A 230,686-nucleotide genomic window follows, 5' to 3' on the forward strand; every position below is an offset into this window, starting at 1 on the left:
TCGCATTGAACTGTATGAAATCCTTGGCATTCTGCGAAGAGGTTGTCAAGGTAAACTTGCCCTGGTTTTCACTCAGATCATAGTCACTCCCGCCTTCGACAAATAACGTATAGGCCTCCATACCCTTAATCTGAATATCGTAAAATCCGGCCATGGCAAGTTCGCCTTCCAAAACAAATTGCCCATTAGCAACCTGTGTTTTTACAAATTGCTGCAGTTTATTATCGTGATCGACGAGGCTCACCTGAGTCCCATCCCCGGCAGTGGTTTTTCCGGTAATCTTATAGCTAAAGCTATTCAACAAGGCGGCTGTCTTCGCCGATTCGGACTTTTGTGTACAGGCTGTCGTCCCCAAGGCCAGCACAGAAATCAAGCAAAAATAGTTAACGAACTTCATAATCTTTATAGTTTCCGTTTTCAAATAGACGAATCTTTCCTTTTTTACCTTTAATCTGGAGGTCGGAAACCTTTCCATTCTCCCATTTCATATCCACAGTGTAGTTTCCTCTGGTTTTGAGACCGCTAACTTCACCCTTTGACCAGGCTTTAGGTAGCGCAGGTAATAGATGGATATAACCATTGTGGCTCTGTATCAACATCTCGGCAATCCCGGCTGCACCGCCAAAGTTTCCGTCTATCTGAAAAGGCGGATGCGCACAGAACAAATTAGGGTAGGTACCTGCCCCGACTCCCTGATAGGTTGTTTCATTGGTAAAAGCGGGCTTAAGCAACTGCCTTAGAATTTCGAGTGCATGATCACCATCCTGTAATCTCGCCCAAAATAATATTTTCCATGCTCTAGACCAGCCGGTTCCTTCATCACCACGTACAGCTAAAGTCTTACGTGCTGCGTCAGCCCATTCAGGTGTCGTCTGTGGCGAGATAAATGCCGCGGGATACAGACCATATAAATGTGATACATGTCGATGTTTAGGTTCAACTTCCTGATAGTCCTCGAGCCATTCCATTACGCGCCCCGATGGGCTAACAACTACAGGCGGAGGGACATCCTTCAGCTTCGCTTTCAAGGCGCCGGCAAAACTATCGTTCGTCGTAAGGATAGAATCAGCTTTGATCACCGCCTGGTATAACTCCCGTACGATCTGGTTATCAATGGTAGGTCCCATCACAACCGCAGCAACTTTTCCATTGGCCATTCGGAAAGCATTTTCCGGCGACACCGACGGTGAAGTGACCCACCATCCTGTTTTAGGGTCCTGAACCAATGTATGATCGTAGAACTCTGCCGCTCCTTTGAGTATCGGATAAATCTCTTTGAGGTAATTTTTATCCCCGGTAAACAGATAATGTTCCCAGAGATGGTTACATAACCAGCCTGATGCCGTACTCGCTCCCCAGGAAGCCTGCTCACCCGGAGCGGAATACCCCCAGATATTCGTCATCATATAGACCACCCAACCCGGTGCGTTATAGTAAGCCTTTGCTGTCTGCTCGCCAGTTTTTGCAATCCGCTTTATCATTTCAATAAAAGGCTTATGATATTCGCTCAGGTTATTGACCTCCACGCCCCAATGATTCATCTGTGCATTGATATTGAGATGATAGTCACCATTCCAAGGTGTATTGATCTGATTAGCCCATAACCCCTGTAGGTTTGGCGGGAGCGCGTTTGTATTTTTCGGAGCAGCACTTGAAATATTCAAATACCTTCCATATTGGTAATAAATCGTCGCCAAATCGGGATCCTGAACCGGATTTTTATAAAAATTAGCAATGCGTTCATTGGTCGGAATGGCGTTATTCGCTGTATTTCCAAAGAGATTAAGACTTACCCGATTGAAGACCTTTTGATAGGCTGCGAGATGGTCGCGATATAGCTTCTGTTCGTCAGCAGTTTTTGCTGCTGCAACCGCTGCTTTGACAATAGGTAAGGGATCTTTTCCGTAATAGGAAGTACTTGCTGAGAAATAGATCGTAAGACCGCCTTTTGCAGACACCTCTAAGGTTTTATCTTTTTTGCTGATCTGCAGATTTTTACCTTTAACCTGAATTAATCCAACGAATTTCAGATTTTTACCACCTTTTCCATCAGGCAAAAATCCCTCGATCAGAATCCCATCGTCCAACAAGGTGTAACGGTCAATATTTTCCTGCCGCTGGAATGATATGCCTAACTGCTGTACCTCATCGTTATGTTGACTCAATTGGATAACACCTACATTATTGTCAAAAGAAGTATAATAACGACGTTGGAACTGTTGTCCGTTTATCTTGAATGAAGTTTGTGCCGAGGCAGTCGCTAAGTCCAAGGAACGCTTGTACTCTTCGATCGTTCCCGCGGGCAATTTATAATCCAGCAAAAGGTCACCGAATAACTGATAACAGCCATAGGGAACCTTTGCACCATTACCAAAACCAGATCCCTTGCCTTTGGTCACAAAAGTTTCATTGACCAGTTTTTCGGCTTCATCATTTTTACCAGCTTTAAGCAGTGCCTGAATGGCTTCAACATTTTTGTAGGCTTCATAATTATTGGGATCTTCTGGACTGCCCGACCACATACTGATCTCGTTGAGCACGATCTTGTCCTGACTAGGATTTCCATCTGGCATCATGCCGATGAGTCCATTTCCCAATGGCAGAGTTTCTTCCCAAGCCTTCGCGGGCTTATTATACCAAAGTACGAGTGGATTTTGTTGGGCAAAAAGCAACGTGGTATGACATATACATACCACGATAAACATTAAGAATTTATTTGCCATACAATTCAAGTTCCGCTATGGCCAATTCATTGCCGTCGATAAATTGTTTTGGTTCAAATTTGATAAACTTGGTTGCACTGTTTGTATCAAAAAACACCTGTTGCAAAATTGGATTTGCCTTAATATTGGAAAACTCGCCCTCTTTAACAAGGGTCCATGTTTTTCCGTCGGTACTGGTTGATATTTTATAATGTGTTGGTGTCCATATGTTCTTTCCATCCTGACGAGGAAGGAAGCCGATACCAGAAACAGGTTTGTCTGTAGCGACAACGATTACACCTTGATCGGCAACAGTCGCAAAAGTACCTGGTTTTCCGTCAGATATATAAGCATTATTATTGGATCTACCTGTCGAAATCTTAAATCCAGTCAGCTTTTTCACCTCTTTGGTATTAAATGCAAAGGGTTCGTTGTACTCCTTGAACAGTCCAAAATCACTGAGCGTGATTGCTACCGGAGCATAAACATGAAGACGTAATTTACTTGCAGTTTGAGGTTGCTCGAGTTTGATGAGGCGGTTTGCGCCGATACTTGTTGCTTTGGCCAAAGGCTTCCAGCTGTTATTTTCCCAACGTTCAATCGAAACACTATCGATACGTTGTCCCAACTTAATATTTTCTCTCAACTGAATAAGGTCGAACTTCGCTGGGGATTTTAATTTTATTTCCAATGTAGCCGATGTTTTGGAATCGTCTGTTGCCCAATAACTATAGCGGTCGTTATCGGTAATAAATGAAGTACCATAGGATTTTGAATCACCGTTACGGACATTGGATGCCGTGATGGACGCTCCTTTGGCTAAATTGGTACGGAAAGTTTCCTTCACTTTTTTCCCAAATGCCTGCAGCGACTTCACATCATTCTCATGTAATGTACCAGAAGGCATCGGTGCTAAGCCAAGATTCATGCATGCTCCTCTTCCAACGGATTTTAAATAGATCTCAAAAAGCTGATTTGGTGTTTTTACACGGCTATCTTGTTCTTCATGATAAAACCATCCCGGACGTTGTGGCACGTCACATTCAGCAGGTATCCAATATTTACCATTACGGTCACCTGTTTCGGCATTATGTGATTCTGTCGCTCCGGGTACAGCGACTTTTCCATTTAAGCCAATCGGCGTAAATGTTGCCCATGAAGTTTCAGCAGCAAATCCTTTCTCATTACCCACCCAACGCATATCGGGACCGATATCTGAGAAAATAACCGCTTCAGGCTGTAATTTTCGTACAATAGGCCAAGTTTTCTCATGCCACTCATAGTAAGTTGTTCGATCGATGATACGCTTCCCTTCATGGCCACCATAAAAGCCATCGCCGCCATTTGCTCCATCATGCCACGAGGTAAACAAAGAGCCATAATTGCTCATCAATTCGGTCAGTTGCTGTCTGTAGGCATCTGCATAGGCCGGTGTGCCGTAACGTTCATCGTGACGGTCCCAAGCAGAAAGATATACACCAAATTTCATCCCATTCCGATGGGTCGCTTGCATAAAATCTTTGACCATATCACCTTTTCCATTTTCCCATGGCGAAGAAGCGATACTATAGGATGTTGTCTTGGTTGGCCACAAACAGAATCCATCATGGTGTTTTGCCACACTAATTAAGCCCCTGAAACCACCCGCTTCCGCTGCCTTAGCAATTTGATTTGCATCAAAAGCCGAAGGATTAAACAATGAGGGCTGTGCATCACCATAACCCCACTCCTTATTTTGGAAAGTTGTCGGCGTATAATGAATCAAACAATACGTTTCCATCTCTTGCCACTTTAATTGACGCTCGGTTGGCAGAGCCCCGTAAGCTTTTAAAGTATCTGATTTGGCTACAGGCCCGCTGGAAAGTAAAATGGAGGATAACAAGATTGTCAACATAGTCTATATTTATGTGCTAGAAAATTAGGTTGTAAAGCCCTAAGATAAGAAGTTTTGCAAAATGCTGTATGTAACATTTGCGTACAAAACCGATCGATGATCAGCTCCAACAGAATTTATCCCTAGGTCAAATCGTATTCTTTGTTTTAATCAATCGATTGATTAAAATATGCAAAACATGAATGCTGTAATAATACTTGGCACTAGTAGAACAATTGTTCAGCACATGCGGCCCCGCCAGTTTGAACCCGCTCGCCAGTTTCAGAAATCGAAACTGTATTTTTTCTTAAATAATTGTTTGTCGACAAGGCTCGGGGGAGAAACTCTTCCAGCACCATAACTCCTTTGATCTCATTAGGCTTGGCATCATAGTCACTAAATATCTGAACAGTTTTAAAAGCTGAATTAGGATAACTTACAACGAGGCTATCTAGGTTCTTCGCTGAATTAAAATAGAACGTTTTTTAGGACCTGAGTTGCTCGTCGACGTAGCTGTACTCCCCTTTTAGCAAATCACCTATGTATTGATAAGTTCGACAATTTTCCCGCCCTCAAATAATAACTTCTGTCTGTCTGAAAATATAAGTTCCTTATTAAAACTCTTTTTTTCAAGTATCATCCGATTTCCGTTTACACGAACGTCCCAGTACACCTTATCCGTAAAAAAGGGGGCAAATCCGTTCGTGGTAGGTATCTCTAAAAATCCTCCTATAATGCGATCCAATTGTTTCCCACGATAACTCAATTTCATTTCGTTCACGTTAGACATAAATAATTCAGCGGTAGATGACTCTAGATACAAGATCGGAATTTGCATTGGTCTTTGTTCAAAAGTTCCTTCCTCATCCTTTGAACAGGAAAAGCAAAGCACTAGGAATATAGTACAAGGCAAAAGCCATATTTTTTTCATAAAATGGGTTATTTCATTGCTAATTATACAAATATAAAAATTTCATCTCGTACCTTTACACATCATGAAACAAGATCAATCTAAAATCATACGTGAACAGGTCGATCGTTCAGCACTTCGCGAACATTCGACTCCTTTATACCTTACATCAAGTTTTATCTTCGACAGCGCTGAACAAGGTCGGGCGGTCTTTGCTGGCGAAGAGGATGCAATGATTTATTCCCGCTATGCTAATCCAAATACTTCAGAATTCATCAACAAAGTTTGTATTCTTGAAGGTGCAGAAGCAGGATTGTCTTTTGCGTCAGGTATGGCAGCAGTATTTGCCTCCTTTGCAGGAATTATCGAAAGTGGAGACCATATTGTCTCTTCACGTGCAATATTCGGTTCTACACATCAGTTATTTACGGAACTATTCCCACGTTGGGGCGTTACAACAACTTACGTAGACGCCGCTAATCCCGAAGAATGGGAAAAAGCAATTCAGCCGAATACGAAAATCATCTTTTTAGAATCGCCATCCAACCCAGGTCTGGAATTGGTTGATTTGGAATGGTTGGGTAAATTCAAGGAGAAATATCCTCATATCATTCTGTCGATCGACAACTGCTTTGCCACACCTTATCTTCAGAAACCGATTCAATATGGATTTGACCTGGTTATCCATTCGGCGACCAAATATATGGATGGACAGGGTCGTGTTTTGGGCGGTATTGTTGTCGGAAAACAAGAGCTTATCGATAAATTGATGTTCTTTATCCGTCATACAGGCCCCGCATTATCGCCTTTCAATGCCTGGATCATATCAAAAAGTTTAGACACGTTGGGCATCCGTATGGATCGCCATTGTTCTAACGCATTGGCTTTGGCCGAGGCATTGGAAAATCATGCGGAAATTGAGGATGTAAAATATCCATTTTTACCAAGCCATCCACAATATGAGCTGGCTAAGAAACAAATGAAAGCTGGTGGCGGTATTGTAACCTTTGTTGTCAAAGGTGGTTTTGAGCGAGCAAAAGCCTTTGTAGATCATTTGGAAATGATTTTATATACCTCTAATTTAGGAGATTCAAGATCAATCGCAACGCATCCAGCTTCAACGACACACTCAAAATTGTCGGAAGAAGAACGTTTGAATCTGGGCATCAAACCGGGCAGTATCCGCCTGTCTGTGGGTCTGGAAGATCAACAAGATATCATCAACGATATCTTGCAGGCTTTAGAGAAAACGAAATAAACGTTCGCTTTGTAATAGTTAGCGAATATACATTAACTAAAAAAGCCTTTGCATAAGCAAAGGCTTTTTTTATTCACTCTCATCCTACTTAATTCAACGATGCGATCGCTGCAGCATAATTTGGCTCATCAGCAATTTCTGCGACTTGCTCTTCGTACAATACTTTTCCATTTTCATCCAATGTGATGACAACACGGCTCAATAAACCTGCCAAAGGTCCATCAGCGATAGCCAATTGATAAGCATCTGAAAAGTTTGAATCTTTATACTCTGATAATGTCACTACGTTATTTAGCCCCTCTGCAGCACAAAAGCGGCCTTGTGCAAAAGGCAAATCTTTCGATATACATAACACCACAGTGTTATCCAACTGAGAAGCCTCTTTATTAAATGCACGTACGGAAGCAGCACAAGTTCCGGTATCTACACTAGGAAAAATATTTAATACAATTTTTTTTCCTTTGAAGTCTGTAAGAGACTTATCGGAAAGATCGCCTGCAGTTAATTTAAAATCAGGAGCTTGCTCGCCAACCTGTGGTAAACTGCCTTTCGTGTTTACTGGATTGCCTTTAAAAGTGATTGTAGCCATATAATATGATCGTTTAATTTTTAGTATCCTTGCAATTAAAGGTACGAGCAAAAAAAATATTACACAACATTTATTAATTTTAGTCAAACATTTATTATGTTAGCATTGTATTTGAAAGAGGAATGTTAACCAAAAATAAACACTAGTATGAAGAAACTGCTATTTTCAATACTTTGTGCAAGTCCGTCACTCCTGTTTGCACAAGGATCTCAAGTGAATCTACAAAGTCCCAAAGCTGTGGGAATGGGGGGAGCAGGTTCTGCTTACTTTTTAGATGAGTCTTCCATTTTTTATAGTCCGGGTGCTTTAGCAAAAATGGACCATAACGCTATTTCAGTTGCCGGTAATGCCGTGATGTACAAATCTGGCTTTCAAGAGGTCGGCAGTACAGTTGTTTATCATACTAGAAATCAGATTTCAACTCCTTTTTCATTATTTGCTGCATTCGGCCCTAAAAACTCCTGGTGGAAAGCCGGTATTGGAGTATACACACCTTACGGTGGGGCCGTCGATTGGGGGAAAGATTGGGTAGGTAAATTCAGTTTGGTCAGCCTTTCGCTACGTGCAATCTATATTCAGCCCACATTGAGTTTCAAACTGACTGAAAATTTTAGTGTTGGGGGTGGTTTTGTATACAACGTTGGTACCGTAGACCTCGAAAATTCTGTTCCGGTATTCTATCCGGATGGTCACGCCGGATTGGCAACCTTAAAAGGAACCGGAACTGGCACGGGGTATAATGTGGGGATTCATTATAACTTAGAAGACGAATTCGCCATATCGGTAAGTTATCGTTCTAAAGTTGTCACTAAACTTAAAAATGGTGATGCAACTTTTGACGTACCAGAATCGGTGGCAAGCAATTTCCCTGCAGGTAACAAATTCAGTGCTGAGCTACCGCTTCCTTCGACATTTGCCGCGGGCATCGCCTTCCCTATTTCGGAGAAATTGAAGATGGCTCTTGATGCAACGCTCATCAACTACGACATATATAAAGCCCTAGATTTCGATTACAAAGAAAATACACCTGTATTGCAGGATACCCATTCACCAAAAAAATACGATAAAGCAGGATCTGTTAAAGCAGGATTGGAATATATTGCTTCCGACCGTTTGCAATTACGTATAGGTGGCGGTGTGATCGCAACTCCAGTACAGCAGAGTGCCTATGTTTATCCGGAGACACCAGACAACACCAGATACTTAATATCGGGAGGTTTTACAATAAAACCATCACCAAAATTTGATGTCACAGGTTCCTTTGCGTATCAACGGATTGTGGCTCGCCAGTCAACCAACGTGGAGAGCCATCTATCAGGTACGTATGCAACAAATATTTTTGCTCCTGGTATTGGTGTAAGCTATAAATGGTAATTAACAGCCAAATTTGACTAAGATGAAAAAAAACAAACTTTATATAGCTGCGGCGTTAGCACTTTTAGCGATCGCCTCATGTAAACCGACCTTGGACGAATATACGCCTTCGGCTGGATCGCTTAATTTTTCAAAATATGTTGCCATCGGAAATTCATTGACAGCAGGTTATGCCGATGGCGGACTCTACTTGGAGGGCCAAAAGGTAGCCTATCCAAATTTAATTGCTGAACAGCTAAAGCAAGTCGGTGGTAGTGAATTCAAATCGCCGTTTTTCAGTGAAGATCAAGCCAATGGTTCTGGTTATATTACACTTACAGCGCTCGTCAATGGCCAGCCAGTAACGGCACAGGTAACGGATAAATTGGCCTACCGTTCTGCTTCACCAAAATTATTGACAAGATATACCGACCCGATTAACAACCTTGGCGTACCGGGCATGCGTATGGATATGGCCTTTGCTGCTGGCGTGGGATCCCAAGCTGGAAACATGTATTTCGAACGCTTACTACCTGACGCAGATGCGATGAAAACATATTTTGCCTATTCAACGACGCAAAACCATACCTTCTTTAGTTTTGCTTTAGGCAATAACGATGCTTTAGGCTGGGCGACTAACGGTGGTGTAGAAGATGGACCAACATCAACATTGACTTCTACTGCGCTCTTCACGTCTTTATTGGGCAACTATGTAACGACATTAACAGCAGGAGGTCAAAAAGGCGTACTGGCCACAATTCCAGATGTAACAGCAACACCTTATTTTACGACGGTAACCCGTGCTGCTTTATTGGCAGCTGTGAATGCAACAAATCCGCCGACACCGGTAACAAATATCTACATTGCAACAAAGTCAGGTCCTCGTGCAGCTACTGATCAAGATTATTTTGTGCTCCCTTTCTCTTCAACAGGATTATTGGGGAAACCAAATGCGGCACAAATTCCGTACGGCTTACACCCACTGAACCCCGTGGAAGACAAATACGTGCTTGATGTAAGCGAAACAGCAACGGTCGTACAACGCATCAACGAGTATAATGCAGCCATCAAAGCTGCTGCAAATTCAAAAGGTCTAGCTTTAGCTGATGTGCATGAATTCTTGAATAATGTAAAAGGAGGTGTTCGTATCAACGGACTAGCGGTGAGTGCAAAATACATTACCGGAAATGCATTCTCTTTAGATGGTATTCACTTAACACCAATTGGAAACGCCCTAATGGCGAACATCTTTATCAGCGCCATCAATTCTAAATATGGCTCAAAGATTCCACAGGTTGATGTAGCGAAATATCGCGGTGTCAAACTACCCGATACCGTCACAAAATAAACAGTGATCAACATACTGACAAAAGGCAGACAAATAATCGTCTGCCTTTTTTGTATATTTCCTCTATAAATAAGTTCCTCAAAAGGCAGAGGAGAGATCGATAAATTACTTTTATATACTACGCAATTATATTGCATATAAAAGGTAATTTATCTAAGTTTGTTTAGTATAGATTGAACAGAAAAAAACTCGTTTCACGTTCCACAGCCTAAACGAGCAAAAAAGAATAAAATAGAATAAGATGAAAATCAAATTAAACCGTGTCAACCAAGCTGTGCATTTCGAAGCCAGCAGTGAATTATCCCCCGTGAAAGTCAACATCGATGGTTCAGAAGCTATCGGCGGTGAAGGAAAAGGTGTTCGTCCAATGGAATTGGTTTTAATGGCACTGGGTTCTTGCAGCGTCTTTGACCTCCATAGCATACTGGTAAAACAACGCCAGCAAATTGACGATATCCAGGTTGAAGTGGAAGGTAAACGCCGCGAAGAAATTCCTCAAGTATTTACAGATATTCACATTAATTTTTTCCTAAAAGGTGAAATTGATGAAGTAAAAGCAGCCAAAGCAGCTGAATTAGCTGTTAAAAAATATTGTTCAGTACACGATATGCTTGCCGCTGGCGGTATTAATATCACGTATTCACTGAAAATAAACTAAGAAATACTTTCCTTGCATCTGATAATCCTCCACATCGCATGTGGAGGATTATTGTTTTTGATCCATGCGGTATTTATTCTCTTTTACAGGCGTATGGAGAATATAACCAAGGAAATAGAATCTGCAGCAGGATTTGACTTTGCCAAAATTAACCGAATTACAAGCGGTTCTGCTCTTCTGTTCTTGTGGGCTGATTGCTGCTCTTGACTTTCTGGTTTCCAAAATGATACCGCAGCGTTAGATTCACCTTTCTAGTATCGCGGTAATCTTTATAAAAGTTGTTTTGGTCACCATATTTGGATGATATCGTCATTTTTTCTGTTTTGAAAATGTCCATAAATGAGAGATTCACTTCAAATTTCTTTTTAAAGAATTTTCGATTTGTCATCACATAGGTACTTGAATACCCTGTAATATGAAATGGCCCCTGTATCGTGGGTGATGTAAATGTATTAACCAGTTCAAGGTTCCAACCGGCATCCTTATTCAGCACATAGTTGGTGCTTACGTTTCCGTTGCCGATATACACATCATTCTTGTGCAATACGTCATCAGTACCCATAAAGTAATTCTGGTTATACATCCCCTCTAGCTGCAGATTCAATCCCCAGCGCCCGGTCAGCTGAAAACTCTTTCCTAAGTCTATCCCTGCCCCTTGTCCTTTCTTGATATTGGTATATTGGAAAATAAGTTGGTGATTGTTGTTATCTTGGCGGGAAATTTCCATATTCGGCCACTTCTCAAATCGGTAGAATAAATCGATATTCCAGTTGTTTTTTGTCCAGGTCAGATTCAGGTTATGAACGATCGTCGCCCTTAAACGTGGATCTCCCTGAAAATAGGAAAAGCGATTATAGTAGGACTTAGCCGGATTAAGCCAGGAGTATGCTGGGCGACTAATACGCTTTCCATAGGAAAAACCAAACTGCTGATCGTCAGTCAAGGCATATTGCATGTAAAATGTCGGAAAGAGCACAAAATAATCACGCTTATTGATATCAGCTGGTTCGGATACAATACCTTCCAAATCGGTATATTCTCCCCTTAGACCTGCTTTCCAGCTCCATTTTTTCCAGGCATAGTCCAATGAGCCATACAAAGCCACATTACGTTCTTTGTAATCAAACACACTACTCTTATCAGGCCTTTGCTCGAGCTCTCCTGATTCATCATCAAAGAAAGCAAGGGTACTCGTCGTTTTCACATCGCTAAATTTTCCACCAAACTCCAGCCCCAGCTTCTTTATTTTTCCGGTGAAATCTATCTGGGAAGAAAAAAGCCGATTTTTATTTCCATTATTACTGATAAATCGGGTATATGTGGGTTCCTCCCCCTTAAATCGCAGTGCCGTCAGCACGTCTTGATCATTTGTCGAATGATTGTCAGTGAAGTAGGATGACCAATTTATGCTCCACCTGGAATTAAGCTTCTTTGTTACCTGAAGGTAGAGGTTATTCGTTTTTGTCGATCGTTGATGATCATTGGTGGTAAAATAACTGGACTCCTGTACATGATTTTTATCGTATATAACGGTTGGCACTTCATAAATCCCATAGGTTTTCGGTCCATAATATCCATTTAGTCCAGCATTAACCGTCCAGGTTGTATCGGGTGTATAGTCTATCGAAAACACATAGCTGTTCTGACTGTTATTGGTATCAAATCGATCCATGACACCTTCCCATGAGGTTTGCTCATTTGGATAATAAACATAATTCGTTTCATAGCGTGCGTAAGTCCCTCGTCCGAAATTATACGTACCTCGAAGATTGAATTTTTCATTTTTATAATACTGGGTTAGTCCAAACAGTTGCTTCCAGGTACTGCTTTTTTCGGCCAATGCAACCACCGAGCCTCTATAGCCATATAGGTTGGATTTGGAAAGTTTAATATTGATAATCGTACTTCCCTCAGCTTCATATTTTGCAGGTGGATTGGTAATAACCTCTATCGATTGCACGTCGCTACCTGCTGTATTCTCCAGATAGGTTTTCAGTTCGTCTCCCGTGAGCATCACTTTTCGGTCATTAATGAGGACAACAATATTTTTGTTTCCACGGACCATTAAATCCGCACCATTCACCATCACTAAGGGCGTACGCTTCAAAATATCCCAGCTATTCAGTGCTGAAAGATTGGAATTCTGAACGTTGAACTCTAAGCGATCCAACTTACGGATCAATCGGGGAGCTCGACCCACGACCTGCGCTTCTTCAAGTACCTTTGCTTCGGGAATAAGTTCAAGTAACAAAGGGCGTGAAATGGTATCGCTGCGAAAAAAAAGTTCCTGAGACTTGAAGTTCAGATAGCTTGTCCGTAGATAGTATCCACTAGGATGATCCAGCGTAAGTAAGAATTTTCCAAAATGGTCCGTCTTTACTTCACGGATCTCTTGATAGTTGCTATCCAATAGCATAACAGTCGCTCCCGCCAGCACAATTTTGTTTGCATCCTGTACTTGTCCCCCGATTTGTTTGGTCTGTGCCGAAAGTAACAAGGGGAAAGCCAGAAAAAATAGGATCAATTTCATGTACAAATAATTAGTCTTTTAATTCTAGTATAGCTTATCCGCATTATTCTATTTGACAATCGCGGCCATTTCATACTGATATGCTATGCTTCAAAAGTGTCTATAGTGACGGCAAATAATGGTTAATAAAGGGTTAATACTGGGTTAAGGTACATTATCTTAGCCCTCAGCAGTTATATTTGTGTATGGAATTGAAACCCAAAAGTTATATCGTCCTATTCACGTTATTTTTTGCCGTACTTATTGGCATACAGGGGTATCAATTGTACAATACCTATCAGCTCAAACAGCGTGATATTTTTGCCACTGTAAAAAGTAAGCTAAGTAAGCTTCATGACAATGACAAGCTTTTTGATGATGATTTAATGAGCAAAGACATTGCTAGAGATTACTACATCAAATTGGTTAAACATGAGATAACGGCCGAAAAATTAAAGGAGTTATACCATGCAAACGCCCATAAAACATCCCAGAGGCTAACGCAATATGTCGACAGTCTATTTCAGCCACTTGGAATGGATGTCATTCTGAAAAAAGAAATTTTGGGCATCTATTTCAAGAGCTTAGAAAAACAGATCGCAGCGGGTCCCATTACCATCTACACAACGTCTGGAGCTTTTCGGCGGCCCGTTGAACTTTCCTCAAGCGAGTGGATAACAGAAAAAACAGAAACACAGAAAATCGAAAACAGCATCCAGAGCAAAGAGGTCTTATATACCTTTCTTGTACATAGGAAGACATCCTTTGAGGTGACGAATCTCAACTGGATATTGTTCAAAGAACTTACTTCGCTCCTATTGAGCACCTTATTTATTCTAGCCGCTTTTCTTTGGCTTTTTTATAGAACCATTCAGAATCTCCGAAAACAGCAGAAACAGATCACCGTACTGCACGATGTCGTCGACAATATTTCACATGAACTCAAAACACCTATTGCAACCCTGAAAATTGCTGCTAAAACACTTTGGAAATCAACAGACGAAAGCATTATAACCGTCATTGAACGACAAGTAAATCGCTTGGAACAAACCCTTGATCCACTTAACGAAAATCTTCACACTATTGATCAGCCTCCTGTTAAAAGCACAGAACTACAAGCTATTTTCGACGATTTTCAACTGACCAACTCCGCTATTGCATTCCAATTAAGTCTCTTGCCTGACGGCAAACTATGCCTGAGCCCAAATGATGCGACAACACTATTTCAGAACCTGATGAACAATGCAGTAAAATATGGTGCAACTTGGATTAATATCTCTTTTGAGGATCAGAAAGGCAAACTCTCGGTTTATATACAGGATAACGGTTACGGCATGGAGGAGTCCGAGCTACCCTATATTTTCGACAAGTTTTACCGCATCCAAAAAGACAATATTCACGACACCAAAGGCCTGGGAATAGGTCTTTTCCTTGTAAAAAAAATCGTCGATCGTTATCACGGACAGCTTACTGTAACCAGCGAACCCAATGTCGGGACTACGTTTAAAATCCAGCTACCGCATGCGCTTGTCCCATCATCGGAAATATGACCAAAAACAAGGATAAGCTGTGAAAAGACAATAGACGGCCATAGACTAAAGTATTTATATTAACTCAACTACTGAAAACAAAAATGAATAAAATATTACTCGTTGAAGACGATCCCGATTTTGGTTTTATGCTTAAGCAATACCTTGAGCTATCCACATTTGCCATAGACTGGATAGCACAGCCCAATGATCTTACGGAAAATTTCCAGCAGCTAGCCGATTATGATCTGGTTATACTGGATGTTATGCTTCCTCAAATCAGTGGTTTTAGCCTCGCCAAAGAAATCAATGCACTATACCCTACTTTACCCTTTATCTTTTTAACAGCCAAAGAGCAAAAAATAGATAAGCTCACGGGACTAAAAATCGGTGCCGATGATTATGTCACTAAACCTTGTGATCCCGAGGAACTATTGCTTCGCATACAAAATATATTAAAGCGGAATCAGAAAAATAGTACTCCAAAATCGATCGCCATCGGGAGCTATCTATTCCATCCTGAACAATTATTATTAAGCCATGCTTCGAAACAATATAAGCTCACTGAACGTGAAGCCCAACTTCTCCTCTTTCTATGGCAACACAATGATCAGCTTGTCACGCGTGAAGAAATCCTTGAAAAAGTATGGGGAAATGCAGATTTCTTCACAGGAAGGAGCATGGATGTCTTTATTACCCGGATCCGCAAATATTTAAGCCTGGATCCTAATCTGAGCATCAGTTCGAATAGAGGTGTCGGATTTACGATTCAATTTTAAGAGTTATCCAGCAATCTCTTCCTTCCGTTTGTTCCATAATTTCTCTGCCCAACGGCCGACAAACCAAAAGGACACGGCCAAAATTAAAAAGAACACTGCTCTATTGATATTATCCCAGAGATACTCGACATAGCGGGTATAGATATTGAGCACTAAAAATACAAATCCTACTTCTCTGCTGACGTTATCTTTCGCTTTTAAGCCGTAGACAACCAGGAATACCGACACGGCAGTGGATAAAATACCCCAGTAGAACATATGGTATTGACGTACAGTCGTCCATTCATAGAAATCAGCATAATTTCCAAAAATAGAAAGGGTCCACAAGGATACCATCAGATAGATCAATCCCACAATATAACTGATGGGCTGAAAGATTTGTAGCCTTTCAAACCTGGGTTGAACCCAAACAGCCAAGGCGGTTATCAGTGCCCCAAAAATGGTAAAACGCAGCGGATAGTTCATCCCCCAAAACTTAAATCCCCAATTGCTATGGTAGGCGGTCTCGGTCGCAAACCATACGCCCAAGGCCAAAAGCATAAACGTCCAAATCAGCTTACTCTCGAGCTTGACGGCAAGAAAGCCATAAATCGCCACGGAGAGTAAAAATAACAGCGAATAGTGCATCGTATCTTTATCCAATACTTTACCCATAAACCCGATACAGGCCGCAGTTCCGAAAACTCCAATCAGCATCATGGTTTCCGTGGATAGATTTTTATAAGGATAGCGTTTCTTATACCGAAAACCCAGCGTATAGAATAATACAGCCACGGCAGCGAAAAAGAAGCAAAATAGGATATTAGGTGCTTCGTAGAGGGTGTCCACAAAGGCCAAGAATGATGCATCTGTAAACAACGAAAAGACAGCGAAGACCAGAGATGCCAAGGCAATCCAAAAGGCATATCTAGCCAGTTGTCCCCAGTCAAAACTTTTTACGTCTAAACTATCCATCAGCTCGTTCGCTTTTTGCTCATCTAATAAGTTCTCTTTCTTCCAAAATTGGACAATATCGTCGATCGATTGTTTCTCTTGTTTGCTGACGTCGTATTTTCGCATAAATTTAGATTTACTGTGCAAGGTACATTATTTTTTTAAATCACTTGTATATCACATTTTGTTCCAAAAGTCAGAAAGGCTCGCATAATTCCTTTAAAATCTGTAATTTTGCATGTTTTGCATTTAATCCCTCACACGGGACCTTAAGGAGTTTTCATGGCAGTAAAAAGAAGCCCAGATTTGGGCGAACAAAGTGAAGTTCAGGTATTTGGAGCGCGTGCGCATAATCTAAAAAATATAGATGTTTCTTTTCCGAGAAATGAATTGGTTGTTATCACAGGTTTAAGTGGCAGCGGAAAGTCTTCCTTGGCTTTTGACACCATTTATGCCGAAGGACAACGTCGGTATATGGAGACATTCAGTGCCTACAGCCGTCAGTTTTTGGGCGGCATGGAACGTCCGGATGTGGACAAGATATCGGGCTTAAGTCCAGTGATCTCCATTGAACAGAAAACCACCAGCAAAAACCCGAGGTCCACTGTTGGAACCATTACTGAGGTGTATGACTTTATGCGTCTACTATTTGCCCGAGCAGGAGAAGCTTTCTCCTATGTGACTGGGAAGAAAATGGAGCGTATGTCGGACGATCAGGTTATCGAACGGATTTTGACTGAGTTTGAAGGACAGGCACTGAACATCCTGGCACCAGTGGTTAAAGGGCGTAAAGGCCACTACCGTGAGTTGTTTGAACAAATCCGTAAGCAAGGCTATGTGAAAGTACGTGTGGATGGAGAAATATTGGACCTTGTTCCAAAAATGCAGGTTGACCGCTACAAAATACACGATATTGAAATCGTCGTAGATCGTCTGAAAGTAGAGCGTGAAGATAAAAAGCGCTTACAAACTTCCGTGATGCAGGCGATGAAAACAGCGAAAGGTATCATCAAGGTCTCCACGAAAGATAATCAGGAGCAATTCTATAGCCGTTATCTCATGGATGCCGAATCGGGGATCTCTTATGATGAGCCACAGCCAAATACCTTCTCATTCAATTCCCCATACGGTGCGTGTCCGACATGTGATGGTTTGGGCTATATTTTTGAAATTGATAAGAATGCCGTTATCCCGGATAAAAAACTAAGTATTCAAAAAGGTGGTTTGGCCCCTTTGGGACCTACCCGGGAAAATTGGACTTCAGAAGTATTGAAAGCTGTCGCAAAAAAATTAGATTTTACCATTACAACACCGCTTGAAAAACTAACTGAAGAACAGATTGACCAGCTTTTATTTGGCAATAAGGAAGAGCCTATCGTTGTCACGGTATCTTATGGAAGTTATGGCACACGCGAATATCGTGTTGAATTTGAAGGAATCTTTAAGATGCTGGAAGAGTTTTCGGGAAAATCATCGGATGAAGCGCCTTCTTTAGATGACTTCAGAACGAAAGTGACCTGTCCAACCTGTGCGGGAGCACGTCTAAAAAAAGAGTCTTTACATTTTAAAATTGCGGATAAAAATATCCATGAGCTCTCAACGATGGACATTACATCCATCAAAGAATGGTTTGATCAGGTAGAAAGCAAACTTGATGAACGCCAGCTCATTATTGCAACAGAGATATTAAAGGAAATCCGTGCACGTTTGGGCTTCTTGTTGGATGTCGGCCTAAATTACTTGACTTTAGACCGTACAGCTAAAACACTTTCGGGGGGTGAAGCACAGCGGATCCGTCTGGCCACACAGATTGGTTCCCAACTGGTGAATGTACTTTATATTCTGGATGAACCGAGTATTGGGCTCCATCAGCGGGATAACGAACGTTTGATCAATGCGCTTAAAAACCTACGCGATATTGGCAATTCGGTCCTTGTTGTGGAACATGACAAAGACATGATCCTACATGCCGACCATGTTATCGACATGGGACCTGCTGCAGGCGTTCATGGTGGGACTGTGGTTGCCGAAGGTACACCAACAGAAATCCTAAAATCGAACTCTTTAACAGCAGCTTACCTCAACGGGACAAAAGAGGTTAAGATTCCCGAGAAACGCCGTGAGGGCAATGGAAAAACATTGTCATTACATGGAGCAACCGGACATAACTTAAAAAATCTGTCTGTCTCTTTTCCATTAGGAAAACTCATTGTTGTATCGGGTGTTTCAGGTTCGGGTAAATCAAGCCTAATCACAGGTACTTTATACCCGATTTTGAATAAACATTTTTTCAGAGCCAAAGCAATTCCACTTCCTTTCAAAAAAATTGAAGGGTTAGAACATATTGACAAAGTCATCGAGATCGACCAAAGTCCTATCGGCCGTACACCACGGTCCAACCCTTCGACCTATACCGGTGTATTTTCGGATATCAGAACCTTGTTTGTTCAACTTCCAGAAGCTAAGATCAGAGGCTATAAACCAGGAAGATTTTCCTTTAACGTCAAAGGTGGTCGTTGTGAAACCTGTCAGGGAGCCGGGCTGAAAGTCATCGAAATGAATTTCCTTCCCGATGTACAGGTTCCTTGTGAAACATGTCACGGAAAACGCTACAACCGAGAAACTTTAGAGGTACGCTACAAAGGAAAATCCATTTCCGATGTACTTGATATGAGCATCAACGATGCTGTGGATTTCTTCGAAAATGTACCGAGTATTTACCGAAAGATCAAAACACTGCAGGATGTAGGTTTGGGTTATATCACCTTAGGACAGTCCTCGACAACCTTATCGGGAGGTGAGGCACAACGGGTAAAATTGGCTACTGAACTTTCTAAAAAAGACACTGGAAATACATTCTATATCCTTGATGAACCGACAACAGGTCTTCACTTTGAAGATGTCAATGTCCTTATGGGCGTTATCAATCGTCTGGTCGAGCGCGGGAATACCATTTTGATTATTGAGCATAACCTTGATGTCGTTAAATCGGCCGATTGGGTCATTGATATCGGTCCCGAAGGTGGCAAAGACGGCGGGCAGGTTCTATTTGAAGGAACACCTGAAAACTTAATTAAAAATAATAAAAGCGAAACAGCACGTTTCTTAAAATTGGAAATGTAATGCCTTTGAAACGGCAGCCGCGAAGTATTATATTTCGTGACTGCTGTTTGCTCGGGATGGCTCGGTTATTGCGCAGGAATGTTTTCCAACTCCTTGAGCTTTGTCTTACATGGGGCAATAGATATCGCACACTGACTTTGACGGCCGAGGAATAGGGCGCAACTATTTATCAATGCCATCCATTTCATTTGTATAAATGAACACATTAAAGGTTTTTGCTTTTAAAGAACATACGGAATGTCCAGTTGATTTTCATCAGTGTTTATACGCTGTAAATATGGATATTTCTTAACTTTGTATTATATGTCGGATATTATTCAATTACTTCCAGATAATGTTGCTAATCAGATTGCGGCGGGAGAAGTGGTGCAGCGACCAGCGTCTGCCATTAAAGAATTGATTGAGAATGCTATTGATGCTGGAGCTGACAAAATAAAACTTATTGTTAAAGATGCAGGCAAGTCATTGATCCAGGTCATTGACAATGGCTGTGGCATGAGCGTAACTGATGCTCGTCTTTGTTTTGAACGTCACGCAACATCGAAAATTCGTAAGGCTGAAGACTTATTCGCTATCCGTACGATGGGTTTCCGTGGTGAAGCAATGGCATCCATTGCTGCGATTGCACAGGTAGAGCTCAAAACACGCCGCATTGAAGATGAACTGGGTACAGTTGTTGAGATAGAGGGATCAAAAGTTGTCAACCAATACCCGGAAGCTGTTGCTGCCGGGACAAATATTTTAGTTAAAAATCTTTTTTACAATATTCCTGCACGGAGAAACTTCCTAAAGAGCAACTCGGTAGAAATGCGTCATATCATTGATGAATTTCAACGTATTGCTTTATCAAATCCACAGATTTTCCTAACCTTACATAGCGACGGAAATGAGATCTACCATTTGCCGGCTGAGACGCTGAAACAACGTATTGTCCATATTTTTGGCAACAATTACAATCAGCGACTTGTCCCTGTGGAAGAAGATACGTCCATCATCAAGGTAGAAGGTTTTGTTGGGAAACCTGAATTTGCAAAAAAAACACGTGGTGAACAGTTTTTCTTTGTCAACAAACGCTTTGTACGTGATCCATACCTGCACCATGCAGTCATGAATGCTTATGAAGATATTTTACAGGCCGAAACATTCCCTTTCTATGTATTATTTATCGACATAGATCCTGCACGCATCGATATCAACGTACACCCTACCAAGACCGAAATTAAGTATGAAGACGATAAGGCTATTTACGCCATTATCCGTTCAGCCGTAAAAAGATCGTTGGGACGGTACAATATCATGCCATCTTTGGATTTTGAACAGGAAACAAGCTTCACCAATCTTATTACAAAAAAGGCATTGGATGAAATCATCGTTCCAACGGTAACTTTTAATCCAGACTTCAATCCATTTGATACAGACAAATCGAAATCCAATTCGAGCTACACCCGTTCAGAAAGCTACGCTGAAGGACTTAACAAGAAAACAGGTGGCATACCTAGCAATTGGGATTCCCTGTACCAAATCGTCGAAGAGGAGGAATCTGTTCAGCTGCCATTGCATGCGGAGCCGGAATTGCATACGGATAGCTCACAGGTCATTCAGGTCGAAGATAAGTCATCCTCAAAGCTCTTTTTTCAGCTCCATAATAAATATATTGTCTCTCAGATTCACTCTGGATTTATTCTAATTGATCAACAGGCTGCACATGAACGTATTCTCTTTGAGCAATTTCTTGCGCAACTGGACCAACATAAAGGGCTGAGTCAGCAAAGTTTGTTTCCACAGACTTTGGACCTAAATGCTGCAGATAATGAATTAATGAAAGACCTTTTGGAGGACATCAATGGCTTAGGCTTTCAAATTCGTGAATTTGGAAAAAATTCCTATATTATTGACGGAATTCCTGCAGACTTAGGGACAGGATTCGACGAAATAAAGATGATTGAGAAAATATTGGAGGATTACAAAAACAATCAATCTGAGTATAAGCTCGCTAAGCGCGAAAATCTTGCAAAAAGCCTTGCCCGTAATGCGGCCATTAAACCTGGTACCGCGTTGGACAATACAGCAATGGCAGAGCTTGTGGACAGACTATTTGCCTGTCACTCACCCAATATCTCCATCTATGGCAACCCTGTGATTGTAACATTTACATTGCAAGAATTAGCGGAAAAATTTGGCAAAAATTAGAAGATAAAATATATGTTTCCACAACTGACACCTGTTATCAAGAATTTATTGATCATCAATATCATATTTTATATTGGATCACAACTTGTACCTGTAGCATATGATTATCTTGCGGTCTATTATCCGGACTCCCCTTATTTTAAAATTTGGCAGGTGATCACGCATATGTTTATGCACGACAAGAACAATATTAGCCATATCTTCTTCAATATGTTTTCCCTGGTCATGTTCGGTCCTATGATTGAGCAGGTCCTTGGTTCAAAACGTTTTTTAAATTTCTACCTGGTTTCGGGAATCGGTGCCTGGTTTCTTTATACAGCTGTAAATGGTATACAACTCTATAATGCGACAGGTTCTTTCGCTCCACTTCACGGCATAAGCGGAAACGAACTTATTGCCATGGCCAATACCGGAAATAATGAAGCACTAACCTACCTCATTCCGATGTTGGGGGCCTCAGGAGCCATTTATGGTGTTCTATTAGCATTTGCCTACCTTTTTCCAAACATACCGCTTCAATTTTTGTTTATTCCTGTACCAGTCAAAGCAAAGTATATGATCGGTGGATTCATTCTCATCGAAATTTATATGAGTTTGTCTAGACCAGGGGATTCTGTGGCTCACCTGGCTCATGTCGGTGGTGCACTATTTGGCTATCTACTGCTTAAACTGTGGAAGATTAGAAAAGGAATTTATTAATATCGTGCGCAATGAATAACATCGGTTTAAAAGATTTTTGGAGACAAACCTATAAAACTGGCTCGCCCGTACCTTTGGTGATCAGTATTCAGGTCTGTTTATTTGTCCTCATTTATTTTTTAGACCTGCTCTTCGAATTAAAAATTGTACCACAAAGCTTTTTGGAACCTACGGTGCGTCTATTAAGTTTACCGAGTAATTTCTCAAGCTTTATTGCACAACCCTGGTCATTGGTTACATCGAATTTCGTTTACGTCAAGCTCTGGACCATACTTTTTGATAGTCTCTGGCTCTATTGGGTCGGTCAGATCTTCTTTACCTTCTTAAACAAACGGCAATTTCTATTTGTCTATATCGCCTCATGGCTGCTCGGCAGCGTGCTCTATATGGGCTTTGGGTCACTTATTCCCATGCCAAGTAACTTACAGCTTATGGGAGGTTCTCTTCCCCTGGCAGCGGTATTAGCCGCGATTGTGACTTTGGTTCCCAAGTACGAATTACGCTTTCTCCTTATTGGTACTGTTAAGCTAAAATTAGTGGCTATTATTTATTTTGGATTGGAATTCCTTACCCTTACGATGACCAATCGACCTGCTGCCATTTCGTATTTTGCAGTTATACTTTTTGGAATGGGATTCACTTATGCGCTAAAATCGGGAATGGACTGGTCTACGATTTTTCAGAAAAAACAACAGAAGCCTGCAAAAATGAAAGTCGTTGTAGGTAACAATATTCCGACAAATCGGAAACATCGTTATGACTTACCCAATCAGGACGAAATCGATGCTATCTTAGATAAAATTTCTGTTTCTGGCTACGACAGTCTAACGAACCATGAAAAAGAAACGCTCTTTAGGGCAAGCAATAGTGGTGACAAGGTTGATGGATAAAAGGACATTTTTAAGAAGAAAACTGGGCTTTATAAGTAAAACAATGTTCCTGGCAAATATGCTTGCGATCGTTGCATTGCTTATGAGCTATTCGGCTACCTTCATTAATCCCAAATCCTTTTGGCCAATTGCATTTATGGGCCTGGGCTACCTTCCAATTCTCCTTATCAATATTGGATTTATCTTTTACTGGCTACTCCGCAAACGAAAAATTGCACTTTATTCACTCGTTACAATCCTCATTGGATGGCCTTTTTTAACTAAGCATTGGAATATTCGCAAAGAGAATGCCCCTGTATCATCGGAGGTACGTACGCTTCGCATTATGACTTTCAATGCTCATCTGTTCAAGAAGGTAAACGATGAGAAAAAGAACTTTAAAGCCGACGTTGTCCGCATTATTGACAGCATCTCTCCTGATGTGATCTGCTTTCAGGAATATATTAGCAAGATTAAGGGAAAACATGTTTTCTCTGAGGAATTCAAAGATAAATTGGGATATGACTATTTTTTCTTTGAACCGAGCTCTAAAAACGATTATGAGGCGTATGGAATGGCTGTTCTTTCGCGTTTCCCGATCTATGATTCAGGAACCATCAGAGACAACGATTACGGAATCAACCGGATTAGTTATGTTGATATCAAAAAACAGGACACCCTGATCCGCATCTACAATATACATCTACGTTCTTTTGCGCTGCAAAATGAAGACAAGGAATTTATCCAAAACCTGTCCAATAATAATGAATCGGATAATTCGAGGACCCGTAAATTGAGCCGCAAACTTAAGAATGCCTTCGAGCTACGCAGCGAACAGGCGCATTCGTTAAAGAAGCACATGAATGAATGTCAATATCCTTATATTGCCGTAGGTGATTTCAACGATACGCCAATGAGCTACTCGGTCAATCTAATTGGAGACAGGCTGTATAATGCATTTAAGGAGAAAGGTAATGGCTGGGGAGTAACCCATCATGCCCTGCTTCCGATCTTTCAGATCGACTATATTTTTGCTAGCCAGAAATTTCAGGTAATGAATTATCAGATTGTCAAACAGAAATTATCGGATCATTACCCCGTGTGGTCTGATCTTAGGCTTAAACCTTAGGCATCTGATAACCCAATGTTTTAAGACCTATTTCAATAAATTTATCCCTTCGGTTTTTGATTTTGTAATATGCTTCACGACCAAAATAATAGCGACCGACCAAGGCCTCGATATCGGATTGAATCAAATCATGTAAGTTTTTTGCTTCTTTGGCGGTGACCGAAATCCGCTTCTGACTGTTGAGATATGAAATAAATAGATCAAATTCTGTTGTCGGTAAGTGGTAACCGCTAATAAAATTCTCGATAGAATATGCGGGCAAATGTTTCGTGAAGCGATCATAAACAAATTCTTCGATCGCATTGGAATGAAATATCTCGCGGTATTTGGCACTGGTTTCGTTGGTGTCAATCGGAATAGTAACATCCGGAAGAATACCACCACCACCAAAAACAAGTTTCCCTTTGCTGGTGGTAAACATTTCTTTTTGGCTGAATTCAGTGTCCATCGTCCATAAATCGAAGCCTGTCATGTATTTCGCAGCATCAAAATTGGCGCGTGTGTATTTTCGCTGAATGCATCTTCCAAGAGGGGTATAGTAGCGAGCTACAGTCAGATTGATTGCAGAGCCATCCGAAAAGTCAAATTGTTCTTGTACTAAGCCTTTACCATAGGACCTGCGGCCGACAATCGTTGCCCGATCCAGATCCTGAAGAGCACCGCTCAAGATTTCGCTTGCTGATGCCGTACTTTCATTGATTAGCACAATGACACGGCCATCACCAAAATCGCCAGCTTTCTCCGAATAGAAATCCTGGCGCAGCTCATTGGCACCCTCGGTATACATCAACAATCTTTTTTCTTTAAAAAATTGCCCCGCCAGATCAATCGCCGTATGGACAAATCCACCACCATTGTTACGCAGATCCAAAATAAGATCCTGCGCCCCACTTTTCCGTAAATCTATGAGCGACTGTCTGAATTCGTCTGCTGTCTTATGCCCAAATCTCCGAATTTTCACATAAGCTGTTTTCGGAGCGATCATATAGGATGCATCTAAGCTGGAAACATTTACCTGATCGCGAATGACTTTTATTGGATTGGCCATTACCACTCCATTACGTTGAATAGCAATCAATACAGCTGTTCCTTTCTTTCCACGGATTAACCTTTCAATTTCGGACTCGGTTACCTTTCTTCCGACAAGATCCTTATTCCCGATCTTTAAAATGCGGTCGCCGATACGCATACCTGCTTTTTCAGCGGGACCAGCAGCAACCATTCCAACAACAAGTAGCGTATCTTTCAGACGGAAATACTCCACACCGATACCATCAAATGTTCCTTCAAGCGTTTCCTGCTTTGCAAGCACTTGATTCGGCCTTAAAAAGGTGGAGAAAGGATCTAAACGGGATACGACATGTTCAATGGCTTCGTCTTGAACGGTATCTATACTGACATTATCAACGTAATTCTCAGCAATTAATTGAATGAGATATTGTAATTTGTCCGAGTTGCCATTCGAGCGTAGACTCGAAAAGGTTGTTTTTTGGTTGCTTCCCTGCTCCTCGGCATAATTTTGCCCCAACAGCAAGCCAAGAAGCAATACTGCAGCATATGTAGCGGCTACAAAAATATTTCGTTTAATACTTTTCTGCATGGGAAATCTTCATGAATTATCGAAGATGAGACAAACTATTCAACAATTAATTACTTCATCAAAAATAGCAAGTTTATTCGGTTAAACGAGCACCTGAACCCATATTTTTACATTAAAAATAAAAAGTTCCCTTCCTTGTTTTCAGGCGGAAACAGCGTCTTCCATGGCTAGAAGTCTTTGTAAAAAATTAAAAAATAACAACAGAACAGCCGATAAGGGCACCGAACATTTAATTTCAACAGATGAAGATGATGTCTATAATTTAACTTGCAAATGCGCGTAAATTTATCTTAGTTTGAATTGAAAAAGATTCCACTTTATGCACGAAATCGAACCTTATTACAACTGGCGGGACTATTACATTGCCGCTGAAGATGAACAATCCCCATTTTATGGTACAATCTATAGCGAATTCGATTTTGACAAGCAGATCTATAATTTTCTTTTGCACCCACAATGGGACGAATTCGGTTCGCTTACCTTATATCTAAAAATACTATTTGTGGACTATGAAAAACAATACTGTATTATCGAGCTGATTGGTGAATGGAATGATGCGATCTACAATGATATTATGTTGCTCAAGCGAGAAATTATCGATGTATTGATCAGTCAAGGCATCAAGTATTTTATTCTAATCGGGGAGAATGTACTGAATTTTCATGCTTCAGACGACTCTTACTATGAGGAATGGTTTCAGGATATCGATGATGGCTGGATTGCTGGCGTCGGTTTCCGTGAACATGTGATCGAAGAGTTCCAGCAACAGAATATAGATTATTACATTAATTTCGGTGGCGCATTGAATGAGCTACCTTGGCGGGCATTAAAACCGAAACAAGTTTTCCACCATGTGAATGATTCCTTAACAAAACGTCTTGGTTTTTAGATCTGCTTATTGGGTTTTATTCTCAATCCTTATTCTTTAATCCTTGCTCTTTACTGTATTATCCTGTAACTTTGTAATTGATGTATTAGGTGCTTCGCACATATACTTATAATTTTTACGTTTTACTTATACTTACATACTATGTCATTCAGAATTGAAAAAGACACGATGGGTGAAGTTCAAGTCCCTGCAGACAAATACTGGGGTGCACAGACAGAGCGTTCACGCAACAACTTTAAAATCGGACCGGCAGCTTCGATGCCACACGAAATCGTCGCAGGCTTTGCTTATTTGAAAAAAGCAGCTGCTTATGCTAACCACGAGTTGGGGGTATTACCTGTAGAGAAACGTGATGCAATCGCTACCGTATGTGATGAGATCTTAGCGGGCAAATTGGATGACCAATTCCCATTGGTTATCTGGCAAACGGGTTCAGGTACACAATCCAATATGAATGTAAATGAGGTTGTCGCAAACCGTGCACAAGTATTGGCTGGACATAAGATCGGTGAAGGCGAACCTGTGTTAAAAGCAAATGATGATGTAAATAAATCGCAATCATCTAACGATACTTTCCCTACAGGAATGCATATCGCGGCGTATAAAGCTGTTGCAGAGGTTACAATTCCAGGTGTAGAAAAATTGCGTGACACATTAGCTAAAAAAGCTGAAGAGTTTAAAAATGTCGTAAAAATTGGCCGTACACACTTAATGGATGCTACTCCGTTGACTTTAGGTCAAGAGATTTCAGGTTATGTCGCACAATTGAACCATGGTCTGAAAGCTTTAAGAAATACACTTTCGCATTTATCAGAACTTGCATTGGGAGGTACTGCAGTAGGGACAGGATTAAATACTCCAAAGGGGTATGACGTTGTCGTTGCTAAATATATCGCCGAATTTACAGGCCTACCTTTCGTAACCGCTGAAAACAAATTTGAGGCATTGGCAGCTCATGACGCAATCGTTGAAACACACGGTGCATTAAAGCAATTGGCTGTAGCATTAAATAAAATTGCAAACGATATCCGTATGTTGGCTTCTGGCCCACGCTCAGGTATCGGTGAAATCCTGATCCCGGAGAACGAACCAGGATCATCGATTATGCCAGGTAAAGTTAATCCAACGCAATGTGAAGCATTGACAATGGTCGCGGCACAAGTGATGGGTAATGATGTGGCTATTACGATTGGTGGAACGCAAGGTCACTATGAACTAAACGTGTTCAAACCATTGATGGCGGCAAACTTCTTGCAATCTGCTCGCCTATTAGGGGATGCTTGTGTTTCATTTGAAGAGCACTGTGCAGCTGGTATTGAGCCGAACTACAAACGCATCAAAGAATTGGTTGACAACTCATTGATGCTGGTAACCGCTCTAAACACAAAAATTGGTTATTATAAATCGGCAGAAATCGCGCAGACAGCGCATAAAAATGGCACTACGCTTAAAGAAGAAGCAGTGCGTTTAGGTTATGTGACTCCTGAAGATTTCGATGCTTGGGTAAAACCAGAAGATATGGTTGGAAGTTTAAAATAAGCTGTGACTTTTATTTCAATAAAAAATATACGAACAAAAACATACCTATTGGCGCTTGCCATAGGTATGTTTTTCTTTTTTACAGCCTGCAAATTCAATTCGGATATGCAGAGCGAAGGTGCCCCCTTTTTACAGGGAGAATGGGTCCAAGACAGCATTCCTGGACAGCAGCAGATGATGCAATACACCTTGACCGACTTCAAGTTTACCTGTGACTCTGTTTACGCGACCATGCACGTCAACAATAAAGTACAAACCATACCAGATAGCTGTTACAAAAATGGCTCCTGGACAGAACATGCAAAAGGTATTTATGTTTTGCGCGGAGACTCCATCATTGTCGATGGTATCTATACCAAGGAGAATGGCAAACAGAAGATTTCAGGTTGCTATCTTTCCGGTCAGTATATCCCCCGCTTTAAAGTCGTTTATCATACTGCAGATTCGGTGGTACTGGAAAGCAGGTTAGATCAACGTCAGATCATCTTAAGAAAGACTAAAAATATTACTTGTGTCCCTCAAAAAAGGTATCAATAATTTTTAGTACAATCTATTTACTATCTTCGTACCATTATCGTACAACCTCAACCTTAAAATACAATGAACAAAGGAATTATCGCTTTGGCATTTGGCGGACTTGCCATCGGAATGACCGAATTCACGATGATGGGCATCCTGCCTGACATTGCCAAAGATCTTCATATCGAAATCCCTACCGCTGCTCACCTGATTGCACTCTACGCACTGGGTGTCGTTGTAGGTGCCCCAACATTAGTGCTATTTACAGGAAAATATCCTCCGAAGAAGGTATTACTCTTTTTAATGCTGCTCTTTTTTATCTTCAATGGCCTTTTCAGTATTGCACCGGGACAGTTTTTGATTAGTCTCTCCCGTTTTATGGCCGGACTTCCCCATGGAGCATTTTTTGGTGTTGGGTCTGTCGTGGCAGCAAGACTGGCTCCGAAAGGAAAAGAAGCACAGGCTATATCCATTATGTTTACCGGAATGACTATTGCCAATTTGGCTGGAGTACCACTCGGCACCTATTTAGGCCATCATTATTCATGGCGTTTAACGTATGGTATTATCAGTATATTGGGATTAATCACTTTTGCAGCAATTTATGCATGGATGCCAAAAATTGAGGCCGCCAAAGGAAATAATATCTTTAGTCAGTTAAACTTCTTCAACAAAAAAATTGCCTGGTTATTAATGGCTATTATTGCCATAGGCACCGGTGGACTTTTCGCCTGGATCAGCTACATCGCGCCTTTGGTGACCAATGTGTCGGGCATCGCTGCTGATCGTGTCCCCTTGATTATGATCCTGATCGGTGTTGGTATGTTTTTCGGAAATCTTATCGGCGGAAAACTGGCTGATACAATCTCCCCAACCAAAGCGGCAATCGCGAGTTTCTCCGCTATGGCGATATGCCTTGTGATGGTCTACTTTATATCACCACTGGGCTGGACAGCCTATCCTTTAGCCTTTATTACAGGACTGGTGTCCTTCACTATTGGTTCGCCGACACAACTGATGTTGATCCGCGCCTCAAAAGAAGCAGCAACATTGGCCGCAGCAGGTGGTCAGGCAGCCTTTAACCTCGGGAATACCTTAGGTGCATTTTTAGGTGGAATCCCAATAACCTGGGGTTTAGCTTATAATACACCTTCCCTCGTTGGTGTGGGCATGGCGAGCATTGGAGCACTCCTGACTTTGCTATATTTGAAAGTCTACGACAATAAAACTCAATAAAAACAGCATAATCAAATGGCGCGAACAAGTTATATCAGTATACTACGTATTGTTGCGATATTCCTCGTTATCTTGATTCATTCCTCTTCGGGCTACTTAAACAGCAATGAATTTGAATCATTCGACTGGAGTTATGCCAATTGGCTCAATAGCTTCTCGCGCTTTGCGGTACCCCTGTTTGTCGTTATTTCAGGTGCCCTCCTGTTGCAGAAAGACGAAAGTACGGGACAATTTTATCGGAAACGTTTATTGAAAATTGTCCCGCCTTTTCTTTTTTGGAGCATCGTCTATCTTTTCTATTATTTTGTCCGTTATATCGATTTTGACTATATCGGTTTTCCACAAGTTATCAACATTGTGTTAATTCGCTTAAAGTCAGGAACGAATGCGCACCTTTGGTACCTATATATGATACTTGGGCTCTACCTTGCAGTTCCTTTCATACGCAAAATTGTGGGCAACTGCAGTAAGAGAGAGCTTGAGATCTTTTTGGGATTGTGGTTTGCAGCGTTATTTTTTACGAATAAATGGTTCAATAGTTACCTACCTAATTTTGACCTGACCTTTTTCTCGGGTTATGCAGGCTATTTGGTCTTGGGCCATTACTTACGTAATTACCCTATCCCAATGGTAAAATTGTCAAGTTTTACATTTTTTCTGATCTGCTGTTTAATTACAGCATCGGGGACATATTATCTAAGTAGCTCCCGAGGTGAATTTGATCCGACACTTTACAACTATCTTTCCCCCAACATCGCATTGAGTGCAGGCTTTTTATTCGTCTTCGTGCAAGGCCTTAAGCTCCCAGAACAACTCAACGCCTTCTGGGAATTTATCGACATCCACAGCTTTGGCATTTACCTTTGCCATATTTTGCTGCTCAATTATATTCATCCTTTGCTTCCTTTATCCACTTTGTGGAAAATCCCGGCAGCAACGGTGCTCACGTTGTTGGCTAGCGCCCTACTGACCTATTTATTACGAAAAGTTCCATACGGTAAATACATCAGTGGCTAATTCCGTTATCGGAGCTTCGTTTTACAATTTCTCGCCTTCGACCTTATTGTATACATAAAGATGCGCATTGGGGCCTTCAATCGCATGGCCTTCCTGATCTAGCCCAATCAGCTTGTTTTCACCCACCTTCAGTTTCATATTTGTTTCCTTCCCTGTGAGATGAACAACGGATCCGTTGTCGTGCCACATGACTTTACCACTATCTTCGACCTTGGTATTTTTATTAATATATTCACTGACGATGGCAAAGGTATTATCATTTTTTAAGGTGATATTTGTTTTGATACCTTCACAATCAGCACAGGGAATAGTAGCTTCATAGGTACCGGCCCAATCCAACGAATTCTGAGATGTATGGGCAGTATCCACCGCCACAGTCTCATGTGCAGTGGAATCTGCGGTTGTATGCTGACTATCTTTTGAGGTTTGATTACATGCACTTAGCGAAATCATTGCTAAGCAAGAGAACAATACGGTTAATTTCATATCTGTTGTTTTTGATGTACGATACCATATAGCAAGCAATTTCAGCGCCAAGAAAAATCAGGCACGCCTACTGGATTCCAAAGAAAAAAGGCTTCTTGAGGAAGCCTTTCTATCGTAAATAACTGTATTGCGAACAGTTTAAATAATCTATTTGCTACCGCGTGGCGATAGGCTATACAATCCTATTCAGATTAAAATGGTAGATCGTCATCATCTGATGAACCCGCCAAATCTACAGGGGCAGGCATATCTGCGTAACCTGGAGAAGATGGAGCTGGAGCAGCATTACCTAATTTTGTAACACGCCATGCTACTAATGAATTGAAATAAGTTGTTACGCCATCTTTATTAGTCCAAGGACGACCACGAAGATTAAAAGATACTTCTACCTCTTCACCAATTGCAAGGTTATCAAAAATTGACGTTCTGTCTTGTGTTGCCTCAAAACGGATATACTCAACAAATTGTGGGTTTTCGGCATAAGCTACAATCATATCGCGTTTTTTGAATGATTCTGTCACTTGTTGTGTCGCTCCTATCTCGTGTACTTTTCCTCTAATTTCCATAATCAAAAAAATAAATATTAAAGCGTAAAATTAAGCAATTTTTGAGGAAGAGTTTAATTAACTTTGTACAAAATATGATGGAAGTTTTCAACACCCCCAATAAAGTTATTATAACGTGCAATAAGCGCTTATCACCTTATTTGCAACAGGAAGTTAAAGAGTTAGGTTTTGACATTGTCAGGGCATTCCCTACAGGCGTAGAATTAAAGGTCAGTATAAACGATACGATCAAGCTTAATCTGAACCTACGCACAGCCTCTCAGATTTTGTATTCGTTAAAGGAGTTTACAGCCAATAATCCGACGGAGCTCTATGAAGAATTGAGTAAAATTGCCTGGGAAGAACTTATTCAATTTGACGGATATTTCTCTGTCAGCTCTAATGTTGATAATGAGACAATCAGCACGCCTTTATTTGCAAACGTAAAGGTTAAGGATGCAATTGTGGACCGTATAAAGGAAAAAAAAGGTCTGCGCCCTAATTCAGGTCCGGACAATAATAAAGCGGTTGTCCACTTGTACTGGAAAGATGACCGTGCTGAAATTTTTCTCGATACCTCAGGCGAGACACTGGCAAAACATGGTTACCGTAAGATCCCTGGAAAAGCGCCAATGCTGGAAGCTCTTGCAGCCTCAACAATTATTGCTTCCAAATGGGATGGTAATTCACCTTTTGTAAATCCGATGTGTGGATCCGGAACTTTAGCCATTGAGGCGGCACTGATAGCAACAAACAGAAAACCAGGGTTGCTGCGCATGAACTATTCATTTATGCATTTCATCGGTTATGATGAAACAGTTTTCTTCCAGGAGCGCCGACTACTCAAAGATCAGATCAATAAAAAAGCGGCTCCACAAATTATTGCAAGCGATATTTCAGAGGAGGCAATCAACGTCTCAAAGATGAATGCAAGAACTGCTGGTGTGGAGCAATTAATTTCGTTTGAAGTATGCGATTTTGCCGAAACACACGTTCCTAAAGAAGGTGGTGTCATTTTATTCAATCCTGAATACGGTGAACGTCTGGGCACGCACAGCAAGTTAGAGATTACCTATAAGCGTATGGGGGATTTCATGAAACAGGAGTGCAAAGGTTATAGAGGCTATATATTTACCGGAAATCCAGATCTGGCAAAGAAAATCGGGCTACGTGCGTCCCGACGCATAGAATTTTATAATGGTAAATTAGATTGTAGATTATTAGAATACGAATTATACGAGGGTACTCGCGAAAAAACAAAAGTATTGTATGAATAACATTATTGAGCGCACAGTAGCATTTGTGCAAGATCGATTGAAATTTGCAGAAGCAGGCCACGATTGGTCGCATATTCAACGCGTATGGAACAATACGAAGTTAATTTTAGAAGATGAAGAAGCGGATGTTATGGTCTGCGAATTGGCGGCACTGTTACATGACATCGCTGACAGTAAATTCCATGATGGTGATGAAACAATAGGCCCTCGTGTTGCCGGAGAGTTTTTGGCAAGTCTAGAAATTTCACCTGAAATCATTGACCATGTGAAGAAAATCATCTTCAATATGTCTTTCAAAGCAAGTTTGGGGGAAGTGTCATTCCATTCAAAAGAGATGGAAATCGTGCAAGATGCAGATCGTTTGGATGCTATCGGTGCAATAGGCATTGCCCGTGCGTTTAGCTTTGGTGGTAATAAAGGCCGTGAGATGTATAATCCGAACATTCCTGTTCAAGAATATAAGGATAAGGAAGCGTACAAACATTCGGAAGCTCCTACAATCAATCACTTCTACGAAAAGCTATTATTGTTAAAGAATAAGATGAATACAGAGGCTGCAAAAAAAATAGCAGCACATCGTCATGACTATATGCTCAACTTTCTGGATGAGTTTATGGCTGAATGGAATGGTAAAAAATAAATTACACTTAACAATTCCTAAATATAAAAGTGGTACTTTAGATCTTGTACATCGAGATAAAAAGTACCACTTTTTTTGTTCCATGTAAAATCAGCTTTTAAACAAATTTGTAAGAAACGATCCTGTCACCAAGGTCGATTTTTACTGCTAGTATCGTAATCGGTATTATAAATACGTAGAATAGGAATAAATCACCGAGTGAAACGTGCACATTATGCCGTTGAAAACAAACACTCATACATAATTATAGCATGAAAAAACATATTTTTAGTTGTCTGACACTGGCTATGGTAATCTCATCCTCCGCATTATTCGCACAAACGAAAGCCATTGCACATCGTGGCGTATGGAAAAACAGCCATCTTCCGCAAAATTCCATTGCTTCCTTAACAGCGGCCCACGAACTCAAGCTCTTCGGATCCGAGTTTGATGTACATTTGACCAAAGACAATATTCTTGTGGTCAACCATGACAATGATTTCTATGGCATTGATATCGCAACGGCAACCTACAAAGAGCTCTTAGAAAAGAAACATCCTAACGGTGAATCCATTCCCACGTTGGAAGAATATATTAATGTTGGAAAAAAATTAAAGGGTTTACGCCTTATCCTTGAGTTGAAAATCAATAAACTTGGGGTCGAGCGTACGCTTGAAGCGACCACAAAAACGGTTGAAATGGTCAAAAGCTTAAAAGCTGAGAAAATTACGGATTACATTTCCTTCAGCTTTGAAGCTTGTCAAAAGATCCACGAATTGGCTCCTAAGGCTAATATCCAATATCTTACAGGAGATAAATCTCCTTCAGATGTAAAAGCTGCTGGGATTAATGGGGTGGATTATCACTTTTCCGTCTTTAAAAAGAATGCGACATGGCTGAAAGATGCGCATCAACTTGGTATGAAAGTGAATGCATGGACCGTAAACACAGAAGAAGAAATGACAAATCTAATCGATCAGAAAATTGATTTTATTACCACTGATGAACCTGAGTTGTTGCTCCGCATATTAAAGAAATAAGGACAAACCGAGTGAACAAAGGACATTTATAGCGATGAAACTAAACACTCGTGTCGCCCGAGGCAGCATGATTGCCTTTATATAAAGAATAAATGATGAACAAATAACCGAGTGAAACGAGTTCATTTAAACACATGAAGATCACTCATAAATAGCATAAATAATTCAAATAAATGAAAAAAAGTCTTTTTCTCGTTATAGCACTGTGTTTATCTTTCCTATCGTATGGGCAGGAATTTATTGCAGGCAGTTATAATATACGCCAAAGAAATACCGTCGATGTCGATAACATGTGGAACGACCGGAAAGTCCCGCTTACCAATCTGATCAAATACCATGGTTTTGATATCTTTGGTATCCAAGAAGGTTTTTTTGATCAGGTTCAAGATCTCAAAAAGCTCCTTCCTGGATTTGATTACGTGGGTGTAGGTCGCGACGATGGTGCACAAGAGGGCGAGCACTCGGCGATTTATTACAATACAAATCGCTTTAAAGCGATAAAGAGTGGAACTTTCTGGCTTTCAGCCTCAGATACCGAACACCCGAATAAAGGCTGGGATGCAGCACTACCGCGAATCTGTACCTGGGGTATCTTTGAAGACAAGGCCAACAAAAAACGCTTTATCTTTATGAATACACATTTTGACCATATCGGTCGTACTGCACGTACCGAAAGTGCAATATTGATTCTGACAAAAGCAAAAGAGTTTGCCAAAGATCTACCGCTCATTTTAACCGGAGACTTCAATGTGGATGAACAAGATGAGGCTTATTTTACACTTGCCAATAGCAAAGTAGTTACCGACGTACATGAATTGGCTCCTTTCAAATATGAACCGAATTCTTCCTTCAACGGATGGGGCAAAAGCATCAGACCAACAGGCCGCATAGACCATATCTTTATCACCAAACCTTTCCAGGTAAAAAAATATGGTATCCTGACCGACACCTACATGAATAAATTTCCGTCGGATCACTTTCCAGTAGCAACGACACTCTCCTGGAAATAATGTCTTGTTAATAACAACAACCCTATAACACAAACAGCAGGTTCGCTTAGGATCTGCTGTTTTATTTTGTGGGACAGCTTTTATTTACACCGCATCAGGAATAGGGACTCAGCACGCTGTAGCGTATCTGCTACGATTCCCGACAATAGCTATGTTTCCTGGCAATTGGTTTTAACTTTCACATAAATTAACAGTCGATATGTTTAATTTTGACAGCAAAATAAAAACATGATGAAATTTCCACTATTATATTGTACACTATTTGTCTCCGGATTACTTTATTCCAATGCAAGCGAAGCACAGATTTTTAAGAAAATCAGTGAGACATTGGCAAAAGCAAATCAGGGCCAGACCGACAGTATCAAAACAACGACAACAACAAATACGACCGCAATAGCATCAAAATCGAATACCTTGGCATCTTTGTCCAATAAGGATGCATCGTTGGGAATCAAACAGGCTTTAAGCAACGGCTTAAATCTGAGTATCGAATCTCTAGCCAAGAAGGATGGTTTTTTGGGAGATGCAGCAGTAAAGATTTTGATGCCTGCCGAAGCACAGAAAGTAGAAAAAACGCTTCGTGCTGTTGGGATGGGGAAATTGTGCGATCAGTTTATACAGAGCATGAACAGAGCTGCGGAGGGAGCCGTTAAAGAGGCTGCCCCAGTATTTGTCAATGCACTTTCGAAGATGACGATTACAGATGCAACCAACATTCTTTTAGGTAGCAAAGAAGACGCCGCGACAACGTTTTTTAAAACAAATACATCGACCGAATTAACAAACAAGTTTAGTCCTGTTATCAAATCTGCCATGGGTACAAACAATGTGGACCAGTACTGGACCCAATTGACAACAGCTTACAACAACCTTCCTTTAGGCAATAAAGTGGAGACAAATCTTACGGCATATGTTACGCAGAAAGCAATAGATGGTCTATTTATCAAAGTTGCCGACCAGGAGTCAAAAATTAGACACAACATAGGCGGCAGTAGAAATACCAATATCCTGCAGAAGGTATTTGGTTACGCTGATCAAAAGAAATAGAACACGATTTACATGTAAAAAAAGGACCTGTCAACAATTTGATAGGTCCTTTTTTTATCTGAAATTGTCTGGTCTTATTGGCCAGGAAGAACCTTCAGTTTGCTTTCATTGCTGTTGGTGTTTGCGAAGTCATGAAGGTTTTAATTGATGCAGGACCCTCATGATTTCTTTTTTCCTATCCATGGATAAACCAAACAGCTCAAAAGATCTCCAGCACAATGCTATCTAGCGATACATTTTCTTTAGCGGTACATTCTCTTTAGCGAAAATTAGGATTCTATCCGCTCCGATCCCTTTCTGTTATTGCCCATTTGTTACAATAGCGTCAAACGCATGTATGAAGGGTAAATTGTTTGTAAATGCAACCAAATTAAATTGCAAATAAAAAGCAATTTATCTAAGTTTGACCACCCTTATCACATTAGGGCTATTAAAAAATGAGCACATTTGAGATCAACAACATAAGTGATTTTTCGGTATCCGAAAGATTTCAACGCTATGTACAGATTGACACACAATCTGATGCAAATTCACCAACATGTCCTTCTACAGAAAAGCAAAAGAACCTAGGAAAGTTACTTGTAACGGAGTTGCTGGCATTGGGTATTTCAGACGCGGCAATGGATGAAAATGGATATATTTACGCAACTATTCCATCCAATACCACAAAGCAAGTTCCCGTTATCTGTTTCTGTTCTCATATGGATACATCTCCGGACTCTTCTGGAAAAGATGTAAAACCACTGGTTCATGCTAACTATCAGGGCCAGGATCTTGTGCTTCCTGATGACAATAGTATTATCATCAAATATGCCGAACATCCCGATCTAGCCAATCAAATTGGCCATGATATCATTACAGCGAGTGGCACTACTTTACTCGGTGCAGATGACAAAGCAGGTGTGGCCGAAATCATGGATGCTGCCCGTTTATTAATGAAACATCCTGAAATCAAACATGGTGATATCAAAATTCTTTTTACGCCAGATGAGGAGATTGGCAGAGGGGTTGATAAAGCAGATTTAAAACGTTTAGCAGCAGATTTCGCTTATACCATGGATGGTGAAAGAGCCGGAACCATCGAAGATGAAACATTTTCCGCAGATGGAGCTACATTAACTATTCATGGCGTATCGGTGCATCCAGGTTTTGCTAAAGGGAAGATGCAAAGCGCCATCAAAATCGCCAGTGCAATAATTGAGGCGCTACCGAAAGATAGGCTTTCACCTGAAAGCACCAACAAAAAAGACGGTTTCGTACATCCTGTTCATATCAGTGGATCTGTGGAAAAAGCAGAAATTCAATTTATCGTACGTGATCACGTTACGGCCAATCTCAAGAAACATGAAGATGAACTGGAAGGTATAGCAAAATCAATCGTGGAGCAATATCCAAACTGTACTTATACTTTTGTTGTAAAAGAACAATATCGTAATATGAAAGAAGTGCTGGATCAGCATCCTGAAATTATGGAAATCGGGATGGAAGCCATCAATCGAGCAGGAATGGTAGCCGAAAGAAGAAGTATCCGTGGTGGAACAGATGGCTCCCGTCTTTCGTTTATGGGGCTGCCTTGTCCAAATATTTTTGCCGGAGGGCATGCTTTCCATGGAAAACAAGAGTGGGTAGCTGTACAAGATATGGAAAAAGCCGTCAAAACAATTTTGCATGTTGTATCTTTATGGGAAGAAAAAGCATAAAGGAAAAATAAATTATAATGAAAAACGACGTATTAAAGGCAATACACTACAGAAGATCAGTATTTCAAGCTTCCTTTACTGAAGAAGAAGTCAGTAAAGAAGATATCTTGAGTATCTTGGAAGCGGCCAATGCTGCTCCAACACATAAAAGGACACAACCTTGGCGTTTTGTCATCTTCCGCAAAGAGGGATTGGAACGTTTGGGCACGGAGTTATCACGTATTTACAAATCGGTAACACCAGCAGAGAAGTACACTGAGGCAACAGAAATAACAATGGGCAAAAAAGCAACACAGTCAAACGTTGCGATCGCTATTGTTGTCAATTATACAGGTGAAGTTCCCGAATGGGAAGAATTGGCCTGTACAGCTGCAGCAGTTGAAAACATGTGGTTAGCTGCACACTCGCTAAACATTGGTGGATACTGGGCGACTCCCGGTTTAATCAATCATTTGGGTGGTTTCTTAAATCTCGAAGAAAATCAAAAATGTATTGGTCTATTCTACTTAGGACACCATCAATCTGAGGCACGCGAACCTATCCGCACACCAATTGCAGATAAAATTCGTTGGGAAGAATAAATCTTCTCAACTTTATAATAAACAGCGAGCGGCTTAGAGGTATCTGAGCCGCTCGCTGTTTATAGGTTAATTAATTATGCATGACGGACCATCAAAACCCATTTTTATTAAATATTTCATAATGAGATCTTAACCATTTAACAATCTTGCAGAGATAATTTCGCAACATACTTGTGACAGACGCTAATCAACTAAAAAGTGAAATTATTATGCAAAGAAACATCGTTTGGTTAATGGTATTAACCATTATTACATTTTTCCAAATTCCAACCAACAGTTGGGCTCAGGGTACCGAAGCGACGATTACAGGTCGGATCATAGACAACAATGGGCCTGTAAAAGGAACATCTGTATCGGTAAGGAATGAATCAACAGGATTTAAACAAACGACACTGACCAACCAAAATGGTGTCTATACCTTTCAGCAATTACCTTTGGGTTCGCCATACAGCATCACAATCAACCACGTTGGCTATGCAGAACAAAAAAAGACCGACTATAAATTGAGCTATGGTGACGAACTCAATGTGGATTTCACCTTATCGTCAGCTGAAAATAAATTGGATGAAGTTATCGTTCAAGGCACTGCGGCTGACCTAAAAAACAAGATCAAGACATTGGGTGCATCTACCGCCATTACGGCCAATGACCTCAAAAAAATGCCTGTAAATGGACGTAATTTTTCCTCTCTGATTGATTTATCGCCTGTCAGCAGTGGTACAAATCTAGCTGGACAGCGCGCTTCATCGACCAATTTTACGGTAGACGGAATGAATTCGCGCAGCACAGTGGCCGGTGGAAATAGCGGCGGAGCTTATTCAATCTCCATGGAAGCCATTCGAGAGTTCAAAGTAGTGACCAATGACTACGATGTCACATTCGGTCGCAGCGGAGGGGGCAGCATTACCACCGTAACCAAATCCGGTACAAATACGTTAACTGGAAGTGCATTTACTTTTGCCCGGGCAGGTTGGCTTTCGAGTAAGTACAACCTCAATGGAACAGCCCGAAAACAAAAATTCTCCACCTATCAATATGGATTCTCACTTGGAGGTCCAATCATAAAAGACAAAGCTCACTTCTTTGTAACTTGGGACCGTCAGATGGACACCCGTCCTCTTCAGATCGCAGACATTCAAACAACGGAGGACATTGCACGGTACAAAGTAACGCAGGCTACATTAGATGAGTTTACCCGCATTGCTGTAGGTAAATATGGTGCAAGTGCCGATCGCCTGTTTGGTTCCTTTGACAAGAAGAAAAAGACCGACGCGGCCTTCGCCCGCATTGATTGGCAATTGAACGATAAAAACTTATTGACTATTCGGAACAACTTTGTCTACGACATGGACAATCAACAAGAGGGAGACAATACAGGCATCAATGCTTTTGAATCCTACACCAACAGAAGGTATATTAACAACAGCCTCATGGCCTCCTTGCGCACGTCGATCAGTTCCAAATTGACCAACGATTTGAAGGTGCAACATTTTTATGAGCGTTCTGAAGCACAGCACAATGTAGCTGGATTTGATCAGTCACACAGTATTCCACGTGCGATCGTTGAATCTGTTCAATCGGTGGACGGCACAAATAAATATACCAATTCAATACAGCTTGGTGGTCAGCGTTATGCACCAGAATGGTTCAACGGAAATATGTTACAACTGGTCAACAACCTCTATTATAACACAGATAAAATCAAATATACCTTCGGTGCAGATGTCATGTATACGAACATGGATTTCCGCTACGGCAGCGAAATGAATGGTCGTTTCTATTTTACTGGTCTACAAAATTTCGATAACCTGACTCCTTATCGCTATGCCCGTGATGTATATATGACTGACAAAGAAAACACCTTGGTCAACAATCTAGCTGTAGGTCTCTATGGACAGATGGAAGCTAAAATCGCTAGGGGTCTTGATGTTGTCGGCGGCCTACGTCTGGACAATACGAAATACCTAAAGAAGGCTACATTCAACCAAACAGTCTATGACGAACTGGGCCTTTCAACCGATAATGGTATCAACACTTTTCAGATACAACCCCGCGTGCAGTTCAACTGGGATATCAATGAAGAAAAGAAAAATATAATCCGTTTTGGCGCTGGTATATTCGGTTCGGCCCTCAACCCCTATTCTATGTTAAACAATATGTTGTTTGATGGCTCACGCATTGCCGGTGTAGATATTACTGACCCTACTTTAATTCCCAAACCAAATTTTGCAGGATATCGCCAAGACCCCGATACAGCTCCAGGGCGCGAACTGCTGGACAACCCGAAGATCGAAAAACTTGTTACCATCAATACCAATAGCAAGGATGTAAAAGTGCCAACTGTATATAAAGCGAATATTTCCATCAATCACTTTTTCACACCTTCGCTACGCATCGGTTTAAGCGCTTACGGAACCTGGGGGCGCAACAATTATATGTATGTAGATCGCAATATGGTGGAGGATCCTTACTTTAGGCTGACCGCCGAAGGTAACCGTGGGGTGTATGTTCCGGCATCAAGCATCAATACGACAAATGGTGCCGCCAACTGGACCAATAGCCGTAAAACAAAACAAATAGGCCGCGTACTGGAAATGAACAGTGAAGGAAAAAACAATTCTTATACGGTTGTGCTGGACGGAACTTATCGTTATTATAAAGACGGGCAGATAACCGTATCTTACACCTGGAACGACACAAAAGACAATACCTCCTACAACGGCAACGTCGCAAATTCCGCTACCCTTTCGCTGATGGTGAAAGATGATCCACGCGACTTGAGTACGATGACGTATTCGGACAATCAATTCCGCCATAAAGTTGTTTTTTATGGTACTATGCCATCGCTATGGGGTGTATCTATGGGTTTACGTTTTAGCGGAATTGCAGGAACGCGCTATTCCCTAGCGGTTAACGGGAATGTTAATGGTGATTTTGTAAATTCCAACGATCTTGCCTTCGTTTACAACCCCAGCAATAAAAACACACCCGATTACATCAAATCGGGCATTCAAGCCATTTTGGATGATCCAAAGGCAGAACAGAGCATTAAAAAATACATCAATGGTAACCTCGACCGCATCGCCGAAAGAAACGGCGGCATCAACGGTTTTTACGGCGTATTTGACTTACATTTGGCTAAAAATCTAAAAGTTTACAAGAAACATGGCATTGAAGCTTCGATAGACATTTTCAATGTAGCCAACCTATTGAAAAAAACTTGGGGTGTAGGACACAATCTGGGTAAGCAAAATCTATATGCCATCAAAAGCTTTGATGCAACCAGTCAACAATATATTTATAATATGAGTTCTGGTGTGGGAGTATCCAATTTAAATGGTAATCCTTATCAAGTACAATTAGGCCTGAGATATGCATTTTAAGTAATTCAGACTATATAAAAAAGCAGCGAGCCATTTCCTATGAAAGAAATGGCTCGCTGCTTTTTATCACTATTATTTTTTTTCGATTCCAAAACAATGCGGCGGTTTAATTACAATTACTTGTGCCGAGTTCCGTTCCTCTTTGACGGGGAACACAATTTTCAGACGCCCTTTTGTTCCCTGCCATTTTGGCCCAAACTGCAAAAGTCGAACCGCTTCATCAACGAGCGACTGATCTGGTTGTCCTTCAGCACTGATATGAGTAGGCACTCCATTTTTGTCGATTGTAAAATTGACAATAATTTCGCCTCCTCTTACAGATGTAACGGACTTCTGATTGAGGTACTGTTCAAAAATTTTCCATCCTTCACGCGGCGTTGCATCACCTCCATCCAACAATGGTTCAACAGACACCTTATTTTCAGGCTCGCTCAACTCTACATCCGTTGTACGCTCCGCTTTACCGCTAAAATGTTTAAAATAGAGCAAGGCCAATAAAGTCACAAAAAGTACCCCTGCGGTAGCACCTATCGCCAGACGCTGCCAAGTGAAATATTGGGCATGTCTTGTCGCAACTGTATCTTCTACACGACGATTGAGACGTTGCTGCAATAGACTCAATTGTCGGGCATCCACACCATTTTGTAATCGATAACCATCGATAGCATCTTGTAAAAAGGGATCTTCCAATGCTTCTCGTTCCAGTTGAAACATGTCCTCCTTAGTCATCAAACCATGGATGTAATTATGAATCCGTGATAATTGATAATTATTTTCCATTTTCTTTCCTTTCCATACAGATTTTTAGATTGCGCTTTCCATTTTGAATAGCACTCTTGACCTTATTCAAGTCATATCCGGTCAAATCTGCAATATCTTTATAACATTTTTGCTCGAGATAGAATAAACGTACACATTCTTGTTGTTCGTGGTTTAAAGTCTGCATACATCCCTCCAGTTTCTCAAAGTCTTTTTCTTCCCATTTGACTTCACTGGTATCATTTAACTTTTGTTCACTTTCGAACAAATTGTCTTCAATATCAACCTGTGTTGTCCGCTTATCTTTACGTAACTGCATCAGGCAATAATTTTTGCTGTAAACGTGTAACCAGCTCTTAAAATTATCGACTTCATATTGCCGAAGCTTCGTGATAAGTTCTTCAAATATCTGCATCACAGCATCCTGACTACGGTCGGGGTCTTGTAAGTATTTAAAGCACACACCATAAAGCAAGGACATATAGGGCGAATATAGTTTCCCCAGCGTAGACAAGTCACCGCTTGTTTTATAGTGTTGTAAAAGCTCTTTTTCGTTCATGCGCAAATCATTCACCTTAATGATGATTTAAGATACAAATTTCCATATATAAAAAAAGGAGCTATTGAAAATTAGCGCAAAACAAAAACCGTCCCCATAACGAAATGGAGACGGTCGATAAAAATATAATATGAATTACGGATTTAATTTCCTTGTTTCCAATTGTATCGCAGTGTAACACCGTAAGTCCGCGGATCGGCAACTACTCCTGCATACTGTCCATAGCTTCCAGGTGCTGCCAGCAATTGTTCGTAATAATCTTTATTGGTTAGATTTCTACTCCAAACAAACACCGAAATACCATTCGATCCCCTGAATCCTAGCCGAGCGTTCAATACCGAATAGGCATCAATGTTTAGGTACTGTGATGGTGAGGAACTGGATGAGAATTTAGACCGGTGAAATAGGTCTGCGCCCAAAAAGTAAGATCCATTAATTCCGATCAGCTTCCCACTTTTATTCGCTTCGCCGCCCAAGGACCAGGACCATTTGGAAACACCAGGAAGGACGCCACCAGAGATATCTTTAAAAGCTTGCGCTCCGCCAACCTCTTCTAAGGGAACAGGTGCGTTGGTAAATTTAACATATTTGGCATCAGTATAGGCCAATGCTCCATTCAATCGGAGAAAATGTCCGATGTTGATATTTCCATCCAATTCAATACCCTTTACACGTACCTTTTCGGCATTGGCCAGATAACCACGGTTTACCCCAGGCTCGGGTGTCTGCACTTGCGTTTGATAGTCTTTGATATCCGTTTGGTAGACGGTCAGATTGAGGAGTGAATTGCGTGTTGGATTTGTCTTCACACCAATTTCCTTATGACGGACAGCCTCAGGTTTTACTTCGGCGAGATCCAGCAACACCGCTCCATTGGCTGTGGGCAATCCGCCGACGTTGATACCGACAGGTTTATAACTGATTGAATACGTTGCGTAAGCATTTATCTTCGGATTGAAGCGATATCTTGCGGAGAGTTGACCAGAGAAATTGTCTGCATCCGCATTGACATCAAAAGTCTGATTGGTATATACACCGTTCTTTAAGGCAAGCAGGGCGGGATCTGAGGTCTGCAAACCACCATAGGTCTGTCTATCGTAGTTAGCCACCTTTTTATCGTAGTTGTAGCGCAGCCCTGGGAGGATATGTAATTTTGGCGTTACAGCCCAATCAATCTGTGTATAGGCTGCCAAGCTTGTGCTTTTAATCCCGTAAACGGTCTTGATTCCAAAATTATCAAATAATCCCGGTGTCTGCCACAAAGCACTGGTAGAGCTTTTTTGAAAACGCCAAAAGGCAGATCCTGTTTCTTCGGTATGTACAGGGTCTGTGCCCAGATCCTGCCAAAGACCAAATAAACCAACAACCCCGCTGACCTTTTCACTGATTTTACCAGAGTATCTGAACTCCTGTGACCACTGGTTATGGACGGAATTACCTGCTGAAACGGTGTATACCGGAAGTCCTAAATAATCGCGGTCATTGAGCGGAACCCATGTCCATGTCCGCCACGCAGAAGTTGAGGTCAGTGTCCCTTCTCCAATCTTGATATCGGCATTCAATGCGACCCCACCCAATTTATTATCAGCTTTAGATTGAGTATCCAAATCTATCTTACGTTCGAAAGCACTTTTATAGGGCAACTCGTAGCCAAGATCTTTAATAATTGCATCAAATTGTCTGTAGTCCGCACGCTGTGTTTTTACAACTCCGGCAACCGCCCAGCCATAACCGTCCGGTTTTTGTGATGACACGTCCCCAGAAAGTACGAGTTTGATATTTTCGGTTGGGGTAAACAGCAATTGCCCTCTAAAGCCCAGGTTGTTGATATCATTGATCTTCCTATTGGTATGTACATTAAACAAGTTTCCATCCCGCTGTGTACCAGAGAAAGAAGCTCTCGCAGCCAAGTTTTTGGCCAATGGTCCTGAGATTGAAGTCTTCGCCTGAATAAACCCCTGGTTTCCATAGCTGACTTCCACATTGGCCTCGGGTGTAAATTGAGGCAGACGTGAGGTGATATTGAAAGCTCCCGCGGTTGTATTTTTTCCAAAGAGGGTACCCTGTGGTCCCCGTAGTACTTCAATCTGATCAATATCAATGAAGTCTAGCCAAGTTGCGGCAGGACGAGCAATATATACGCCATCAAGATAAAACCCAACACCAGGATCAATCCCATCATTGGTGAGGCCATAGGTGGAACCAAGTCCGCGTATGTTAAGTGTTGTATTACGTGCGTTCGATGCATACAACTGAACAGTTGGCACCAGTTCTTTCAACCGGTTAACATTAAAAGCACCTGCATCTTCTAATGCTGCTCCACGAATAATTGATACGGGAATAGGCACGTCCTGCAATTGCTCTTTACGGCGACGTGCGGTGACGACCACTTGATCCAAAGCTTCCAATCGTGGCGTAAGTTCAATCACGGCCGGAGAATGATCTACCACGATGTGACGAGTTTGATAACCGACGATGGATACGATCAATGAAAATGGTAATTTTTGTCCAGTTACAAACTGAAAAACTCCTTTACTGTCTGTTTTTACTTGGTGCGTAACAGCTTCCAGCTGAACCGTTACCCCCTGTAATGGTTCTTTTGTTACGGCGTCAATTACGGTACCTGTTAATGAGGCATTTATAATAGGTTTAGGATTTTCTACTTGCGCATAGCTGTGGTAAGAACCCGTTAAAAGCAAGCTAAAAACGACGCTAATTCGAAAAATAGCATTTTTTTTCATAAATTTATTCAGTTTAATGGTGAATCTAAAACAAGTGCCAACGCCAATCGATACTTGCTTCATTGTTAAAACTTTGTAAAAGGGAAGCCTCGGCTTCCCTTTTCTAATATAAGAGAGTGTAAGAGAGAAATTTTAACAACACATTCGTTTCTTGTCACTTTTTAGGGTAACAACAGATCCTTCTACCGAAGCAACCAATAAACTTGTTTTTGGAGAGTAATTTTGTTTCATTCTTTTTATCTTGTTATTTTCTTTTATTTCCTGCTGCATAAACGAATCAGTATATGCACTTATCAGGCGGCAATTTCAAACAACTTTCATCACATTTCTTTGTTATAAAATCAATTTCATGGCTAGTTCGATTCATAATCAAGTCAGTCCTTTTTGCTCGCCTTCCTATTTACCTGTAAATCAGATAACGATACAAATATATAAATATTTTTTAAAAGACTACTAATTTGATAGATTTAATGATATTTTTTTTCAAAAAGCCATTAAACCTTAATTTTAAGACACTTAAAGCAAATAAAAAGCGGCTCAAATTTCTTTCAGCATGAAAAAAATCGCGAAGGCAACCATCCTAATCACCAACTACCCAGCGAAAATCAAGAAGCAAGCGATTGTATAAAAAACGAAGATCTGTGCTACGAATCAGAAAAAAATTCACGCATAAACCCTTGATGAAAAAGCATAAAAAAGGCCGTCCTAGTTAGACGGCCATCTTTACAGTCATATTTTAACGATCTATTTCACCTTGAAACACTTACCGTCTTAGCGAAATAGCACCAGAGCAATCAATAAGGTAATAATAACATTAAAAGTCTGGGCAATCAGAAAAGCATATAGCGGTTTCTTATTGTCTTGAGCAAAAAGATCCTTAAAGTTCGTTTCCAAACCAATGGATGTAAATGCCAAGGTAAACCAGAGGCCCTGTAAGTTTTTCAAACTTCCTTTGACGGCGTCGATCTTCTCAGGGGAGATAACGAATGAAAAGAGCAACGATGCAAACACAAATCCCAGCACAAACTTCGGGAAACGCTCCCATATAATTTTCAATGTCGGTTTATCGCGCTTGGTTTCATCATCAACAGATTTAGCGTAGGTCCAATAAATACTAATGGCAAAAGCAGCCAGCCCCAACAATACATTTTGGGAAAATTTCACAATGGTACTGATCTTCAACGCTTCTTCACCGACCAAGGAGCCAGAAGCTACTACAGCTCCGGTTGTATCAATACTTCCTCCAAGCCAAGCTCCGGTAACTTCTTGCGACAAGCCCATCCACTCCGCCATATAGGGCATGAAAATCATCATTGGAATTGCTGTAATCAGGACCAACGAAATCACATAGGAAAGTTTTTTGCTATCGCCTTTGATGGCTCCAGATGTTGCTATTGCGGCGGAGACGCCACAAATAGAAACCGCACTCGACAGCATCAGGGACATTTCCTTGTCAATCTTTAGCTTTTTACAGATCCAAAACGCGAAGTACCAAACAGACAGCACAACGGCCAGTGCTTGAATAAGCCCCAAAGATCCCGCTTTGAGAATATCTCCGAAAATCACTGTCGTTCCGAGCAAAATTAAGCCTATCTTGACATACAGTTCCGTACTGAGTGCCTCTTTAAACCAATTGGGCAGTTTAAAGCAATTGCTGATAATTAAACCGATAATCAAACTAAAAATCACAGCTTCGAGATTATATTCTTTCACCGTTGCGTTGCCTGCCAAAATCAGGGCAAATACCGTAAGGATAAATACAGTCGGAAATACAACTAATAAATATTTTACAGATTTTCCCAAAAGAAACGCGCCTAATATCGCCGTAACGAATACAAAAATAAACTGCTCAAAAAGCTTCAGTAAATTGGTCGGGTCGAATATCGTTGAGACGAGTTCGGCAGAATTACTCCACGAAAAACTAGGTACCGGCGCAACAATTCCTGAGAGAGCAAGAAATATGGTAGCAATCCCCAAAATGACGACTACCCAGTCTTCTGTAAATGCAAATGATTTTGAAGATGTCATAGAATGGTTAGGGTTTAAAGGTTAAATTTAACATAATTACCGTTACTTTCTAGTATTGTAACACAAAAATGGCCGAAGATTTCTCTCCGGCCATCAACCAAAACCAATAATCTATTATCAATCAAAAACAATATTTATTCTCATCGATCAATTTTTTTGCGATTCGCTGACGTGCATCTTTCACATTAAATGGCTGTGCTTTTGTGAATCTGCGCAAACCAACTAACATCATATTCAGTTCGTCGCCTTCGCCAAAAGAATATAATGCTTCTTTGCCAGCAGCGCTAACTTTATCAATAGCACCATACAGGTAAATTTTAGCCATATCTTTCGCATAGTCTGCTTTAGCTGATCCTGTATGCAGCAATTTTTCCGCACGCAACAAGACTGACTCAGTGATATAAACATACCCGATAATATCTGCAATGTTCATGAGGATTTCCTCCTCTTTGGAAAGAGACATCATCAATTTTTGCACAGCTGCTCCGGCAATCAATAGGCCTGCTTTTTTAAGGTTTGCCACAATTTTCTTTTCTGCAGCAAAAGGTGCGTCGTCCTCTTCACCAAAATCTGGAATAGCTAGAAGCTCTCCGGCTACAGCTTGCGCTGGTCCCATCAGATCCAATTCACCTTTCATGGCCCGTTTTAACAACATGTCAACCACAAGTAATCGATTCACTTCATTGGTACCTTCAAAAATCCTGTTGATCCGTGAGTCCCGATAAGCGCGTTCCATCGGCGCATCTGCAGAATAGCCCATTCCACCATAGATTTGCACGCCCTCATCAACCACATAATCTAACATCTCCGAACACCATACCTTGATGATAGCACACTCAATTGCGAACTGCTCCACAGACTTCAATTTTGCTTTCGCTTCATCCATACCACCAGCGATCAATGCATCATAGGCATCATCGATATTTTGACCCGCGCGATATGACGCAGATTCCACAGCAAACAAACGTGTTGCCATTTCAGCGAGCTTATAACGAATGGCACCAAATTTAGAAATCGGCAGATTAAACTGCACACGTTCATTGGCATACTGCACCGCATGATTAATCACCATACGTGCCGAACCAATTGTGGCAGCGCCCAGTTTTATACGTCCAATATTCAGGATATTTACAGCAATCTTAAATCCGTTTTCACGATCAGAAAGCATATTTTCTATGGGCACAGCACAGTCATTAAAAAAGATTTGACGTGTTGACGACCCTTTGATGCCTAATTTATGTTCTTCTGGATTCATCGTGATACCACCAAAATCCTTTTCGACAATAAATGCCGTCAGATTTTTATCATCATCGATTTTTGCAAATACGATAAAGATATCTGCAAAACCACCATTTGTAATCCACATTTTTTGACCATTGATCAAATAATGTGTTCCTTCAGCATTTAATTTTGCTGAGGTACGTCCAGAATTTGCATCCGATCCGGCATTGGGCTCTGTCAAACAATATGAAGCTTTCCATTCACCGGTAGCAAGCTTTGGAATATATTTCGCCTTTTGGGCATCATTACCATAATACAAAATAGGCAGTGTTCCGATTCCCGTATGAGCAGACAATGCGACAGCAAAAGAAAACCCACCACCTACCGCATCTGCAACAAGCATAGACGTGTTAAAATTTTTGCCGAAACCACCATATTCTTCGGGAATAGAAACTCCCAGCATCCCGAGTTCACCGGCCTTATCCATCAAACTAGGCATAAGCCCCTCTTCTTGTGCATCTATACGATCAAGTTTGTTCAATACCTCCGTATCCAAGAAATCCAAGCAAGTTTGACGAATCATTTTGGCTTCTTCATCAAATTCTTCCGGAATAAAAACTGCTGTATAGGGCGTCTCCCTAATCACGAACTCTCCGCCTTTAATTGCTTTATTTTCGCTCATTGTCTTTTTAGATTTGTATGGGCAGCAAAATCTTGCTATGCGACGAATGCTGTCCACAATGTTGTTAAATACTTCTATTCACTATGAGATCAGAGATCCATATTTTAATTATATCACTGTTTTTAAAGACCTATTTAGTCCAATAACTCAAAAATACCAGCTGCTCCTTGGCCAGTTCCAACACACATCGTCACCATGCCGTATTTTTTGCCTCTACGCTTTAACTCATTTAGGACCTGGACTGTCAATTTCGCGCCTGTACAACCAAGTGGATGCCCTAATGCTATGGCACCACCATTGACATTCACTTTCTCTTCGTCTAATCCGAGTTCGCGAATAACGGCTAACGATTGAGACGCGAAAGCTTCATTCAGTTCAAATAGATCAATATCTTCTTTTTTAAGCCCAGCTTTCGCCAAGGCCTTTGGAATAGCGTAGATAGGCCCTATGCCCATAATGCGCGGTGGAACACCTGCCACAGCAAAACTAACAAGCTTTGCAATTGGTTTAACACCAAGTTCTTTCACTTTTGCTTCAGACATCACCAAGACAAATGCTGCTCCATCAGAAGTTTGTGAGGAATTCCCCGCCGTTACTGAACCATTCGCTGCAAAGACTGGTTTTAGTTTCCCTAAAGCCTCCAGGGAAGTATCAGCCCGAGGACCTTCATCTGTATCAACAACATATTCGCGCGTTGCAATCTTACCGTCTTTCAGGTAATTTTCTTTTACAGTAATAGGCACAATCCCATCTTTCAAATGACCGTTTTGAATAGCTGCAACTGCCTTTTGATTTGATTTAAGTGCAAAAGCATCCTGATCTTCGCGTGAAACATTGTAATCTTTGGCTACGGCTTCGGCAGTCAATCCCATTCCCCAATACCAGTCAGGATGCTCTTTTGCCACAACAGGATTAGGCACAATCTTCCAACCTCCAAAAGGCATTCCGGACATCACCTCTACACCACCGGCAATGATAACATCTGCCATCCCAGTCTTAATCTTTGCTACCGCGGTTGCAATGGTTTCTAGGCCTGATGCGCAGTACCGGTTAACGGTTACACCCGGGACCTTATCCGTGTCCAATCCCATCAGTGAAATGAAACGGGCCATATTGAGTCCCTGCTCCGCTTCCGGCATGGCATTCCCAACAATGACATCATCTATATCTTCTTTATTTAAATTCGGCACAGTGGATACAAGATGTTTAATAACATCCGTGGCTAAATCATCGGCCCGCATAAAGCGAAATACTCCCCGGGGCGCTTTGCCTACTGCTGTACGAAATCCTGCTACTATATATGCTTCCATTATTTTTAATTTTTTCGTGAGTAGTGAGTTCTAGTTCCGTAAAGGCTTACCCTTGGTCAACATAAATTGAATTCTTTCAAGCGTTTTGCGTTCAGCACAAAGCTCAAGGAATGTTTTACGTTCAAGATCCAGTAAATACTGTTCAGACACTTCCGTCGGTGACGATAAATTTCCACCACACATTACCCAGCCTAGTTTCTCTGAGATCTTACGATCATAATCAGAGATGTAATTGCCTTCACGCATTGATGAAGCGCCCACATAAACGATTCCTAATCCTTGATTTCCCAAAACTTTGATATCATTGCGAGGAGCAGGCTGAACATAACCCTCATCTGCCAATTCTAATGCCTTTGCCTTGGCATCCGCCAGAAGACGGGCACGATTCATGGTGATTGCAAATTTATCTTTCTGCAAATAGCCGAGCTCATAGGCTTCATAGGCAGAAGTCGAAACTTTTGCCTGACCAATAGTCAGGAATTTATCTTTTAACGTATTTTGGACAATTTGATCATCTTTAAATTCCTCCGAGGCACGTAGCGTAAATTCTTTGGTTCCGCCACCACCAGGAATAACACCAACCCCCAGTTCAACCAAGCCCATATAGGTTTCGGCGTGAGCCTGCACAAAATCGGCATGCATGGAGAATTCACAGCCCCCACCAAGCGTCATTTGAAATGGCGCAACGACTACAGGTATTGACGAATAGCGTAAGCGCATGGATGTATTTTGAAATGCACGAACGGCCATATTCAATTCATCAAAATCCTGTTCGACGGCCATCATGAAAATCATTCCGATATTCGCTCCAGCAGAAAAGTTTTTTCCATCATTGGACACCACTAAACCGCGATACTCTTTTTCAGCAAGGTCAATGGCTTTATTCAATCCCTGGATAACATCCCCACCAATGGTATTCATCTTGGTATGAAATTCACAATTAATGATACCATCGCCCAGATCAATAATAGAAACACCCGTATTTTTCCAGATTGTCTTACTTTCCCGGATGTGATCCAATACGATCAGATCTTCGGTACCGGGAATAGCTTTATACGATTTGGTCGCAATATCATAATAGTGACGTACACCATTTTCTATTTTATAGAATGATTCACATCCGGCTTCCAACATCTCGTGTATCCAGGTAGCAACCTCTCCATCCTGACCCGGAAGTCGTTTTTCTTCGGTCTTAATTTTAGCTAAAGTCTCGCGAACACCTAGCGCATCCCATACTTCAAATGGTCCTAACTCCCAACCAAATCCAGCACGCATGGCATCATCGATCCGGAAGAAGTCATCTGTAATTTCGGGAACACGGCGGGATACATATTCAAACAATGGATAATGCATGGCACGGAAGAGTTCCGCCGCTTTATCGCTCCCTTGTTCATATACTTTCATCCGCTTGCGGATATCCTCCACAGGCTTGGTAGCTTCCAAGGTAGTGGATTTCACTTTTTGCTGTGAACCAAATTCCAGTGTTTTTAGATTTAAAGATAAAATCTCCGAATTACCATCGGCAGCTTTTACTTTTTCATAAAACCCTTTCTTGGTTTTCTCACCCAACCATTTATTCTCGACCATCTTGCTGATGAATGCAGGAAGCTGGAAAACGCCTTTGGCTTCATCTTCTGGGGCATTCTGCGCCAGTCCATTGGCAACATTCACCAAAGTATCAAGTCCTACCACATCGGCTGTACGAAAAGTCGCCGATTTGGGATGCCCCATTGCAGGACCGGTATATTTGTCGACCTCCTCAACGGTCAATCCAAGAGGTTCCACTAAATGAGTAACCGCCAACATCGAATAAACACCGATACGATTACCAATAAACGCCGGAGTGTCTTTACATAACACAACCGATTTACCCAGCATTTTGTCACCAAAGTGAAGTATAAAGTCAACAACCTCTGGCTTGGTATGCGGTGTTGGAATAACTTCCAATAAAGGGAGATAGCGCGGCGGATTGAAGAAGTGTGTGCCGCAGAAATGATCTATAAAATCTTCACTTCGCCCTTCTGTCATTAAATGAATAGGGATACCAGAAGTATTGGAAGTAATCAATGTCCCAGGTTTTCGAAATTGCTCAACACGCTCAAAAACAGATTTTTTAACATCGAGCCGCTCAACGACAACCTCGATAATCCAATCCACAGAAGCAATGTCTTTTAGATTATCGTCAAAATTCCCTGTTTTGATACGTCTTACAAATGACTTGCTATAAATTGGCGAAGGGTTTGTTTTTAAAGCCGTTTCTAAGGAGCTGTTGACAATTCGGTCCCGAACGATCTTACTCTCCAAAGTTAAGCCTTTGGCTTGTTCTGCCGGAAGCAGTTCGCGCGGAACAATATCCAACAGTAAAACTTCAACACCAATGTTAGCAAAATGACAAGCAATTCGCGAGCCCATAACACCCGATCCGAGAACTGCCACTTTTCTAATATTTCTGTTCATCATAACATATTTATCATGCACTTCTGTACATTTGGTTTAATTCCTAGATGATTACTTCTTCTTTGTAACTTGTTGCGAGCTCATTGAGTTTCGCTAAAGAAGCAATCAATTGATCCCGTTCATTTTCTGAAAAATTGTCCGCTAAATATTGATTGAAATTACGAACAACATCTTTAGCAATCCGTCTTTTCTCTCGCCCCAATTCGGTTAAATACACTTTTACGGACCTCTTGTCGGTCTCACTCGTTTCGCGGTATATAAATCCCAATGACTCCAAATTATTCAACACCCGAGACAAACTAGTTGTTTTAACTCCTGTCAAATTTGCAATCTGAGAAACAGGTGTACCCTCTTTATGGATGTTAATCAAAATATATCCCGCAGCCTGGGTAAAACCGTACTGCGAAGCAATTTGATTATATTTATTGGCTATTGTCTGCCAGCCTGTTTTTAAAAAATAATCGATTGTCTGATTTTGGTTCATAAGCGTACCCACAAGCTATTTATTATGCTTGCATAACAAATATACCAGTTAGCAATTAGAATAACAAGCTCGAAATTATAAATTTTGTCATATGTTCGTCAGCATAATTCGGCACACATACCTAACGATACTTGTCGTCAATTTTGAAATGTGGAAAACTTTTAAACACTGACATACAGCAAAATAAACAGAAACACAAAACTTTTATTAACAGTCCCTGTTTAATAATCAAAATTAATTCCGTTAACTTTGTCCTGAACAAACATCAACACTGTATGGCTTTAGTAAACATACCTCGCTTGGACTTGCTACATTATACACAAGGAACCCAAGAACAACGAAATCAATTTATCCAAGATATTGGCAAAGCTTTCAATGAAACAGGCTTTGTAACGATTGCAAATCATGGCTTATCAAAAGAGCTGATTGAGGAATTATATCAGGTGGTTCCTGAATTTTTTGCTTTGCCTACTGAGATCAAGGAAAAATATGAATTTCCAGAACTTGCAGGTCAACGTGGCTATACCGCAAAAGGAAGAGAAAAAGCCAAAGACGCGAAAACACCTGACTTAAAAGAATTCTGGCAACGCGGTCAAACGATTGTTGGTGAAGAATATTCCAAAGCTGATTTTCCGGACAATCCTGAAGTAGCTGAAATTCCTCGCTTTAATGGCGTAACCGCTGAGGTTTATAAAAAACTAGAAGATACAGGCCGCGACTTATTGAAAGCGATCGCGACCTACCTCGATCTGGAAGAAAATTACTTTGAACAATATGTCATCAACGGTAATTCTATTCTACGTGCTATCCATTACTTCCCAATAAACGATCCTGACGCCTTAGCCCCTGACGCAGTACGCGCAGGCGCCCACGAAGATATTAACCTCATCACCTTATTGATTGGAGCTAGTGCGGATGGTCTTGAAGTGATGACAAAAGACGGGGAATGGTTTCCTATCAAAGCCAAGGGTGAAGATATCGTCATCAATGTAGGTGATATGTTGCAACGGTTAACAAACAATAAGTTGAAATCTACTACGCATCGCGTAGTAAACCCACCACGTGAGAAGATGGGTACTTCCCGTTTTTCTATTCCTTTCTTTTTACATCCAAAATCCGCCATGAGTTTGGCTTCATTGGATTCCTGCATCGATGCGGAACACCCGAAGGCCTACGAAGATTATACCGCTGGTCAGTACCTGGATGAACGCTTAAGAGAAATCGGATTAAAAATGTAAAACTCCGCATCATTTAAATGAGCATAACAGTATAAAAAAGAAATGGCCGATCCTAGGATCGGCCATTTCTTTTTTATGGATATTAAAGCTATTTCAATTTATAACCTATACCAACATTCATAAAGATATTATGTAACCCGAAGCTAATACTTTCAAATCCGGTTTTCATAATATTATTGAAGCCATAATCCAACTGTGCCAACGCAAAGAATCTTCTGTCGATAGCATAATGTGCGCCCAAACTCATACCAACATCAATACTTCTAACACTCTCCGAGAAATCATAATCAGCATTATCTACAACAATCTTATTTCCGGTAGGCTCCTCATGCCTAAGATAGCCGTTGTAGGCCTCGCCATAGAATTCCTTTTTTACCGCAAAAGAAATGTAAGGACCTGCCTGTACATTCCAACGATTTGAAAGCTGATAGGTAGCTTGGATCGGAACAGTCAGATACAGGTTATGTACTTTTGTTGTGATATCACCCGTATAATAACCTCTCAGCTCCTCTTTTGCATCATTCACCGCATTGAATGTCGTCTTGTATCCTTTAACACTCGCCTATGTATCCATTCCCTTTCCTTCGAAGACGATTCCCAAAGATACTCCCCATTGGGAATCAATATGATAGTTTGCCCTTGCTCCGACAAAAAAGGGAACATTCGGATTATAGCTTTTAATCTTTCGAATTTCACGTGGCAATGATAGGGGGGCTGCGCCGCCGATCTTACCGCCTACTATCACATCAAAACCCAATTTACCCTCATCCGCTGTGTTTTCCTGCGCATTGGCAATAGATCCTATCAAAACCATCGCAGCCAGTGCGATTGTATATTTTATCATTTTCATTACTTCTTCGTTACAATTTTGAGATCATCCACCGTCAACTTACTACCGACAGCACCTATAAAATTATCACCATATTTACTCGAAGACATTACAATCGCAATGCTATAATCCAAATTGGCAACATCAGCTTCGTTTACTTTCGCCGTGTACTTAAATGGCAATGTAAACTTGACAAAATCACCAGCCTTGGTTGCGCCCCCATTTTCCAACCTGGCAATAGCCACAATACTTGGATCTTTTAAAATATTATGTCCCGTCAAATAGGAAACTTTCTTGTTGGGATCAGATTGCGAGTCCATAAGCTGCTTGCGATTATAGAAAACAGCATAGATATCACAAGAATCCTTGGTATTAACAGGTTTCATGTTTTCATCCGTCACCGTTGCGCCAGGACTATACTTATAGTAACCTTCCAAGGCCAGCGGTATCTGATTGAAAGGAAGGCCAAACTGCGTTGCCGATAACGAGTCTGTCAATACAGGTCCTGTATCAAACGCTCCTATAAAAAGATTTCCGGCAGCAATAGGTTTCTTGAACATCGCCCCAAAAGCACCGGTCAACTTCGTTTCCAATAAAGCCGCTTTCGATCCTGAATGTGCATCCGAACTCGTTTTAGTGGGGTATGATTCGGGATCCTTGGTACCTCCTCCTAAGCTCAATGTCAAGGAGAAACTTGGATTTCCGGAAGCCCAATTATAGAAATCCTGGCCATCAATTTTATTATAAAATATGGTGTATTTATCATCCTTATCAATCGCCGTATCTTCAAAACCATATGCTGTTGGAACAAATCCACCATCTGTTTTCACAATTTTAATCAGGTAGTTTTTTGTAAACTGATGATCTTCGGACGTAACTTTATAATATACGCCGTTTTTTAGGAATTCATCAATAATTACTTTATTCATATCCTGAGTTCCGGCAGGCATTTTCAAAGAATCCTTCAAAAGCTCAATGGAGGCACCAGGAGTCAGGTCAAAAGTCATATTCAATTTGGTAAGATCATGAATATTGGGCTGAAGGTAAAGTGTAACTTGCGTATTTGAGATGACCGGGTTCAGCAAAAAGATATCTTCATCGGCATGAACAGCGATAATATCCGCTTCCATATTGAGCGCTTCTTCCTTTATACAACTTCCCAAACTGAAAAGAAGCATAAAACAGATTATCCACGAGTAACTTCGTGTTCGTTTCATAAAAATAATATTTAGTGTAAATTTATCGACCAATGCTTTGAGCAATGCACTGATTTTAGCAAAAAAATCAATCCTAGCCTCAAAAAAAAGTCATTTAAACGACTTTTTCTGAATAGACAACTAATTCTTTACACGCAAAGTCCGGTTATAGCCCTTTGACTTCCGATCTGATTTTACTGGGCAGACTTTCAACAATAAGCTGATAGCTGTGTAAAATCAATTCCTCCAGCTTTCTATCATCAATCTCTTGATTGGCAACCACGGTATTCCAGTGCTTTTTATTCATGTGATAGCCCGGCAGTACGGTATGCTCATAACGTTCCCGCAATTCAATGGCCCTTTCGGGGTTACACTTAACATTAAATCGTAATCCATCAACCTGATCCAGGCCTACCAACAAAAAAATCTTACCGCCTACCTTAAATACCAATGTATCTGGCCCAAAGGGAGTCTCCTCCATCACCGGCCCAATCGATAAACAATAATCTCTTAGATCCTCAATATTCATATTTTTTTAGTTTTAGTTGTCGCTCAAGCAAACTGAAAAAGCCACCATAAAAATGGTCCATAATTCATATAAAGCTAACAAAAACACTGGATCGTTTTACTTAAAATCTTTTGATCTTTCGCAAAGGCGACATTAGGTCTATTTGCCCTAAAGAAATTACGTTACGCCGAAAATAGGTCCAAAATAAGCTGGAACTAGACAATAGCAAGAGTCAGATAACTTCAGCCTTTACAGGGATTAGCTACGGACATGAAACGTAGCTTCAGCGTTACTTCTTCGCTTGCAACCGAAGAAGTAACGAACAAGTACCGAGGAAGCACCGAACAAGCTCCGACTAATCTCCGAATATCGTATACTTGTCTTATATTGAGATAGGTTTACATAGCTCCGGGTTTAACAGCAGTTTTTCAAACCATGCTCAGGAAAGACCAGGTCTATTCCTGAGATGATGATCCGGTTAAACTTAAAAATTGCCAGTTTATTATAAGGATGGAATTTTCTTATTTTTCGAACAGTGCCTGGATTTCCTTTTGGATTTCGGTTCCTTTATCGGCATTGTACCACTTTTGAATCTCCTCTTTGATTTCGGAGAAATCTGCCCCTTGCGCTTTCATATGCAAAAACAGCTCCTGGCAGGCTTGAGGTCTTGGGCCCCAGACAGCCAAATCTTGCCCCTGTTCGTTGCGTATCACCAGAATTGGAATAGATTTGCCTCCGTTTGTTAGATAAGAATCGATCAGAAACGGAGCACTATCACGCAGTTGGATATCCACCGTGATATTGGGATTTTTTGAGGCCATCTTCGCCAACATAGGTACCGAATGCGCCGCATCCCCGCACCAAGGTTCAGTAATAATGATCCATTGTTGCTTTTCAGTAATTGACTCAACAAATTGTTCAAAAGTCGACGTTGGTTCGAAGCGTTTTAACCAACGGCCCATTCTTGTCCAGTTCATTTTTGTGTACTGATAATATTCATCATCTTGATAGGTAGGGTGATTCTCAGGATGATTTAAGATATCTTCGAATTGTTGTAAGTAATTTTCAAACGTCATAATACCAATTTTGTGCAAAGGTAAATTTTACTTCCAACTTTCTCAAACAACCTTCCGCCAACAATCTGTATTGAATGCAATAAAAAAAATGATGCTCAAAAAGCACATGTAGAGCAAGAAAAAATGTGATTTCCTCTGCCTTATATACCAAAGATTTTACATTCAGAAGAGATGTTTTACATTTATTAACGATTAAGTAAATTATCTTTGAAAGATACAACCCGTACATGAAAAGATTAGTTCAATTAATACTTTTACTATTTATCGTCGTCAACAGTGCTTACTCCCAAATAAACATCAAGGGGAGGATTCTAGATAAGGCGGATGACAAGCCCCTGACCAATGCTTCCATTATTTTACTGAACCGCGATTCAGTCCTCCGTTATTTTAACCGAGCCAATGAAGAGGGAAAATTCCAGGTTAAAAATATCAAACCCGGGAGCTACATTATTTTGGCCACTTACCCTAAATTTGAACTATATAGTGATACGATCCAAATTGCAAACAAAGATCTCGATTTGCATGATATCAAAATAAATTCCCAAAGAAATGTTTTGCAGGAGGTGATTGTCACCCGACGTCTTCCAATTACACTGAAAGGCGACACCATCGAATATGATGCGGCGAGTTTTGCAACAGAAAAAAATGCGAAGCTAGAGGATTTACTACGTCGTCTACCCGGTTTTACGGTTACCGGAGATGGAAGTATCACGGCTCAAGGAAAATCTGTACAGAAAGTGTTTATCGATGGGGAAGAATTTTTTGGTTATGATCCTAAAATAGCCATTCGCAATGTACGGGCAGATGCCGTTGACAAGGTGCAGCTCTATGAGAAAAAATCGGAGGAGGCGGAGCTGTCGGGCATCGATGACGGAGTAAGGATCCAAACTGTTAACGTTGTACTCAAAGAGAAAGCAAGAAAGGGTGTCTTTGGAAACATGGAAGCATTGGCTGGATCAAAAGAATTGTATGCGGGAAATCTCTTTGCGGCGAAATTTAATAAGACTGAGCGGATTGGCATCACCGCGAGTCACAACAACATGGGCAGTTCAAGTGGTCGTGAAGGTTCTTTACGGATGAACAACCAGATTACGGGCGAACCACTGAATACAAATCTTGGAGCAAACTATGAAAATCAGTTCTTCAAAAAGGCCTTAAAAGTAAACGCCAACTATGGTTACGACAACAACAGCAACAAGAACCACTCGGAGACTTACAATAAAAATGTGCTGCCTGATCAATCCATTCAGGAAAAAAACAGTAAAAACGATAGCGAGAGACATAGCCGAAGTAATGGTTTCAGGTCAAACCTTAACATGCGACTGGATTCCACGCAAAATATGGAACTCCAATCCAATGCCAATTGGGCTACCAACGCTAATCTAACTTACACAGACAGCAAAACGGGCGATGGATCGGGCAACCCAATCAGTGACTTTAGGGAGAACAATCAATCGAACTCCTCAAGTTCCAACAATAATTTTCGCCTAAATTATAGAAAACGATTAAAAGCGGGGCGTTCTTTAAATGTGATGGTCGGCAATAATCACAAAGAGTCAGATTCAGAGAGTAAAGTCAATTCACGGACTTATTTTTACAAAACCGGGGATAGTACAATTATCAACCAAACGCGACATGGCCGGAATAAAGGCAATGACTTCAACTCTTCGATCAATTTCAACAACCGTATCAGTGACTATATCAATCTGGCTTTAGGCTACAGCTTCAATCATTCGAAGAGTACAAATACCCAAAATTCAATAAACAATATTACCCAAAAGTTTGATTCACTATATTCTCAAAACCAGATCGACAATAATACCAATCAAGGTGTGAACGTGCACTTTTCCTATCGCAAAGAAAAGTTGGAGATCAATTTTTCCAACCGTACGTTCTACAAGAATCAACAGTTAAATGATAGTTATAGATCAATTGATCTTGCCCGGAATTTCTGGGATAACAATTTAAATGTTGATGCCAATTATCGCCTTTCAAATAGCAAAAATATACGTTTAGCTTATCAAAGTTCCAATATCATCCCATCGTTTGATCAGTTACAACCACTGCAACCTCAGACCAATCCGTTGTTTCAACAAGTCGGTAATCCCGACCTAAAACGCGCGGTGAACAATAACATTTCGGCCAATTATAACGCGTTCAGTTTATTGAAAGGAACGAATATCAATATCAACGGGAACTTGTCATTTGTTAATAATCCTATTGTCAACAAAACAACCATACTAGACAACTCGGCTCAAATCAGTTCTTATGAAAACCTATCGGGTAAATCCAACTGGAATGGCGGCTTGAACATCAATCATATGCAGCCATTGGCCAATCGTCGCATCAATTTTAACAAGAGTGCAAACGTCAGGTTTAACAACAGCTACAGCTATACCAAATTTGAAGGCGGACAGTCCGGCGGCGAGTTTCTACTGAATAATGCAAAGAATACCAACTTTAGTTTAGGTTCTAGCTTAAATGAGCAGGACTCAGAAGGATTCGACTTTGATCTTTCGGCGAATGCTGGTTTTAATGTACAGCAAAACTCGATCAACATCCAATACAACGCAACAAGTTTTCAAGGTGGGACTTCGGCGTACATCAAATACTTTCTACCGAAGAAGTTTAATGTCATGGCAAACATTTACTATAGCTATACAGGACCTACGAAACTTTATAAAAAATCAATCAATCAATTTTATACCAATATTGAATTAGAGAAAAAAGTACTGAAAGATGAAAGTATGACACTCAGCTTAAAGGCCTTTGACCTGTTCAATACATTTAACAACACACGTCGTAACGCGAGTGACACCAACTATTCAGAGTCCGTTCAACAGGTATTGACACAATATTTTTTGGTCGGTGTAAAATGGGATTTCAACAAATATCTAGGGAAAGGAAATGATTAAAAAAATATATTTGACCGTTATCATCTGCTGCCTGTGTGGTTTATCGCTTCAGGCACAATATGCCTATTTTGGAAGTAGGGGTACGATCAGTTTTGACAAAGTCACGTACACAAAAGCACGCATGCGGCAGCTATCCAACGACATGAGCTCGAAAGGAATGGACAGAGGGATGGGCATGATGGAATATCTCGACAAGATGCCGGATTCACATACGGAAAAATTAAACTTCTACTTTGATGAGAATTCTACCGTGTTGATGCCTGAGGAAAGCGTAGCTAACGAAAAACAACGTGGTGAAGTCAAAATGGCCGCACCTACGATAACTTCGGGCACAGGCAGAGGGGGCAGATCTCAGGGTGCGGTCCGAATCGGAGGAAACCAAAGAGGGCAATTTAGGGGTGGCGCCAACAAGAACGGCAAAGTCCTCTACCAGGATCTGAAAACCGGCACAGCAGACATTCAGCTTGACATCGACGAAAAATACATTCTTTCGGAAACTTTGGACAGCATTACTTGGCGTTTCACGGAGGAATTCCGAAATATCGCCGGAGTAAACTGCCGCAGAGTCAATGGTGCTACCAAAGACTCACTCTATCTGATCGCTTACTATTCGGAAGAGATTCCAATATCGGCAGGACCAGCATTAAGCCATGGTCTCCCGGGCATGATATTGGGTCTTGTCATCCCTGAAATGCATATTCAATATTGGGCTACAAATATCGCCTATACCAATAAACTTGTTCCTTCTGATTGGCGGGATAAAAAATCAAAAAAAATGAAACTTGCTGAATTTTCGGAAATCTTTGGCAGATATATGCCACGCAATCGCCAAAACGAGTCAGCTAAAAAAAGGATATTAGAGCAACTGGTGTATTGAAAATGTCAGTTTGGCAGTACCTAAAGACAAATTGATGACAAATAGTGTTTTTTTTACAAAACTTTTGGATTGGCATAAGGGTTGATAATAGACTGATAGAATTTATTTAAGTAAAAAATTAAAACACAAGATATGTCTAAAATTATAGGAATTGACTTAGGTACTACAAACTCATGTGTTGCCGTAATGGAAGGTAACGAGCCTGTAGTAATTACGAACAACGAAGGTAAACGTACAACTCCTTCGATCGTAGCTTTCGTAGAAGGTGGCGAGCGCAAAGTTGGGGACCCAGCAAAGCGTCAAGCAATTACTAACCCACATAAAACTATTTATTCCATCAAACGTTTTATGGGACTTTCATACGATGAAGCTGTAAAAGAAGCTGAACACGTACCTTATAAAATCGTTAAAGGTGACAACAATACACCGCGTGTAGAAATTGACGACCGCAAATATACACCACAAGAGATCTCTGCTATGATTCTTCAAAAAATGAAGAAAACCGCTGAGGATTTCTTAGGTCAAGAAGTAACTGAAGCTGTTATTACAGTTCCTGCATATTTCAACGACGCACAACGTCAAGCAACAAAAGAAGCTGGTGAAATCGCTGGTTTATCTGTAAAACGTATCATTAACGAACCTACAGCAGCAGCTTTAGCTTACGGTTTGGACAAAGCACACAAAGACATGAAAATTGTTGTGTTTGACTGTGGTGGTGGTACACATGACGTTTCGGTATTGGAATTAGGTGACGGTGTATTTGAAGTTAAATCTACTGACGGTGACACACACTTAGGTGGTGATGACTTTGATAACGTAATCATCAACTGGTTAAATGAAGAATTCAAAAGCGAAAACAATGGCTTTGATTTGAAAAAAGATCCAATGGCATTGCAACGTCTGAAAGAAGCTGCTGAGAAAGCGAAAATCGAATTATCAAGCGCAACTTCTACTGAAATCAACTTGCCGTATATCACTGCAGATGCAACTGGTCCAAAACACTTAGTTCGTTCATTATCACGTGCTAAATTTGAGGCTTTGGCAGCTGACTTGATCAAGAGAACAATTGCTCCTTGTGAGTCTGCATTGAAAAATGCTGGTTTTAGCAAATCTGATATTGACGAAATTATCTTAGTAGGTGGTTCTACGCGTATCCCTGCAATCGTTGATGCTGTAAAAGCATTCTTCGGAAAAGAGCCTTCTAAAGGTGTAAACCCGGATGAAGTTGTCGCTTTAGGTGCTGCTATCCAAGGTGGTGTATTGACAGGTGAAGTAAAAGACGTTTTATTATTGGATGTTACTCCACTTTCATTGGGTATTGAAACAATGGGTGGTGTGATGACTAAATTGATCGAAGCAAATACAACAATTCCAACTAAAAAATCGGAAACGTTCTCTACAGCTTCAGACAATCAGCCATCTGTAGAAATTCACATCTTACAAGGTGAACGTCCTATGGCAAACCAAAACCGTACAATCGGCCGTTTCCATTTGAACGATATTCCACCAGCACCTCGTGGCGTTCCTCAAATCGAAGTTACCTTTGATATTGATGCCAATGGTATCATCAAAGTATCTGCGAAAGATAAAGCGACTGGAAAAGAACAAAACATCCGTATCGAAGCATCTTCAGGTTTGTCTGACGACGAAATCAAACGCATGAAAGAAGAAGCTGAAGCAAATGCTGATGCTGACAAAAAAATAAAAGAAGAAGCTGACAAAGTAAATGCAGCTGACGCTTTAATCTTCTCAACTGAAAAACAATTGAAAGAATATGGCGATAAAATTTCAGCAGATAAAAAAGCGACAATTGAAGCTGGCTTAACAAAATTAAAAGCTGCTTACGAAGCGAAAAACTTTGCTGATATCGATGCTGCTTCTGAAGAATTGCAAAATGCTTGGAATGCTGCTTCTGAAGAAATGTACGCTGCTTCTCAAGGTGGTGCACAACAACCTCAAGGTGATGCAGGTCAAGCTCAAGGTGGAAACCAAGGTGGTGATGATGTAACTGACGTAGATTACGAAGAAGTGAAATAATCACTCCTCCTCATAAAAAAAGCTCCAGGATTATTCCCGGAGCTTTTTTATGTCTATTACTTTCACTATCTCGTTTAACCTTCACCGCAATACACTTATGCATTTCCAGCTACTTCTTATCCTTATAGTGACTTAAGATTCCTTTGTCCAAAGTAGCCCAAATACCTGCTGGCATCGCCGCTCTCTTTAAGGCATTATTGGTCCAGGTATTGCACGAATAAAACATGCTATAGGCTCCTTTTGCTTCGTAAAAGGCGTCTGAGTCGCCATACTGCGCATCTGTTTTCACCAAAATAGCTTCCGCTTGATTTCGATCCAACGAATCTTCTATATATTTTATCAGATCACGGTATTGGGATTTACTGATCTGATAAGCAAAACAGAATTCATCTTGCTGAACCGAATTGTAGTAGGTCACATGAATGGCAGACTCCCCTAATCCAAAGGCAGCCACAAAGGCTGTCGATGCTTTAAGATCCTTCCATTCTGGTGTATCCAAATAGAATCCTTTATCCCCCCAACCGATACCGACATACCGATATCCGCTATGTTTCCCCACCGTATTCCCATAAGGAAATAGTTGCGACCAATCCATCTCTTCGTTAACGACAGGCAATACGATATCGGTATGAACACCATTGGACTGAACAAAAACCTGAATCGTCTTCTCTTCGTCTATATTTTTCCTTGGAGCCGAAATTCTTGACAAACTGTATTCAGCAACAATATAGAGCACACAAAAAGACAACAATCCTAAAATAAGATAACCAAACACTTTAAGAATTTTTTTCATCAAAGATTTATTTCCGCTCAAGTAATCTAGCGCACAGGTCAAAAAAAACCTGTATTGCTTGACAATACAGGTGAAAGATAAGCTATTTCTTTTAGCTCTTAAAATAACTTTTCTGGATATACTCCATCAGCCACCAATTTTGAAATTGATTCTTGTACGATAGGTTTATCTTCCTTATAAGTTACGCCAAACCATTTCGAAGAAGTTGGGATTACCTTAAAATCAGCCAATTTATGCTTCACCATATAATCTGGTACAGAAGGAATGAAAAATTCTGCTTTTAAATTTTCCTTATTTTCCTCAACAAATGCAGGAAACATCGCCTGGGCTACTTCGAAAATCTTTGGTGTAAAACCCCAGAAGTTCATCGAAACACGGGTTTTAGGATCTAGATCTGTCTCCACCCCATTTTCCTCATAAACGATTTTGCGATCGTCGCCTTCGCCTTTGTAGTATATATTTGTACGTTCAGTTACACTTTCCATATGTCCAGAAGGGGTAACCTCACATACTCCGCGTGAAACGTAGCCATAATCGGACATGGTATTTCCAACCTGGAAGCCCATCAACGACATTTGTTGATCAGAAACCTCGGTTGTTAAGAACTCGGCCATTTTCTGAAAAGAATCCGATCCGTAGAAATCGTCTGCATTGATTACACAAAATGGTTCATGCACTTTATCTTTAGCACTCATCACCGCATGGGCAGTACCCCAAGGTTTTGTTCTTTCGATAACGTGATTAACACCGAATTTTGTTAAGTCAAAATCTTGAAAAGCGTAATCTACTTCTATTTTACCTTTCAATTTTTCATCAAATACTGTTTTCATCTTTTCCAGAAATTCTTCCCGGATAATGAATACAACTTTTCCAAATCCTGCGCGAATAGCATCGTAAATTGAATAGTCAATAATTGTCTCGCCGTGTGGGCCAAAACCATCTACTTGTTTTAAAGAACCATACCGGCTAGCCATTCCTGCTGCCAAAATCAAAAGGGTTGGTTTACTCATATTTAATTGCGTTAATAGAATTTTCTTTTCGTCCGCAAACTTAGCTAAAATTGCCCTCAAAAGCAAATTTAGCTAAGTTCGGCTCCGCCTTCAAAAGTATAGTATTGAAACGAAAAGAATCCAAAAATTAGTATTATTTCTTTTTTAAGAATGCGTTTAATAAACCCGTCGCTAGTTTGCCCAAAAACTTAACTCCCTCTCTTGCTAAGGTCGTTGTTGCCGTTCGTTGGGCAGCTTCTAGAGGTGTCTGTCTTCTGGAGCTTGGCCGACTTGCTTTTTCCGCTTCTTTTTCCTGGGCCGCGCGTTGTTCTTCCTGTGCTGCAGCCTGCATTCTTTCGTCTATGATTTCAGCCGCAGAGCGATTTTCTTGTCGCTCCTGATATTTTGCCCGCAAATCAGACTGATTGATAATTTGGCTAACCGTTGCATCATCTGCAGGTCCCATAACTGCACGCGCCGGCACCAAATGTGTAGCGACAACCTCTGTAGGAATACCTTTATCATTCAATACTGTGATTAATGCCTGTCCAGTACCCAAAGAAGTCAGGACCTGATCAATTTCATAAAAATCGGATTTTGGATAGGTTTTTACAGTCTTCTTTAAATTTTCAGCATCGTTGGGCGTAAAGGCACGCAATGCATGTTGCACACGGTTACCCAGCTGGGCCAATACAGATTCAGGTACATCGGTTGGAGACTGTGTACAAAAGAAAACGCCGATCCCCTTCGAACGGATAAGGCGAATGATTTGATCCACTTGAGTCAAAAAGGCTTTAGGAGCCCCATTGAACAGCAGATGGGCTTCATCAAAGAAGAAGACCAACTTGGGTTTGTCCAAGTCACCCACCTCAGGCATATTTTTAAATAGCTGTGCCAATAAGCTCAATAAGAATGTAGAATAAAGAACCGGCTGATCTTGCACGTCAGAAATATTCAATAGGCTAATCACACCCCTACCATCTACCTTCTGAAATAGATCGTTAATATCAAATTCTTTCTCACCAAAGAAATGCGCTAGCCCCTGCTGTTCCAATGCGACGATCTTACGCAGGATGGTTCCCGAGCTTGCCGAACTAATCTTACCATAATCACCTTTGATTTCTTCGCTGCCGGGTCCTTCAGAAAGGTAAGTAAGCAGTTTCTTCGTATCTGAGAAATCAATCAACGGCATTTGGTGATCCTGTGCATATTTGAACATCGCAGCCAATACGCCGGTCTGTGTTTCATTAAGTTCGAGTATCCGGCCCAACAAGACGGGCCCAAAATCTTCTACAGTAATCCGCATCGGAATCCCCTTATTGCCGGACAGTGAATACAGTTCTACCGGAAACGACGATGGCTCAAACGGCACCCCCACGGCATTTCCCCGATCAATAAGGGCTTGGTTGGTCACCCCTGGCACTGCTAGGCCCGATAGGTCACCTTTAACATCCAGCATAAATACTGGTACAGAGGCATCCGACAATTGTTCAGCGATCAATTGTAGCGTACGTGTTTTACCGGTTCCGGTAGCCCCTGCAATAAGTCCGTGACGGTTCATCATTTTCAAGGCTAAATTCACTTTTGCCTCTGCCAAAATTTCGCCATTAAGCATTCCCGCTCCCAGATAGATAAACGCTCCTTTGGGATTATAGGAAGCTTGAACCTTCTCTATAAATTGTTCTTTATTTGCCATACAAAAGGCTTAATATTTATAAATCAATAAAAATTGAAAACTTTTCAAAAAATAATCTCTTCGTCACAATTTCGTGCCAAATTTTATTTTTAGTGCACTATTAATTTGAATTTAACATAGAATTACTATTTTTACGATGTAAACAGTAAGATTAAAGGTAATAAAAAATGTTAAATAAGCAGTTTAGATTTGTGGCAGCATTCCTTTGTGCTATCATCTTTTTCACAAAGATGGCCATCTCTATTTCGCCTATTTTTTCAAACAGCTTAGATCAAAGTACCATCTTACAGGTCGTTTTACAACTGGAAATCGAAAACAATAACGGCGCAAGTAATGATACACTTGAAACTGCCTCAAAATTTTTCAATACAAAAACAGAAGAACCTATTGTATTTGAAACCATTCTCGTTGAGAACCAAGGAAAACAGAAGAATTATCTTAAAAATGAGAAAAGCATTTTAGCTTTCCATCCTACGGTTCCAACACCGCCTCCTAACTATTCATAAAGGCATCCCTAGGGATGTATCCCGTCAACCCGCATGCTAAAGGTAAAGTATGTGCGGTAATCTTTGATTTTTCTGAAGTAATCGGCTTTGGCTCTGTTGATGTTATCGTTGATTTGGCTCGGCACTAACGCTTTGTTATGCCGTTGAACGCCAAACGGTATACATGATACAACGCCAGTTAAAGGTCGCCTGATGAAAATTTTTTACAGATAAACACAAATTTTATGTTTGGAACTCGTACGTCGGCTTTTCTGAAACTATCGAAAAGAGACTTAAAATATGACTTCCCTGCTAGTGTTGTGGTGTTTTTGGTGGCACTTCCATTATGTTTGGGAATTGCAATGGCCTCTGGTGCGCCATTGTTTGCAGGATTATTGACTGGTGTAATTGGTGGAATCGTTGTCGCTTCAATCAGTAAATCACCACTCAGTGTAAGTGGGCCAGCTGCTGGTCTTACAGTTATTGTCTTAGGTGCTATTCAGAGCCTAGGGGCATATGAAACCTTTCTACTTGCCGTCGTGATTGCCGGTGTAGTACAAGTTATTCTCGGTATATTAAAAGCAGGGATGATCGGAAACTATTTCCCTTCAGCAGTCATTGTCGGTATGCTTGCTGCGATCGGTATCACAATTATCATGAAGCAGATTCCTTTGGCATTGGGCTTAGTGGAAACACATGCCTTCGAAATGGACAATGGTCATGGTATCGGTGCCTATTTTGACACGATAGCCTCTGCGATCAACTTTGGTGCATTGATCATTTGCGCCTTGTCATTGGCGATCCTAATCTTTTGGCCATCTATTCCAAAGCTCAACAAGGTGCCAGCCCCATTGGTTGTCGTGATGCTAGGCGTAAGTTTAGCTTATCTTTTCAACGGCTCAGCATTCCAGTTGCATGACAAGCAATTTGTACTAGTCCCTATTGTCGGTTCTTTTGCTGAATTCACAGGATTATTTACCCTCCCGGACTTTACACAGATTGTCAACAAAGATGTTTGGATAGCTGCATTTACGATTGCAATTATTGCAAGTTTAGAGACTTTATTGAGCATCGAGGCCGTTGATAAAATAGACCCCTACAAAAGAAATACGCCAACCAACCGCGAACTTGTTGCACAAGGCATCGGAAATATGACCAGTGGACTTCTGGGCGGTCTGCCGTTGACCTCCGTCATTGTACGCTCATCAGCAAACGTCAATGCAGGCGGAAAAACAAGGCAATCTGCCATCATGCATGGTATATGGCTATTGGTCGCTATGCTCGCTATCCCAACAATGCTGAACATGATTCCTTTGGCCTGTCTGGCGGCCATCCTTCTCCATACAGGATATAAATTGGCTAAACCAAGTCTATTCACCTCAATGTACAAAAAAGGCTTAGATCAATTTATCCCATTTTTTGTCACCATTGTAGCGATTGTGTTTACCGATCTCCTTATGGGGGTAGGGATAGGTATTGTCGTGGCGACATTCTATATCTTAAGAGCCAATATGAAAAATGCTTTTAAATATAATATTGAAAAAGACAATGAAGAAGATAAGGCTGTCATTACATTAGCGGAGGAAGTATCATTTTTGAACAAGGTTCCTATCCAACAAAAATTGTACAGCTTACCAAAATCGATCAGTAAGATCCGAATCGATGGGACATTCAGTAAATTTATAGACAAGGATGTCATCGAAGTCATCAAAGATTTTGAACAGAATGCCAGAAGTAAAGGCAAAGACATCGAACTTTTGCAGGTGGTCTATAAGAAACCTTCATAGGATACGGACCTTTGACGTATCTCGTAGGCCATTCCCTTCCATTGGTCGGCTAGCAAGCTGGATTGAAATGGGGGGGAGACGGTTATTGAATAGCAAGAACAGCTATTCAATAAAAATAAGTTGTTTGAAGTAAACAATGAATTTAGACATTTGTATTATTATAATAAAATTGAAACGATGCCTTCGGGCAAGAGTGAAATAAGAAGAATATGGAAAATAAAGATTTAAAAATAGGATTTGACAATATCATTAAGGGAAATAAAGAGTGGATGGAGTTTGTAAAGAATGATGCTACAGGGCGGTTCCAACAGCTTTCTAAAGGTCAAAATCCAGAAATTCTTTGGATCGGTTGTGCCGATAGCCGAGTACCTGCAAATGAATTGACAGGTACAAAGCCTGGAGAGGTATTCGTTCATCGTAATATTGCCAACATGGTCATTCACTCCGATATGAGTATGCTTTCCGTCTTAGACTATGCGGTCAATGTTTTGAAAGTAAAACATGTCATTATCGCAGGTCACTATGGCTGTGGTGGTGTAGCAGCCTCTTTAAGCCGCAAGCAGTACGGTATTATTGACAACTGGTTGGGTCATATCAAAGATGTATATCGCTTACACAGTGCAGAGATTGATGCGATCCAAGAGCATGATAAAAAAGTAGATCGTTTAATCGAGCTCAATGTACAAGAGCAAGTTTTCAATCTGTGCGCGACGTCAATCATTCAAAATGCATGGAAAGAGCGTGATGATCTTGCCGTGCATGGCATGATTATCAATATCGGCACTGGAGAATTGATCGATCAACACTGTACGTTTACCAATAATGACGAGCTAGGTGAAGTCTTCGCTTATAAATAGCGTAGTAATAAAAATCGGTAAAAAGGGACGAAATTTCGTCCCTTTTTTATTGTGGGTCCAAACCTTATTACGTCTTCCCATTCTTACCGATACAGCCAGCACATTCAATCACTCATACTAAGGCGAATATCTACGATCTCCTAGCTAATATCTCGCTACGAATAATTAACTTTGTATTATGAGTGAAGAAAAATCATTAAATTTTATCGAGGAAATTGTCGAAGAGGATCTTCGAACAGGAAAGCATGGCGGACGTGTATTGACACGTTTTCCTCCTGAGCCAAATGGTTACCTCCACATTGGTCACGCCAAATCCATCTGCTTGAATTTTGGATTAGCACAGCAGTATAATGGCAAGACTAATCTACGTTTTGATGACACTAACCCTGTCACTGAGGATACCGAGTATGTTGAAAGCATCAAGAAAGATATTCAATGGCTTGGATTCCAGTGGGCAGAGGAATTATATACTTCAGATTATTTTGAGACACTATATCGTTATGCCGTTGAGCTAATAAAAAAAGGTCTAGCTTATGTGGACGACAGCACTGCTGAAGAAATTGCAGCAGCAAAAGGTACCCCAACAGAACCCGGTGTTCCGACACCATATCGCGACAGGTCTATTGAAGAAAATTTGACCTTATTCGCAGATATGCGCGCCGGTAAATACCAAGATGGCGAAAAAGTACTTCGGGCAAGGATTGATTTGGCTAGCCCAAATATGCACTTGCGCGACCCTTTATTATACCGCATCAAGCACGCTCATCACCACAGAACGGGGAATCAATGGTGTATCTATCCGATGTATGATTTTGCACATGGCCAATCAGACTCCATTGAGAAAATTACACACTCCATCTGTACATTGGAATTTATTCCACATCGCCCACTTTATGATTGGTGTATAGATAAATTGGAGATTTTCCCTTCCAAACAATACGAATTTGCACGCTTGAATATGACCTATACTGTCATGAGTAAACGTAAATTACTGCAACTGGTCAATGATAAGTTTGTTGAAAGCTGGGACGACCCGCGCATGCCTACGATCTCAGGATTGCGCAGAAGGGGGTATACACCGGCGAGTATCCGCAACTTCTGTGAAAAAATCGGTGTTCAAAAACGTGAAAACATGATCGATGTCAGTCTTTTGGAATTCTGTATCCGTGAGGATCTCAACAAAACGGCATGGCGCAGAATGGCTGTCCTTGATCCAATCAAATTGGTGATCACAAACTATCCTGATGGTCAGGTAGAGGATCTTATTGGTGAGAATAACCCTGAAGTCGAAGGCGGTGAAGGTTCACGCTCCATTCCATTTTCAAAAGAGCTCTGGATAGAGCGCGATGATTTTATGGAAGATGCACCAAAAAAATTCTTCCGCTTGGGCCCTGGGCTTTCCGTACGTTTGAAACATGCTTACATCGTTACCTGTCATGATTTTGTGAAAGATGAAAACGGAAACGTGACGGAAGTTCATTGTACCTATGTTCCAAACTCAAAATCAGGAGAAGATACTTCAGGATTAAAAGTTAAAGGAACAATCCATTGGATCTCGGTTCCACATGCGAAAGAAGCCGAAGTAAGATTGTACGACAGATTGTTCAATGATGAAAATCCTGCCGCTGCAGAAGATTTTAAAGCATCGATCAACCCTGAAAGTTTACATATTATCCAACGTGCTTACATTGAACCGGATCTGGCTAACGCTACGCCTGGAAAGGGATATCAATTTATACGATTGGGTTATTTTACATTAGACACACAGTCAACGCCAGACCATCTAGTCTTTAACCGTACGGTTACATTAAAAGACTCCTGGGGTAAGGAAGTGAAGAAAAATGCGTAAAACCGTAACTTCTAAAATAGAACAGGTCGGATTCATTCCGACCTGTTCTATTTTAGGAGCGTTCCTATTCCATTCAATATGCATTGACATACCGGATTTGTATCCCCATTAGCCCTGCTAAACGAGACTCCAGTCCCCCACTTGCCCCCAACTCTCCTAGCAGTTATTCTGGTGCACAATCCGCAGTTGCGCGAATGACATACTTTCATAACGTTTGCTCGTCCTCAGGCGAGACAAATGCGTGTAATAGCCCTATTATCCCAATGTGGCTTGAAAAACTATTACAGCGGATTTACACCTACCCATACTTTCCTATTTTTTACAACAGTAATTTATAAAGGTACATCATCTGCAATAGGAAAAACATCGTATCATTCATTTTTCAACCTGATTATCGTCACTCTTTTGCCCTGATTTTAGCAATAGTTTTACAGCAAACAAAATACCCTTAATGATATGAAAAAGCTACTTTTAATTGCACTAACACTTACCCTAGGCGCACTAAGTTTACAGGCACAAACAATCCCTAATCAACGCTGGCAAATGAGACTCAGAGGTGTGACAGTCATGCCAAACGAATCGGCCAAGATTAATACCATAGGCGGAGACGTCGACATCAATACGAAATTTATCCCTGAACTTGACTTCACCTATTTCTTCACAAAAAACATTGCGGCGGAATTGATCCTTGGGACTACAAAACATAAAGTTAATACAACAGGTTCAAATTTAACTGCCATTGGTGGCAGTCCATCCAGCAATGTGGATCTTGGGAGTGTATGGCTCCTCCCTCCCACACTGACAGCGCAATATCACTTCCTCCCCGACGGTGCCATTAAACCCTATGTAGGAGCGGGAATAAATTACACCATATTCTATAGCGTCAATGCGGGGCAAACGGTTAAAAATGTAAAATATGATAATGCTTTCGGCTTTGCGACTCAACTGGGAATTGATTTTAAGCTATCTGAAAAATATTTCGTGAATTTAGATGCTAAGTATATTCTTTTAAAGACCGATGTCAATGTGGATGCGTCAAACCTCGCCCCCAACCTATCCATACCGGCAAAAGTTGACATCAACCCCTTCCTGCTCGGCTTTGGAGTCGGCATGAAATTTTAATAACTCGGCTCATTCCCTATCCTATATGTATCGAGGCCTCTTCCAATATTTTAGAAGAGGCCTCATCTGGTTTCTTATCTCAAATACGTTAATCCAATGCCCCATTAGGCGTGCCTGGTAATTTGGTTCAGTTCATCATCAAAATTATTCTACGCCGTACCAATTTTGATATTGCTGCCTCAACTGCTCAACACGTGCCAATCGTTTGGTATCCTTTGCTTCCAATAAAATAGCCTTATACCGGTCTACAGAGTCCAAGCCGGTCTGAATATCATTCCACTCAAAGCTCAGGTTTTTCTTATCCATTACCAATTGATGTAGGTATTCCATATTTTCAGCGACATAGTCAAGGTTACGGTCCATCATCCTGTTGGCCAGCTGAGGTTGCCCCGAGCGATACAGACTATCGATAATATCGGCATAATTGATGGCGTCCGACATCGCATATACGCGATCGGGCAATTGATCGTATGCTTTTTTTGCCACCTCCCCAGCTTGTTTGACCTGGCCATTGGCTAAAAGCATTCGGGCAGCTTTTCCAAATATATCACGGGCGTACATGCTTGCAAAGCGGAACGAATCTGTATCCAAGTATTGTGCATTTTTAACATTACCCCAATGATACGTATGCATAATATTGCTATATAACGCCTCCATATTAACTAGCCCACCCTGCTCACTTCGTTTTCCTGTCGACTGATCTGTAGCAGTGACAGGCATCAATCGAGAAGTAAAGCCCTCATTGACCAGGTATTTATCCAGTCCCAACTTAATATCACTTGGCAGCATATTCGAAAAATATATCGGTCTGTCCCAATGATTATTTTCAAGCACGGATAACAGGGTTAAATCCGACCTGGTCAGATGATCATTCGGAATTTCCCATTCCATTGCAGAAACTATAGCTCCCTGAAAATACGCCGGAACCGCATTTTTCTTAACCACCTCGTCTTTATCAATGCGCAATTGGACTTTCTTGGAAGGGAAATAGTTTTCCATATCACCGGAATTCAGCTGAACTTTATACTCCGGATCATCCGATGTGACAAACTGCAATAACTGCTGTATATCTACCGCATTGTCAAGTTGTCTATCTACGAAAGGGATATAATCACGAACGCCTTTTTTCGTCTTTTCAGCGGGAATCGTCACGGGGAGCCCTGCCGCTTGATACGTGGGTTGTTTGGCCTGTTGCATATACCAATCGCCTGTGAGATAGCTTAACACGACAACCCGAACATCCGGACGTACGCCCTCTACTTCTTGCAAATACCATACAGGAAATGTATCATGATCGCCATAGGTAAATAGAATAGCATTTGGAGCACAGGATTCCAAATAATTGCGTGCCATATCCCTTGCCAACGATTTCTCGGACCGATTATGATCATCCCAGTTTTGATGAGCCAAAATAATAGGGCCTCCCAACAGCGCAAAAGAAATACCTGTCGCTAAAGCGTAACGTGTTTGTACAAAACGGTTGAAAAACCGAACAAATGCTATTACTCCCAGCCCAATCCAGATCGCAAAAGCATAGAAAGACCCCACGTAAGCATAATCTCGTTCCCGGGGTTGCATAGGAGTTTGGTTGAGATAAACTACGATCGCTACCCCCGTAAACACAAACAGCAAGGTCAGTACCAAGGTATAAGGTTTATTGTTTCGGTACAACCAGATCGCACCAGCTATTCCGAGTAGCAGTGGAAGAAAAAAATAAGTGTTCCGGCTCGGGTCATGCTCCTGCGATCGAGATATTTTATCTTGCCCCCCTAAACGCCAATTATCCAATGGTCTGATCCCCGACAACCAGTTGCCGTCACTATAGGTCCCATATCCTTGCCTGTCATTCTGTCTACCCACAAAATTCCATAAGAAATATCGGGTATACATATCTCCCAGTTGAAAATTAAAAAAGAACTTAAAATTATCGGAAAACGTTGGCTGTTGCCCTTCTTTCAAATTGAGGTAACTTCTGTAATAAGCTTGATGGCTTCCATCTTGGCTATAGATACGCGGGAAAAAGGTTTCCTTATCAAATTGATATTTGTCTACCTGTGTGAAGGGAACATACTCCGACTTATCTTTCCGATAGCTCGTCTTACTATCGACGCCAACCACTTGCGAGTCATAATAAGGTCCTTTGAGTAACGGTTCCCGTATATATTGTTCACGGCTCAAATATCCTAAAAAAGAAAATACATTATCCGGCGCATTATTGTTCAAGGATGGATTTGCTTTCCCTCGGATCATGACCATGGTGTAGGAACTGTATCCAAATAAAACAAAACAAAGAACCAGCAAGGCTGTATTGAGTGTATATTTCTGCTTTTTATAGGAATAATATAGACCGTAAATTATCAATCCCCCCAATAATAGGCACGAGAAAAAAATTCCGGTACCAAATCCCATTCCCAATGAGTTCACAAATACGAGATCCACTTTAGCCGCTAGACCGACTAACCATTGAATAATTCCCCACAAAACGGCCCCCAAGATCAGCACTCCGACGAGGAAAGCTTTTATTGTCCCTTTCGCATTAACCTGTCTCGCTCTTCGGAAATAAACAACCATCGCGATAGCCGGGATTGCTAAAAGATTTAATAGATGCACTCCGATCGAAAGCCCCATAACAAAAGCAATAAAAACCAGCCAACGATCGCTACCGTCTTCATCTGCACGGACTTCCCACTTTAAAATTGCCCAAAATACAACTGCTGTACATAAGGAAGACATTGCATAAACTTCAGATTCTACTGCCGAATACCAAAATGAATCGCTGAAACTAAATGCCATTGCACCGACAACTCCTGCGCCGAAGATCTGCAGGTAGGTTGACAAAGAAGCTTGTTTGTCTTTGTTGAGTAGCTTTTTAGCAATGGCGGTTATTGTCCAAAATAAAAAGGTAACAGTAATTCCACTGCAAACTGCAGAACCTATATTCATCCAATAGGCGATCTGCCCCTTATTCCCTAAAGCGAGATTAGAAAATATATTCTGAATAAGAAGAAACAATGGTGCTCCCGGTTGATGTGCCACCTCCAATTTATAGGCACAGGCTATAAATTCACCGCAATCCCACCAGCTTACCGTCTTTTCAACTGTAGCGATATATACACAGGTGGCAATTAGTCCGCAAGCAAAACCGAGTAGAGAATTTAATCTATTGTACGTCATAAGGTCAATTGGTCTATTGTTAAAATCCTTTTTAGCACTTTAAGTTAAAAAGTTATCCTGACTCCGACACACGAATTAACACTATTTAACACCAGTACCTGACTGTAAACAGGCTATTCAACACTGAATATAGAGATCGACCTAAACCACGCTGCCGAGACTTTCAACCTATTTCAGGCTTTCACAATGAATATTATCATAAAAAAGGGAGCTTATCTGCTCCCTTTTTTATCATTTTATGAGTTAGGCTAGTTTTTCAACAATCTTCTTTGTTGGACCAGGATTACTCATCGTATAAAAATGTAATACCGGAGCGCCAAATTTAATCAGCTCCTGACACTGTTGTACCAACCACTCTTCACCTACCTGTCTGACGTCGGCATTCGTTTTACATGCCGCGACAGCGTCACTCAGTTCCTCTGGAATATCTAAATGAAAAATTCTTGGCAAGGTCACCAATTGCTTTTTTGTTGTCAGTGGTTTTAATCCCGGAATAATGGGCACATGGATTCCATTGTCCCTACATTTTGTTACAAATTCCTTGTATTTTTCAACATTAAAGAACATCTGAGTCACAATAAACTCTGCTCCCATATCGACTTTTTGTTTCAGATATTTAAAATCAGTATTGAAATTTGGAGATTCAAAATGCTTTTCGGGATACCCGGCTACTCCGATGCAAAAATCAGTCTTTTCCGACGTGATAATGTCTTCATGCAGATACTTTCCTTTATTCATATCGGTTACCTGTTCCAATAGGTCTGTTGCAAAAGCATGTCCACCATCGGTTGGTATAAAATCGGCATCGCCCTTACGTGCATCACCCCGCAACACCAAAACGTTATCTATCCCCAGGAAGTTCAAATCGATCAATGCATTTTCAGTTTCCTCTTTTGTAAAACCCCCACATATCAAATGTGGCACCGCATCCACTTTATATTTATTCATGATGGCCGCACATATCGCCACTGTCCCAGGACGTTTACGATAGGAAACACGTTCCAGTAATCCACTCGCATGCTCTTTATAGATATAATCTTCCCGATGGTAGGTGACGTCGATAAAAGGAGGTTTAAACTCCATCAGTTCATCCATGGTTTTAAAAATACTTTGGATGCCCTGCCCTTTCGCCGGTGGCAATAGCTCAAAAGAAAACAATGTTTTTCCTTTGGCATTCTGGATATGATCGATAATCTTCATTAAAAAACTGTTTTTAGTTTGGTTGGCTTACATCGAAACGCACACGTCGAGGAATCGTTTATCTACATGTAACTTATCTTTCCCACATGGAGTAGGGTAGAATTTAGCACCTTGAACAATACAGGTTGCTAAGGCTTCAACGGGTCTATTCCCTCGGCCTTTCTCTATAAGCGTTGCTAATATCGTTTTAAAAAATCAAAAGACAAAAATATTTTTTCGAAAAGGCAAAAATAGCAGCAAAAAGACTTCAATAAACGATGTTTCAACGTCACTTTAGCTTTGTGTCCATGCAACGACAGGATTCTTCGCGCTACCAAGAGTTAAAGACCTAGAAAAACCAGTAGAATTAACGATCGAGGATCATAGACAGCGAAGAGATTGACTATGCCACAAGAACATTGGCTAAAGATTAGCTGCCAAAGAATTCCGTAAATTTTTGAGATAAAATGTGATCAATAAGAGTCCCCGAACATGGTACTCTTCTTTCGATCCATATTTAAATCCGTCAAATAAATAGTGATAGGCGACTAATGCCTCTTTTTCGTTGTAAAATAATTCCTTCCAAGAATCAGGAACATCTGCCCATGCCTTGAGCACAATGCCATTCTCGGCATAAATAATTGGTGATTCGACACCATCCATTCGATAATCGTGATGGGTGCCAGAGCTTGATATGTGTTGGAAATAAGCGATAGAATAATCTACGAAATTCAAGGCCCTCGCTTTTATCTCCTTTTCACTTTCTGATTTTACCGGAGCATTTCGCCATAAATTCACTTGGCTATCAAATTTACTGGGCGTTTCCCGGATAAGGGTTTTATCTAACACAAAGTTGATATAAAGTCTTTCACTAGTGGGTATACGTGCTGAGCTAAACTGTGAAAAATCACCTCTCAGCTGAACAAAATCTTTTTTTATTTTAACAATATCCAAAGCGACACTACCTTTTTTCTCATCCGTCAATTCTAATCTATCACCGTCAAATTTGTACTTACCAAAGAGTAAGATATCATCAATCGCCATGACAAACTGGTCCTTATCATGAAGCGAAAGAAAGGATCGGTATAGAATAGGATCATTACCATAGGTATCTGCCTCCACATTTTGGGGAGATTCTCTTTTTAATTTATGATACTCATCATTTGGATAGCCCAATATCATTTGGTAGTTACCTTCAGGAAACTCCTTTTTCTTCCCAAAGAAAGTACACGAAGACAATGAGAGTGTGAATAACAGCAGTAATAACGGTTTCAAAATCAATTAATAATTATGCCCAATAGTAATATTAATATATAAGGACCAAGATAAGAAATTACTGCAATAGTAAGTATAGGATATTCAATTGAATAAGCTTGGGGATATGCCTATTCCTTATACAGATCGACCAATCCCTCAGGCAATTCAACTTCAATGATCTCCTCTTCGCCATCAATTCCTAAGATCAAATCGTCGGACAGCGGAAACATCAGTTCTTTGCCATCCATATCTACTGTGGCGACAAATTGTTGTGGGAATTCCTGAACATCTGTTATTTGCCCCAGTTCGCCATGGTTTTCATCGATCACTAAAAATCCGATTAAATCAGTATATCTAAAATCATCCGGGTCTCGCTCGGGCATTTTATCATTGGAAAGATATAGCTTTTTACGAACGAGTACCTGAGCCTTATCGATATGATCCACATCCTCAAATGTTACATAAGCAGTGCTATTTTTTTGAAATTTAATGGCATCAACAAAATAAGGAACAAGCTTTTTGTTCACTTCTACAAAGACAACATCGATATCCAAACTCTCGTATTCTTCGAATTCAAAAAACAGTTGTACTTCTCCTTTAAGACCTCTTGTTTTACTGATGTAACCGATGTAAAAGCATTGATCAATAGTCATATTTTTCTTATTTGGCGATTAGCTGTGAGACATGATTTGGCAAACGATTAGCCTATTGGCTGTTTCAAAAAAAGCCGGCTCAAGATTGAGTCGGCTTTCTCGAATACTTTATGAAAGAATTAACCTTCAGTTTCTTCTGATGCAGGAGCTTCAGTCTCTTCAGCAGCAGTTTCTTCTGCTACAGGAGCATTTTTAGCAGCAACAGCAGCAGCTTTTTCTTCTTTTTTCTTAGCTTCAGCCACTAAAGCAGCTTTTTTAGCTTCAGCTTTAGTTTGTGCTAAACCATCTTTTTTACCAGAGATTCTAGCTTCTTGAGCGTCAGTCCAAGCTGTAAATTTAGCTTCAGCAGCAGCTTCATCAAAAGCACCTTTTTTCACACCACCTTGCAAGTGTTTTTTGTAAAGAACACCTTTGTAAGAAAGGATAGCACGAGCAGTGTCAGTTGGTTGAGCACCTTTATTCATCCAATCCAAAGCTTTTTCAAAATCCAAAACGATAGTTGCTGGATTTGTGTTTGGGTTGTAAGAACCAATACGTTCGATGAATTTACCGTCACGTGGAGCGCGAGAATCCGCTACGACTACGTGGTAAAAAGGACGTCCTTTTTTACCGTGTCTTTGCAATCTGATTTTAGTTGCCATTTTTTAATTTTATTTTATGTATTCAACATATCCCCCGAGCTTCATACTAGAGGGGATGCAAAGATAGTTATTTTTTTTTAATCAGCGTTATAATTTAATAAAACTTCACTGAAAACGACAGGGTTAGCTTCTTTCAGTAACCACTTTCAGGTTAAACACGTCCTACGCACGTTAAGATTTTGCTCTTACCATACTGTAGGTGAAACAAGTCTTTCAAAAAATCAGTGTACAAAATAGCCCTTTTCTTCAAAACTTTCGTGACTTCGCAGATACCAACAGCAATGATAGCAAACTGAAAGTTTTTTCTAGCCAATAAAATAAGACACTTTCAAAAAAAAGCTATTTTACCAAATGTAAACAGGATGAACCGTTTGTGTACTTTCCCTTCGAAATAGTCACTGACATTTTTGCCAATTCACTTTTTACTTTCTACCTTCATTCTATGAAATCTGTTGCGCCATTAAAAATACTCAAAGCTTCGGCCGGTTCAGGAAAAACCTTTAGCTTAACTTTACACTATCTCACACTCCTACTATCCAACGAGAATAGCTATAAGGAGATTTTGGCGGTCACATTTACCAATAAGGCAACCGCTGAGATGAAGGAACGTATCCTTTCGGTACTCCATGGCTTGGCAACAGGCGATCGTAGCCCTAAAATTGAAGATTTCAGAAAGCTTCTTCTCGAGCAACAGCCAGATTGGAACCCGCATCTAATACAAGAGAAAGCTTACCGTGTCTACCGTCGTATCCTACATGACTATAGTCATTTTACCATAAGTACAATTGATGGTTTTTCCCAAAAAGTCATTCGTGCATTTACTTATGAACTCAATCTTGATGCAGCTTATAAGATTGAAATGAATGTCAATAAAGTGAAAAATGACTTAACAGTCATGCTTAATCAATTGCTGGATGAACGCCCCGACTTACTTGACTGGATTATAGCGTATGCGGAAAAGAAAATAGCAAAAAATGAAAATTGGAACTACCGCCAACAATTAATGAGTTTGGCAAGCCTTATTTTCTCTGAAAACTTCCAGGAATTTGACGGCTATATCAACTCTGCTAATCCCAAGGAGGTTTTTAATCTCCTGAATCAGGAGGTTGAACAGAAGATAAACTCCTTTACCGAAGCGCTCTCCATGACGATTGAAGCGTTTAGTGAAACGTTCAAAAATTTTAACATCTCCGAAAATGACCTGAAAGGCAAATCGCGCAACAAAATAATCTCCGCAAGCAAAACCAACAAAAAAACGGAAAAACTGAGCGCTTCTGAAATCGCCAAAGTATTGGAAAAATACCTCCAATTGATCGATAATGAGGATGCTTTTACAGATAGTGACAAAAATATACGTTATGATCTTATCGCCGCACTCAGCCCCATCCTGGCATCTTTCCAGAAGCTACATGATAATCTATCCGCTTACATTGCGTATCAAGCGGTACAAAATAATCTCTATTATCTACGCCTGCTCAAGGAAATGAGCGACTTACTGACGCAATGGCGACGGGACAATGGTGCTCAATTAATCTCTGACTCACAAATTCTATTAAACAAACTCGGATTGGATGAAAATAGCGATCCAACATTTATCTGGGAGAAGATTGGCAATCGTTTTAACTACTTTTTGTTTGACGAATTTCAGGACACTTCGCGTATTCAGTGGAAAAACTATAGTCCGCTTTTGATTAATGCATTGGCCGATGCCAAGGGCACAGTGAGCGAACACCTGATCGTTGGTGATGTCAAACAAAGTATCTATCGCTGGCGAAATGGTGATTGGCGAATTTTACTCCAACAGGTAGAACAACAGATTGGTCATACCTTTCACCTGGACGAGGATAGCAAAACAACCTTTATCGAAAACGGGAGCCTCGACACCAACTTTAGAAGTCTTCCAAATATCATTCATTTAAACAACTACCTCTTTAGTAGTATTCCCCAACATCTACAGCAGGTACTGAATGAAAAAGTATCCGAAAACCTCGATGAAGAAGGTAAACAGTGGTGGATTTCTGCCGGCAATGACAACATGTTGGTCAAAGCTTATGAAAACAGTCAACAAGAGGTCCCTGAGCATAAAAAAGGAAAACTTGACCAGTTAGGATCTATTGAAATCTCCTACATTCCTGTCACTGATGGACGCTATCGAAGAAATCAGGTTGTTGAAGAATCGCTCCTGCAGCTATGTCAAAAAATAGGCGACTGGATCGGCAGCGGTCGTTATCAGGCTCAACAGATCGGTATCCTGGTACGGAGTAATGCGCAGGCTAAATTGGTGATCCAAAAGCTCATGGATTTCAAAAAAGAGCAACAGCTTACATTTGAAGTGATATCAGGCGATGCATTATCCCTAGCGAGCAATGATGCTGTAGGATTATTGATCGAAACGTTGAAGGCTTTAGTCTATAATTCGGACAAACATACCATCCATAAAGCAAAGATGGTCTATCTCTACCAGCATATTCAAAATAAGACAATCGATCAAAATGCATGGTTAAAATTTGCTAGCAATGACATCCGTACCCTGAAAGATTATCTCCCTGAGGCGCTGATTGACTCCTGGGAAATGGCACAGAAGCAGCCTTTAGTCCATTTAATTGAGAAACTTATTGAAATCTACGGTTTTACAACCAAAGACAATATCCACCTCCCCTACCTCCTAGCTTTCAAGGATATGATCTCAGCTTTCTCCACCAATGGCGAACGTGGCATTATACAGTTCCTGGAATTTTGGGAAGAGGATGGCAATCGGGCTGTGCTCCCTTCCAACGGAGAAATTGATGCGATCGAGGTAACGACAATCCACAAATCAAAAGGCCTGGCTTATGATGTTGTGATGATTCCATTCTGTTCGTGGGATCTTGACGGCATGATTAATGGCGATTTTTGGATCGAGACATCAGATACCCCTTTTGCCCAATTGGGAAAAATTCCAATAAAATATACTTCCACGGTCGGCAAATCAGTATTTTTCAAGCAATATTTTGAAGAGATGCTGTTCAACTACATGGATGCCCTCAATACATTGTATGTAGCAACAACACGTGCTGTTGAACACCTCTATATTACGGCACCTTCCTTCAAAGAATCTGTTGACAAGAAGACGGGCGAAATTACTGGTTATGATATCAAAGATGAATATATCAGCGATGTACTCTATCAGGTCTTAGAGACTTCAACATCCCCGTTTACACTGGAAGAAAGAGGCATATATATCGATCAGATAATCGAACGAAAAAAAAGTCAGGCTCAAAAAAACAATATTATTTCCCTTCGCCATTATCCCATTTCCAAAGAATTGGAAATGGCCTTAGAAAAATCCAGTACGCGCAACATCAACGATATTATGATGCTGGAGAAAGCCGCGCAGTACGGCATATTGGCCCACGATATTATGGCCCAAATTTCAAAGGAAGAAGATATCCACAAACTGGTACGCCAGCTGATTCAGGAAGGCATCCTCTCCAAGGAAGAAGAGCCTTTTCTCATGCAGGAAATCAATCAGATCTGGCAGCACCCCATGATCAATAAATGGCTCACAGGAAACTATAAAATCTGGAACGAAGCGAGCATCATTACCGCCAAAGGAGAGACCATTCGTCCTGATAAAGTCTTCACTTCCAAAGAGGAAACAATTGTACTGGATTTTAAATTCACACAGACAGATTATATCGGACACAAATATCAAGTCGACAATTATAAAAAGAATTTGGAGAACCTGGGCTACAGCAACGTTAAAGCCTATCTCTACTATGCGAAATCAAATCAATTAACTGAAGTAAAATAACAGCACGATGCAAACAGCCTTTCTAAAATTAGTAGCAGCAGACATTCAAAAGCGTTTTGGAAACGACCTGAGTGAAATAGCCATCGTGTTTAATAATAAACGGCCAATTACCTATCTCAAAAAACATCTTTCTGAAGTGTACGGACAGGCCATTTGGTCGCCACAGTTCTTTACGATCCAAGAGTTTCTTAGGCTTTCGACCGATGATACCGAAGCCAGTCCTTTAACCCAATTTTTCCACCTGTTTAATATTCATAATGAGTTATTGGTCGCTGAAGGCAAACTACCAGAAGCGCTGGAAGAATTTTATCCGATTGCCGAAATTATATTGAGCGACTTCGGCCAACTGGATTACGACCTCGTCCCCATCGAGCAGATTTACTTAGAACTTTATGACAATACCAAAATCGACCTTGCTTTTCAACATCTCACACAAGAGCAGCAAGGGTTTATCCGTCAATTTTGGCAGTCTTTTTCTATTGCGGGGCATAGTGGAGTACAAGAACGTTTTCTTCAACTTTGGAAAAGACTGCCCGTATTATATGATCGATTCAAAGAAAAGCTTAAAACAGAGGGCCAAACAAACTATCCGACAGTCTACCGTGATCTGGTTGAAGGTAAGGCTACGCATCAGCAGTTTGCATCTTCCTTCCAGCACATCCTTTTTGTCGGTTTCAATGCACTGAACAAGGCCGAAACAAAATTATTTAAACAATGGCAGGATGAAGGCCGTGCATTATTCTACTTTGATGCCGATGCCTATTACCTCGAAGACACGATGCAAGAGGCCGGCCTTTTTATTCGACGTAATATTTTTCAAACAGGTTTGGTCAACGCTTTAGGCGATAGCCCGAATATTATTAGCAATAGGACCTCAACCGTAAATCTATATGCCAGCACCGGAAAGATCAGCCAAACAAAATTGCTGTATGACATTCTCGAACGCAATAATAAAATGGAACAAACATCCGCCATTCTCCTAGCGGATGAAAACCTACTTGTCCCTTTGCTGCAAAGTCTACCCGAGGTCAAACCCAATATCACAACAGGATATCCCTTGACACAGTCTCCTATTTACGGAATACTAGACCTATGGCTGGAAGTCCATTTGGAGATATCCCAGTTCAAGAAACGGAAGATTCCTTATCAGATAATAGAAACCTTCATCAACCATCCGCTCAGTATGGTTTCTTTAGCCGACAAACTTCAGATTCAGAAGGAGATTGCCGATAAACAGCTCTTTGAGATCGCATTGGAGGAACTTCATATCAAAAGCTCTTTGCCTCAATTTTTTGTACCGATTGACAATTCAGCCTATTTGATACCCTCGCTCATCCTGCTCGTTGATGATCTGTTGCACAGTATTTCTTCTCAGGAGCGTATCCGCCAAATTGACAACAACCTCCTGATTGAAACAAAGAAAACATTGAATCAGCTGCTATTGGGCTTTGAAACTGTTGCTCCATTAAGTATCAGCTTCCAAATCGGCTTGATTAAAAAAGCCATCGCCCCAATAAATTCGGCCATAGAAGGTGATCCCCTAGAAGGTATTCAGATAATGGGGCTCTTGGAAAGTCGTTGTTTAAATTTTGACAACGTCTATATTCTAGGAGCAAATGAAGGCATTCTACCCAAAACGTCAAATTCACCTACTTTTATTCCTAACAGCCTAAGAAGTGCTTATGGGCTTCCCATATTAGAAAATCAGGATGCCTTGTCGGCCTATTTATTTTATCGCCATTTTCAATACAGTGAAGGAATACATATTTTCTACAATGGCTTGGTTGACGAAAGCTCTACTGGCGAAGAAAGTCGCTTTATCAAACAGCTGGAGTTTGAAAGTAAATTTAGATTTGACCGAAAAATTCAGCAACAGACCATTCAATTTGCGGATAAAGCCCAAGCAATTGTTATTGAGAAGCGTGGCGAGGTTTGGGAAAAGATGTACCAGGACTTTATCGTCAACCAGAAACGGATATCTGCAACGGCACTGACGACTTATCTGCAGTCCCCGTTGCAATTTTTTCTAAAACATATTGCCGGCATTAAAGAGCCCCCTTCCATCTCTCAGGAATTTGAGATGAATAAACTGGGAACTGTCATCCACAATGTGATGGAGAAGATATTCCTACCGTTCAAAGGACAACAGGACTTTACGCCCACAAGTGTCTTGCAGAAGCAGTTCGACAAGGTAGAGGCACAGGTGATCCGTGAAATAGGCCTGCAATATCAGATCGAATTAAAGGCAACAAATGATTTAAACAGCTTGCAGCGGATCATGCTGAAAATTGCCTGCGAGTATGTCAAGATGTATCTCGAATATGACATCAACAACTACAAAGCATTTCGGATTATTGAACTCGAGAATGACAACGATTATGTACTGCCCTTTCCTATTCAGATCAATGGAGAAGAACAACAGGTCACACTTTACGGTATTATTGACCGGGTAGACGAGGTCGTAACACACGACGATCGTATTATCAGTAGAATTGTCGATTACAAAACAGGTGGTGATTCGATCATGTTTAAAGGAATTGATCAGGTATTTGCGCCAAACACCGAAAATAAGGCGATGGTCCAAACCCTATTTTATGCCTATGTATTCGAACAGAAGACAGGAAGAAAACAACTTGAACCCCATCTCTATGTTGCGCGTAAAATGCGGGAAGAGGGCACATTATTCAGTGGTAAAGAAGGGGTATTGACCGATGAATTCCTTGCTTTCCAGAAAGAGAATTTTGTCGAATTCTTGCGGGATACTCTTCAGGAAATCTTTAATCCGGCTATTCCATTTCGACATAATCCGGACACGGTAGTTTATCCAAGCGACCCTTATACAATATTCTACCGGGAAGCGAGTAAATGGGCTGATGCAGAAGAATAAGTACAACAAAGGCTTTAATAGGGAGAGATAAAACTAAATGCGGTACATCAGTGGTACATAAAGTGTATTTAAAAACAAAAGGGGAATGTAAAATTCCCCTTTCTATATTAACGTTTGTTTCTTTTGATTGCATTATTGGCTCGGCGTTTCGCCGTTTTGATTTTGTAGTGGAACCAATGGTCTTTGAAGATCTTTCGCATGGTATTGTCAAAATGTCTCGTGATAAACAGATTACGCGCCCCCTTCAACTTTTCACTGATCGAATTTGCTAATGCCCTAACAGAAATCGAATAGCCCTCTGTCTCATATTGAATGTAATGCCACCAGCCTGCTGGCATATATAAGGTTTCGCCAGGATGAATGACTGCTTCATAACCTTCTAGGTACTTAATTCCGGGATATTCCTCTTCACTACTATATTTTGGGTTGGCAATACTATGAAAATTGTAGGGCAATTTGTACATCAAATCAGATTGATCATTCGGAAAAAGCCAAATACGTTTTAATCCTTGAAATTGAGAGATAAATACGTGTGACATATCGATATCGAAATGATTACGGGTACTTGACCCCTCTCCACCAAAGAACATAAATGGCAACCATTGCAAGACCTTACCTCCCGTGACATCATTATAAATAACATCGTTTTTCAGTTCAGGACGTATTTTGAGCAGATTGAACAAAAACAACCGTAACTCAGTAGGTTCTTTTGTGATCAGATCCAAATACTCTGCAAATGTCATATGGCCAACAGGAGCACTGGCAGCACGGTCCATTGATTCCTCCTCTTTTCCATAGACATCTATTTTTATATCTCCTGCGATTTCCTTAAAGTAATCATAACTCCATTTCTTCCATGCTGGACTTTCTGCACTGATAAAATCTGATATAATTACAGGAAAACCTGGTTTCAGATAATTCTTTAAGAAGTCCTCTGATTGAATGCCCGAAATTTTATCAACTTGCTTTAACTTCACGACTGACTAATTTTGCTTAATTACAAACATAAAAAAAATATTTCTATCAAATTTTAAAAATATTGTCTATGCTTTATTTTTAATTGGAACAAATTACTCCTAGCAATTTAATAGAAATATATTTAAAATCTCCATGACCTTCGTCACTTTTATTACATTTTAACATCATCGATTCGACTCGCAACCATTTCTACCCCCTTAAGATAAACATATTATTCATCTATCTTTTATAAGAGGAACATACCACAGCTATTGATCATCTGCCGATACGTAAAATTGTCGTCGTACCGACATCGATTCGGAATGATAAAACGCCCTTCCCCATAGAAGTCTTTAGCGATTTTGTGGTCCTTAAAATTGCATAAATAACAAAAAAAGGGTCTTAAGAACCCTTTTTTTGTTATTTACCTTATGTTAGGCTACTACTTATTTACCTTTTTGATATATTCTTCGACAGCCATCGTCATACTTGGCGCTTTTGGTGTTGGAGCAGGGATATCTAAAATTAATCCGTGATCTAAAAGAGCCTGTTGCGTAGAAGCGCCAAATGCTGCAATCCTTGTATTATTCTGCTTAAAATCAGGGAAGTTATCATATAAGGACTGTACACTTGAAGGACTAAAGAACACGATAACATCGTAGAAAACATCTTTCAAATCCGTCAAATCGCTTACCACAGTTCTAAAAAGCACAGCTGGTGTAAATTTATAGCCGTTTTGTAGTAACCAATTACTTGTTTCCTCATTAGCAACATCCGAACAAGGGAACAAAAAATTCTCCCCTTTGTGTTTTTTCAATACCTCTTCAAGGTCTTTCGCGGTCTGTTTACCAAAGAAAATCTTCCGTTTTCTATATTGAATATACTTCTGAAGATAAAGGGCAATCGTCTCTGAAATACAGAAATATTTCATTTCTGCAGACACTTCAAACCGCATCTCTTCGCAAATTCTAAAATAATGATCTACAGCATTTCTACTCGTAAATATTACGGCAGAATAATCTGCTAAATTAACCTTATCCCTACGCACATCTTTGGCAGGAACTCCTTCTACGTGTATAAAACCTCGAAAATCTAATTTTAACCCGTATTTCTTTGCTAAATCATAATAAGGGGACTTATCGTTTTCAGGTTTTGGTAAAGTCACCAGTACACTTTTTACCTTCTTTGCTCTTTCTACGTCTGAAGTTTGCATATTAACCAGTTTTAGCTCAATAATCTTAACAGTATTAATATTGGTGCTATTTCTAGGCAACAAAGGTACAAAATTAAATAGGAAATTGAAAATTTATACATGGACATAATATGAGTCGCTGTCTTAAGAAATCGATAGAAAAAGAGTAAGGCCGCTCCAACGATGGCCAAATGCAGCACCACACCCACCGATGTCAACGGCACAAGACTCAAAATTAATAATACAGGAAGCATTAAAAAAAGTGTATTGAAATAAATCAGATACAGCACGGTCACATATTCTTTTACCAACTTTCTGATTTGAAACACAAAGGATAAGAACCGAATAAACCCGATTTTTAGTGCAAACAAAGCGCCAACCATTCCCACAGTCTTCATATAATTGGGAAAAGTAATAAAATCAAATCTATTTAATTCATACGCATAAAATAGACTTACAAATAAGCCCATTGCCCCAGAGAATAATATAAACAGAAAAATAAATGGCCAAGATGTCAGGATCGTATCCTCCTTACTTACTGATAGTAAGACCCGATCGTCCCAATAGCCCTGAAAAACCAATTTGATATCTGACGGGAAGAATACCCGAATCATCCCAACACCAAAAATTAATGCGAGAACTGTAAATAAAATCCAATTTTCACGATGAGCCTTGAGCGTGCCATATTGCCGATCCAAATTACTACTTCTTAATTCACCCTGAAAATACTGCTGTACATCAAAATTATAAATGTTATGAACCTTCAGCCCTTCCCCGTTTACGGTTACGATCCGATATTGATTCTGTAACGCAGGGTTCAAAGATGCCAAGACTTTCTGGTTTGGCGATTCAACAGAATCTTTTACTACATTTAGACTATCAGCCTTAACTGTGCTGCTGTTTTGTACAACCGCCCGAAAAGTCCGCCGCTGCGCATTCAATCCCGTAAAGGAAAATAGCAGAAGCACTACAAATAGAAGATGATATTTGAAGATAGTTACGCTCATTAAAATGAATTGTCTCTTAACGGCAATGAAATACTCATGAACCGTCTCTATTCGAAACTCTTTAATTTTGGTCGTAAAGTTAGGATAAAAAGTTATATTGCATTCAAAAAATCTTCAGAGAACATGTACAAAGAAATCATACGTTGTCAATGGTGCGGGTCTGATCCGCAATATGTAGACTATCACGATAAAGAATGGGGGCGACAAGTCCGCGATGACAAAACTTTATTTGAATTTTTGATCCTGGAGTCTGCACAAGCTGGCTTAAGCTGGATCACAATTCTTCGTCGAAGAGCAGCATACCAAGAAGCTTTTGCCAACTTTGATGTTGATCAAGTCGCGGCCTATACCAATGAACATGTTGCGAGGCTTTTGAGCGATTCGGGAATCATCAAACACAGGAATAAAATTGAATCCACCATTACCAATGCGCAACATTTCAAGAAAATTCAAGCAGAACATGGTAGCTTCTATGACTACTTATACAGCTTTTTGCCCGAAAAACAACCGATTGTAAACCACTGGAGCAGTTTGCAACAGGTACCTGCAACGACAGTTATTTCTGATAAGATAGCAAAAGATATGAAGAAAAGGGGGTTCAAATTTTTCGGCTCTACCATTTGTTATGCGTATATGCAGGCCGTTGGAATGGTGAACGACCATATCGAAACCTGTTCGTTTAAATAGGCTAGCCAGTAAAATGCGCATCGATTTCGCAAATCAATTTGAAAGAATCAAAACAAGTGCTCTACCCCATAAAAAACGAACCTTTAAGAACAGAAATGCCAGCTATGAATCAAATCGACCTAACACAAAACCAATTGGTATTAAAAGAAAAAAAGGGACCGCTAGTTGCCAGAATATTCATCTATTTACTGACCATAATGACGATAATTCTCCCATTAGGCGGCTTCATTGCCAATGTTCTCAATGACGGGGTAACACTTATGAGTGTTGTCTTCTATGGTATATTCGGATTAATAGCATGGTATATGATCCGGGTTTCACTATGGAATACCTATGGCACTGAAATTATTCATTTTCAAAAAAACAAATTTAATTACGCAGCTAACTACCAATGGTTTAAAGGAAGTCTAAAAGAATTTGATTTTGAAAAGATAGACTTTACAATACAAAAAGCGGGCTATGAAGAAGATCATAAAGGTGTCTTGGTCATTAAATTTGATGAAAAGGAAATGTTTGAAACTGTCTCTAAATTCCCCTTGTCTGATCTGGAAATTTTGCTCATCAATCTGAAAGCATTATACAGCGATCAAACGCTTGAATAGAGCGAAATTCTACCATTAAAATCTAACGATCACTTGATAGCACATTAGATTGCTACGTTTTTATAAATATCGGGGAGATTCCGACAAAGACCATTAAAGTCCATACCATACCCAACTACAAATTCCTTACTTATTTCAAAGCCAACATAAGTTAATTCCTCAAAATGATACTGCAGCGCCTCAGGTTTAACCAAAAGTGCGCAAGCAATCACACTGGCTGGATTTAATTTTTTTACAGCATCCAAGGTGTATTTGAGTGAATGCCCGGAGTCGACAATATCTTCTACAATAATCACATCCCGGCCTTCAAGGTCGATACCAAGTCCTAAAAGCTCGTTTAATTCAGATTGTCCCGTTCCAATATAAGATGCCAACTTAATAAATGACATCTCACAAGGAACATCAATTTGCTTAAGCAAATCTGCCATAAACATAAAACATCCATTCAAGACACCTATAAAAACAGGCAGTTTGTGTTCATAACGCCGGCTTATATCAATCCCCATTAGGCGCACTCGCTTCTGAATTTGTTCTTCTTCAAATAAAGGTTCGAAAAGCAATCCGTCAATTTCTATCTTTTTCATGTTAATATCCTTCTTTCGCCACAAACACTATTTGTGTGCGTCGTTTTGTTTTTCTTCTTTTTTACGTCCCAATATCTTGTCAAATAGCGATCGTTTTGGTTTCTCTGGTTCAGTCGCCTCCTCATCTTTCTTTTCCGTTAGATCCATTTGTTTTAGCTTCTTTGGAACAGATACACTTTCAAGATTATCGGCAGGAGAGCTACTTTCGAGACGATCGAACAACAATGGATCATCTCCCATATCAAATACATCAACCGAATCTACCACAGCTGGTCGAGCTGCCCGCAGATGCGGTTGCAGAACAACTTCATAAAAACCATAATTTGAAGTTGTTGAATCCACACTAATCTGCCCTGTTTTGGTCATAATATGACCATAGGTATTAAAATAGCGCAACATATTCCCTTTCAGGTGCCCTGTCCAATCAAAAAAGTTGAGTCCTTTTTTAGGTCGTGGAACGATACTGGACAAAAATATACTCTCTCCAAGCCCCAACTGTGCCGGTGTTTTTCCAAAATAATAACGCGCAGCTTCGGTGATACCATATACATTATTCCCCCATTCGATGACATTCAGGTAAACCTCGTACATGCGTTGTTTGCTGACTTGCTGTGAACGCTCCATCAGCCATACCAGCAAAATTTCTTCCAGCTTCCGCACAACGGTCTTATTCCGATTTAGAAAAACATTTTTTACCAGTTGCATAGATATCGTACTCGCCCCGCGCTTAAACCCTTTTTCCTTGATATTTGTAGCAATGGAGAGCTTAAAAGCCTTCTCCTCAAAGCCCTTGTGTTTAAAGAAAAAGGGGTCTTCTGTATTGATCAAACTAATCTGCATATAACGGGATATTTGATCTAGCGGTGTAAAATTAGGGTTTTGAGGCCCCACCACAATCTCCCGCATCGGCTTACCATCTTCGTAAGCTGTATACGTGAAAGGCGTATTTAGCATCGCAATATCAGCCTCTCCCCATTTAACGACTTTTAAATCCCTATCATCCATTTTGGAAGAGAAAAGAAGCTTTTCGGGCTTTTTTATTTCGAGCGCAAAGTTTAGATCGTATTGAATGTGCCCCTCCACCTGAATACCGTCTAAACCTGGAAATAGTCCAACTGGCATGGCATCAAAAAAGTGCTGAGCCTCGATCTTATCTGTGTGAATAGCGAAGAAGAGCTCTTTCTCCGGCTTGTGCACATATTTGACATAAGGTGAAAACACAAAATCTTTGACCTGTACGGTACTTTCTTTACTCACTTCAATCGATGATGCTCCAATATTCAATGCCCCCTGCATGATGGCTTCAGGAAAGATGACATCTTTACTAGAAATACGCCAGTGATTTACTTTCAAATTTTTAAAGCCCCATTGCCCATGCAATTCCAGCAATTCCTTATTCCTCCTGTGCGCCTTGTCCAGTCGGAAGGATATTTCATCAAAACTTACTGCAAGACCAAATTTGCGTTGCAACAAGGGAAGATTGACCTCCTTTTTATCAGAAAAAAGGCGAAGGTCACATTCTTGATTATCCGAATCTATTGTTCCAGTCAGATTCCAGGCCGCTTCATGGTCGTTTAGCAGGAACTTCGTTTCCATATCTCCACCGTCGATCACCGCAGAGGGAATGACAATGCGCTGTGAAGTGCTGTCATCGCGATAGGAAAGCTCAAGATTCTTGAGATCAAGATCATTTGGAACCTTAAAAAACACATTTTTCAACAATCGATCTGCTAAAGCTGCCAGATTCTGTTTTGGATTATCATTTTCTACGGTATCTTTTTTCTGTTTCTTGAATAAGAAATCGTAGTTACTGACCGAGTCTTTTTTAACAAGAGAAACGGTCCCATTATCCAAAATAACCTGCCCCAATTTTACATCTCCGAATAGCAAAGGCCACAATTTTACAGATACCGTAAGATCATTGATTTGTGCCAATTGATCGCGATGTCTGGGCAACAATTGTATATTCTTAAACTGTACTGCACTAATTCCCTGGAAGGCATAATATTGGATCTTCAATTCCATATCATACTTTTCAAGCAACTTTGCTTTCGCTTTGTTGATTGCTCCCATGAGCATGGCATCTCTTTTCTGATAAGCATAGGTACCAACTGCAATAGCCAAAACCAGCATAGCAGCTAGCGCAATATAAAGCCATCGCCACTTGCGGGACTTAAAAGATGTTATAAATCGATTGGACATAATTATTACTTAATGCAAATTCGTGCATATCAACAGTCAAACTTAGATAAATTAGCTTTTATATGCAATTTAATTGCGTGGCATATATACGTAATTTATCGATCTCTCCTCTGCCTATTGAGGAATTTATTTATTGAGGAATTATACATGAAGTTTTTCTAAGCACACATAGACGGATAAAAATGATAAAAGCCATTCCGACCAATGGCATGACAACTTTCCAATAAGCTTATTTTCTAGCAGGAATTTACAACTTATTTTATAGGGATTTAAAACGGGTTTTATAGGGGTTCATCCGAATGAAGTCCGAATGAGGTCCCTATCAGGTCCCTATTAGGTCCGTTTAAAGAATAGGAATACTCACTTCATGTTTTGAACCTGAACTATGGAAGATTAATGTCCCATCCCTTTTAGTGTAATACAGCTTTCTAAATCCCATTAAAAACAAAGAAATGACATGAAATTGATCTGCAATGAGTAGTTTTGTAATCCGTGATTACAAATGAATAACAGATGGTTACCAAAGAACAAGTATTAAATGCATTATCCTATGTTGAAGAGCCTGATTTGAAAAAGGATCTTGTAACATTGAATATGATTCAAAATATCGAAATCGAAGGCCAAAAAATTTCTTTCGATGTCATTTTAACTACGCCAGCTTGCCCGCTTAAAGACCATATTGAGCATGCTTGTCGAAACGCTATAGCCCATTTCATCGACAAAAATCTCGAAGTTCAGATCAATATGACTTCCAATGTGATTGGGAAGCAAGGTGCACAAGTGTCGGGTATTAAAAATATCATTTTGGTATCTTCAGGCAAAGGTGGAGTTGGTAAATCTACGGTTGCCGCCAATCTAGCTCTTGCTCTCCATGCCAAAGGTGCTAAAACAGGACTTTTAGATGCCGATATCTATGGACCATCGCTTCCGATTATGTTTGGATTGGAAGGCGCTAAGCCAGGTTCGGTAGAAATGCCAGACGGACAGGTTAAAATTGAACCGCTTGAAAAATTTGGGCTGAAATTACTTTCAATAGGATTTTTCACCGATCCAAACCAACCTATTCCATGGCGTGGTCCAATGACCACCTCCGCAATCAAGCAGCTTTTTAACGATGCGCACTGGGGCGAACTGGATTACTTGGTCGTTGATATGCCTCCAGGCACTGGTGACATCCATATCACCGTATCGCAGACATTCCCTATTGCCGGAGCTGTGATTGTCACTACGCCGCAGCACGTTGCCCTGGCCGACGCCGTCAAAGGAATTGGAATGTTCTTAATGGATAGCATCAATATTCCATTATTGGGCGTCGTAGAAAATATGGCCTATTTTACCCCGGCTGAGCTGCCAGAAAATAAATACTATATTTTTGGTAAAGACGGTGGAAAACGTTTAGCAGAAGAATATAAAGTTCCTTTCCTTGGTGAAATCCCTTTATTAAAAGGCATTTCTGATGCTGGAGATAATGGTTTCCCAGTTGCCATAGATACCGAAGACCCTGTAACGAAATCATTTTTAACGATTGCAGAGAAAGTTGCCCAGCAACTTTCCATTATCCATAGCCAGGGGAAATAATTAGTTAATAATGTCCCTCGTGCTTCACAAAAAAAAGGCTTTCATACATATGAAAGCCTTTTTTTGTGAGATGCCATCTAATTAGACGGCAAGCTCCAACAATACCGGGCAATGATCGGAATGGACAGCATCTGGCATTATGCTGGACGATTTGATTTTCTCTGCCAGAGGTTTTGAAACCATATTATAATCAATACGCCAACCTAGATTTTTCGCACGTGCTCCAGCACGGTAACTCCACCAACTGTAATGGTGCGGATCCGGATTTAAATGGCGAAAAGAGTCGATATAGCCCGAATTAATAAAATTCTCCATCCATTCGCGCTCCTCTGGAAGAAATCCCGAAGAATTTGCATTTGATTTTGGATTGTGAATATCAATAGCACGGTGACAAATATTATAATCACCACAAACGACCAAATTCGGTTTTTCGACCAAAAGCTTATCGCTATATAACTGAAAATCCGCCAGAAAACGGTATTTAAAATCCTGTCGCACGTCTCCTGTCGTACCTGATGGAAAATAAGTACTCATCACGGAAACCTGATCAAAATCAGCACGGATAATACGTCCTTCAAAATCATAATCTTCATGGCCGCAACCATACTCAATATGCTTAGGTGTGATACGCGTAAACAAGGCGACTCCGCTATAGCCTTTTTTTTGAGCGGGATACCAGTAATGCTCATAGCCCATCTGTTCCAACAAAGCAATTTCAGGAATTTGATCCGGTGTAGCTTTAATCTCCTGAAGACAGATGACATCTGCATTTACAGTTTTCAACCAGCCTAACCAATCTTTCTTCAAGGCTGCACGTAAACCATTCACATTATAGGTTACTATTTTCATTTTTTGAATATTGAGATGCTAAATAATAAAGGAAAAAGCTCTTCAACCCCTGATTTGCGAATCATAACGACATTAATAATCCTTGGAAGAGAACAGATCACCAATTTTAGAAAAGATACCCGTCTGAGGTTTTAGACCTTTTAGTTCTCGCTCCAGGTTTAACGCTTCTCGTCTTGTGAGCACGTGCATGCTCATTTTCTGGTCGACTTCTGGCCTATCGTGCTTATCGGTTTTCACAGCTGCAATCTGATCGATGACATCCACGCCTTTGACCAGCTCACCAAATACGGTATAATTCCAATCCAAATGCGGAGCTCCACCAATAGTCGTATACGCCTGACGTTGCACTTCCGAAAATTTCTTACCATTCATTCGTGTTTGCTCCAAACGATCGAGGTCTTCAGGGGTGAATACCTTTCCCTGAACGAGATAAAATTGAGAACCTGAAGAAGCCTTTGCGGGATTATTATCTCGAGCCGCTCCGATAGTACCTTTTTTATGGAATAAACCATCCTGAATCTCTGCAGGAATTGTATACCCTGGTCCTCCATTACCCAATTGAGCGCCGCCAACGGCATTTCTTGAATCAGGATCACCACCCTGAATCATAAAATTCTGGATGACACGATGGAACAAAGTCCCGTCGTAATATTTACTTTTTGCCAATTTGACAAAGTTATCCCGATGTTTAGGTGTCTCATTATACAACCGCAGCACACAGGTCCCCTTGTCAGTAACGATCTGTACATATTTAAACTCGGGTTTAGCCGCAAATGCCAAAACCTGCAGAAAGCAGAATACTGCTATTAAACTAGCCTTTAAAAATTTCATCTGTTAATAATTATATGCTCCCAATTAGAACTTCCAATTTTTTCAATTGTGCTATTTTCTAGATAACGTTTAATTCCTCAAAATAATTTATGATCAAGGACTTCATAATCAGTTCTTGTTCCAAAAGCGTATAGTTAGGAATAGGTTTTACCAATTCCCAATGTGGCCACCCCTCTTCATCCAGACCTTTCAGATTATAAAATCCCATTGCACTGAAAAGACGACAGGTCGCAATGTGCATCAATTCTTCTTTTTCCCGTTTTGAGAACTTTTGAGCACCTTTACCCAATTCCTGAACACCAATGAGGAATAAACAGACTTTGATGTCCGGCTTTTCCATATCGAATAGTGAAGCAATTTCATCCTGTAGAATACTCCACTTCTTATTTACTTCTGCTGCTTTCATTTTTTTGTTTTAAACAAACTAAGATAAATAAATACACTTATGCCGTTAGATTCCCTCCTTTTGCAATAACCTCTGCACAGCGCTGATCAATCATCTGAAAAACTGGATCGAACAAATTATCGTCAAAATACGGATCGGGAACAACATCATCTCCTAAAAACAATTTCACTTTGTTCAGGTCTTCCTTATCAATCACCTGAGCGCATACATCTTCATAATTTTGTCTATCCATCACAAATATAAGATCATATTCGGCAAAAAAATGCGGCTTGAAATGTCGGGCCCGCTGACCGGAAATATCGACACCATACTTCTTTGCAATGGCTATCGCCCTACGGTCGGGTGCTTCACCAATGTGCCAGTCACCTGTACCCGCCGATTCAACGACCCAATTTAATTGATTATCCGCAACTTTTTGTTTTAATATACCATGTGCAAGGGGCGAACGACAGATATTGCCCAAACAAACCATTAAAATCTTCATCTCTATAATTTTAAAAAACTATCAAGCAATCGCGATACCGTTGACTGATCCAACTAAAGGACGCAAAGAACGCCTTTAGCCCATATAATCAGGCTCTCATTCTTGTCGATAGCAAAATATATAATAAATCATCAGGCCAGAAAGACGCAGCTTAACAAGTACTGGCGCTGTTCGGCACTTCATTCCGCAAAATAGCTAAACTAAAATTATTAAGGAAACAACCAGCTTAAAATTGACCTACATGTTACCAAGTGACATAGCATTTCCACCAAATTTTCCTGATTTCGCATACAAAAACAGCGGAAAAACCCGCCTAAAAATCATTCTGACCAATAACTGAGTTCATTAAAGCCAATGAAATTAAACAATGCTTAGTAAACCAAGCATAGCGAGTTCATTACTCCCTTAATGAAAAAACGTGATCATAATACAAAGGATAAAACCTTCATGACTTCGCAGCCACCAATAGCAATGAAAGCAAACTGAAGGTTCTTTCTGGCCAATAAGATCAGACACTTTCAGAAAAAAAAGGTGGCCTAACCTTACGGCTAGAACCACCTAAACTATATTAATCAACCAATTCTTAATTCAACGCTTAATATTCTACTGGGAAGCTCAATTGAACAGCACCACCTTGAGGAGATACCCCTTTCAATCGCACAATATTACGTTGTGTTGCGCCAAGCGCAGTTTCAACATCGTCTACTGTATTTACAGCTTTTCCATTAACCTCAGTAATGACCAATCCACGCTCTACACCGAAGTAATCAAAGATGCCACCACGATTCACTTGGGTCACAACAACTCCAGAGTTGACACCCAGCTCTTTTTTCTTCTGAGCTGAAGCAGGAATAAAGCTTGCACCCAATTTATTGTAAATCTCCGTTGCACTTTTAGAAGCTTTACCGCCGGTATTTGCGGTCTTCAAGGATTCTTCCCCTTTCAATGTCATGGTTACTTGTTTTTCCTTACCATCACGTTTGTAGGTGACATTGACCTTATCTCCAGGACGCGCACGACCTATAGTTTCACTTAAGACAGGTGAACCTGTGATCACTTTTCCATTAATCTTGGTCAGGATATCTCCTTTTTTAACACCTGCAGCCTCTGCGGCACCACCAGCTACAACGTCTTGAACATACAAGCCATCAACATCTGTGAAACCTTTCTCTTTAGCAAGTTCAGGTGTTATTTCGGTATAGGTAACACCGATATAACCGCGTTTTACATTACCGTATTCGACAAAGTCATCGACAATCTTTTTCACCAAATTGACCGGAATCGCAAAACCATAACCCGCATATGTTCCTGTCGGAGAAGCGATAGCAGAGTTAATACCAATCAATTCTCCCGAAGCATTCGTCAACGCACCACCACTATTTCCTTTATTGATAACAGCATCTGTTTGAATAAAGGATTCTATCGCTGAACTCACCGGGATTTGATCCTGTCCACCACCAAATGGATTACCACGTTGTTGCTGACCTTCACTCAGAATACCGATCTGACGACCCTTTGCACTAATGATACCTGCGGTAACTGTAGATTGAAGCCCTAGCGGGTATCCAAAAGCCAACACCCATTCACCGACATTGACATTATCTGAGTTACCTAACTTGACCACAGGAAGCCCCTTGCCTGACACTTTCAACAAGGCTAAATCTGTATTCGGATCACGTCCGATCAATTTGGCTTCAAACGTACGTTTGTCTGTTAATACGACTTCAATTTTATCTGCATCTTCTACGACGTGGTTATTCGTTACAATATAACCATCATCCGAGATAATTACACCTGATCCGGATGCCTGCACAGGTTGCGCCTGCATTTGACGACGTCCACCACCTTGTGGCATGCCAAAAAACTCTTCAAACATATCGAACGGAGAACCTTGCGATTGCTGTGATCCTTTACGGCTATAGGTTGTCTTAATATGCACTACACCTGGCGACACTATTGCGGCAGCCTGGGTGAAATCAGGATTGCCTGTTGAAGACATAACTCCTGTAGGATTGTTTGCAAAATAAACTTTTTGTTTGTCTTCGAAAGACATACCATCCAACTTCTTATTCTCAATAAGCTTGTAACCACCTAATGCTACCGCTCCACCGAAAACAGCCGTTAATAGCGTTAAACCGACCTTATTCATAAACTTATTTCTATTTTAAAATGTCCTAATATATGCTGATAACTTTTGCTCCTAAAATTACCGATTTTATTCGGATATGTTCAAATGTAATACCATTTCAAGGCCTTCGGAAAATCCGACACGTTAAAAAATGTTAATTGCTAGACAAATGCAATCATTTTAACAAATCTTAACTTTTACCCGGTTTTTTGTAACAAAAAAACGTATTTTTGTTACTACAAATCAACGTAATGGCATCAAAAGTAAGATTTTCAAAATATCAGGGCGCAGGAAATGACTTCATTTTAGTAGACAACCGCGACAGTGCATTTGACCGCGCAGATGAAGCATTGGTAGAAAAACTCTGTAACCGTCGGTTTGGCATTGGTGCCGATGGCTTAATGCTGCTTCAAAACAAGGAAAATTACGATTTTGAGATGATTTATTATAATGCCAACGGCAGAGAAGGCAGCATGTGTGGTAACGGGGGCCGTTGTATCGTCGCTTTTGCACGCGACTTAGGCATCATTACTGACAAAACTGTCTTTTTGGCAGTAGACGGCATACACCATGCCTCGCTAGCAGCAGACCTTGTCAACCTGCAAATGATCGATGTACAAGATTATACACGTGATGGTGAAGCTTATGTATTACAAACGGGGTCTCCACATTATGTTGAGTTTGTAAAAAATCTGCAGGATAAAAATGTCTTCCAAGATGGCTACGCAATTCGCAACAATGCTACTTATGAAAAAGAAGGCATCAATGTAAATTTCATTGAAGCGGAAGGAGATGGTTATTTCCTCCGTACTTTTGAGCGCGGTGTTGAAGATGAAACCTATGCCTGCGGCACTGGAGCAACTGCAGCAGCGATGGCTGTTGCTCTGCAGCAAAATTTAGAAGGTGATATCACTATTCCTATTCGCGTATTAGGAGGGCAGCTTTATATTTCATTCCATAAGAAGGGCTCCCATTTCTCAGAGGTATTCTTAAAAGGTCCAGCACAATTTGTCTTTGAAGGAAACTATTAGATTTTTACTCCTATAGCGAGTCAAGCTAATTACAACTCAAATTTTCAACTCAGGTAAATTAAGCCGTGAAGGACGACCTGTTATCTTTGGCATTTAACGATACCTGTGAACAACTTCATAATGAAGGTTAGTACAGGATCTTAACGAGGCTATCCCTTGGAATCGATTTTTAAAATTTCAACGTGCAAATTGCAATTAATGGTATATTTTATTGTATATTAGAAACCTTTATTTATAAGGTCCGCTATTTTTAATGCAACAGTCAAAGTCATTTCCAGTATATAAAATCGTTTATTCTATATGTGAGCATCCCTATCTTGGCTATCTTATTGAGCCACACATGGTCAAACTCAATCCCAACGGGACTTACTCACTACGTTATCAGCGTATATTTAGCAATACTGTCGATGCTTACGCCGCGGAATTGGATGAAGTAGATTACAAACTGATTCGATTGCTCGATGAAATCGAACAAACGCATCTCATCAAAAAATACTATAAAAAAGCAATTAGACCTGTCGATTTCTTTTCCAAAGTTTTCGATAAAAAGTTGTATGAACTTCTTCGGCCTAAAATAGATGAAAAAATGATCCAATTTTTTGAAGCTATTGGAGACAAACCACTTTTCATGATGAGCAAAGATGGTTATCCAGCAGATCAAGAAATTAAATTGGCAACCTCTGCGGCATCGATTCTATTTCATTTTCGACGAAACGAAGAAGAAACACGTTATTTCCCGACAATCAAATACGAAAATCAGCGTCTGGAGTTTATGTTCAAAAATGCCATTGTCTTGACCAATGTACAAGCATGGTTACTTTTAAACAATACCCTATATTATTTCGATCAGGCCCTTGAGGGCAAGAAGCTCAGCCCTTTCCTGAATAAACGTTACATTTCTGTCGGTAGAAGCACTGAAAAAAAATATTTCGAAACCTTTGTATGTGGACTGATTGAACGTTATCATGTCTATGCCGAAGGATTTGAAATTCAGACCCACCAGCACCAAGCAATTCCACTCCTCCATTTGATTTATGTCGAGGATGGAGCCTCGCAATTACAACTGCAATTCAAGTACGGACCGCATACCTTTACCGCGGGAGCCGAGAATAAGGTTACTGTTCGCATGGAATATAATGCGCAAGATGATCAATATATATTCCACCGTGTCAAACGATCGTTGCAATGGGAAGAACAACAACATGAAAGCTTAAAAAAATTGGGACTACAGGATGTTGATCTCCAACTCGGCTTATTAACGCCAGCAAACCAAACTGGAAAACGGCTTTCAGTATTTGACTGGATGAACAACCATCAAGAACAACTGGAGGCTCTTGGATTCCACATTATACAAAATAGTGAAGAAAAACGCTTCTTCATAGGGCACACCTCCTTAGATATCTCCATTGATGAAGACAATGATTGGTTTGATATAAGTGCTATCGCAAAATTTGGGCCCTATGAGATTCCATTTATTCAGCTGCGCAACCATATCCTTAATAATATTAAGGAATTCACCTTACCAAATGGAGAAATTGCCATGATTCCGGAAGAATGGTTTGCAAAATACAACCATCTCTTCCAATTTTCTGCAGACCGACATGAGCTCAAACTAAATAAGGTACATATTGGTCTACTCTTTGAAATTAGTGAGCATACAAAACTGGTATTTACACGAAAACTACAGAATCTAGCCAACTTTGAAGAGATTGCTGATATTCCCGAACCAAAACATTTCAAGGGAAATCTTCGCCCATACCAAAAAGCAGGATACAATTGGTTTAATTTTTTGAAGCAGTATAAATTTGGCGGCTGTCTTGCAGATGATATGGGTTTAGGTAAAACCATACAGACTTTAGCGTTATTGCAACAGCAAAAAGAACAACTCCAAGACGAACAGGATGTCCGTACCTCACTTTTGGTCTTGCCAACATCATTGGTATACAACTGGCAAAAAGAAGCACAGCAATTTGCGCCACAGCTTAATATTCACCTTCATACCGGAAACAACCGCATTAAAGATGCCTCGCTTTTCGCTAAATATGATTTGGTCATTACTACCTACGGGATTGCCCGCATTGATGAAGAAACCTTGAGTGGCTTTTATTTTAATTACATTATCCTCGATGAGAGCCAGAATATCAAAAACCCAACTTCCAAATCGTTTAAAGCCATCAAAAGCCTAAAAAGCAAAAACAAATTGGCCTTGAGTGGAACTCCTGTAGAAAATTCCGTTTCGGATCTTTGGGCACAGATGCACTTCACCAATCCAGGATTACTAGGAAGCTATACCTATTTTCAGAAGGAATTTGTACAGCCCATAGAAAAGAAAAAAGATGAAGAAAAGGCGCAGCGTCTTCAAGCGATTGTCAAACCTTTTATATTAAGACGTACAAAAGATCAGGTGGCAACAGAATTACCGCCAAAAACTGAACAGGTACTTTATTGTGAAATGACTGAAAAACAATCCGAGTTGTACGAAAAAGTCAAATCTGAATATCGCAATGCCATTCTTGACGGACAATTGGACAGCAAGCCAAAATCTACCCAAATTGCGCTGTTGCAGGGCTTGACAAAGCTCCGACAATTAGCCAATCATCCCCGAATGGTGGATGAGAAGTTCTCGGGTGCTTCCGGCAAGTTCGACGCTGTCATTGAAACGCTTGAGATGGTAATGCAAAGGGGCAACAAAGTACTGATTTTCTCCCAGTTCGTAAAACAGCTCAATATCTTCCGTCAGTATTTCGATAATAAAGGAATAAATTATGCCTACCTAGATGGCGGCACAAAGAACCGGGATGAAGCCGTTAGCCAATTTCGTAAAAACAACGATACTAAGTTATTTCTTATATCGATAAAAGCAGGTGGGGTGGGACTCAATCTGATTGAAGCGGACTATGTTTTTATTCTGGATCCGTGGTGGAATCCAGCTGTGGAACAACAGGCCGTAGACCGTTCACACCGCATCGGTCAAACGCGCAATGTATTTATCTATAAATTTATCAGTAAAGATACCGTCGAAGAAAAGATACTGGCTTTACAGAATAAAAAGAAATCGATTGCACAAAGCCTGATCACGACAGAAGAAAGCTTTATCAAGTCACTATCTCAGGAAGATCTGCAGGAACTTTTGGCCTAAATAAAATATTACTGTTTATATTCATTAATCTTCGCCATATATATCGATGGACGGATACCCGTTACACGCGTAAAAATATTACTAAAAGAAGACAGCTCGTTGTATCCCACGCGCATGGCTATTTCTAGAATGGAATAGCTATTCTCTGACATCAGCTCCAAAGCTTTTGCAATTCGTATGGCTCTTAAAAACCGAATATAACTGATGCCCATATCGTCTTTAAAAAGTCTGGACAACGAGCGGCTACTCATTCCAAAGCGAGCCGCAATCTGTTCTATGGTAAAGGCCTGATCAATGTTGCTGTTCAGATATCTAGCCACACTCCTGAGTTTCTCACTTTTAGGATAGGGATGCTGCATCGGGAAAGCATCTATTGGTGAACTTGTATCCGGAATGATAGCCATCATCGCGCGCAAGAGACAGTATTTTGAATAATCGGTCGTTTTACTGACCCCTCCGCTCCAATCCTGAGCAAATAAAAACATTTCACGCACCAGATCATTGCTAAGAAATATATTCGGTACTGAAAGTACGGACGGCATCTGCTGCCGCTCTTTGAAATAAAAACTATATAGCGGGATACGGGAGCTTGTGCTTTCCAGATGATAGGTTGTATTTGCCGGAATCCACATGTAAAATCTTGCCGGTAAGTACCAGTGCTTTGTTGCTGTAAACACATGAACAATTCCACCTTCGGCATAGAGCAACCGTGCCTTTTTATGTTTATACTCCCGAGAATCGATACGATCGACATACATGTGGTCTACATAAAAATCATATTGATCAGCATCAATAGCTGCCAGTTTTTCCTCTTCCATAACTTAAAATTACACTTTTCCTACAACATGGCGCAAATGAACATATATTCGTCCGACTATACAAAACAAAACGTTTCTATCTCACAGTATCTTTGTACAGCCATATGCTCATGTGCTCAGAGGAAATTTGCTCGTATTCCGAGTACTCCTGTTTAAGTCAAATACAAAACCAGAAAAATTGCTACTTCGAGTACAGCATAGCTGAACTGGATGAATGGCTCCGAGACTTTTTGAGCTGGAAGCTTTGATGATTTTAAGGTAAAGGATACGTCAAGCACATACAAAGGAATAAGCACAGGCAAAGCAAACAATTGAAAAACGCGCAATTAAACAACAATGAATAAAGAAGATAAAAAAGACAAAACAAAGGGATTTAATAAAGTGCTCGTCATATTTGCCAGCCTATTATTATTGACCGGTATTGGCGTCTTAGTCAGACACCTCATTTTTACTAATCAGTATGTCACGACAAATGACGCTCAAATTGATCAATATGTTACACCCATTGCCAGTAGAATCGCTGGTTTTATTAAAGAGGTACGATTTGAGGAAAATCAATATGTTCATCGAGGCGACACGCTGCTTATTATAGACGCGAGCGAGTATCAAACCAAGGTGGATATGGCGAATGCCGAACTCCAAAGTAGTGAGAGAAATGCCGAGGTTCTCAGCAAAACAGCCGATGCGGCAGCTAATAGTATTTCGGTTCAAAAGGCAAGATTAGAGGCTGCAAAAGTAAGTGTATGGCAGACCCAACAGGATTACAATCGGTTCAAGAATTTATTTGAAGCTGAGGCTGCCACCAGACAGCAGTACGATAATGCCAAAGCAGCATACGATATCGCATTGGCGCAATTGCACGCCATTACGGAAGAATATAATTCAGCTCAACTGAACAGCAGCAAAGAAAAAGCAAACGAATTGCCGGCAAGAGCTAATATCAATATCAAAAAGGCTGCGAAAACAAATGCACAGCTTTTTCTCTCCTATACCGTAGTAACCGCTCCCTACGATGGCTTTGTTGGCAAACGAACGATCCAACCAGGACAATTTGTAAAGGAAGGCCAGACACTAGCCAACGTCATTAGCGAGGAAAAATGGATCAACGCTAATTTTAGAGAGACTCAACTCGAAAACCTTTCAGAAGGTACTGTAGTCACGATACAGGTTGATGCCTTTCCCAAACTTAGTTTTAAAGGAAAAATTCACTCTTTTTCCCCAGCATCAGGTTCCAAATTTTCCGTGATACCTCAAGACAATGCAACCGGAAATTTCGTAAAGATTGAACAACGGATTCCTATTAAAATTGTATTTGATCCAAAACAGGATCTTAAGAAATTGCGTGCCGGTATGAATGTGGTTATCCATGCTACCCATCAATCCTAATCATCATGCGTATGAATAAATCTTTATACTATAGTTGGGTGCCCGAATGGATAAAACTTCCGTTAATGATATTAGCGATGTTCCCACATCTCATGTTAATGTCTCTCTTCCATTCCAATACGGCATTTACCGCTTCGGTACTGGACATTGAAGCCGAGGATATTCAGTATTTTCTATCCCTGATGTATGGCGCCATTGTCGTTGCTTTACTTCTATTTCAGCGGCTATTTTCCTTCTTCAGAGTAAGAACATATATTCTTTTGACCTGCAGTCTTTCCATTTTGATCCTACTAGGCATTTCGCTGACAAGAGATCCATTTCTTATTGGCATTCTGCGCGTGGTAGAAGGTATTTTCTGTGTATTGGAAGGAGCTTGCTTTCTTCCCTTGCTTATGATGCAAATTAGGCATGCCAAAAGCCGTACGATTGCTTATTTTTTCCTGTACACCTTTATGCTTACGGGATCAACTTTAACGACCTCCTTACTCAAAGAAAGTATTATGGATTACGGATGGCAAGATATGATCCACGTCGTCCTCTATTGGCATTTGATTGTGATTGCAATAGCTTTGCTGTTACTTAACAATAATCGCTTGGGTAAAAAATTCCCCCTCTATCAATTAGATCTGGCAAGTTGCTTGTTTTTATTGATATCATTGAGCTGTGGAGCTTATGTCTTAATTTATGGTCGCAAATACTATTGGTTTGAACACGCCAATATCACCATAAACTTCGCCCTTTCCCTTATTTTCGGCGCACTCTTTATGATTAAACAAAAGACGGTCAAAAGACCCCTTTTTCATTTTGAGATCTTGAGATACAAAAATGTGATCTTTGGTGTTACCCTGTTTTTTCTGTTTTATATTATTCGTAGCTGCCTCAATAATGTTTATACTGTAATGGCTACAGTTTGGAAGTGGCCCTGGCATTATATTATTGATGTACAGTACATCAACGTGTTTGGCACAATACTGGGTGTCGGTAGTTCAGGTTTTTTACTCCTGCGCGATGTATCTCCTAAATATATCTTTGGTTTCGGCTTTTTGATTTTGGCGACCTCATGTTTTCTATTTGTACCCACATTTTACCCTGACACCACAATTTGGGCAATCGGTCTTCCTTTGTTTATTCAAGGAATAGGTCAGGGATGGCTCTTTACACCGCTTGTTATCTATATCTTGACTGGTGTCGAATCCCATCACGTTGGCAATGCAGGTCTTATGGGCACAACAGCTCGGTTCTGGAGTACGAATGTCGGATTTGCTCTTATCCAAAACGTCAGTTATGTACTAAATCAAAAACATTATATTCAACTCGAACAAACATTGAATACAAGCAATACCTTAACAATAAACTATTGGGATACATTAATGGAGAAATATGCCGGAATATATGGCGATCAGATAGCAAGCCGTATTGCCAGCAAAAGTATTTTGGGAACCCTAAGTCAGCAAGCAACGTTAATCAGTAACATGGAGATATTTACTTATCTAGGGATACTAGGAATACTAATAACGGGGCTAATATTTTTATTCGGCCCAGCCAAAACACTTTTCATGCGCCTAAGGATACCATACTTGTAAATGAGGCCACTCCCCCCTATAGACAAGCTCCATGATTTCGCGAGCAACAACAGTTAAGAACCCGAACGGAAGATTCTTTTTGGCTAATCAACCGCGTATCGGGCGCGCATTGATGACTTAATCGCGCATTGATGACTTGATAAAAACAACAGCAATCAATAAACAACCTCTTTCAGAAAAAAGGGGCTGTTTGCATAGCAATGCAGACAACCCCTTTTCAGTATCTCGTACTTAAAGCTATTTAAGCATCGAATTCTTTAAGTGCTTTTTTCACACGCGCTATGACCTCTTGTTGACCAAGTAATTCAACAATCTGAAATACATCTGGTCCAAACTTACCCCCTACCAGCATAATCCGGAATGGCATCATAAGCTCACCCATCTTCATCCCTGATGCCTGAATCGCATCTTTGAAGAAGGGTTCCAATTCAGCAGCCTTCCAGGTATTAAATCCTTCAAATGATTGGTTAATATGCTCAAAAAATGCTGTTTTCTCAGCAGACCATTTAGGTTTTACCGCGCTCAAATCATATTCCGCAGGCTGCGAAAAGAAGAAGGACGCCTGAGTCCAAAAGTCTTCAACAAAGGTTAAACGTTCTTTCACGGCATCCAATACTCGGCTCACATAAGCGGCATCGGCTTCTACTTGATGATGCTCCAAAACTGTATTGATCTGTGGCAACAGAGATTCTGTCGATGTGCGTTTAATCCATTCATGGTTGAACCATTTTGCTTTTTCAAAATCAAATTTTGCCCCAGCTTTACTGATACGGTCAACACCAAATTTCTGGATCAATTCATCTAAGGAGAAAATCTCCTGTTCAGTTCCATCATTCCAGCCCAACACCCCAAGCATATTGACAAAAGCTTCTGGCAAGAAGCCCATCTCACGGAATCCTTTTGTTGTATCACCAGATTTCGCATCAGTCCAGTTCATTGCATAAACAGGGAAGCCCAAGCGATCGCCATCACGCTTACTTAATTTACCATTTCCATCTGGTTTCAGAATTAATGGAAGGTGTGCCCAACCTGGCATGCTATCACCCCAGCCGAGGTATTCCCACAATAAAATATGGATAGGCGCCGAAGGCAACCACTCTTCACCACGGAAAACATGCGATATTTCCATAGCTTTATCATCGACAACAACTGCCAGATGATAAGTCGGCATGCCATCTGCTTTAAGCAACACCTTGTCATCGACAAGATTTGTATCAAAAGCAACCTTTCCACGGATCATATCCGTGAATGTTACCGTTTCATCGGTAGGAATCTTTATACGAATGGTATGCGGAGTCCCCGCATCCAATAATTGTTGAGTTTCAGTCTCAGACAGACTCAATGAATTACGCAATTGAAGTCTATTTTCGTGGCTATAGCGAAAATTAGGCTGCAACTTACGTTGCTCATCCAATTCCTCTGCAGTATCAAATGCATAATAAGCATAACCATTCTCGATCAACTGCTCAGCATATTTCCGGTAAGATGGTTTTCGCTCACTTTGACGGTAAGGTCCGTACTCGCCCCCTTTTAACGGGCTTTCATCTGGAGACAGACCACACCATGCTAAACATTCGTTGATATACTCCTCAGCACCTGGGACAAAACGAGTTTGGTCCGTATCCTCGACACGTAAAATAAAATCTCCCTGATGCTGACGCGCATAGAGAAAATTAAACAAAGCTGTACGTACCCCACCAAGGTGAAGACCACCTGTCGGGCTCGGTGCAAAACGCACTCTTACTTTTCTTTCTGAACTCATGCCGCAAAATTACCACAAAATTTTTGATTTGGATGGTACGTTAACTTCTTCAATGAAATAAAAGTGCAGAAAACAGACATTTATTCAGTAATTTGCAAATGAAGGACACGAATACGTAATCATGAAACCCTATCAGATTAGCCAACAACGCTGGAAATTTATCTTGCTTATCTTTGCAGCAGTCATTGCTGTCGCCTCTTTGGTTTATACCAACTACCTCGTTCGAAATCTTGCGCATGCCGAACGTTCAAAGGCTGAGGTATGGGCTATGAGTACCAAAAATATCATGACCATGCCCGACGTTGATGATGAATTCATTACATTTATTTACGCCGTAAGAGACAGCCTAAATTTACCAGCAATTATTACTGACGATAAGGAAGACATTATTTTCTGGCGTAACCTCGATTCCACAAAGACAAATATTAAACCCGGACACAACGACAGTGTTACAAAACATCTCGATTATGATCCGGCATATTTTCAAAAGCAGCTCGCGTTTATGAAGAAGAGCCATCCTCCGATTACATTGGAATTGGAAAATGGTCAAAAATGGCATGTTTATTATAAGGATTCTTGGTTTTTGCAACAGTTAAGGGTGTTTCCTTATGTACAATTATCATTGATTGCCCTCTTTCTCATTATTGCCTATACGGTTTTCAACTCCATCCGAAAATCTGAACAAAATCTTGTTTGGGTCGGACTAACCAAAGAAGCAGCACATCAGTTGGGCACCCCTATTTCGTCACTGATGGGCTGGTTAGAATTGATTCGCATAAAATTTGATGCCGAAGAAGATGACACGCTAAATGAAATGGAAAATGACATTAAACGACTTGAAATCGTCGCTGACCGCTTCTCCAAAATAGGATCTACTCCCGTACTGACCAACCATAACCTCTATGATGTCATCAAAAATTATATGGATTATTTTCGCATACGAACCAGTAATAAAATTGCTTTCGAATTAAAAGGCGACACACATCTTGAAGCACAACTCAATATTCCACTCTTTGATTGGATTATCGAAAATTTATTGAAAAACGGAGTAAATGCCATTGGCACAGAAGGAAAGATAACTGTTAATATTTCAGAAAATATTGCGAAAGAAGAAATTTTTATAGACATTAGTGATACGGGCAAAGGAATTCCGAGATCTAATTTTGAATCTGTTTTCCAGCCGGGTTTCACAACACGGAAAAGAGGTTGGGGGCTTGGCCTTAGTCTGACAAAAAGAATGGTGCGGTACCACCAGGGACAAATTTTTGTAAAAGAATCTGAAGTAGGTAAAGGAACAACATTTCGAATAATCTTAAAAAGCAATTTAAAATATGAAGCCACTCAAATCTGACGAATATCCAGCAGTCTACGCACCTTATATAGAGACTGTCGTCGATAACGTGTTTGATGCACTAGAAGAACAAACGCTCTCCTTTCCAGCATTTCTGGACACGATTCCTGAGGAAAGAGGTAATTTTAAATACGCCGAAGATAAGTGGACCATCAAAGAAGTTGTTGGCCACGTCATCGATAATGAGCGTATCATGGCTTACCGGGCATTGCGTTTTTCACGTAATGACCTTAAAGAGCTTGCCGGGTATGACCAAGACTATCTCATTCAATATTCCCGTTACAACGACCGCACATTAGAAAGTTTAAGCAAAGAATTCACCTTTCTTCGCAAAGCTAACATGATGCTTTTCAATAGTTTTAACGATGTGGAACTAGAACGTAAGGGCATGGCATCTGAACGGCTGACAAGTGTAAAAGCGCTTTTGTATGTCATTGCGGGCCATCTCAATCATCACCGCATTATTATCCAAGAACGTTATTTAAACTCAGACGATGTCAAAAATTTGGTTTCAGCATTACAGCATTGAGGAAATTAACGTATTCTTCAATAAATATCTGTCAGGTCTGCTCGAAATTCAAGCAACAGAAATAGATGACAACTCCATCACGGCGACCATGCCTGTAACAGATAAAGTCAAACAGCCGCACGGCATTTTACATGGCGGTGCTTCTGTCGTTCTGGCGGAATCTTTGGGAAGTATCGCATCCAATCTCGTGGTTGACCCTGACAAATACCGCGGTGTGGGACTTGAAGTAAATGCCAATCACATACGCCCGGTCAGTAGCGGTGTAATCACCGCGAAATGTAGTCCAATACACATTGGTCGGTCCACACATATTTGGGAAATAAAAATGTACGATCGTTTCAACAAATTAAATTGTATCTCAAGACTTACAGTAGCAATCGTTCCAAAATAACGAGGACTGTATGGCTCCTGCTAACTCGATTTATCAACTTGGTCCAATTAAAATTCGACAACGTTCATAAGCAAAGGAGGATAAATTTCACAATTTATCCTCCTTTTTTTTGTCAATTAATTATCAAAATCCCTCAAAAATATGCCTTTATTTATTTCCAATATTCAAGAAATTTAAGTAGTCTTGTAGGATGGATACCTTAAAAATCAGTAATTATGGAGCGCAATCGTTTGTTCATTCCTTATTCCTACTGATTTACCAATCCTCGAACGATAACTTAACTACTCGAACGATAACTTAACTAAATATAATAAAACAAAACATGACCACTAATCCTAACGTTGGTAAAACAGCTTTTCGCCCTATGGCCATCTGCTGTGGTTTATTTTTTATCCTCGGTTTTATTACCTGGGCAAACGGAACTTTAATTCCATTCTTAAAAATTGCTTGTAACCTCGAAACAGATTTGCAAGCTTTCTTCGTAACCTTTGCTTCCTATATTGCTTATTTTTTCCTAGCACTTCCAAGCTCAGTCATCATCAAAAAAATTGGTTTCCAAAATGGTTTAGTTGTCAGTCTTATTATATTAGGTTTAGGGTCCTTGATCTTTATTCCTGCGGCAGATAACAGAAGCTATGGTCTATTTTTAACAGGAATCTTTATTCAAGGTTCAGGAATGGCATTATTACAAACAGCAGTTAACCCTTACTTAAGTATTATTGGTCCTATTGATAGCGCAGCACAACGAATTTCAATAGCTGGTTTTTTCAATAAATCGGCTGGTATCATTGTACCTATCCTTTTCGGAACACTCTTTTTAAAAGATGCTCAAAAAGTAACAGCAAAATTAGAAGCAACAACGGATCTGGTCCAAAAAAATGCGATCTTAGATAATCTTCTTCAACGCGTACACACGCCATACATCTCGCTTGCAATTATTTTCGTTGCCTTCGCAATTTTCTTAAAGTTCACTCACTTGCCTGAGGTCGATATGGACGCAGAAGAAGAAAGCAGCGTAGAAAGCGGAACTGTTGCGGCAAAGAAAACATCGATATTTCAATATCCACATTTGTTCTTGGGCGCTTTGGCAATTTTCTTCTGTGTAGCGGTCGAAGTTATGGCGGGAGATATCATTGGCGTCTATGCACGCGAACTGAAAGTTGATCCCTTCTTTACGACCTACGCAACAGCATTTACACTATCTTGCATGTTGATCGGTTACATTATCGGTATTATCTCTATTCCAAGATTTGTATCACAACAAATGGCCCTACGCATTTGCACAATCATTGGCATCACATTCACCGTCATTTCTGTTTTCACAACTGGCACAACATCATTTATATTTGTTGCCTTATTAGGAATCGCAAACTCCCTCATGTGGCCAGCGATCTTCCCATTAGGAATTAAAGGTCTGGGAAAATTCACAAAAACAGGATCAGCAATTATGATTATGGGTATTGCTGGTGGAGCAATATGGCCTTTGATCTATGGACTGTTAAAAGATCATTTGCATATTGATTTTCAACATGCATTCCTATATGCGATGGTACCAGGCTATCTATACATTATGTATTTCTCTATAGCAGGTCATAAAGTGGGAAAAACGAATTAAGGTAAATCCATCTTATATTTTAAGAAAAAAAGGCATCTNNAGATGCCTTTTTTTCTTAAAATTCTTCCTACTTTTAGGAGATAGATGCTGTAAGAGCCATTAAATATTAAGCATACAACAAAACAAACAATGATACAGATGAAAAAGAATCTTTTTGCAATTGCCATTGCCGCAACAATGATGTTTACGGCCAACGAATCTTTTGCTCAGCTAAAGCTACCTGCAGCAAGTAGCTCACAGACAGTTACACAAGGATTGGGTATTGAAAACGTAACCCTTAATTACAGCAGACCTAGCATGAACGGTCGTAAGATCTTTGGCGATCTTGTTCCTTATAATGAAGTATGGCGTACAGGAGCAAATACCAATACCACATTAACCTTTGAAGGTGATGTTGAGTTGAATGGCCATAAGCTTTCTGCTGGAACCTACGCTCTTTTCACAATCCCGAACAAATCAGAGTGGACCATCATCATCAGTAAAAACACAAAACAATGGGGTGCCTATACCTATAAACAAACTGAAGATGCCTTACGCTTCAATGTTAAACCACAGACCTTAGCAAATCCAGTGGAGACATTTACCATTTCTTTTGACAATGTTACACCTACAGGCGCTGTATTGAGTCTCGCTTGGGAAAAAACGTCTGTAAAGGTTGATCTCAAAGTCAATCAACAGGCTAAAATATTAGCTTCTATTGACGAGGCTATGAAGGGTGAGAAAAAACCTTATTTTGCTGCAGCCCAATATTACTTCAGTAATAATTTAGATCTAAATAAAGCACTAAGCTGGTTTGACGAAGCTGCTAAAGCTCAACCCAAAGCCGCTCACGTCCTATATTGGAAAGCAAAAGCGCAATTAAAAGCTGGAGATAAAAAAGGTGCGATAGAAACAGCAACCAAAGGTCTTGAAGTTGCCACAGCAGATAAAAATGGTGAATACATCAAATTAAATACACAAGTGATCAACGCTGCAAAGAAATAGGTATCTCTATCTAAAAATGCCCCCAGAAAGTGTCTAACTTTTTGGGGGCATTGGCATTTAAAACCTTTTTTATAGCTCAGCTTTTTATTTTATAACTCGTCTTTTAGCAATTGCTCAAGTTCTTCTGGTGAAACGTTCATATTGACGTTTCCATCCTTCGCAAAAGATATCTCACCAGTCTCTTCAGAGACGATAACGGCAATCGCATCCGAGATTTCCGTCACTCCAATTGCAGCGCGATGCCGTAGTCCGAATTGCAGCGGTAAATCCTCACTATCCGACAATGGTAGCACACAAGATGCTGTCATAATCTTAAAATCAACAATAACCACCGCACCATCATGTAATGGGCTATTTTTATGAAAGATACTTTCAATCAAGCGCTTGGAGATATGGGCATCAATATACTCACCGCTGCTTTGATAATATTCCTCGTCAAAATACTTTGAGAAAACTAATAGAGCTCCCGTCCGTGTACGCGACATGCTTCTACAGGCTTCAATAACGGGTTTTAGATCCTCCGTCAAATCTTTTTGTATTGCCTTTTTATTCCCGATAAACGACCAAAAAACTTTTTTTCGTTTCATGGATATATTCTTTCCCACGTGTAGTAAGAACCGCCTGATTTCCTGCTGGAATACAACAATCAAAGCAATTGATCCTACGGATATAAAACCGCCAAATATCTCAGTCAGCAAGCGCATATGCATCTGTTTGACGACAATATAAACGCCATAAAACAGTGCTACGCCAATCAGGATATTAACGGCAATGGTCCCCCTAATCAAACTATAGATATAGTAGATAATAATCGCTACCAATATGATATCAATAACGTCCAATAGGCGAAAGCCGCTAAACAGGCTATAGTCGATTCCATCCATATATGCAAGTTAAAAAAAAATAGATATTATTTGTATTTTTACATCATAACATACAGGAAAATGACTAGACTTTCAGTAAATATCAATAAAATCGCAACGCTCAGAAATTCTAGAGGTGGCAATAACCCCAATCTAGTATCTGCGGCACTAGCCTGTGAACGTTTTGGCGCTCAAGGTATCACTGTGCATCCACGACCTGATGAAAGACATATTCGATATCAGGATGTTTTTGATCTAAAAGCAGAAATCCAGACCGAACTCAATATTGAAGGGAATTGCCAAGAACAGAAGTTTATTGACCTTGTATTGGCCAATAAACCAGCACAGGTAACCTTAGTTCCCGATACCGAAGGACAATTAACCTCTAACCATGGCTGGGATACCATTAAAAACAAAGCCTATCTACAAGATATGTGTAAATTGTTCAAAGATGCAGGTATACGTGTTTCTATCTTTGTTGATCCCGTCGAAGAAATGGTAGAGGCCGCGGCCGAAACAGGAACAGATCGCATTGAGCTCTATACAGAAGGATTTGCTACAGAGTATGGCTTCGATAAAGAACTTGCGATAAAACCCTATTTCAAAGCTGCATTAAAAGCACGTGAAGTTGGATTAGGTCTAAATGCAGGCCATGACCTGGACCTCAACAACCTGCAATATTTCAACCAGCACATTCCTGAGCTGCTGGAAGTAAGCATAGGCCATGCGCTTATATCCGATGCACTATACTTAGGGTTAGAGGAAACGATCAAACGTTACCTCGCTTGTTTGAAGTAGTGCAACATTCAGGGAATAGCGTTCATCAGGCAGCACCCTTGTGGTTGAGAAACTGCAAAAATATTCATTAAAACCTTCGTAATTTCGCTGTCACCAGTAGCTCCAAAGGAGATCACAAAGGTTTCTCTTGCTGAGAGAAAACACAGATTCATAAAAAAGGGCTTTCACAACGAAAGCCCTTTTTTATTGCACCCCAAATAGCGGTGTTATTGCTCAAATGGCAGTTGCTAATGAATTCCTTTAAAGATACGGTTCCAGCGAATTTTCGAAAGTCCTGTACCAATCTCATCCCAGCTCATCCAAGTAAATAAAGCCTTTCCGACAACATGATCTTCGGGAACAAATCCCCAACCTCTTGAATCCAAGGAATTATGGCGATTATCACCCATCATCCAAAAATAATCCATTTTAAACGTATAATGGTCTACTTTCACATCATTGATATAGATCCCATCCGAACGTTTTTCTAACTTATTGTTTTCGTAAACGCGGATCGCTCTTTCATAAATGGGCAGAGTCTGTGCATTTAATGCCACCGTCCATCCTTTCTTCGGGATTAAAATCGGCCCAAAATTGTCAAAATTCCATTTGTATTGTGGATCGTACGGATAAGCACCTTCACCACCAGGATTTCTTCTGATTTCTTTGACATTCGACCACGATTTTACTATAGCTAATTCATCTTTTGTCATGAACAACTGATAAACACCAGGCTGCTGATCTCCACCAGCCGCTTCTATTCTCAACTCCCGTAATCTATCCATATTTAATGGGGTACCATCCGTTAAGACGAGATAGTCCAATTGGCTTTCTGGAGGATCAAAACCCGGTTGATCGTTCACAAAGAGTTTAGCATCCTTCATGAAAATTTTATCGCCCGGCAATCCGACACAGCGTTTAATATAGTTCTCCCTTTTATCAATAGGTCTTGCCTGGATCGTAAATTGGGAATTGACAGTCTGCCAGCCATAAGCCCGAACAAGATCGTAATAACTTGCATTTTGGTTCTCGAGCGCGACAGTGTCACCTGCAGGAAAATTGAAAACAACGACATCATTACGCTCAATCTTTTGAAATCCTGGCAAACGTTTATAGGGTAGTTCAATCAATTCAGAATATGCTTTCCCACCAGTGATGGGCATCGTATGATGCGCAAAAGGAAAGGCAATCGGTGTGTTAGGAACCCGTGGTCCATAATTTAACTTGCTTACAAATAAGAAATCCCCGATCAACAAGGTACGCTCCATCGATCCTGTAGGAATCATATAAGCCTCGATCAGAAAACCACGAATAAGTGACGCTGCTACAGTTGCAAATACAATGGCATCTGCCCATTCGCGTACCATGGATTTCTTGTACGGATATTTAATTTTATAATCTTTGTAAGATTCAAGTGCAATTTCGGCACGTTTCTCCTCGGTCAGTTCAATACCTTCCTGAGTAGCTGCCTTTAAATTCTTTGCATATAAACCATTCAAAAAACGCACATTGTTGTCCTTTGCCCACATGGGCAGAACGATAAAAGGCACTAAAACAGCAGCAGCATTCTCCCAAAACCGGCGTTTTCCAAAACAATGGATAAAATCAAGGTAAAGATTATAGAAAACAAAGACATTGACAATTGGCACGAGCAATAAAATTACCCACCATGTAGGTCTTCCCGTCAATTTTGCCTGAATATACTGGCTATAAAAAGGCACGATCGCTTCCCAGCCATTTCTGCCAGCTTTAACAAACAATTGCCACAAACCATATCCCGATATTGCTGTTAAAACCGCAAATATAATTAATCCCATAATCTACTAATTAGTACTATTTATTAAAATCAAAAATTTCAGTAACCTGATAGAAACCTTTTTTGCCATTCAACCATTCAGCAGCAACTACAGCTCCTAAAGCAAATCCATCACGGCTATGTGCGGTATGTTTAAATTCTATTTGGTCAACCTCAGAACTATAAAGTACCGTATGTGTTCCCGGAACCTCTTCAATTCGATGACTTTCTATTAAAAGTTCCTGTGGTTTTGGAATAAGCTCATCCTGTTCACCAACAACAGTATTTACCCAATTGGTTTTCACATCGCTATTATCCAATATCCCCTCTGCAATCGTAATTGCTGTACCACTTGGTGCATCCAATTTGTGAATGTGGTGTATTTCCTCTACCTGAACATCATATTGTTTATAAGGCTGCAATGCCTTCGCCAACATTCTATTGATATGGAAGAATACATTCACTCCGATAGAGAAGTTGGAGCCATACAAAATAGAACCATCAGCATCCAAACACTTCGCCTTAACATCCTCCAGTTGATCATACCAACCGGTTGTTCCGACGACAATAGGTACACCTGCCTCAAGACAAAGATTCATATTATCCAATGCTGCAGAAGGTACACTAAAGTCTATTGCGACATCAGCACCTTTAATATCATCAGCAGTCAGGTTAGGACGATTATGTTCATCGACAACTAAAAAAATTTGATGGCCTCTTTTCAGCGCGTATCTTTCGATAATCTGCCCCATTTTGCCATATCCCAAGAGAATGATGTTCATATATTTAGAAAAAAGTATAGTTTATTTTTAAAATTAAAAAATTTCAATGAAATACCCATGTTTAAAACCATAAACCCGTATGAAAATAAAACTGTTCAGTCCTTATTGTCTTAAATTTGCTTGGGCTATATGAATCCCTTAATAAAGAAATAAACTCATGAATAAACAAAAGGAATCAAAATATAACCTTTAAAACAGGAGATTTTAATTGAATTTCATGGTCAATTTAAGTCCGACCGTAGGTTTAAACGAATAAGTTCCCGACGCGAGACTAGCATCCATTAAAGTAGGTCCTATTAAGAAAGCCGTTTTTTTGGGTTTATCATCACCGATACTCCAGCGATATTTAAGCATCGAGTCGATATAAGCTTCTGCGACATTCAGGCCATAAACACCTAACGTAAGTAGCACCATGAGATCTCGATTTCGCCGCGCATTATCTTTTGCCCGGATGATAGATTGGTCGGAGATTCCGATGTAATAAGGATCAATCGGCTTACCAAGAGCTTTGTCTTGTAATACCCCCAGTAATTCCTTATAATAACGGTTATTAAAATCGAAAACAAGTACGGTTGTTATTAAGCCACCATAGATTGCAGGTACTTTTATCCACCAAACGCCGCCATTTGTATATTGTCCCCAGCCTGGAAGTACTAAAGAGCGCTTCCAAGCTTGTTTATTTTTTGCTTCGATAGCCAAACGGGTTGAATCTTTAAACACAACCTTCTCTTTCGCCTTCGCCTCCTCCTTCTCCCGTTTTTTACGTTCCTTCCGAGATTCCTTCTTTACGGTATCCTGTACCGATTTTTGCTTTATGCTATCTATTTTGACGGGTGCCAACTGTTTCTTAGGAATTGTATCCACAGTCTGTCCATGTACTACCGACAGTGCAAACACCGCAAATATCAAGCTTATTAACTTGGCCATATTACCAATCTAACAATTCAAGAATGCGACTTAAATCATCTTCCGACTCAAAAGGTATCTCAATAGCACCCTTTCCTTTCGTGCTCTTCAGATTCAATTTGACACGAGAAGAAAATTTCGACGCCAGATCATCTTCAATTTTCTGCAATTGAAAAGACATCGGAGCTTTATCTTTTCCAGCTTTTTTCTTACCGCCTTTTTGTAACTCACGAACCAACTCCTCCGCCTTACGGACGGATAAACCTTGATCAATAATCAACTTAAAGATATAAAGCTGCTTATCAACCTCTGGAATATTAATCAGGGCACGAGCATGTCCCATAGTCAAGGCTCCATCGCGTATTGCCGCTTGAATGACAGGTGGAAGTTTTAATAAACGGAGATAATTTGTAACAGTAGAACGGTTTTTACTAACACGTTCACCCAATTCTTCCTGTTTTAAATTACACTCCTCAATCATGCGCTGAAAGCTTAAGGCTACTTCAATAGCATTTAAGTTCTCCCGTTGAATATTCTCAATCAGGGCCATCTCCAGCATCTGCTGGTCGTTGGCGGTACGGATATACGCTGGAATTTCGGTGATACCGGCCAAGCGCGAAGCGCGGAGACGCCGCTCTCCGGAAATCAACTGATAATTTCCGTCCGAAATTTTACGTACGGTAATCGGCTGAATTAAACCCTGTAAAATAATCGATTCCGATAACTCCTGTAAGGCAACCGGATCAAATTCTGTACGCGGCTGAAAAGGGTTGACAGATATTTCTTCTACACGGACATGGCTGATACTGCCATTCTCTTTTGTTGTTTTTACTGCAGTTGGTGTAACTAGAGGAGCTTCTTCCACTTGCTGATTACCTTTAGCAGGAACTTCTACACTATCGTTTAATAGCGCACCTAAGCCTCTTCCCAGTCCTGTTTTACGCTGATGTGCTGCCATATTATGCGGTTACTGTTTTATTCATTTCATTAAGATGCCCATTTTTCTGTAAAATCTCGCGTGCCAAATTCAAATAATTTATTGCCCCTTTGCAGGACGCATCATGCATGATAACAGAAATTCCAAAGCTTGGAGCTTCGCTCAAACGGGTATTTCGCTGAATAATCGTATCAAAAACTAAATCTGTGAAATGTGTTTTCACTTCCTCGACCACCTGATTTGACAATCTTAAACGAACATCATACATGGTCAACAAAATTCCTTCGATCTCCAAACTTGTATTTAAACGGTTTTGAACGATTTTAATTGTGTTCAACAACTTACCAAGTCCTTCTAGGGCAAAGTATTCGCACTGTACCGGAATGATAACTGAGTCCGAAGCAGATAGTGCATTGATTGTAATTAAGCCTAAGGAAGGTGAACAATCGATGATAATAAAATCATAATCCTGTTTCACCTGATCCAAGATTTTTTTCATCTTGTACTCCCTTTCGTGCATATTGATCATCTCAATTTCTGCCCCAACCAAATCAATATGAGCCGGTAAAAGATCCAAATTTGGCGTTTCTGTTGATTGAATAGCCTCACGAGGATCCAAATCATTCACTAAACATTCGTATACACTTGCGCTGATTGTACGAGGGTCAAAGCCAATCCCAGAAGTAGAGTTTGCTTGGGGATCTGCATCGACCAACAATGTTTTATATTCTAAAACCGCCAAACTAGCCGCCAAATTAATTGACGTTGTGGTTTTTCCGACCCCACCCTTTTGATTTGCGATTGCAATTACTTTTCCCATCTTGAATGAAAACCTTTCTTAATTAAAATGTCATTTTATACTACATTTCACGTCTCTGAAGATCAATTTGCCCAAATTTTAATCTGCGATTCAAATTAACAAAACTAATTCAGCATATTTCGTACTTTTGATTGATCGAAAGCACATATCCTCAGGATGCTAAGATACAAAAAATCAAGATATGTATCCACTTTGAAAATGCGCTTTTTATAAGTATCAACAACACAATGATTTTAATAATATCCGGAACAAACCGTCCCAATAGTAAGACGTTAAAAATAGCAAAATGCTACCAGCAATTACTTGATCGTAAGTCAATTGAAAGTAACATCTTTTCGTTGGAAGATCTACCAGCAAACATTTTAGAAACAGATCTTTACGGAAAAAGAAGCACCGCATTTGAACCCATCCAAGAAATGGTCAGTAAAGCTGAGCTATTTATTTTCATCGCTCCCGAATACAATGGAAGTATTCCAGGAGCACTGAAACTGTTCATTGACTGCTGTACATTTCCGATTAGTTTTTATCACAAGAAAGCTGCATTGGTTGGGTTATCCTCAGGTCGCTATGGCAACCTCCGCGGCATAGATCACCTGACGGGCATATGCCACTACTTAAGAATGCACGTGCTTCCCCTTAAGATCTTTCTACCCAATGTTCAGAACGAACTGAATGATGAAGGGCAGTTATTCAAAGAAGATACGCTGCAATTTATCAACGAACAGATTGAGGAGATTATCCGGTTTTAATACGCTAGTTTTAGTAGCCATGATAGCGAATTCACCTTAAAACTAATCCTACTCGCGAACAGTGAAACAAGGATTCCGTAGCGTGAAACAAGAATAAAAAACAAAGGGCATCACAAAACCTGATACGAAAGAAGCCTCCGGCAAACACCGGAGGCTTCTTTCGTATCATACGCTAATCTAATTCTTAAGACAAGCAATCCGGGATCTAATAGCCGAAGATCTCTTTAAGATCCAGCTTTTTAACCTCGCCCAGTTTCGCAAGATCCTCTGGCTTAAGACTTTCTTCCTTCGCTACAATACAATAAACGTACGGCTTTTGACTCATCTCTTTCTTATGGAAAGTGCTTAGGTCACCATAAGTTAATTTTGGCGCTTGCTCATAGACAACTTTACGAATATCAGTTGCATTTCCCAAACGTTGTGCAGCTAGATAACTACCTAATATAGACGCATTCAACACACGTTCACTGGCAATTGATTTTTCCAGACTTACTTTCGCAATATCCAACCCTTTAGCGCTTTCAGGCAACACATCCAGCAGCTCATTCATGCCTTTAATCGCATCGTTAAACTTATCAGCCTGCGTCCCAACATAGGCCCCAACGGTGTAATGGTTTTCTTTTTTATAAGGCTGTCCATAATAGGCATAAGTTGAATAAGCCAATGCTTTCGATTCACGGATAGTCTGGAAGACAATACTTCCCATGCCGCCACCAAAGTAATTATTAAACAGAGAAACAGTCGGTGTCAAGGCACTACTGTATACTCCTGAGCTTCTATACCAAAATACTTCAGCCTGCTTCATTTCGAAATTAGCAAAAAGAACCTGGTTCTTGCTTGTTGGCAATTCTGCGAACACGACCGCCTTTTTCGCCGGAATATACTCTCCAGCCCCTTGTTTCAAAGGCTTCGCTTTCGCTACAAATTCCGCGGCAGTTAACGGGCCAAAATAAAGCATCGTATGTTTCATATTAGCCAAATCGTGCAATGCCTTCACCAAATCCTCCGCTTTTAAAGCATCCAATTCCGCGTCTGTAAACACATTATTAAATGGATTTTTAGCGCCGTATTTAGCATAAGATTTTAGGCCCTCCATGATCGCTCCCTTGTTTTCTTTCGCATTTGCTCTCGCTTTTTTAAGACGGGCAATATACATTTTGAAAGCCTCCTGGTCAGCAACACAATTACGCAATAAATCCTGAATCAAGTTCTGTGTAGCTATAAAGTTTGAATTCAAGCCTGAAATCGACACCATAGTTTCTTCATTTCCTGCAGACACTGAAAAATCAGACGCCAATTGATAAAAATCCTTGCTAAACTGCTCACTGGATTTATCTTTTGTACCTAAAAATTCTAGATAACCCGCAGCCAATGAAAGCAATTTATTGCTCCATTTTCCACCATCAAAACGATAAGACAGCGAAAACAGTTCATTATCTGAGTTCTTTACAGCAAGTACTGGCAAACCGTTTGCAGTAGCCTTCTGAATATCTTTGTTATAATCTACCCATACCGGCTGAATTTTATCCTCTGGCAATGCTTCTACTTTCTTCAAGAAATCAGACTGGTCATCACGATTGACCGTTACGGGAGTAATCTCAGGTTTAACAACTTTAACGACATTATTATCAACTCCCTTACGCTTATAAACAACAACATAATTATTGTCATTCAAATATTTGTTAGCAAAATCAACCACATCTTGCTTGGTGATTTTATTCAACTCATCCGAATAGCCCACGACAGACGCCCAATCCTGACCCGAAGTAAAGGCATCCATCAATGATTCAGCACGATCACCATAACTTTCATTTTGCTTGATTTCGTCTTTCTTAGCGTTGTTCACAATCGCCGTGATCAGCTCATCCGAAAACTCTCCTTTTCTCAATTTTGCCAATTCTTGTAACAGCAGCTGTTGCACCTGTTCCAAGCTCTGTCCCTGACCAGGATTACCCTGCAACAGAAGCAGAGAATAGTCTTTTAACACATACGGAAAAGCACCTGCACCTAATAATTTTTGATTCTTCACCAAATCCAGATCAATCAGACCGGCAGAACCATTTGTCAAGATCTGACTCATCAGATTGAGCATACGGGCATCCTTTGTTGCAGCGCCAGGAAAACGGAATCCCATTAACATAAATTCAGCATCCGGACCTTTAACCTCGCGGACAACAGGAGTTAAAATTGGTTTCTCTGCATCAAACGTGTAGGCCGGAATTTCTTTCGCCTGCATAAAAGCAAAGGCCTTATCCACCTTTTTCACCACCTCTGTAGGATCAAAATCACCCGACATAATAACCCCCATATTGTTAGGGACATAGTAGGTGTGAAAATATTCACGAATCGCTTTCAAAGATGGGTTTTTAAGGTGCTCTACAGTACCAATTGTCGTCTGCTTTCCATAATTATTATTAGGAAAAGCAGCTGAAAACATCGATTCTACAGCCTTACGATTATCTTTATCCAGACTGATATTTTTCTCTTCATACACAGCTTCCAGCTCAGTATGGAACAGACGCAATACCGGATATCTAAACCGTTCTGCCTGTACAGCGAGATACTTATCCATTACATTACTAGGAATTTGCTCCTGATAGACTGTCTGCTCAAATGAGGTGAATGCATTAGTACCTTCCGCCCCCATTGATGCCATCAATTTATCGTACTCATTCGCAATAGCATATTTCGCAGCCTCTCCAGATACTTTATCGATTTCCTTATAGATTGCTTTCCGTTCGGTTTCATCTGTTGTACCATTGTATTTCTCATAGAGCGCATCAATCTGATCTAACAAAGGTTTTTCCTTTGCCCAGTCTTTAGAACCAAATTTATCGGTTCCTTTAAACAGCATATGCTCCAGATAATGGGCCAAACCGGTGTGATCTTTCGGGTCTGTTTTGCTCCCCGCTTTTGTCGCAATGTAAGTTTGGATACGTGGTTCTTTTTTGGTCGGGCTCAAAATCACCGTTAAGCCATTTTTTAACTTGTAAAACCGTGAATGTGTAGGGTCATTCGTGACGTACTTGTAGGTGTAACCCCCCTCAGATGCTTCTTTCCAATCAAATTTGGCGTTTTGAGCAAACAAAGCACACCCTGCTGTTGTTAGTGCAAACGTAACAGCAGTAATTCTAAATAGGTTTTTAATCATATTTCCTTTTTCTTTTCACCTCAAACTTAGATAAATTGCTTTTTATATGCAATATAATTAAAGACATAAACAATAATTATTTACCCATTTGACAGCCTGATAGTTAAGCTGCCTAATTTCTCTCACCACTAACCGACATGGTGTGGCTGAAAAATGGCATTTTTTATAACTTGATTTCGCTACTGTTTAAATACTGTTGTTACAATGATATATCATTCTTATTTTTGCAAAAATTTTAAAAAACGCTAACGTTTTATTTCATGAGATCAAGAATACTTGCTTTTGTGGCCCTGACACTGCTCTCCTTTCGTGCCACAGCACAGGTCACACCCCGAATAGAAAATCCGAATGACACTTTACAAAGCCGTACCCCAGCTAAGACGAGACTTATATTCCAACTTGAACATGAAAGCGGGGGCGAACTCAAATTCAATGAGCGCTCCAAAGAAACCCTTGCTGACTCATACTATAGTGGGTTAAATTTTAGAGTCGGTTTTCAGACCCAGTTTCAAGACTCATTAAAGAGTATTTACAATGAAATATACAACTATCCAATATACGGCATAGGCATCTACAGCAGTACTTTTGGTCAGGAGCACCTCGGACGACCTTTCGCCGCCTATGGCTTTGTTGCCATTCCTATTCGGCCAAAAGTAAATTCAAGATGGAATTTCAACTACCGCATTGCGCTCGGTCTTTCCGAGAGATTCAACCCCTACAATGAGGAGGACAATCCGTTCAACCTACTTATTGGCAGCAAAAACAATGTATTTATTGATCTTGGACTTCAGGTCAACTACCGCCTAAATAAAAACTTTCAGGTAGGGGCTGGTGCAGCCTTCCACCACTTCAGCAATGGCGCCCTGGCATTACCGAACACAGGGATAAACCTCGTCCCCTTGAGCCTATCGGTTTCGTATACACCAACAAACAAGCCTTTTGATTATAGAAAAAGTAGTATTCCACAAATGGAGAAAACAGAGGAACTCCATTTCAACTATGCCTTTGGCTTCAAACAGATTGATCGCGAACACGATAGCCAATATTTTAAATCTATGCTAGGTGCATACTACAGCAAGCATTTCGGCTACAAATGGCGGCTTGGCGCTGGGTTTGATGCATTTTATTCAGCCAGTGGAAACGACGAGAAGGTTGCCGGCGACAAAGCCGGAAAATTCTCCGCCTTATTTTCTTACGGCCCCGCATTCTACATTGATCATGTGTTAAATTCACGCCTTTATATCAACGGAAATGTAGGAGTCTATCTTCATCGCAACGAATTCAATGGCGAGAGCATGCCCGTGTATTTAAGAGCAGGAGTACGTTATAAAGTTTACAAAGATTTCTTTGCCGGTGTTTCCATTAAAGCCCATGGCGGTAAAGCTGATTTTATTGAATGGACAACAGGTTACGGAATTAAACTAGGGAAGAAACGGAAATAGTTAGAAAATAAATGCGAAAGATTCCCGAGATAGATTGAATACCGGATCGGGGACTTTCAAATTTACAGCGAATTCAGCCCATAAAAAAAGCGTTCATGAAGAACGCTTTTTTTATCGTGGGGATTACTGGGTTCGAACCAGTGACCCCTACCTTGTCGAGGTAGTGCTCTAAACCAGCTGAGCTAAACCCCCTAACGAAAAAAAAGCACCAATTGATGATGCTTTTGTGGAGGCTACAGGATTCGAACCTGTGACCCTCTGCTTGTAAGGCAGATGCTCTGAACCAGCTGAGCTAAGCCTCCGTTTTGGATTGGTGGAGAATACTGGATTCGAACCAGTGACCCTCTGCTTGTAAGGCAGATGCTCTGAACCAGCTGAGCTAATTCTCCGACTTTGTATGGTGGAGGCTACAGGATTCGAACCTGTGACCCTCTGCTTGTAAGGCAGATGCTCTGAACCAGCTGAGCTAAGCCTCCATACTTTTTTAAAGAACGCCGTTCCCTAATTGCGTGTGCAAATATAGCTTAAAAATTCTATTCTCAAAATTATTTTATAAGATTTTATGCCTTTAATATCACAACAAGCTAAGAAACACCGAAATAATTTTTAATCATAGAACTTCCAAGAAATACCAAATCTAAAATTAGCACTATTCATCGGATAACGTCTGACCGTATAGTAACCATGCGGATAGAAGTTCTGATTTAAAAAATTATAACTCAAAAACATATTCACCCGTTGTATATTCGCTGTAATCCATAGATCCATGATTGGATATGTCGAAAACTCAATCTGTTTGTAAGCATTGTAAAACTGTCCCGTCCCAATTGAATAATTCGGATTGGCATAAGGTGTATTGAACTTTGCGTCCAGACCGATACTATAATCAATAACTTTATAAAACAGGTTACTGTAATACAAACTATGCCAAGTATACAGCTCCGGAACAGCCAGTGTGTTCTGTTGATCTGTCTTTTGATAGACCACGAGATTATCGAGGGTAAAATGGTTTAATTTAAATTTTTGTCCAACACTTACCTTCAACAAATTCGCTTTGTCCAATTGTGCCGGAACAATCCATTTATCCTTTTTAGGATCGTTCTGTGGATTGGACAACTCTTCGAAATAGGTATAATTGTTCATCAAAAAATACTCCACCTTACCATGGAAACCAAGCATCGGATTGGCATATTGAAAACCCAGATTCTGAATTTTCGTCTTTTTAAGATCTAAATCATTCCATTTTCCGTAGGTATAATTTAAATTCTCGAAAACCATCTCTGGCGATTTATTCTGTGAATAAGCCGACAGGGTCACCTTTCCAATTTTATCACCCATGGAGATATCCGCTTTAGCTTCATACAAGAAATCCCCAAAGTTGTGACCAAATACAATCTGATTCGCTTTTAAACTAAAATCAAGACGATCTGAAAACTTATACCCTAATTCACCTTTCACGATTCCATTTTGATAAAAGCGATCAAATGTGGTGCTATCCGGCAATTTCTTCAGCGGCTGTGGATAGGCTGAAGTATTGTTATAATAGCGCATGGAGTCCAACTGATGCTGCTCCACCCAGTTCATGTCGTGCTGAAAAGCCAAATTTAGTTTCGCCTCATTCTTAAAGACCGACTTTCCTCTGAGAAAAAAGTTATATTCAAATTCATTGGAAACATTCGTGATCAGCGTCTTATCACTGTTCAGCGCCAATGCCTTATTATTGTAAGGCAATGCCGCATTTTGGTCATCCATGTTCTTGAAGAAATTATAGGTCTGTCTTCTTATGCGCGTATTATGCGCCATGCTATTGGTCGGATGGATCTGCATGGTCGGCTTTCCTTTATCGATTGTATCCAATCGCCCTAAATAAAGCGATTGACGTAGAAACAATGAGTTATCCCACCATTTGGATCGCGGTACATTTGTTTTACTCGGATCATTGAATTTCGGTATAAACCGGTCCGGAGACTGCCTGTTTCCGGGTGCAAATGGAAGATCCTCCGTAATAGAACCATTCTCCATGGCATCCAAACGATTAAATACGCCATTGATCAACAAATTATACCGGTTATTTTTCGATTCATACCAAGAAGCAACTGAAGCCTTTAAATCCGAATAATTCTGCCCAAGATAAAATCCATCCGTTTTGGTCGAATGGAAATCGACATTCATATTCCACTGAGAATTGATATTCTGTGCTACCCGTGCCCTAAAGACTTGGTCATTAAAAAAGAATCCCACAGCCGACAGTTCGGAGTACCTCGCCCGGGCCCTAAAATATTGGATCGAATCGGGGTTCAATAAATAACGTTCCAATGCTGTAAAACCAGACTGAAAGCCAATAGTCTTTTTAGGTTGGAACAATAGATCCCGTGTAGCAAGACCATAAGCCCCAAGGTTCACGCTGGGATTCCAGGGTAAATTCTGCGGATTATAATATTGATAATTATGATGTGATGTATCGATCTGCCGTGTATAAGTTCCTTTTTTTAACATATCCAGTGTGGCATATCGGATATACTTCGCAGAAAGGATGACAGAATCTTTCTTCCCATCTTCCTTTGCCCTAGCCGAATCCAATGCACTACTCCACTCTTCCTTGCTCTGGGCAATAACATCCATGGAATAAACAAATAAAACACACCATGCGGCAAGTATGCGTACGATCAACTTCATCTAAAATTATATAAAAACCAAAAAAGCTAAATTCACCTGAATGAACAAATTACTCTCAAATATCCACCAATCCATCAACTTTGGCCATCAAAGATGATACATGAAAAGACAATTTATTGCAAAGCTATTAATTCTTTCAAAATTAACGTCATTTTAGGTTCCGCTTTCTCCGCAACACTGACAATTTCCTGCAAGGAAACGGGTTTAAGATCCTCGTAAAAACCTTCATCCGTAACAACAGAAATCGCAAATACCGGAAGCGCCATATGATTAGCGACAATTACTTCTGGAACGGTACTCATACCGACCACATCGCCACCGATCAGACGCATATAGCGATATTCCGCTTTTGTTTCCAGATTTGGACCTGCAGAGGAAACATAAACAACTTTTCGTGCATTAATATCATGCTTTGCTGCGATCTCAAGAGCCTGTACGATCATTTCTCGGTTATAAGCCTCACTCATATCGGGAAATCGTGGACCAAACTCGGCCAAATTCTGTCCGCGTAGCGGATTATCCGGCAACAAATTGATATGATCTTCAATAATTCCAAGGTCACCTTTTTTCACATCAGGATTCAGGGAGCCCGCAGCGTTGGAAACAAACAATTTTTGTACCCCCAAAACTTTCATGATACGGATCGGAAAGGTAATTTGTTGCATATCGTAACCTTCATAATAATGCAACCTCCCCTGCATAGCAACCACATTGCGGCCACTCAATTTTCCAAAAATGAGCTTACCAGAATGAAATTCAACAGTCGAAATGGGGAAATTTGGTATATTGGAATACATCAGCTGATACTCGACTTCAATTTCATCCACCAACTTACCTAAACCAGTACCTAGGATGATACCGAACTCTGGAGTAAAATCTCCAATTTTTCTACGGATAAACTCCGTAGTCTCATTTATGCTATGATACATACGTACAGAAAAACTTAGTATATCAAACTTAACTTAATTTTTCTGTACGTACAAATCAAAATCAATACTTGTATTTACATCTTCTCACCAATGGAGAAACTTTTTATCACTGGAATGCATTAATTATGGGACAATGCTTTTTCACTTGCTTTACCTGGAGAACTGATCAAAAGCATCACAAACGTGATAAAACCATTAATAATGATCAAATCCAATCCGATAACATAAGGTGTATACACTTCAATAACATAGGTTTTAAGCAAAAATAAGACGGTAGGCGAAAGTACACAGATATAAGGTACAGCGTTATCCCGCACGGCATATTTTGTGAATATTCCGAAAACGAATAAACCCAATAAAGGTCCATAGGTATAACTCGCCGCAGTAAAGATTGCATTGACGACCGAGTCATCATTGATCAGCTTAAAGACCAGAATAACCAACAGCATCACAATGGAAAAACCAAAATGCACATAATTACGCTGCTTGATCAGCGCTGGATCATTGGGATTTTCTTTTTTATTGAAATTTAGAAAGTCCACACAGAAAGATGTTGTCAATGCCGTTAGCGCACTATCTGTCGTTGCAAAAGTAGCAGCCGTTAACCCCATCATAAAGATGATTGCAGGAACAATAGCCAAGTGGTTTAATGCAATTTCTGGGTACAAATAATCGCGTGTTGCTAATTGAGTCACATCAATTCCGTTTTTAGCCGCATAGATATACAGCAAAGCACCGACAGCTAAAAAGAAAATATTAATGACCACAAAAACACTTGTAAAAGTGATCATGTTCTTTTGGGCTTCTTTAATGGTCCCCATCGATAAGTTCTTTTGCATTAGATCCTGATCAAGCCCAGTCATCGCAATGGTCACAAAAATTCCTCCCAAGAATTGTTTCCAAAAATTTGCTTTACTGCCGACAAAATCATCCCAGAAAAAGATCTTGGAATAACTACTTTCTTTTACAGCCTCGAAAGTATCGACGATACCAAAATCTAATCCTTTGGCCATAAAATAGATAGAGAGAATTACTGCGGTCACTAAAAAGGTAGTCTGTAGGGTATCTGTCACAATAATCGTCTTTAAGCCACCCTTGTTTGTATACATCCAGATTAACACCAAACATATAACGACCGTAATCGCGAAAGGCACATTCCAGGCATCAAAAATAAAATGCTGCAATACGATTGCGACCAGATAAAGACGAAACGCCGAACCGATCGTACGGGAAACCAAAAAAATAGCAGCACCGGTCTTGTACGTGGTGTGCCCAAAACGTTCTTCCAAATACGTATAAATGGAAGTCAAGTTCATTCTATAATAGAGCGGAAGCAATACATAGGCAATAATGACAAAACCAACGGCGTTCCCAAGAACAAATTGAAAATAGCTAAATTCAGACGCACCGACTGCGCCGGGAACCGAGATAAAAGTTACGCCGGAGAGCGCGGTACCGATCATCCCAAAGGCGACCATATACCATTTAGAGTTCCGGTTTGCGACAAAAAAAGTCGAGTTATCGGAAGCTCCCTTCGAGGTGAAGTGAGCTACAGCAAGCAGAACTGCAAAATAGATTATTATAAAAGATAATAATATTACTGGTGACATAGTTTGTTTTTAAATAGGTGATTTTAATAGGTTATGCTCAATGGGTATCCTGATAAGCTTCGATTGCCTGTCTTACATTACCAAATTGCTCAAGCAAAGCCGCAGCTTCTTCTTCAAGCGCCCCGGTCTGATCCATAATGATACGTACACCACGACCGACCAGCTTATGGTTTGACAATTGCATATCGACCATCTTGTTCCCCTTTACCCTACCCAATTGGATCATCACTGCGGTACTGAACATATTTAACACAAGTTTCTGTGCTGTACCCGATTTCATTCGCGTAGACCCGGTAACAAATTCTGGCCCAACAATAACTTCAACCGGATACTGCGCTATTTCCGCAATCGGGGACCCTCCGTTACAGACAATACAGCCCGTCACAAGCCCTTTCTCGTTTGCCGTTTTCAATCCGCCGATAACATAAGGTGTGGTTCCAGAAGCCGCAATGCCGATAACAACATCGTTTTCATCAATATCATACGCTTCCATATCTTTCCATGCTTGCTCCAGATCATCTTCTGCAAATTCAACTGCTTTTCTAATTGCAGTATCACCACCAGCAATCAACCCAATGATCCATTCAAATGGAACGCCGTATGTCGGAGGTAATTCAGACGCATCCAGCACGCCCAAACGGCCACTTGTACCAGCGCCGATATAAAAAGTTCGACCACCAGCCTTCATTTTCTCCACAGTGACTTTGACTAATGCTTCAATCTGAGGGATAGCCTGCTCTACAGCAAGTGGCACAGATTTATCCTCATTATTGATATTTGTCAATAACTCATGCACAGACATCTTGTCCAAATCCTGATAATTCGAATCTTTCTCCGTTGTATTTACCATTATTAGTATATATTGTATTTCTTTATTTCAATAAATCGGGTACATCCACAAGTTGATACCCTTTCCCCTTTAATATGCTAATGATATCATCCAAATGATGATACAGCTTATCTTTCCGCCGACCATCAGTTCCCATATGAATCAATATCAAAAATCCATTGAGCCCATATCGAGCTTCGTAAGACCAGAGATTGTCGAGAATCGCTGTCGACGATAAATAACGCCCCCCCATTTCAGGATAGGTATAATCAGCCGCAGTACGTATTCCTGGTGTATAATTAACCGAATTTAGACCAACTGCCTTTGCCCAGTCGACTGTTTCACTATTATACCATTCATAAGAAGGAATATAATAGGACAGCTGCTCTCTTTTGACACCCGCGCCTTCCAGTGCTTTCAGGTTTGCTTTTAGATCAGCGACAAAAGAGTCACGTTTGACCAAAAGCACCTCCCTACTCCCCCAGTCACTCACCAGAATATGTTTATCGGAATGCCCCGAAATCCAATGGCCATCGCTTAACATCTGACGGACATACGGCTTAAAACCTGGAGTTCTGAGATAATCGCCTGTCAGGAAAAAAGAGCCTTTAACGCCATTATGCTTTAGACTTGCTAATACCTCAGCAGTACCCTCAGATAAATCATGACCGGTAAACACCAGGGCCACCTGCCGTTTTGTCGAGTCGCCCCGGACAATAGCTCCAAAAACATCCCGTGTTACTTTTTTCCGGTAGGCTCCTCCATGGCCTTACCCTCCTTTGAAGCCAACAGATAAATCAACGAAGCGGTACCATCCATTGTCGGCTCATTCGTACTATAATCTCCGTAGTCGTCATGATAGACCGCCAGATCACTTTGAAACTCCGCATAGCTATCCGGATTATTCAACTTGATACCAATCAGATTGCGGTACGTGGATGCCATAATGGGCCCATCAACCAATCCGCCGTCGATCGGATGTTTCCCTAGAAAGGTAAACGCCGAATGCGGATCAACAGGCGTATCGCCCCAAGATGGAAGACCATATACCATACTCGTTCCCCAGGGGTTCGTCCCAAATAACCAGTCAAAATTAGCCTGAGCAAGCTCGTCAAAATATGCGTCTCCCGTCAATTCCTTATACCAAAGGCATTGGATCGCAAAAGATACGGTTAAGTTATTGCTGCACCAGATAAAGGGAACTCCCCGAAAAAATGCATTTTTTTCGGCTCGCCGATTGACCTCTTCGATGCCCTGCTTATAATAGGAAACAATCTCCTCGCGATCTTGTCCTTTTAATCCTTTTGCCAATTCATAATGTCCAAGGTTGATAAAAGGGTACCACTGATAATGTGCAGCAGTATCGCTTACCATCCAAGGTGTAATCTTTTCTTGTCGGGCATACTGTGAGGCTTCCCGTGCAAATTTTTCCTTTTTTGTCGTCGAAAAACCCATTGCTGCAGCCAACTGCATATCATCTACCCAATTATCCTCTGCATAAATATAGGGCGATTTCACAGAAACCGTTTGTGTCACGCCAGGTTTTATCATTGCATAGGCATAAGCCGTTTCCGATTTCCTCGACAGCAACTTTGCATACTTCCGATCTTCTTTGTCAAACAACACTGCACCGAGGCGAAAAGCACTGCTAAATTTACCAGCAGTAGAGCTTGTCCCTGTTGTATTATTCATAAACTTACCACGCTGTTGCGGCTCGCCATCGATAAAATACACCGGTCTCTCAAATCCACGACCATAGTAAGGATCTTCCTTTGGCATCCGCATGCTGGCATGATCCCGGTCATCACCAATCTGATTGTACATTTGGTTGGCCTTGGGATGCATTTTCAACAGCCAATCCAAGCCCCATTTTGCCTCATCGAGCACATCGGCCCGGCAATTTTTTCCATCAAGACCATTTGCTTGCTTTAGATCACCAAACACCTTTGGAAAATCACGGTAAGCCGCTAGCAAATGAAATGTAGCATTTGCCGACGTTGTCGCATATTGCAGATAATCAGAGGCATCATGCCAGCCGCCACCTGCATCGATATGCGAACTATCCGGAATACCGGCTTTTCCCGCATAAAGCGTAAACCCATCGTGTGTATGGCAGCTATCTTTCAGAAAAGGGTTAAACAATGTCCGTTGTTGCCGCATATAACGCAACACAAAATCTGCCGCCCCTTTGTAGACGTCCCGAGCAATTCGGAATGTTGGAGACTTTACATCTCCAGCTTGAACAAAAAAACGCCCCGTATCCTGCACGGAAGAGAAATCAAAACGAAAACTCTGAACAAAAGGACCATAAGCCCCATAATCTTTTCCAACAGGATGCACATAGACCGTTTTACCCGTTTGTGCGTTTTTAATTTCAAAAGAACGAAGCTGCCTGATTGATTTCCCGCCCCATACCGCGACCTTCTTGCCCGCTGGAGTATAGCCCAATTGGTTTATTCTAATCCAAGCATTTTGCTGTGCTTCCGCAAAGTTACAAACAAAACATGCAAAAACAAGCAAAAAAGCTTGACGTAAATTTAAGAAGTTTAGACATTTTTTTATCATATCAAGGCATTTATTTTCAAAAAGATCAATTCAATCGATTGTTTAAAACTGTAATGAAACTATTTTACCATCCATCGTACTCGCTATCACTGTGTTTCTTCCATCTAACACGACAGGATTAACCATTCCATTGGATATTTTATATTGCCATACGACAGCGCCTGTTTTTGCGTCAACTCCAGACAGCAAACCCGAATGACTCGGCACAAAAACCAATTTTCCGTTGGTAGTAATAGCAGAAGGTGTCAATTCGTAGGGCAATTTAAGTTTGGACTTCCAGGCAACATCCATGCTGTTACCAGCAACCGAAATACCCAAAAGATCACCATCCATCGTCTTTACATAGACCAATTTATGATCTGCGGCTAGCCCCATAGACTCACGTACCCGAATGGTATCTTTCTTTTCCCGCCAGATGACCACTCCCGTTTTCGCATCCAATGCTGTCATAAAACGATCCGGTGCAACCACAAAGACACGATTATTTGTCCCTACAGGATTACATGCCGCCGCCGAAAACATCCGATTGGCCTGTCCATTATTCCATTCCCACGAAAGCTTACCCGTTTTGGCATCTAAAGCATAGAACCCATTACTCCAAGAGCCGAAAATTACATTCCCTAAATAATGCGTTGGCAGCGTCGATACAAATCCTTTGACCTGATCAAAACTCCATTTTACAGCTCCAGTCTTGATGTCCAGCGCTCTAAACTTACCATCCGAGCCACCGATAAAAGCCACGCCATCATGTAGCAAAGGGGAACCCAAAACCGCCTTCTCAGTCTCCACCTTCCACAACAACTTGCCATTACCGGCATCTACCGCATAAATTGCATGATCCGATGATCCCGCCACGACAATCCCTTTCCACACAGCAGGCGTAGAATAAACTTTACCGCCGGTACGGTATGCCCATAGCTTTTTGCCAGTTTTTAAGTCAAGCGCAAAGATATCGCCCGCGGTATTTGATGTAATCACGCTATTTTTGTAAACGGCTAGTCCCGCCCCGATATCGCTGGCGTCTTCAAACGTCCAATTGACTTTAACCTGGTCCGCATATTTTGCGTTCACAGCATAACTTGGTCTCGGGTAGCTTATCGTTTCATTTTCATAATGATGGTCGAACATTGGAACAACAACCCAAGGTTTCTCCTGCATTCCTACACCGGGATTACGTTCCTGATAACTGGCTTTGCCATCGGCGATGGTCACGATATTATAACCCCCAACCGCTTTATTCGCACGCAGATTAGACCGTCCCATCACCCCCGGAATTCCTTCCCAATCGTATAATTTATTGGCATGACCATGCCCACAAAGCGCCAACTGGACATTCCGCGTTTTAACTCTTTTCAGTGCGTCAAACCAGTTATTTAACGATGAATCCTGTGGATAATGATTAATATAGATCAATGGTAGCTGTTTATCCGGATTCGCTGCAAAAATGGAATCCATCCAAACCAGGTTTTCCCGAGGAATTTGACCAGGACTCATGCGCATATTGGGGCCTGAATTGGTTCCAATGAATGCGTAGCCTTTATGCTTAAAGAAAAAGGTTTCGCCACCAAAAACGGTGCGAAACGTGTTGGCTCCATTTTCTGACCAATTGCCATCGTGATTTCCCGGAATCACATACCAAGGCAACTGCAGACTATCTAAGATTCGCTTCGCAAGCTTTAATTCATGATCAGCACCAAACTCGGTGATATCTCCGGAGACTATAACAAAATCAATATCTTTCAATGTATTCAGGTCCTTTACAGTACGTCGCAAATCCTCCTCACCTGTTGCACCACCGACATGCGTGTCTGTTACGTGGGCAAATTTGAAGGACTGCTGTGCTATCGCAACGTTAAAAACGCAGGATAATGCAATAAAAAAGGTGATAATTGGAAACCTCATGCGTAATGTTTTCTTAAAAATAGCGTTTTTATGCATAAAACAGAAATGATATTGCATTTTTATGCATCTTCATGTAAATCAAAATTCATTATGTATTAAAAAGCCTTTCTGAAATTCAGAAAGGCCTTTTAATACAATGCTATCTATTGCCAGCCTGGCGTCTGTGTTAAGATATAGCCCAAATTTGCATATTGTTGAATCTGATTCAGTCCAACAGGAGCCAAGTACGACCGATCGGTAAAACTTACCCTGTTTGCAAATTTCGGAACAACGTAATATCCCACCATAGCATCGGCGTTTTTACCATTGTACGTGATTGTATTTCCTGCTGCGTCACGGACTTTCAAAACACCTTCGTAAGCTTTTGTCAAACGATTTGGAAGGTCCTTTTTGATATTTACCCAGGGACCCAATGAATAATCGACATTGCGTGAAAAGTTCATATAATCCAATTTTTTCCAGCGACGGATATCATTCAATCGCGCATACTCATATACAAATTCCATTCTTCGTTCACGTCTGATTTCCCACATCAACGGCGATACATCCGCATCGCGGCTTGGATCGTTCGGCAGGGAATTTAATGTCAAAGGTGCCGTTTTCTTTACCCCTTTAGCTATGGCATCTGCGTCTAGCGGCCTATTCCGTACCGCATTTATTGATTTATCCAAATCACCTTGGGTAACAGCTGCTCCACCAAAAAACTCCGCAAGAATCTGCCTTGCCTCAATCCAATTCAACACAACCTCACCAAGACGCACAATCGGAGCATCATTTGTATTTGTATTACTACTCCATTTTGCTGGATAAGTTTTTCCAATATACGTCAAGGCTTCTCTAGCAGCAAATTTATGACCGTAAGCAAATGTTGATGAAGCTGTATTAACGGTATCCATCAACGAAGCTTCAAACCGTGGGTCTCTCGTTCTCGCCAAAGATTTCATCGAAAAGTCCGAAGCATTTGTGAGCGCTGAGTTTTGCCAAACCTTTCCATCGTTACAGATAAAAGATTTCAACAAATCCAAGTTAACGCCCTTCTGCCCTTCAGTACCATTACTGTAAGAACCTACGGCGTGCGTTACTTTCAAGGCATCATTATAAGTTCTGAAGAAAATTACCTCTGGATTGCTTGAAAGATCTTCAGATGCGAACAGGCTTTTAAAATCACTTCCAAAAGACCACTTTCCACTATTCATGACAACTTCGGACGCTTTAACCGCAAGCGCGAGATACTTTTTCGCACGATCTTGATCCAAGCCATGGTATTTTTCCCAGGAACCTTCAAACAACATGAGGTTAGAAATAAGTGCCGCTGCTGCATATTTATTTACATAACCTTTTCCGTCATCAGCACGCATATTATCAAGCACATACTCAAAATCTGTATAGACTTTATCCATAACCTCCCCGCGCTTGGTACGTTCCTTATACATTGTAGCCTGATCCATCGGATCAACTTCAACATCAAAATAAGGCACATCACCAAACACAGAAACTAACCTACTATATTCGTAGCCTCTAAAAAAACGAGCTACTGCAGTCCAGTGCTTATACTCAGCCTCTGACAATTTTGACTTGGCCTTTGTTTCAATCCTGGTCAACATCACATTAGCCTTTCTAACCCAGTAAAAATTCCAGGTCGGCCCTGAATAGGTCGTCAACATATCAGGTGTCACCGTACTCGCACCTCTACTCGTCGGAACAACTGACTCAAAGCCACCTTGCGTTCCTTCAGAAGTAAAGTCATCTGCATAGTTATATCCCACTAAGGGAGCATAGGCCGTACCATAAAAAGTATTATAGCCAACAAAATAATTTAAATAAAAATCATTTGCATACAAACGAACATCAGCTTCATTTCTCCAAAAGTTTTCATCGATTACTTTAGTTTGATCAGGCCTATCCAGCACATCCTTACTACAGCCCACCCCCAATAACATGGCGGAAAGCATGATAGATCCAATTTTTATTCTATTTAATTTCATCTGTCAAATTCGTTTAAAAGTTTAACTGAACACCAAATGAGGCACTCTTAAATGTTGGTGTTCCAACACCTGTACGTCCACCGTTGTAATTCGTTTCATTAAAAATCGAGAAGCCTTCCACCTCTTCCGGATCAATCGGTAAGCCACGAAGCTTATCCCAAGTGAAGAAATTCTCCAACGAAACATAAACACGTAAGTTATTTATCTTAGCTCGTTGCACGATATGCTGAGGAATTGTATACCCCACAGTTAGGTTCTTAATTCTCAAATACGACATATCCAACAGATAGCGGGACTGAACTTGCATATTATTGACATTCGCACTACCGCCGTTGTTGAATGCAGCCGGATAGAATGCTCCTTGATTATCTTTCGTCCAGTAATCGTTTACAAAGCTTGCAGGCATCGCTCCATCTGAAGTGTTAAATCCTGGAATCGCCAAGAATCCTGCTCCCCAAACTTTACGTTGTCCCACACCTTGGAAAAATGCTGAAACATCGAAGCCTTTCCAATCAGCACCAAATCTAAAGCCATACTGATAACGAGGCGTCGAATTACCAATGATCTTCATATCGCCAGGATTATCGATCGTACCGTCACCATTATCGATCTCGCCGTCACCATTCAAATCTTTGAATTTAACATCCCCAGGACCAAAATAGAAATTAGTTGAATTTTGGAATCGTGGCTGATAGACAGGCTTTTCACCATTCGGCCCCTCTTTCAAGAGATAGACGTTATCTGTACTTCCATAATATTTGGTCATATCTGCATTTGGTTTTACCAACTGCGGATTGTTATTTCCATCCAATACAAAATCATTGTATTGGTACAGACGGTCTGTCTCATACCCCCAAATATCACCATATACCCGACCATTATAATTCACACCGGTAGTGCGTAATGACGTATAGCCACTAAAAACAGATTTAGAGTCATCCAAATTAGCCCTAAAATTAATACCCAATCCATTCTCAAATCGGTGGTTAAAATCGATGGCCAATTCAAAGCCTTTGGTCGTCAAGGTACCGAAGTTACCCCAAGGCGCCGCAGAACCCAAGGTCAGTGTTGTTCCTTCCAAAGGAGCAAACATATTTTTGGTCTTCTTCTGATACCAGTCAAACGTCAAACCTAATTTATTCTTGAAGAATCTGGCATCCGCACCGAAATCCAGGGTTTCCAGATCTTCCCACGTAACGTTTGGCCAATTCAGTTTTGGCGTACCCACAGAATTCAACAATGCGCCATTGACGATGTAATTAATCTGACCCGCATCCATGTTTGAAACATAAAGATCAGAAGGTACCGTTTGATTTCCGATAACACCCCATGAACCTCTAAACTTCAACTGATTTAATGTAGCCCTTGACCAGTCCATGAATTTTTCTTCTGAAACTACCCAGCCTGCTGAAAAGGATGGAAACCATCGCCATTTCAAATCTGTTGGAAACTTGGAGGAACCATCATAACGGATATTACCTTCAAATAGATACTTATTCTTATACGCATAGTTCACACGGCCAAAATACCCTAATTGTGATTCCCAATACTCACCACCGCTACCCGTAATTTGGCCCACAGCCAAATCAAACTGAGGATTTGTGATATCCAATAAATCAGCACGCTGCGTCCAATGGTAAGAACCATCGTTTGTTACTCTATTTAAACCAAGGATAAATTTAAAGTTATGATCATCATTCAAGTCGAACTCATACGTTGTAAATGCATTGACAGTATGCTTATGTTCATTTTGTGAACGCATATAGATATGATCTTGCGCAGAACCATTCGCTGTATACATATCATTGGAAAGATCATAAGCTAAAGTTGCATCAGCATCTCCCTTATTGACAACAGCTCCTTCTTTATTGACATAAACTGGATTTCCTTGTGCATCAAACCGTTGTTTAGCTGCTACCCAAGAATTGGCTGCTGTATATCTCGTCCCGTTTTTACGCCAGCTATAATCCTCATTGGTAAATGTATAGTCTACATCTACTTTCCAATTCTTCATTATATTAACTGTAGCACCAGCGCTTAAATTAATATAATTGCGAAGCATGGAAGCTTGGTTTGCCGCCTCATTTTCACTCCATGGACTCCTTATTGGGTTGTTATTTTCGTCATAGCCCATTGGATAAAGGGAACTCCAGCGATACATGTACAACCATGGATCGGCCGTTGTTGAGTTTGTCGCATAAGGATAGATCTTGTTCCGTTGTGCAAACATCGCTCCACCCCTAATAGTCACATATTTATTCAGTTCGGTATTTAGTCTTAATGCAGCATTATACCGTTTAAACTTATCCGAATCGCCGGCCTTTAACATACCGCTTTGGTTTAACGAACCAAATGAAGCTGTATATTGTGTCTTCTTAATGGTACCATTTAAAGACAAGTTATGTGTTTGTGTGGGAGCCCACTCGCGCACCATATAATCATATGGATCATACGTTCTAACACCGTACTTTTTCGTCGGCGACCCCGGATCTACATACCAGTCTCTGCCATATACCGTTGGATCATCTTTCCCGATTGAAGATCCATATTTTTTATCCCACTCCACTGCGCGTTCATAACTTTCTCTATTTACTTTATAGAAAGCACCAGTTTCGGTTCCGCCAACTCTTTCTAATGCGTCAATGGTATATTTCAAGGCATTAACACGTCCCATTTCCAACTTTTTATATGGATTTTGGAATGAGAAGTTATTAGAATAATTTACGGTAACCTTTTCCGCACTTCCACCTGTTTTCGTCTTAATCAATACGACACCAAAAGCAGCTTTCGCACCATAGATGGACGAAGAGGCAGCATCTTTTAATACGGTGATCGACTCAACATCATCCGGATTTACATATTGGATACTCGGGATTTCCACATTATCCACCAAGATCAATGGACTACTATTCCCTTGAATGGAAGATATTGCACCACGAATACGCATGGTAGGATCAGATCCAACCTCACCACTCGGTACAGTAACACTAAATCCTGGTGTCGTTCCTTGAATTGCCCGGCCGACATCGGCGATCGGACGACTCTGTAGATTCTCCTTCACATTGATCGATGAAACCGCACCAGTAAGGTTACCTTTTTTCTGCGTACCGTAACCGACAACGACCACTTCGTCCAACGCTTGATTATCGTCAGCTAGCGTTACATCAAGCGTAGCTGAAGTAACGGCAACCTCCTTTGTCACGTATCCTACAAATGAAAAACGCAACTTGCTCCCCACGGCAGCTGTAATTTTAAAATGCCCCTGAGCGTCAGTCTTAGTTGACGCAGTACCGCCAATCACAGACACACTTACCCCAGAGACTGGACCTTTTCCATCCTTTACAGTACCTTGCACCGTATTTTGAAACGCATTTTTTGCAGAAGAACTCAGAAAGGCGCTTGTTAAATTGTCGCGATTCAAAGCACCTTCTTTTTTTGCAAAAGAATAGGATTCAGAAGGAAAACTCAATCCAAGAGCAACAGAAAATAGTACAAATTTTCGCATTGATTATAGAGTTTTAAAATAAATGATTCTAGTTAATATTGTTAGTTATTGCTATTCGAAATCAGTATAAAGCAGATACTTTTTACGCATTTGCTTATAGGCTTTCAGGTCATCGGACCAAGAAGCACGAATCTGAGCTTCAGATTGTCCGGCAAGGATTTGCTTACGTAATTGATCTGTCCCCGCAAGCTTATCAAAAAATTCAGGCCGCGCGAAGAAAGTGGATTTATCAGGTGTCTTTTGATAAAAGTCCAACAGATATTTTAAGGTAAATTTTTGATGATCAGCATCCAGACCGCGCAAATCAACACCATAATTGACTGTTCCTTTACCCTCCACATGTTTGGACATACCGTGACGTTCGCCCGGTGTAAAAGTAAAGGAGCCATAGACCGGATTTGTATAACCTAATACCTGGAACGGCCAATCCGTACCCCGACCTACCGAAATATCCGTACCTTCAAAAAAACATAATGAAAGGTACAACCGAACAGAAAGATAATTTGGCAGACTTGGCGATGGGATGACCGGCAGCTCATACCTACTGTTATGATTCCAATTTTTGACCTGTACAATCGTTACATCGGCCTGGCGGCCATGCTCAAGCCAGCGCTCTCCATTGATCATCTGCGCCAGTTCGCCGATTGTTAAACCATGGATCATGGCTATTTTATGCCAGGAAACATCTGATTTAAACTTATCATCATGCCTTACAGGTCCATCCACCTGATCGCCATTCGGATTTGGACGATCCAGTACAATTAATTTTTTATTATGCTTTGCACATAATTCCATTACACGGTGCAAAGAAGTGATGTATGTATAAAAGCGTGCCCCAACGTCCTGCAGGTCGAAGATCATCACATCAATTGAATTGACGATAGAATCTTGTTTCTTATTACCTCCATATAATGTAAACAGCGGCAAACCAGTCTTTTGATCAACATCATTCCCAAACTTCTCACCACGTTCAACGTTCCCGCGGAAACCATGTTCAGGCGCAAAGGCAAACTTCAAATCAACCTTATTATCGATCAAGACATCGACAAGATGTTTTTTATCAGCCCCTACAATGGAAGTTTGATTTCCCATTATTCCCACTTTCTTACCTTTTAGTTGTGGTAAATACAGCGTAAGTTGATCTGCACCCGGAATAACAACTTGGCTCGTTACCCGGCCGGTCATGCTGTTTACTGCGGTTTTGCTCGCTTGCGTAGACTTCAACGAATTCCCACAGGAAACCCAAGCAACAACAGAAATTAAAAAGGATAGCTTTAATAAGGCATTTTTCATCATAAATAGACTCTTAGATCATACACAAATTGCAGTTTTATGCACGAATAATTGAAAATCAGAATAAAAGTAAGTAGAACTTTTCGTTTTTAAAACTTAAAGCAACATAAAAACGCAAAAGAAAGTAAGTATTCACTTACAAATTACTTCTGTAACAGGAATTAAACCGCAATATATTAGTCGAGACTAAAAGCAAAAATACATTACAATAAACTGAAATACAGTCGATTACAATAAATCAGACGATTAAAAAGAAAAATAAGTAAGTGTGCAGAGCACACGCTCACGTAACAAATCAAATACAATTAACATTTTATTAACAATGCAGCAAAATACAGCAAACCAGCAAAATATATTACAAAACGATCACCAATTGCACACTTATTACTTATTCCTGTAGGAAAACGCAATTTACCTGCAGAACGAAATTCTTCGATTAGGCATGATTTAAGGCAGGGGGTTCAATTTCAGATCGACAAGATGCTTTCTTAGCTCATGCATAAATTTATCTCCCGGATCATCTTTACCCGTGATGTAATTGGGATCAGTTTCTTTCCACCAGCTTGTTTTCTTAAAACGTTGGTACTCATAGTGACCTAAAACAAATTCGATGGGATATTTTTTACTGAGGTAACGGATAAGCTCTTCGTTCGCTTTCAATTGTGCATCAGTCAGTGGGTTCTGGCGACTACCTATATTTTCTATCCCTATTGCACAATAATTGAGACCTATGGTATGCCGTGCAAAAATAGAATCTGGTAAAAACTGATAAATCGTACCGTCACGATCGATGACAAATTGCGAAGATACATTCAAGGCACTGGCCTTGGTCAGTTCCGGACGCCCCGGAAGCCGCGCAGGATTAAATGTATTAAAGGTAGCTTTCACGCTGTTATTCGCGGTCCAATGCACTACCACCATTTTGGGATGGATAACCGGAGTCGACTGCGATAGACCGTGCCGATTTTTGAGGTACTCCAATGAAAGTTGAATACGGTCCTTATCCCAGGTAATCGGTTTTTGAATAATTTTGGGTGATTGTGCAAAAAGCACAAATGGTATAAAAAGAAGAAGGAAATTAATACAATATTTCATAACAAAAACAAACTAGATAAAGAAAGCCGCAGTTGCGGCTTTCAAATTTAAAATTATTCTTTGGTATCCCACCAAACCGGGAATGACCAGATATCGTCATTTAACGCATTCGGGTGAGATGCTTTTAAATTATCGGAATTGTAGTTGATCTCATGCGAAACCTGACGTACTCTTCTGAACTGCTTTCCTTGCGGTATTTTAGTTTGTGCTGCTGCGGTCACCGTGTACTCATAGGGAACTGACCAACCGGGATAGACTGAACTACTAAAATCATAGCGACGCATATCATTCCAGTTTTGCTGTGAAAACGAAAGTGCGATAAATTTTTGCGTCATAATTTTAGCCAATGTAATATCTCCCGCCGTACCAATGCCATTGTTCAGAAAATTATCGATCTTAGCCTGGGTCATTGGCGATTTGCTCGGACTGGCGTCTGCATAAGAACCCAGCTTTATATTCATTAAGTCAATATGTGCTTTAATTCCCTCTTTATAGGCATTGAAGGCACCTGCTTTATCTCCCTTATTAAATAAGACCTCAGCTTTAATAAAGCACATTTCGGGGTATGCAACCAGATGGGTAGGCGCATCGGGACGCGAATAAAATGTACCTGAAGCAGCCACGGTACCATCTTTCCATCTATAGGTATCCGACACATCGCTGTCATATCCCTTGGAACTACTTTTAATGGATACATAAACGGTATCCCCCCAACGTGCTGTATTGGCACTGTTAATATACCAGGAGTGTGGGTTTACCGTACGGCCATTACTCTGAATAGCCACATCTTTATCATTATAAGAGGACGCTATAGGCCCGGAGTTCATGCGGATAGTAGACTGCATATCTACTCCCTTGGAACGGATCATCTTTTTGGGATAACCGTATTCTGCCCAAGGTAATAATTTGTCTGCCCGCGGATCCTCTATGCCTTTATTGTCAAAATTGGTTAATAAATTCTCATACCATTTCGTAACCAAAGTATTGGTATTCATACCCGCATTATTAAAAACGATAGACGTTTTTACAGGATCTGCAAATAGGATATCCCCGATATTATCAGTCGCATCATCCATATGGGCTATCACTGTGCTTTCTCCCACCGAAGTGGCAGCCTTATTTAACGCCGCCAATACATCATCCGGTTTGTACAAAGCGCTCTTTTTCGATAGGTTATTCAACCATCGCGCTTTTAAGCCATAACACATCTTCAGCCACTTACTTACATCGCCACCATTCCAGCTGTCGCCGGCCGACAAGGGAGCAGCAGTGCCAGGCTGCGTCATATTAAAGTATTCAATTGCCTTATCAATATCAGCAAGACAACCTTCGAAAATCACTTTTCCACCATCAAATTTTGGCGTTATGATGGTACCCAAGGCCTCCGTGTAAGGCATCTCACCATACCAATCCGTCATTAGCATAAAACCCATGGCACGGATAGCATGCAATGCACCAAGATAATGGTAAGCCTTATCGGCCGTAGCCTTATCTTCCATATCCTTAAAATTTGCCCCTGCACCGACAAAGAAAAACTGATAAGGTGTGGTCGACATACCTGCCGCAGGGTTCCAGCCAGCAATCATACTGTTTGATGCAGTACCGTTGACAAATGTCAGTTGCTGTGTCACAAACCCCGCCCGTGTCCCCGCTGTCCCTTGTGCATACATATAATAATGCTGTATCCAAGCCAAACGACTCTGGACCGAAGCCACGGTGCTGGATGGCGTATTCGGGTCTATATTGATATCCAACCAATTCTTACTACAGGACGAAAATAAAGTTAGAACCAACAGAAATGAGACTATTCTCTTATATTTATTCATGACTTTTCTATCTTAAAATCTAAAATTTAAACCAAACATAACACCGGCTGTACTTGGCACACCGTTGTAATCAATACCTACCGAACTAGATCCCGTTACACCAGATCCGGCAGCGGAGGCCTCCGGATCAAGCCCTTTGTAGTTGGTCAACAACCAAAGATTAGTACCAGTCAAAGTAGCTGTAAGACCTTTTACCACTTTGGAAACACCGGCATTCTTCAGGACACCGTCCGAAAAGTTGTAGGACATCGAGATATTCCGCAAGCGCAACCAGTTTGTTTTCACCATAAAGTTCGCACTTTCACGGGCGTAGAAATCACTCCAATAATCTTGGATAATCTTCCGTCCGCTTGTTGACACACCTTTAATCGTGTACATCTGGTCGGCCAAGAAAGTGAATGTTTTGTTTTCGTACACCGGAGCGTCGTTTGTTCCGCCGTTACGGATGGCTCCGTCCAAAATCAGCTGATCACGATCTTCGGTTCGCTTGCTCATTCCATTAATCGTCATCGCATAATCTGTACCGTTATAGATATCGCCACCTATACGGAAATCAAACAGGAAGGACAGATTAAAATTTTTATAAGTCAAGCTGTTATTGAATCCACCTGTCAGCTTAGGCTCACGGTTTCCGATATTATATGTCGTCTGGTTGTCACTTGTTGGCATACCCGTATTAGCGTCCAAAACAACTTTTCCATCAGGTGTACGGGTCCATTGCGAACCTGAGATCCCCATAAAGTTTCCTCCGTTAAAGGATGCAGCTTTCGCATTCCCTACCTGCACGTCTGTGACATACAAAATATTGACCCCTGCGAGCAAGTTATCTACTGTCCCTTTGTTTCTGGACATGTTTAACGTAGATTCCCAAACAAAGTCGTTTTTCACAATCGGCTTACCAGTTAAGGACAACTCCATCCCTTTATTGTAGATATCGCCACCGTTGACTGAGATGAAAATATATCCTGTCGATTGTCCTAAACGTGGAGACAGAATCTGGTTATAGGAATTATTGGTATAGTAGGCATAATCCACGCCCAATCGCCCCTTAAAAAAGCGCAATTCAGCACCGACTTCAAACGAACCTGTTGTTTCAGGTTTCAAAAACGGATTACCTTTCTGCCAGTTATTTCCCGCGCCTACAATTCCACCTAAATATTCAACAGGCTTCCAAAGGTAGGTATTGGTTACATACGGATTTGCGTCCTTACCCACGCGCGCCCAGGAAGCTCTCAGCTTTCCAAAATCCAACCAGTCTGGGCGACTGTCTTTCATGAGTTCGGTAAACACAAAGCTACCACCAACAGAAGGATAAAAATAAGACCTATTGTCTACTGGTAACGTCGAGGTCCAGTCATTTCTTCCCGTAACATTCAAAAACAACATATTTTTATATGAAGCTCTTAACTCACCGTACAAACCAAAAAGACGTTTTTTTGTATTGTTTACTGCGAACTGTTTATTCGCTGCTGCTATATTTTCGAAGCTGTAAAAATTGTCTACCTCAAAATGATAGCCCATACGGCGGTTTGTTGTCGTCTTGGTTTGTTCCGAGAAAAATCCCACTAAAGCGCCTAAATCAAAATCACCTACCTTTTTATTGAAATTGGACATGATGTTGGAAGACCAATAGTTGTATTTGAAATCACTTTCCGACATCATACCTTTTTGCCAAGGTTTCTTAATTGCACCACCTTCACCGATAATAGTTGAGTTTTTAGTCAGATAACTATCCATCCCGACACGATAGGTCAGGCTCCACCAATCGAAGATGGGCATACTTGCATTGATACTACCTGTAATACGCTCAGTGTTATCGCCCAAAATATTTTTATTGATTGTCCAGTATGGATTTTCCACATCAGATTCTAGCGGCTGGCGGCCTTCAAACATCCGATACTTCGACCCGTCATCGTTGAGGTATTTCTTCATATTATCACTTCTTGACCAGCTGTACAGGGACTCCATCGCTCCTGTACCACCTGATCCCCATAGCCCCGCAGAAGTTAGGGTTTTATCTGTATTTGCCAGCGAATACCCCACATTAGCGCCCACCGTCAGTTTACCAAATTTTTGATCCCCATTAAAGCGGAACGTGGTTTTATCAAAGCTTGTATTAGGTACGATACCCTTTTGATCAAAGCGGGAACCAGACAAATAGAATGATCCATTTTTATTTCCGCCGGATAAATTAACGGTATTGTCAAATACCGTCGAATGCTGGAAGAAATCTTTCACGTTGTTATAAACAACATCATTACTTCCAAATTTTTCGCCCCAGGATTGCGTGGTATAATCATCCAGTACACCCGCACTGTTATAATAGCCACGTTTGTATTTTCCTTGCTGCTCTGGCAAGCGATTCACCCAATTATTTGAAAATCTACTTGAAAAACCAATCTCCGTACGCCCTTCTTGTCCCTTTTTCGTCGTAATGATAATAGCTCCCGCAGCAGCTCTTGACCCGTATAAGGCTGCCGCAGCCGGACCTTTCAACACCGACACATTGTCGATATCTTCGGGATTAATATCCATCACCCGGTTACTGTTAGAGGTTGCTGTTGCTTGAGCGCCATCGAAGGCACTATTTCCTCCAATAACCGTAGAGTTATCGTAGATCACACCGTCTACAACAAACAAGGGCTGGTTGTCGCGCTCAAGAGAAGTTCCGCCGCGAAGAATAATCTGCGCTCCGGCACCGGCAGAACCCGAAGCCTGTGTTACATTAACCCCTGCAATCTTCCCTGCCAATGAATTGACCACGTTTGCCGTCTTATTCTTCATCAACTCATCCGATTTTATGTCCTGAACAGCATAGCCAAGCGCTTTTTTTTCCTTCTTAATTCCCATGGCCGTCACAACCACCTCTTCAAGCGCCTCCTCACTGCCAGAAAGCGTAACATTGATCGTTGCATTTGTCCCAACCAGTTGTTGTCTTTCCTGAGAACCCACGGCTCTGAAAATCAAAATATCGCCTGGCTCCGCATTGATGGTGAAACTTCCATCAGGCTTAGTTTGTGTACTGACAGATTTACCTTTGATGCTTACGGTTACATTAGGCATTGTACCACCATCAGAAGCATTCGTCACTTTACCCGTTACAGTTTTGGTCTGTGCCCATAAACTGGTTGACAGCATCACCCCTGAACAGAATAAGAGAATTTTTTTATTCATGGTTTTTAGTTAGTTGTTAATAATTTTCCATAACGGGCGGTTCCAACCCTAAGTTTATATCAATTACTACACAATAGTATGAAAAGCTTCCTATTTTTGCAAGCTTATGCATAATTATTTGAAAAAGAAATAACAATAAACACATTAACGCACAATCTGACAGCAAAAAAACCATTAATTCCTATAAAAACAGATACAAAAACGCATAGCACAGCAAAATAAAAACCAAAACATCTTATAAAAGCATTTAGCAAGACCTTTTCACCGAATTTGATAGCAGAAAACAAACATTAGCACCACAAAACCACCAATAGCATGCAGCATCCAACACATAACAGCGTGCTTATGCAAAGGAATATTCGATTTACACCGCCATTTTAGACTAATTATTAGCTACTGCATTCGGAGATTACTCGGTGCTTCTTCGGTACTTGTTCGGTGCTCCTTCGGTGCTTCTTCGGTTGCAAGCGAATAAAGTCCGACTAAATTCCGTTCAAGATTCGTTGTAAATCCGAAAAAAGGTTGAATCTACTATTGATCAATACCTATTTATTTTGTAACTTAAAGAAAAATCAATCGCAATTAACTTAGATTATGGCAGTCATTAAAAACGGTGCCAATGGCACGCTTTCGGGCAAAGCAGGATCAGTAGTATTTGTTACCAATGGAAATACAACCTATGCAAGGGGCTTACCTAAGAAAAGTAGAAAAAAACCTTCTGCAGATCAAATTCAATCAAGGTCACGTTTCTCCCTCATCCAAAAATTTATCTCCCCAATGCTAGATTTAATACGGGTCGGATTTAAAAATTATAACCCCGAGAAGAAAGCATATGGCAATGCGATGTCTTACAACCTCAATAATGCCGTAGAAAAAACGGCAACTGGCTATGTCATCAATTTTGAAAACTTTCGCGTGAGTAAAGGAACCCCCAATCCCATTTCCACCCATACATTTCAGGTAGATGAAGAGACAGGAACATTTACACTCACCTGGGAATATGATGCAGATACTGCATCACAACATAACATCAGCTCGAGTAATTGCCGTTTGCTGCTATACAATCCCGATGAGTGCGCTTTCACAAATGAAAGCATGAATCCTCTTACGCATAAAACACAGACAGCTATCCTATCCCGACAGCAAACCGTCGGCAACTATCATGTCTATGTATTTTTCTACAAAACAGACGGAAGCGATGAATGCACAGACAGTAAATATCTAGGGACATTTGAATGGTAAGAAAGGAAAGAAGACCTAGGAGCTCAGACTGATCTTCACATCAAAATGCTGCTTGATATAGGCCTGCTGCTCCGCAGAATCTGTCTCCAGATCATGAATAGCACGGTCTCTTTCTTTGTCGACTTCCATCTTCACCACACAGCGGTAGAAACGAAATACATCTTTTTCGGTCTCCAATATTAACCTCGGCACCCGGGCGGGCTTGCCTGTTTCATCTTTTGCCACCATCGTAAAATAAGAGGAATTACAATGCTTGGTTTCGCCCGTCTGAATATTCATGGCTTCGACCCGAATACCGACTTCCATAGAAGAGTTACCTACATAATTCACAGAAGCGATCAATGTCACCAATTCGCCCACCTCAATAGGCTTCAAAAAATCAACTTTGCCAACGGAGGCCGTCACACAATAATGTGCAGAAAATTTAGATGCCACCGCAAAAGCGATCTGATCCATCAAAGATAAAATATAACCGCCGTGAATTTTACCGCCAAAATTAGCATTGGAGGGCAACATCAGCTGTGACATCCGAATCACAGATTCGCTTACCGTTTTATAGATTTCTTCCATACCCATAAATTTACTTTGGATAGATTACAATTCAAAACAAAACCTGAATGAATCACATGGGCTTACGTACACGCGCCAACAGAAGGTTCGTCCTGACCATTACCGATAGATAATGATACAAAAAAGGGATATCCAAAATTCAGATATCCCTTTTTTACGCGTTGATGAAACAACAGCTCGTTATTTTATCTTCTCTGCGGCATAAGGACCTTCGTTGCTCAAACGGTCAACAGCCTTTACCGCAACATACTGTAGTTTTTTGTTGTTCAATGTCGTTGGGATGTCCTTACCTGTAACCCCAGGCTCCAATATTTCATATTGCCATACGCCACCGTAGTTGAGATACAATACCCATTTTGCAACCTGATCAATTTGCTGGTGCTGCCATTTCACAAAAGTAGTACCCCCCTGTGGAGTTACCAGCAAAGTAGGTTTCAACAAAGGATTTGCATTTAACCAAGGACTTGTTGGTACCAATGCTTTCACCTGATAAGGCCCATTCACCAAAGCTTGTGTCATGGCCGGGTTTTTGGTAAGCCCTGCCAGACTCCAGTGGATCACCCCTTCTCGGTTATCAGGCAATAGCGTACGTGCTGCCTCCACTTGATTAACAATTTCCTGAACATATTCCGGACCACGTCTGCCAACCGTATTGATGCCCGGCCAAAGGTGGCGTCCCATGGTATTCTCACTTTCCCACCATTTTAACAAAGCCGTATAGCTTTGTCTGGCTGGCTGTATAGGCCAATACAACTGGGGAGCAAAATAGTCTATCCAGCCTTTGTTCAACCATAATTTAGCATCTGCGTAAAGCATATCATACTGGCTAGATCCCTGGATTCCTGACGGATAACCCGGTTTCCAGATACCAAAGGGACTGATACCGAATTTTACAAAATTCTTCTCTTTCTTAATATCCTTATAAATCCGTTCGATAAAGGTATTCACACTATTTCTGCGGAAGTCTCCGCGTGATAGATCCCCGCCATTACGTTTGTATTCATTGTAACTATCCGAATCCGGGAAATCCTGTCCACCATTATATTCCGCGTAAGGATAGAAATAATCATCGAAATGCACACCATCGATATCATAACGCTTGACAATATCCATAACCACACGTGCAGCGTGGTCCTGTGTAGATTGTTTAGAAGGATCAAACCAATAATAGCCCTGCTTCAATTTGACAACCGACTCAGGCATTTTACGTGCCATGGAAGCTGAAGTAACAGCACCGCCAGCAGTATGATGGGCACGGTAGGGGTTCAACCAAACATGCAGCTCAATTCCTCGTTTATGCGCCTGCTCAACCCAAAAATCAAGCGGGTCATAATAAGGGGAAGGTGCCTGTCCTTCTGTACCTGTCAAAAAATAAGACCAGGGTTCAAGATCACTTTTATAAAATGCATCGGCTGATGGACGCACCTGAAAAACAACAGCATTAAAATTATTGTTTTTCAAAAAATCCAAAATACCAATTGCTTCCTGTTGCTGCTCGGCGGTACTCAGGTTATTTTTGCTCGGCCAATTGATATTGGCAACAGAAGCCACCCAAGCGGCGCGAAACTCGCGCGGTAACACCGGAAGATCGACAACAATTTCCTTCTTCTTTTCTGCAACCGGCTGTTCTTTTGTTTCAATTGTATTTTTCACCCGTTCGCGCTTGGGTACCGAAGGTGGATCTTTTTTTACAATTTCGACATTTGTAGTTGTGGTATTGACAGGCTCCTGTTTCTTATTTTTCTTGGATGAACAAGAAGATAAAACAAAAAGTGCTGTCGCTAAAAATAATAGGGAACGTTTCATCAAGCTATAGAATAGTGTTTTTTCAAAATAACGAACGAAGATACATATAATATTAGTCAATCACGGCCAATCGGTTAATCTTCTCCGACATAGATCAATGCTTGAACTCTCCATTGAAGATCACCTGCTCCAGCTTAAAGTCGTCGTTAAAGACAATGACATTCGCTATGCTCCCCTTATTGAGGTTTCCAATATCCGTCCTTTTTAAAAGATTTGCAGGATACCGTGTTGCCATTCGGATCGCTTCATCAAGCGATATACCAACTTTTTGCACAGCATTTTTTACCCCCTCAAGCAAGGAGATTGCCGCTCCTGAAATGGTGCCATCAGGCAGGGAATAATAGCCATCGTTCAAGACGTGATGATAGATGTCTTTATCGCAGGCGGCTACCGCATCTGTAATCATAAACAGCCGCTCCCCCATCTGACGTTTCGCAATTTTTACGGCTTCAAAGCTGACATGATGTCCGTCGACAATAATACTTGCTTGTGCTGTCGGATGATTAAAAATTGCGCCAACAAGTCCTACCTCGCGATGGTGTAAAGGCGACATTGCATTAAACAGGTGCGTACTCGTGGGGATTCCCAGATCGTAACCACGGGTACCCTCTTCGAAAGTTGCATCACTATGCCCAGCACTGAGCAGCAAATTGTAGCCCTGTAAGTGCTGTAGCACATCGTCCGCTATACATTCGGGTGCTATCGTCATCATCTTGACAACCTGATTCCCTGCCAAAAGATCGTCAATTTTTTCCTTCGTGGGCCTAACAATTAAATCCGCCGGATGAGCCCCTCTTTTTTTCGGATTCAGGAAAGGACCTTCCAGGTGCAGACCTAAAAATGCATCGTGCTGGAAACCTTCTGCTACCCGAATGGCATCCTTAAATACAGAGATAGTATTGGTCGCTAAAGTCATCATAAAGGAGGTTGTCCCTTTACGGACCAAACCTTCGGTGATACGCTCCAGAGAGGCTACACTTCGCTCTGCCGAATAAAGGTCCGAGCCGTCACCATACAATTGAAGATCGATCAGCCCAGCGCAGATATTGGCTCCATTCACTGGATAACTCTCATAATCTGAAGGTATTTCATGATCATGGACGATCCCATCAATCTTACCTTCGCTGGTCAGTAATGCCTTTTGCTCAAAAATCGCGTCACCTGAATATATTTTACCCCCAATTAATGCTACCTTATTCATAAAATTTCAATTTCGTTCACCAATTTACTAATATTCAAAAAATCTCAGCCATTTGTACAAGATTTTGTTTCACAGCTCAACAGAAAACCTTTCAAAGTTTTTAATCTTTTCATTTTAACTTTCTAATTTACTGTTGTAACTTAGTTCCATGTACTTTTTTAGAAAGCGTAACGCAGATCGCCCGACAAATGGAAGCATAAAAGCGATGCATATCATTAATGCAACGGCCATTATTGTCTTTTTATTGGGCCTGATCTACAAAATATTTTTTACCTCCTAAACACTGTAATCCATGTCAAAAAAAGAAATCTTAAATACCGACAACGCTCCTGCAGCAATTGGCCCCTATAACCAGGCAATCAAAGCCGGTAATACATTATACGTCTCTGGACAAATTCCTCTGATCCCAGAATCAATGGAGTTAATTTCATCAGGTGTAAAAGACGAAACACATCAGGTACTGAAAAATATAGAAGCTATTCTGACAAATGCTGGCTATACTTTTGAGGATGTTGTCAAGGCCTCCATTTTTCTGAGCGATATGGGTAATTTTGTCTTAGTCAATGAAGTCTATGCAGAATATTTTAAAGAAGCGCAACCAGCACGTGAGTGTGTTGCGGTAAAAACCCTTCCCAAGAATGTAAATGTCGAGATTTCGGTCATTGCCTGGAAAGATTAGTCCGTGGAAAACAGCAACGAAACAGCAAGCCGCGGAAAATATCTTTTCGCGGCTTTTTTGGCCCCTTTCATCTGGGGATTTATGTCTATCCCCGTACGGTGGATAAGGGATTATCCTGCCGAAGATATTCTGTATTTTAGAATAATCACTGCGCTCCTGGTACTCTGGATTTATCTTTTGCTTTTCCGCAGAAAAACCATGACTGCTGATATCCATAAGTTCCGGCTCCTACCTCGGACGGGCAAGCTTCGTCAGATCTGCCTTACCCTGCTGGCCTCGGGATTAATCTTTGGAAATTGGTTTACCTATATCTATGCCGTCAACCATATCAGCATCCAGTCTGCCGCATTGGCTTACCTGACCTGCCCACTCATCACCGCAGCTGGAGCCTATATCATACTCAGGGAACAATTGACCCTTTGGCAAAAAATAGCGCTTTTTATTGCTTTCGGCAGCGTCTGCCTGCTGGCTAATGGCTCGTTAAACGATGTCCTCTGGGCGGCTACCATTGCCACCTGTTACGCTTTCTATCTAATTGTGCAATGGGTTTCCACCGGGTTTGACAAACTCCACCAATTGGTCGTCCAGCTCAGTATATGTGCCTTGTTTGTAATCCCTAAACTGATCTATAATCATCATGCAATCCCTGCTGAACCTCTGTTTTGGGGCACAATATTTCTTATCGCGTCTTTATTCACGATCATCCCCCTTTTCCTGAGCATGTATGCACTCATTGGTATTTCATCGACAACAACCGGTGTTCTGCTCTATATTAACCCACTGATCGCATTTACTTTAGCAGTAACTTATTTTCAAGAACCTGTTTCACCAATTAAGTATGTTGCATATGGAATTATACTCCTCGCAATTATCTTATTTAATATCAAAAACATCAAAGAGGCTTTTTCCATATCAAGGGTACATGCTAAACGATAGATCAACGCATATCCGGCAATAGCTTTTTAGTCAAGTAAATGGTCTGAAATCACATAGGGCACATCTTTCTTATCGTGAAAGACAAAATCACTATCGCTGTTCAAAAAAATGACAAACCGCACATTTCAGTGACTACAAGCAAATTACACCAAAAAACCTTCCGACATGTATCATTTTTGTTTCATAAAATTTTTGATTTTTGCTCAACTATAGTAAATTAGATTTTTATTAAGGGAAATCACACCGCTCTTTCTTCCTATAACTAGGTATTGAATAGCTTATACTATTATAAATAATCACTTATTTCGCCCCCCGATTATTCAATATCCCCCTCTTCTAACCAAAAATGCTAAATGGAATTAGCCCATTTCATTAGAAATTTCACCGTTATGAAAATATGTATATAAAAACTGAATATAACACATATACTATATGAATAACAAATTATACTCTACATTAAGGGTGTTAGGTATTGTTCCAACAATGCTTTTTTCAGCATCTTTATTGCACGCGCAAACCAACCAGATTAAGGGAACGGTTGTAGACGCTAAAACCAAAGCTCCTATTCCAGGTGCCACGATCAAAGTATTGGGCACTTCCAACGCAAGTTCTACGGACGTTAAAGGTGCATTCCAGATCAATGTCGATGACAAAAACCGCATATTAAACATCAGTACGGTCGGCTATGAAAACAAAACGGTAACTCTTGGTCCTGGCGAAACGACAGTGACGGTAAGTCTGGACGAACAGACACAGCAACTGGAAAGCGTGGTCGTTACTGCTTTGGGTATTAGCCGTGCACAAAAATCATTAACATACTCTACACAACAGGTCAGTGGTGACGAATTAAACAAAGTTAAAAGCACCAACTTGGCGAATAATTTAAACGGTAAAGTTGCAGGTGTTAACATTGCTTCCAGCTCTTCTGGACCAGGTGGTTCAGCAAAAGTTATTTTGCGTGGTAACAAATCGGCTTCTGGGAACAATCAAGTACTTTATGTTGTCGATGGTGTTCCGATCAACAATCAGACATTAGCAAGCCAGCCAGACAACGTTTTCGGCGGACAACGTGATGGTGGCGACCCTATTTCATTGATCAACCCAGAAGACATCGAAAATATCTCCGTATTAAAAGGAGCATCCGCGGCGGCATTATATGGTAGCCAAGCGGCCAACGGCGTTATCTTGGTAACAACGAAATCAGGTAAAAAAGGCCGCACAACGATCAACTTCTCCTCAAGTGCACAGATCGAACAGGCTGTATCGACACCTAAATTCCAAAGCCAATATGGTCAAGGTTCAGGTGGCAAAAACAGTAACACCAGTGTATTTAGCTGGGGCGACAAAACCAATGGTGCCGACTATGATAACTTAGGTGAATTTTTCCGTACGGGTAGCAACTTCACCAATTCATTGACTTTGTCAGGTGGTAACGAGAAAAACCAAACGTATTTTTCTTATGCCAATACCCTTGCAAAAGGTATTCTTCCAGAAAATGACCTGATGCGTCACAACTTCAATCTCAAGGAAAGTGCTTCATTCTTTGATAATAAGCTGACCGTTGAAGGAAGTGCCAATTACATTACGCAAAAATTAGATAATGCACCTACTTCAGGTTTCTATTATAATCCATTAGTGGGAACCTACCTATTACCTCGCAGCTTAAATATTGCGGATTATAAAAATTTCGAAACGTTCAACACAGGCCGTAATCTTTATGATCAAAACTGGTTTACACTTTCGGACGACGAAACCACCCAACAAAATCCTTGGTGGATTATGAACCGTAATTCAACACGTTCAACACGTAATCGTTTGCTCTTGAATGGTAGTGCGAAATACAAAATTGCACCTTGGATCAGCGTGCAGGCCCGCGGTAGTGTAGACCGTACCAGCGAAGTATGGGACCGGAAAGCTTATGCCGGCACACAGCACATTTTAGCGCGTGAAAATGGAGCTTATAGCTATACCAATACCACGATCACCCAACAATACGGTGATTTAACGGCCAACATGAACTTTAATATTGGCGATAAATTACAAATTACAGGATTGGTTGGAACGAGTATCACCGACTGGAAAACAGAAGGTACAGATTTTACCAGCGGCAAAGATGGACTCAAAGTTCCCAATCAGTTCTTTATCCAAAATACGACAACTCCGGTCACTTCGACATTGTCTGCAAACCGAAGACAATTGCAATCGGTATTTGCATCGGCTAACTTAGCCTATGACAACTGGATTTATTTGGATCTGACTTCACGTTGGGATTGGTCGAGCACATTGGCCTATACACCACAAAACCCATACGCTTATCCATCGGTCGGTTTGGGCATCGTCTTGAACGACAAGCTTAATCTACCTGAATTTGTGAATATGGCCAAAATTCGGGGTTCATACGCAAAAGTCGGAAATGATCTTCCTCCTTACACTACCTTGCTTACCAACCGGGTAGACCCATATGCGGTACTAACCGTGAATGATATTGCCTTTTTGAAGGAATTAAAACCAGAAAAAACGGCTTCCTTGGAGATCGGTACGGAATGGCGCATGTGGAATAACCGTTTGAATGTGGATGTTACTTATTACAAAACAAACACTACCAATCAGTTTTTCAAAATTGCAGCTGGAAATGCATCCCTCAACAACATGTATGCAGTTAATGCCGGCGACATTCAAAATCAAGGGGTAGAAGCATTGGTATCATTGGATGCGATCAGAAATGACAATTTTAAATGGACAACCAGCCTCAACTTTACGTATAATAAAAACAAAATTGTAAAACTTGCTGACGGTATTTCTGAATTTACCCTAACAGGTGAGGGACGTAATAATTTTGCATCTAAATTGCAAGTAGGTGGTTCTTTCGGAGACATCTATGGTCAAGATTTTATACGTGACGACCAAGGAAGGATTCTTATTTCCGAGGACGGTATTCCGCAGAAAAACAACACCTATACCAAACTTGGGAATTCAAACCCAATTTGGCAAATGGGCTGGAATAACAGTTTCAATTATAAAAATTTCAACTTAAGCTTCCTGATCGATGGTAAATTTGACTACGAAGTGATGTCCGTGACGCAAGCGTTGCTTGACGGTTACGGTGTCTCGAAAGCGAGTGGCGACGCCCGTGCCAATGGCGGTGTTAGCATCAATGGGGTTACACCAAGCGGTAAAGCCGTAACAACAGTGGACGCCGAAAAATGGTACACTTCCACGGCTGGTATGGGTCCGGTTAGCAGCCAATATATTTACGACGGAACGGTTGTGCGGTTGCGTGAATTGACTTTCGGTTATGACTTCAATATTAAAGACAGTTTCTTCAAAAAACTTCGCGTAAATGCTGTAGGAAGAAACCTATTCTATATTTCGAAAAAGGCTCCATTCGATCCTGAAGTAACGATGTCTACAGGTAATTCCTTAAGTGGGGTGGATATCTTTATGATGCCGGCAACACGTAATTATGGTCTTACACTAAATGCGACTTTCTAAACGACCAACAATGAAATATCCCTCGTTAAAAAACACATATATCGGTAAAAATGACGAGGATATTTTATATAGTCTTAAAATACAAACGATTAAAAGATGAAATTTAACATAAAAAACATATCCAAGTTCTCACTCGCTTTTTTAATGCTTGGCGGCACCTTAAGTAGTTGTACCAAGAATTTTGAGGACTATAACAAAAATAACATTGGCGTTACGGATGAGGATTTAAAAGGTGATGGCCAAGATCTTGTCATTTTCTTGCGAAATGCACAGATGTCTATTTACAATTTCTCGGGCGCGGGCGATCCCAATTCCTATCAGGTACAACAGAATCTAAATGCGGATGTATTTTCAGGTTTCTTCATGTCTCCTACTCCGTTTAATAGCGGGCAGAACAACCTGAATTACGCCATGGTAAATGGATGGAATGGAGAACCATTTAAAGTACTCTATTTGAATGTTATTAAATCTATTGAAAAGCTAAAAAGCAATGGACTTGCAGAGACTTACCCTGCATTATGGGGTTCGGCTTTGGTGATCAAAGTAGAAGCTGCCAGCCGAGTGACAGATATCTATGGTCCTATCCCCTATAGTAAAGTAGGCACCTCCAATACTGTTCCATACGACAAACAATCCGATGTATATGCTGCTTTCTTCAAAGAGCTCGATGAGGCTGTAACAGCATTAAAATCATACAAAGCGGATAGCCCAATGGCTGCTAAAATAGACCAGATCGATTTGGTATTTCCGAATACCGATAATCAGGTCAGATTTAAAAATTGGCTAAAAATCGCCAATTCGTTACGTCTTCGTTTAGCGATGCGTTTGGTTAAAATCGATGCAACTTTAGCAAAAACACAAGCTGAAAAAGCATTGGATCCAGCAAATGGCGGTGTATTGGAAAGTAATAGCGAAAACTTCAAGATCACTGTACCAGCAGACGGAACCTACAGCAACCCACTTTGGTTTATTTCCAAAAACTGGGCTGACACGCGTATCAATGCGACACTTTCGTCTTATATGACCGGATTGAACGACCCTCGTATCTCTAAGTATATGTCTCCCGTCATTAAAGACGCAACAACAACAGCTTTCGCGGGAAAATATATCGGAATCCGTGCAGGAGCAGACGGCATCGAAAAGGATAAATACCAAAAGCTATCGGCATTGAATACTGAAGGTACAACGCCAACTTTCGTAGCGACTACAGCACCGATATTAATGACTGCTGCTGAGGTTTACTTCCTCCGTGCCGAAGCAGCATTGAGAGGTTGGAACAATGCTGGGGGAACAGCGCAATCACTTTATGAAAAAGGAGTGGAAACGTCCTTTACACAATGGGGTGTATCAGCTGGGTTAAGCACTTATCTCAATGATAATACAAGTAAGGCAGCGGCTTACGAGGATCCTTTCAACGCGAAGAATAACGCAGCTTCACCTAGCGCACTGACCATCAAATGGAATGAGGGCGCTACCAACGAAGAAAAATTGGAACGTATCATTACGCAAAAATGGTTGGCGATCTTCCCTGAAGGACAAGAGGCCTGGAGTGAATTCCGCCGTACAGGATATCCGCGTCTATTCCCTGTTGTGGTCAACAATAGCGGTGGACTGATCGACACTAAAATACAGATCCGTCGTTTACCGTTCCCACAAAATGAATACAATACAAATGCAGCTGAAGTACAATCTGCAATCTCCTTGTTGGGCGGACCTGACAACGGCGGTACCAGACTTTGGTGGGATGTAAATAAGGGTAATTTCTAATCAAGAGATTAGCCGAGATAAATCTCAAAAAGGGGCAATCCATAACTGGATTGCCCCTTTTTTATGATGTCTTGAAAGTTAATCAAAATTTCCAGATTGTTGTAACTATATTACAAAGTCAACTAAATAATGTTGTTTTAAACCTACAATACAACAGAAATCATCCACAAAAGATTTCAAAATCAAATTTCTCTTAACAAAAACTTAATAGAAAGTTCCTGTAGCAGAGATAAAGAATTACCCGTTTGATTAAAAAAACCAAGAAGAATATTATGAAAAATCTCTCAATCCTGGGTTTTATCACCCTCCTGGCATGTTGCATGCTATTTGTTGTTTGTAAATCAGAATCACATTTAGAAAATCCCTACAAGGACAAAACAGAAAAGGAACTCGAATCCCTATCCGATGAAAAATACAGTAAAATCATTGCCTTTGCGAGCCCTAAAGCATGTTCTGATGCCACAGAATGGGAAATGATAGAAATACGGACAGTATGTGGAACAAGTTACCTCCCCTATCATAAATCGGTAGACAAAACAACCTTGCAAAACATGATCAATGACAACAACCGACTAATGGAAATATACCAACCAATGATGGCGCCCAAAATAAATTGTATATCTTATCGCAAACCATTGGGCGTGATCTGTAAAGAAGGAAAAGCGGACATTAAATATGAAGAATCCGCTTCAAAATAGTTACTCGAGCCTAAGAAACAGCTCCATAAACGCATAAATTTTTCGTAATTTAGCCATCAAGAAGAATGGCTGAATTACGTTTAATTACCCCGATAGAATACCTCAAAGGTGTAGGTCCACAAAAAGCAGATGTACTCAAAAAAGAGCTACAGGTATTTACGATTGGTGATCTATTGACACAGTATCCTTTCCGTTATATCGACCGTACGGAGTTTCATAAAATCCGGAAACTTCATCCCGATATGATGGCTGCACAGGTGCTGGGCCGTCTGGTTTCTTTACAGCTCGTAGGCGAAAAGAGAACGAAACGTCTTGTTGGCTCATTCAAAGATGAGACCGGCTCCATGGAACTGGTCTGGTTTCAGTCCATCCCCTGGCTTCAAAAATCATTGAAAGTCGGATCCGCCTATATTATTTATGGCAAGCCGAGCGAATTCAATGGCCAGCTATCCATTACCCATCCCGAAATGGATCTGTATAACCCGCAGGTAAAACAGATCGGCAATATGAGTTTACAGCCGGTTTATTCATCGACAGAAAAACTCAAAAAGTTCAATCTGGATACCAAGGGAATCCAACGCTTACAAGAGACTGCTTTGGAAACCGTATTCCGCAGTATTGACGAATCGCTTCCCGAGGATGTGCTCACTAAACATCGCCTTATTTCCAGGCAACAGGCTTTTGCATCCATTCACTTTCCAAGCGATCAAAAGGAGCTGAACCAGGCCATCAAACGCATCAAATTTGAAGAGCTATTTTTTATTCAGCTGAAGCTGCTCAACAACAAGCAGCTCAACACACAGAAATTCAGAGGCCAGCGGTTCAATAAAGTCGGTGAAAAATTCAACACGTTCTTTAACGAGCGCCTTCCATTTCCTTTGACAGGAGCGCAAAAGCGCGTTGTGAAGGAAATCCGCATGGATACCAATACAGGTGCGCAGATGAACCGCCTGGTACAGGGCGATGTAGGTTCCGGGAAAACAGTTGTTGCCCTCATGAGCATGCTGCTTGCTGTCGACAATGGATTTCAGGCCTGTATGATGGCTCCTACAGAAATCCTGGCGACACAGCATTATCATGGACTAAAGCAGCTCGTGGGCGATGACATCGTCAATATCAAGATACTTACAGGATCCACAAGTACAAAGGAACGCCGTTTGATCCACCAGGCACTGGAAGATGGCAGCTTAGATATTTTAATTGGCACCCACGCCCTGATCGAGGATAAGGTACAGTTCAAGAACCTGGGCTTCGTTGTTATTGACGAACAACACCGCTTTGGCGTGGAACAACGGGCCAAACTCTGGCGCAAGAATGTCATTCCACCGCATATGTTGGTCATGACAGCGACACCAATTCCACGCACATTGGCCATGACCATGTATGGCGACTTGGACATCTCTGTAATTGACGAATTACCTGCTGGGCGTAAACCGATTAAGACTGTTCACTTTTTTGAAAGCTCCCGTTTACGGATGTTTGGTTTTATGCGTGAGGAGATCGCCAAGGGAAGACAGGTCTATGTGGTATATCCCCTCATCAAGGAAAGCGAAAAACTGGACCTGATCTACCTTGAAGCAGGTTTGGAGAACTTACAACGTGAATTTCCATTACCACAATACAAGATCAGTATTGTTCATGGCAAGATGCCTGTAAAGGACAAGGACTTTGAGATGCAGCGCTTTGTCAAACACGAAACACAGATTATGGTTGCCACTACCGTTATCGAGGTGGGCGTTAATGTTCCCAATGCATCGGTGATGGTCATTGAAAATTCCGAACGATTTGGACTATCCCAGCTGCATCAATTACGTGGCCGTGTAGGCCGTGGTGCTGAACAGTCTTTCTGTATTCTGATGTCGGGCAATAAGCTGAGCAAAGAAGGACGATTAAGGCTGGATACCATGGTGCGTACCAATGACGGATTTGAAATTGCAGAAGTCGATCTACAGTTACGTGGCCCGGGCGACATCTCCGGCACGCAACAATCGGGTGTACTTGACCTCAAGATGGCGAATCTGGCGACAGATCAGGCATTGCTTACAGAATGCCGCAACACGGTCATTGCTATCTTCAAAGAAGACCCAACGCTACAAAGCGAAAAGAATCAGTTGCTGCGAAGCTTCCTCGCCAGAAAATCAGATGGCATTGCCTGGGACAAGATTTCTTAATCGCATGTCATTTTCGAAATAAAAAGCGGGGCCAGCAAATAAATCGATAACGTGTTTAAGTGAATAAATAGAGCGCATTGGGATCTAAAGGCCACTCGTCAACATAAATAGGATACGAATTGTTTTTATTAGTTCTTGAAGACAATTTATCTTTTTTGTATATAAAACCAAATTTATTTACTTTTGCATCATTATGAACATGATATAGAAAAATATCCCTTCTTTTACTAGGCAAAAGATGGCGACCGAACGCTTACATATTTTGAGTTGCCCTGGTAAGCAAATCACAGGAAATTTATTGGTTAATGGAGAATTATGTCATAATCGGCATCAGTCTTGTGTGGTTTACAAACGCATAAATTCTTAAATTTACCTTTTCAAACAAAAACCGGGCTTACAAGCTCATTGAAAATAATTTAAAAAGTGAACGTATAACAAGAGGTAGGCAATAGCATACATTGCAAAGCTTAATGACCTCCCTACTTCACTTGAAAGACTTAATAGTACAAAATGGCCAGAATTAAAATACACGATACAGCAATAAAACCCGAAACAGCCGTCTTGGTGAGTGTGATCACGCCAAGTGTGACGGAGACAAAAGCAAAGGAATATTTGGAGGAACTTGAATTTTTGGTACAGACTGCCGGTGGCGAGACCAAAGGCATGTTTACACAGAAACTGGGCTTCCCAGATCGCTCTACATTTGTCGGCAGTGGAAAGCTGGAAGAAATAAAAGCATACGTTGAAGCGGAGGAAATTGACATCGTTGTTTTCGACGATGAGCTTTCACCTTCGCAGCTGCGTAATATTGAGAAAGAATTGAAACGCAAGATATTGGACCGCTCCAACCTTATCCTGGACATCTTTGCCCGACATGCCAAAACTGCACAGGCAAAGACACAGGTCGAATTGGCACAGCTGCAATATCTATTACCACGTCTGACCCGTATGTGGACCCACTTGGAACGTCAGCGCGGGGGTATTGGTATGCGTGGTCCGGGTGAGTCACAGATCGAGACCGATAGACGGATCATCCTGGACAAGATTTCCCTGTTCAAAGAACGCCTAAAAGCAATCGACAAGCAAAACGAGACACAACGAAAAAACCGTGGCGAGATGATCCGTGTAGCTTTGGTAGGTTACACCAATGTCGGAAAATCAACGATCATGAATATGATCTCCAAGTCTGATGTACTGATCGAGAATAAACTTTTCGCAACATTGGATACGACGGTACGTAAAGTTGTGATCGACAACCTTCCTTTTTTGCTTTCAGATACCGTCGGTTTTATCCGCAAACTACCACACCACCTGGTGGAATGTTTCAAATCCACATTGGATGAAGTTCGGGAAGCCGATGTCCTGATCCATGTGGTCGACATTTCGCATCCGAATTTTGAGGATCACATCCAGGCGGTAAACGAAACATTGAAGGATCTTAAAGCACTTGACAAACCGGTGATTACAGTGTTCAACAAAATTGACCTTTATAAACCGGCCGTCGAAGAAGGACACGATGGTGAGGAAATCGAGGTCACGTTGGATGACTTTCGTAATTCCTGGATGGCAAAAAATTCTGATCCAGCAATCTTTCTATCAGCAACGAATAAAACGAATATCGAAGAGTTCAAACAAAAACTTTACGATATTATTGTGAAAATGCACAATGAACGCTACCCTTACAATAACTTATTGTATTAATTTTGATAAACAATGCTGTTAACGGGCCTTATACCTGTTCACAGCTTAATAAAATACGAAATGAACAAAGAGGTGCAGTTTCAAGATTGGGGCCTTGTCGATTATCAGGAAGCCTGGGACAGACAAGAATCCATCTTTAAGGGCGTATTGGACATCAAACATGACAATAGAGTCAATGCAACAGCAGCAAATACCCCAAATTACTTGATCTTTACAGCACATCCCCATGTTTACACCTTAGGGAAAAGCGGGCACGAGGAATACCTGCTCCTAGATGAGAAAGGACTGGAAGAGAAAGAGGCCAAATTCTACAAGATCAACCGTGGTGGCGACATTACCTATCATGGTCCAGGACAGATTGTCGGTTATCCGATACTGGATCTCGACAACTTCTTTACGGATATCCATCTGTATCTGCGTACACTGGAAGAAGCTATCATATTGACCTGTGCGGATTATGGTATCGAAGCAGGGAGATATCCCGGGTTTACGGGAGTATGGATAGAACCGGATAAACCAACTGCACGCAAGATCTGTGCAATGGGCGTGCGTGCTTCACGCTGGGTGACCATGCATGGCTTCGCATTCAATGTCAATACAGATCTTGATTATTTCGGCAACATCATTCCTTGCGGCATCGACGATAAGGATGTAACGTCTTTAAAACGGGAGCTTGGCAAAGAAGTTGATATGGAAGACGTGAAAGGGAAACTTAAAGGCCATATTGCCCAACTCTTTGAAATGCAAATAGTGTAATTTAAGTTTTCAATAACATACAAAGGCCCTTTGAAAGCGGAATTTTAATCTCCTTTCAAAGGGCCTTACTTTTTTGAGCATCCCTGTTCCTCATGGTTAATAAAACCCCTACTAAAGACACAAACGAGGGACATTTTCAGACACTTGGAGGTCTTTACGTGACCCCGACGCTATTTCCGAATATCAACAATAATACATACACTCATAGCTGGCGAGTTTCCCATCAACAAATCTGAAAATAAATAATCCTGCATCGCCATTTTGAATATAGAAAGTATGTGGCGTTGAAATCCAGTCTGCCGAAAGCAGTTCACCAAAGTGGTTTACAAAGTCTCTTTCCGCATAATTGGCATCCATCCGCTGGTCCCCCAACACAATAGCTTCACCCGCACTAAAAAATAGCTTATACAAGGTTCCGACCACTTTGCCTTTATAATTTTCTTCAAAGGCAACGATCATATTCGGTGTTTTATAATAATACCGCGGCTCCCAGCCACATTCGGGCATATCGGGGATTTCGGTAACCCCCTGCAGCGCCAGTTGCTTCATTTGTCCATCTGTGATTTTACCATCAAATAAAGACACTCCTTTCCATTCGAAATGGAAGTTTAAGGCCTTCAGTTTCTTTGCGTACACTTCGGACTGGAACTCATGTTGAAATTTATCGGCCATTAACAGTTCAAAATCGATATCAACCTTGGGGTCCACTTTTCCCGCTTTGTCGTAAGATTCCTTCCAATAGGTAAGCGCCTGTTTTAACTTGGAATACTTCGTCCAGCCGATTTCACGTAGACGGCCTGCCTGTATCAGTTCTTCCTCCTGGTCCTTCCCTTTGACAGCCAAATATTCTTTAAGGACCTTGTCATAGCTTAACTCAGCACCCAAAAATTTCATCTGAATGTACTCCGGATTTTCATGGAAGTGGTCTCCGATGTAGACCCATCCATCTGTGTAGAGCGGCACATAATCGATACATACCATTTCATTGAGCCCCGCCCTACGCACAGCGGTACTTGTGGTATTGGGTGCCTTACGCACGCGCAATTGCGAGACCTGTACATAGAAATGTGGGCATTGAGCGCCTTCGGTTCCGCGATAGAAATATTGTTGTGGTTCTCCGGCAGACCTTTTTCCATCCATGGCACTTTTCAGAGGCTGACGGTCTATAAAACCGATATCCCCATTATTCACCTGCACTTTGTAATGCGTGTTGGTGGAATCCAACAGATACACAGGTGCCTCTGTTGGAAAAACTCCCAAGAGGTCTTTATTATTTCCTGCTTCACGGAAAAGGTGCCCCCATGTTGAGGTATAAAGTGGCCGTTGACCCGCTGGCTGTCCTACTGCGTGATGCACAAACCAACTAACAAAAAAGCAGAGTATGAGTAATCCTTTTTTTGGCATAAAATTAATTCTTTGAATACATGACCAGTGGTCGCTCCATTGCGATCAACAGCAGGGAACGAGACATCAATAAATGCAACAGAAACTTTTCCTGGCTACCGGTCAAACACGCACCGTTGCAATAACGAAATTAAAACAAAAAGGAGGCCAATGAAATCACCGGAATCAGGTATTTTTTTGGGCAGGAGATTGTTTGGTTTCTAAACTACGCAATGTGGCTATTTGCGCTGTAATAAACTTACCTGACCTTCCAATGAGAGGATTGTTTTTTCCTGTGCCTTGACCGTTTGCTCTAAGGCATTGACCAGCTGTTTATAAATACCAAGACCTTCGGCAGTGACATGAGCTTTTTCGGCAGGTAGAGCACTGAGAGCCCCCTTCTCATCCTTTCGCATCATAGTCCCTTCACCCATGAGCAACCAAGCTGGGCTAATGTCAGGATGTTTGGACAATATAGCCACCATAGCATCTGAACTGAGTGCAGTATTTTTCTGCCCTCCCTTAAAGTTTGCATAGGAAAGTTGCACATCTTTGAAAAATTCGGTCTTACTGATGCCTTTGGTTTCAGCGATCAGCAGCACACGTTCCTTTACATTCACTTATAGCTTTTTTAAATGTTGGCTGTTTATTTATTTCTTAACGATTTTATTTCTTGCTCTTGAATTGACAATAATCGCTCCAACGAAATAATTGTCTTCTCCTGAGATTTAATTGTGATATTTTGTGACGATATAACCTGTCTTAAGGAGTTGACAACGGCATTAGTAACGCCCTCAATTTCATTTGTCACATAACCCTCCTTTTCTTCTTCCTGAGCAAGAACGGGCTTTAGCATCTCACCTTCGCCTTTTAACAACCATTCGGAAGAATATGCAGGATATTTTTCAACAATACTAACTAACCATTTCGCCTGTACATCTGTATTGTTGGTTAAGGCACGTGTAAATACTCCTCTACTAGCTCCAACGGCAGTTTCAAAGGCTGTCACGCTCAGTCCTTCTCGATCTGCAATAACTTTAATTCTCGTTAAAAAAGAACTCATAATCAATAATTATCAATATAAAATTTGATTAATTGAAAATTAGTGTTTAAATTAGCTTAACTATTGATAATTATAAACACATCATTCACCAAAAACTAACAAATGAAACCAACAGGGCTATAGATCAGTGCACAGATCATTATGAACCCAAGCAGCAGTTTCATCAACTTTAAAACATATAATCTGATGAAAAATACGCAAAAGAAACTAAAAGCGAAACATTTTCGCTATTTAACCCAAGAACACATCGACGATCCGATGAAATATCTCATTGGGTTCTTTGAAAGCGAAACATCCATACGTGACTGGTTAGCGGACCTAAATACGCTAATTAACGCGGCTTCAAACGCAAAGATGAACCCACCACGTTCCTCTACCGGATATCTCACTAGAAAATTAATTGAACAGGTGGAATTGGCCTATGTTATTTTTAGGAAATGTAAACTAAAAACAATAGAACAACCGCTGAAGTTCAACAAAGGCGTTTCAGACTACTGGAATCAGCTATTAGCAATAGACTCATCGGCAAGCAATATTGATACTGCAGCAGACAGCATTAGCCGTTTTTTTTCTTACGAGTCTTTACAACAATGGTACAGCATTCTTGATGATTTATGGATAAGTTTAGGAGACCGAGATAAAGTTGAAAATTACAAAAATAACAATGATATATACAAAAAAAATTATTGTAACTCCAATTTTCGGGATCTTATTCTTAATGCAATTGAATGTTATTGTACACCTGCTTTGGTTGCTTGTTTTGGTTATGACTCTGATTATCACAGACACCATAATGCGCTCCAAAGAGCCAAAAAGGACCACATCACCCATTCCTACTATATTTTTGTTGCTTATGAGACTTTAAATGGCGAACTCAATAATTTAACACAATTCATTGCGGATATGCTTCCCAACAATGTGTCGCTCACGCTGGCCCTGGAAAACTCAGCCGTTTTCAGCAAACAGTTTTCAAAGGGTCATCCCTTTTTTCTTTCACTCCTGAAAGCAGGTGACATCTGGTTGCAAAATACATCCATGGCCAATATCGATCTGGAAAGCATCGTTGCCCCACAGCTAAATCTAGATTATGTACGTCAACAATGGAAGACGCGCTATAATAATGCGCGCACATTATACTTGCCTTATGAGGAATACTGCTCGGCAATAAGTATAGAGGCAGTATATTTTATGCTATCTCAAGCGCTGGAACAAGTTTGTCTTGGCGTAATCAATACCGTACTTCAATACAAACCGCAACGGGTCAACCTTACTTTCCTCATGCAACTCTGCAAATTGATAGTTCCTGATGCCTACTTCATTTTTTGCTTGGATCATCAAGATCAGCTTAACGCCTTCAAAAACATTACGGAAGCACAGCAGGAATTTAGATATAATGCAAATTATAAAGGAAATCCACTAACAATTATAGAATTGCAAAAACGCACAAAAACGTTTATAGAAAGGTGTAACCAAGAGATGGAAAGCTATTTCGAGAAAATTTCTAGCCAACAGCTGGTCGAACAAGTTGAATAGAAGGCCGATTATGAAGGAATAAACCAATTATAATTATGTCAAATAATTTGCAAATAATCAGGATTATTCAGATTACTACATAAATATTTAACAAAGCGGTCAAGCAAGGGCCCGAATATCTTTAATCTCCAATATATTCTTAACGTTATCTCTTTCCACGGCATGTATCATGGCACGTCCGACTTCATGTAGGGAAAGTACTGCTGAAGGGGCAAAAAATTTGATTATTTTGGCCACAAAAGCAAAGGGATTGGCATGCTTTTGCCCTGCAACAGTCGTCATTGCTCCTGGTCTAAAGTTATACTCCTTTTTGAACGGTAATTTGGCAAGATCATTCTCTGTTTTACCCTTAACCCTAGCCCACATCACTTTGCCTTGCTCCGTACTATCGGTGCTTCCTCCGGAAACATAAATAAAACTGATCTCCGAATTGATTTCCAGCAGGGACTTTGCAAAAGCTAGTGTTGTATCATAAGTAATATAACGGTACTTGTCTTCTTTCATTCCCACAGAACTCACGCCAGCACAGTAAAAGCAGGCATCATAGCCCGCAATCGCATCTCTAAATAGCGAAAGTTTAGTAAAGTCTTCGACCAAAAGTTCCTTTAATTTTGGATGCTGAATGGCAGCAGTCCGGCGGGAAATGCTCAGCAAGGCTGTTACCTTTTCATTTTGTAGACATTCCAGCAAAACGCCTTCGCCAACCATTCCGGTGGCTCCTGTTATAATTACCTTCATATTTCAGCATGGCTCCTCATTGGAACCTTTAGTTAAAAATACATTATTACCCTGAGGCATTTATAAAATTCTATGACTAAATCCGCCGCAACCGCTCTTCTTCCAAGTCCAGTTGATATAACTGCGAACGAACAATCCCCTCGTCAATGGTCTACTCGCAGTTTAGCTTCTGAAGATACTCCCTTTGTACATCCAAAAGCTCCATAAATATCACTTTCGTTTTTTCATTCATCCACGAATCATCGGCCGCATTCACCTTTTCCTCCCAATGTTTCAAAATGCGGTCCATAACATCACGATTGTGCAGCTCTTTCTCATGTTTATCTTTTAGAAATTGGTAAACATGATGTTTCAACCCTTGCTTCATGCGACTACGGACCTGCTCTTCGGGCTCTTCTCCAAAAGTTTCAAATAGTCTAGTCCTTTTGATTAAGTAGGGTAAAGTAAGCCCTTGTATCAAGAGCGTGGATAAGATCACGACAAAGGTGATGAATAAGATCAGGTTTCGCTGCGGAATATCCACACCATTCATAAAGACAGGAATGGATAATGCTGCTGCCAATGACACCACACCACGCATGCCGGTCCAGCCCAACAAAAGAGGCATTAGAAAACGCTGTTTGGTAGATCTCGATCTTGGCGCCACACCCGGGCGAAAAATAAGGGTAGCAATCATGGCTGCATACGAGCTGATAATACGAGCAAGGATCAATACTCCCGTTACCAAAAGACCGTACCCGATGGCTTCTAACAGCGACGTTCCATTGGACCGCAAACCCGCAACAATCTCCGGAAGATCTAATCCAATAATAAAAAATATGATACCGTTCAGGATAAATACAAAACTCTCCCAGACACTCAGCCCCCGCACCCGGCTCGTACTATTGAGAAATGTCAGCCGCTGACCGGACATCAAAAGGCCACCGGCAACGACAGCCAACACCCCTGAGCTATGAAATTGCTCTGCGATCCAATACATAAAGTAAGGTTCAATCAAGGTAAGTGCAATATCCGAGGGCGCATCTGTCGGTAGACGCTTGTGTGCCTGTATAAAAAACCAACCCAATAACAGGCCAATACCCACACCACCGACCAGCATCCAGATAAAGGATACCGCAGCTTGTCCCCATACAAATTGACCTGTCCCAACAGCAATAAGAGCAAAACGTACAATGATCAAGGAAGAAGCATCATTTAATAGGCTTTCGCCTTCCAGGATCGCAGAAGTAGCTTTGGGAACTTTCACAAATTTCATAATCGCTCCTGTGCTGACAGCATCTGGCGGTGACACAATGCCTCCCAGCAGAAAGCCCAACGCTAGTGTAAACCCCGGTATATAATAATTGGCAACAACCGCGACAGAAAGTGCCGTAAAGAATACAACCAAGAAGGCAAAACTCCCGATAATACGCCACCATTTCTTCATCTCCTTAAACGAAATTGACCAAGAAGCCTCGCAAAGCAAGGGCGGTAGAAAAATGAGAAAGATGACGTCCGGATCAATCGTCACTACGGGCAAAGTGGGAATAAAACTAATGAATAGCCCCGCCAGAACCAAGAGAATGGGATAGGCTACCCGTAGTTTGGTCGCCCACATTTCGATCAATACGATGATCGCAATCATTGCGATAAATAAAGGAAATAAGCTGTGCATACTACTTCATAATCTATAGATCCGGAGATATCCTTTTCGTAGTGTAAAGATCTCAAATGGAAATTACAAAAATCACCGGGCAACCTAATTTTTTTCTGTACCCCTATTTTAACGGCACTCTGTACCTAAACAGCATCCTGTACCCTTCTTAAATTAGCAAAAAGATTTATTCTTATGGCGACAACTGCACATCAACCGTATCTGATCAGACAAGTGGATCTTTCTGATTTAGCGCTTATCAAAGAAATACAAAACAAAAAGCAGGTAGATACAGCACGCATAAGCATGCCTTTCCTGGTGCTCGACCAAGGCAATCAATTAAAAGCCTTTTCGTCTGTAATACTCTGCAGAAAGAATTTACTGTCGGTCGAAATGACCTACGACGGTCCTATTTCGGATACGCTTTCCAACGTATTTATGAACAAAGCGCAATCCTTCTTTGAGCAACAGTTGATGAACCTATTTGGTTCGGAAGAATCGCTCAGAAAAGGAATCCGCCGATATAATAACTGGTTAAATCAAAACAGAAACAGTAAATTAGCATAAGGATGGAACAGCAACTGTTATATAAAAAAATAGCCAATATTGTTGAAAACCAGATCAAAAATGGTTCCTTGGTCTATGGCGATCGTTTACCTTCTGTCCGCAGCGCTCAGAAATTATACAATGTAAGTTTAAATACGGCAAAAAGTGCCTATATGGAACTAGAGAGTCGATCGCTCATTGAATCACGCCCCAAATCAGGCTATTTCGTTAGCCGATCCGGGCTTCGTCGGATGGCTATCCCGTCCATTTCTACCTTCAAAATCGACGAAAAGAAACAAGATCCCGCGGCATTGATCGATAAAGTTTTCCACTCCCTGGAAGACAAGGAAATTACACGCTTTTCACTGGGTTTACCCAGTGCATCATTACTTCCGATTCAGAAACTTAATCGATGCATTATAGAGTCGGTTCATGAGCTGCATGATTACGGTGATCAATATGGACAGGTACAGGGAAGTCCGAGCTTACGGAAAGAAATTGCCAAATGGTCATTGGTACTTGAGGGAAAAATAAGTGACGAGGATCTTATTATCACGTCGGGCGCCATGAATGCCATCTACAGCTGCCTTCGTGCCGTCACTAAACCCGGCGACACCATAGCGGTAGAAAGCCCCCTTTACTTTGGCTTTATTCAGGCTTTTCAACTACTGGGCCTCAAAACCATCGAGATTCCGACCCACCCTATTACGGGAATTGAATTGGATGCCCTGAAAAAAGTTATTCATAAAATTGATGTCTGTTGTTTTGTCACCAACTTTAGCAATCCATTGGGCGCACTCATGCCTGAGGAGCACAAGAAAGAGCTTGTCAAACTGCTCGCACACCACCATATTCCATTGATTGAAGACGACCTATATGGAAACATCTATTTCGGTTCGTCACGGCCCAAACCATGCAAATATTTTGACGAAGAGGGACTGGTGATGTGGTGTGGATCATTTACCAAAGTATTAGCCCCAAGTTTTCGGCTCGGTTGAGCCCGGGCAATACAAAGATAAGATCCTAAAACAAAAGCTCATACAAACGATTTCGCAGCCTGCAATTTACCAGGAAGCTGTTTCCAAATTCTTGCAGATCGGCCGGTACGACCATCACCTCAATAGCTTCAGAAAAAAACTGTACAGCAATTATGTCAATTTTAGAAACAGCATTGAGGCCCATTTTCCGGAAAATACCAAAATGTCGCAGCCCGAAGGTGGCTTTGTACTTTGGTTAGAGCTGGACAAAAAGATAGACTCAACGGTGCTCTACGATTATGCGCTTAGGCAAAAGTTGAGTTTTGCTCCGGGAAGGATGTTTACACAGCACGATCAGTTTAAGAACTGTATTCGGCTAAACTATGCTGTGGACTGGAACGAAAAGACAGCACAGGATCTGATGCGCCTCGGCCGATTTTTTAAGGCTGTATTGTAAGAGGAAATTTCCGCGATCATCAGTATGGTATCCTTGGATAAGAATTGCTCTGCGCCATGAGGCATTGTCTACCAGGATCTGACCTTAAAGGTATTTAAGCCGTACCCTATAAACGTTCCAAGGGCACCTTGTGAGCACCCTTGGAATCAAAAAACAAAGTGTATACCTTCGCAGAGAGAAAAGAATCTTTGTTAACGAATCGTCTCAAAGAATTTTTTAGTCTTGTTATAGGCGATTACACCAATTATACCGATCATCAGCCATAAAAAGTCGACGACGAAAATATCCCGCTGTCCATTGCGGAAGGTATCCCAGATCCAGTTACCAGTCATAAAACCATTGGCAAGTGGAATAAAAAATGCCAATATGCTTCCAACCAGCAATGTTTCGCGATTGGTTCTGCGTATGCTTCTCCGGATAATGTAATACAGTGAAAATAGGAGCCAGCTATAGAAATAAACGCGGTATATAAAATCCTGATTGACCTCAGGGCTCAATTTAATAGCAATGAAAGTCAATGCAGTGACAGGTAACATCGTCAAACATATTGCCGTGAAAATATTGGCCGCCCAGAAATTGAATTTTCGTTTTCGTGGAATTACGTTGTTTTTGTCACGCGCTACCAACCAGATCAATATACCCGAGATAATAACAAGACACCCCATAACTCCCAAAATAAAGTACACCATCTTGAGCGGATAGCCTCCATAATCGCCATAATGCAACCGGTATATAATGCTGCGCACCCCATCTGCATAGCTAGCATCGCTAACTGGTGATTTCTCGGCAACAACTTTATTGTCGGCCGCTCGCACAGACAACAGCCCCGATCCAGCAAAGCTTTTGTTAAAATGCGGTTCCAGCTCCATGATAACATGCATATTGGAGTCTGCGTAGTTTTTGATCGTAATACGCTGAAAATCGGCTTCCGGCCATTTGTGTTTTGCCAGATCTAAAAATGGAGCGATATTAATGTCTGCATTTAAAGGTTTGTAGGTATAAGGAAAATTGGTTTCGGCACTAACCCCCATCTCCTGATACATTTTTTGCTGATCACCATCATACAACAACTTGCTCAGCGGCAAAGCGAGTACTGAATTGATGATCAAGAACGTACCTGTTACCGCGAAGATAAATTGAAACGGAAAACCAATGACGCCCAATGCGGTGTGCATATCAGTCCATACCGTTTTCCATTTACTGAAGGGTCTGAACACAAAGAAATTTGAGACGATCTTATCCCAATGCAGCAATAACCCGGTAATAAGGGCAAACAGAAAAATAAAAGCGGTAATACCTGCAATAAGATAACCAAATGGCGCTATGCCTACCCGAATCGGCACCTGATTGAGCTGGGCCAAGAAATGCAAACGAAATAAAAACTCGCCCATATCGTAATTCTGCACATAGTCTCCAGCCTTTTTATTAGCAAAATTATAGGTAAAGTTCTTTGAATCATCATCTCCACCCCTTCTGCGGCTAAACTTTTTTGCAGCTTTTTGTTCAGGCGTGATCTTCGCCAGGTTTTCTTTATTGAGTATACTATCGTTGGATGCACTCAAGCCCAAGTAGGCTGAAGTCCCTTCCCGGTACATATAAAAGGTAATATCGCGTCCATGCAAATTTGTTTGTCCTTTGAGTGAGTCGAGCAAATGATCAACGTTTTTATGATCTTCGCGATAAGTCTTATACGACGTATTATTCTGCCAGGCAGCAATTTCATTCCTAAAAAACGCAAATGATCCCGCAAAGAATATCACATAAAGGATAGCGCAAATAATAATGCCACTAATGGTATGCGTATTGAAATAGATATTATAATTTCGGTTATTCATGGTCAATTACATTTTGAAAAAATAAGGCAGCGAAAAAACTGCCGCCAAGAGTAAGTATAATCCCCATATTTTCCATCCACTCTTAGCAAGAAAGGCCAACAAGAGCAGTACTGCCCATAGGAGATAACCCGTGAAGCAAGCCGTGGCAACAACATCCTTTTTCTCAAAAATATGAGTGACCAAAACGTGGAAAGAGATCATGACGACATAACCACCGATAAATCCGGCTGTAATTTTCAGGAATCGCTGAAAGGGCGTACTGAGGTATTTTTTATTAGCAGGCATATTTAATCGATTAAGAAATCAATAATTCAACACAAAGGCTAAATACATACAATCCCATAATTGGGTATAATTTGAAATAGCGATAAGGATTTAATAGGACCACAAGACACATCATGCACATGAAATAGGCAAAAAAAGCAAAAAAACCTGCTCCAAAACCTTGCAGATAAAGAACAGCTCCAAATGGAAAGATCAATAGCAGCATGCTCAATGTGCGCACAAACTTCGTTTGTGCGCACAATTTTTCAAGCCATTGTGGTCTAGGGCCAAACTTCACCTTTTTGCTCGTGTTGTAAAAAAGATAGGCTCCCATGAGTATAACGATTAACAGTGTACTATACATCGATTCTATAATTTATCTGGATCGGTCCGTTAAAATTTATAGGTCACTCCCATACGGAAGTTACGTCTAGCTTCGACGATATAGGAATAATAATCCACACCACCGAGCTTCTGAACGGCCGCACTTGCTTTGGAGATCGATCCAGCAGTCAGCAATTTGCGGTTGTCCAACACATTATTGATTACGACCGAAATGGCATACTTCCCTTTTTGATAGCTGATGCCTGCATCGGTACGCAGATAATTCTTGAAATTACTTTCTTTTGTTGTCCCAACTGCACGGTCAAACATTCCCTGAACACTTCCCATAAAGCCAAGTCCACGCACTTTCCCATCCTGAATACGATAGGATACAAATGCATTGGCTGTATGTTTGGCCGTATTCGGAGTGATATTACCTATATTTTCTTCTTTGGTATCTTTGGAGATCTTCGAATCTGTCAAGGCATAATTTGCATTCACATTCAGCCCCTTAATAATTTCACCGGTGACATCAAATTCGATACCCTTGCTTCTGGTTTCTCCCAATTGGGTCTGGAATGACACACCATTAACGACGTGACTCGGATCGGGGTCAGCTACCAGCGCATTTTTACGGGCAATAGTGTAGGCACTTAACGTGGAGATCCATTTTCCACCCATCCACTCTTTCTTAACACCTGCTTCTAAATCATTTCCGCGTATTGGTTTGAAAGCATTACCTTCCCAGTCGGTACCAGCGACAGGAACAAAAGATTGATCAAACAAGCCATATACACTCATGGATTTATCGATCGAATAGCTCAACCCTACCCTCGGCGTAAATGCTTTATCGGTTCTGTCAGCTACAGACGTTTTTCCTATGGTCTCATTAATTGTATAGCGTAAGCCAAGCGATAAACGCAATTTCTCTTCCAGGAACGCCAATTCATCGTGCGCGTAGAATGACATATAGTTTGTTGAAGTCACGTAGTTGCTACCGCCCGCACGGACCTTTACACTCTGCGAACGATCCAGCGCAGGGAATACACTGCCTGGAATACCGTATTTAGGATCATAGACGTTGAGCGGCGCTGAAGGAATCGAATCCAAAATCGTTCTGAAATCGCCCCAAAACTTCTTATTACCATAATCCGCACCGATTAAAATCCGATGACGAACGCTTCCAGTATATTCCTCTCCATTTAAGGAAACCTGACCAAAACTATTTTCACCATGTTCGTCGGCAATACTGTAATAACGTGGCATATCGCCATTGGCTTTCATGTAATTCAGCCATGTACTGGTGGCTTTCATATCAAAATTGAAATAGGCCATCTGTGCATGCAATTTCCAGTTTTCGTTTAGTTTGCGATCCAGGTAAATATAGGCACTATGGTCTTTTAGCTTTCCGGGCTCCATGGAGGGATCACCATAGAAGAAGTCATTGGCAATACCCGGATCGGCAAATCCTTTGGGTGAGAACGTATAATTACCATTTGATAGGTAGGTAGACCCTTGGTAGGTGTATTCAAATGTTAAGTTCGTCAAAGAATCTACTTTATAGGTAACCACTGGCGCTATAACAAGCCGGTTACTGTAATTATATTTTGTAAAAAAATCTTTTTGTTGTCCGGCCACATTCAGACGGTAAAGCAGTTTGCCATCTTTGCGCAATTTACCATCCAAGTCAACGGCAGCGCGATAGGTACTGAAGCTCCCTGTATTCAGGGTAACAGACCCCTTGGTATTACCGGTAGGTTTTTTTGTTACCACATTATAAAAGCCGCCAGGTTCGCCATTGGCAAGCATAAAACCGGCTGGTCCTTTTACAAATTCGATCCGTTCGATCATACTTGCATCTTCGGCTGTAGGCCCCCAAGAAGCTTCAATGTTCATCCCATTACGGAATGCAGGGATCTTAGAGCCACGCATACGGATATTGGCATATTGGTTGTCCCAATGGCCCTGACGTGTTGCGCCACTAACATTACGCGTAATACCATCAACAATGTCGAAAACCTGTTGATCTGCCATTAAATCGGAAGAAATAACCTGTATATTTTGAGGCAGCTCTAGGATTGGTGTTTTAAGGCGTAACGATCCGGAGATACTGTCAAACTTATAATGCTCATAGTATTTACCATAAACCGCAACTTCGTCAATAGCTTGCGATTGGTCCTTTAAGATAATGGGACCAAGGTTTGCCGTCTCATCTGTTACGTTCACTTCCATCGTATGCTTACCGTAACCGATCGCTTTAATCTCGATATGGTAGGTTTTGGATGAAAGCTTATGAAAAGCGAAATGCCCCTCACTATCTGTGCTGGTGGTAACACCTGTATTAGTTAATTTTACTGTCGCTCCTGTGATAGGTTCGGATTTTTCATTGATAAGAATTCCTTCAATGACTTTGTTCGTCTGTGCTTGTGCAACAGAAAAGACCGAACTAATCATAGGAATAGCCAAAAAGGATAAAGTTTTATTCATGAATGTAGTATGGTAGATGTTTTATTATAGTAGATTTTTCTTAGATATTTTTTTTGTAAGGACCCATTGGTGTTGCCATCGTTTCAGATTAGACCCTTATGCTGTCTGCGCTGTAGCTGCGGTTATTTGACAGTAATGAAAGTCGTACTTCCCTGCCATGTCGAAGCATAGGCTTTCCCTTCATGTTCACCTGCAGTTTCAGCAAACGTACTTGCTTCCAAGACGTATGGACCAGCCCATATTGCGTCAAATGTCAGGATGCCATGCTCGTCCGCAACAAACTCTTTTCCCCAACCGGTAGTCGAAAAAACAGAAACTTTGGCCTGTGGAACAGCTTTGCCGAAGCTGGTGATCTTTGCTTGTATACGTTGCCCCTTTTTTGCGTTAGCCGCACCAAGCAATTCAATTTGCAATGGGCTTTTTACATTTTTATAATCGAGTGTTGCAGACTTTCCTACGATAACAGGCACTAAGGAAGAAAATTCATATTTCGTTTTACCGCCTAGATCTTTAGGTGCTTTAACAATGGATAGGAAATAGGTTCCGGCTGCTGTAGGTTGGAATGAACCGCTAAAGTGATCGCCTTGATTCGTCAATTGAAGCTTGACGGGTTCCTGTCCCGGGGCATGCAACATTAATGAGAAGTCCTTCACGTCGGAGTACCATTTGTCGACCTGATCTCTTTCATTCGTTGCAAACTCGCCGTAATATACCTTGACTTCATGGGATTGGTTTAACGTTCCATAAGAAGATGATTCAATCCAAAGGGCATGGGCATGACTAGAGTGACTACACAGTAATACCGTAAGAAATGTGAAAAATGAAATTAAAATTTTCATAATATGTTGATTGATGTTTAGTTTTCTTCAACTTATTATGGGAGAATTTGCAGGTTTTGCATATGCTTAACAACGAATAAAATAATAAAATTCGTTATCTTGCAAGTTCTTCCATATCGTATATCGGGAGTAACTGACACAGCGTGCTGTTTCAGTCATCTACATGCAGTTGCCGCTGTATGTAGATTAACGCCATGTGATAGATTGCCGTCTATTACATGGTGTTTTTTGTTTCTTGTTGTCCAAATAAGTATAAAAGATATTATTTAGACTGATTAAAAACAAAGCAAATATAACAGGAAATCTTTTTAAAACAACTAATTTTTTCATTTTACAGTATTCTTACGCTTTAACTGAAGAAATACAGCGAACAAAAAGAGCGTTGTTAGTTAGGAAGAGAGTGCGGAAAGGATTGAAAAAGATGCCACATGGTTTTCCAGCACAAGTTTCAGGTCGAATAATTCTGTTTCCTGGTAACGTGTCGCGACATGTAGCTGGATACGTTCGCAATGTGGTTCGAAAGTTTGCTGTACCAGATCGACGGTATTATTTTCGCCGGAGAGGTGAGTGAGGATAAGATGTTTAAGACGGTCGGTTTTATAGGCGTTAAACAGTTCGACGGCAACACGATTTGACAAGTGTCCCCAACCACTGCTGATCCGATTTTTCAGAAAATAGGAATAGCGTCCTGTACGCAACATCTCCTCGTCATAATTTGATTCCAGGAGCAAAACATCCGAATGTTGAATAACATGCTGCACATTTTCGCAAGGTCGTCCAATATCTGTCAGGACACCGATATTGTATGTTCCATCTGAGACAAGAAAGCTGCATGGTTCTTTGGCATCGTGATATTTGGGAATACCGTACACCTTAAGTCCTCCAATTTCAACAACCTCATCAGGAGAAATGATATGGACCAAATGGGATGGAAGATGCAAACGGGTGCCATCGTAACTTCCCTTGGTAATATAAACCGGTAAATTATATTTTTTGGCAAATACAGATAGGCCCCTAATATGATCAGAATGTTCATGGGTAATGAAAATTGCTTTGATCTGAGTCGGTAAAATATCCAGGTTGTACATCCGCAGGTGTATATGCTTGCTGTTGATTCCAGCATCTATCAAGATAGCAGAATCATCTTTAGCGACATAATAACAGTTCCCATTACTTCCGGAGGCGATTGCACAATATTTCATTCGTTTATGCTCTTTATAAGAATAGATCTATTTTACCGCGTCAAAGATACGAAAAACGAGAAAACTTCGGCAGTCATTAACATTCCGGCAAACTCAATGGAATATTGACGGCCAATCCACCATCTGCTGTTTCCTTATATTTGGCATTCATATCCAAAGCAGTCTCCCACATAGTTTTAACCACTGTATCCAAACTTACTTTTGCTTTATCCGGATTCGATTGCAGTGCCAATTGTGCCGCAGTAATGGCTTTAATGGCTCCCATTGTGTTGCGTTCGATGCAAGGAATTTGTACCAGTCCACCGATTGGATCGCATGTCAATCCGAGGTGATGTTCCATGGCAATCTCGGCAGCCATCAGCACCTGGCGCTGTGATCCGCCGAGTACTTCTGTCAGCGCGCCGGCTGCCATCGCTGATGAAACGCCAATCTCGGCCTGACAACCGCCCATTGCGGCTGAAATGGTTGCATTTTTCTTAAATATCGATCCGATCTCGGATGCGGTAAGAATAAATTGGATAATTTTATTTTCAAGCATTCCGTCGTGGAAAGTAATGTAATATTGCAACACCGCTGGGATAACGCCTGAGGCCCCATTGGTAGGAGCTGTAACCACACGTCCGAAAGAGGCGTTCTCCTCATTTACGGCAAGTGCAAAACAACTTACCCAATCCAGAATATATTGAAAGTTTTGGCCGCCCTCGCGAATGGCCGCTACCCAGGACTCATAATCTTGATAACTTCGTCCCTGCATTAACTTCTTGTTTAGCTTGGCTGCTCTACGTTCGACATTTAAGCCCCCAGGTAATGTCCCGCCAGTATGACAGCCGCGGTAGATACATTCATGTATTGTTTTATAAATATTCAAAACGCCTGCCACGGTTTCACTTTCTTCACGCCATGCACATTCATTTTCAAGGACCAGCTCCGAGATTTTCAGACCCGTTTTCATCGTCCAATGCAAGAGTTCCTGTGCAGTATCGACAGGAAACGGAAGGTCCACTTCAGACAAAACACCTTCAGTATCATTTTCCTGCACCACAAAACCACCCCCTATCGAATAATAGGTTTCAGTAATTGCCTTACCATTGGATAGGAATGCCTGAAAGGTCACTGCGTTGGGGTGAAAAGGTAAACTTTCCGCGTATAGAAACAAGAGGTCTTCCGGATAGGAAAAAGGAATCGTCCGTTCGCCAGCGACTTCCAGTTCGCCGACTGTCTTAATATGCTCGACTTTGGGCATCACGCTATTGACATCAAAGGTAACCGGATCATCTCCACTTAGTCCCAGGAGCACAGCAATATCGGTACCATGTCCAGCACCGGTTTTGGCCAAAGAACCATACAGCAGGATTTTGACTTGTTCGACTTCATGCAAGACACCTTTTGACCTAAGAACAGCTGTAAATTGCTGGGCTGCACGCCAAGGTCCCAAGGTATGCGAACTCGAGGGCCCTATACCAATCTTAAACATGTCAAAAACGGATATTTGTTCTTTGCTCATAATCTTTTTTATTGTGATTAGCCGATCAAGCCATTGCTTTTGTGAAAACCGCATCTAAATTAGCACAAATAAAGTACAATGTTACTTGTATTTGCATTATTATCAATTTGAAAACCAAGCTCAGGTTCTTTTAACAAGTATCCAACAAACATCTTACATTTTTTAGGGAAAAAGTAAGAAATGCTTCCCTATCTTTGTTGGCTATAATTTATAGAATGACGGGAAAAACATATTTATATTCTTTTTTTACCATTGTTATCTGTTTATTTTCGATTAGAACGTATTCCCAGCAACTACCTAAGCGGGAGTTTCGTGGCGTGTGGGTTGCAACCATAGGTAATATTGACTGGCCATCTGTCAAAGCGGGCAATAATGTCGCACAGCAAAAACAGGAGTTTATTGATTTATTGGACCAGCACCGCAGCGCGGGACTGAATGCCATTATTTTGCAGGTACGTCCAGCTGCCGACGCATTTTACGCGAAGGGCAGAGAACCATGGAGTAGATATCTAACCGGGAAACAGGGATTACCACCTTCGCCATTTTATGACCCCTTGGAGTTTGCCATCACCGAGGCCCACAAGAGAGGAATGGAACTCCATGCCTGGTTCAATCCGTATCGTGCTTCCACAACATTAAATCCGGCTCATTTTTCGGATGAGCATATTACCAAGCGTCACCCGGAATGGTTCTTCACCTATGCTGGCAAGAAGCTTTTCAACCCCGGTATTCCGGAAGTTCGCAAATATATTATTGATGTCATCATGGATGTGGTCAAAAACTACGATGTAGATGGCATTCATTTCGATGATTATTTTTACCCCTATCCCGATAGCAGAAATACACCGGTACCGGATCAGATTACCTTTGGTCAATATAATAATGGGATCGAGAAAATTGACGACTGGCGACGCAACAATGTCAACGTACTGGTGCACGATCTTGGTGTTGCCATCAAAAAGATAAAACCATATGTCAAATATGGCATTAGTCCTTGTGGGGTATGGGACAACAAAGAAAATAACAGTGCCGGATCAGATACCCGTGGTCTGAGCGCTTACCGGGAACTGTATGCTGACGGTGTCAAATGGATGCAGGAAGGTTGGATCGATTATATCAATCCACAGATCTACTTTCCATTCAAAAATCGCGCAGCAGCCTATGAGATCTTGGTTGACTGGTGGCAGAAACACACCTATGGCCGTCACTTTTATGTCGGGCATGGAGCTTATCGTGTTACCGAAAATAAAATCGGCTGGACAGACCGTAGTCAGATCCCCAGACAGGTACGCCACTTAAGGGAGGAGCACGATGCGGAGGGAAGTATTTATTTCAGTTCCAAGTCACTCACGGACAATCTTGTTGGACTGCAGGATTCCATGCGAAATGACCTGTACCGTACACCGGCTTTACCCCCTACAATGCCTTGGTTAGATAGTATCCCACCCAATGCCCCCTTCGGTCTTCTGGTGAAAAATTCGGCCAATGGTAAAATGAATACCTTATTTTGGCAAAAACCCGATGTGGCCAATGATGGGGAGTCGGCTTATGGCTATGTGATCTATCGCTTCAACCTCGATGAAAAAGTAAACATTAAAGACCCTGGAAAAATCATTTTTATCACCTTTGATGGGGATAAGCTTCAATATACCGATGACGATATCAAACAGCATCAAAAGTATAAATATGTCGTGACGGCGATTGACCGTATGAAAAATGAAAGTAAGCCATCCGATAGCAGGTCCGCCCATGAAGAGATTTAAGTGTTGCTAAAAAAAATACCCCTTCCGAAATGGCTTTGCAATTGCAGGAGGGCCATTTTTGGAAGAGGTACCGTGTTGGTGTGATTTTATAATGCTTTATTTCCCCTGTCCGTATTTAAATTTTTTGTTTATCGTAACAGGGAGTTTTCCTTTCGGCGTATTTTGCCCTAAAATAGTTTTCACTGCCGCTTTCTGCATGAAAGCATCATTTTGATAGGCCAGCAAAATTGTTTTTGCTTTTTTGGATGCTTCAAATCCATCCACAGCATAGGCATTGGTAAATAAAGTCAGGATTGATTTTTTTGCAAATTTCTTCATCAGGCCCTGAACATCTTTATTTAATACCATGGTCGGACGTGGACGAAGTCTCGTATCGTGTACGGCAATAATAAATTGTTTGTTCTTCTTGATTTCTTTGGTAAGACGTTTGATATCTTCCTTACTTGTGCTATCCGTGATGAAATATTGTGTTTCATTTGTGAGTGCACTAGCCAATTCATTTTGGAAGGTCTGATTGGCTGTAATACCAATGTTGATAATAGCCGTAGGTAAATCCTTTTTGAAGGATTTTAATTTTTCTGTCGAGTTCAAAGCGGTGATCGCTGCATCGGACAGTTCGTCAATGAGTTGAACAGCTGAAGCACGATGTAAATCATGGTATAGATTCTGTTGTACAGTTGCCTGATATTTATCTAAACCAAGCCAGAGCTTAGCGGCAAGCACTCGTTTTACCCGCGCATCAATATCGGCCTGCGTGATACGTCCTTCTTCAATAGCTTTTACAATCAAATCGATCGCACGCTTGCTATTCTCCGACACTTCAAGTAAATCATGCCCTGCGATAATCGCCTGTACGTCGGCTTCTCCATTTGGAAAAAACTTCTTTACACCTTTCATGTCCATTGCATCAGTAACTGTTAGTCCTTTAAAGCCAAGTTCATTACGCAAAAGATCGGTTACAACCTTTTTAGAGATGGAAGATGGCATATTAGGCGTATCATCTAAACTCGGAATATTCATGTGGGCCACCATAACAGCAGGTGCACCGGCTTTAATAAGCTCTTTGAACGGATACAACTCCAGGGTATCCAAGCGTTTTTTGTCAAAAGGTAGTTGCGGCAGATCATAATGAGAATCCACATCTGTATCGCCATGCCCCGGGAAGTGTTTAATGGAAGCCAGGATACCACCATCCACCATACCGTCCATATACGCTTTAGCTTTCTGGGTTACATTATATTTATTATCACCGAAGGAGCGGATACCGATAACGGGATTTTTAGGGTTATTGTTGATATCTACATCAGGGGCAAAATTGAAATGCATACCTATACGTTGGAAGTCTAAAGCAACCTCACGTCCCATGCGATAAATCAACTGATTATCCTGAACGGCCCCTAAAGTCATCTGATAAGGGAACGACAAAGTAGAATCTGGCATACGCATGCCTAATCCCCACTCGCCATCAAATGTCACCATCAATGGGACCTTGGACAGGGATTGATACCGATTGAACATATCAACATGGCGGACAGGACCGCCCTGAAAAACAACGAGACCGCCCAAATGTTGGTCCTGTATAACCTGAGCTACGGAGTCAATATATTTCTGTCCTAAATTGGTGTGTGCCCTAACCAAAAATAACTGTGCAACTTTTTCTTTTGGCGTCAACGTATTGAATACCGCATCGACCCATGCATGCTGGGAGTTGATGTATTTCACAAAATCTTTTTTGTCCTGAGCTTTCAAAAAAGAAATTGTGCCGACTAATGCCAATATTCCCAGACCGAGTTTTTTGAACATAAATTAGTTTGTATAATGTATTTAAAATAGAAATACTAAGGACGTTATTATTTTGGACAATATGAAATTGTTTTTGCAACAATTTCATATAAACACGCATAAAACAGCAATTCGTAAGGTGCAGAGCTGAAATATACCGCATGTCAATTGGTGGGAGCAATACTAACACTTAATATATAGAAAAATAACAGCGCCGGAATACAACTGCCATCCAACGATTACAATTCAATTATCGGTTTGATAAGCACGAAAGAACTTTATCAAGGAATAGATGTTTAGAAAAGACTATAATTCAGCTTTTTAAGCTAAATCAGGTTATATTTTTTCTCTAGAAACAGCGTCAACTCCATCACATTTTCCAATTCACCTATCGCTTCCTTTTTCCACAGCTTGTCGATAATCAACAAGAGAAATTGTGTTTCGAGATCTGGATTTTCATAGTTCAGATCTTCAAAAGCACGATGGATAATGGGCTGCACAGGCTTCATAAACTGCTCGTGCTGTTGTTTGGAAAAGGGGTGATGAGACAAACGCTCCTGCAATTTCCAAAATAAGGGTTCCGCGGTAACCAATTTATTGGGTAGATTGATCATTGTGCGCAGAAATTCCTTTGGTTCACGATAGGTCATCATTCCGCGGTGGTGCGTAAGAACCTTACGATAACCTGATTTAATCAAATAAACCAACAGTGCGTCTTTATTCCCAAAATGTTTAAAGATTAATGCTTCGGAAACTCCTGCATTTTGGGCAATCGTTTTGGTAGAGGTATTCGTATAGCCTTGATCTGAAAAAAGCAACAAGGCTTCTTTCATAATACGCTCTTTTCTACTCAAAACACTTTCTTTCATCTTTTATTTTTTTAATCTATATCCGCATATCACTCGATCGTTATACGGACTTGTTCAGTTGATTTTATAATTCTACTGCAAATATATCTAATCTTTCCATTCACTTGGGGTTATTGTAACTAAAATGATAATAATTCGTAACAAATAGTGCCATATTTTTGGGAAATAAAATTATATAACCGTCAACAACACATTAAAACACATTTGCACCTCGACCGATGAAGATCAAACTTTGGACCATTTTGTTCTTTTCTATCTGCTTATCGCTATTGGGGAAAAACGGGCAAGCCCAACAGTATATTACGGGCAAGCTGCTTGACAATACGACTTCGCAGCCTATCAGAGGTGCAAGCATCACCATTATAGCGGTAAAAGATTCCAGTAAAGTCCAGGTTCCGACAGACATTTTGGGCCGGTTCAGCAGCAGTACACTTCCCAACGGAGATTATTTGGTCAGTACACAGCCGATGGGCTACAGCATGGATCTTCGGCGTGTAAAACTAATCGGGCAAACAATCGATTTAATGTTTAAACTCACTAATGCCGAGATTGTACTGGATGAAATTAACATTTCTTCGAGCAGTATACAGGTTAAAGGAGATACGCTGGAGTTTGACACCAAGAAATATATCACGCAGGATTTTGCAGATGCTGACGAATTGGTCAAACAGATTCCTGGTGTTGAAATTGATGAAGATGGCAATGTAAAAGCGCAGGGCGAGCCTGTCAATAAGATTATTATTGATGGTCGGGAGTTTTTTAGCACCGATCCTAAGGTTGCCCTAAAAAACCTTCCGGCCGATGTTATCGCCAAGATCCAAATTATCGATGACAAAACCGAGCAGGCCAAGTTTAGTGGTTTTGACGATGGAAAACGCATGAAAGTGATCAATATTGTCACCAAGCCTGATAAAAGAAAATCCTATTTTGGCAAGCTCTCCGGAGGTGCGGGTCCCGACCGAAAATATGCCGTCAATACACAGGTAACCAAAATGAACCCCAAACGGCAATATTCAATTGACATCAATACCAACAATGTTAATCAGCCCAATGGTTTTGCGACCCGCGGAAACACCAGAGGACGTACCGGACAAGGGGTGACGACGCGCTTTAACGCCGGTTTCAACTACTTGGATCGCTTTTTCGATGACCGCATGGACTTCAATGCGAATTATACCTACAACTATACGGACAATAACATCGTCAGCCAAAATAAAACAGAATATACGGCAGGTAACCGGGCCAACCAAATCAACAATCAAGATCAATTAAACAGTACTTACGGCAACAATCATGCTTTATCTATCCGCGCAAACTGGAAGATAGATTCGATTCAGAAACTGGACTTTCAGCCTAATTTCTCCTATCAAAGTAACGATAGGAATACAAGTTCCACAGGCAATACCTTGTTAAATCTAGAAGAAATGCTGAATAGTTCCGACCGTAGGAATAAGAGCTTTGGAGAAAACTTCAACTGGGGCGGAGACCTCACTTACATGCGGAGACTCAACAAACCTGGGCGCACGATCAGTTTTAATTTCAATGGTTCATTTAACAGCAACAAGAGTCATGCGGAAAATTTTGCGCTAAACTCCTATTATAAAGAGGGCTTATTCAGCCGGGTCGACACCGTCAACAATAGGAACTATACCATGGGTGACAATAACGGCTTTCGCTCAAAGATAGCCTATACCGAGATGCTCGGTAAGTATTCCCGGTTGCAAGGGAATTATACGTTTCGGAATACGGCACGCTATTCGGACCGCAGGACCTATGAATTTCTGGCCGAAACAGGCCAGCTAGGGGAATTAAAAAATCGTCTTTCCAATGAATTCCGGAATGATTTTGTTTACCATAGTGGTGGGGTTTCCTACTTATTTAACAAAAAGGATAGCATAAGATTTCAGATTGGTTTAGATTATCAGACGGCTTCACAGGTCAATGATAAATTGTTTCCGAATATACTGACCACAAAAAGCCGCTTCAATAGCCTACTACCTAACCTCAACTTCCAATATAATTTCAATAAGGATACTCGGGTCGAGTTTCGGTATAATGCAAAGACAAATACCCCTTCCATCGAGCAATTGCAAGATTTTATAGACAATCAAAATCCACTACGCATTAGCTCGGGAAATCCGGATCTTAAGCAAGAATATGACCATAACCTTGTGGTACAATTTAGATCGATCAATAAAGGCTCGGGCAGAAGTTTCACCTCTGACATTACAGCAGATTTTATTGAACATAAAATCTCCAATACCATTTTCACCACAGATTCAGCATTTACGATCGCAGCGGAAGTTATACTCGGGCCTGGTGGGCAATACATCAGGCCCGAAAATTTCAATGGGGTCTATAATCTCAAATGGCAAAATAGCCTTGGATACCGCCTTGAACCATGGAAACTTAACTTCAACCTAAACAATAACCTCTATTTCAACCAGAATTACACCTTATTGAATCTCGAAAAGGTCAATGCGCAAACGTACGGCCTGAGTCAACGGGTCGGTGTAAACACGGCATTCAGTAAGGATGTCATCATCGGACTGGATTACAATGGAAACATCGCCTTCTCCAAGAACTCAGCCAGCGAAAAATCGAATTATTCGGTCTATAAACATACCATTGGTAATTCCATTGCATTGACTTTATTAAAAACTTGGACACTCAATTCAACGTTTAACTACCTTTACAATGGCAGCATCCTGAATTCACCAAGTACGACAAGTTTGTTGTGGAATGTCTCTATCGGCAAGAAATTGTTCAAACGTAGGAATGCCGAGATCAATCTCACGGTATTTGATCTATTTAATGACAATAAAAACATCAATCAGCAGGTCAATGATCTTTGGGTACGTATATCCCAATCAAATGCAATAACGCGCTACGCCATATTAAGTTTTACCTACCATATTCGGGGACTTGGCGGAAAAGGAGAAGCGAAAACCCGTCGTTAATATGCACCACCATCGCCAATCCACGTGGAACACTCCGATCAATCAATCAATCAATCAACAGTAAGCATATAGCCAACTCCTCTGACATTGGTAATCTTGATGCGGTCATCCTGACTGAGGTATTTTCGTATCCGGCTGATAAACACATCCAAGCTTCGTCCCGTAAAATATTTATCATGACTCCAATAGGCGCGCATGATATCCTCGCGTGGGATGACCTTATCTTTTTGTTCGTATAACTTCCGCAGCAGCTCACTTTCACGGAAAGACAGCTTAAGCACCTCACCTTGATAGGTCAACTGATGTTTTAGGCTATCGAGGCTATAGTCTCCTATCATCAGCTTTTGGCCGAACAGCATTTTGGGGCTATTTTTTAACAGGGACTCTATCCGCACAACCAATTCTTCAATCTTAAACGGTTTTTTGACGTAATCGTCTCCGCCCAAACGAAATCCCTTTACAACATCCTCTGTCTGCACTTTGGCCGTCAAGAAGATAATGGGTATCTGCGTGTCTGATTCGCGTATTTTTGTTGCCAATGTAAAGCCATCCATCACGGGCATCATGACATCTACGACCAAAATATCCGGCCGAGCTGCTGTAAATGCTTCCAAGGCTTCATGACCATTGCTACAATGGGTGACATTAAATCCATTCGCCTCCAGGCTATCGGCAACGATCATCCCAAGACTTGGCTCATCTTCTACATATAAAATTTCAATCATAGCGTTGTCATTCAATCAAAATATATTTCGGCTTTGTTTCTAAGAAATCTTTAGCATAAATCAGCCTAATTACTGTCCGATAAACGGCCCTATTTTCTTTCTGAAATATAAATATTGCTTTTTATTTGTAAGGTAATCGGATATTAAAGGTACTCCCTTTTTCCAGCTCACTGTCCACTGTGATCTTGCCCTCGTGCCTTTTTACAACCTGCTTGACATAAGCAAGCCCCAAGCCAAAACCCTTCACATCGTGCAGATTACCGGAAGGAACCCGAAAGAACATATCAAAGATTTGATTATGGTATTCTGCGGATATTCCGTTACCATTATCTGTAATACGAATATGGACATTTTCTTTCATTTCCTTCACTTCTACCTCTATATAAACGTGCTGTCCAGCATATTTTATCGCGTTTTCCAGTAAATTATTGATCACATTTTTTAAGTGGGCTTCATCGCCATTGATCCTTATCTCACTTGGAACGGCAATGAGCTTAAAGTCCACTTGCTTGGCCTTATTCAGCTGCGCAACTTCAATGGCTCCTTTCACCATCGCGACAAGATCAAAATCAGAACGCTGCAGCACAATCTCTCTCGTTGCATCAATATCCATCTGAAGCACTTTTTCAATCATATTGGACAGATGCTCCAGTTCTTTTTTGGAGATATTCAGATAACGATTCATCTTTTCCCGGTCATCCTGCACACCATACAACTGTATCGCTTCTATAGCTGCCATCACAGTGGAAACCGGTGTTTTTAGTTCATGCGTCATGTTATCGACAAAGTTCTTACGCAGCTCGGCCATCTTATTTTGGTTGAGAATGGTTTTCATCAAATAGAAGAATGTCCCAAGCAGCAGTCCAATCAAAAGCAGTGAGATCAACAGCTGCCAACTTAAGCTATACAGCAAATACTTCCAATCCTCCTGAAACTTGATAACAAGAAATTCATTTTTTATGGGATTAACCATCATGGGTCTCGTCCAAGCAAGATTTGCTTCGCGGTATTTGCGTCGTACATCTTTGATTTGATCGTGTGGAATCGTGACAATAGCCATTTCAAATGGTACTGCTATGCTCTTATTGTTCAGGGATTCTTTAAACTTCCTTTCGATCAAATCCAGATTAGCTTTGTTCATCTCAAAGTCCCGGAACAGAAAGGGCGGGATAATTGCGCCTTGCCCTTCGCGGTCTTTGGGAAACATTTTCTCCCGCCTACTGTGGATCTCGCGATCAAATCGCTCGTTTTTAGGTCGTTCGGCGCTTACACGTTGTAAAGCCTTATCGAGTTCAGCAGCTGGCAATAAGCCCAGAAGCTCTCGTTTTACATCTTGGAGTAGGCGATTCCGATCAGCCTCGGGGCCATCTAACTTCCGATCACCATTGCGCGCTTGGTATGCCTCCTGAACAGCATTGAAGAGTGAACGCTCTGCGGTAGAAAGGAACAGGTCGCGACGATTGGTATAACTTCCATAAAGCCAAAAGCCTAGCACTACAGTAATTCCTGCCCCTATTAAAACGATCAAACTGATCAGTAATTTAAATCTTCTACCCATAACTAAAACAAATTTAAATTACTAGATTTGCAATCGCTGTGGTAATTAACCATATTTAACAAAATATAACACTGATTAACAGTTCGCATTGATTACTTTTGCACTATTCAAAAATTAATATGATTAAAGACTTTAAGAGACGTAGTATTCAACTTTTACTTCCACTTTTTACATTGGCCGCTTTTGTTGGTTGTAATAAAGACATTTCGCTCTCATTGGATAGTTCAAGAGATGAAACAATCGGTTTAGTACCAATTGATACGGTTTCCGCCAAAGTTTCGACTTATCAATTGGACGATATTCCGACTTCTGCTACTGGAACAATGCTCGTAGGAAAGAATAGCAATGCTGTTACGGGTAGTATGAAGTCTACCGCCTATATGCGCCTAGGAGTAGGAACGATAAGTAATGCTTCTATACCTGACGATGCTACCTTGGATTCTGTGACCTTGGTATTAAAGCCAAACAAATATTTTTACGGTGATACAACGAAAGTACAAAAGATAGCAGTACACCGTGTCACAGAAGAAATTACGCAAACACAGATTGATTTAACCAAACCTGTTGATGAACGTCCTGTTTTTGTCACTTCTGCGGCAATATTCAGTAAACAAAAGTTTGCTTATGAAAATACGCCATTGGCACAACTTTCCTTTAAACCGCGTATACAATCGGCAGATTCTTTATTTTTTAGATTCAACAACAGCATTAGCAATGAGTTGTTTACAATGATCAAAAATAATGACAACCGGATTCAAAATAGTACAAGTTTCCAAGAGTATTTCAAAGGATTGGCACTTGTCCCTGACAATAGCAATACGGCAGTTATTGGATTCAAAGACACTGTATTTTTACAGGTCCATTATTCATTCCTGAATAATGAAGGTACAAAATCTGTTGGCAAACAATATTTTTCCATTGACAACAAAGCTTACCAGTACAATCAAATTGAAGCGGATCGCTCTGCAACAAAATTTGCACCGTTGACCTTAAAAAATCCTCAACTTGCGAGTCAACAAACTGATGGAAATGTATTTTTAGAGGGCTCAACTGGTGTTGTAGCAAAAATTGAGTTTCCAACGTTATTAGAATTGGTGAACAATCCATCCATTGCGATTAATAAGGCAGAGCTTGTCATTGAAGTCCCTAATGGCGCCGCAAGTATTTTTGATCAGCCTCAAAGTTTGGTTTTAATGGTGGCAAGTAATAATGGGAATCCGATCAGTTTGTTAACGTCTCCATATTCGACAACAACGCAACAGGCGACATTAGTGCGCGGCAATGATTTTGGTTCTAATGGTACTTATACATTCAATTTGATTGAATATTTGACAAAAATTAAAACAACAGCATACAATAATACTTCATTATATCTATCTTTACCAACATCGGGTTTGTTTTCAACTGGAAATAGATTAATATTGGCAAAAGATAATGAAAATGATCCGAAAATTAAATTAAACATCCTTTATACTAAATTTCAATAATTTATGAACAAGAAAAATTGGCTACTCGTTTTATTAGCTTTTGTATTTACAGTTACAACTATCTCTTCTTGTAAAAAAAGTGACGACAGCACAACCAAATCAGATGAATGGTTTGCAAAAGCTGCTTTTAAAGGGCCACAAACTTCATCTGCTGCTAGCTTTTTGATAAATAACGTTGCATATGTCACTACTGGTCTAGCAAGTAATGCTGGTGGTAAACCATTCCGCGTGAAAGACACGTATGCGTATGACGCAGCATCAGATACTTGGGCTGAAAAAGCACCTTTCACAGGTGTTGAGAGAAACGGTGCCATCGGCTTTTCCATTGGTAATGTCGGTTATGTTGGTGGTGGAAATGACGGAACAAACAACCTAACAGATTTCTACAAATTTGACCCTACAGCTAACGGCGGAAAAGGTGCTTGGTCAAGCATTGCTCCACTTCCTATTGCTTTGTCTAATGCAGTAGCTTTTACTTTAAACGGTGCGGCTTATGTTGGAACCGGTGAAACTGTAGTTAGTGGTGGAACAACAAATACCAATGAGTTTTACAAATATGATCCTGCTGCTAATACTTGGCAAGCAATTAGTGATGCTCCTTTTTCAGCGAAAAGAAAAGCAGCTTTCTCTTTTGTTGTCAATAATGTAGCCTATGTAGGTGGTGGTATTTCTAATGGTTCTTACCCAAAAGATTTCTATAAATTTGATGGTAGCAAATGGACTAAATTGAACGATATCAATAGAGCTGATAATTCATATACGTACGATTTGACTCGTTCAAATGCCTCTGCGTTCGCGATCAATGGTACACCATTCGTTGTTGGTGGTTACAAAAATGCAGTAATCAATAGTACATGGAAATATAATATTTCTGGTGACTACTGGACAAATGATAACGGCGCTTTCGCTGGTTCAGCACGCCAAGATGCTGTTGGTTTCGCTGTAGGAAACAACGGTTACATCACGACTGGACTTAACGGTTCATCTCGTTTTGACGATACTTGGATGTTTACTCCGATTTATTAATCGAAATTAAATCAATATAAAAAAAGGAATGGAGTTTCAAACTTCATTCCTTTTTTTGCTTTAACTATTTTGCTCCTACTGGTTCAAAGGGGTTTTTAGTTTCCTTTTATAACTGCCTATTCTAGCGAAATCAGCCAACAATAATAGCATACACCCATCAGCTATATTGATGTCGGGTAAACTCTGCTCTTCTTTATTAGAGAGGCACGCTCCCGGAGATCTGCTCGCCATAATGTTTCATTCACTCCATAGACTTCTAAAAGCGATCTGTCTCAGCCCTTGAGGCATCATTATACAAAAGATTGAATTGCATGCCTCATACGATAACATCCATACTTCAAAAAAGAATGGGGCCAATAAAAAAGAAAATGCTCAAAAAGCCAAATCAGACCCCTTGAGAATTGAATCTCTAAAATGATGTGGCAGCGGAATACGTATAAAATTGCATGAAAAAGGGGGTATCCAATCTTTGCAGTGCCCCCTTCTAATTTTATACAAACTTACAATTGTGTCGACCTAAGGAAAAAGGATCAATACCTGCCGTTCATTTATTTTTCAACTGTCTTGATCTCAAATAATGTATTCCATAACTTCCCTGTTATAAAAAGACGTTTTCCAGCTTGATCGTAAGCAATTCCATTCAATTCATTGTCATAAGCGGAAGTATGCTCATAGATACCGACAAGATTAATCCGTCCTTCTACCGCTCCTGTTTGAGGATTTATAATAACAATAACATCCTTTTGATAGACATTTGCGTAGACTTTGCCGTCTATATATTCCAGTTCATTAAGTTCATCCACGGGTCCAGCTTCATCGTAAACTCCGATAGCATTTAGCTCTTTACCGGTCGTTGCATCTAAAAAGAACAATTTATTGGATCCATCAGACTTTATCAAATGCTGGCCATCGTAGGTCAAGCCCCAACCTTCTTTGCTATTTTCATATTTAAAGGAACTTTCCTTGACAAAAGAATTTTTATCAAAGACATATCCTTCTCCCTGTTGCCAAGTCAACATAAATAACTTATTACCAACCAATGTCATTCCTTCGGCAAAAGTCTTTTCATCAAATTTGATCTCCTGTAGTACTTTGCCTGTTTTTAGATCGACCTTTCTCAAGTTGGACTCTCCATAACGGCCATTGGATTCGTAGAGAATACCATCCGCAAACTGTAGCCCTTGTGTAAAAGCTGTGGTATCGTGCGGGTATTTGTTGACAACCTCAAAACCATAGTTCTTCGCATTTTCAGGTACAACATAAAATGTACTTGAAACAGAATCGGGTTTTCCAGCATTGTATACCAGGGCGGAAATATTACGTGTACCATAGGCCATGTCTTTGGTATCAACCGTAATTGCCGTTGTATCTGTTGATGACCCTACATGTTTATCATCTACAAAATAAGTCACAGAGTCCATTGATACAGATTCAAATTTCAATTTCAATTGGACCTGAGCACCTTTTAAAACAGCTTGATTTGCTCCAGGAGAGGCAAATTCCAAACTTGATTTTTTTGACTTACAAGAAGCAAAAGCTAGTGCTGCAATTGCCATAAAATAAGTTATTTTTCTCATCTATGTATAGTTATTTATAAGTACGTATCCTCAACTATCCCAAAACGCATCTTTGATATGATTGAGTGCTGTTTTGGGAGATTTTGTTATTGCGACAACATCAAATCTGACTTCACCGACATAACCTGTTTTAAGAATATAAGCCTGAGCTGCACGAATCAGTAGACGCTGTTTTTTGCGATCCACAAATTCGTAAGGTTCGCCGAAATCCGTTCCCGACCGCGTTTTTACTTCAACAAATACCAAGGTATCCTTGTCCACGACAATCAAATCTACTTCTAAATTCTTAAATCGCCAATTTCTTAACACTATTTTATAGCCTATCTTGACGAGGTATTCCATGGCCATTTGCTCGCCCCATTCGCCCGTTTCAAGATGCTTTGCCATATCAAAGATTACTTTACAATAGTGTTGCCCAGAAAGCCGCCCAATAGGCGTTCGGCTTCTTTTAATTTCTGATATTTAAAAATAAGGACTTCCAGGTTGGCCACATCTTGTTCATGTTTCATTTCTTCACGAATATGATGCATTTCAGCTTCAATCTTACGTTTCTTGATCCGATAGATCGCTGTAACGACAAGTTGTTTTAGATGTTCGTATTCTTGCGTTACATAAATTTTACGCTTATCGTCATTCCAATTTTCGCTGAGCGAATATTTACTGGCAACGCAATTGATCGCCAAATCTGCTATAGCAGGGTCAGAGTTTGAATAGAATTGTTTCGTATCTGGAATTTCGTATTTTTCCGCAGCTTCTCTATAGACGTTTAAAATATAAGCCGCAGCTTTATCCTTAAATTCAATGTCGCTGATATTTCCCAATAGCAATCCTGCAACTGGAATATCACCGTCACCTTCCCAGGTTGCCAGATAATCACCATAGTTGATTAAAATTCGGACGATCTCACGTTCCTGGAGAATTTCCGAAGTCAGCTGTGCAGGCTGTTCTACAGACTCTATGGGAGGTAATCCCGCCCTTTCATCATCTGTCATAAAGAAATCCGGCGGTGGCCCGTCCATTCCGAAAGGGGGCATCCCTGTATTTGGCGGCGGACTCTGAGTTTTACGAGCAGCATCCTTATCCGCCTTCTTTGCTCTATTGAGCCTAATCTTGTTGAGTTCAGCCAACAAAATACGCTCTTCGATATCCAAAAGGCTGCTACATTCGCGGATAAAAACAGAAACCTTAATTTCATCGGGAATCAATGCAATACTTTCGACCACATCGCGAATAACCTCGGCCCTTTTTATGGGATCGTTATTGGCATCGCGAAGCAGAATATTCGTTTTGTAGAAAATGAAGTCCTGCTGATTGGATTTGACATAATCTTTAAAAGCCGTGGCACCAAACTTTTGCACGTAAGAGTCGGGATCATTACCGTCGGGAAAAAGCAGCACCTTCACGTTTAAGCCTTCTTCGAGCAGCATATCTGTACCGCGTAGGGAGGCTTTGATCCCCGCTTCATCCCCATCATACAGTATGGTCACATTTTTGGTGAATCTGGAAATAAGCTTGATCTGACCTGTTGTCAACGAAGTTCCCGAGGAGGAAACAACATTTTCGACTCCAGCTTGATGTACCGAAAGAACATCTGCATACCCCTCTACCAAGTAGCAATTATCCTCTTCCATAATTGCTTTTTTGGCAAAATTCAATCCATACAGTACATCGGATTTATGGTAGATTTCGCTTTCAGGAGAGTTTACATATTTGGCGACTTTTTTGTCGGTCTTTAGTGTCCGGCCACCAAAGCCAATGACACGGCCTGTAAGGTTATGAATCGGAAACATGACCCGGCCACGGAAACGATCATATAAAGATTTATCATCGCGTTCAATAGCCAAACCACTCGCGGCCAAATAATCTGGGTGAAAACCCGCTACCTGTGCTTTATCGACCAATGCCGTCCATTCCTCAGGCGAATAACCCAATTCAAATTTTTTGATGATATCCTCACGGTAGCCGCGCTCCTTGAAATAGTTGAGTCCGATCACCTGCCCCATTTCAGTTTTCCAGAGTTGCTCGGCGAAGAATTTACTGGCCCAAGCGCTTAGCACATATAGACTTTCCCGTTTATCCTGCGCGGCAAGCTGGGCTGGAGAACGCTCGACTTCTTCAATTTGAATGGAATATTTATCGGCTAAATAACGAATGGCTTCGGGGTATGAGAACTTTTCCAGTTCCATGACGAATTTGAGGGAATCCCCACCGACACCACAACCAAAACACTTATAGATACCCTTCGAAACAGAAACGTGGAAGGAAGGTGTCTTTTCATGGTGAAAAGGACAATTTCCGATCAAAGAAGTTCCCCGTTTCTTTAAATCAACGAAGTCTCCCACCACCTCTTCTATCCGTGCTGTTTCCAGTACCTTATCAATAACTTCCTGCTTTATCAAAACGTTTCTTTTTTAATGTAAAATTAGAATAAATCTTTTGCATCTCCACTACGAAATGGCTTCTTTAATAGCATTGCATAAGGGCAATTATGCAAATAGAAAGCAGAACAAGTGATGAGCCAGCTCCTATAAATAAATTGTTTTGATATGCTGTGCTTTGTATTGCATATCAAAAGCAATTTATCTAAGTTTGTTCTTCAATTTATAGCTGATTAAGATAATCAAAATGAGCAAAACAATCAAGAAAATATGCTGTATCGGTGCTGGTTATGTTGGTGGACCTACCATGTCAGTTGTTGCAAAGCAATGTCCACATATTGAGATTACGATCGTCGACGTCAATGCAGCCCGTATCGCGGCTTGGAATGATGAAAATCTCGATAATCTTCCTGTATACGAGCCCGGTTTACAAGAGATTGTTGCGGAAGCGCGTCATCGCAATTTGTTTTTCTCAACCGATATCGAAAAAGCTATCGACGAGGCCGACATGATTTTTATTTCGGTCAATACACCGACTAAGAATTACGGAAAAGGCAAGGGGATGGCTGCGGACTTAAAGTATATTGAACTTTGTGCACGGCAGATCGCAGCGGTTGCCAAAAACGACAAAATTGTCGTTGAAAAATCGACTTTACCCGTTCGCACAGCGGCAGCTTTAAAAAGTATCCTGGATAACACGGGTAATGGTGTTAATTTCCATATTCTTTCCAACCCTGAATTTTTGGCTGAAGGAACAGCGATACAGGATTTAATCAATCCGGACCGCGTGCTTATAGGTGGAGAGAATGATGAAGCTATTGCTGCATTGGTCGATATCTATGCACATTGGGTAAGTCGCGACAAGATTCTCACAACAAACCTTTGGTCGTCTGAACTGTCAAAACTAACCGCAAATGCCTTTTTAGCACAACGCGTCTCCTCCATTAATTCCATCTCGGCACTATGCGAGAAAACAGGCGCGAACGTCGATGAAGTCTCCAAGGCAATCGGTATGGATTCCAGAATTGGATCCAAATTTCTGAAAGCTTCTGTAGGTTTTGGAGGCTCTTGTTTTCAAAAAGATATCCTCAATTTAGTTTATATCGCACGGAGTTACGGTCTCACAGAGGTTGCCGAGTATTGGGATCAGGTGATTTTGATGAATGATTATCAAAAACAGCGATTTGCGGACAACATTAACCAAACATTGTATAATACTGTATCGGGCAAAAAGATTGCTTTCTTAGGCTGGGCATTCAAAAAAGACACGAATGATACGCGTGAATCTGCGGCGATCTATGTGGCTGATTATCTATTGAGTGAACAAGCTGAAATCACGGTCTATGACCCCAAAGTTTCTGCTGAACGCATCTATGCCGACCTCGATTATCTGAACACCAGATCTTCGGAAGAAAACAGGGCCTTGGTAAAGGTGGTCAATACCGCCTATGAGGCTTGCAATGATGCACATGCAATTGCAGTATTGACTGAATGGGATGAATTTAAGAACTATGACTGGGCCAAAATCAAGGAGCACATGAAAAAGCCTGCATTTGTGTTCGATGGCCGTAAACTATTGAACCGTAAGGAACTTGAAGACCTTGATTTTAAATATTACGCGATAGGCGAGTAATCAATATATAGGTAAAAAAGAACCCTCAGGATACAGTTGCGTACACTTATGCAGCTATAACTGAGGGTTTTGTTTGTGCCTGTTGTCAACGCATAAGGAAAGAGAGATGAAACACAAGCGATGCAACAGGACTTTTTATCTTAATTATTCAGCATTCCATAAAACTCATTCATGTAATAAGATTCTTGGAGCGCATCTCTGAAATTCTGCCATTGTTCTTCGTCAAATGAAAATACGATATCTGGATAAGGTGTTTTCATGATCAATCGAAATTCACCATCTGGAAATGTGCTAAAAAAGAGTTCATCACCATTACTTTTCGTAATATTCAAGAAGTCGAAGAATTTTTTCTTCGTAAATGTCAGTACAAAACTTTGTTGCCAGATATAATAGGTCTGACACTTATGGCAAACACTAATATGGGTATCTCCTCTTTGGCTTAGAATTTTTGTGTCACACATAGCATCTTTATTTATTTAGACTCATTATAAATAATATTCAAATGTAAGAATAGTTTTTAGAATAACAAGTACCTTAACAAAAAAAAGGCGATATATTTCTATATCGCCTTTTTTTGATTAGTGAGTATTAGTTCAAACCTCTCTTTTTCAATAGATATTTTGGATCTGGATCCGCACCTCTAAACGTACGGTACATCTTAGCAGGATCATCTGTACCTCCTTTTTCAAGAATATTCTTACGGAAAGAATCTGCTGTCACTTGATCGTACAATGATTTTTCCTTGAAAGCTGCAAAAGCATCCGAATCCAATACTTCAGACCAGATATAAGCATAATAACCTGCAGAATACCCACCTGCGAAAATATGTTGAAAATATGTACTTCTATAGCGCGGAATAATAGCATCAATAATACCTATTTTTTTCATTGCCGTTTTTTCAAAGCCATTAATATCTTTTGAAATTTCTTTTGTGGTAGCATGATAATCCATGTCTAACAACGCAGCAGAAAGGTATTCAACGGTTGCAAATCCTTGATCAAAGGTACCGGCCTTTTCCATTTTCTGAATCAATGAATCTGGCATCGCTTCTTTCGTCTTATAATGCTTAGCATATGTTTTTAATACCTCTGGATCTGCTGCCCAATTTTCCATCACCTGTGAAGGTAACTCAACAAAGTCACGTGGTACAGAAGTTCCGGCCATTGAGCGGTATCTTACATTGGAAAGAAGACCATGCAACGCATGTCCAAACTCATGGAACAAGGTAGTTGCTTCATCAAATGTCAACAAGGCAGGATTTTTTCCCACTGGTTTTGTGAAATTGCATACGATGGAAATTACCGGAGCAACACGTTTTCCATCTTTTGTCGACTGATTACGATAAGAAGTCATCCAGGCACCGCCTCTTTTTGATTCGCGCGGGAAAAAATCAGCGTATAAGAGACCTAAATGTGAACCGTCTTTGTCTTTAACTTCATACACTTCTACGTCTTTATGGTAGGTTGGGACATTGTTTAAGGCTACGAATGTCAAACCATATAATTTATTGGCGACACCGAATGCTCCTTCACGAACTGCCGGAAGACTCAAATAAGGTTTAATTTCGTCTTCATTCAATGCAAAACGTTTTTTGCGAATAATCTCTGTATAATATCTCCAATCGTAAGGAGCGACAGCAAAATTGCCGCCTTCAGCTTTAATTTCCTGTGCGATATCAGCCTCCTCGCCTTTCGCTTTAACAAGTGCTGTAGTCCAAAGTTTATTTAACAGTGCATAGACATTGGTCGGATTCTTCGCCATGGATTCCTCGAGTACATAAGCTGCATGTGAAGAATAACCCAATAATTTTGCTTTTTGAAGACGGAGATTAACAATTTTTTGAATGATTGCCTTGTTATCGTTGGTGTTATCTTGATTGCCACGCAACTGATAGGCTTCCCAAAGCTGTTTTCTCAACTCACGATTTTTTGCATACTGAAGAAAGGGCATAATGGACGGATTCTGTAAGGTAAAGACCCATTTGTCTTTCTTTCCTTTTGCTAAGGCTTCTTCAGCCGCTGCCGTTTTCAACGATTCCGGCAAGCCTTCCAATTGGCTCGCGGAATCAACGACCAATGTATAAGCATTGGTTTCAGCAAGCAAATTTTGTCCGAATTGTGTTGTTAATGTTGAAAGTTCAGCATTAATTTTTTTCATTTTTTCCTTATCCGCATCCTTTAGATTTGCGCCAGAACGAACAAAACTCTTATAGGTTTCTTCTAACAGTTTATTATCCTGTTCGTCCAGTCCAAGTGTATTTCGGCTGCTCCAAACTGTTTTGATACGGTCAAATAATTTGGTATTCATCGAGATTTCATCCGAATGACTCGATAAGATGGGGGCCAGATCTTTCGCTATTGCCTGAATACTGTCATTCGTATTGGCACTATTGAGATTATAAAATACAGTTGATACATTATTCAGTAATCCACCCGCATTTTCTAAGGCGACTATCGTATTTTGAAATGTTGCTTTATCCGAATTGTTGACTATTGTGTCAATTTCCAAATTGTGTATTTTTATTGCTTCATCAAACGCTGGCCTAAAATGCTCTGTTTTGATCTTGTCAAAAGGTGGTACATTAAATGGGGTTTCGTAAGCCAATAAAAGAGGATTATCTGTCATCACTTTTTTTTCCTCACAACCAACAAATGCAGTTGCCACTATCGCAAAGAATGGCAAAAGTTGTCTTTTCTTCATATTATCTGATTATTCCTGATTTTTTTCAAAGATAATAAAATTAGGCAAATGCTGTGTCTTCTGGGGGAGGCGTTACAAAGGAGCATGAAAACAGTCATCCTATTGTAAAACAAAAACTTATTCATAAATCTTGTTAAAAATAATCTGTCAATTTGAGTAAAAATATATTAATGAGCGATATTAACCGTTTCTTTTGGAGATGTGCGGGGGTACATCAAGAAACTCTTGAAAAATATCCGGAAGAACATAGTAAGTACACAGCCATAGGTGCTACTATTTTTTTTACGGGATTGTTTGCCAGCCTTTCGGGTGGTTATGCCATGTATTTCGTCTTTAGTGGGGGAACATTTGACTGGCTTTTAGCTATTGTATTTGGTATTATTTGGGGTTTAGCGATATTTAACATGGATCGCTATATTGTGCTCAGTATTAATAAATCCAAAAGTGGCTTTATGCAGCTTCTGCAGGCCCTGCCGCGAATTTTATTGGCTATTTTGATCGGGTTGGTTATCTCTAGGCCATTGGAGTTAAAAATCTTCGATAAAGAGATCCGGGAAAACCTCCGTGTACGGTTTCTTGCCGACCAACGCGCTAAAATTGACACGCTCAACAGTACTTTCAATAAGAAATATGCCAATGAAGTTGCACTTTTGAAAGCAACCACGACAGAACGTGACTCATTGGAATCCAGCATTAAAAATGACCGTACAAAATTGAACTACGAGATATTCGGTAACAAAACAACTGAAACGTCCGGTGTCATGGGGTATGGCCCTTATGCCAAAATGAAAGAAGAAGAGCTGAAGAAAAAAGAGGGCTATTTGGACACTTTACGGAACAAGATAACGACCCAGCAAAACGCTATACGCCAGAAACAGAAATTTGAAGGGATATTGGACCAAAAAGTTTTATCCAACGCTTCTTTGGACAGCGCCGTCAATGTCGCTGGTTTTGCAGACCGCAACTCTGCGCTGGGCAATCTAAGGTACGATGCCAATGGAAAGGTTAACGAGTCCAATGCAAATGCTGTATTTTTTATTGCGTTGCTTTTTGTCTTCCTCGAATGTCTTCCGGTAATCGTCAAACTTTTGGCAGGAAAGGATCCTTATGATAATGAAATCCAAAATCAAAGGACTATTCATGATTATGAATCAGACACCAATGTCACTGTTCAAAAAGAAGCCGTAGACCGTTTAAAGGATACGTATGTTGATGTTTCCATCAATAAGCGCATGAAAGAGCTTTAGTAGAACCGCTAGCAGAAGTTAGCAAAGTAGGTTTTGCATTTCGAAGCTAAAAATTATAAACGGGCTTACCTTTCGGCAAGTCCGTTTTTGTTAATCTTCCTCATCGTTAATCTTCCTCATCTAAAAATTTGGAATCGATCTGTTTATTTGCTTTAGCTCCTAAACGTTTTAATTTCTCTACTTTTCCAATCACATTCCCAGCTCCTGTAGAAAGTTTTTTAGTTGCATCTTCATGGCTTTTTAATGCGCGCTCCAACTGATTCTGCACCTGCTCCATATCGTTCAGAAAGCTCACAAATTTATCGTAAAGGCTCCCGGCTTCCTTTGCTATTTCAATTACATTCCTGGTCTGACGTTCCTGTTTCCAGATACTTGCTATGGTACGCAGGGTTGCCAATAATGTAGAAGGACTTACAATAACGACTTTTCGATCCCAAGCCTCACTAAACAAATCCGGTTTTTGCGCCACAGACATACTCAAAGCCGATTCTATAGGCATAAATAGCAATACAAATTCTGGCGATTCTATACCATACAACTCGTGGTAGTTTTTTGCGGAAAGTTCTTTCACGTGATTTTCCACAGACTGTACGTGTTGTTTTGCGAAAATTGCACGATCCTCATCCGTGTCGGCGTTGACCCAACGTTCGTACGCAATCAGCGAAACTTTTGAATCCACAATCAGGTGTTTATCTTCAGGAAGGTCGATAATCGCGTCGGGCTGCATTCTTCTTCCTTCGGCATCCATAAGAGACACCTGTAATCTAAATTCGCGATCGCGCATCAGTCCAGAACGCTCCAGGACCCGCTCTAAAATTACCTCGCCCCAATTGCCTTGCTTTTTGGTATCCCCTTTTAATGCCTTGGTTAGGCTATTGGCTTCGTCTTTAATTTTAAGACTCTGTTCGACCAGCTGAAGGACAACTCCCTTTAAAGAATTTCTTTCCGCTGCCTCCTGATTGTAATTTTTATCGACTTTCTCTTCAAACAATTTGATTTTTTCCTTCAATGGGTCCAAAATCAACCCCAGGGAACGATGATTGGTCTCTGTAAACTTTTGTGTCTTCTCTTCCAATATTTTATTGGCAATAACCTGAAACTCATTGTTGAACTGCCGTTTAATCTCGGCGATTTCATTCTTCTGTTCCTGAAATTTATCGAGCTGCGCCTCATAAAATGAACGTGTACTTTCTAAAGACCGCTCTGCGACCAGAAGATTCTCCCGTTCCTTATCCAATTCATTTTTTAGCATAAGGCGTTCTTCCAGCAAACTTTGTTCCCGCTGTTGCGATCTGGCAAGCTCAATTTTTAGTGTTTCAACCTCTTTATTGTATGCAGGACCAGCACTGGAATCGGTATTCTTTTTTAATACCAATACGATCAAAATGACCAATAACAATACGATTCCCGCAAAGAAAAATATTTCCATGATTTGTATTTTCTGAAGATGGTGTATGCTTACCTGAGCAGGTCTGTTTAACCATCATTGCATTTAATTAAACCTATAACATCTCAAACTTAATGGATCTGCACGACTAAAAACACTTATAAAAAGTCTGTAGTCAGTTGGCAAGCTGTTGTCAATTTACAAGGTGCATCATCCGCTTCGCCATCGAAGCAGAATCAGAGCAATGTACCGTTCAACGAAGCTTTATTGCAATTTTTGGTGTGTTTTCCACCATAGATCGGGCATTTCACCTGAGACAGCCAATTGATAGTCTTCATAACGGCAAGGCACGAGGTAATAGCGTTCGTTGACTGATTTAGATCCAAAATAAGGCACTTGAATCCACCAGCGGTCTGATTTTTTACTTTTCACAAAGACCAATTCATGCTCCTCGTTTTCCAGTGTGGTGCGATAAATGATATAAGATGATTTGGGATACAACGGCGTATCTTGTTTCCGATTATAATAACCATCAATAAAGCACCAAATCATTTGCGAGACCAACATAGCCGTCTGTTCCATTGGATCAAATGTTGGATTGAATTCATAAAAACCGATGGAAGAACATTTATCCGACATCCCCGCATAGCGGGCAAGTTGACAAGCTTCATCGCCAAATAAACCATTTGGCATTGCATTGGCATTTCCAGGCGCCTCAGAGGCCCGAATGGCTCCTATGTCAAAACTAATCAAATCCGCTGCTCGGATCAAAGGCTCTGATTGGTCCATTTTACCCGCAATCATACCGACTCGTGTTGCATTAAAAAATAGTTTATCATACATATGGATAGACTCTTTACTGACGAGGTAAGTTTGATAAGCTATGGCATTTAAATTGAATAAATAGTCAGGCTGATGCAAAATAATATGGTTCACATAAGATCGGGAATTCAGGCTTACATTTTCGGCGTTCTCCTCATCAAGGTCAAACCGAGCATCTATAATCGCTAGCTCGATCTTTCGTTCTAAATTTTGATACCCCAAATATTGTGCATAGGTAAGGTCCTGTCCACCGCCAATGATAATCGGAAGAATATTCTCTTTGACCAGTTCCTCCACGACAGATTTTAAAGCGATATAGGTATCTTGAATCGTATTACCTGCTTTGATATTTCCCAAATCAACGATATTCATCGTATAATCGCCCTGATATAGTGCATAAAGATGTTTTCGAACAGCATCCGGCGCTTTATCCGTTCCATTATTATTGATGGATGCACGATCTTCCTCCACACCGACAATAGCCAACTGAGGCTGTTTATCCGTTTCCCAGCTCGGAAAATCTGTTTCATAGGCTTGAATAACGTTTCCTAGTTGAGAACTCAAGAACCCATGCTCAGGAGCAAAACCTGTAATTGAAATCGGGCTAAAGAATACGGACAGTGATGACATAAGCTATAATTTGTAAAATCTCCTATTTGTTCTGAAAGCGACTGTTTTAATTGGACTGAAAGAATCTACCTTGGCTTTCATGGTATTTGATACACGCGAAAGCATGAAGGTTTTTTCAGGATGCAATTCACACAAATATCCATTTATTAACTAACTTTTGAAAACATTATTTTTAACAGTATCTTTATCAAGTGATATTAATAACTGGAGGAACAGGTTTTTTAGGGTCTACACTAATCAGACAGTTGATAGACCAAGGAATTGACGTCATAGCCATCAAAAGAGCTCAATCGACTATTCCGGCCTCGTTGTTATCTTCTTCGTTGGTGCAATGGATCGACGCTGATATCAACAATTATTTTGAATTAGAAGATGCTCTTGAAGGCGTTACTAAAGTGTTCCATTGTGCAGCATTGGTTTCCTACCAAAAGAAAGATGCTAAAGCGCTTTTTAAAGTGAATGTGGAAGGAACGACAAATGTGGTCAATCTTTGCCTTGAAAAGGGCATTCGCTTACTCCATGTCAGCTCAATCGCAGCTTTAGGGACAAATAGAGACAACCTGCCGGTATCCGAGAAAGACCACTGGGAGCACAATGCACTAACATCCAACTATTCGTTATCAAAGTATCAGGCGGAGATGGAGGTATGGCGTGGCATTACCGAGGGTCTAAATGCAGTTATTGTCAACCCCGCCGTAATTTTAGGTGCTTCGGCCAACGACAAAGGCTCTGGAGCTATTTTTTCAATGATCAATAAAGGGCTACGATTTTACCCAAAAGGAAGTGTTGGTGTTGTTGATGTAGAGGATGTTGCCGCGATCATGATTCAATTGATGGAGCGAGACGATATTACTGCTGAACGCTATATCATTAATCATCTCAATATAAGCAACAAGGATCTGTTGAGCGTTGCAAGTGTATTAATGAACAAGCCAGAACCGACAATCGAAGTTTCCGAGACCTTACTCCAAATTGCCTCTACTGTTTCCAGCATGCTTTCCGTATTTAAAAAATCGGATTCAACATTGACAAAAGAAACTGCGGCGGCTTCAAGTGCCAAATTGCAGTATTCCAACGCTAAAATCCAGGGGCTCCTAAACCACAGTTATCGGCCTTTGGAACAAACGCTGAAGGAAATTGCAGATTTATATAACAAACAATAAAACGATAACATAACAAACAACCGAACCTTGAAACCATCGGCACCTACCGATATCGGAGATTAGCATTCAGCACTCTCACGATCGTTTCATAAAAAAATAACAAGATGAAAAACTATTACATCATTGATTTTGATAGTACATTTACACAAGTAGAGGCACTTGATGAACTTGCACGAATCTCTCTTGAGAACCATCCGGATCGCGAATCTATCTATCACGAAATTGAGCGGTACACCAATCTTGCCATGGAGGGTAAACTATCTTTCCGTGAGGCTTTGGCTGGTCGCGTAAAACTATTAAATGCCAATAAATCTCATCTGGATAAACTTGTTTCACATCTTAAGAAAAAAGTTTCAACCTCTTTTTCCCGAAATCGTGAATTTTTCAAGAAACACGCCGACACCGCATGGATCGTTTCAGGAGGTTTTAAGGAGTTTATTACACCTGTTGTTACACCGTATCATATCAAGACCGAAAATATCTATGCCAATACATTCAGATTTGATGAAGACGGTAATATTATCGGTTTTGACGAAGAGAATCCATTATCAAATGAAGGTGGAAAAGTGCAATTATTAAAACAATTAAATATTGAAGGAAGACTGTTTGGCATTGGTGACGGTTATTCAGATTTTCAACTGAAGGAATCGGGATTAATTGAAAAATTCTTTGCATTCACAGAGAATATCCAACGTAAAAGTGTCACTGAGAAAGCAGACTTCATCACACCTAGTTTTGATGAGTTCTTATATGTAAATGATCTGCCCCGTGCCATCTCTTATCCTAAAAATCGTATCCTTTGTTTGATCGTGGGAGATGTACCAGAAATAGCGGCTCATATCTTAAAAAGAGACGGTTTTTCTATCCGCACAAAAGATACATTCGAAGAAAAGTATGTAAAGGACGTAGGGATGCTGCTCTTGGGCGACAATATCGACATCAGTGATGAACAGCTTCAACAGGCCGACAAATTAAAAACAATCGGATATTTGGGCGATATCAAAGGGCATATCAATAAGGATATCTGCAATGCAAAAGGTATTGTCGTTTTCGACGACAAGAAAAATAAAAAGAAAAATTCAGAGTTTATTCCGCGTCGAATGGCCGATTTTATCAACAATGGTGATACTTATTTAAGTCGCAACTTCCCAAATCTAATTTTACCAAAAGTAAAACAGGTCACAAGATTGCTGCATATCCACCAAAATGTTCCCGGAATTATGGCTCAGATTAATAAGGTCTATGCCCAAAATAACATCAATATCGTTGCACAATTTCTAATGACCAAAAGTGACATTGGCTATGCGGTAACCGATATACAAGGTGAATATGATAAAGATCTATTGAAACAACTCAAACAGATCGACAATACAATTAAGTTCAGAATATTGTATTAATAGCAAGCGACGGTAAATGTGGGTCAGCTATTGCGTACATAAACTCCGGCTGATGAAACGAGCAATTTATTCGGGCACACTGACAGCGTGCCTGAATTTTCGCTCAATAACTCTCTTTACACTAAAACAAACAGATTATGTCCTTACATCAAGATGCCGAACTAAAGAAAGCTGTCCTTGACCTACCCCAAAAGGAAAAAGACAAACTCCTCGTACGCCTGATAAGCAAGGACAAAATGCTGATCAAGCAATTGCATTTCCAATTATTGGAGAATGCGGAGGATTTAGAGGAACGTATTGAAAAACTACGAAAGCAGCTGCAACAATTGTTCGATAGTGGTTTGAGTCAAATTGGTAATACGCCACAACACAGTAATTTTATTGCGCTTAGCAAGCTTATCAAACAAGCAAGCGGTTTAGTGAATGAGCACGAAAAAGTCACGAAGGATAAAATCAGTGAAGTAGAATTCAGATGCTATATCCTAAAGAGAGCCATCGCTGATTACGACAGGCTTTTCGCCTCCTCCTATCAGTCTGCTGCCCATAAATTACATAAATATATAACAGGGCGTATCAAGCATGCGGTGGGCAAATACAGTAAACTTCATGAAGACTTTCAATTTGACTATCGGGAAGATTTTCAAAATACACTGGATGCTTTTGGTAATACAACACTTAAAAGCTATATTAGTGAACAGAAGATTGACCTCGACCTAAATTAGTTATGAGAAACAGCAAAAATCGCGTTAAAATTGGATCCTTTCATGTTACAGCTTATGAGCAATATAAATTAATTTACCTGGCCACCTTATTGGTGTTGCTCGTTTTTGCCTATACTTTTTACCTCGCGAAATAAGCCCCTGCACAGATTCATCTATTATAGCTTTTGAGCTTCACAAAGTCATCTCCTTCTTAACGAGCAAGTCAGCTATTTTTTTACCAAAAAATTTAGTACTTCATACCCGATACTTGATACTATTTCGTTAAATTCGCACTTATTCGAAATTTTTGCTCGTGGGAATTCAAGAAATATTAGAAAAATACAGCCAAAGCGAAACTGTTCAGTCGCTTACCAAGGCTTTACAATCCAAAAACCCCAAGATTCAGTTGAAAGGGCTTATTGGTTCTTCGGATGCATTCATAGCCGTATCTTCTTACAACTTACAGGAACGTCCAATGGTCTTTATCTTACCGACTCATGAAGACGCTTCTTATTTTTTAAGTGACCTGGAAAGCCTGTTGGATAAGCAGGTTCTTTTTTTCCCTTCGTCTTACCGCAAAGCATTTGATTTTACGCAAACGGACTCCGCCAATGTATTGCAACGTGCGGAGACATTAAGTTCGCTCAATCATACGTCGGAATTACCGAAAATGGTTGTTACTTATCCAGAGGCTATCGCGGAGAAAGTGATCAACCGCAACGACCTGGATAAAAACACCTTAGAAATAACAGAAAACACGGCGCTAAGTATTGATTTCATCAACGAATTTTTGATCGAATATGATTTCGAACGTGTCGACTTTGTGTATGAACCAGGACAATTTGCGATACGCGGTGGCATTGTAGATATCTTTTCTTTTTCGAATGACCTCCCATACCGTATTGAATTCTTTGGCGACGACATCGAAAGCATACGTACATTTGACATTGAATCGCAGCTGTCTGTCAAAAAAATCCACAAAGTAACCATTGTACCAAATGTTCAAGCGAAGTTCCTGACATCCCAACACATTTCTTTATTGGAATATGTAGATCAGGACGCTACAATCTGGATCAAAGACGCTCAATTTACGTTAGATATTGTGAAAGATGGGTTAAAGAAAGCGGAAAAATTATGGGCGGGGTTAACCGATAAGCAGAAAAAGGATAATCCGGAATGGCATAATCCAGCCTATGAATTTACAGACGAGAAAAACCTCAATGCGTTATTTTTTGAGTTTCCCATTATCGAATTCGGCAAACAGTTCTTTTATAAAGCTGAAGCCACGTTCAAGTTCGATATACATCCCCAACCTTCATTCAATAAAGATTTTAATCTCTTAATCCATAATTTCAAAGAGAATGAGAGCCAGCGGATTCAGAATCTGATCTTTTCAGATTCGACCAAACAGGTCGAACGCATCTATACGATTCTGGAAGATCTCGATAAATCAGCCACCTTCATTCCGATTCATAAAGCGTTACGCGAAGGTTTTAGAGACGACAGTTTAAAGTTAGCCTGTTACACGGATCACCAGATATTTGACCGTTATTATAAATATAAACGTAAGAAGGCTTACGAGCGCTCACAGGCAATTACGCTCAAAGATCTACGAGATCTTAAACCGGGCGATTTCATTACACACATTGACCATGGTGTCGGCCGCTACGGAGGTTTGGAGAAAGTAGATGTCAACGGTAAGTCTCAGGAAATGATCCGCTTGATCTATGCGGACAATGATCTTTTGTATGTGAACATCAACTCTTTAAACCGTATTTCCAAATATTCCGGTAAGGAGGGAACTGTTCCCAAAATGAATAAATTGGGTACCGACGCCTGGGACAAACTCAAGAAGACGACCAAGAAAAAAGTCAAGGATATTGCGCGCGACTTGATCATGCTTTATGCCAAACGAAAGGCACAGCATGGAAATGCGTTCTCACCGGATAGCTACCTACAGAATGAGCTGGAGGCCTCCTTTATTTATGAAGATACACCCGATCAGGAAAAGGCTACTGCCGATGTGAAAAAAGATATGGAATCGCCAAATCCGATGGACCGATTGATCTGTGGGGATGTAGGCTTCGGAAAAACGGAGGTTGCCATCCGTGCAGCCTTCAAAGCTGTAGCAGACAGTAAACAAGTTGCTGTCCTGGTACCGACGACTATCCTGGCATTACAGCACTACCGGACATTTTCGGAGCGTCTAAAGGGTCTTCCATGCACGATCGACTATATCAACCGTTTCAAGACGAGCAAACAGATCAAAGATACCTTAGCCAGGCTCGCTGAAGGAAAAATAGACATTATCATTGGTACACACCGCCTTGTTAGCAAAGATGTCAAATTCAAAGATCTCGGCCTGATGATTATCGATGAGGAACAAAAGTTTGGGGTCTCGGTCAAGGAAAAATTGAAAGTCATGCGTGCGAATGTAGACTCGCTAACATTGACAGCAACGCCAATTCCAAGAACATTGCACTTTTCATTGATGGGGGCCCGCGATCTAAGTATCATCTCGACTCCACCACCCAACCGGCAGCACGTACAGACCGAACTCCATGTTTTCAATGAAACACTAATCGGAGAGGCCGTCAGTTACGAACTTGATCGTGGCGGGCAGGTATTCTTTATCCACAATCGTGTTGCAGATCTACCGCAGCTGGGCAATTTGATTCGCAAGCTGGTTCCCGGAGCACGGGTCGGTGTGGCACATGGCCAACTTGAAGGGGATGAACTTGAGGATGTGATGCTCAAGTTTATCAATCACGATTTTGATGTCTTAATTGCAACAACGATTATTGAAGCGGGTCTTGATATCCCAAATGCGAATACGATCATTATCAATCACGCCCATATGTTTGGACTGAGCGACCTGCACCAAATGCGAGGTCGGGTGGGCCGCTCCAATAAGAAAGCTTTTTGTTATCTACTGAGTCCGCCATTGTCGACCTTAACACCGGAAGCCTATAAACGACTTTCTGCAATAGAAGAGTTTTCGGAACTGGGCTCTGGATTTAATGTTGCCATGCGCGATTTAGATATACGTGGCTCGGGAAATCTCTTGGGAGGCGAGCAATCGGGCTTTATTGCCGAGATCGGTTTCGAAATGTATCATAAAATCTTAGACGAAGCTATTCAGGAACTAAAAGAGGACGAGTTTTCGGCAGTATTCGCGGATGAGAAAGAACGAAAATATGTGTCCTTTACGCAGATTGACACTGACCTCGAGGTATTGATCCCCGATGAATATGTAACAAATATTACGGAACGGTATAATCTGTATACAGAACTCTCCAAACTAGAGAATGAGCAACAACTTGCAGCGTTTGAGAAAGAGCTTGAGGATCGTTTTGGTCCTATCCCCCGGGAAGTTTTCGAACTGTTCAATACCCTTCGTCTACAGTGGTTTGGCAAAACCATCGGGTTTGAAAAAATAGCGTATAAAAAGCATACGCTAAAAGGTTATTTCGTCAACAATCCGAAATCCAGCTACTTTGAATCAGACCAGTTTGGCCGCGTACTTTCCTTTGTACAAAGTCATCCCGAAATAAGCAACCTCAAAGAAGTGAAAGGCCAGTTACGTTTAGCGCTAAATAATGTGAATACCATTGGATATGCGTTGAACCTTCTGAAAGAAATGTTGTAAGATATATGGATGCATCCGATATAAATAAAATCTACATTTTGAGTAGATTTTATTTATATTTGATAGACAAGACAAGCCTTCTACGAACCGTTAGCACCAACAGTGCTTTCAAACGAGCTAAGGGTTCCTTAGAGTCAAAGATGCGACAAGTTCGCATTATGGAGACTTAGGCAATACAAGCATCAATCAACATTATTAGTATGGCAACCAATACCGAAACGATACTCGTCCATGAAGGACAGCAATTCAACCAGACATCTGCAGTAACTACGCCAATCTATCAGACATCCACATACATTGCAGATCCTGACCCAGCGGAATACATCAAGGCTGCTACCGAACCGAAACATCCTTATTTCTATCATCGTCACGGCAACCCGACGAATAGCCAAGTTGCGACTATCCTAGCAAAATTAGAAAAGACGGAAGATGCACTGGTATTTGCAACAGGTATGGCAGCGATCAGTACCGCCATATTGGCTATCGTTAAATCGGGAGATCATATCGTTGCCCAGCATGCACATTATTCCGGAACAGCTATTTTCTTTAAGGAGTTCTTAACGGATTATGGCATCACAGTTACGGCTGTGGATCAGACAGATGTTTCAGCGTTTGAAGAAGCGATTCAGGCAAATACCAAGCTGATATATATCGAGACTCCATCGAATCCCAATCTCCATATCACGGATCTAAAAGCAATCGGAGAACTTGCCAAACGGCATGGAATTCAGAGCATGGTCGATAACACCTTTGCCTCCCCTATTAACCAAACACCGACAGATTATGGAATTGACGTCGTTGTCCACAGTGCCACGAAATATTTAGGCGGACATAGTGATCTCACTGCGGGTGTCGTCTGTGGTACGCGGGACTATATTGCCCGTGTATGGAAGCGATCGGTCGCTTTGGGCGCATCACTTGCACCGCTAGACTCCTGGTTATTGTTACGCGGATTGAAAACATTAAGCCTACGAGTCAAACAGATCAATGCAAATGCCTTACAGCTGGCTGAATTTTTGGATCAGCATCCAAAAATCAAAAAGGTCAGTTACCCCGGGTTACCCAATCATCCCCAACATGAGCTGGCGAGACAGCAAATGAGCGGATTTTCGGGTATGCTTTGTATGGAGCTGAACGGTAAAGATGAAGAAGAAGCCTTTTCAAATGCACAGACATTCATTAATGGCCTGCATATATTTATCAACGCAGCCAGTTTGGGTGGCGTAGAGTCCCTTATTGTACATCCGGCCAGCATGTGGGGCGGGCATCATACGAAGGAACAGAAAGAAGCTTCGGGAATTACACAGGGCATGTTGCGCATCTCAGTTGGGATCGAACATATCGATGATTTAATTGCTGATTTAAAACAGGCGTTAGACCAGCTTAACTAAAACTTATGTAATAAGTCTTTATCACATAATACAAAAAAATAAGGGGAATAGCACCTTAATGTTATTCCCCTTACTGTACCATTTTTTATTAAAGTACTCGGGTACCATCGGCAATCCTGACCTGAATGACCGAAAGTTCTTTATCAAATTTCTGTTTGTATTCTTTTTCGAGTGTTGGCAAAATTGAAGGTAATACACCTTCTTTGACGATATTGATCGTACAGCCACCGAAACCACCGCCCATCATTCGGGCACCGATCACCTCAGGAAACTGCTTGACATAATCTACCAAATAATCCAATTCCGGACAGCTGACTTCATATACTTTGCTCAACCCCTCATGGCTCTGAAAAATATACTGTCCCAGCTGAACAACATCTCCTGAACGGAGTGCATCGCAAGATTTCTCTACACGCTCATTCTCAAGGACAACAAAGCTTGCCTTAGCGTAAATGTCAGCATCTTTGTCCTTAACCAATTCATCAAGCATTTCGACGGTTACATCACGCAAGTTCTTGACCCTTGGATATTTTTCCCGCACCCAGGCAGAAGCCTGCTCGCACTGCTCGCGACGTGTGTTGTATGCCGTTGAAGCCAGAGAATGTTTCACATTGGTATTCAGCAATACCACTTCATATCCTTTAAGATCAAGTGGAACATACGCGAATCCCAATGTCCGGCAATCCAACTTGATCACATTTTTTTCTTTCCCAAAGGCCGATGCAAACTGATCCATGATACCACACATTACACCAGCATACGTATGTTCAGCTTTTTGAGCTATCTGCGGAATATCCAGTCGTTCGACCTGCAAATCGAACAATTCACTAAGTGCCAGCGTCACCGCACATTCAACGGCCGCTGATGATGATAATCCGGCCCCAAGTGGCACATCACCATCGATATACAAGTTGAACCCACCTAAAGTAGCCCCACGTTTCTGATACTGATCGACTACACCGAGAATATAGTTTGGCCAATGTTTTTCTGAAATAGCGATATCCGCTAATTTCACCTCGTGGCTTTCCTGATAATCTTCTGCATACAATACGATCGTATCGTCCGCACGTTTGCTCACAGCAACATAAATTGCTTTATCAATCGCTGCTGGCAATACAAAACCATCATTGTAATCTGTATGTTCGCCGATAATATTAATGCGTCCGGGGGAAGAAACCACAAGCGGTTCTCCTTGATAGTGTTCTTTAAATTTATTAACAATTGTATCCTTTGTTATCATCTTATTTAGATTTATAATGTATTGTCGAACAATTTCGCAACTGTTCTGCGGCAACTTCTGGTGTAATATCTCGTTGTGGATTTGCTAGCATCTCATAGCCAACCATAAATTTTTTCACGGTTGCAGAACGCAGCAATGGTGGATAGAAGTGCATATGCCAATGCCATTCCGGATGATCGCCATCATTTACTGGCGCCTGATGCATTCCAGCGGAATAAGGGAAAGATGTTTTGAAGAGATTGTCATAACGCGTTGTCAATAGCTTGAGTATGGCTGCAAAATCTTCTTTTTCTTTTTCTTCAAATCCGGCAATATTCTGAATAGACCGTTTGCTGACAATCATCGTTTCATAAGGCCAAGCAGCCCAAAAAGGTACTAAAGACACAAAAGAATCGTTTTCGTCTATAATTCGTTCTTCTTTTCTGAGTTCGGCTTTCACATAATCTGACAGGATGGTGCGCTGGTATTTATCGAAATAGTGCTGTTGCTGAACACATTCTTTTTGAATTTCTACAGGCAAATGGTTTTGTGACCAGATCTGTCCATGCGGATGCGGGTTGCTACATCCCATAATTGCACCTTTATTCTCAAAAATCTGGATGTATTTGATCCATTCAACCTTGGATAGTTCCACAAACTCTTTCTGCCAAAGATCAACCACAGCCTTTATAGCTACCTGATCCATTTCTGGCAGTGTAAGATCATGACGCGGAGTGAATGCAATGACTTTACAGATCCCTCTTTCGGTCTCTGCGACAAACAGTTCGTCCTCATTAAATTCCTGCTGGCTTGTATCTTTTAATAAAGCTGAGAAATCGTTCACAAAGACAAAACTTTCTTTATAATCTGGATTGATATCACCATCTGCTCGTTTATTTGTCGGACACAAATAGCATTGGGGATCATATTCCGGTCTATTATCCCCGGGAAGATCTTCTACTTGCCCTTGCCATGGTCTTTTACTACGATGCGGAGACACAAGTACTTTTTCCCCGGTAAGAATATTAACACGTGTGTGGGGAGAGTCCCCAAAGTTTAAAGTTGATTGCATGTTATGTATAACTGGTGTACAGAATACACAATTATAGCTATATTAACTCAAAAGTCAAAGGGGATTTTTTAGGCTTTAAACTTTGGGTCCTGCGCTTTTAGCAATTCGAATATGGTAATTTCAGGCAGAATTCCAACACGTCCTGGATAACCCAAAAAGCCATAGCCGACATTAACATATAATCGTTTGTTCTGTTGCGCACGATAAAGCCCTGCCCATTCCTTATAGATATATTGTACCGGACTCCATTGCAACATCTCGGACCTTACACCAAATTGCATACCATGTGTATGTCCGGCAAACATCACATCCACGTCGGTATCCAATACCTGAGCCCGCCAATGCGACGGATCGTGCGATAACAGCAACTTAACAGGTTGCTCTTCGGTACCCATTAATGCTTTTTTGATATCACCATGTTTCGGAAAACGACCTGTCCCCCAATTCTGGACCCCGACAATACAAAGCTCTTCACCGTCGACCTTAATCTTACGATTTTCATCCATTAAAAGATCCCAGCCCATGATTTTATGCACATCGATAACATCCTGGAGGTTCTTACGCTTTGCAGGAGAATCTTCTTTACCATAATAATAGTCACCATAATCGTGGTTACCTAATGTAGAAAACACACCTAAATCAGATTTCACACGCGCAAAAATATCTTGATAACCACGCATTTCAGAAGCTTGGGCATTCACGATATCACCGGTAAAAAATGTCACATCCGCTTTTTCCTTTAAAAGCATATCAATACCACCGCTGACAGCCTTTTTATTATAGAAAGATCCTGAGTGCACATCTGAAATCTGCGCAATGGTCATTCCATGGAATGCTTTGGGCAAATTTGGCAAATACAAGGGGACTCTCCTGACACGATAGTCGTAGGCTCCTGAAATAATTCCCCAGCTCAAGGGTATCAAGGGTGAGGCACCAACTAGAATACCAGCTTTGGTCAAAAATTCGGATCGGCTAATCCCTTTCACTGGATTCTCTGGTAAAGGGTCTCCGGCATCGTCGACTAAATCCTCAACAGATCTCTTTTTTGCGAACAGACGCTTCAACCATACCCCCCCACGTCGGATATCATCAATCAACAAAATCAAAAAGAAAAATATCTTTGACGCCGCTGTCAGAAAAAAGGCGACTAAAATAACCGACCGTACGATTAAAGGAATACTATATTGTGCTGAGATAAAAACGCCCAATAGCAGTAAAACAGAATAAGACCACCAGAGAATGGAAAATACCTTTGTTTTGGGAAATTTAATCTTCGTTGCACGGAGCGCAAAGAAAATATAAAAATCCAATATGAGTAATACACACGCGTTTACTAACAACATCTTTTATCGATTTTAGTTTTTGGCATTAAGCGCCAATTGTTTTAAAGATTCGATCCATTTGGGATCATCATTAAGACTCTCTACCAAACACACTTCCTCCCCCCCTAAATGTTTAAATTCATTAGCATATTCCACGCCAATTTCATCAATGGTCTCGATACAATCCGCCACAAAAGCAGGACTAAAAATTAATAACTTCTTATAACCCTTAGCGGCAAGATCATGCAGTAAATCGGAGGTATAGGGCTGTATCCAGGGTTCTTTACCCAAACGGGATTGAAAGCAGAGCGAATATTGTTCTTTTTTCAACCCGAGCTTGGCAGCTATCGTCCGTGTTGTCGCATAACATTGCGAAAGATAGCAATATGAATTGACTGTCATTTTACAAGAATCACAGCCTGATTCGGGGCATTTAAGCTGACCTGTCGGATCTACTTTTCCAAGCTGCCGCACAGGAAGGCCGTGATAACTAAAGACAAAATGGTCAAAACTTTCCAAATCGTGCCTACGGGCATGATCCGCATAAGTTTCTGCCATTAAGTCGTCCGTACAGAAATTGCTTACGAAACTGATTTCTGGCAGATAATTCCATTTGCGAATAAGCTCCATGACACGATCGATGACCGAACCCGATGTTGCTGAAGCGTACTGTGGAAATAAAGGAATGACACGAATGGACTCCAAAAATAGACCCTCCATATTTTTCAATGCAGCCTCAATCGATGGGTTTTGGTAACGCATCGCTAATTCCACATGGTATTCTTCACCCAACGCTTCTTGAAGCAGATTGCGTTGCAAAATACTGTAGTGCATCAAAGGTGATCCCGTTTCTTTATCCCAAATCGTTTCGTATACTTTTGCCGATTTGGGCGCACGTGTACGTGCAATGATTCCCTTGACCAATAAGGTGCGTTGAAAATAAGGAATATCAATAACTCGCGGATCCATTAGGAACTCCGTTAAATATCTCTTTACATCTGGAGTAGTGGGACTATCAGGTGTACCCAATTGTACTAAAAGAATACCTTTTTTGCCTTTATTGCTCATAGCTTACAAAGCTACGCAAAAAAGAATGCACTCCGGATCTAAACCGCGGAATTATGAAATATCTGTGACGGGTAATTGTGCTTATAATGCTTCTAAACTTGCTTTTACATCTTTCATTAACCACATTGGCGTTGAAGTGGCACCACAGATACCAATACGGTCATTTTCAGCAAAGACTGATGCATCTAATTCAGCAGGATCAGAAATAAAATAACTAGCGGGATTGGCATTCTGACAAACTTCAAACAGCACCTTTCCATTGGAGGATTTCTTACCTGAGACAAAAACGATCTTATCATATTGTCTGGCGAAAGCGCCAAGATCTTCGTATCGATTGGAAACTTGTCGACAAATGGTATCATTAGCTTTCACTTCATACCCTCGCCTGATCAGTTCGTCTTTGATGGCATAAAATTTATCCACGCTTTTTGTTGTCTGGCTGTATAAGGTAAATGAGGCGGGCAATTCGACTTGATCCAATTCGGAAATATCCTGAAAAACTAAGGCTTCATTATTTGTCTGCCCCTGCAAGCCGATCACTTCAGCATGCCCGTGCTTCCCAAAGATTAAAATTTTCTCCTCTTGATCGAACGACGTTTTTATACGGTTCTGTAGTTTGAGCACTACAGGACAAGAGGCATCTATCAAGGTAATGTTATTTTCCAAAGCAACACGATAAGTCTCGGGGGCTTCACCATGAGCACGGATCAATACCTTTTCATTGCTCAAGGTCGGCAGGGCGGCATGATCGATAATGCGTAAGCCTTTTGCTTTCAATCGGGCAACTTCTTCGTCATTATGAACGATATCTCCCAAACAATAAAGATAACCCTCTTCCTCCAAAATTTCCTCTGCCATATCAATAGCGTATACCACTCCAAAGCAAAAGCCTGAATCTTTATCGATGTCTACTGTTAGATTTAATGCCATAATAACACAAAGTTACATATTCGTATTGAACTTAGATCAATTGTTTTTTTACTTTTCTATAAACGGCCAGATACAAAGTTTTGTTACATACAGAGAAAAACATTGGGCTGGGAACAAAAGGAAACATCTATTTCAGTAGAGGCACAAATCCGGGAACAAAAACCAATAATTTAGCGATAAGGATGACATCAGCTAGTCGGCTTATCAATAATTGTGTCTATATTGAGGCGTAATGATATTGCATATGAAAAGCAATTTATCTAATTTTGCAAAAAAATTAAAATAATGGCAACTAACAGAACTTTTACGATGATCAAACCTGACGCAGTAGCGAACGGTCACATCGGTGCAATCTTGAACGATATCATTGCTGGTGGTTTTAAAATCATTGCAATGAAATACATCCAACTTTCTCAAGAGACAGCAGGTGCATTCTATGCAGTACACAAAGAGCGTCCTTTCTATGGTGAGTTGGTAAACTTTATGACTTCAGGTCCTATCGTTGCTGCAATCCTGGAAAAAGATAATGCTGTTGAGGATTTCCGCACATTGATCGGCGCGACTAATCCTGCTGATGCAGCTGAAGGTACAATCCGTAACAAATATGCTAAATCTATTGATGCAAACGCTATACATGGATCGGATTCAGATGAGAATGCTGCTATTGAAGGAAACTTCTTCTTCTCTCAATTTGAAAGATTCTAGTCGTTAGAAACAACATAAAAAAAGCGTTTTACAAATTGTAAAGCGCTTTTTTTATGTATTGCTTCCTTCTCTCGAGTAAAATAGAATCTTCAGTCGGTTCACCGAACTGTGGGTCCTAATGAATGCACGAAGGAGTATATTAAAAGTTTCTTTTACCGAGATACTCATCCTCCTTGGCGGTCATCTTGGCTTTATCTGCCGGCTTTTTATCCGGATAACCGCACAGATGCATTACACCATGAATGATCACCCGATGAAGCTCGTCTCGCACATCAACCTTAAATTTTTCGGCATTCTCCTGAATACGTTCCACACTGATAAAAATATCGCCGGCGATGGTGTCCTCATATTCGGAAGAATCAAAAGTAACGATATCAGTATAGGTGTCGTGATTTAAATATTGCTTATTGATTTCAAGCAAGTAAGCATCCGAGCAAAGGATAAAGCTCAATTCGCCCACACGCTTAAATCCTTCGCCTTTGATGGCATCAGCAATCCATTGACGAATCTTTCCCTTTTCTTTTAATTTGAAATCCGTATCCTCGGTAAAAAATAATATGCTCTTCATCCTTCTATTTTTTATTCATTCTTATTTTGACGTATTAGTCGCTGTGTATCTAAAAATTACGGCTATCCATGTAGCTTTGCAAAATAATCGTTGCAGACACCGTGTCAATCAGCCCTTTTTGTTGACGATCCTTCTTTTTTTTGCCACTTTGTGCGATCGCTGCAGAAGCCATTTTAGAAGTAAAACGCTCGTCTATTTCAGCGACAGCAATTGTGGGATAAGTCTTTTTCAGTTTTCGAATAAACCCGACAACATGCTGTGCGGATTCAGAGTCGGTCCCATCCAGTTGCCGTGGCTTGCCTACAACAAAAGTTTCCACCTGTTCTGTCTGTAAATAATCGGCTAAGTATGTCCAGATATCCTGCGGGTGTACCGTCGTCAATGCTGTAGCAATAATTTGCATTGGATCGGTCACCGCAACCCCTATTCGTTTTGTACCGTAATCAAAGGCCATCAATCTCATGGATATATATTTTTCACAAAAATACAAAGTAGTCCTGAGTATTACACAGGAAGATGTAATATTTCAATTGGACACTTCTTTTCAATACATGCCCTTTTCATTTTTGATCTTTTAATTCTGACTTTTTAATCAAAAAAAACTATAACTTTGATAGACTATTTAACAAAAGCAAACTAACTTGCTTTTTGGGGCAATAGATCACCGAATTCAATCCGATCATAGCGGGTCTACCGACTTACCCTATAAGTAAACGGATCAAAATAACAGCAAAAGCAACAGGGCATTGGGCTGTATGAAATCGGGCAAATAAATATGCAAACAAATGAAAAAAACACTTATTGCCAGTTTCCTTTTGGCCTTATGCTTGAATACGCATGCCCAAAGTAAATACGAGCAACACATTACTGCTCTTCGTGAAGAAAAAGCCGCTGAATTGGCGAAAGAACAATACGGCCCATTGAAATCAGATCAGGTAGCGTTTTTGGATTACTTTCCTGTAGACGCCAGTTATAAAGTCAACGCCAAAGTTGAAGTCCTATTTGATGAACCGGTATTCCGGATGCCGACCTACGACGGCACAAGCAACGAATACAAACGTTATGCTATTATAACATTTACGCTTCATGGAAAAGAACATACGTTGAATGTCTACCAAAGTGTCGCATTATTTCAAAATCCTGGATACAAAAAACATTTATTTTTACCATTTTTAGATTTAACAAATGGTCAGGAAAGCTACAGTGGGGGCCGGTATATTGATTTATCCACAGACGACATTAAAGGAAACGATGTTGAGATAGACTTTAACAAAGCCTACAACCCATACTGTGCCTATAGCAACGGGTACCGTTGCCCAGTACCCCCAGTCGAGAACAATTTAGAAACAAAAATTATGGCCGGAGAAAAAGCATTTCATAAGTCAAAGAATGAAAGACCAGTCAATCTTAACGCAGGACAGGAGTTCAGTGCTGCCGACAAGAAAATCATTTTATCAGGAGATGAAAATGCAATTCTTCGCGTATTGCAAACAACAGACGATAAAGATCTGAGAGTTTTAAAAGCGACAAGCAGTGATGTCAAATACAACGACCCATTGATTGAGTCTCTTTCCAAAAGAATGTTCGCGACTGTACGTGATCCCAATCACCCCGGTGTAGGCATCGCAGCGCCACAGATCGGCATCAATAAAAATTTAATCTGGGTACAGCGATTTGACAAACCGGATCAGCCATTTGAATTCTATGTGAATCCTAAAATTCTATGGCGCTCCAAACTGAAGCGTAAAGGTGCAGAAGGCTGTCTTTCTATCCCCAACCGTAAAGAAGATGTATTACGGAGTTATGCGATCCGCCTGCAATACATCAATAAAGAAGGTAAAGTTATTGAAGAAAATATCGAGGGTTTTACTGCTGTTATTTTACAGCACGAAACGGATCATCTTTTCGGCATTCTATTTCCAGATCGACTGGAAGAGCAAAGCAAAGAAAGCTATGCTCCGTTGAATGACAAGATTGAATTTTCGATCCACCCCACAACATTGACACCATAATTTATAGCCCCGACATCAAGGACCAAATCATAAGTATCTAAATTGTGATTTGCTAATGGAACAAAAAAGAGCCCCCATGAACGAATTCATGGGGGCTCAATATTTATTATGGAATCTACTTGAGTTAGATCAATCCTTTTTCAGCCAATAACTCCGCTACCTGAACTGCATTTGTTGCAGCACCCTTACGTAAGTTATCCGCTACTACCCACATGTTGAGCGTATTTGGCTGAGATTCATCACGACGGATGCGTCCTACAAAAACCTCATCTCTACCGTGTGCATCCTTCGGCATTGGATATTGTAGTGACGCAGGATCGTCAACAACAATACAGCCACTTTGCGCGGCTAAAGCTGCACGTACATCATTCAAATCAAAGTCATTTTCAAATTCGATATTCAATGATTCAGAGTGTCCTCCCATAACAGGAATACGCACTGTCGTTGCAGTTACTTTAATAGAATCATCACGCATGATTTTATTTGTTTCCAAAATCATCTTCATCTCCTCTTTGGTGTATCCATTTTCTTGGAAAACATCAATATGCGGAATCACGTTCAGATCAATCTGATAAGGATAAGCTTTTTCACCATCTTTTCCAGCACGTTCATCCATCAATTGGTTAACGGCCTTAACACCTGTACCTGTTACAGATTGGTAGGTAGAAACGACAACACGTTTGATTTTATATTTATCATGTAATGGCTTTAAAGCCACCACCATTTGTATAGTTGAACAATTCGGGTTTGCAATAATTTTATCTTCAGCAGATAACACATCACCATTTACTTCTGGAACAACCAACTTTTTCGTTGGATCCATACGCCATGCTGAAGAATTGTCGATCACTGTAATTCCAGCTTCTGCAAATTGAGGGGCAAATTCTTTCGAGGTATCACCGCCAGCAGAAAATAACGCAACATCAGGTTTCAAAGCAATAGCCTCAGATGGTGTAACCACCTTATACTTCTTTCCCTTGAATTCAATTTCCTTACCCTTACTACGCTCTGAAGCTACTGGAATTAATTCTGTTACTGGGAAATTTCGCGCCGCCAACACGGTTAGCATCTCAGTACCTACAAGGCCTGTTGCGCCGACTACTGCCACTTTCATTTTTGTCTGTGTTTAAATTGTGTATATTAAAATTGTTATTTGATTTTGTTTTTAGTTGATTCTCGAAGAATGAATTCTTCAAATTTAAAAAATATTCCCCAATTCCACTATTAAAATAACAAAATATTAAGCGCTTAGCTAAAAATGTCACAACATTTAGCATTTCCCCTCCTAAATTGCTAAAATGGAATCGTTAAGTTCTTTGATTCATGCCATAAAATTAGAATTAAAGCAATTCAAAAAAAATAAAAATTTTCACCGCTTATTCAAAAAAAAAGAACAAACGATTGAAACAGTTTAAAATCTCATAAAAACAGTCCAAAGAGTCTAAAAATTAACATTTTTTCCCGGCTTCCTAAAAGACCACAAAGTTGATAGATACTGAAAAGCCTTTATATTTGCATCATAAACCGCCATGGTTGAAATTTCATTTTTCATTACATGATGAAACGTAAATTATGTCAGGCTAGATCCTATCATATCGATAGGAAGAAACGAGCGAAGCGATTCATTTATATTTTTGAGCATAAACACTCATTATAGTGAAAGCAGGAGCTTCCTAAAATAAAACTTACAAATGAAAGAAAGCATTATTATCATTGGTGCAAATGGCCAGATCGGCACAGAATTAGCTATCGCCTTGCGCAAAAAATTTGGTGCAGAGAATGTTGTAACCACTGACATTAGAGAACCACAGATTAAAAGCCCTGACGAAAATTTCGAAATCGCTAATGTCCTTGACAAAAATGGACTCGAGACATTATTTCAACAATATAAACCTACTCAAGTATATCTATTAGCTGCCATGCTTTCAGCTACAGGTGAAAAATACCCTGAGAAGGCTTGGGAATTGAACATGAATGGTCTGTTGAATCTGCTTGATCTAGCCGTGAGCTATAAAGTTTCAAAGATATTTTGGCCAAGCTCGATTGCTGTTTTTGGACCGCATTCTCCGAAAACAAATACCGAACAATATTGCGTAATGGATCCGAACACAATTTATGGCATCAGCAAGCTTGCAGGTGAGCGCCTTATAGAATGGTATCAAGAACACCGTGGTCTGGATATTCGCAGTGTCCGTTATCCAGGTATCATTTCTTGGAAAACAGAACCAGGGGGTGGCACAACGGATTATGCAGTCGATATTTTTTATGAAGCATTGAAAACCGGGACTTACGCCTGCTTCTTATCTGAAAACACGGCCTTACCAATGCTCTATATGGAGGATGCCATCCGTGGTACACTCGAATTAATGGATGCACCCAAAGAAAGCCTAAGCATTCGCCACAGCTATAACCTTGG

General features: G+C 40.8%; 174 protein-coding genes, 4 tRNA genes, 1 pseudogene and 1 riboswitch (2 of these 180 only partly in view). Of the genes and pseudogenes, 78 read left to right on the plus strand and 101 right to left on the minus strand.

All coding sequences use genetic code 11. The features are described 5' to 3' along the window. The 4 genes from B3297_RS13735 to B3297_RS13750 form a co-directional block, all read right to left on the minus strand. Positions 1 to 397, minus strand: the 5' end (the start) of a protein-coding gene (locus B3297_RS13735; RefSeq protein WP_286775163.1) for a DUF4369 domain-containing protein. The gene continues 806 nt to the left of window position 1, outside the view; only the first 397 of its 1,203 coding nucleotides appear in the window; the start codon lies at positions 395 to 397; its stop codon lies beyond the left edge, outside the window. Next, a complete protein-coding gene (locus B3297_RS13740) occupies positions 384 to 2,723 on the minus strand; it encodes a glycoside hydrolase family 95 protein (RefSeq protein WP_286775164.1) in 2,340 nt (779 codons plus the stop codon). Before B3297_RS13740 ends, B3297_RS13735 begins: the two co-directional genes overlap by 14 nt. Continuing rightward, complete coding sequence (locus B3297_RS13745; RefSeq protein WP_286779040.1) at positions 2,713 to 4,596, minus strand: alpha-L-fucosidase; 1,884 nt, start codon at positions 4,594 to 4,596, stop codon at positions 2,713 to 2,715. Before B3297_RS13745 ends, B3297_RS13740 begins: the two co-directional genes overlap by 11 nt. A gap of 517 nt (positions 4,597 to 5,113) precedes the next feature. Continuing rightward, on the minus strand, positions 5,114 to 5,506 hold the full coding sequence (locus B3297_RS13750) for a hypothetical protein (RefSeq protein ID WP_112375002.1): 393 nt from the start codon (positions 5,504 to 5,506) through the stop codon (positions 5,114 to 5,116). A 64-nt stretch (positions 5,507 to 5,570) separates the two neighbouring features. On the opposite strand from B3297_RS13750, the gene B3297_RS13755 reads away from it, so the two are divergent. Next, the gene (locus B3297_RS13755; RefSeq protein WP_070570235.1) at positions 5,571 to 6,743 is read left to right on the plus strand and encodes a trans-sulfuration enzyme family protein; all 1,173 of its coding nucleotides are present in this window, start codon (positions 5,571 to 5,573) and stop codon (positions 6,741 to 6,743) included. An 88-nt stretch (positions 6,744 to 6,831) separates the two neighbouring features. Here B3297_RS13755 and tpx read toward each other — a convergent pair whose 3' ends face one another. Then, positions 6,832 to 7,332 (minus strand): thiol peroxidase, encoded by a 501-nt coding sequence (tpx, locus tag B3297_RS13760; RefSeq protein ID WP_070570237.1) that lies wholly within the window; start codon positions 7,330 to 7,332, stop codon positions 6,832 to 6,834. Between the two features lie 147 nt (positions 7,333 to 7,479). On the opposite strand from tpx, the gene B3297_RS13765 reads away from it, so the two are divergent. The 3 genes from B3297_RS13765 (at position 7,480) to B3297_RS13775 (ending at position 10,691) form a co-directional block, all read left to right on the plus strand. After that, positions 7,480 to 8,706, plus strand: a complete 1,227-nt coding sequence (locus tag B3297_RS13765) for an OmpP1/FadL family transporter (protein WP_286775166.1) — start codon at positions 7,480 to 7,482, stop codon at positions 8,704 to 8,706. 22 nt (positions 8,707 to 8,728) lie between these two features. Then, positions 8,729 to 10,033 (plus strand): SGNH/GDSL hydrolase family protein, encoded by a 1,305-nt coding sequence (locus tag B3297_RS13770; RefSeq protein WP_286779041.1) that lies wholly within the window; start codon positions 8,729 to 8,731, stop codon positions 10,031 to 10,033. Positions 10,034 to 10,274: 241 nt separating this feature from the next. After that, positions 10,275 to 10,691, plus strand: coding sequence for an OsmC family protein (locus B3297_RS13775; protein ID WP_070570243.1), 417 nt, complete (start codon positions 10,275 to 10,277; stop codon positions 10,689 to 10,691). 157 nt (positions 10,692 to 10,848) lie between these two features. Here the strand turns inward: B3297_RS13775 and B3297_RS13780 are convergent, their stop codons facing one another. Then, positions 10,849 to 13,221, minus strand: coding sequence for an outer membrane beta-barrel family protein (locus tag B3297_RS13780; RefSeq protein ID WP_286709602.1), 2,373 nt, complete (start codon positions 13,219 to 13,221; stop codon positions 10,849 to 10,851). A gap of 185 nt (positions 13,222 to 13,406) precedes the next feature. On the opposite strand from B3297_RS13780, the gene B3297_RS13785 reads away from it, so the two are divergent. Next, positions 13,407 to 14,750, plus strand: a complete 1,344-nt coding sequence (locus tag B3297_RS13785) for a sensor histidine kinase (RefSeq protein WP_145327496.1) — start codon at positions 13,407 to 13,409, stop codon at positions 14,748 to 14,750. Between the two features lie 83 nt (positions 14,751 to 14,833). Further along, positions 14,834 to 15,508 carry a response regulator transcription factor gene (locus tag B3297_RS13790; RefSeq protein WP_070570249.1) on the plus strand — a complete coding sequence of 225 codons (675 nt, stop codon included), beginning with the start codon at positions 14,834 to 14,836 and terminating at the stop codon, positions 15,506 to 15,508. Positions 15,509 to 15,511: 3 nt separating this feature from the next. Here B3297_RS13790 and B3297_RS13795 read toward each other — a convergent pair whose 3' ends face one another. Then, positions 15,512 to 16,567, minus strand: a complete 1,056-nt coding sequence (locus tag B3297_RS13795) for a DUF2157 domain-containing protein (RefSeq protein ID WP_070570250.1) — start codon at positions 16,565 to 16,567, stop codon at positions 15,512 to 15,514. Positions 16,568 to 16,723: 156 nt separating this feature from the next. On the opposite strand from B3297_RS13795, the gene uvrA reads away from it, so the two are divergent. The 5 genes from uvrA (at position 16,724) to B3297_RS13820 (ending at position 24,451) form a co-directional block, all read left to right on the plus strand. Continuing rightward, entirely contained in the window at positions 16,724 to 19,564 is a 2,841-nt protein-coding gene (gene uvrA, locus B3297_RS13800) for an excinuclease ABC subunit UvrA (protein ID WP_070570252.1), read from the plus strand. 303 nt (positions 19,565 to 19,867) lie between these two features. Further along, positions 19,868 to 21,754 carry a DNA mismatch repair endonuclease MutL gene (gene mutL / locus B3297_RS13805; RefSeq protein ID WP_088163149.1) on the plus strand — a complete coding sequence of 629 codons (1,887 nt, stop codon included), beginning with the start codon at positions 19,868 to 19,870 and terminating at the stop codon, positions 21,752 to 21,754. Between the two features lie 12 nt (positions 21,755 to 21,766). Further along, complete coding sequence (locus B3297_RS13810; protein ID WP_088163150.1) at positions 21,767 to 22,453, plus strand: rhomboid family intramembrane serine protease; 687 nt, start codon at positions 21,767 to 21,769, stop codon at positions 22,451 to 22,453. An 11-nt stretch (positions 22,454 to 22,464) separates the two neighbouring features. Beyond that, a complete protein-coding gene (locus tag B3297_RS13815; RefSeq protein ID WP_088163151.1) occupies positions 22,465 to 23,343 on the plus strand; it encodes a rhomboid family intramembrane serine protease in 879 nt (292 codons plus the stop codon). Further along, positions 23,288 to 24,451 carry an endonuclease/exonuclease/phosphatase family protein gene (locus tag B3297_RS13820; RefSeq protein ID WP_236560300.1) on the plus strand — a complete coding sequence of 388 codons (1,164 nt, stop codon included), beginning with the start codon at positions 23,288 to 23,290 and terminating at the stop codon, positions 24,449 to 24,451. The genes B3297_RS13815 and B3297_RS13820 overlap by 56 nt, the downstream gene beginning before the upstream one ends. Here the strand turns inward: B3297_RS13820 and B3297_RS13825 are convergent. Then, entirely contained in the window at positions 24,441 to 26,051 is a 1,611-nt protein-coding gene (locus B3297_RS13825; RefSeq protein ID WP_112375010.1) for a S41 family peptidase, read from the minus strand. The two genes, B3297_RS13820 and B3297_RS13825, sit on opposite strands and share 11 nt — an antisense overlap. A 319-nt stretch (positions 26,052 to 26,370) precedes the next feature. Between B3297_RS13825 and B3297_RS13830 the strand changes: the two genes are divergently transcribed. The 5 genes from B3297_RS13830 to B3297_RS13850 all read left to right on the plus strand — a co-directional run bounded on the left by B3297_RS13830 (position 26,371) and on the right by B3297_RS13850 (position 31,251). Continuing rightward, on the plus strand, positions 26,371 to 26,940 hold the full coding sequence (locus tag B3297_RS13830) for a hypothetical protein (protein WP_046673680.1): 570 nt from the start codon (positions 26,371 to 26,373) through the stop codon (positions 26,938 to 26,940). Positions 26,941 to 27,081: 141 nt separating this feature from the next. Next, entirely contained in the window at positions 27,082 to 28,479 is a 1,398-nt protein-coding gene (fumC, locus tag B3297_RS13835; RefSeq protein ID WP_070570264.1) for a class II fumarate hydratase, read from the plus strand. Between the two features lie 48 nt (positions 28,480 to 28,527). Further along, positions 28,528 to 29,016: a fumarate hydratase gene (locus B3297_RS13840; protein ID WP_236560302.1), complete on the plus strand. Its 489-nt coding sequence runs from the start codon at positions 28,528 to 28,530 to the stop codon at positions 29,014 to 29,016. Between the two features lie 63 nt (positions 29,017 to 29,079). Further along, positions 29,080 to 30,234 (plus strand): MFS transporter, encoded by a 1,155-nt coding sequence (locus tag B3297_RS13845; protein ID WP_070570268.1) that lies wholly within the window; start codon positions 29,080 to 29,082, stop codon positions 30,232 to 30,234. A gap of 15 nt (positions 30,235 to 30,249) precedes the next feature. Beyond that, positions 30,250 to 31,251 carry an acyltransferase gene (locus tag B3297_RS13850; RefSeq protein WP_070570270.1) on the plus strand — a complete coding sequence of 334 codons (1,002 nt, stop codon included), beginning with the start codon at positions 30,250 to 30,252 and terminating at the stop codon, positions 31,249 to 31,251. A 21-nt stretch (positions 31,252 to 31,272) separates the two neighbouring features. On the opposite strand, the gene B3297_RS13855 is transcribed toward B3297_RS13850, so the two are convergent. Further along, positions 31,273 to 31,737, minus strand: a complete 465-nt coding sequence (locus B3297_RS13855) for a copper resistance protein NlpE (RefSeq protein WP_115049384.1) — start codon at positions 31,735 to 31,737, stop codon at positions 31,273 to 31,275. 191 nt (positions 31,738 to 31,928) lie between these two features. After that, positions 31,929 to 32,303, minus strand: coding sequence for a DUF3127 domain-containing protein (locus B3297_RS13860; RefSeq protein WP_070570272.1), 375 nt, complete (start codon positions 32,301 to 32,303; stop codon positions 31,929 to 31,931). A 77-nt stretch (positions 32,304 to 32,380) separates the two neighbouring features. On the opposite strand from B3297_RS13860, the gene B3297_RS13865 reads away from it, so the two are divergent. The 8 genes from B3297_RS13865 (at position 32,381) to B3297_RS13900 (ending at position 42,939) form a co-directional block, all read left to right on the plus strand. Further along, entirely contained in the window at positions 32,381 to 33,559 is a 1,179-nt protein-coding gene (locus tag B3297_RS13865) for a THUMP domain-containing class I SAM-dependent RNA methyltransferase (protein ID WP_046673747.1), read from the plus strand. Beyond that, on the plus strand, positions 33,552 to 34,199 hold the full coding sequence (locus B3297_RS13870; RefSeq protein WP_046673674.1) for an HD domain-containing protein: 648 nt from the start codon (positions 33,552 to 33,554) through the stop codon (positions 34,197 to 34,199). Before B3297_RS13865 ends, B3297_RS13870 begins: the two co-directional genes overlap by 8 nt. Positions 34,200 to 34,450: 251 nt before the next feature. Beyond that, the gene (locus tag B3297_RS13875) at positions 34,451 to 35,218 is read left to right on the plus strand and encodes a glycerophosphodiester phosphodiesterase (RefSeq protein ID WP_070570274.1); all 768 of its coding nucleotides are present in this window, start codon (positions 34,451 to 34,453) and stop codon (positions 35,216 to 35,218) included. A 173-nt stretch (positions 35,219 to 35,391) separates the two neighbouring features. Continuing rightward, on the plus strand, positions 35,392 to 36,228 hold the full coding sequence (locus B3297_RS13880) for an endonuclease/exonuclease/phosphatase family protein (protein ID WP_201640049.1): 837 nt from the start codon (positions 35,392 to 35,394) through the stop codon (positions 36,226 to 36,228). Positions 36,229 to 36,456: 228 nt separating this feature from the next. Beyond that, a complete protein-coding gene (locus B3297_RS13885; protein WP_286779042.1) occupies positions 36,457 to 37,275 on the plus strand; it encodes a DUF4197 domain-containing protein in 819 nt (272 codons plus the stop codon). 437 nt (positions 37,276 to 37,712) lie between these two features. Beyond that, positions 37,713 to 38,975, plus strand: a complete 1,263-nt coding sequence (gene pepT, locus B3297_RS13890) for a peptidase T (RefSeq protein WP_112375015.1) — start codon at positions 37,713 to 37,715, stop codon at positions 38,973 to 38,975. A 17-nt stretch (positions 38,976 to 38,992) separates the two neighbouring features. Further along, a complete protein-coding gene (locus B3297_RS13895) occupies positions 38,993 to 39,556 on the plus strand; it encodes a nitroreductase family protein (RefSeq protein WP_236560304.1) in 564 nt (187 codons plus the stop codon). A gap of 209 nt (positions 39,557 to 39,765) precedes the next feature. Continuing rightward, complete coding sequence (locus B3297_RS13900; protein WP_204990864.1) at positions 39,766 to 42,939, plus strand: TonB-dependent receptor; 3,174 nt, start codon at positions 39,766 to 39,768, stop codon at positions 42,937 to 42,939. 72 nt (positions 42,940 to 43,011) lie between these two features. Here the strand turns inward: B3297_RS13900 and B3297_RS13905 are convergent, their stop codons facing one another. The 8 genes from B3297_RS13905 to B3297_RS13940 all read right to left on the minus strand — a co-directional run bounded on the left by B3297_RS13905 (position 43,012) and on the right by B3297_RS13940 (position 55,180). Continuing rightward, complete coding sequence (locus tag B3297_RS13905; RefSeq protein ID WP_070570288.1) at positions 43,012 to 43,719, minus strand: hypothetical protein; 708 nt, start codon at positions 43,717 to 43,719, stop codon at positions 43,012 to 43,014. Next, positions 43,709 to 44,257: an RNA polymerase sigma factor gene (locus B3297_RS13910; RefSeq protein ID WP_070570290.1), complete on the minus strand. Its 549-nt coding sequence runs from the start codon at positions 44,255 to 44,257 to the stop codon at positions 43,709 to 43,711. The genes B3297_RS13905 and B3297_RS13910 overlap by 11 nt, the downstream gene beginning before the upstream one ends. A 143-nt stretch (positions 44,258 to 44,400) precedes the next feature. After that, positions 44,401 to 46,998: a TonB-dependent receptor gene (locus tag B3297_RS13915; protein ID WP_070570292.1), complete on the minus strand. Its 2,598-nt coding sequence runs from the start codon at positions 46,996 to 46,998 to the stop codon at positions 44,401 to 44,403. 771 nt (positions 46,999 to 47,769) lie between these two features. Then, positions 47,770 to 49,026 (minus strand): YeiH family protein, encoded by a 1,257-nt coding sequence (locus tag B3297_RS13920; RefSeq protein WP_286779043.1) that lies wholly within the window; start codon positions 49,024 to 49,026, stop codon positions 47,770 to 47,772. 121 nt (positions 49,027 to 49,147) lie between these two features. Next, the gene (locus B3297_RS13925; RefSeq protein WP_286769132.1) at positions 49,148 to 50,929 is read right to left on the minus strand and encodes an acyl-CoA dehydrogenase family protein; all 1,782 of its coding nucleotides are present in this window, start codon (positions 50,927 to 50,929) and stop codon (positions 49,148 to 49,150) included. 134 nt (positions 50,930 to 51,063) lie between these two features. Next, positions 51,064 to 52,239 (minus strand): acetyl-CoA C-acyltransferase, encoded by a 1,176-nt coding sequence (locus tag B3297_RS13930; RefSeq protein WP_070570298.1) that lies wholly within the window; start codon positions 52,237 to 52,239, stop codon positions 51,064 to 51,066. A gap of 30 nt (positions 52,240 to 52,269) precedes the next feature. After that, the gene (locus B3297_RS13935) at positions 52,270 to 54,699 is read right to left on the minus strand and encodes a 3-hydroxyacyl-CoA dehydrogenase/enoyl-CoA hydratase family protein (protein WP_286779044.1); all 2,430 of its coding nucleotides are present in this window, start codon (positions 54,697 to 54,699) and stop codon (positions 52,270 to 52,272) included. Between the two features lie 40 nt (positions 54,700 to 54,739). After that, on the minus strand, positions 54,740 to 55,180 hold the full coding sequence (locus B3297_RS13940; RefSeq protein ID WP_046673745.1) for a MarR family winged helix-turn-helix transcriptional regulator: 441 nt from the start codon (positions 55,178 to 55,180) through the stop codon (positions 54,740 to 54,742). Between the two features lie 275 nt (positions 55,181 to 55,455). On the opposite strand from B3297_RS13940, the gene B3297_RS13945 reads away from it, so the two are divergent. After that, positions 55,456 to 56,418, plus strand: coding sequence for an isopenicillin N synthase family dioxygenase (locus tag B3297_RS13945; RefSeq protein WP_070570303.1), 963 nt, complete (start codon positions 55,456 to 55,458; stop codon positions 56,416 to 56,418). Between the two features lie 88 nt (positions 56,419 to 56,506). Here B3297_RS13945 and B3297_RS13950 read toward each other — a convergent pair. From B3297_RS13950 to B3297_RS13970, 5 genes and pseudogenes are all read right to left on the minus strand, one after another. Next, positions 56,507 to 56,953 (minus strand): annotated as a pseudogene (locus tag B3297_RS13950) (outer membrane beta-barrel protein); the annotation flags it as partial. Positions 56,954 to 56,980: 27 nt separating this feature from the next. Continuing rightward, complete coding sequence (locus B3297_RS13955; RefSeq protein ID WP_286779045.1) at positions 56,981 to 57,262, minus strand: outer membrane beta-barrel protein; 282 nt, start codon at positions 57,260 to 57,262, stop codon at positions 56,981 to 56,983. 5 nt (positions 57,263 to 57,267) lie between these two features. Beyond that, positions 57,268 to 58,464, minus strand: coding sequence for a PCMD domain-containing protein (locus tag B3297_RS13960; protein WP_286779046.1), 1,197 nt, complete (start codon positions 58,462 to 58,464; stop codon positions 57,268 to 57,270). Positions 58,465 to 58,609: 145 nt separating this feature from the next. Then, complete coding sequence (locus tag B3297_RS13965; RefSeq protein WP_046673659.1) at positions 58,610 to 58,972, minus strand: MmcQ/YjbR family DNA-binding protein; 363 nt, start codon at positions 58,970 to 58,972, stop codon at positions 58,610 to 58,612. Positions 58,973 to 59,472: 500 nt separating this feature from the next. Continuing rightward, a complete protein-coding gene (locus B3297_RS13970; protein ID WP_070570305.1) occupies positions 59,473 to 60,027 on the minus strand; it encodes a thioredoxin family protein in 555 nt (184 codons plus the stop codon). Between the two features lie 227 nt (positions 60,028 to 60,254). On the opposite strand from B3297_RS13970, the gene B3297_RS13975 reads away from it, so the two are divergent. From B3297_RS13975 to dnaK, 3 genes are all read left to right on the plus strand, one after another. After that, the gene (locus tag B3297_RS13975) at positions 60,255 to 62,942 is read left to right on the plus strand and encodes a TonB-dependent receptor (protein ID WP_286779047.1); all 2,688 of its coding nucleotides are present in this window, start codon (positions 60,255 to 60,257) and stop codon (positions 62,940 to 62,942) included. After that, the gene (locus tag B3297_RS13980; protein ID WP_112375025.1) at positions 62,935 to 63,819 is read left to right on the plus strand and encodes a GLPGLI family protein; all 885 of its coding nucleotides are present in this window, start codon (positions 62,935 to 62,937) and stop codon (positions 63,817 to 63,819) included. The genes B3297_RS13975 and B3297_RS13980 overlap by 8 nt, the downstream gene beginning before the upstream one ends. A 132-nt stretch (positions 63,820 to 63,951) precedes the next feature. Next, a complete protein-coding gene (dnaK, locus tag B3297_RS13985) occupies positions 63,952 to 65,856 on the plus strand; it encodes a molecular chaperone DnaK (protein WP_286779048.1) in 1,905 nt (634 codons plus the stop codon). 109 nt (positions 65,857 to 65,965) lie between these two features. On the opposite strand, the gene B3297_RS13990 is transcribed toward dnaK, so the two are convergent. The 3 genes from B3297_RS13990 to B3297_RS14000 all read right to left on the minus strand — a co-directional run bounded on the left by B3297_RS13990 (position 65,966) and on the right by B3297_RS14000 (position 69,334). Next, positions 65,966 to 66,649, minus strand: coding sequence for a TIGR02117 family protein (locus tag B3297_RS13990; RefSeq protein WP_112375439.1), 684 nt, complete (start codon positions 66,647 to 66,649; stop codon positions 65,966 to 65,968). Positions 66,650 to 66,747: 98 nt separating this feature from the next. After that, entirely contained in the window at positions 66,748 to 67,659 is a 912-nt protein-coding gene (locus B3297_RS13995) for a sugar phosphate nucleotidyltransferase (protein WP_046673742.1), read from the minus strand. Between the two features lie 133 nt (positions 67,660 to 67,792). After that, positions 67,793 to 69,334, minus strand: a complete 1,542-nt coding sequence (locus tag B3297_RS14000) for a helicase HerA-like domain-containing protein (RefSeq protein WP_286779049.1) — start codon at positions 69,332 to 69,334, stop codon at positions 67,793 to 67,795. Positions 69,335 to 69,501: 167 nt separating this feature from the next. On the opposite strand from B3297_RS14000, the gene B3297_RS14005 reads away from it, so the two are divergent. The 5 genes from B3297_RS14005 (at position 69,502) to B3297_RS14025 (ending at position 75,434) form a co-directional block, all read left to right on the plus strand. After that, positions 69,502 to 69,840: a hypothetical protein gene (locus tag B3297_RS14005; protein WP_053003623.1), complete on the plus strand. Its 339-nt coding sequence runs from the start codon at positions 69,502 to 69,504 to the stop codon at positions 69,838 to 69,840. Between the two features lie 224 nt (positions 69,841 to 70,064). Then, a complete protein-coding gene (locus tag B3297_RS14010) occupies positions 70,065 to 71,606 on the plus strand; it encodes a SulP family inorganic anion transporter (protein WP_046673653.1) in 1,542 nt (513 codons plus the stop codon). 209 nt (positions 71,607 to 71,815) lie between these two features. Further along, positions 71,816 to 72,463: a carbonic anhydrase gene (locus tag B3297_RS14015; RefSeq protein ID WP_046673652.1), complete on the plus strand. Its 648-nt coding sequence runs from the start codon at positions 71,816 to 71,818 to the stop codon at positions 72,461 to 72,463. 178 nt (positions 72,464 to 72,641) lie between these two features. After that, entirely contained in the window at positions 72,642 to 74,312 is a 1,671-nt protein-coding gene (locus tag B3297_RS14020) for a glutamine--tRNA ligase/YqeY domain fusion protein (protein WP_172462415.1), read from the plus strand. A 456-nt stretch (positions 74,313 to 74,768) separates the two neighbouring features. Further along, on the plus strand, positions 74,769 to 75,434 hold the full coding sequence (locus tag B3297_RS14025; protein ID WP_070570317.1) for an OmpW/AlkL family protein: 666 nt from the start codon (positions 74,769 to 74,771) through the stop codon (positions 75,432 to 75,434). Between the two features lie 144 nt (positions 75,435 to 75,578). On the opposite strand, the gene B3297_RS14030 is transcribed toward B3297_RS14025, so the two are convergent. The 5 genes from B3297_RS14030 to B3297_RS14050 all read right to left on the minus strand — a co-directional run bounded on the left by B3297_RS14030 (position 75,579) and on the right by B3297_RS14050 (position 82,338). Then, the gene (locus tag B3297_RS14030; RefSeq protein WP_070570319.1) at positions 75,579 to 78,608 is read right to left on the minus strand and encodes a DUF2723 domain-containing protein; all 3,030 of its coding nucleotides are present in this window, start codon (positions 78,606 to 78,608) and stop codon (positions 75,579 to 75,581) included. A gap of 243 nt (positions 78,609 to 78,851) precedes the next feature. Continuing rightward, entirely contained in the window at positions 78,852 to 79,808 is a 957-nt protein-coding gene (locus tag B3297_RS14035; RefSeq protein ID WP_046673648.1) for a methylenetetrahydrofolate reductase, read from the minus strand. Positions 79,809 to 79,878: 70 nt separating this feature from the next. Next, a riboswitch (SAM riboswitch) is annotated at positions 79,879 to 79,981 on the minus strand. 229 nt (positions 79,982 to 80,210) lie between these two features. Next, positions 80,211 to 81,062, minus strand: a complete 852-nt coding sequence (locus B3297_RS14040) for a hypothetical protein (protein ID WP_070570361.1) — start codon at positions 81,060 to 81,062, stop codon at positions 80,211 to 80,213. A 110-nt stretch (positions 81,063 to 81,172) separates the two neighbouring features. After that, a complete protein-coding gene (gene rimM / locus B3297_RS14045) occupies positions 81,173 to 81,697 on the minus strand; it encodes a ribosome maturation factor RimM (protein ID WP_046673647.1) in 525 nt (174 codons plus the stop codon). 119 nt (positions 81,698 to 81,816) lie between these two features. Continuing rightward, positions 81,817 to 82,338, minus strand: coding sequence for a 30S ribosomal protein S16 (locus B3297_RS14050; RefSeq protein WP_070570321.1), 522 nt, complete (start codon positions 82,336 to 82,338; stop codon positions 81,817 to 81,819). A gap of 442 nt (positions 82,339 to 82,780) precedes the next feature. On the opposite strand from B3297_RS14050, the gene B3297_RS14055 reads away from it, so the two are divergent. Continuing rightward, the gene (locus tag B3297_RS14055; RefSeq protein ID WP_070570323.1) at positions 82,781 to 86,131 is read left to right on the plus strand and encodes a UvrD-helicase domain-containing protein; all 3,351 of its coding nucleotides are present in this window, start codon (positions 82,781 to 82,783) and stop codon (positions 86,129 to 86,131) included. Positions 86,132 to 86,138: 7 nt separating this feature from the next. Then, the gene (locus B3297_RS14060; protein ID WP_286779050.1) at positions 86,139 to 89,018 is read left to right on the plus strand and encodes a PD-(D/E)XK nuclease family protein; all 2,880 of its coding nucleotides are present in this window, start codon (positions 86,139 to 86,141) and stop codon (positions 89,016 to 89,018) included. Between the two features lie 107 nt (positions 89,019 to 89,125). On the opposite strand, the gene B3297_RS14065 is transcribed toward B3297_RS14060, so the two are convergent. From B3297_RS14065 to B3297_RS14075, 3 genes are all read right to left on the minus strand, one after another. Further along, the gene (locus B3297_RS14065) at positions 89,126 to 89,995 is read right to left on the minus strand and encodes a cupin-like domain-containing protein (protein WP_046673643.1); all 870 of its coding nucleotides are present in this window, start codon (positions 89,993 to 89,995) and stop codon (positions 89,126 to 89,128) included. 422 nt (positions 89,996 to 90,417) lie between these two features. After that, positions 90,418 to 91,188 (minus strand): uroporphyrinogen-III synthase, encoded by a 771-nt coding sequence (locus B3297_RS14070; RefSeq protein ID WP_046673642.1) that lies wholly within the window; start codon positions 91,186 to 91,188, stop codon positions 90,418 to 90,420. Between the two features lie 11 nt (positions 91,189 to 91,199). After that, positions 91,200 to 92,174, minus strand: coding sequence for a DUF4271 domain-containing protein (locus tag B3297_RS14075; RefSeq protein WP_115046453.1), 975 nt, complete (start codon positions 92,172 to 92,174; stop codon positions 91,200 to 91,202). A 123-nt stretch (positions 92,175 to 92,297) separates the two neighbouring features. On the opposite strand from B3297_RS14075, the gene B3297_RS14080 reads away from it, so the two are divergent. Next, positions 92,298 to 92,861, plus strand: a complete 564-nt coding sequence (locus B3297_RS14080) for a DNA-3-methyladenine glycosylase I (protein WP_286779051.1) — start codon at positions 92,298 to 92,300, stop codon at positions 92,859 to 92,861. A 104-nt stretch (positions 92,862 to 92,965) separates the two neighbouring features. After that, a complete protein-coding gene (locus B3297_RS14085) occupies positions 92,966 to 93,463 on the plus strand; it encodes a hypothetical protein (protein ID WP_070570331.1) in 498 nt (165 codons plus the stop codon). A gap of 44 nt (positions 93,464 to 93,507) precedes the next feature. Here the strand turns inward: B3297_RS14085 and hpt are convergent, their stop codons facing one another. Both hpt and B3297_RS14095 read right to left on the minus strand, forming a co-directional pair. Further along, positions 93,508 to 94,047 carry a hypoxanthine phosphoribosyltransferase gene (gene hpt, locus B3297_RS14090; protein ID WP_046673639.1) on the minus strand — a complete coding sequence of 180 codons (540 nt, stop codon included), beginning with the start codon at positions 94,045 to 94,047 and terminating at the stop codon, positions 93,508 to 93,510. A gap of 27 nt (positions 94,048 to 94,074) precedes the next feature. Next, positions 94,075 to 96,249 (minus strand): transglycosylase domain-containing protein, encoded by a 2,175-nt coding sequence (locus B3297_RS14095; RefSeq protein WP_046673638.1) that lies wholly within the window; start codon positions 96,247 to 96,249, stop codon positions 94,075 to 94,077. 513 nt (positions 96,250 to 96,762) lie between these two features. Between B3297_RS14095 and B3297_RS14100 the strand changes: the two genes are divergently transcribed. Continuing rightward, entirely contained in the window at positions 96,763 to 97,827 is a 1,065-nt protein-coding gene (locus B3297_RS14100; RefSeq protein WP_046673637.1) for an Mrp/NBP35 family ATP-binding protein, read from the plus strand. A gap of 81 nt (positions 97,828 to 97,908) precedes the next feature. Here the strand turns inward: B3297_RS14100 and B3297_RS14105 are convergent, their stop codons facing one another. From B3297_RS14105 to B3297_RS14125, 5 genes are all read right to left on the minus strand, one after another. Continuing rightward, positions 97,909 to 98,676, minus strand: coding sequence for an exodeoxyribonuclease III (locus tag B3297_RS14105; protein WP_070561278.1), 768 nt, complete (start codon positions 98,674 to 98,676; stop codon positions 97,909 to 97,911). 72 nt (positions 98,677 to 98,748) lie between these two features. Further along, positions 98,749 to 99,507 carry a peptidylprolyl isomerase gene (locus B3297_RS14110; protein ID WP_046673635.1) on the minus strand — a complete coding sequence of 253 codons (759 nt, stop codon included), beginning with the start codon at positions 99,505 to 99,507 and terminating at the stop codon, positions 98,749 to 98,751. A 58-nt stretch (positions 99,508 to 99,565) separates the two neighbouring features. Further along, positions 99,566 to 99,913, minus strand: a complete 348-nt coding sequence (locus tag B3297_RS14115; RefSeq protein WP_046673634.1) for a hypothetical protein — start codon at positions 99,911 to 99,913, stop codon at positions 99,566 to 99,568. A gap of 37 nt (positions 99,914 to 99,950) precedes the next feature. Next, positions 99,951 to 100,397, minus strand: a complete 447-nt coding sequence (locus B3297_RS14120; protein WP_070561279.1) for a low molecular weight protein-tyrosine-phosphatase — start codon at positions 100,395 to 100,397, stop codon at positions 99,951 to 99,953. Between the two features lie 595 nt (positions 100,398 to 100,992). Continuing rightward, positions 100,993 to 102,546 carry a Do family serine endopeptidase gene (locus B3297_RS14125; RefSeq protein ID WP_046673632.1) on the minus strand — a complete coding sequence of 518 codons (1,554 nt, stop codon included), beginning with the start codon at positions 102,544 to 102,546 and terminating at the stop codon, positions 100,993 to 100,995. Positions 102,547 to 102,776: 230 nt separating this feature from the next. Between B3297_RS14125 and dapF the strand changes: the two genes are divergently transcribed. After that, positions 102,777 to 103,556 carry a diaminopimelate epimerase gene (dapF, locus tag B3297_RS14130; protein WP_112375034.1) on the plus strand — a complete coding sequence of 260 codons (780 nt, stop codon included), beginning with the start codon at positions 102,777 to 102,779 and terminating at the stop codon, positions 103,554 to 103,556. 253 nt (positions 103,557 to 103,809) lie between these two features. Continuing rightward, positions 103,810 to 106,695, plus strand: coding sequence for a DEAD/DEAH box helicase (locus B3297_RS14135; protein ID WP_112375035.1), 2,886 nt, complete (start codon positions 103,810 to 103,812; stop codon positions 106,693 to 106,695). An 8-nt stretch (positions 106,696 to 106,703) separates the two neighbouring features. On the opposite strand, the gene B3297_RS14140 is transcribed toward B3297_RS14135, so the two are convergent. Then, complete coding sequence (locus B3297_RS14140) at positions 106,704 to 107,513, minus strand: helix-turn-helix domain-containing protein (RefSeq protein ID WP_070561282.1); 810 nt, start codon at positions 107,511 to 107,513, stop codon at positions 106,704 to 106,706. Positions 107,514 to 107,849: 336 nt separating this feature from the next. Here B3297_RS14140 and B3297_RS14145 point away from each other — a divergent pair, with 336 nt between their 5' ends. After that, a complete protein-coding gene (locus B3297_RS14145; RefSeq protein WP_070561283.1) occupies positions 107,850 to 108,899 on the plus strand; it encodes an HlyD family secretion protein in 1,050 nt (349 codons plus the stop codon). An 11-nt stretch (positions 108,900 to 108,910) separates the two neighbouring features. Continuing rightward, positions 108,911 to 110,482, plus strand: a complete 1,572-nt coding sequence (locus B3297_RS14150; protein ID WP_172462417.1) for an MFS transporter — start codon at positions 108,911 to 108,913, stop codon at positions 110,480 to 110,482. A 241-nt stretch (positions 110,483 to 110,723) separates the two neighbouring features. Here B3297_RS14150 and gltX read toward each other — a convergent pair whose 3' ends face one another. Then, positions 110,724 to 112,244, minus strand: coding sequence for a glutamate--tRNA ligase (gltX, locus tag B3297_RS14155; protein ID WP_201640038.1), 1,521 nt, complete (start codon positions 112,242 to 112,244; stop codon positions 110,724 to 110,726). A 121-nt stretch (positions 112,245 to 112,365) separates the two neighbouring features. On the opposite strand from gltX, the gene B3297_RS14160 reads away from it, so the two are divergent. The 5 genes from B3297_RS14160 to B3297_RS14180 all read left to right on the plus strand — a co-directional run bounded on the left by B3297_RS14160 (position 112,366) and on the right by B3297_RS14180 (position 117,114). Next, entirely contained in the window at positions 112,366 to 113,595 is a 1,230-nt protein-coding gene (locus tag B3297_RS14160; protein ID WP_070561286.1) for a sensor histidine kinase, read from the plus strand. Further along, positions 113,576 to 114,124: a DinB family protein gene (locus tag B3297_RS14165; RefSeq protein WP_046673623.1), complete on the plus strand. Its 549-nt coding sequence runs from the start codon at positions 113,576 to 113,578 to the stop codon at positions 114,122 to 114,124. Before B3297_RS14160 ends, B3297_RS14165 begins: the two co-directional genes overlap by 20 nt. Then, positions 114,090 to 114,515 (plus strand): hotdog fold thioesterase, encoded by a 426-nt coding sequence (locus tag B3297_RS14170; protein ID WP_112375037.1) that lies wholly within the window; start codon positions 114,090 to 114,092, stop codon positions 114,513 to 114,515. Before B3297_RS14165 ends, B3297_RS14170 begins: the two co-directional genes overlap by 35 nt. 322 nt (positions 114,516 to 114,837) lie before the next feature. Then, the gene (locus B3297_RS14175; protein WP_204990867.1) at positions 114,838 to 116,130 is read left to right on the plus strand and encodes a sugar MFS transporter; all 1,293 of its coding nucleotides are present in this window, start codon (positions 114,838 to 114,840) and stop codon (positions 116,128 to 116,130) included. A gap of 138 nt (positions 116,131 to 116,268) precedes the next feature. Beyond that, entirely contained in the window at positions 116,269 to 117,114 is an 846-nt protein-coding gene (locus B3297_RS14180) for a DUF2911 domain-containing protein (RefSeq protein WP_070561502.1), read from the plus strand. Between the two features lie 89 nt (positions 117,115 to 117,203). Here B3297_RS14180 and cdaA read toward each other — a convergent pair whose 3' ends face one another. Further along, on the minus strand, positions 117,204 to 117,998 hold the full coding sequence (gene cdaA / locus B3297_RS14185; RefSeq protein WP_046672648.1) for a diadenylate cyclase CdaA: 795 nt from the start codon (positions 117,996 to 117,998) through the stop codon (positions 117,204 to 117,206). A gap of 60 nt (positions 117,999 to 118,058) precedes the next feature. Here cdaA and B3297_RS14190 point away from each other — a divergent pair, with 60 nt between their 5' ends. Further along, the gene (locus B3297_RS14190) at positions 118,059 to 118,775 is read left to right on the plus strand and encodes a pyridoxine 5'-phosphate synthase (protein WP_046672649.1); all 717 of its coding nucleotides are present in this window, start codon (positions 118,059 to 118,061) and stop codon (positions 118,773 to 118,775) included. Between the two features lie 227 nt (positions 118,776 to 119,002). Here B3297_RS14190 and lepB read toward each other — a convergent pair whose 3' ends face one another. The 5 genes from lepB to B3297_RS14215 all read right to left on the minus strand — a co-directional run bounded on the left by lepB (position 119,003) and on the right by B3297_RS14215 (position 123,994). Continuing rightward, positions 119,003 to 120,571: a signal peptidase I gene (gene lepB / locus B3297_RS14195; protein ID WP_112375039.1), complete on the minus strand. Its 1,569-nt coding sequence runs from the start codon at positions 120,569 to 120,571 to the stop codon at positions 119,003 to 119,005. A 16-nt stretch (positions 120,572 to 120,587) separates the two neighbouring features. Next, positions 120,588 to 121,331, minus strand: coding sequence for a 4-hydroxy-tetrahydrodipicolinate reductase (gene dapB, locus B3297_RS14200; RefSeq protein ID WP_070561291.1), 744 nt, complete (start codon positions 121,329 to 121,331; stop codon positions 120,588 to 120,590). A gap of 204 nt (positions 121,332 to 121,535) precedes the next feature. Beyond that, positions 121,536 to 122,258 (minus strand): DUF5683 domain-containing protein, encoded by a 723-nt coding sequence (locus B3297_RS14205; protein WP_201640035.1) that lies wholly within the window; start codon positions 122,256 to 122,258, stop codon positions 121,536 to 121,538. 1 nt (position 122,259) lies between these two features. Continuing rightward, the gene (locus tag B3297_RS14210) at positions 122,260 to 123,195 is read right to left on the minus strand and encodes a ParB/RepB/Spo0J family partition protein (RefSeq protein WP_112375041.1); all 936 of its coding nucleotides are present in this window, start codon (positions 123,193 to 123,195) and stop codon (positions 122,260 to 122,262) included. Position 123,196: 1 nt separating this feature from the next. Next, positions 123,197 to 123,994: a ParA family protein gene (locus B3297_RS14215; RefSeq protein ID WP_070561294.1), complete on the minus strand. Its 798-nt coding sequence runs from the start codon at positions 123,992 to 123,994 to the stop codon at positions 123,197 to 123,199. A gap of 227 nt (positions 123,995 to 124,221) precedes the next feature. On the opposite strand from B3297_RS14215, the gene B3297_RS14220 reads away from it, so the two are divergent. Continuing rightward, positions 124,222 to 124,743 carry an NADPH-dependent FMN reductase gene (locus B3297_RS14220; protein WP_112375441.1) on the plus strand — a complete coding sequence of 174 codons (522 nt, stop codon included), beginning with the start codon at positions 124,222 to 124,224 and terminating at the stop codon, positions 124,741 to 124,743. 205 nt (positions 124,744 to 124,948) lie between these two features. On the opposite strand, the gene B3297_RS14225 is transcribed toward B3297_RS14220, so the two are convergent. Next, positions 124,949 to 127,894, minus strand: a complete 2,946-nt coding sequence (locus B3297_RS14225) for a M16 family metallopeptidase (protein ID WP_112375042.1) — start codon at positions 127,892 to 127,894, stop codon at positions 124,949 to 124,951. 260 nt (positions 127,895 to 128,154) lie between these two features. Here B3297_RS14225 and B3297_RS14230 point away from each other — a divergent pair, with 260 nt between their 5' ends. Further along, the gene (locus B3297_RS14230) at positions 128,155 to 129,336 is read left to right on the plus strand and encodes an acyloxyacyl hydrolase (RefSeq protein ID WP_286779052.1); all 1,182 of its coding nucleotides are present in this window, start codon (positions 128,155 to 128,157) and stop codon (positions 129,334 to 129,336) included. Between the two features lie 117 nt (positions 129,337 to 129,453). Here the strand turns inward: B3297_RS14230 and B3297_RS14235 are convergent. The 17 genes from B3297_RS14235 to B3297_RS14315 form a co-directional block, all read right to left on the minus strand. Continuing rightward, positions 129,454 to 129,528, minus strand: a tRNA-Val gene (locus tag B3297_RS14235). A 35-nt stretch (positions 129,529 to 129,563) separates the two neighbouring features. Continuing rightward, positions 129,564 to 129,638 (minus strand) — tRNA-Val (locus tag B3297_RS14240). A 9-nt stretch (positions 129,639 to 129,647) separates the two neighbouring features. Beyond that, positions 129,648 to 129,725 (minus strand) — tRNA-Val (locus tag B3297_RS14245). A gap of 9 nt (positions 129,726 to 129,734) precedes the next feature. Continuing rightward, positions 129,735 to 129,812 (minus strand) — tRNA-Val (locus B3297_RS14250). Between the two features lie 130 nt (positions 129,813 to 129,942). After that, positions 129,943 to 132,012 (minus strand): putative porin, encoded by a 2,070-nt coding sequence (locus B3297_RS14255; RefSeq protein WP_286779053.1) that lies wholly within the window; start codon positions 132,010 to 132,012, stop codon positions 129,943 to 129,945. A gap of 113 nt (positions 132,013 to 132,125) precedes the next feature. After that, positions 132,126 to 132,941 carry a purine-nucleoside phosphorylase gene (locus B3297_RS14260; RefSeq protein ID WP_115046437.1) on the minus strand — a complete coding sequence of 272 codons (816 nt, stop codon included), beginning with the start codon at positions 132,939 to 132,941 and terminating at the stop codon, positions 132,126 to 132,128. A 119-nt stretch (positions 132,942 to 133,060) separates the two neighbouring features. Then, on the minus strand, positions 133,061 to 134,551 hold the full coding sequence (locus tag B3297_RS14265; protein WP_115046435.1) for a sodium:solute symporter: 1,491 nt from the start codon (positions 134,549 to 134,551) through the stop codon (positions 133,061 to 133,063). A gap of 37 nt (positions 134,552 to 134,588) precedes the next feature. Continuing rightward, positions 134,589 to 135,401, minus strand: a complete 813-nt coding sequence (gene murQ / locus B3297_RS14270) for an N-acetylmuramic acid 6-phosphate etherase (protein WP_046672659.1) — start codon at positions 135,399 to 135,401, stop codon at positions 134,589 to 134,591. A gap of 22 nt (positions 135,402 to 135,423) precedes the next feature. Then, the gene (locus B3297_RS14275; RefSeq protein ID WP_286779054.1) at positions 135,424 to 136,068 is read right to left on the minus strand and encodes a polysaccharide deacetylase family protein; all 645 of its coding nucleotides are present in this window, start codon (positions 136,066 to 136,068) and stop codon (positions 135,424 to 135,426) included. A 50-nt stretch (positions 136,069 to 136,118) separates the two neighbouring features. Further along, complete coding sequence (locus B3297_RS14280) at positions 136,119 to 137,945, minus strand: glycoside hydrolase family 9 protein (protein WP_286710251.1); 1,827 nt, start codon at positions 137,943 to 137,945, stop codon at positions 136,119 to 136,121. Between the two features lie 42 nt (positions 137,946 to 137,987). Then, complete coding sequence (locus tag B3297_RS14285) at positions 137,988 to 139,847, minus strand: PQQ-binding-like beta-propeller repeat protein (protein ID WP_286779055.1); 1,860 nt, start codon at positions 139,845 to 139,847, stop codon at positions 137,988 to 137,990. 143 nt (positions 139,848 to 139,990) lie between these two features. Then, positions 139,991 to 141,832 (minus strand): RagB/SusD family nutrient uptake outer membrane protein, encoded by a 1,842-nt coding sequence (locus B3297_RS14290; RefSeq protein WP_070561302.1) that lies wholly within the window; start codon positions 141,830 to 141,832, stop codon positions 139,991 to 139,993. Positions 141,833 to 141,845: 13 nt separating this feature from the next. Continuing rightward, positions 141,846 to 145,337 (minus strand): SusC/RagA family TonB-linked outer membrane protein, encoded by a 3,492-nt coding sequence (locus tag B3297_RS14295; RefSeq protein ID WP_201640030.1) that lies wholly within the window; start codon positions 145,335 to 145,337, stop codon positions 141,846 to 141,848. Between the two features lie 51 nt (positions 145,338 to 145,388). Beyond that, positions 145,389 to 146,633 carry an exo-beta-N-acetylmuramidase NamZ family protein gene (locus tag B3297_RS14300; RefSeq protein ID WP_286777064.1) on the minus strand — a complete coding sequence of 415 codons (1,245 nt, stop codon included), beginning with the start codon at positions 146,631 to 146,633 and terminating at the stop codon, positions 145,389 to 145,391. 444 nt (positions 146,634 to 147,077) lie between these two features. Then, entirely contained in the window at positions 147,078 to 147,725 is a 648-nt protein-coding gene (locus B3297_RS14305; protein WP_286779056.1) for an N-acetylmuramoyl-L-alanine amidase, read from the minus strand. Positions 147,726 to 147,778: 53 nt separating this feature from the next. Then, the gene (locus B3297_RS14310; protein ID WP_046672664.1) at positions 147,779 to 149,551 is read right to left on the minus strand and encodes a SusD/RagB family nutrient-binding outer membrane lipoprotein; all 1,773 of its coding nucleotides are present in this window, start codon (positions 149,549 to 149,551) and stop codon (positions 147,779 to 147,781) included. Positions 149,552 to 149,563: 12 nt separating this feature from the next. Next, a complete protein-coding gene (locus tag B3297_RS14315; protein WP_286710256.1) occupies positions 149,564 to 152,725 on the minus strand; it encodes a SusC/RagA family TonB-linked outer membrane protein in 3,162 nt (1,053 codons plus the stop codon). A 594-nt stretch (positions 152,726 to 153,319) separates the two neighbouring features. Here B3297_RS14315 and B3297_RS14320 point away from each other — a divergent pair. Continuing rightward, positions 153,320 to 153,967, plus strand: coding sequence for a DUF6266 family protein (locus B3297_RS14320; protein ID WP_159333457.1), 648 nt, complete (start codon positions 153,320 to 153,322; stop codon positions 153,965 to 153,967). Between the two features lie 15 nt (positions 153,968 to 153,982). Here the strand turns inward: B3297_RS14320 and B3297_RS14325 are convergent, their stop codons facing one another. The 3 genes from B3297_RS14325 to nagA all read right to left on the minus strand — a co-directional run bounded on the left by B3297_RS14325 (position 153,983) and on the right by nagA (position 157,544). Beyond that, entirely contained in the window at positions 153,983 to 154,537 is a 555-nt protein-coding gene (locus B3297_RS14325; RefSeq protein WP_046672667.1) for an acyl-CoA thioesterase, read from the minus strand. A gap of 180 nt (positions 154,538 to 154,717) precedes the next feature. Then, positions 154,718 to 156,343, minus strand: a complete 1,626-nt coding sequence (locus B3297_RS14330) for a glycoside hydrolase family 10 protein (protein ID WP_159333459.1) — start codon at positions 156,341 to 156,343, stop codon at positions 154,718 to 154,720. A gap of 94 nt (positions 156,344 to 156,437) precedes the next feature. After that, on the minus strand, positions 156,438 to 157,544 hold the full coding sequence (gene nagA, locus B3297_RS14335) for an N-acetylglucosamine-6-phosphate deacetylase (RefSeq protein ID WP_286779057.1): 1,107 nt from the start codon (positions 157,542 to 157,544) through the stop codon (positions 156,438 to 156,440). A 148-nt stretch (positions 157,545 to 157,692) separates the two neighbouring features. Here nagA and B3297_RS24720 point away from each other — a divergent pair, with 148 nt between their 5' ends. The 9 genes from B3297_RS24720 (at position 157,693) to lipB (ending at position 169,744) form a co-directional block, all read left to right on the plus strand. Further along, a complete protein-coding gene (locus B3297_RS24720) occupies positions 157,693 to 157,824 on the plus strand; it encodes a DUF6728 family protein (RefSeq protein ID WP_312128511.1) in 132 nt (43 codons plus the stop codon). Positions 157,825 to 157,836: 12 nt separating this feature from the next. Then, complete coding sequence (locus B3297_RS14340; RefSeq protein ID WP_070561318.1) at positions 157,837 to 158,223, plus strand: RidA family protein; 387 nt, start codon at positions 157,837 to 157,839, stop codon at positions 158,221 to 158,223. 3 nt (positions 158,224 to 158,226) lie between these two features. Beyond that, complete coding sequence (locus B3297_RS14345) at positions 158,227 to 159,159, plus strand: EamA family transporter (protein ID WP_070561320.1); 933 nt, start codon at positions 158,227 to 158,229, stop codon at positions 159,157 to 159,159. Positions 159,160 to 159,591: 432 nt separating this feature from the next. Continuing rightward, positions 159,592 to 162,651, plus strand: coding sequence for a SusC/RagA family TonB-linked outer membrane protein (locus B3297_RS14350; RefSeq protein ID WP_070561322.1), 3,060 nt, complete (start codon positions 159,592 to 159,594; stop codon positions 162,649 to 162,651). Positions 162,652 to 162,747: 96 nt separating this feature from the next. Further along, positions 162,748 to 164,418 carry a RagB/SusD family nutrient uptake outer membrane protein gene (locus B3297_RS14355; RefSeq protein ID WP_070561324.1) on the plus strand — a complete coding sequence of 557 codons (1,671 nt, stop codon included), beginning with the start codon at positions 162,748 to 162,750 and terminating at the stop codon, positions 164,416 to 164,418. 272 nt (positions 164,419 to 164,690) lie between these two features. Further along, positions 164,691 to 165,116, plus strand: coding sequence for a hypothetical protein (locus tag B3297_RS14360; RefSeq protein WP_070561326.1), 426 nt, complete (start codon positions 164,691 to 164,693; stop codon positions 165,114 to 165,116). A gap of 65 nt (positions 165,117 to 165,181) precedes the next feature. Continuing rightward, a complete protein-coding gene (gene recG, locus B3297_RS14365) occupies positions 165,182 to 167,287 on the plus strand; it encodes an ATP-dependent DNA helicase RecG (protein WP_201640024.1) in 2,106 nt (701 codons plus the stop codon). 510 nt (positions 167,288 to 167,797) lie between these two features. After that, the gene (gene hflX, locus B3297_RS14370) at positions 167,798 to 168,988 is read left to right on the plus strand and encodes a GTPase HflX (RefSeq protein WP_286779058.1); all 1,191 of its coding nucleotides are present in this window, start codon (positions 167,798 to 167,800) and stop codon (positions 168,986 to 168,988) included. Between the two features lie 60 nt (positions 168,989 to 169,048). Continuing rightward, positions 169,049 to 169,744 carry a lipoyl(octanoyl) transferase LipB gene (lipB, locus tag B3297_RS14375; protein WP_070561330.1) on the plus strand — a complete coding sequence of 232 codons (696 nt, stop codon included), beginning with the start codon at positions 169,049 to 169,051 and terminating at the stop codon, positions 169,742 to 169,744. Between the two features lie 183 nt (positions 169,745 to 169,927). On the opposite strand, the gene B3297_RS14380 is transcribed toward lipB, so the two are convergent. The 3 genes from B3297_RS14380 to B3297_RS14390 all read right to left on the minus strand — a co-directional run bounded on the left by B3297_RS14380 (position 169,928) and on the right by B3297_RS14390 (position 172,190). Beyond that, on the minus strand, positions 169,928 to 171,148 hold the full coding sequence (locus B3297_RS14380) for a hypothetical protein (protein WP_204990869.1): 1,221 nt from the start codon (positions 171,146 to 171,148) through the stop codon (positions 169,928 to 169,930). 218 nt (positions 171,149 to 171,366) lie between these two features. Next, positions 171,367 to 171,747 carry a hypothetical protein gene (locus B3297_RS14385; protein WP_112375055.1) on the minus strand — a complete coding sequence of 127 codons (381 nt, stop codon included), beginning with the start codon at positions 171,745 to 171,747 and terminating at the stop codon, positions 171,367 to 171,369. Positions 171,748 to 171,773: 26 nt separating this feature from the next. Continuing rightward, on the minus strand, positions 171,774 to 172,190 hold the full coding sequence (locus tag B3297_RS14390; RefSeq protein ID WP_070561335.1) for a hypothetical protein: 417 nt from the start codon (positions 172,188 to 172,190) through the stop codon (positions 171,774 to 171,776). A gap of 186 nt (positions 172,191 to 172,376) precedes the next feature. Here B3297_RS14390 and B3297_RS14395 point away from each other — a divergent pair, with 186 nt between their 5' ends. Further along, complete coding sequence (locus tag B3297_RS14395; protein WP_286779059.1) at positions 172,377 to 173,723, plus strand: hypothetical protein; 1,347 nt, start codon at positions 172,377 to 172,379, stop codon at positions 173,721 to 173,723. A gap of 99 nt (positions 173,724 to 173,822) precedes the next feature. On the opposite strand, the gene B3297_RS14400 is transcribed toward B3297_RS14395, so the two are convergent. Both B3297_RS14400 and B3297_RS14405 read right to left on the minus strand, forming a co-directional pair. Beyond that, complete coding sequence (locus B3297_RS14400) at positions 173,823 to 174,461, minus strand: NAD-dependent epimerase/dehydratase family protein (protein ID WP_112375058.1); 639 nt, start codon at positions 174,459 to 174,461, stop codon at positions 173,823 to 173,825. Between the two features lie 151 nt (positions 174,462 to 174,612). Then, on the minus strand, positions 174,613 to 176,115 hold the full coding sequence (locus B3297_RS14405) for a Na+/H+ antiporter (RefSeq protein WP_239468774.1): 1,503 nt from the start codon (positions 176,113 to 176,115) through the stop codon (positions 174,613 to 174,615). Positions 176,116 to 176,289: 174 nt separating this feature from the next. Here B3297_RS14405 and B3297_RS14410 point away from each other — a divergent pair, with 174 nt between their 5' ends. From B3297_RS14410 to B3297_RS14420, 3 genes are all read left to right on the plus strand, one after another. Then, positions 176,290 to 176,661 carry a hypothetical protein gene (locus tag B3297_RS14410; RefSeq protein ID WP_112375059.1) on the plus strand — a complete coding sequence of 124 codons (372 nt, stop codon included), beginning with the start codon at positions 176,290 to 176,292 and terminating at the stop codon, positions 176,659 to 176,661. Between the two features lie 2 nt (positions 176,662 to 176,663). Further along, positions 176,664 to 177,638, plus strand: coding sequence for a PLP-dependent aminotransferase family protein (locus B3297_RS14415; protein WP_286779060.1), 975 nt, complete (start codon positions 176,664 to 176,666; stop codon positions 177,636 to 177,638). Positions 177,639 to 177,729: 91 nt separating this feature from the next. Further along, a complete protein-coding gene (locus tag B3297_RS14420; RefSeq protein ID WP_286779061.1) occupies positions 177,730 to 178,074 on the plus strand; it encodes a hypothetical protein in 345 nt (114 codons plus the stop codon). A gap of 191 nt (positions 178,075 to 178,265) precedes the next feature. Here the strand turns inward: B3297_RS14420 and B3297_RS14425 are convergent, their stop codons facing one another. From B3297_RS14425 to B3297_RS14455, 7 genes are all read right to left on the minus strand, one after another. Beyond that, on the minus strand, positions 178,266 to 179,909 hold the full coding sequence (locus B3297_RS14425; RefSeq protein WP_286727420.1) for a PepSY-associated TM helix domain-containing protein: 1,644 nt from the start codon (positions 179,907 to 179,909) through the stop codon (positions 178,266 to 178,268). A gap of 6 nt (positions 179,910 to 179,915) precedes the next feature. Beyond that, positions 179,916 to 180,194 (minus strand): hypothetical protein, encoded by a 279-nt coding sequence (locus B3297_RS14430; protein WP_070561349.1) that lies wholly within the window; start codon positions 180,192 to 180,194, stop codon positions 179,916 to 179,918. A 10-nt stretch (positions 180,195 to 180,204) separates the two neighbouring features. Next, the gene (locus tag B3297_RS14435; RefSeq protein ID WP_070561351.1) at positions 180,205 to 180,537 is read right to left on the minus strand and encodes a hypothetical protein; all 333 of its coding nucleotides are present in this window, start codon (positions 180,535 to 180,537) and stop codon (positions 180,205 to 180,207) included. 29 nt (positions 180,538 to 180,566) lie between these two features. After that, positions 180,567 to 182,984 (minus strand): TonB-dependent siderophore receptor, encoded by a 2,418-nt coding sequence (locus tag B3297_RS14440; protein WP_286779062.1) that lies wholly within the window; start codon positions 182,982 to 182,984, stop codon positions 180,567 to 180,569. 122 nt (positions 182,985 to 183,106) lie between these two features. Next, positions 183,107 to 183,823: a DUF4198 domain-containing protein gene (locus B3297_RS14445; RefSeq protein ID WP_115046414.1), complete on the minus strand. Its 717-nt coding sequence runs from the start codon at positions 183,821 to 183,823 to the stop codon at positions 183,107 to 183,109. A 389-nt stretch (positions 183,824 to 184,212) separates the two neighbouring features. After that, a complete protein-coding gene (locus tag B3297_RS14450) occupies positions 184,213 to 185,025 on the minus strand; it encodes an MBL fold metallo-hydrolase (RefSeq protein WP_115046413.1) in 813 nt (270 codons plus the stop codon). Positions 185,026 to 185,101: 76 nt separating this feature from the next. Then, a complete protein-coding gene (locus tag B3297_RS14455; protein ID WP_070561512.1) occupies positions 185,102 to 186,529 on the minus strand; it encodes an L-serine ammonia-lyase in 1,428 nt (475 codons plus the stop codon). A gap of 215 nt (positions 186,530 to 186,744) precedes the next feature. On the opposite strand from B3297_RS14455, the gene B3297_RS14460 reads away from it, so the two are divergent. Then, entirely contained in the window at positions 186,745 to 188,292 is a 1,548-nt protein-coding gene (locus B3297_RS14460) for a glycoside hydrolase family 10 protein (protein ID WP_286779063.1), read from the plus strand. Between the two features lie 96 nt (positions 188,293 to 188,388). On the opposite strand, the gene B3297_RS14465 is transcribed toward B3297_RS14460, so the two are convergent. Then, positions 188,389 to 190,095 carry a glycoside hydrolase family 3 protein gene (locus B3297_RS14465; RefSeq protein WP_115046411.1) on the minus strand — a complete coding sequence of 569 codons (1,707 nt, stop codon included), beginning with the start codon at positions 190,093 to 190,095 and terminating at the stop codon, positions 188,389 to 188,391. Positions 190,096 to 190,400: 305 nt separating this feature from the next. Then, positions 190,401 to 190,943, minus strand: coding sequence for a TetR/AcrR family transcriptional regulator (locus B3297_RS14470; RefSeq protein WP_070561361.1), 543 nt, complete (start codon positions 190,941 to 190,943; stop codon positions 190,401 to 190,403). 218 nt (positions 190,944 to 191,161) lie between these two features. Here B3297_RS14470 and B3297_RS14475 point away from each other — a divergent pair, with 218 nt between their 5' ends. Further along, the gene (locus tag B3297_RS14475) at positions 191,162 to 193,903 is read left to right on the plus strand and encodes an outer membrane beta-barrel protein (protein WP_286710265.1); all 2,742 of its coding nucleotides are present in this window, start codon (positions 191,162 to 191,164) and stop codon (positions 193,901 to 193,903) included. Between the two features lie 50 nt (positions 193,904 to 193,953). Here B3297_RS14475 and B3297_RS14480 read toward each other — a convergent pair whose 3' ends face one another. After that, complete coding sequence (locus B3297_RS14480) at positions 193,954 to 194,628, minus strand: response regulator transcription factor (RefSeq protein WP_070561365.1); 675 nt, start codon at positions 194,626 to 194,628, stop codon at positions 193,954 to 193,956. Between the two features lie 121 nt (positions 194,629 to 194,749). Beyond that, positions 194,750 to 196,186: a sensor histidine kinase gene (locus B3297_RS14485; protein ID WP_201640012.1), complete on the minus strand. Its 1,437-nt coding sequence runs from the start codon at positions 196,184 to 196,186 to the stop codon at positions 194,750 to 194,752. A 119-nt stretch (positions 196,187 to 196,305) separates the two neighbouring features. Between B3297_RS14485 and B3297_RS14490 the strand changes: the two genes are divergently transcribed. Both B3297_RS14490 and B3297_RS14495 read left to right on the plus strand, forming a co-directional pair. Beyond that, a complete protein-coding gene (locus tag B3297_RS14490; protein ID WP_201640011.1) occupies positions 196,306 to 197,673 on the plus strand; it encodes a DUF4270 family protein in 1,368 nt (455 codons plus the stop codon). Between the two features lie 3 nt (positions 197,674 to 197,676). Beyond that, a complete protein-coding gene (locus tag B3297_RS14495; protein WP_046672697.1) occupies positions 197,677 to 198,699 on the plus strand; it encodes a Kelch repeat-containing protein in 1,023 nt (340 codons plus the stop codon). Positions 198,700 to 199,247: 548 nt separating this feature from the next. Here the strand turns inward: B3297_RS14495 and B3297_RS14500 are convergent. From B3297_RS14500 to dnaG, 3 genes are read right to left on the minus strand one after another with little or no spacing between them, the layout of a single operon-like run. Beyond that, positions 199,248 to 200,276 carry a glutaminyl-peptide cyclotransferase gene (locus B3297_RS14500; protein WP_286779064.1) on the minus strand — a complete coding sequence of 343 codons (1,029 nt, stop codon included), beginning with the start codon at positions 200,274 to 200,276 and terminating at the stop codon, positions 199,248 to 199,250. Positions 200,277 to 200,306: 30 nt separating this feature from the next. Beyond that, complete coding sequence (locus B3297_RS14505; RefSeq protein ID WP_046672699.1) at positions 200,307 to 200,663, minus strand: YraN family protein; 357 nt, start codon at positions 200,661 to 200,663, stop codon at positions 200,307 to 200,309. Between the two features lie 8 nt (positions 200,664 to 200,671). Next, positions 200,672 to 202,675 carry a DNA primase gene (gene dnaG / locus B3297_RS14510; RefSeq protein ID WP_115046406.1) on the minus strand — a complete coding sequence of 668 codons (2,004 nt, stop codon included), beginning with the start codon at positions 202,673 to 202,675 and terminating at the stop codon, positions 200,672 to 200,674. 226 nt (positions 202,676 to 202,901) lie between these two features. Between dnaG and B3297_RS14515 the strand changes: the two genes are divergently transcribed. Then, positions 202,902 to 204,287, plus strand: coding sequence for a nucleotide sugar dehydrogenase (locus B3297_RS14515; RefSeq protein ID WP_112375068.1), 1,386 nt, complete (start codon positions 202,902 to 202,904; stop codon positions 204,285 to 204,287). A 140-nt stretch (positions 204,288 to 204,427) separates the two neighbouring features. Here B3297_RS14515 and B3297_RS14520 read toward each other — a convergent pair whose 3' ends face one another. After that, entirely contained in the window at positions 204,428 to 204,748 is a 321-nt protein-coding gene (locus B3297_RS14520) for a hypothetical protein (RefSeq protein WP_070561379.1), read from the minus strand. A gap of 127 nt (positions 204,749 to 204,875) precedes the next feature. Further along, on the minus strand, positions 204,876 to 206,987 hold the full coding sequence (locus B3297_RS14525) for a M3 family metallopeptidase (RefSeq protein WP_201640010.1): 2,112 nt from the start codon (positions 206,985 to 206,987) through the stop codon (positions 204,876 to 204,878). A 170-nt stretch (positions 206,988 to 207,157) separates the two neighbouring features. On the opposite strand from B3297_RS14525, the gene B3297_RS14530 reads away from it, so the two are divergent. Further along, positions 207,158 to 208,234, plus strand: coding sequence for a DUF4407 domain-containing protein (locus B3297_RS14530; protein ID WP_070561383.1), 1,077 nt, complete (start codon positions 207,158 to 207,160; stop codon positions 208,232 to 208,234). Between the two features lie 106 nt (positions 208,235 to 208,340). Here B3297_RS14530 and rmuC read toward each other — a convergent pair whose 3' ends face one another. Continuing rightward, positions 208,341 to 209,663, minus strand: coding sequence for a DNA recombination protein RmuC (gene rmuC / locus B3297_RS14535; RefSeq protein WP_046672705.1), 1,323 nt, complete (start codon positions 209,661 to 209,663; stop codon positions 208,341 to 208,343). A 222-nt stretch (positions 209,664 to 209,885) separates the two neighbouring features. Then, on the minus strand, positions 209,886 to 211,073 hold the full coding sequence (locus B3297_RS14540) for a formimidoylglutamase (RefSeq protein ID WP_070561385.1): 1,188 nt from the start codon (positions 211,071 to 211,073) through the stop codon (positions 209,886 to 209,888). Positions 211,074 to 211,264: 191 nt separating this feature from the next. Between B3297_RS14540 and B3297_RS14545 the strand changes: the two genes are divergently transcribed. The 5 genes from B3297_RS14545 to B3297_RS14565 all read left to right on the plus strand — a co-directional run bounded on the left by B3297_RS14545 (position 211,265) and on the right by B3297_RS14565 (position 219,374). Continuing rightward, the gene (locus B3297_RS14545) at positions 211,265 to 212,236 is read left to right on the plus strand and encodes an NAD-dependent epimerase/dehydratase family protein (RefSeq protein ID WP_070561387.1); all 972 of its coding nucleotides are present in this window, start codon (positions 211,265 to 211,267) and stop codon (positions 212,234 to 212,236) included. A gap of 104 nt (positions 212,237 to 212,340) precedes the next feature. Next, positions 212,341 to 213,633, plus strand: coding sequence for an HAD-IB family phosphatase (locus B3297_RS14550; protein WP_070561389.1), 1,293 nt, complete (start codon positions 212,341 to 212,343; stop codon positions 213,631 to 213,633). 137 nt (positions 213,634 to 213,770) lie between these two features. Next, a complete protein-coding gene (locus B3297_RS14555) occupies positions 213,771 to 214,355 on the plus strand; it encodes a hypothetical protein (protein WP_070561391.1) in 585 nt (194 codons plus the stop codon). A 292-nt stretch (positions 214,356 to 214,647) separates the two neighbouring features. Then, entirely contained in the window at positions 214,648 to 217,983 is a 3,336-nt protein-coding gene (gene mfd / locus B3297_RS14560) for a transcription-repair coupling factor (protein WP_286779065.1), read from the plus strand. A 200-nt stretch (positions 217,984 to 218,183) separates the two neighbouring features. After that, entirely contained in the window at positions 218,184 to 219,374 is a 1,191-nt protein-coding gene (locus B3297_RS14565; protein ID WP_070561395.1) for a trans-sulfuration enzyme family protein, read from the plus strand. 88 nt (positions 219,375 to 219,462) lie between these two features. Here the strand turns inward: B3297_RS14565 and galK are convergent, their stop codons facing one another. The 5 genes from galK to B3297_RS14590 all read right to left on the minus strand — a co-directional run bounded on the left by galK (position 219,463) and on the right by B3297_RS14590 (position 224,985). Next, positions 219,463 to 220,614, minus strand: coding sequence for a galactokinase (galK, locus tag B3297_RS14570; protein WP_286779066.1), 1,152 nt, complete (start codon positions 220,612 to 220,614; stop codon positions 219,463 to 219,465). A gap of 1 nt (position 220,615) precedes the next feature. Beyond that, positions 220,616 to 221,665, minus strand: coding sequence for a UDP-glucose--hexose-1-phosphate uridylyltransferase (locus B3297_RS14575; protein ID WP_286779067.1), 1,050 nt, complete (start codon positions 221,663 to 221,665; stop codon positions 220,616 to 220,618). Positions 221,666 to 221,733: 68 nt separating this feature from the next. Then, positions 221,734 to 223,008: a metallophosphoesterase gene (locus tag B3297_RS14580; RefSeq protein WP_070561399.1), complete on the minus strand. Its 1,275-nt coding sequence runs from the start codon at positions 223,006 to 223,008 to the stop codon at positions 221,734 to 221,736. A 12-nt stretch (positions 223,009 to 223,020) separates the two neighbouring features. After that, positions 223,021 to 224,055 (minus strand): ferrochelatase, encoded by a 1,035-nt coding sequence (gene hemH / locus B3297_RS14585; RefSeq protein WP_070561401.1) that lies wholly within the window; start codon positions 224,053 to 224,055, stop codon positions 223,021 to 223,023. Between the two features lie 81 nt (positions 224,056 to 224,136). Continuing rightward, positions 224,137 to 224,985 (minus strand): 4-hydroxy-3-methylbut-2-enyl diphosphate reductase, encoded by an 849-nt coding sequence (locus B3297_RS14590; RefSeq protein ID WP_070561403.1) that lies wholly within the window; start codon positions 224,983 to 224,985, stop codon positions 224,137 to 224,139. Between the two features lie 285 nt (positions 224,986 to 225,270). Between B3297_RS14590 and B3297_RS14595 the strand changes: the two genes are divergently transcribed. Continuing rightward, positions 225,271 to 225,690: a nucleoside-diphosphate kinase gene (locus B3297_RS14595; protein ID WP_046672716.1), complete on the plus strand. Its 420-nt coding sequence runs from the start codon at positions 225,271 to 225,273 to the stop codon at positions 225,688 to 225,690. A gap of 139 nt (positions 225,691 to 225,829) precedes the next feature. On the opposite strand, the gene ybeY is transcribed toward B3297_RS14595, so the two are convergent. Beyond that, positions 225,830 to 226,258 (minus strand): rRNA maturation RNase YbeY, encoded by a 429-nt coding sequence (ybeY, locus tag B3297_RS14600; RefSeq protein WP_070561407.1) that lies wholly within the window; start codon positions 226,256 to 226,258, stop codon positions 225,830 to 225,832. Between the two features lie 49 nt (positions 226,259 to 226,307). Further along, positions 226,308 to 226,721, minus strand: coding sequence for a Holliday junction resolvase RuvX (gene ruvX / locus B3297_RS14605; protein ID WP_070561409.1), 414 nt, complete (start codon positions 226,719 to 226,721; stop codon positions 226,308 to 226,310). Between the two features lie 322 nt (positions 226,722 to 227,043). On the opposite strand from ruvX, the gene def reads away from it, so the two are divergent. After that, entirely contained in the window at positions 227,044 to 228,270 is a 1,227-nt protein-coding gene (gene def, locus B3297_RS14610; RefSeq protein WP_286779068.1) for a peptide deformylase, read from the plus strand. A 124-nt stretch (positions 228,271 to 228,394) separates the two neighbouring features. Here the strand turns inward: def and B3297_RS14615 are convergent, their stop codons facing one another. Then, entirely contained in the window at positions 228,395 to 229,384 is a 990-nt protein-coding gene (locus tag B3297_RS14615; protein ID WP_046671587.1) for an aspartate-semialdehyde dehydrogenase, read from the minus strand. A 577-nt stretch (positions 229,385 to 229,961) separates the two neighbouring features. On the opposite strand from B3297_RS14615, the gene B3297_RS14620 reads away from it, so the two are divergent. Then, positions 229,962 to 230,686 carry the 5' portion of an NAD-dependent epimerase/dehydratase family protein gene (locus B3297_RS14620; protein ID WP_286779069.1) on the plus strand. 223 nt of this gene lie beyond the right edge of the window, so 725 of the gene's 948 nt are visible here — the first part of the coding sequence; its start codon is at positions 229,962 to 229,964; its stop codon lies beyond the right edge, outside the window.

The sequence above is a fragment of the Sphingobacterium sp. UBA3519 genome, assembly GCF_002377215.1.
Classification (GTDB): Bacteria; Bacteroidota; Bacteroidia; order Sphingobacteriales; family Sphingobacteriaceae; genus Sphingobacterium; species Sphingobacterium multivorum.

Bases quoted from the DNA above. Each gene is read 5' to 3' on its own strand.
- B3297_RS13740 (WP_286775164.1), bottom strand. From the start codon at position 2,723: ATGGCAAATAAATTCTTAATGTTTATCGTGGTATGTATATGTCATACC.
- B3297_RS13745 (WP_286779040.1), bottom strand. From the start codon at position 4,596: ATGTTGACAATCTTGTTATCCTCCATTTTACTTTCCAGCGGGCCTGTA.
- B3297_RS13750 (WP_112375002.1), bottom strand. From the start codon at position 5,506: ATGAAAAAAATATGGCTTTTGCCTTGTACTATATTCCTAGTGCTTTGC.
- B3297_RS13755 (WP_070570235.1), top strand. From the start codon at position 5,571: ATGAAACAAGATCAATCTAAAATCATACGTGAACAGGTCGATCGTTCA.
- tpx (WP_070570237.1), bottom strand. From the start codon at position 7,332: ATGGCTACAATCACTTTTAAAGGCAATCCAGTAAACACGAAAGGCAGT.
- B3297_RS13765 (WP_286775166.1), top strand. From the start codon at position 7,480: ATGAAGAAACTGCTATTTTCAATACTTTGTGCAAGTCCGTCACTCCTG.
- B3297_RS13770 (WP_286779041.1), top strand. From the start codon at position 8,729: ATGAAAAAAAACAAACTTTATATAGCTGCGGCGTTAGCACTTTTAGCG.
- B3297_RS13775 (WP_070570243.1), top strand. From the start codon at position 10,275: ATGAAAATCAAATTAAACCGTGTCAACCAAGCTGTGCATTTCGAAGCC.
- B3297_RS13780 (WP_286709602.1), bottom strand. From the start codon at position 13,221: ATGAAATTGATCCTATTTTTTCTGGCTTTCCCCTTGTTACTTTCGGCA.
- B3297_RS13785 (WP_145327496.1), top strand. From the start codon at position 13,407: ATGGAATTGAAACCCAAAAGTTATATCGTCCTATTCACGTTATTTTTT.
- B3297_RS13790 (WP_070570249.1), top strand. From the start codon at position 14,834: ATGAATAAAATATTACTCGTTGAAGACGATCCCGATTTTGGTTTTATG.
- B3297_RS13795 (WP_070570250.1), bottom strand. From the start codon at position 16,567: ATGCGAAAATACGACGTCAGCAAACAAGAGAAACAATCGATCGACGAT.
- uvrA (WP_070570252.1), top strand. From the start codon at position 16,724: ATGGCAGTAAAAAGAAGCCCAGATTTGGGCGAACAAAGTGAAGTTCAG.
- mutL (WP_088163149.1), top strand. From the start codon at position 19,868: ATGTCGGATATTATTCAATTACTTCCAGATAATGTTGCTAATCAGATT.
- B3297_RS13810 (WP_088163150.1), top strand. From the start codon at position 21,767: ATGTTTCCACAACTGACACCTGTTATCAAGAATTTATTGATCATCAAT.
- B3297_RS13815 (WP_088163151.1), top strand. From the start codon at position 22,465: ATGAATAACATCGGTTTAAAAGATTTTTGGAGACAAACCTATAAAACT.
- B3297_RS13820 (WP_236560300.1), top strand. From the start codon at position 23,288: ATGAAAAAGAAACGCTCTTTAGGGCAAGCAATAGTGGTGACAAGGTTG.
- B3297_RS13825 (WP_112375010.1), bottom strand. From the start codon at position 26,051: ATGCAGAAAAGTATTAAACGAAATATTTTTGTAGCCGCTACATATGCT.
- B3297_RS13830 (WP_046673680.1), top strand. From the start codon at position 26,371: ATGCACGAAATCGAACCTTATTACAACTGGCGGGACTATTACATTGCC.
- fumC (WP_070570264.1), top strand. From the start codon at position 27,082: ATGTCATTCAGAATTGAAAAAGACACGATGGGTGAAGTTCAAGTCCCT.
- B3297_RS13845 (WP_070570268.1), top strand. From the start codon at position 29,080: ATGAACAAAGGAATTATCGCTTTGGCATTTGGCGGACTTGCCATCGGA.
- B3297_RS13850 (WP_070570270.1), top strand. From the start codon at position 30,250: ATGGCGCGAACAAGTTATATCAGTATACTACGTATTGTTGCGATATTC.
- B3297_RS13855 (WP_115049384.1), bottom strand. From the start codon at position 31,737: ATGAAATTAACCGTATTGTTCTCTTGCTTAGCAATGATTTCGCTAAGT.
- B3297_RS13860 (WP_070570272.1), bottom strand. From the start codon at position 32,303: ATGGAAATTAGAGGAAAAGTACACGAGATAGGAGCGACACAACAAGTG.
- B3297_RS13865 (WP_046673747.1), top strand. From the start codon at position 32,381: ATGGAAGTTTTCAACACCCCCAATAAAGTTATTATAACGTGCAATAAG.
- B3297_RS13870 (WP_046673674.1), top strand. From the start codon at position 33,552: ATGAATAACATTATTGAGCGCACAGTAGCATTTGTGCAAGATCGATTG.
- B3297_RS13875 (WP_070570274.1), top strand. From the start codon at position 34,451: ATGAAAAAACATATTTTTAGTTGTCTGACACTGGCTATGGTAATCTCA.
- B3297_RS13880 (WP_201640049.1), top strand. From the start codon at position 35,392: ATGAAAAAAAGTCTTTTTCTCGTTATAGCACTGTGTTTATCTTTCCTA.
- B3297_RS13885 (WP_286779042.1), top strand. From the start codon at position 36,457: ATGATGAAATTTCCACTATTATATTGTACACTATTTGTCTCCGGATTA.
- pepT (WP_112375015.1), top strand. From the start codon at position 37,713: ATGAGCACATTTGAGATCAACAACATAAGTGATTTTTCGGTATCCGAA.
- B3297_RS13895 (WP_236560304.1), top strand. From the start codon at position 38,993: ATGAAAAACGACGTATTAAAGGCAATACACTACAGAAGATCAGTATTT.
- B3297_RS13900 (WP_204990864.1), top strand. From the start codon at position 39,766: ATGCAAAGAAACATCGTTTGGTTAATGGTATTAACCATTATTACATTT.
- B3297_RS13905 (WP_070570288.1), bottom strand. From the start codon at position 43,719: ATGGAAAATAATTATCAATTATCACGGATTCATAATTACATCCATGGT.
- B3297_RS13910 (WP_070570290.1), bottom strand. From the start codon at position 44,257: ATGAACGAAAAAGAGCTTTTACAACACTATAAAACAAGCGGTGACTTG.
- B3297_RS13915 (WP_070570292.1), bottom strand. From the start codon at position 46,998: ATGAAAAAAAATGCTATTTTTCGAATTAGCGTCGTTTTTAGCTTGCTT.
- B3297_RS13920 (WP_286779043.1), bottom strand. From the start codon at position 49,026: ATGACATCTTCAAAATCATTTGCATTTACAGAAGACTGGGTAGTCGTC.
- B3297_RS13925 (WP_286769132.1), bottom strand. From the start codon at position 50,929: ATGAGCGAAAATAAAGCAATTAAAGGCGGAGAGTTCGTGATTAGGGAG.
- B3297_RS13930 (WP_070570298.1), bottom strand. From the start codon at position 52,239: ATGGAAGCATATATAGTAGCAGGATTTCGTACAGCAGTAGGCAAAGCG.
- B3297_RS13935 (WP_286779044.1), bottom strand. From the start codon at position 54,699: ATGATGAACAGAAATATTAGAAAAGTGGCAGTTCTCGGATCGGGTGTT.
- B3297_RS13940 (WP_046673745.1), bottom strand. From the start codon at position 55,180: ATGAACCAAAATCAGACAATCGATTATTTTTTAAAAACAGGCTGGCAG.
- B3297_RS13945 (WP_070570303.1), top strand. From the start codon at position 55,456: ATGGCTTTAGTAAACATACCTCGCTTGGACTTGCTACATTATACACAA.
- B3297_RS13955 (WP_286779045.1), bottom strand. From the start codon at position 57,262: ATGATAAAATATACAATCGCACTGGCTGCGATGGTTTTGATAGGATCT.
- B3297_RS13960 (WP_286779046.1), bottom strand. From the start codon at position 58,464: ATGAAACGAACACGAAGTTACTCGTGGATAATCTGTTTTATGCTTCTT.
- B3297_RS13965 (WP_046673659.1), bottom strand. From the start codon at position 58,972: ATGAATATTGAGGATCTAAGAGATTATTGTTTATCGATTGGGCCGGTG.
- B3297_RS13970 (WP_070570305.1), bottom strand. From the start codon at position 60,027: ATGACGTTTGAAAATTACTTACAACAATTCGAAGATATCTTAAATCAT.
- B3297_RS13975 (WP_286779047.1), top strand. From the start codon at position 60,255: ATGAAAAGATTAGTTCAATTAATACTTTTACTATTTATCGTCGTCAAC.
- B3297_RS13980 (WP_112375025.1), top strand. From the start codon at position 62,935: ATGATTAAAAAAATATATTTGACCGTTATCATCTGCTGCCTGTGTGGT.
- dnaK (WP_286779048.1), top strand. From the start codon at position 63,952: ATGTCTAAAATTATAGGAATTGACTTAGGTACTACAAACTCATGTGTT.
- B3297_RS13990 (WP_112375439.1), bottom strand. From the start codon at position 66,649: ATGAAAAAAATTCTTAAAGTGTTTGGTTATCTTATTTTAGGATTGTTG.
- B3297_RS13995 (WP_046673742.1), bottom strand. From the start codon at position 67,659: ATGAGTAAACCAACCCTTTTGATTTTGGCAGCAGGAATGGCTAGCCGG.
- B3297_RS14000 (WP_286779049.1), bottom strand. From the start codon at position 69,334: ATGGCAAATAAAGAACAATTTATAGAGAAGGTTCAAGCTTCCTATAAT.
- B3297_RS14005 (WP_053003623.1), top strand. From the start codon at position 69,502: ATGTTAAATAAGCAGTTTAGATTTGTGGCAGCATTCCTTTGTGCTATC.
- B3297_RS14010 (WP_046673653.1), top strand. From the start codon at position 70,065: ATGTTTGGAACTCGTACGTCGGCTTTTCTGAAACTATCGAAAAGAGAC.
- B3297_RS14015 (WP_046673652.1), top strand. From the start codon at position 71,816: ATGGAAAATAAAGATTTAAAAATAGGATTTGACAATATCATTAAGGGA.
- B3297_RS14020 (WP_172462415.1), top strand. From the start codon at position 72,642: ATGAGTGAAGAAAAATCATTAAATTTTATCGAGGAAATTGTCGAAGAG.
- B3297_RS14025 (WP_070570317.1), top strand. From the start codon at position 74,769: ATGAAAAAGCTACTTTTAATTGCACTAACACTTACCCTAGGCGCACTA.
- B3297_RS14030 (WP_070570319.1), bottom strand. From the start codon at position 78,608: ATGACGTACAATAGATTAAATTCTCTACTCGGTTTTGCTTGCGGACTA.
- B3297_RS14035 (WP_046673648.1), bottom strand. From the start codon at position 79,808: ATGAAGATTATCGATCATATCCAGAATGCCAAAGGAAAAACATTGTTT.
- rimM (WP_046673647.1), bottom strand. From the start codon at position 81,697: ATGACTATTGATCAATGCTTTTACATCGGTTACATCAGTAAAACAAGA.
- B3297_RS14050 (WP_070570321.1), bottom strand. From the start codon at position 82,338: ATGGCAACTAAAATCAGATTGCAAAGACACGGTAAAAAAGGACGTCCT.
- B3297_RS14055 (WP_070570323.1), top strand. From the start codon at position 82,781: ATGAAATCTGTTGCGCCATTAAAAATACTCAAAGCTTCGGCCGGTTCA.
- B3297_RS14060 (WP_286779050.1), top strand. From the start codon at position 86,139: ATGCAAACAGCCTTTCTAAAATTAGTAGCAGCAGACATTCAAAAGCGT.
- B3297_RS14070 (WP_046673642.1), bottom strand. From the start codon at position 91,188: ATGCAAACTTCAGACGTAGAAAGAGCAAAGAAGGTAAAAAGTGTACTG.
- B3297_RS14075 (WP_115046453.1), bottom strand. From the start codon at position 92,174: ATGAGCGTAACTATCTTCAAATATCATCTTCTATTTGTAGTGCTTCTG.
- B3297_RS14080 (WP_286779051.1), top strand. From the start codon at position 92,298: ATGTACAAAGAAATCATACGTTGTCAATGGTGCGGGTCTGATCCGCAA.
- B3297_RS14085 (WP_070570331.1), top strand. From the start codon at position 92,966: ATGAATCAAATCGACCTAACACAAAACCAATTGGTATTAAAAGAAAAA.
- hpt (WP_046673639.1), bottom strand. From the start codon at position 94,047: ATGAAAAAGATAGAAATTGACGGATTGCTTTTCGAACCTTTATTTGAA.
- B3297_RS14095 (WP_046673638.1), bottom strand. From the start codon at position 96,249: ATGTCCAATCGATTTATAACATCTTTTAAGTCCCGCAAGTGGCGATGG.
- B3297_RS14100 (WP_046673637.1), top strand. From the start codon at position 96,763: ATGGTTACCAAAGAACAAGTATTAAATGCATTATCCTATGTTGAAGAG.
- B3297_RS14105 (WP_070561278.1), bottom strand. From the start codon at position 98,676: ATGAAAATAGTAACCTATAATGTGAATGGTTTACGTGCAGCCTTGAAG.
- B3297_RS14110 (WP_046673635.1), bottom strand. From the start codon at position 99,507: ATGAAATTTTTAAAGGCTAGTTTAATAGCAGTATTCTGCTTTCTGCAG.
- B3297_RS14115 (WP_046673634.1), bottom strand. From the start codon at position 99,913: ATGAAAGCAGCAGAAGTAAATAAGAAGTGGAGTATTCTACAGGATGAA.
- B3297_RS14120 (WP_070561279.1), bottom strand. From the start codon at position 100,397: ATGAAGATTTTAATGGTTTGTTTGGGCAATATCTGTCGTTCGCCCCTT.
- B3297_RS14125 (WP_046673632.1), bottom strand. From the start codon at position 102,546: ATGAATAAGGTCGGTTTAACGCTATTAACGGCTGTTTTCGGTGGAGCG.
- dapF (WP_112375034.1), top strand. From the start codon at position 102,777: ATGGCATCAAAAGTAAGATTTTCAAAATATCAGGGCGCAGGAAATGAC.
- B3297_RS14135 (WP_112375035.1), top strand. From the start codon at position 103,810: ATGCAACAGTCAAAGTCATTTCCAGTATATAAAATCGTTTATTCTATA.
- B3297_RS14140 (WP_070561282.1), bottom strand. From the start codon at position 107,513: ATGGAAGAGGAAAAACTGGCAGCTATTGATGCTGATCAATATGATTTT.
- B3297_RS14145 (WP_070561283.1), top strand. From the start codon at position 107,850: ATGAATAAAGAAGATAAAAAAGACAAAACAAAGGGATTTAATAAAGTG.
- B3297_RS14150 (WP_172462417.1), top strand. From the start codon at position 108,911: ATGAATAAATCTTTATACTATAGTTGGGTGCCCGAATGGATAAAACTT.
- gltX (WP_201640038.1), bottom strand. From the start codon at position 112,244: ATGAGTTCAGAAAGAAAAGTAAGAGTGCGTTTTGCACCGAGCCCGACA.
- B3297_RS14160 (WP_070561286.1), top strand. From the start codon at position 112,366: ATGAAACCCTATCAGATTAGCCAACAACGCTGGAAATTTATCTTGCTT.
- B3297_RS14165 (WP_046673623.1), top strand. From the start codon at position 113,576: ATGAAGCCACTCAAATCTGACGAATATCCAGCAGTCTACGCACCTTAT.
- B3297_RS14170 (WP_112375037.1), top strand. From the start codon at position 114,090: ATGTCAAAAATTTGGTTTCAGCATTACAGCATTGAGGAAATTAACGTA.
- B3297_RS14175 (WP_204990867.1), top strand. From the start codon at position 114,838: ATGACCACTAATCCTAACGTTGGTAAAACAGCTTTTCGCCCTATGGCC.
- B3297_RS14180 (WP_070561502.1), top strand. From the start codon at position 116,269: ATGAAAAAGAATCTTTTTGCAATTGCCATTGCCGCAACAATGATGTTT.
- cdaA (WP_046672648.1), bottom strand. From the start codon at position 117,998: ATGGATGGAATCGACTATAGCCTGTTTAGCGGCTTTCGCCTATTGGAC.
- B3297_RS14190 (WP_046672649.1), top strand. From the start codon at position 118,059: ATGACTAGACTTTCAGTAAATATCAATAAAATCGCAACGCTCAGAAAT.
- lepB (WP_112375039.1), bottom strand. From the start codon at position 120,571: ATGGGATTAATTATATTTGCGGTTTTAACAGCAATATCGGGATATGGT.
- dapB (WP_070561291.1), bottom strand. From the start codon at position 121,331: ATGAACATCATTCTCTTGGGATATGGCAAAATGGGGCAGATTATCGAA.
- B3297_RS14205 (WP_201640035.1), bottom strand. From the start codon at position 122,258: ATGGCCAAGTTAATAAGCTTGATATTTGCGGTGTTTGCACTGTCGGTA.
- B3297_RS14210 (WP_112375041.1), bottom strand. From the start codon at position 123,195: ATGGCAGCACATCAGCGTAAAACAGGACTGGGAAGAGGCTTAGGTGCG.
- B3297_RS14215 (WP_070561294.1), bottom strand. From the start codon at position 123,994: ATGGGAAAAGTAATTGCAATCGCAAATCAAAAGGGTGGGGTCGGAAAA.
- B3297_RS14220 (WP_112375441.1), top strand. From the start codon at position 124,222: ATGATTTTAATAATATCCGGAACAAACCGTCCCAATAGTAAGACGTTA.
- B3297_RS14225 (WP_112375042.1), bottom strand. From the start codon at position 127,894: ATGATTAAAAACCTATTTAGAATTACTGCTGTTACGTTTGCACTAACA.
- B3297_RS14230 (WP_286779052.1), top strand. From the start codon at position 128,155: ATGAGATCAAGAATACTTGCTTTTGTGGCCCTGACACTGCTCTCCTTT.
- B3297_RS14255 (WP_286779053.1), bottom strand. From the start codon at position 132,012: ATGAAGTTGATCGTACGCATACTTGCCGCATGGTGTGTTTTATTTGTT.
- B3297_RS14260 (WP_115046437.1), bottom strand. From the start codon at position 132,941: ATGTATCATAGCATAAATGAGACTACGGAGTTTATCCGTAGAAAAATT.
- B3297_RS14265 (WP_115046435.1), bottom strand. From the start codon at position 134,551: ATGTCACCAGTAATATTATTATCTTTTATAATAATCTATTTTGCAGTT.
- murQ (WP_046672659.1), bottom strand. From the start codon at position 135,401: ATGGTAAATACAACGGAGAAAGATTCGAATTATCAGGATTTGGACAAG.
- B3297_RS14280 (WP_286710251.1), bottom strand. From the start codon at position 137,945: ATGATAAAAAAATGTCTAAACTTCTTAAATTTACGTCAAGCTTTTTTG.
- B3297_RS14285 (WP_286779055.1), bottom strand. From the start codon at position 139,847: ATGAGGTTTCCAATTATCACCTTTTTTATTGCATTATCCTGCGTTTTT.
- B3297_RS14290 (WP_070561302.1), bottom strand. From the start codon at position 141,832: ATGAAATTAAATAGAATAAAAATTGGATCTATCATGCTTTCCGCCATG.
- B3297_RS14295 (WP_201640030.1), bottom strand. From the start codon at position 145,337: ATGCGAAAATTTGTACTATTTTCTGTTGCTCTTGGATTGAGTTTTCCT.
- B3297_RS14300 (WP_286777064.1), bottom strand. From the start codon at position 146,633: ATGATGAAAAATGCCTTATTAAAGCTATCCTTTTTAATTTCTGTTGTT.
- B3297_RS14305 (WP_286779056.1), bottom strand. From the start codon at position 147,725: ATGAAATATTGTATTAATTTCCTTCTTCTTTTTATACCATTTGTGCTT.
- B3297_RS14310 (WP_046672664.1), bottom strand. From the start codon at position 149,551: ATGAATAAATATAAGAGAATAGTCTCATTTCTGTTGGTTCTAACTTTA.
- B3297_RS14315 (WP_286710256.1), bottom strand. From the start codon at position 152,725: ATGAATAAAAAAATTCTCTTATTCTGTTCAGGGGTGATGCTGTCAACC.
- B3297_RS14320 (WP_159333457.1), top strand. From the start codon at position 153,320: ATGGCAGTCATTAAAAACGGTGCCAATGGCACGCTTTCGGGCAAAGCA.
- B3297_RS14325 (WP_046672667.1), bottom strand. From the start codon at position 154,537: ATGGAAGAAATCTATAAAACGGTAAGCGAATCTGTGATTCGGATGTCA.
- B3297_RS14330 (WP_159333459.1), bottom strand. From the start codon at position 156,343: ATGAAACGTTCCCTATTATTTTTAGCGACAGCACTTTTTGTTTTATCT.
- nagA (WP_286779057.1), bottom strand. From the start codon at position 157,544: ATGAATAAGGTAGCATTAATTGGGGGTAAAATATATTCAGGTGACGCG.
- B3297_RS24720 (WP_312128511.1), top strand. From the start codon at position 157,693: ATGTACTTTTTTAGAAAGCGTAACGCAGATCGCCCGACAAATGGAAGC.
- B3297_RS14340 (WP_070561318.1), top strand. From the start codon at position 157,837: ATGTCAAAAAAAGAAATCTTAAATACCGACAACGCTCCTGCAGCAATT.
- B3297_RS14350 (WP_070561322.1), top strand. From the start codon at position 159,592: ATGAATAACAAATTATACTCTACATTAAGGGTGTTAGGTATTGTTCCA.
- B3297_RS14355 (WP_070561324.1), top strand. From the start codon at position 162,748: ATGAAATTTAACATAAAAAACATATCCAAGTTCTCACTCGCTTTTTTA.
- B3297_RS14360 (WP_070561326.1), top strand. From the start codon at position 164,691: ATGAAAAATCTCTCAATCCTGGGTTTTATCACCCTCCTGGCATGTTGC.
- recG (WP_201640024.1), top strand. From the start codon at position 165,182: ATGGCTGAATTACGTTTAATTACCCCGATAGAATACCTCAAAGGTGTA.
- hflX (WP_286779058.1), top strand. From the start codon at position 167,798: ATGGCCAGAATTAAAATACACGATACAGCAATAAAACCCGAAACAGCC.
- lipB (WP_070561330.1), top strand. From the start codon at position 169,049: ATGAACAAAGAGGTGCAGTTTCAAGATTGGGGCCTTGTCGATTATCAG.
- B3297_RS14380 (WP_204990869.1), bottom strand. From the start codon at position 171,148: ATGCCAAAAAAAGGATTACTCATACTCTGCTTTTTTGTTAGTTGGTTT.
- B3297_RS14390 (WP_070561335.1), bottom strand. From the start codon at position 172,190: ATGAGTTCTTTTTTAACGAGAATTAAAGTTATTGCAGATCGAGAAGGA.
- B3297_RS14395 (WP_286779059.1), top strand. From the start codon at position 172,377: ATGAAAAATACGCAAAAGAAACTAAAAGCGAAACATTTTCGCTATTTA.
- B3297_RS14400 (WP_112375058.1), bottom strand. From the start codon at position 174,461: ATGAAGGTAATTATAACAGGAGCCACCGGAATGGTTGGCGAAGGCGTT.
- B3297_RS14405 (WP_239468774.1), bottom strand. From the start codon at position 176,115: ATGCACAGCTTATTTCCTTTATTTATCGCAATGATTGCGATCATCGTA.
- B3297_RS14410 (WP_112375059.1), top strand. From the start codon at position 176,290: ATGGCGACAACTGCACATCAACCGTATCTGATCAGACAAGTGGATCTT.
- B3297_RS14415 (WP_286779060.1), top strand. From the start codon at position 176,664: ATGGAACAGCAACTGTTATATAAAAAAATAGCCAATATTGTTGAAAAC.
- B3297_RS14425 (WP_286727420.1), bottom strand. From the start codon at position 179,909: ATGAATAACCGAAATTATAATATCTATTTCAATACGCATACCATTAGT.
- B3297_RS14430 (WP_070561349.1), bottom strand. From the start codon at position 180,194: ATGCCTGCTAATAAAAAATACCTCAGTACGCCCTTTCAGCGATTCCTG.
- B3297_RS14435 (WP_070561351.1), bottom strand. From the start codon at position 180,537: ATGTATAGTACACTGTTAATCGTTATACTCATGGGAGCCTATCTTTTT.
- B3297_RS14440 (WP_286779062.1), bottom strand. From the start codon at position 182,984: ATGAATAAAACTTTATCCTTTTTGGCTATTCCTATGATTAGTTCGGTC.
- B3297_RS14445 (WP_115046414.1), bottom strand. From the start codon at position 183,823: ATGAAAATTTTAATTTCATTTTTCACATTTCTTACGGTATTACTGTGT.
- B3297_RS14450 (WP_115046413.1), bottom strand. From the start codon at position 185,025: ATGAAATATTGTGCAATCGCCTCCGGAAGTAATGGGAACTGTTATTAT.
- B3297_RS14455 (WP_070561512.1), bottom strand. From the start codon at position 186,529: ATGAGCAAAGAACAAATATCCGTTTTTGACATGTTTAAGATTGGTATA.
- B3297_RS14460 (WP_286779063.1), top strand. From the start codon at position 186,745: ATGACGGGAAAAACATATTTATATTCTTTTTTTACCATTGTTATCTGT.
- B3297_RS14465 (WP_115046411.1), bottom strand. From the start codon at position 190,095: ATGTTCAAAAAACTCGGTCTGGGAATATTGGCATTAGTCGGCACAATT.
- B3297_RS14470 (WP_070561361.1), bottom strand. From the start codon at position 190,943: ATGAAAGAAAGTGTTTTGAGTAGAAAAGAGCGTATTATGAAAGAAGCC.
- B3297_RS14475 (WP_286710265.1), top strand. From the start codon at position 191,162: ATGAAGATCAAACTTTGGACCATTTTGTTCTTTTCTATCTGCTTATCG.
- B3297_RS14480 (WP_070561365.1), bottom strand. From the start codon at position 194,628: ATGATTGAAATTTTATATGTAGAAGATGAGCCAAGTCTTGGGATGATC.
- B3297_RS14485 (WP_201640012.1), bottom strand. From the start codon at position 196,186: ATGGGTAGAAGATTTAAATTACTGATCAGTTTGATCGTTTTAATAGGG.
- B3297_RS14490 (WP_201640011.1), top strand. From the start codon at position 196,306: ATGATTAAAGACTTTAAGAGACGTAGTATTCAACTTTTACTTCCACTT.
- B3297_RS14495 (WP_046672697.1), top strand. From the start codon at position 197,677: ATGAACAAGAAAAATTGGCTACTCGTTTTATTAGCTTTTGTATTTACA.
- B3297_RS14500 (WP_286779064.1), bottom strand. From the start codon at position 200,276: ATGAGAAAAATAACTTATTTTATGGCAATTGCAGCACTAGCTTTTGCT.
- B3297_RS14505 (WP_046672699.1), bottom strand. From the start codon at position 200,663: ATGGCAAAGCATCTTGAAACGGGCGAATGGGGCGAGCAAATGGCCATG.
- B3297_RS14515 (WP_112375068.1), top strand. From the start codon at position 202,902: ATGAGCAAAACAATCAAGAAAATATGCTGTATCGGTGCTGGTTATGTT.
- B3297_RS14520 (WP_070561379.1), bottom strand. From the start codon at position 204,748: ATGTGTGACACAAAAATTCTAAGCCAAAGAGGAGATACCCATATTAGT.
- B3297_RS14525 (WP_201640010.1), bottom strand. From the start codon at position 206,987: ATGAAGAAAAGACAACTTTTGCCATTCTTTGCGATAGTGGCAACTGCA.
- B3297_RS14530 (WP_070561383.1), top strand. From the start codon at position 207,158: ATGAGCGATATTAACCGTTTCTTTTGGAGATGTGCGGGGGTACATCAA.
- rmuC (WP_046672705.1), bottom strand. From the start codon at position 209,663: ATGGAAATATTTTTCTTTGCGGGAATCGTATTGTTATTGGTCATTTTG.
- B3297_RS14540 (WP_070561385.1), bottom strand. From the start codon at position 211,073: ATGTCATCACTGTCCGTATTCTTTAGCCCGATTTCAATTACAGGTTTT.
- B3297_RS14550 (WP_070561389.1), top strand. From the start codon at position 212,341: ATGAAAAACTATTACATCATTGATTTTGATAGTACATTTACACAAGTA.
- B3297_RS14555 (WP_070561391.1), top strand. From the start codon at position 213,771: ATGTCCTTACATCAAGATGCCGAACTAAAGAAAGCTGTCCTTGACCTA.
- B3297_RS14565 (WP_070561395.1), top strand. From the start codon at position 218,184: ATGGCAACCAATACCGAAACGATACTCGTCCATGAAGGACAGCAATTC.
- galK (WP_286779066.1), bottom strand. From the start codon at position 220,614: ATGATAACAAAGGATACAATTGTTAATAAATTTAAAGAACACTATCAA.
- B3297_RS14575 (WP_286779067.1), bottom strand. From the start codon at position 221,665: ATGCAATCAACTTTAAACTTTGGGGACTCTCCCCACACACGTGTTAAT.
- B3297_RS14580 (WP_070561399.1), bottom strand. From the start codon at position 223,008: ATGTTGTTAGTAAACGCGTGTGTATTACTCATATTGGATTTTTATATT.
- hemH (WP_070561401.1), bottom strand. From the start codon at position 224,055: ATGAGCAATAAAGGCAAAAAAGGTATTCTTTTAGTACAATTGGGTACA.
- B3297_RS14590 (WP_070561403.1), bottom strand. From the start codon at position 224,985: ATGGCATTAAATCTAACAGTAGACATCGATAAAGATTCAGGCTTTTGC.
- B3297_RS14595 (WP_046672716.1), top strand. From the start codon at position 225,271: ATGGCAACTAACAGAACTTTTACGATGATCAAACCTGACGCAGTAGCG.
- ybeY (WP_070561407.1), bottom strand. From the start codon at position 226,258: ATGAAGAGCATATTATTTTTTACCGAGGATACGGATTTCAAATTAAAA.
- ruvX (WP_070561409.1), bottom strand. From the start codon at position 226,721: ATGAGATTGATGGCCTTTGATTACGGTACAAAACGAATAGGGGTTGCG.
- def (WP_286779068.1), top strand. From the start codon at position 227,044: ATGAAAAAAACACTTATTGCCAGTTTCCTTTTGGCCTTATGCTTGAAT.
- B3297_RS14615 (WP_046671587.1), bottom strand. From the start codon at position 229,384: ATGAAAGTGGCAGTAGTCGGCGCAACAGGCCTTGTAGGTACTGAGATG.